This is a genomic window from Streptomyces sp. NPDC098781 (genome assembly GCF_044759995.1).
Classification (GTDB): domain Bacteria; phylum Actinomycetota; class Actinomycetes; order Streptomycetales; family Streptomycetaceae; genus Streptomyces.
In genome coordinates this window covers 567,541-796,307 of record NZ_JBIWAK010000004.1, presented here as the reverse complement: position 1 = coordinate 796,307, position 228,767 = coordinate 567,541, and the positions used below count along the sequence as shown (strand labels likewise).

206 protein-coding genes, 1 tRNA gene and 1 pseudogene (2 of these 208 only partly in view) are annotated in these 228,767 nt (G+C 70.7%); 127 read left to right on the top strand and 81 right to left on the bottom strand.

Annotated elements, in window-relative coordinates; all coding sequences use genetic code 11:
- Together ACIQWG_RS20520 and ACIQWG_RS20515 are read left to right on the top strand one after the other, a co-directional pair.
- On the top strand, positions 1–73 hold the 3' portion of the coding sequence (locus ACIQWG_RS20520) for a glycosyltransferase (RefSeq protein ID WP_404097578.1). The gene continues 1,130 nt to the left of window position 1, outside the view; 73 of the gene's 1,203 nt are visible here — the last part of the coding sequence; its start codon lies off the left edge, out of view; the stop codon is at positions 71–73.
- Entirely contained in the window at positions 70–2,490 is a 2,421-nt protein-coding gene (locus ACIQWG_RS20515) for a galactose oxidase-like domain-containing protein (protein ID WP_404097575.1), read from the top strand. Before ACIQWG_RS20520 ends, ACIQWG_RS20515 begins: the two co-directional genes overlap by 4 nt.
- A gap of 2 nt (positions 2,491–2,492) precedes the next feature.
- On the opposite strand, the gene ACIQWG_RS20510 is transcribed toward ACIQWG_RS20515, so the two are convergent.
- The 4 genes from ACIQWG_RS20510 to ACIQWG_RS20495 all read right to left on the bottom strand — a co-directional run bounded on the left by ACIQWG_RS20510 (position 2,493) and on the right by ACIQWG_RS20495 (position 6,279).
- Positions 2,493–3,221, bottom strand: coding sequence for a Mut7-C RNAse domain-containing protein (locus ACIQWG_RS20510; protein WP_404097572.1), 729 nt, complete (start codon positions 3,219–3,221; stop codon positions 2,493–2,495).
- A gap of 33 nt (positions 3,222–3,254) precedes the next feature.
- The gene (locus ACIQWG_RS20505; RefSeq protein WP_404097569.1) at positions 3,255–3,884 is read right to left on the bottom strand and encodes a TetR/AcrR family transcriptional regulator; all 630 of its coding nucleotides are present in this window, start codon (positions 3,882–3,884) and stop codon (positions 3,255–3,257) included.
- Positions 3,885–3,889: 5 nt separating this feature from the next.
- Positions 3,890–5,431, bottom strand: coding sequence for a DHA2 family efflux MFS transporter permease subunit (locus tag ACIQWG_RS20500; RefSeq protein ID WP_404097566.1), 1,542 nt, complete (start codon positions 5,429–5,431; stop codon positions 3,890–3,892).
- A 101-nt stretch (positions 5,432–5,532) separates the two neighbouring features.
- Complete coding sequence (locus tag ACIQWG_RS20495; RefSeq protein ID WP_404097563.1) at positions 5,533–6,279, bottom strand: hemolysin III family protein; 747 nt, start codon at positions 6,277–6,279, stop codon at positions 5,533–5,535.
- Positions 6,280–6,621: 342 nt separating this feature from the next.
- On the opposite strand from ACIQWG_RS20495, the gene ACIQWG_RS20490 reads away from it, so the two are divergent.
- Positions 6,622–8,445, top strand: coding sequence for a phosphoenolpyruvate carboxykinase (GTP) (locus tag ACIQWG_RS20490; protein ID WP_404097561.1), 1,824 nt, complete (start codon positions 6,622–6,624; stop codon positions 8,443–8,445).
- Positions 8,446–8,701: 256 nt separating this feature from the next.
- On the opposite strand, the gene ACIQWG_RS20485 is transcribed toward ACIQWG_RS20490, so the two are convergent.
- The 6 genes from ACIQWG_RS20485 to ACIQWG_RS20460 all read right to left on the bottom strand — a co-directional run bounded on the left by ACIQWG_RS20485 (position 8,702) and on the right by ACIQWG_RS20460 (position 15,097).
- The gene (locus tag ACIQWG_RS20485) at positions 8,702–9,304 is read right to left on the bottom strand and encodes a hypothetical protein (RefSeq protein ID WP_404097558.1); all 603 of its coding nucleotides are present in this window, start codon (positions 9,302–9,304) and stop codon (positions 8,702–8,704) included.
- Positions 9,291–10,829 carry a substrate-binding domain-containing protein gene (locus ACIQWG_RS20480; protein ID WP_404097555.1) on the bottom strand — a complete coding sequence of 513 codons (1,539 nt, stop codon included), beginning with the start codon at positions 10,827–10,829 and terminating at the stop codon, positions 9,291–9,293. Before ACIQWG_RS20480 ends, ACIQWG_RS20485 begins: the two co-directional genes overlap by 14 nt.
- Positions 10,826–11,998, bottom strand: coding sequence for a toxic anion resistance protein (locus ACIQWG_RS20475; protein ID WP_404097552.1), 1,173 nt, complete (start codon positions 11,996–11,998; stop codon positions 10,826–10,828). The genes ACIQWG_RS20480 and ACIQWG_RS20475 overlap by 4 nt, the downstream gene beginning before the upstream one ends.
- A 15-nt stretch (positions 11,999–12,013) precedes the next feature.
- On the bottom strand, positions 12,014–13,078 hold the full coding sequence (locus tag ACIQWG_RS20470) for a substrate-binding domain-containing protein (protein WP_404097549.1): 1,065 nt from the start codon (positions 13,076–13,078) through the stop codon (positions 12,014–12,016).
- Positions 13,079–13,366: 288 nt separating this feature from the next.
- The gene (locus tag ACIQWG_RS20465) at positions 13,367–13,789 is read right to left on the bottom strand and encodes a hypothetical protein (RefSeq protein ID WP_404097546.1); all 423 of its coding nucleotides are present in this window, start codon (positions 13,787–13,789) and stop codon (positions 13,367–13,369) included.
- Positions 13,790–13,885: 96 nt separating this feature from the next.
- Entirely contained in the window at positions 13,886–15,097 is a 1,212-nt protein-coding gene (locus tag ACIQWG_RS20460; RefSeq protein WP_404097543.1) for a pyridoxal phosphate-dependent aminotransferase, read from the bottom strand.
- Between the two features lie 110 nt (positions 15,098–15,207).
- Between ACIQWG_RS20460 and ACIQWG_RS20455 the strand changes: the two genes are divergently transcribed.
- A complete protein-coding gene (locus tag ACIQWG_RS20455; RefSeq protein ID WP_404097540.1) occupies positions 15,208–15,663 on the top strand; it encodes a Uma2 family endonuclease in 456 nt (151 codons plus the stop codon).
- 253 nt (positions 15,664–15,916) lie between these two features.
- Positions 15,917–16,846 (top strand): trypsin-like peptidase domain-containing protein, encoded by a 930-nt coding sequence (locus ACIQWG_RS20450; RefSeq protein ID WP_404097537.1) that lies wholly within the window; start codon positions 15,917–15,919, stop codon positions 16,844–16,846.
- A gap of 24 nt (positions 16,847–16,870) precedes the next feature.
- Here ACIQWG_RS20450 and ACIQWG_RS20445 read toward each other — a convergent pair whose 3' ends face one another.
- Positions 16,871–18,481, bottom strand: coding sequence for an amidohydrolase family protein (locus ACIQWG_RS20445; protein ID WP_404097534.1), 1,611 nt, complete (start codon positions 18,479–18,481; stop codon positions 16,871–16,873).
- Positions 18,482–18,493: 12 nt separating this feature from the next.
- Complete coding sequence (locus ACIQWG_RS20440; protein WP_404097531.1) at positions 18,494–19,759, bottom strand: amino acid deaminase; 1,266 nt, start codon at positions 19,757–19,759, stop codon at positions 18,494–18,496.
- Positions 19,760–19,897: 138 nt separating this feature from the next.
- Here ACIQWG_RS20440 and ACIQWG_RS20435 point away from each other — a divergent pair, with 138 nt between their 5' ends.
- From ACIQWG_RS20435 to ACIQWG_RS20415, 5 genes are all read left to right on the top strand, one after another.
- A complete protein-coding gene (locus tag ACIQWG_RS20435; protein ID WP_404097528.1) occupies positions 19,898–20,983 on the top strand; it encodes a sugar kinase in 1,086 nt (361 codons plus the stop codon).
- Positions 20,980–21,741 (top strand): IclR family transcriptional regulator, encoded by a 762-nt coding sequence (locus ACIQWG_RS20430; protein ID WP_404097525.1) that lies wholly within the window; start codon positions 20,980–20,982, stop codon positions 21,739–21,741. Before ACIQWG_RS20435 ends, ACIQWG_RS20430 begins: the two co-directional genes overlap by 4 nt.
- Positions 21,738–22,148, top strand: a complete 411-nt coding sequence (locus ACIQWG_RS20425; RefSeq protein WP_404097521.1) for a RidA family protein — start codon at positions 21,738–21,740, stop codon at positions 22,146–22,148. The genes ACIQWG_RS20430 and ACIQWG_RS20425 overlap by 4 nt, the downstream gene beginning before the upstream one ends.
- Positions 22,149–22,270: 122 nt before the next feature.
- The gene (locus tag ACIQWG_RS20420; RefSeq protein ID WP_404097750.1) at positions 22,271–23,749 is read left to right on the top strand and encodes a GntP family permease; all 1,479 of its coding nucleotides are present in this window, start codon (positions 22,271–22,273) and stop codon (positions 23,747–23,749) included.
- Positions 23,750–23,803: 54 nt separating this feature from the next.
- Positions 23,804–24,349, top strand: a complete 546-nt coding sequence (locus ACIQWG_RS20415; RefSeq protein ID WP_404097518.1) for a hypothetical protein — start codon at positions 23,804–23,806, stop codon at positions 24,347–24,349.
- On the opposite strand, the gene ACIQWG_RS20410 is transcribed toward ACIQWG_RS20415, so the two are convergent.
- Entirely contained in the window at positions 24,346–24,981 is a 636-nt protein-coding gene (locus ACIQWG_RS20410) for a hypothetical protein (RefSeq protein ID WP_404097516.1), read from the bottom strand. The genes ACIQWG_RS20415 and ACIQWG_RS20410 overlap by 4 nt on opposite strands.
- A gap of 167 nt (positions 24,982–25,148) precedes the next feature.
- A complete protein-coding gene (locus ACIQWG_RS20405) occupies positions 25,149–26,498 on the bottom strand; it encodes a M14 family metallopeptidase (protein ID WP_404097513.1) in 1,350 nt (449 codons plus the stop codon).
- A gap of 424 nt (positions 26,499–26,922) precedes the next feature.
- Between ACIQWG_RS20405 and ACIQWG_RS20400 the strand changes: the two genes are divergently transcribed.
- Positions 26,923–28,245: an Nramp family divalent metal transporter gene (locus ACIQWG_RS20400; protein WP_404097510.1), complete on the top strand. Its 1,323-nt coding sequence runs from the start codon at positions 26,923–26,925 to the stop codon at positions 28,243–28,245.
- Between the two features lie 6 nt (positions 28,246–28,251).
- On the opposite strand, the gene ACIQWG_RS20395 is transcribed toward ACIQWG_RS20400, so the two are convergent.
- Positions 28,252–29,391, bottom strand: coding sequence for a hypothetical protein (locus ACIQWG_RS20395; protein WP_404097507.1), 1,140 nt, complete (start codon positions 29,389–29,391; stop codon positions 28,252–28,254).
- A 97-nt stretch (positions 29,392–29,488) separates the two neighbouring features.
- Between ACIQWG_RS20395 and ACIQWG_RS20390 the strand changes: the two genes are divergently transcribed.
- Positions 29,489–29,884 (top strand): hypothetical protein, encoded by a 396-nt coding sequence (locus ACIQWG_RS20390; protein WP_404097504.1) that lies wholly within the window; start codon positions 29,489–29,491, stop codon positions 29,882–29,884.
- 12 nt (positions 29,885–29,896) lie between these two features.
- Here ACIQWG_RS20390 and ACIQWG_RS20385 read toward each other — a convergent pair whose 3' ends face one another.
- A complete protein-coding gene (locus tag ACIQWG_RS20385) occupies positions 29,897–31,573 on the bottom strand; it encodes a chitinase (RefSeq protein ID WP_404097502.1) in 1,677 nt (558 codons plus the stop codon).
- A 243-nt stretch (positions 31,574–31,816) separates the two neighbouring features.
- On the opposite strand from ACIQWG_RS20385, the gene ACIQWG_RS20380 reads away from it, so the two are divergent.
- The 14 genes from ACIQWG_RS20380 (at position 31,817) to ACIQWG_RS20315 (ending at position 42,957) form a co-directional block, all read left to right on the top strand.
- On the top strand, positions 31,817–32,626 hold the full coding sequence (locus ACIQWG_RS20380) for a hypothetical protein (protein ID WP_404097748.1): 810 nt from the start codon (positions 31,817–31,819) through the stop codon (positions 32,624–32,626).
- Positions 32,627–32,687: 61 nt separating this feature from the next.
- Positions 32,688–33,395 carry a Flp pilus assembly protein CpaB gene (cpaB, locus tag ACIQWG_RS20375; RefSeq protein ID WP_404097499.1) on the top strand — a complete coding sequence of 236 codons (708 nt, stop codon included), beginning with the start codon at positions 32,688–32,690 and terminating at the stop codon, positions 33,393–33,395.
- Between the two features lie 9 nt (positions 33,396–33,404).
- The gene (locus tag ACIQWG_RS20370) at positions 33,405–34,670 is read left to right on the top strand and encodes a CpaE family protein (protein ID WP_404097496.1); all 1,266 of its coding nucleotides are present in this window, start codon (positions 33,405–33,407) and stop codon (positions 34,668–34,670) included.
- The gene (locus ACIQWG_RS20365) at positions 34,667–35,038 is read left to right on the top strand and encodes a TadE/TadG family type IV pilus assembly protein (RefSeq protein ID WP_404097494.1); all 372 of its coding nucleotides are present in this window, start codon (positions 34,667–34,669) and stop codon (positions 35,036–35,038) included. The genes ACIQWG_RS20370 and ACIQWG_RS20365 overlap by 4 nt, the downstream gene beginning before the upstream one ends.
- Before the next feature lies 1 nt (position 35,039).
- Positions 35,040–35,399, top strand: a complete 360-nt coding sequence (locus ACIQWG_RS20360; protein WP_404097491.1) for a TadE/TadG family type IV pilus assembly protein — start codon at positions 35,040–35,042, stop codon at positions 35,397–35,399.
- A gap of 12 nt (positions 35,400–35,411) precedes the next feature.
- Positions 35,412–36,749 carry a CpaF family protein gene (locus ACIQWG_RS20355; RefSeq protein ID WP_404097489.1) on the top strand — a complete coding sequence of 446 codons (1,338 nt, stop codon included), beginning with the start codon at positions 35,412–35,414 and terminating at the stop codon, positions 36,747–36,749.
- A 9-nt stretch (positions 36,750–36,758) separates the two neighbouring features.
- Complete coding sequence (locus ACIQWG_RS20350; RefSeq protein WP_404097486.1) at positions 36,759–37,706, top strand: type II secretion system F family protein; 948 nt, start codon at positions 36,759–36,761, stop codon at positions 37,704–37,706.
- Positions 37,707–37,722: 16 nt separating this feature from the next.
- Positions 37,723–38,622, top strand: a complete 900-nt coding sequence (locus ACIQWG_RS20345; RefSeq protein WP_404097484.1) for a DUF5936 domain-containing protein — start codon at positions 37,723–37,725, stop codon at positions 38,620–38,622.
- Positions 38,623–38,642: 20 nt separating this feature from the next.
- Positions 38,643–40,004, top strand: coding sequence for a sensor histidine kinase (locus ACIQWG_RS20340; protein WP_404097746.1), 1,362 nt, complete (start codon positions 38,643–38,645; stop codon positions 40,002–40,004).
- Positions 40,001–40,774, top strand: a complete 774-nt coding sequence (locus ACIQWG_RS20335; RefSeq protein WP_404097481.1) for a response regulator — start codon at positions 40,001–40,003, stop codon at positions 40,772–40,774. The genes ACIQWG_RS20340 and ACIQWG_RS20335 overlap by 4 nt, the downstream gene beginning before the upstream one ends.
- A gap of 133 nt (positions 40,775–40,907) precedes the next feature.
- Positions 40,908–41,105 (top strand): Flp family type IVb pilin, encoded by a 198-nt coding sequence (locus ACIQWG_RS20330; protein ID WP_404097478.1) that lies wholly within the window; start codon positions 40,908–40,910, stop codon positions 41,103–41,105.
- Entirely contained in the window at positions 41,102–41,716 is a 615-nt protein-coding gene (locus ACIQWG_RS20325; RefSeq protein ID WP_404097476.1) for a pilus assembly protein TadG-related protein, read from the top strand. Before ACIQWG_RS20330 ends, ACIQWG_RS20325 begins: the two co-directional genes overlap by 4 nt.
- A 34-nt stretch (positions 41,717–41,750) precedes the next feature.
- Positions 41,751–42,329, top strand: a complete 579-nt coding sequence (locus ACIQWG_RS20320) for a hypothetical protein (protein ID WP_404097474.1) — start codon at positions 41,751–41,753, stop codon at positions 42,327–42,329.
- A gap of 7 nt (positions 42,330–42,336) precedes the next feature.
- Positions 42,337–42,957: an OmpA family protein gene (locus tag ACIQWG_RS20315; RefSeq protein WP_404097472.1), complete on the top strand. Its 621-nt coding sequence runs from the start codon at positions 42,337–42,339 to the stop codon at positions 42,955–42,957.
- Between the two features lie 36 nt (positions 42,958–42,993).
- Here the strand turns inward: ACIQWG_RS20315 and ACIQWG_RS20310 are convergent, their stop codons facing one another.
- Entirely contained in the window at positions 42,994–43,359 is a 366-nt protein-coding gene (locus tag ACIQWG_RS20310; RefSeq protein WP_404097469.1) for a DUF192 domain-containing protein, read from the bottom strand.
- Positions 43,360–43,428: 69 nt separating this feature from the next.
- Between ACIQWG_RS20310 and ACIQWG_RS20305 the strand changes: the two genes are divergently transcribed.
- Both ACIQWG_RS20305 and ACIQWG_RS20300 read left to right on the top strand, forming a co-directional pair.
- On the top strand, positions 43,429–44,307 hold the full coding sequence (locus ACIQWG_RS20305; RefSeq protein ID WP_404097466.1) for an LLM class flavin-dependent oxidoreductase: 879 nt from the start codon (positions 43,429–43,431) through the stop codon (positions 44,305–44,307).
- Positions 44,308–44,357: 50 nt separating this feature from the next.
- Complete coding sequence (locus ACIQWG_RS20300) at positions 44,358–44,834, top strand: GNAT family N-acetyltransferase (protein ID WP_404097463.1); 477 nt, start codon at positions 44,358–44,360, stop codon at positions 44,832–44,834.
- Here ACIQWG_RS20300 and ACIQWG_RS20295 read toward each other — a convergent pair.
- Positions 44,819–45,316 (bottom strand): DinB family protein, encoded by a 498-nt coding sequence (locus ACIQWG_RS20295; RefSeq protein WP_404097460.1) that lies wholly within the window; start codon positions 45,314–45,316, stop codon positions 44,819–44,821. The two genes, ACIQWG_RS20300 and ACIQWG_RS20295, sit on opposite strands and share 16 nt — an antisense overlap.
- A gap of 51 nt (positions 45,317–45,367) precedes the next feature.
- Between ACIQWG_RS20295 and ACIQWG_RS20290 the strand changes: the two genes are divergently transcribed.
- Positions 45,368–46,153 (top strand): class I SAM-dependent methyltransferase, encoded by a 786-nt coding sequence (locus ACIQWG_RS20290; protein WP_404097458.1) that lies wholly within the window; start codon positions 45,368–45,370, stop codon positions 46,151–46,153.
- Between the two features lie 13 nt (positions 46,154–46,166).
- Here the strand turns inward: ACIQWG_RS20290 and ACIQWG_RS20285 are convergent, their stop codons facing one another.
- The gene (locus ACIQWG_RS20285; protein ID WP_404097456.1) at positions 46,167–47,321 is read right to left on the bottom strand and encodes a winged helix DNA-binding domain-containing protein; all 1,155 of its coding nucleotides are present in this window, start codon (positions 47,319–47,321) and stop codon (positions 46,167–46,169) included.
- Positions 47,322–48,190: 869 nt separating this feature from the next.
- Here ACIQWG_RS20285 and ACIQWG_RS20280 point away from each other — a divergent pair.
- The 4 genes from ACIQWG_RS20280 to ACIQWG_RS20265 all read left to right on the top strand — a co-directional run bounded on the left by ACIQWG_RS20280 (position 48,191) and on the right by ACIQWG_RS20265 (position 53,301).
- Positions 48,191–48,964 (top strand): isoprenyl transferase, encoded by a 774-nt coding sequence (locus ACIQWG_RS20280; protein ID WP_404097453.1) that lies wholly within the window; start codon positions 48,191–48,193, stop codon positions 48,962–48,964.
- 344 nt (positions 48,965–49,308) lie between these two features.
- Positions 49,309–50,634 (top strand): PhoH family protein, encoded by a 1,326-nt coding sequence (locus tag ACIQWG_RS20275; RefSeq protein ID WP_404097451.1) that lies wholly within the window; start codon positions 49,309–49,311, stop codon positions 50,632–50,634.
- A 400-nt stretch (positions 50,635–51,034) separates the two neighbouring features.
- On the top strand, positions 51,035–51,748 hold the full coding sequence (locus ACIQWG_RS20270; RefSeq protein ID WP_404097448.1) for a transglycosylase SLT domain-containing protein: 714 nt from the start codon (positions 51,035–51,037) through the stop codon (positions 51,746–51,748).
- A gap of 137 nt (positions 51,749–51,885) precedes the next feature.
- Positions 51,886–53,301 carry an AI-2E family transporter gene (locus ACIQWG_RS20265; RefSeq protein ID WP_404097445.1) on the top strand — a complete coding sequence of 472 codons (1,416 nt, stop codon included), beginning with the start codon at positions 51,886–51,888 and terminating at the stop codon, positions 53,299–53,301.
- A 27-nt stretch (positions 53,302–53,328) separates the two neighbouring features.
- Here the strand turns inward: ACIQWG_RS20265 and ACIQWG_RS20260 are convergent, their stop codons facing one another.
- A complete protein-coding gene (locus tag ACIQWG_RS20260; RefSeq protein ID WP_404097442.1) occupies positions 53,329–53,862 on the bottom strand; it encodes an alkyl hydroperoxide reductase in 534 nt (177 codons plus the stop codon).
- Positions 53,863–53,867: 5 nt separating this feature from the next.
- A complete protein-coding gene (locus ACIQWG_RS20255) occupies positions 53,868–54,422 on the bottom strand; it encodes a peroxiredoxin (RefSeq protein WP_126394662.1) in 555 nt (184 codons plus the stop codon).
- Between the two features lie 135 nt (positions 54,423–54,557).
- Between ACIQWG_RS20255 and ACIQWG_RS20250 the strand changes: the two genes are divergently transcribed.
- Positions 54,558–55,505, top strand: a complete 948-nt coding sequence (locus ACIQWG_RS20250) for a LysR substrate-binding domain-containing protein (RefSeq protein WP_404097439.1) — start codon at positions 54,558–54,560, stop codon at positions 55,503–55,505.
- A gap of 3 nt (positions 55,506–55,508) precedes the next feature.
- Here the strand turns inward: ACIQWG_RS20250 and ACIQWG_RS20245 are convergent, their stop codons facing one another.
- From ACIQWG_RS20245 to ACIQWG_RS20225, 5 genes are all read right to left on the bottom strand, one after another.
- A complete protein-coding gene (locus ACIQWG_RS20245) occupies positions 55,509–57,842 on the bottom strand; it encodes an ABC transporter permease (RefSeq protein ID WP_404097436.1) in 2,334 nt (777 codons plus the stop codon).
- Positions 57,839–58,525, bottom strand: coding sequence for an ABC transporter ATP-binding protein (locus ACIQWG_RS20240; RefSeq protein ID WP_404097433.1), 687 nt, complete (start codon positions 58,523–58,525; stop codon positions 57,839–57,841). The genes ACIQWG_RS20245 and ACIQWG_RS20240 overlap by 4 nt, the downstream gene beginning before the upstream one ends.
- A complete protein-coding gene (locus ACIQWG_RS20235; protein WP_404097431.1) occupies positions 58,522–59,046 on the bottom strand; it encodes a PadR family transcriptional regulator in 525 nt (174 codons plus the stop codon). Before ACIQWG_RS20235 ends, ACIQWG_RS20240 begins: the two co-directional genes overlap by 4 nt.
- Positions 59,047–59,151: 105 nt before the next feature.
- Positions 59,152–59,403: a hypothetical protein gene (locus tag ACIQWG_RS20230; RefSeq protein ID WP_404097428.1), complete on the bottom strand. Its 252-nt coding sequence runs from the start codon at positions 59,401–59,403 to the stop codon at positions 59,152–59,154.
- A complete protein-coding gene (locus ACIQWG_RS20225) occupies positions 59,400–60,344 on the bottom strand; it encodes an SPFH domain-containing protein (RefSeq protein WP_404097426.1) in 945 nt (314 codons plus the stop codon). The genes ACIQWG_RS20230 and ACIQWG_RS20225 overlap by 4 nt, the downstream gene beginning before the upstream one ends.
- 267 nt (positions 60,345–60,611) lie before the next feature.
- Between ACIQWG_RS20225 and ACIQWG_RS20220 the strand changes: the two genes are divergently transcribed.
- Positions 60,612–63,011 carry a transglycosylase domain-containing protein gene (locus ACIQWG_RS20220; RefSeq protein ID WP_404097423.1) on the top strand — a complete coding sequence of 800 codons (2,400 nt, stop codon included), beginning with the start codon at positions 60,612–60,614 and terminating at the stop codon, positions 63,009–63,011.
- 87 nt (positions 63,012–63,098) lie between these two features.
- On the opposite strand, the gene ACIQWG_RS20215 is transcribed toward ACIQWG_RS20220, so the two are convergent.
- The 4 genes from ACIQWG_RS20215 to ACIQWG_RS20200 form a co-directional block, all read right to left on the bottom strand.
- Positions 63,099–65,222 carry a SpoIIE family protein phosphatase gene (locus tag ACIQWG_RS20215; protein WP_404097421.1) on the bottom strand — a complete coding sequence of 708 codons (2,124 nt, stop codon included), beginning with the start codon at positions 65,220–65,222 and terminating at the stop codon, positions 63,099–63,101.
- A 292-nt stretch (positions 65,223–65,514) separates the two neighbouring features.
- On the bottom strand, positions 65,515–66,210 hold the full coding sequence (locus ACIQWG_RS20210) for a DUF402 domain-containing protein (RefSeq protein ID WP_404097418.1): 696 nt from the start codon (positions 66,208–66,210) through the stop codon (positions 65,515–65,517).
- A 72-nt stretch (positions 66,211–66,282) separates the two neighbouring features.
- Positions 66,283–67,668, bottom strand: coding sequence for a class II fumarate hydratase (locus ACIQWG_RS20205; protein WP_404097416.1), 1,386 nt, complete (start codon positions 67,666–67,668; stop codon positions 66,283–66,285).
- A gap of 229 nt (positions 67,669–67,897) precedes the next feature.
- Positions 67,898–69,565 carry a fumarate hydratase gene (locus ACIQWG_RS20200; protein ID WP_404097413.1) on the bottom strand — a complete coding sequence of 556 codons (1,668 nt, stop codon included), beginning with the start codon at positions 69,563–69,565 and terminating at the stop codon, positions 67,898–67,900.
- Positions 69,566–69,717: 152 nt separating this feature from the next.
- On the opposite strand from ACIQWG_RS20200, the gene ACIQWG_RS20195 reads away from it, so the two are divergent.
- Both ACIQWG_RS20195 and ACIQWG_RS20190 read left to right on the top strand, forming a co-directional pair.
- The gene (locus tag ACIQWG_RS20195) at positions 69,718–70,437 is read left to right on the top strand and encodes a DUF1707 domain-containing protein (RefSeq protein ID WP_404097410.1); all 720 of its coding nucleotides are present in this window, start codon (positions 69,718–69,720) and stop codon (positions 70,435–70,437) included.
- Positions 70,438–70,611: 174 nt separating this feature from the next.
- Positions 70,612–70,989 (top strand): WhiB family transcriptional regulator, encoded by a 378-nt coding sequence (locus tag ACIQWG_RS20190; RefSeq protein ID WP_404097408.1) that lies wholly within the window; start codon positions 70,612–70,614, stop codon positions 70,987–70,989.
- Positions 70,990–71,123: 134 nt separating this feature from the next.
- Here ACIQWG_RS20190 and glpX read toward each other — a convergent pair whose 3' ends face one another.
- Complete coding sequence (glpX, locus tag ACIQWG_RS20185) at positions 71,124–72,161, bottom strand: class II fructose-bisphosphatase (protein ID WP_404097406.1); 1,038 nt, start codon at positions 72,159–72,161, stop codon at positions 71,124–71,126.
- Between the two features lie 127 nt (positions 72,162–72,288).
- On the opposite strand from glpX, the gene ACIQWG_RS20180 reads away from it, so the two are divergent.
- Positions 72,289–72,810: a DUF4245 domain-containing protein gene (locus ACIQWG_RS20180; RefSeq protein WP_404097403.1), complete on the top strand. Its 522-nt coding sequence runs from the start codon at positions 72,289–72,291 to the stop codon at positions 72,808–72,810.
- Positions 72,811–72,876: 66 nt separating this feature from the next.
- Here ACIQWG_RS20180 and ACIQWG_RS20175 read toward each other — a convergent pair whose 3' ends face one another.
- The 4 genes and pseudogenes from ACIQWG_RS20175 to ACIQWG_RS20160 all read right to left on the bottom strand — a co-directional run.
- Positions 72,877–73,467 carry a malonic semialdehyde reductase gene (locus ACIQWG_RS20175; protein ID WP_404097401.1) on the bottom strand — a complete coding sequence of 197 codons (591 nt, stop codon included), beginning with the start codon at positions 73,465–73,467 and terminating at the stop codon, positions 72,877–72,879.
- A 184-nt stretch (positions 73,468–73,651) separates the two neighbouring features.
- The gene (locus ACIQWG_RS20170) at positions 73,652–73,903 is read right to left on the bottom strand and encodes an exodeoxyribonuclease VII small subunit (RefSeq protein WP_404097399.1); all 252 of its coding nucleotides are present in this window, start codon (positions 73,901–73,903) and stop codon (positions 73,652–73,654) included.
- 9 nt (positions 73,904–73,912) lie between these two features.
- Complete coding sequence (xseA, locus tag ACIQWG_RS20165) at positions 73,913–75,145, bottom strand: exodeoxyribonuclease VII large subunit (protein ID WP_404097396.1); 1,233 nt, start codon at positions 75,143–75,145, stop codon at positions 73,913–73,915.
- A gap of 483 nt (positions 75,146–75,628) precedes the next feature.
- A pseudogene (locus ACIQWG_RS20160) lies at positions 75,629–75,805 on the bottom strand (amino acid permease); the annotation flags it as partial.
- Positions 75,806–75,922: 117 nt separating this feature from the next.
- On the opposite strand from ACIQWG_RS20160, the gene ACIQWG_RS20155 reads away from it, so the two are divergent.
- Both ACIQWG_RS20155 and ppgK read left to right on the top strand, forming a co-directional pair.
- A complete protein-coding gene (locus ACIQWG_RS20155) occupies positions 75,923–76,957 on the top strand; it encodes a 4-hydroxy-3-methylbut-2-enyl diphosphate reductase (protein WP_404097394.1) in 1,035 nt (344 codons plus the stop codon).
- Positions 76,958–76,986: 29 nt separating this feature from the next.
- Positions 76,987–77,736: a polyphosphate--glucose phosphotransferase gene (gene ppgK / locus ACIQWG_RS20150; protein ID WP_404097392.1), complete on the top strand. Its 750-nt coding sequence runs from the start codon at positions 76,987–76,989 to the stop codon at positions 77,734–77,736.
- Between the two features lie 32 nt (positions 77,737–77,768).
- Here the strand turns inward: ppgK and ACIQWG_RS20145 are convergent, their stop codons facing one another.
- Complete coding sequence (locus tag ACIQWG_RS20145; RefSeq protein WP_404097390.1) at positions 77,769–78,248, bottom strand: DUF6542 domain-containing protein; 480 nt, start codon at positions 78,246–78,248, stop codon at positions 77,769–77,771.
- Positions 78,249–78,744: 496 nt separating this feature from the next.
- Between ACIQWG_RS20145 and ychF the strand changes: the two genes are divergently transcribed.
- Complete coding sequence (gene ychF, locus ACIQWG_RS20140) at positions 78,745–79,833, top strand: redox-regulated ATPase YchF (RefSeq protein ID WP_404097387.1); 1,089 nt, start codon at positions 78,745–78,747, stop codon at positions 79,831–79,833.
- A 5-nt stretch (positions 79,834–79,838) separates the two neighbouring features.
- Here the strand turns inward: ychF and ACIQWG_RS20135 are convergent, their stop codons facing one another.
- Positions 79,839–80,045, bottom strand: coding sequence for a hypothetical protein (locus tag ACIQWG_RS20135; protein ID WP_404097385.1), 207 nt, complete (start codon positions 80,043–80,045; stop codon positions 79,839–79,841).
- Positions 80,046–80,074: 29 nt separating this feature from the next.
- Positions 80,075–80,971, bottom strand: coding sequence for an SDR family NAD(P)-dependent oxidoreductase (locus tag ACIQWG_RS20130; protein WP_404097382.1), 897 nt, complete (start codon positions 80,969–80,971; stop codon positions 80,075–80,077).
- A gap of 66 nt (positions 80,972–81,037) precedes the next feature.
- Here ACIQWG_RS20130 and ACIQWG_RS20125 point away from each other — a divergent pair, with 66 nt between their 5' ends.
- Together ACIQWG_RS20125 and ACIQWG_RS20120 are read left to right on the top strand one after the other, a co-directional pair.
- Positions 81,038–81,772: a TetR family transcriptional regulator gene (locus ACIQWG_RS20125; RefSeq protein ID WP_404097379.1), complete on the top strand. Its 735-nt coding sequence runs from the start codon at positions 81,038–81,040 to the stop codon at positions 81,770–81,772.
- Positions 81,769–82,611, top strand: coding sequence for an oxidoreductase (locus tag ACIQWG_RS20120; RefSeq protein ID WP_404097376.1), 843 nt, complete (start codon positions 81,769–81,771; stop codon positions 82,609–82,611). Before ACIQWG_RS20125 ends, ACIQWG_RS20120 begins: the two co-directional genes overlap by 4 nt.
- Positions 82,612–82,654: 43 nt before the next feature.
- On the opposite strand, the gene ACIQWG_RS20115 is transcribed toward ACIQWG_RS20120, so the two are convergent.
- Positions 82,655–83,341 carry a TetR/AcrR family transcriptional regulator gene (locus ACIQWG_RS20115; RefSeq protein WP_404097373.1) on the bottom strand — a complete coding sequence of 229 codons (687 nt, stop codon included), beginning with the start codon at positions 83,339–83,341 and terminating at the stop codon, positions 82,655–82,657.
- A gap of 144 nt (positions 83,342–83,485) precedes the next feature.
- Between ACIQWG_RS20115 and ACIQWG_RS20110 the strand changes: the two genes are divergently transcribed.
- Positions 83,486–84,121, top strand: coding sequence for a hypothetical protein (locus ACIQWG_RS20110; RefSeq protein ID WP_404097370.1), 636 nt, complete (start codon positions 83,486–83,488; stop codon positions 84,119–84,121).
- A 210-nt stretch (positions 84,122–84,331) separates the two neighbouring features.
- Positions 84,332–86,548, top strand: coding sequence for a DEAD/DEAH box helicase (locus ACIQWG_RS20105; RefSeq protein ID WP_404097368.1), 2,217 nt, complete (start codon positions 84,332–84,334; stop codon positions 86,546–86,548).
- Positions 86,549–86,693: 145 nt separating this feature from the next.
- Here the strand turns inward: ACIQWG_RS20105 and ACIQWG_RS20100 are convergent, their stop codons facing one another.
- Positions 86,694–87,599, bottom strand: coding sequence for a LysR family transcriptional regulator (locus tag ACIQWG_RS20100; protein WP_404097365.1), 906 nt, complete (start codon positions 87,597–87,599; stop codon positions 86,694–86,696).
- Between the two features lie 95 nt (positions 87,600–87,694).
- Between ACIQWG_RS20100 and ACIQWG_RS20095 the strand changes: the two genes are divergently transcribed.
- A complete protein-coding gene (locus tag ACIQWG_RS20095; protein WP_404097363.1) occupies positions 87,695–88,525 on the top strand; it encodes an oxidoreductase in 831 nt (276 codons plus the stop codon).
- 17 nt (positions 88,526–88,542) lie between these two features.
- On the opposite strand, the gene ACIQWG_RS20090 is transcribed toward ACIQWG_RS20095, so the two are convergent.
- Positions 88,543–89,739, bottom strand: a complete 1,197-nt coding sequence (locus ACIQWG_RS20090) for a serpin family protein (protein ID WP_404097361.1) — start codon at positions 89,737–89,739, stop codon at positions 88,543–88,545.
- Positions 89,740–89,819: 80 nt separating this feature from the next.
- Here ACIQWG_RS20090 and ACIQWG_RS20085 point away from each other — a divergent pair, with 80 nt between their 5' ends.
- The 6 genes from ACIQWG_RS20085 to ACIQWG_RS20060 all read left to right on the top strand — a co-directional run bounded on the left by ACIQWG_RS20085 (position 89,820) and on the right by ACIQWG_RS20060 (position 96,474).
- Complete coding sequence (locus ACIQWG_RS20085; RefSeq protein WP_404097358.1) at positions 89,820–91,010, top strand: DUF4190 domain-containing protein; 1,191 nt, start codon at positions 89,820–89,822, stop codon at positions 91,008–91,010.
- 159 nt (positions 91,011–91,169) lie between these two features.
- Positions 91,170–91,922, top strand: a complete 753-nt coding sequence (locus tag ACIQWG_RS20080; RefSeq protein ID WP_404097355.1) for a GntR family transcriptional regulator — start codon at positions 91,170–91,172, stop codon at positions 91,920–91,922.
- 398 nt (positions 91,923–92,320) lie between these two features.
- Entirely contained in the window at positions 92,321–92,512 is a 192-nt protein-coding gene (locus ACIQWG_RS20075) for an SPOR domain-containing protein (protein WP_404097743.1), read from the top strand.
- A 30-nt stretch (positions 92,513–92,542) separates the two neighbouring features.
- Positions 92,543–92,941 (top strand): (deoxy)nucleoside triphosphate pyrophosphohydrolase, encoded by a 399-nt coding sequence (locus ACIQWG_RS20070; protein WP_404097352.1) that lies wholly within the window; start codon positions 92,543–92,545, stop codon positions 92,939–92,941.
- 116 nt (positions 92,942–93,057) lie between these two features.
- Positions 93,058–93,528 (top strand): ATP-binding protein, encoded by a 471-nt coding sequence (locus ACIQWG_RS20065; RefSeq protein ID WP_404097349.1) that lies wholly within the window; start codon positions 93,058–93,060, stop codon positions 93,526–93,528.
- Between the two features lie 258 nt (positions 93,529–93,786).
- On the top strand, positions 93,787–96,474 hold the full coding sequence (locus tag ACIQWG_RS20060; RefSeq protein WP_404097346.1) for a SpoIIE family protein phosphatase: 2,688 nt from the start codon (positions 93,787–93,789) through the stop codon (positions 96,472–96,474).
- Between the two features lie 24 nt (positions 96,475–96,498).
- Here ACIQWG_RS20060 and ACIQWG_RS20055 read toward each other — a convergent pair whose 3' ends face one another.
- Entirely contained in the window at positions 96,499–98,160 is a 1,662-nt protein-coding gene (locus ACIQWG_RS20055) for a hypothetical protein (protein ID WP_404097343.1), read from the bottom strand.
- Positions 98,161–98,344: 184 nt separating this feature from the next.
- Here ACIQWG_RS20055 and ACIQWG_RS20050 point away from each other — a divergent pair, with 184 nt between their 5' ends.
- The gene (locus ACIQWG_RS20050) at positions 98,345–98,644 is read left to right on the top strand and encodes a hypothetical protein (RefSeq protein WP_404097340.1); all 300 of its coding nucleotides are present in this window, start codon (positions 98,345–98,347) and stop codon (positions 98,642–98,644) included.
- Between the two features lie 6 nt (positions 98,645–98,650).
- Here the strand turns inward: ACIQWG_RS20050 and ACIQWG_RS20045 are convergent, their stop codons facing one another.
- From ACIQWG_RS20045 to ACIQWG_RS20030, 4 genes are read right to left on the bottom strand one after another with little or no spacing between them, the layout of a single operon-like run.
- Positions 98,651–99,421, bottom strand: coding sequence for a succinate dehydrogenase/fumarate reductase iron-sulfur subunit (locus tag ACIQWG_RS20045; protein ID WP_404097337.1), 771 nt, complete (start codon positions 99,419–99,421; stop codon positions 98,651–98,653).
- Positions 99,418–101,361 carry a fumarate reductase/succinate dehydrogenase flavoprotein subunit gene (locus ACIQWG_RS20040; protein ID WP_404097334.1) on the bottom strand — a complete coding sequence of 648 codons (1,944 nt, stop codon included), beginning with the start codon at positions 101,359–101,361 and terminating at the stop codon, positions 99,418–99,420. Before ACIQWG_RS20040 ends, ACIQWG_RS20045 begins: the two co-directional genes overlap by 4 nt.
- Positions 101,362–101,382: 21 nt before the next feature.
- On the bottom strand, positions 101,383–102,204 hold the full coding sequence (locus ACIQWG_RS20035; RefSeq protein ID WP_404097331.1) for a hypothetical protein: 822 nt from the start codon (positions 102,202–102,204) through the stop codon (positions 101,383–101,385).
- Positions 102,205–102,235: 31 nt separating this feature from the next.
- Entirely contained in the window at positions 102,236–102,526 is a 291-nt protein-coding gene (locus ACIQWG_RS20030; RefSeq protein ID WP_404097329.1) for a hypothetical protein, read from the bottom strand.
- A gap of 353 nt (positions 102,527–102,879) precedes the next feature.
- On the opposite strand from ACIQWG_RS20030, the gene ACIQWG_RS20025 reads away from it, so the two are divergent.
- The 9 genes from ACIQWG_RS20025 to ACIQWG_RS19985 all read left to right on the top strand — a co-directional run bounded on the left by ACIQWG_RS20025 (position 102,880) and on the right by ACIQWG_RS19985 (position 115,020).
- Positions 102,880–105,222, top strand: a complete 2,343-nt coding sequence (locus ACIQWG_RS20025; protein WP_404097326.1) for an ABC transporter family substrate-binding protein — start codon at positions 102,880–102,882, stop codon at positions 105,220–105,222.
- Between the two features lie 115 nt (positions 105,223–105,337).
- A complete protein-coding gene (locus ACIQWG_RS20020) occupies positions 105,338–106,030 on the top strand; it encodes a hypothetical protein (protein WP_404097324.1) in 693 nt (230 codons plus the stop codon).
- A 137-nt stretch (positions 106,031–106,167) separates the two neighbouring features.
- Positions 106,168–108,075 carry a translational GTPase TypA gene (typA, locus tag ACIQWG_RS20015; RefSeq protein WP_404097321.1) on the top strand — a complete coding sequence of 636 codons (1,908 nt, stop codon included), beginning with the start codon at positions 106,168–106,170 and terminating at the stop codon, positions 108,073–108,075.
- Between the two features lie 591 nt (positions 108,076–108,666).
- Positions 108,667–110,280, top strand: coding sequence for an ABC transporter substrate-binding protein (locus ACIQWG_RS20010; protein ID WP_404097319.1), 1,614 nt, complete (start codon positions 108,667–108,669; stop codon positions 110,278–110,280).
- 130 nt (positions 110,281–110,410) lie between these two features.
- A complete protein-coding gene (locus ACIQWG_RS20005; protein WP_404097316.1) occupies positions 110,411–111,340 on the top strand; it encodes an ABC transporter permease in 930 nt (309 codons plus the stop codon).
- Positions 111,333–112,295, top strand: coding sequence for an ABC transporter permease (locus tag ACIQWG_RS20000; protein WP_404097313.1), 963 nt, complete (start codon positions 111,333–111,335; stop codon positions 112,293–112,295). The genes ACIQWG_RS20005 and ACIQWG_RS20000 overlap by 8 nt, the downstream gene beginning before the upstream one ends.
- Positions 112,296–112,306: 11 nt before the next feature.
- A complete protein-coding gene (locus ACIQWG_RS19995) occupies positions 112,307–113,365 on the top strand; it encodes an ABC transporter ATP-binding protein (RefSeq protein WP_404097310.1) in 1,059 nt (352 codons plus the stop codon).
- Complete coding sequence (locus ACIQWG_RS19990) at positions 113,358–114,506, top strand: ABC transporter ATP-binding protein (RefSeq protein ID WP_404097308.1); 1,149 nt, start codon at positions 113,358–113,360, stop codon at positions 114,504–114,506. The genes ACIQWG_RS19995 and ACIQWG_RS19990 overlap by 8 nt, the downstream gene beginning before the upstream one ends.
- A gap of 106 nt (positions 114,507–114,612) precedes the next feature.
- Entirely contained in the window at positions 114,613–115,020 is a 408-nt protein-coding gene (locus tag ACIQWG_RS19985; RefSeq protein WP_404097305.1) for a VOC family protein, read from the top strand.
- Between the two features lie 54 nt (positions 115,021–115,074).
- Here ACIQWG_RS19985 and ACIQWG_RS19980 read toward each other — a convergent pair whose 3' ends face one another.
- The 5 genes from ACIQWG_RS19980 to ACIQWG_RS19960 all read right to left on the bottom strand — a co-directional run bounded on the left by ACIQWG_RS19980 (position 115,075) and on the right by ACIQWG_RS19960 (position 121,041).
- Positions 115,075–116,046, bottom strand: a complete 972-nt coding sequence (locus ACIQWG_RS19980) for an ABC transporter ATP-binding protein (RefSeq protein WP_404097740.1) — start codon at positions 116,044–116,046, stop codon at positions 115,075–115,077.
- Positions 116,047–116,108: 62 nt separating this feature from the next.
- Positions 116,109–117,110: an ABC transporter ATP-binding protein gene (locus ACIQWG_RS19975; protein ID WP_404097303.1), complete on the bottom strand. Its 1,002-nt coding sequence runs from the start codon at positions 117,108–117,110 to the stop codon at positions 116,109–116,111.
- The gene (locus ACIQWG_RS19970; protein WP_404097300.1) at positions 117,107–118,033 is read right to left on the bottom strand and encodes an ABC transporter permease; all 927 of its coding nucleotides are present in this window, start codon (positions 118,031–118,033) and stop codon (positions 117,107–117,109) included. Before ACIQWG_RS19970 ends, ACIQWG_RS19975 begins: the two co-directional genes overlap by 4 nt.
- A 19-nt stretch (positions 118,034–118,052) precedes the next feature.
- Positions 118,053–119,120, bottom strand: coding sequence for an ABC transporter permease (locus tag ACIQWG_RS19965; protein WP_404097297.1), 1,068 nt, complete (start codon positions 119,118–119,120; stop codon positions 118,053–118,055).
- A 34-nt stretch (positions 119,121–119,154) separates the two neighbouring features.
- Complete coding sequence (locus ACIQWG_RS19960; RefSeq protein WP_404097294.1) at positions 119,155–121,041, bottom strand: ABC transporter substrate-binding protein; 1,887 nt, start codon at positions 121,039–121,041, stop codon at positions 119,155–119,157.
- 413 nt (positions 121,042–121,454) lie between these two features.
- Here ACIQWG_RS19960 and ACIQWG_RS19955 point away from each other — a divergent pair, with 413 nt between their 5' ends.
- From ACIQWG_RS19955 to ACIQWG_RS19935, 5 genes are read left to right on the top strand one after another with little or no spacing between them, the layout of a single operon-like run.
- Positions 121,455–123,080 (top strand): ABC transporter substrate-binding protein, encoded by a 1,626-nt coding sequence (locus ACIQWG_RS19955; protein ID WP_404097292.1) that lies wholly within the window; start codon positions 121,455–121,457, stop codon positions 123,078–123,080.
- 7 nt (positions 123,081–123,087) lie between these two features.
- The gene (locus tag ACIQWG_RS19950; protein ID WP_404097289.1) at positions 123,088–124,011 is read left to right on the top strand and encodes an ABC transporter permease; all 924 of its coding nucleotides are present in this window, start codon (positions 123,088–123,090) and stop codon (positions 124,009–124,011) included.
- On the top strand, positions 124,004–125,002 hold the full coding sequence (locus ACIQWG_RS19945; RefSeq protein ID WP_404097287.1) for an ABC transporter permease: 999 nt from the start codon (positions 124,004–124,006) through the stop codon (positions 125,000–125,002). The genes ACIQWG_RS19950 and ACIQWG_RS19945 overlap by 8 nt, the downstream gene beginning before the upstream one ends.
- Before the next feature lie 9 nt (positions 125,003–125,011).
- Complete coding sequence (locus ACIQWG_RS19940) at positions 125,012–125,986, top strand: ABC transporter ATP-binding protein (protein ID WP_404097285.1); 975 nt, start codon at positions 125,012–125,014, stop codon at positions 125,984–125,986.
- Positions 125,979–126,992: an ABC transporter ATP-binding protein gene (locus ACIQWG_RS19935; RefSeq protein ID WP_404097283.1), complete on the top strand. Its 1,014-nt coding sequence runs from the start codon at positions 125,979–125,981 to the stop codon at positions 126,990–126,992. The genes ACIQWG_RS19940 and ACIQWG_RS19935 overlap by 8 nt, the downstream gene beginning before the upstream one ends.
- A gap of 148 nt (positions 126,993–127,140) precedes the next feature.
- On the opposite strand, the gene ACIQWG_RS19930 is transcribed toward ACIQWG_RS19935, so the two are convergent.
- The gene (locus tag ACIQWG_RS19930; protein WP_404097281.1) at positions 127,141–129,261 is read right to left on the bottom strand and encodes a prolyl oligopeptidase family serine peptidase; all 2,121 of its coding nucleotides are present in this window, start codon (positions 129,259–129,261) and stop codon (positions 127,141–127,143) included.
- 175 nt (positions 129,262–129,436) lie between these two features.
- On the opposite strand from ACIQWG_RS19930, the gene ACIQWG_RS19925 reads away from it, so the two are divergent.
- The 8 genes from ACIQWG_RS19925 (at position 129,437) to ACIQWG_RS19890 (ending at position 137,155) form a co-directional block, all read left to right on the top strand.
- Entirely contained in the window at positions 129,437–129,631 is a 195-nt protein-coding gene (locus ACIQWG_RS19925) for a hypothetical protein (protein WP_019755516.1), read from the top strand.
- 46 nt (positions 129,632–129,677) lie between these two features.
- Positions 129,678–130,541 (top strand): N-acetyl-1-D-myo-inositol-2-amino-2-deoxy-alpha-D-glucopyranoside deacetylase, encoded by an 864-nt coding sequence (gene mshB / locus ACIQWG_RS19920; RefSeq protein WP_404097278.1) that lies wholly within the window; start codon positions 129,678–129,680, stop codon positions 130,539–130,541.
- A complete protein-coding gene (locus ACIQWG_RS19915; protein ID WP_404097275.1) occupies positions 130,538–130,948 on the top strand; it encodes a DUF6113 family protein in 411 nt (136 codons plus the stop codon). Before mshB ends, ACIQWG_RS19915 begins: the two co-directional genes overlap by 4 nt.
- A gap of 159 nt (positions 130,949–131,107) precedes the next feature.
- Positions 131,108–133,567, top strand: a complete 2,460-nt coding sequence (locus ACIQWG_RS19910; RefSeq protein WP_404097272.1) for a hypothetical protein — start codon at positions 131,108–131,110, stop codon at positions 133,565–133,567.
- Between the two features lie 129 nt (positions 133,568–133,696).
- The gene (locus tag ACIQWG_RS19905; protein ID WP_404097269.1) at positions 133,697–134,644 is read left to right on the top strand and encodes an ABC transporter ATP-binding protein; all 948 of its coding nucleotides are present in this window, start codon (positions 133,697–133,699) and stop codon (positions 134,642–134,644) included.
- The gene (locus tag ACIQWG_RS19900; protein WP_404097267.1) at positions 134,641–135,381 is read left to right on the top strand and encodes an ABC transporter permease; all 741 of its coding nucleotides are present in this window, start codon (positions 134,641–134,643) and stop codon (positions 135,379–135,381) included. The genes ACIQWG_RS19905 and ACIQWG_RS19900 overlap by 4 nt, the downstream gene beginning before the upstream one ends.
- A complete protein-coding gene (locus tag ACIQWG_RS19895; protein WP_404097264.1) occupies positions 135,378–136,544 on the top strand; it encodes a sensor histidine kinase in 1,167 nt (388 codons plus the stop codon). Before ACIQWG_RS19900 ends, ACIQWG_RS19895 begins: the two co-directional genes overlap by 4 nt.
- Complete coding sequence (locus ACIQWG_RS19890) at positions 136,541–137,155, top strand: response regulator transcription factor (RefSeq protein ID WP_404097261.1); 615 nt, start codon at positions 136,541–136,543, stop codon at positions 137,153–137,155. Before ACIQWG_RS19895 ends, ACIQWG_RS19890 begins: the two co-directional genes overlap by 4 nt.
- A gap of 8 nt (positions 137,156–137,163) precedes the next feature.
- On the opposite strand, the gene ACIQWG_RS19885 is transcribed toward ACIQWG_RS19890, so the two are convergent.
- Both ACIQWG_RS19885 and ACIQWG_RS19880 read right to left on the bottom strand, forming a co-directional pair.
- Positions 137,164–138,015: a tetratricopeptide repeat protein gene (locus ACIQWG_RS19885; protein WP_404097258.1), complete on the bottom strand. Its 852-nt coding sequence runs from the start codon at positions 138,013–138,015 to the stop codon at positions 137,164–137,166.
- A gap of 39 nt (positions 138,016–138,054) precedes the next feature.
- Positions 138,055–139,089 (bottom strand): GNAT family N-acetyltransferase, encoded by a 1,035-nt coding sequence (locus tag ACIQWG_RS19880; RefSeq protein ID WP_404097255.1) that lies wholly within the window; start codon positions 139,087–139,089, stop codon positions 138,055–138,057.
- Positions 139,090–139,199: 110 nt separating this feature from the next.
- Here ACIQWG_RS19880 and fdxA point away from each other — a divergent pair, with 110 nt between their 5' ends.
- Both fdxA and ACIQWG_RS19870 read left to right on the top strand, forming a co-directional pair.
- Entirely contained in the window at positions 139,200–139,520 is a 321-nt protein-coding gene (gene fdxA, locus ACIQWG_RS19875; RefSeq protein ID WP_007495984.1) for a ferredoxin, read from the top strand.
- Between the two features lie 138 nt (positions 139,521–139,658).
- Positions 139,659–140,753 (top strand): bifunctional succinyldiaminopimelate transaminase/glutamate-prephenate aminotransferase, encoded by a 1,095-nt coding sequence (locus ACIQWG_RS19870; protein ID WP_404097252.1) that lies wholly within the window; start codon positions 139,659–139,661, stop codon positions 140,751–140,753.
- A 93-nt stretch (positions 140,754–140,846) separates the two neighbouring features.
- Here ACIQWG_RS19870 and ACIQWG_RS19865 read toward each other — a convergent pair whose 3' ends face one another.
- Together ACIQWG_RS19865 and ACIQWG_RS19860 are read right to left on the bottom strand one after the other, a co-directional pair.
- The gene (locus ACIQWG_RS19865) at positions 140,847–141,341 is read right to left on the bottom strand and encodes an ATP-binding protein (RefSeq protein WP_404097250.1); all 495 of its coding nucleotides are present in this window, start codon (positions 141,339–141,341) and stop codon (positions 140,847–140,849) included.
- Positions 141,342–141,715: 374 nt separating this feature from the next.
- Positions 141,716–142,696 (bottom strand): heavy metal transporter, encoded by a 981-nt coding sequence (locus ACIQWG_RS19860; protein WP_404097247.1) that lies wholly within the window; start codon positions 142,694–142,696, stop codon positions 141,716–141,718.
- Positions 142,697–142,791: 95 nt separating this feature from the next.
- On the opposite strand from ACIQWG_RS19860, the gene dapE reads away from it, so the two are divergent.
- Positions 142,792–143,871, top strand: coding sequence for a succinyl-diaminopimelate desuccinylase (gene dapE / locus ACIQWG_RS19855; protein WP_404097240.1), 1,080 nt, complete (start codon positions 142,792–142,794; stop codon positions 143,869–143,871).
- 98 nt (positions 143,872–143,969) lie between these two features.
- Positions 143,970–144,728 carry a TIGR00730 family Rossman fold protein gene (locus tag ACIQWG_RS19850; RefSeq protein ID WP_404097238.1) on the top strand — a complete coding sequence of 253 codons (759 nt, stop codon included), beginning with the start codon at positions 143,970–143,972 and terminating at the stop codon, positions 144,726–144,728.
- Between the two features lie 128 nt (positions 144,729–144,856).
- On the opposite strand, the gene folP is transcribed toward ACIQWG_RS19850, so the two are convergent.
- Positions 144,857–145,717: a dihydropteroate synthase gene (folP, locus tag ACIQWG_RS19845; RefSeq protein ID WP_404097235.1), complete on the bottom strand. Its 861-nt coding sequence runs from the start codon at positions 145,715–145,717 to the stop codon at positions 144,857–144,859.
- A gap of 145 nt (positions 145,718–145,862) precedes the next feature.
- Here folP and ACIQWG_RS19840 point away from each other — a divergent pair, with 145 nt between their 5' ends.
- Both ACIQWG_RS19840 and ACIQWG_RS19835 read left to right on the top strand, forming a co-directional pair.
- Positions 145,863–146,216: a DivIVA domain-containing protein gene (locus ACIQWG_RS19840; protein ID WP_404097737.1), complete on the top strand. Its 354-nt coding sequence runs from the start codon at positions 145,863–145,865 to the stop codon at positions 146,214–146,216.
- Positions 146,213–146,800: a DNA-3-methyladenine glycosylase I gene (locus tag ACIQWG_RS19835; protein WP_404097232.1), complete on the top strand. Its 588-nt coding sequence runs from the start codon at positions 146,213–146,215 to the stop codon at positions 146,798–146,800. The genes ACIQWG_RS19840 and ACIQWG_RS19835 overlap by 4 nt, the downstream gene beginning before the upstream one ends.
- Positions 146,801–146,867: 67 nt before the next feature.
- Here the strand turns inward: ACIQWG_RS19835 and ACIQWG_RS19830 are convergent, their stop codons facing one another.
- Positions 146,868–147,671 (bottom strand): enoyl-CoA hydratase/isomerase family protein, encoded by an 804-nt coding sequence (locus ACIQWG_RS19830; protein WP_404097230.1) that lies wholly within the window; start codon positions 147,669–147,671, stop codon positions 146,868–146,870.
- A 375-nt stretch (positions 147,672–148,046) separates the two neighbouring features.
- On the opposite strand from ACIQWG_RS19830, the gene ACIQWG_RS19825 reads away from it, so the two are divergent.
- On the top strand, positions 148,047–148,214 hold the full coding sequence (locus ACIQWG_RS19825; protein ID WP_003966491.1) for a DUF3117 domain-containing protein: 168 nt from the start codon (positions 148,047–148,049) through the stop codon (positions 148,212–148,214).
- Positions 148,215–148,348: 134 nt separating this feature from the next.
- Here ACIQWG_RS19825 and ACIQWG_RS19820 read toward each other — a convergent pair whose 3' ends face one another.
- A complete protein-coding gene (locus ACIQWG_RS19820) occupies positions 148,349–149,047 on the bottom strand; it encodes an O-methyltransferase (protein WP_404097735.1) in 699 nt (232 codons plus the stop codon).
- Between the two features lie 235 nt (positions 149,048–149,282).
- Between ACIQWG_RS19820 and sigE the strand changes: the two genes are divergently transcribed.
- From sigE to ACIQWG_RS19795, 5 genes are all read left to right on the top strand, one after another.
- Positions 149,283–149,981, top strand: a complete 699-nt coding sequence (gene sigE / locus ACIQWG_RS19815) for an RNA polymerase sigma factor SigE (protein WP_404097228.1) — start codon at positions 149,283–149,285, stop codon at positions 149,979–149,981.
- A complete protein-coding gene (locus ACIQWG_RS19810; protein ID WP_404097226.1) occupies positions 149,978–150,943 on the top strand; it encodes an anti-sigma factor family protein in 966 nt (321 codons plus the stop codon). Before sigE ends, ACIQWG_RS19810 begins: the two co-directional genes overlap by 4 nt.
- 425 nt (positions 150,944–151,368) lie before the next feature.
- Positions 151,369–153,348: a trypsin-like peptidase domain-containing protein gene (locus ACIQWG_RS19805; protein WP_404097224.1), complete on the top strand. Its 1,980-nt coding sequence runs from the start codon at positions 151,369–151,371 to the stop codon at positions 153,346–153,348.
- Between the two features lie 247 nt (positions 153,349–153,595).
- Positions 153,596–154,036 carry a sec-independent translocase gene (locus tag ACIQWG_RS19800; protein WP_404097221.1) on the top strand — a complete coding sequence of 147 codons (441 nt, stop codon included), beginning with the start codon at positions 153,596–153,598 and terminating at the stop codon, positions 154,034–154,036.
- A 227-nt stretch (positions 154,037–154,263) separates the two neighbouring features.
- Complete coding sequence (locus tag ACIQWG_RS19795) at positions 154,264–154,932, top strand: hypothetical protein (protein WP_404097218.1); 669 nt, start codon at positions 154,264–154,266, stop codon at positions 154,930–154,932.
- 106 nt (positions 154,933–155,038) lie between these two features.
- Here ACIQWG_RS19795 and ACIQWG_RS19790 read toward each other — a convergent pair whose 3' ends face one another.
- From ACIQWG_RS19790 to ACIQWG_RS19780, 3 genes are read right to left on the bottom strand one after another with little or no spacing between them, the layout of a single operon-like run.
- Positions 155,039–156,172 carry an Mrp/NBP35 family ATP-binding protein gene (locus tag ACIQWG_RS19790; protein ID WP_404097215.1) on the bottom strand — a complete coding sequence of 378 codons (1,134 nt, stop codon included), beginning with the start codon at positions 156,170–156,172 and terminating at the stop codon, positions 155,039–155,041.
- A 42-nt stretch (positions 156,173–156,214) separates the two neighbouring features.
- Positions 156,215–156,811, bottom strand: coding sequence for a DUF1003 domain-containing protein (locus tag ACIQWG_RS19785; RefSeq protein WP_404097212.1), 597 nt, complete (start codon positions 156,809–156,811; stop codon positions 156,215–156,217).
- Positions 156,801–158,096 carry a magnesium transporter MgtE N-terminal domain-containing protein gene (locus ACIQWG_RS19780; protein ID WP_404097210.1) on the bottom strand — a complete coding sequence of 432 codons (1,296 nt, stop codon included), beginning with the start codon at positions 158,094–158,096 and terminating at the stop codon, positions 156,801–156,803. Before ACIQWG_RS19780 ends, ACIQWG_RS19785 begins: the two co-directional genes overlap by 11 nt.
- A gap of 232 nt (positions 158,097–158,328) precedes the next feature.
- On the opposite strand from ACIQWG_RS19780, the gene ACIQWG_RS19775 reads away from it, so the two are divergent.
- Positions 158,329–159,075 (top strand): hypothetical protein, encoded by a 747-nt coding sequence (locus ACIQWG_RS19775; protein WP_404097207.1) that lies wholly within the window; start codon positions 158,329–158,331, stop codon positions 159,073–159,075.
- A 6-nt stretch (positions 159,076–159,081) separates the two neighbouring features.
- Here the strand turns inward: ACIQWG_RS19775 and ACIQWG_RS19770 are convergent, their stop codons facing one another.
- Both ACIQWG_RS19770 and ACIQWG_RS19765 read right to left on the bottom strand, forming a co-directional pair.
- On the bottom strand, positions 159,082–159,594 hold the full coding sequence (locus ACIQWG_RS19770; protein WP_404097205.1) for a hypothetical protein: 513 nt from the start codon (positions 159,592–159,594) through the stop codon (positions 159,082–159,084).
- A 23-nt stretch (positions 159,595–159,617) separates the two neighbouring features.
- Positions 159,618–160,733, bottom strand: coding sequence for a magnesium and cobalt transport protein CorA (locus tag ACIQWG_RS19765; RefSeq protein ID WP_404097202.1), 1,116 nt, complete (start codon positions 160,731–160,733; stop codon positions 159,618–159,620).
- A gap of 510 nt (positions 160,734–161,243) precedes the next feature.
- Here ACIQWG_RS19765 and ACIQWG_RS19760 point away from each other — a divergent pair.
- Positions 161,244–161,828, top strand: coding sequence for a suppressor of fused domain protein (locus ACIQWG_RS19760; protein ID WP_404097199.1), 585 nt, complete (start codon positions 161,244–161,246; stop codon positions 161,826–161,828).
- Between the two features lie 64 nt (positions 161,829–161,892).
- Here ACIQWG_RS19760 and ACIQWG_RS19755 read toward each other — a convergent pair whose 3' ends face one another.
- The gene (locus tag ACIQWG_RS19755) at positions 161,893–163,119 is read right to left on the bottom strand and encodes an MFS transporter (protein ID WP_404097196.1); all 1,227 of its coding nucleotides are present in this window, start codon (positions 163,117–163,119) and stop codon (positions 161,893–161,895) included.
- Positions 163,120–163,301: 182 nt separating this feature from the next.
- Between ACIQWG_RS19755 and ACIQWG_RS19750 the strand changes: the two genes are divergently transcribed.
- The 3 genes from ACIQWG_RS19750 (at position 163,302) to ACIQWG_RS19740 (ending at position 165,690) form a co-directional block, all read left to right on the top strand.
- On the top strand, positions 163,302–163,943 hold the full coding sequence (locus ACIQWG_RS19750) for a DUF6758 family protein (RefSeq protein WP_404097193.1): 642 nt from the start codon (positions 163,302–163,304) through the stop codon (positions 163,941–163,943).
- A gap of 187 nt (positions 163,944–164,130) precedes the next feature.
- A complete protein-coding gene (locus ACIQWG_RS19745; protein WP_404097191.1) occupies positions 164,131–164,988 on the top strand; it encodes a PHP domain-containing protein in 858 nt (285 codons plus the stop codon).
- 96 nt (positions 164,989–165,084) lie between these two features.
- Positions 165,085–165,690, top strand: a complete 606-nt coding sequence (locus tag ACIQWG_RS19740) for a MarC family protein (protein ID WP_404097188.1) — start codon at positions 165,085–165,087, stop codon at positions 165,688–165,690.
- A gap of 169 nt (positions 165,691–165,859) precedes the next feature.
- On the opposite strand, the gene ACIQWG_RS19735 is transcribed toward ACIQWG_RS19740, so the two are convergent.
- Positions 165,860–166,012, bottom strand: a complete 153-nt coding sequence (locus tag ACIQWG_RS19735; RefSeq protein ID WP_093747204.1) for a hypothetical protein — start codon at positions 166,010–166,012, stop codon at positions 165,860–165,862.
- 205 nt (positions 166,013–166,217) lie between these two features.
- On the opposite strand from ACIQWG_RS19735, the gene ACIQWG_RS19730 reads away from it, so the two are divergent.
- Complete coding sequence (locus ACIQWG_RS19730; protein ID WP_404097186.1) at positions 166,218–167,111, top strand: NYN domain-containing protein; 894 nt, start codon at positions 166,218–166,220, stop codon at positions 167,109–167,111.
- A 182-nt stretch (positions 167,112–167,293) separates the two neighbouring features.
- On the opposite strand, the gene ACIQWG_RS19725 is transcribed toward ACIQWG_RS19730, so the two are convergent.
- Both ACIQWG_RS19725 and ACIQWG_RS19720 read right to left on the bottom strand, forming a co-directional pair.
- The gene (locus ACIQWG_RS19725; protein ID WP_404097183.1) at positions 167,294–168,172 is read right to left on the bottom strand and encodes an alpha/beta fold hydrolase; all 879 of its coding nucleotides are present in this window, start codon (positions 168,170–168,172) and stop codon (positions 167,294–167,296) included.
- 154 nt (positions 168,173–168,326) lie between these two features.
- Positions 168,327–170,780 (bottom strand): DEAD/DEAH box helicase, encoded by a 2,454-nt coding sequence (locus ACIQWG_RS19720; protein ID WP_404097180.1) that lies wholly within the window; start codon positions 170,778–170,780, stop codon positions 168,327–168,329.
- 480 nt (positions 170,781–171,260) lie between these two features.
- On the opposite strand from ACIQWG_RS19720, the gene ACIQWG_RS19715 reads away from it, so the two are divergent.
- Complete coding sequence (locus ACIQWG_RS19715; protein WP_404097178.1) at positions 171,261–172,016, top strand: ferritin-like domain-containing protein; 756 nt, start codon at positions 171,261–171,263, stop codon at positions 172,014–172,016.
- Between the two features lie 80 nt (positions 172,017–172,096).
- Here the strand turns inward: ACIQWG_RS19715 and ACIQWG_RS19710 are convergent, their stop codons facing one another.
- The 4 genes from ACIQWG_RS19710 to ACIQWG_RS19695 all read right to left on the bottom strand — a co-directional run bounded on the left by ACIQWG_RS19710 (position 172,097) and on the right by ACIQWG_RS19695 (position 174,011).
- The gene (locus ACIQWG_RS19710) at positions 172,097–172,366 is read right to left on the bottom strand and encodes a hypothetical protein (protein ID WP_404097175.1); all 270 of its coding nucleotides are present in this window, start codon (positions 172,364–172,366) and stop codon (positions 172,097–172,099) included.
- A 194-nt stretch (positions 172,367–172,560) separates the two neighbouring features.
- Positions 172,561–172,788, bottom strand: a complete 228-nt coding sequence (locus tag ACIQWG_RS19705; protein WP_147993573.1) for a DUF3107 domain-containing protein — start codon at positions 172,786–172,788, stop codon at positions 172,561–172,563.
- Between the two features lie 149 nt (positions 172,789–172,937).
- On the bottom strand, positions 172,938–173,579 hold the full coding sequence (locus tag ACIQWG_RS19700) for a TetR/AcrR family transcriptional regulator (RefSeq protein ID WP_031479313.1): 642 nt from the start codon (positions 173,577–173,579) through the stop codon (positions 172,938–172,940).
- A gap of 207 nt (positions 173,580–173,786) precedes the next feature.
- Positions 173,787–174,011: a hypothetical protein gene (locus ACIQWG_RS19695; protein WP_404097172.1), complete on the bottom strand. Its 225-nt coding sequence runs from the start codon at positions 174,009–174,011 to the stop codon at positions 173,787–173,789.
- Between the two features lie 274 nt (positions 174,012–174,285).
- On the opposite strand from ACIQWG_RS19695, the gene ACIQWG_RS19690 reads away from it, so the two are divergent.
- From ACIQWG_RS19690 to moeZ, 12 genes are all read left to right on the top strand, one after another.
- Positions 174,286–175,311: an alpha/beta fold hydrolase gene (locus tag ACIQWG_RS19690; protein ID WP_404097169.1), complete on the top strand. Its 1,026-nt coding sequence runs from the start codon at positions 174,286–174,288 to the stop codon at positions 175,309–175,311.
- 8 nt (positions 175,312–175,319) lie between these two features.
- Complete coding sequence (locus tag ACIQWG_RS19685; RefSeq protein WP_404097166.1) at positions 175,320–176,882, top strand: DUF3152 domain-containing protein; 1,563 nt, start codon at positions 175,320–175,322, stop codon at positions 176,880–176,882.
- A 56-nt stretch (positions 176,883–176,938) separates the two neighbouring features.
- On the top strand, positions 176,939–177,031 hold the full coding sequence (locus tag ACIQWG_RS19680; protein ID WP_393516614.1) for an Ms4533A family Cys-rich leader peptide: 93 nt from the start codon (positions 176,939–176,941) through the stop codon (positions 177,029–177,031).
- 205 nt (positions 177,032–177,236) lie between these two features.
- Positions 177,237–178,955, top strand: a complete 1,719-nt coding sequence (locus tag ACIQWG_RS19675; protein ID WP_404097162.1) for an ABC transporter substrate-binding protein — start codon at positions 177,237–177,239, stop codon at positions 178,953–178,955.
- 4 nt (positions 178,956–178,959) lie between these two features.
- Positions 178,960–179,967, top strand: a complete 1,008-nt coding sequence (locus tag ACIQWG_RS19670) for an ABC transporter permease (protein ID WP_404097159.1) — start codon at positions 178,960–178,962, stop codon at positions 179,965–179,967.
- Entirely contained in the window at positions 179,964–180,953 is a 990-nt protein-coding gene (locus ACIQWG_RS19665) for an ABC transporter permease (RefSeq protein WP_404097156.1), read from the top strand. The genes ACIQWG_RS19670 and ACIQWG_RS19665 overlap by 4 nt, the downstream gene beginning before the upstream one ends.
- Positions 180,950–182,569, top strand: a complete 1,620-nt coding sequence (locus tag ACIQWG_RS19660) for a dipeptide ABC transporter ATP-binding protein (RefSeq protein ID WP_404097153.1) — start codon at positions 180,950–180,952, stop codon at positions 182,567–182,569. Before ACIQWG_RS19665 ends, ACIQWG_RS19660 begins: the two co-directional genes overlap by 4 nt.
- A 222-nt stretch (positions 182,570–182,791) precedes the next feature.
- Entirely contained in the window at positions 182,792–184,543 is a 1,752-nt protein-coding gene (locus tag ACIQWG_RS19655) for a DUF3492 domain-containing protein (RefSeq protein WP_404097150.1), read from the top strand.
- Positions 184,544–184,968: 425 nt separating this feature from the next.
- Positions 184,969–186,180: a hypothetical protein gene (locus ACIQWG_RS19650; protein WP_404097148.1), complete on the top strand. Its 1,212-nt coding sequence runs from the start codon at positions 184,969–184,971 to the stop codon at positions 186,178–186,180.
- 220 nt (positions 186,181–186,400) lie between these two features.
- Positions 186,401–187,411: an NAD-dependent epimerase/dehydratase family protein gene (locus ACIQWG_RS19645; protein ID WP_404097145.1), complete on the top strand. Its 1,011-nt coding sequence runs from the start codon at positions 186,401–186,403 to the stop codon at positions 187,409–187,411.
- Entirely contained in the window at positions 187,399–188,178 is a 780-nt protein-coding gene (locus ACIQWG_RS19640) for a spherulation-specific family 4 protein (protein WP_404097142.1), read from the top strand. The genes ACIQWG_RS19645 and ACIQWG_RS19640 overlap by 13 nt, the downstream gene beginning before the upstream one ends.
- A gap of 63 nt (positions 188,179–188,241) precedes the next feature.
- Positions 188,242–189,420 (top strand): adenylyltransferase/sulfurtransferase MoeZ, encoded by a 1,179-nt coding sequence (gene moeZ, locus ACIQWG_RS19635; RefSeq protein ID WP_404097139.1) that lies wholly within the window; start codon positions 188,242–188,244, stop codon positions 189,418–189,420.
- A gap of 71 nt (positions 189,421–189,491) precedes the next feature.
- Here the strand turns inward: moeZ and ACIQWG_RS19630 are convergent, their stop codons facing one another.
- The 3 genes from ACIQWG_RS19630 to ACIQWG_RS19620 all read right to left on the bottom strand — a co-directional run bounded on the left by ACIQWG_RS19630 (position 189,492) and on the right by ACIQWG_RS19620 (position 195,776).
- Positions 189,492–191,039 (bottom strand): alpha/beta hydrolase, encoded by a 1,548-nt coding sequence (locus tag ACIQWG_RS19630; RefSeq protein ID WP_404097137.1) that lies wholly within the window; start codon positions 191,037–191,039, stop codon positions 189,492–189,494.
- A gap of 133 nt (positions 191,040–191,172) precedes the next feature.
- The gene (locus ACIQWG_RS19625) at positions 191,173–192,720 is read right to left on the bottom strand and encodes an alpha/beta hydrolase (protein ID WP_404097134.1); all 1,548 of its coding nucleotides are present in this window, start codon (positions 192,718–192,720) and stop codon (positions 191,173–191,175) included.
- Positions 192,721–192,980: 260 nt separating this feature from the next.
- Positions 192,981–195,776, bottom strand: a complete 2,796-nt coding sequence (locus tag ACIQWG_RS19620) for a YbhN family protein (RefSeq protein WP_404097131.1) — start codon at positions 195,774–195,776, stop codon at positions 192,981–192,983.
- A gap of 186 nt (positions 195,777–195,962) precedes the next feature.
- On the opposite strand from ACIQWG_RS19620, the gene ACIQWG_RS19615 reads away from it, so the two are divergent.
- From ACIQWG_RS19615 to nudC, 5 genes are all read left to right on the top strand, one after another.
- Positions 195,963–196,370, top strand: coding sequence for an MGMT family protein (locus ACIQWG_RS19615; protein ID WP_404097128.1), 408 nt, complete (start codon positions 195,963–195,965; stop codon positions 196,368–196,370).
- A gap of 255 nt (positions 196,371–196,625) precedes the next feature.
- Positions 196,626–200,204: a UvrD-helicase domain-containing protein gene (locus ACIQWG_RS19610; protein WP_404097124.1), complete on the top strand. Its 3,579-nt coding sequence runs from the start codon at positions 196,626–196,628 to the stop codon at positions 200,202–200,204.
- A gap of 114 nt (positions 200,205–200,318) precedes the next feature.
- Entirely contained in the window at positions 200,319–203,912 is a 3,594-nt protein-coding gene (locus ACIQWG_RS19605; protein ID WP_404097122.1) for a UvrD-helicase domain-containing protein, read from the top strand.
- A 10-nt stretch (positions 203,913–203,922) separates the two neighbouring features.
- Entirely contained in the window at positions 203,923–205,326 is a 1,404-nt protein-coding gene (locus tag ACIQWG_RS19600) for a dipeptidase (RefSeq protein WP_404097119.1), read from the top strand.
- A gap of 156 nt (positions 205,327–205,482) precedes the next feature.
- Entirely contained in the window at positions 205,483–206,427 is a 945-nt protein-coding gene (gene nudC / locus ACIQWG_RS19595) for an NAD(+) diphosphatase (RefSeq protein WP_404097116.1), read from the top strand.
- 132 nt (positions 206,428–206,559) lie between these two features.
- On the opposite strand, the gene ACIQWG_RS19590 is transcribed toward nudC, so the two are convergent.
- Complete coding sequence (locus ACIQWG_RS19590) at positions 206,560–206,802, bottom strand: mycoredoxin (protein WP_404097113.1); 243 nt, start codon at positions 206,800–206,802, stop codon at positions 206,560–206,562.
- An 87-nt stretch (positions 206,803–206,889) separates the two neighbouring features.
- Here ACIQWG_RS19590 and ACIQWG_RS19585 point away from each other — a divergent pair, with 87 nt between their 5' ends.
- The 5 genes from ACIQWG_RS19585 (at position 206,890) to ACIQWG_RS19565 (ending at position 210,884) form a co-directional block, all read left to right on the top strand.
- Positions 206,890–209,172 (top strand): ATP-dependent DNA helicase UvrD2, encoded by a 2,283-nt coding sequence (locus tag ACIQWG_RS19585; protein ID WP_404097110.1) that lies wholly within the window; start codon positions 206,890–206,892, stop codon positions 209,170–209,172.
- A gap of 165 nt (positions 209,173–209,337) precedes the next feature.
- Positions 209,338–209,664 carry a hypothetical protein gene (locus tag ACIQWG_RS19580; RefSeq protein WP_404097107.1) on the top strand — a complete coding sequence of 109 codons (327 nt, stop codon included), beginning with the start codon at positions 209,338–209,340 and terminating at the stop codon, positions 209,662–209,664.
- Positions 209,665–209,838: 174 nt separating this feature from the next.
- A complete protein-coding gene (locus ACIQWG_RS19575) occupies positions 209,839–210,207 on the top strand; it encodes a WhiB family transcriptional regulator (protein WP_109496206.1) in 369 nt (122 codons plus the stop codon).
- Positions 210,204–210,527: a hypothetical protein gene (locus ACIQWG_RS19570; protein WP_404097103.1), complete on the top strand. Its 324-nt coding sequence runs from the start codon at positions 210,204–210,206 to the stop codon at positions 210,525–210,527. The genes ACIQWG_RS19575 and ACIQWG_RS19570 overlap by 4 nt, the downstream gene beginning before the upstream one ends.
- Before the next feature lie 147 nt (positions 210,528–210,674).
- Positions 210,675–210,884: a hypothetical protein gene (locus tag ACIQWG_RS19565; RefSeq protein ID WP_404097100.1), complete on the top strand. Its 210-nt coding sequence runs from the start codon at positions 210,675–210,677 to the stop codon at positions 210,882–210,884.
- Positions 210,885–210,954: 70 nt separating this feature from the next.
- On the opposite strand, the gene ACIQWG_RS19560 is transcribed toward ACIQWG_RS19565, so the two are convergent.
- Both ACIQWG_RS19560 and ACIQWG_RS19555 read right to left on the bottom strand, forming a co-directional pair.
- A complete protein-coding gene (locus ACIQWG_RS19560; RefSeq protein WP_404097097.1) occupies positions 210,955–212,322 on the bottom strand; it encodes an ABC1 kinase family protein in 1,368 nt (455 codons plus the stop codon).
- Positions 212,315–213,469, bottom strand: coding sequence for a ThiF family adenylyltransferase (locus ACIQWG_RS19555; RefSeq protein WP_404097094.1), 1,155 nt, complete (start codon positions 213,467–213,469; stop codon positions 212,315–212,317). The genes ACIQWG_RS19560 and ACIQWG_RS19555 overlap by 8 nt, the downstream gene beginning before the upstream one ends.
- Positions 213,470–213,859: 390 nt before the next feature.
- Here ACIQWG_RS19555 and ACIQWG_RS19550 point away from each other — a divergent pair, with 390 nt between their 5' ends.
- From ACIQWG_RS19550 to ACIQWG_RS19535, 4 genes are all read left to right on the top strand, one after another.
- Positions 213,860–214,456, top strand: a complete 597-nt coding sequence (locus ACIQWG_RS19550) for a M48 family metallopeptidase (RefSeq protein ID WP_404097091.1) — start codon at positions 213,860–213,862, stop codon at positions 214,454–214,456.
- Between the two features lie 174 nt (positions 214,457–214,630).
- Positions 214,631–216,379, top strand: coding sequence for a TerD family protein (locus ACIQWG_RS19545; RefSeq protein ID WP_404097088.1), 1,749 nt, complete (start codon positions 214,631–214,633; stop codon positions 216,377–216,379).
- Between the two features lie 13 nt (positions 216,380–216,392).
- Positions 216,393–217,073 carry an AIM24 family protein gene (locus ACIQWG_RS19540; protein ID WP_404097084.1) on the top strand — a complete coding sequence of 227 codons (681 nt, stop codon included), beginning with the start codon at positions 216,393–216,395 and terminating at the stop codon, positions 217,071–217,073.
- A gap of 19 nt (positions 217,074–217,092) precedes the next feature.
- The gene (locus tag ACIQWG_RS19535) at positions 217,093–217,848 is read left to right on the top strand and encodes an AIM24 family protein (protein ID WP_404097081.1); all 756 of its coding nucleotides are present in this window, start codon (positions 217,093–217,095) and stop codon (positions 217,846–217,848) included.
- A gap of 161 nt (positions 217,849–218,009) precedes the next feature.
- On the opposite strand, the gene ACIQWG_RS19530 is transcribed toward ACIQWG_RS19535, so the two are convergent.
- On the bottom strand, positions 218,010–218,525 hold the full coding sequence (locus ACIQWG_RS19530; RefSeq protein ID WP_404097078.1) for an NUDIX hydrolase: 516 nt from the start codon (positions 218,523–218,525) through the stop codon (positions 218,010–218,012).
- Positions 218,522–219,970 carry a zinc-dependent metalloprotease gene (locus ACIQWG_RS19525; protein ID WP_404097075.1) on the bottom strand — a complete coding sequence of 483 codons (1,449 nt, stop codon included), beginning with the start codon at positions 219,968–219,970 and terminating at the stop codon, positions 218,522–218,524. The genes ACIQWG_RS19530 and ACIQWG_RS19525 overlap by 4 nt, the downstream gene beginning before the upstream one ends.
- Before the next feature lie 192 nt (positions 219,971–220,162).
- On the opposite strand from ACIQWG_RS19525, the gene ACIQWG_RS19520 reads away from it, so the two are divergent.
- From ACIQWG_RS19520 to ACIQWG_RS19505, 4 genes are all read left to right on the top strand, one after another.
- Entirely contained in the window at positions 220,163–221,281 is a 1,119-nt protein-coding gene (locus ACIQWG_RS19520) for an SDR family oxidoreductase (RefSeq protein ID WP_404097072.1), read from the top strand.
- Positions 221,282–221,391: 110 nt separating this feature from the next.
- Positions 221,392–221,853 carry a molybdenum cofactor biosynthesis protein MoaE gene (locus tag ACIQWG_RS19515; RefSeq protein WP_404097069.1) on the top strand — a complete coding sequence of 154 codons (462 nt, stop codon included), beginning with the start codon at positions 221,392–221,394 and terminating at the stop codon, positions 221,851–221,853.
- A 142-nt stretch (positions 221,854–221,995) separates the two neighbouring features.
- Entirely contained in the window at positions 221,996–222,160 is a 165-nt protein-coding gene (locus ACIQWG_RS19510) for a hypothetical protein (protein ID WP_187284300.1), read from the top strand.
- Between the two features lie 62 nt (positions 222,161–222,222).
- Positions 222,223–223,320, top strand: a complete 1,098-nt coding sequence (locus ACIQWG_RS19505) for a PDZ domain-containing protein (RefSeq protein ID WP_404097065.1) — start codon at positions 222,223–222,225, stop codon at positions 223,318–223,320.
- 136 nt (positions 223,321–223,456) lie between these two features.
- On the opposite strand, the gene ACIQWG_RS19500 is transcribed toward ACIQWG_RS19505, so the two are convergent.
- Entirely contained in the window at positions 223,457–223,999 is a 543-nt protein-coding gene (locus ACIQWG_RS19500) for a PPA1309 family protein (RefSeq protein ID WP_404097062.1), read from the bottom strand.
- Positions 224,000–224,165: 166 nt separating this feature from the next.
- On the opposite strand from ACIQWG_RS19500, the gene ACIQWG_RS19495 reads away from it, so the two are divergent.
- The 3 genes from ACIQWG_RS19495 to ACIQWG_RS19485 all read left to right on the top strand — a co-directional run.
- The gene (locus ACIQWG_RS19495) at positions 224,166–227,132 is read left to right on the top strand and encodes a UPF0182 family protein (protein ID WP_404097733.1); all 2,967 of its coding nucleotides are present in this window, start codon (positions 224,166–224,168) and stop codon (positions 227,130–227,132) included.
- Between the two features lie 58 nt (positions 227,133–227,190).
- Positions 227,191–227,264, top strand: a tRNA-Met gene (locus ACIQWG_RS19490).
- A 229-nt stretch (positions 227,265–227,493) separates the two neighbouring features.
- Positions 227,494–228,767, top strand: the 5' portion of a protein-coding gene (locus tag ACIQWG_RS19485; RefSeq protein ID WP_404097059.1) for a sel1 repeat family protein. Its footprint extends 667 nt past the window's final position; 1,274 of the gene's 1,941 nt are visible here — the first part of the coding sequence; its start codon is at positions 227,494–227,496; the stop codon falls past the right edge of the window.

The window sequence follows — 228,767 nt, the reverse complement described above, 5'->3', positions numbered from 1 at the left end:
AGCGCTGGTCTATCTGCCGCGCCGCCGTTCAGGTCGGCAGCGCGGGAGCCGCACCGCAAGGAGAGCCGCATGAACAAGCGCCTCGTCAACCGACACCGAAGAAGGACCGCACTGGTCGGGGTGGGCGCCCTGACCGCCGGTCTGCTCCTCACCTCGCCCCAGTCCGCCTCCGCCGCCAACCTCGTCAAGAACCCCGGCTTCGAGACCGCGGGGACCGACGACATGCCCTACTGCTGGAAGAAGTCCGGGTGGGGCGACAACGACTTCACCTTCGAGACCGTGGCAGACGCCCACTCGGGCTCCAAGGCCATGAAGGTCACCCTGACCCGCCGGGCCGAGGGCGACCGCAAGGCGCTCATCACCGAGTCCGCCGCGTGCGCGCCGGTCGTCACGGTGGGCAAGCAGTACGACCTGGGGCTCTGGTACAAGTCGACCACCCCGGACACCTCGGTCACCCTGTTCCGGCACGACGCCACGGCGGGCTGGCAGTACTGGACCGACCTGAAGACGCTGGAGATGGCGGCCGGTTGGACCGAGGCGACGGTCCGCACACCCGAGGTGCCCGCCGGCACCGACCGGATCGCCTGGGGCGTCTCCGTCTACGGCACCGGCTCGGTCACCACCGACGACTACACGATGGACCAGGTCGCCGAAGCGGTGCCGGACCCGGTGTGCACGGGCACGGCCGAGGAGTGCGCCAACGGCCGCTGGGACGTGCTGCCCACGAAGAACCCGGTGCGCTCCATGCACTCCGTCGTCCTCAACAACGGCAAGGTGCTGCTGATCGCCGGCTCCGGCAACAGCCAGGAGATGTTCGAGGCGGGCACGTTCACCAGCGCGGTCTACGACCCCGAGAACGGTACGTATAGGACGATCCCCACGCCGAAGGACATGTTCTGCGCCGGGCACGTCCAGCTCGACGACGGCCGGGTGCTCGTCATGAGCGGCAACAAGGGCTATCCGTCGGCCGACGGCAGGGTCGGCTACCAGGGCTACAAGGACTCGTACATCTTCGACCCGGTCACCGAGACGTACAGCAAGACCAACGACATGAACGACGGCCACTGGTACCCGTCGGCCACCGTCCTCGGCAACGGTGACGTGATCTCCTTCGGCGGTCTGAAGGAGGACTCCACCGGCTCGGTGACCGCCGAGCTGTGGTCGGACGCCGAGCAGAAGTGGCTGGAGCTCTGGAAGGTCAACCAGACCTGGTCGTACTGGGGTCTGTACCCGTCGATGATCCTGATGCAGGACGGCCGCCTCTTCTACTCGGGCAGCCATGTCTTCGGCAACAACATCCCGGGCACCGGTTCGGCGATCTACGACTACGGCGCCAACACGGTCACCCAGATCCCCGGCCTCCAGAAGAAGGACGAGCGCGACCAGTCCGCGAGCGTGCTGCTGCCTCCGGCCCAGGACCAGAAGGTCCTCACCATCGGCGGCGGCAACATCGACTCCAACCCGGACGCCAACCGCCTCACCGACGTCATCGACCTCAAGCAGCCCAACCCGTCCTACGTCGCCGGACCGCCGCTGCCGCAGGGCACCGTCGACCTCGGCGCCGGCAAGGTCCCGCAGACCGGCAACCAGGGCAAGATGTACGTCTCCGCCGTGCTCCTGCCCGACGGCAAGGTCCTGGAGACCGGGGGCGCCCTGCACAACCGGGCCGACCCGGTGTACGAGTCGTCGCTGTACGACCCGGCGACGGGCACCTTCGACCCGGTGGCGGCCGACCCGGAGGAGCGCGGCTACCACTCCTCGGCGTTCCTGCTGCCCGACGGCCGTGTGATGGCCACCGGCGACAACCCGGGCAACGGCTCCTGGAACCACGACGTGTCGATCTACACCCCGCCCTATCTGCTCAAGGGCGAGCGGCCGGCGATCACCTCGGTGATCGACACCGAGTGGACGTACGGCGACACCCAGCGGATCACCGTCGACCGGCCCATCGCGAAGGCGGAGCTGATCCGTCCGGCCGCGGTCACCCACTCCTCCGACCCCAACCAGCGGTTCGTCGATCTGCCGCTGTCGGTGGACGGCAACAACGTCGACCTGAACGTGACGAGCAACCCCAACCTGGCCCCGCCCGGCTGGTACATGCTCTTCGCGGTCGACGCCAACGGGGTGCCGTCGGTGGCCAAGTGGGTGCACCTCCAGGGCCCGCAGGCGCTTTCCGCCACGGACTCCTCGGCGCACGTCCACGACTTCGCCGACAACCTCAAGGGCAAGGTCACGGGCCCCGGCAAGAAGCGCAGCGCGCAGAAGGTCAGCCCGACCGTCTCCGGCTGCGACCGCCACTACGGCTCCGCCAATGTCTGCGTCCCCACGGACTTCCCGCCCACGGTGAAGACGACGACGAAGGCCCGCTGCGACTGGCTGAAGAAGAACGACTACGGCCGCCTCAAGGTCAACGGCAAGGACGACCCGCTGCGGCTGGACCCGAACCGGGACGGAATCGCCTGCGGCAAGGGTGATGTGAGCAGGCGTTAGCCTCAGCTCGCGTAGTCGGCGAGGGCGCGCTCCACGATGGCCACCAGCTGTTCGTGGTGCGCGCCCTTCCAGTACGCCCGCTTGCACTCGGTGCACTGCGCGAACACGTCGTACGACCGCTGCGTCCCGCCCTCCAGCTGGTCCGCGACCTCCTCCTTGGTGGCCTCCTTGAGCAGGCCGTTGCACGCGGTGCAGCGGGTCCAGGGACGCAGCTCGGGGCGGAACCTGTCCAGGATGTCGCGGAGTTGGTCGTCGGGGCGGGTGCTGTACACATAGGCGCCGGCCCACAGCTCGCGGCGCCGCAGCAGACCTCGGTCCCGGCTCAGCAGGACCCGCCGCTCGGCGGCCGAGCGCGCGGCGAGCGCCGGGTCGCCGATGTCCGTCGACTCGTACGCGGTGTCCACGCCGAGCAGCCGCATCCGCCGGGCCAGGGTGCCCAGATGGACGTCGAGCAGGAAGCGCAGGGGGGCGCCCGGCACCCGCTGGGGGCGTGCGACCGGCCGTACCGAGACGGTCCCGGCCGACACGGGGATGTGTGACACCGGCACCTCGCGCCCGTCCACGACCAGGGTGCCGACCTCGGTCAGCGGGACGCCGAGGGACTCCACGACATGCCCGAGGGTCGAGACCCCGTCGGTGGTGATCCGGGCGGCACCTTCCTGGCGCCGGCCGTTGGGCAGGAACACCCGCAGCTCGGGGGCGAACTCGACGTCGATCTCAGGACCGTTCACCCGGCCAGGATGACACGGTCCGCGGCGCGTGCCTCAGCCCTTTTTCGCGGGGAGGCCGTGCTCGATGACCTCCAGGGCCCGGTCCACCAGTTCGCGCAGGTCGTCCCGGCAGTCGTTCTCCGCCCAGGCGATGTTGACCTCCATCAGCCCGCCGACCAGGGACATCGCACAGACCCGCACTTCGAGGGAGTCGGGGTCCAGACCCGAGCGCTCCGCGATGGCGCCCCGCAGCAGGCGTCCGGTCGCCGACATGCTCTCGATCATCCGGGCGCGGACGGCGGGGATCTGGACGGCCAGGTGCGCCCTGATCCGCACCGCCTCGGGGTCCGCGGCCAGCAGCGCGTCCATGGACCGGTGCATCACGTGCCGCACCGAGTCCATCCAGGACTCCGCGGCCGGCCGGGCGCGCAACTCCTCCAGCATCAGGGGGTCGTACTCGTCCGTGAGGACGATGTCCTCCTTCGTCGGGAAGTACCGGAAGACCGTGGACGGCGACACCTCGGCGCGCTCGGCGATCTGCTCGATCGTGGTGGCGTCGTAGCCCTGCTCCTTGATCAGCGCGTAGGTCGCGTCGCGGATCGCCGTCCGGGTCTTGATCTTCTTCCGTTCACGAAGCCCCAGCTGGGGAGGGTCGGTCGGGGGAGAGGAGTGTGCGGGGGGCATGGGGGTCATTGTCGGGCATCGGCCCCCTCGGCAGCCATGTCCGGGGCCTCGGGCCGCTCCGCATCGGGTGTGCTCGGCAGGAACGCCGCCGCCAGCAGGGCGGAGACGAGGGCCGCGACGCCGCACACCAGCAGCACTACGCCCATGCCGTGGACGTAGGCGCTGTTCGCGGAGGCCGCCAGCTCGGCCGAGCCCGTCCGCCCGGCGACCAGGTGCGCCGCGACCACGGACTCCCCGGCGGTGTCGGCGGCCCGCGCGGGCAGCCCGGTGACGTCGAGCCGGTCCCGGAAGACGCCGGCCAGCAGACTGCCGAGCAGGGCGATGCCGATCGCTCCGCCGACCTGACGCAGGGTCATCAGCAGCCCGGAGCCGCTGCCGGCCCGGTCGCGGGGCAGGGCGCTCAGGCCGCCGTTCATGGCGGGGATGAGCGAGAGACCGAAGCCGAGACCGGTGATGGTGAGCCATAGGGCGACGAATCCGTAGCCGGAGTCCGCTGTCGTACGGCTGCCGAGGAACCCGGCGAAGGCCAGCACCACCAGGCCCGCGCTCACCGCGGCACGCGCGCCGAAGCGGGCGACGACCTTCGGGGCGAGGCGGGAGGCGACCAGGAGTCCGCCCATCATCGGCAGCAGTCGCACGCCCGTGCCCAGGGCGTCGTGGCCGAGGACGGCCTGGAGGTACGGCGGCAGCACGAACAGCAGGCCGGTCAGGATGAACGTCACCAGGGTGGCGGCGACGGTGTTGAACAGGAAGCCGCGGTGGGCGAGCAGCGTCATGTCGAGCATGGGGCGCTCGACCCGGCGTTCGCGGACCACGAGCGCCGCGATCAGGAGCACGGAAGCTCCCAGCATGCCCAGGACCAGCGGGTCGCCCCAGCCCCGGGTGGGCGCCTCGATGATGCCGTAGACGAGGGCGCCGAGCCCGGTCGCGGCGAGCGCGGTGGAGACGGTGTCGACCTCGGGGGAGGCGGGGTCCTTCGTCTCGGGGAGCAGGAAGAGGCAGGCGGCGATGCCGATCGCGGCCATAGGCACGTTGATCAGGAAGACCGAGCCCCACCAGAAGTGGTTCAGCAGCCAGCCGCCGATGATCGGGCCGAGCGGCAGGCCGAGCGCGGAGGCGGCGGAGGTGATGCCGACGGCCTTGGTGCGCTCCTCGGGGCCGAAGAGGGTGGGCAGCACGGACAGCGAGAGCGGGGTGACCAGGGCCGCGCCGACGCCCATCACGGCCCGCGCGACGATGACCGCGTTCACGTCGCCCGCCAGCGCGCCGACCAGTGACCCGGCGAGGAAGACGCCGAGGCCGGCGATCAGCATCCGGCGCCGCCCGAACCGGTCGCCCAGCAGGCCCGCGGGGAGCATCAGGGCGGCGAAGACGACCACGTACGCGTCCGCCATCCACTGCTGCTCCCCGGTGGTGGCCCCGAGGTCGGCGGCCATCGTCGGCAGCGCCACGTTGAGGATCGTCATGTCGAAGCCGAGCGTGAGCATGCTCGCGACCAGAGCGGCGAGGGCCCACCAACGGCGAGGATCTGGAGTGACAGTTTCCATGAAATGAGAGTAGCTCTCAAAAGAGGGAGACTGTCAATCAGTTTCGGCATGCAAAAAGGCCACGGCGGGAAGCCGTGGCCTTTCGGGGAGCGGGGTGCCGACTACGCGTGCTGGTACGCCACCAGCGAGATCCCCACGTAGTGCACGACGAACGCCGCCAGCGTGAAGGAGTGGAACACCTCGTGGAAGCCGAACCAGCGCGGTGACGGGTTCGGGCGCTTGATGCCGTAGATCACGCCGCCCGCGCTGTAGAGGAGGCCGCCGACGATCACCAGGACCAGTACCGCGATGCCGCCGGACTGCATGAAGTCGGGCAGGAAGAAGACGGCCGCCCAGCCCATCGCGATGTAGCAGGGGGTGTAGAGCCAGCGCGGGGCGCCCACCCAGAAGACCCGGAAGACGATGCCGGCCAGCGCGGCCGCCCAGATGCCCCACAGCAGCCACTGACCCTTGGCCCCGGGCAGCAGCAGCATCGTCAGCGGGGTGTACGTGCCCGCGATGATCAGGAAGATGTTGGCGTGATCCAGCCGGCGCAGGATGCCGTCCATGCGCGGGCTCCAGTTGCCCCGGTGGTACAGCGCGCTGACGCCGAACAGCAGACAGGCCGTGAGGGCGTAGATCCCGCAGGCGAGTCTGCCCCGGGGTGAGTCCGCGAGGGCCGTGAGCACCAGTCCGGCGACGAGCACCGCCGGGAACATGCCGAGATGCAGCCAGCCCCGGAGCTTGGGCTTGATCTCCTCCGAGAGCTGCTGGGCGTGGTGCGCGATCTGGTGCGGCAGCGAGGGCGCGTCGGAACCGCGGCCGGCGGCCGGCGTGTCCGTTGGCGCGTCGGGGACGGGCGCAGTCATGCGAGGAATCGTACCTACGGAACCGTAAGTTACGCGTCAGAGCGTCGAGATGGGCGCTCCTAAGTGGCCATCGTCTCACGGGGTACCCGGTGGGGGCGCACCAGGGGTGAAGCCATGGTGACGCAGCGAAAACATCTCGATGAGTGGCGATGCTCACGCCGCTCACCTGTGACGCCCTCTGGACATATGCGCGGACGCGTCGGATGATCAAATGAGTGCGGTCGGCACCGGATGAGCGCGGTGATCGGAATATCGGTCCATCCCTCGAAGCATCCGGGTCGCGGCCCCCACGGGGCATACAAGGGCATATTCATGACAGAAACCCCTCATTTAGGAGCAACCGTGGCGCGCGACATCGCGGCTCCCCCCGTCGTCCCCACCAACCACCGGGAGCTGGTCTCGTGGGTGAACGAGATCGCTGAATTGACCCAGCCGGACAACGTGGTCTGGTGTGACGGATCCGAGGCCGAGTACGAGCGTCTGTGCGAGGAGCTCGTCGCGAAGGGCACCTTCCGCAAGCTCGACCCGATCAAGCGCCCCAACTCCTACTACGCCGCCTCCGACCCGACCGACGTCGCCCGCGTCGAGGACCGGACCTTCATCTGCTCCGAGAAGGAGGAGGACGCGGGCCCGACCAACCACTGGAAGGACCCCGCCGAGATGCGGGAGATCTTCGCCGGTGACAAGGGTGTCTTCCGCGGCTCGATGCGCGGCCGGACGATGTACGTCGTCCCGTTCTGCATGGGCCCCCTCGGCTCCGACCTGTCCGCGATCGGCGTCGAGATCACCGACTCCGCCTACGTCGCGGTCTCCATGCGCACGATGACCCGCATGGGTCAGCCCGTCCTCGACGAGCTCGGTGACGACGGCTTCTTCGTGAAGGCCGTGCACACGCTCGGCGCGCCGCTGGAGGCGGGCGAGCAGGACGTGCCCTGGCCGTGCAACAGCACCAAGTACATCTCCCACTTCCCCGAGAGCCGCGAGATCTGGTCCTACGGCTCCGGGTACGGCGGCAACGCCCTGCTCGGCAAGAAGTGCTACGCCCTGCGCATCGCCTCCGTGATGGCCCGCGACGAGGGCTGGCTGGCCGAGCACATGCTGGTCCTGAAGCTCACCCCGCCGCAGGGCGAGGCCAAGTACGTCGCCGCCGCCTTCCCGAGCGCCTGCGGCAAGACCAACCTCGCCATGCTGGAGCCCACCATCTCCGGCTGGACGGTCGAGACGATCGGCGACGACATCGCCTGGATGCGCTTCGGCGAGGACGGCCGCCTCTACGCCATCAACCCCGAGGCCGGCTTCTTCGGCGTCGCGCCCGGCACCGGTGAGCACACCAACGCCAACGCGATGAAGACGCTGTGGGGCAACTCGGTCTTCACCAACGTCGCCCTCACCGACGACAACGACATCTGGTGGGAGGGCATGACGGAGGAGACCCCGGCCCACCTGACGGACTGGAAGGGCAACGACTGGACGCCGGAGTCCGGGACGCCTGCCGCCCACCCCAACGCCCGCTTCACCGTCCCCGCCTCGCAGTGCCCGATCATCGCGCCCGAGTGGGAGGACCCCAAGGGCGTGCCGATCTCGGCGATCCTGTTCGGCGGCCGCCGCGCCACCGCCGTACCGCTGGTGACGGAGTCCTTCGACTGGAACCACGGCGTCTTCCTGGGCGCGAACGTCGCGTCGGAGAAGACCGCCGCCGCCGAGGGCAAGGTCGGCGAGCTGCGCCGCGACCCGTTCGCGATGCTGCCGTTCTGCGGCTACAACATGGGCGACTACATGGGCCACTGGGTCGACGTCGCCAAGGGCAAGGACCAGGCGAAGCTCCCGAAGATCTACTACGTCAACTGGTTCCGCAAGAACGACGAGGGCAAGTTCGTCTGGCCCGGCTTCGGTGAGAACAGCCGCGTCCTGAAGTGGATCGTCGAGCGCCTCGAAGGCAAGGCCGAGGGCGTCGAGACCCCGATCGGCATCCTGCCGGCCAAGGGCGCGCTGGACACCAACGGCCTCGAACTGGCCGACTCCGAGCTGGACTTCCTGCTCACCGTCGACAAGGAGGTCTGGCGCGAGGAGGCCGCGCTCGTCCCCGACCACCTCAACACCTTCGGCGACCACACGCCGAAGGAGCTGTGGGACGAGTACCACGCGCTGGTGCAGCGCCTGGGCTGAGAACAGCCCTCAAAGACGCCGCGGCCGGCTCCGATTGTGCCCTGACCAGCAATATCGTCACGGCCGGCCGCGGTGCTCCACAGACCGGCGAGGTTCCGTACAACGGCGTGCGGGGCCATGGGCCTGTCGTCGTATGCTCCCGTCCGCCCCGACGGAAGAAGCGACGGCAGGCTTTCGCCGTAGTGGGTTCTGTCGTGTGCCGGGTGCGCGTGTTCCGTGGCTGGTCGCGCAGTTCCCCGCGCCCCTGAGGGGCGCGCTACTGTGAACGATCCTCCAAGTACCGCGTATGCGTCTCCTGCCGCCTCGCCTCTGTCTCCCGCAGAGCCGTCGCCAGGCCCTCCGCCTCCTTCTTCAGCAAGCCCAGCTGCCGCTCCAGATGCAGCTCCGGCGACTCGGTACCCGGCGACATCCGCGTCCACCACCGCGTCCGTACGAAGCTGTCGACGGCCTCGGGAAGGTCGCGCCGCACGATCCGGGAGAGCATGTGCACGCCCTCCGGATCGTGGGCGAGCAGCTCGGCCACCCAGCCCCTGTCGAGCAGCGCGGTCAGCAGTTCCGTCAGTTCGCGCAACCGCGCCGCGGCCGTGACCGACAGTTCGATGTCCGTCAGATAGCCGCGCACCTTCTCGAAGTCGCCGCGCACTTCGTCCAGCTGGGCCGACGGATCCGGGAAGTCGGGCGGCGCCGGCCGCTCCGGCGGGGCGATCAGCGCGCCCGCGCCGTACAGTCCCACGACCACCACGGGCCAGTACGGCCCCGCCACCCCCGTGAAGGTCAGCACCAGGCCGACCAGCCCGCACGCGCTGCCGGCGATGTTCTTGCGGGACTCCAGATACGCCACTGCCCTACTGGTAGCCACGGATCTCCTCGAAGGCGCCGTCCAGTGAGCCCTCCTGGGCGTCGAAGAGACGGCCGCCGGTCAGCTCGGCGATGTACTCCAGCTCGGACTTGTCGGAGTCGCCGAAGAGGATGGGGAAGACGGGCGTGGCCCGGCGGTCACGGTCCAGACCGGCGTAGAAGGCCTGGAAGCCGGCCCAGTCGGTGCCCGCGGTGTTCTCGCCGTCCGTCATCAGCACGATCGACGTGAACGTGTCCCGGCCGGCGCCCAGATGCTGGTACGCCGCCTCCAGCGAGGTGTAGATGGCGGTGTCGCCCTCGGCGGTGAGGGCGTCGGTGTCCTTGCGGATCCCCGCCAGCCCCGCCTTCGGATCGGCCGGCTCCACGACATGCTTGCGCACGCTCTTCACCCCCGACCCGAAGGGCATCAGCGTGACCTCCTCGCGTTCGCGGAAGTCGCCGGTCAGGTCGGTGAGCGCCTGCTTCAGCTGCGCCAGGCGGTCGCCCTTCATCGAGCCCGAGGTGTCCAGGACGTACACCGTCCGGGACGGGCGGCGCAGCTCGTTCTCGTAGGCGTCCAGCAGCCCGTCGGCCACGGAGCGGGTGCCCGGGAAGGGCAGTTCGCGCCGCCGGCCGGTGTCCAGGCCGGGCGCGGGGTCGACACCGGCGACGACCGGGCGGCGATGGGTACGCTCGGTGATCATCCGCTGGATGTCGTCGGTGCGCAGCGCCTCGGTGAGGCGGCGGACGTCGTCGCGGGTCGCGGCGTTCGTCGACGCCAGCGAGGAGAGCGGGTAGTCGGCGGTGACGACGCCGTCCTTGGGGCGGATCACGGTCAGGCCCGGGATGCCCTTGAGGACGGACTCGTAGTTGAGCAGCGCGTCGACGTTCCCGCGCCGCTTGTAGGCCGTCGCCAGCCAGCCCGACGAACCGGACGTCAGCTTCTGACCCTTGAAGAACTCCTTCAGCCGGGGCGTCGCCTTGTCGACGTCGGCGTCCGTCAGCGCGGCCTGCGCGCCGGAGAGGGCCGAGGCGACGGAGACCAGGGTGGCGAAGCCGGAGTTGGAGCGGGCCGGGTCCGTCATGCCGTAGGTCAGCTTGCCGTCCTGGACGGCCCGCTCGACCTGCGACCAGGTGACGTCGTCCGGCTTCCAGCCCAGCGAGCCGACCGTCGCCGACCTCACCCCGACGGCGACCGGGCTGGACATCACCGGTGTCTCCGAGACGACCTTCCTCGCCGCCTCGGGCCGCAGCCGCAGATAGTCGTTGGAGGACAGCCACAGCGCGTCGTACCGCCCGTCCGCCTTGCCCTTCGCCAGCAGCTCCACGGCGTCCAGGGTGCCCATGTAGGTGGGCCGCACCTCGATGCCGGTGTCCTCAGCGATCCGGTCCAGGACCGGGGTCATGTCGCTGAGCTCGCTGGAGGCGAGGACGCGCAGCGAGCCGGGTCTCGGCGCGTTGTCGGGCTCGTCGGCCGCCTTCTGCGAGGTGCAGGCGGTCAGCAGCGCCAGGGCGGCGAGCGCCGGCGCGAGAACGCGAACTCTCATCCGAGGCCACCTTCCAGCGCGCCCTGCGAGCGGCTGCGCTCCAGGTAGCCGCTCGCCTGCTGGAGTTCGGCGGTCAGGTTCTCCACCGTGGCCGCCATTGCCTCGGTGGCCTGGACCTTGTAGCTGTCGATGGCGTCGAGCGTGCGGTAGATCTGCTGGAACGCGTTGCGGAGGGTCTCCGCCCCCACCGCCGGGTCGGCGGCGATGCGCTGGATCTCGCCGCTCTGCGTGGCGAGCATCTCGGCGTTGCCGCGGATCAGGTCCTCGGTGGTTCCGCGCAGGGCGTTGACCTGCTCGATGACCTTCTTCTGGTTGTCGAGCGCGGAGGCCAGCATCACGGAGATGCGCAGCGCCGAGACGGTGGTGGTCGCGGCCCGGTCGACGCCCTTGATGAGTTCCTCGTTGTTGCGCCGTACGACGTCCATGGCGAGGTAGCCCTGCGCGCACACCGCGAGCTGGGTGAGCAGGTCCTGGTGCTTCTGCCGGACCGGGAACAGGATGTCGGCGCGCAGCGTGTCGGCGTCCTGCGGGTCCCCGACCGCGGCGATGTGCTGCTCCACGGCCGTGTCCAGGGCTTCCGTCAGCACGACGTACTCCTGGAGCTTGCCCATGGTCTCCCAGAGCCGCACCCGCTCGGTCTGGAGGGCGGCGTTGTCCCGCCGCAGTTCGTCCTGTCCGCCGCGCAGCGACCCCACGATCTTGTTCAGGGTGCCTTGCGCGGACGCGTACTTGGCGACGTGGTCGCGCAGCTTGTTGCCACCGGGCAGCCGGGACAGGAACTTGCGCCCCTTGGAGGCGGGCAGATCCCGTGGGTCCAGGTCCTCCACCACCCGCCTGAGCTCGACCAGCGAGCCCGCGACCTGCGACTGGGCGTCTCCGCCCTTGTCGGGCAGGCTGCGGATGGTCCGCTCCAGCATCCGGTTGGACTGGGCGGCGGCGGTACGCATCTCGCCGGCGCCGAGGGCGGTGATCTCACCGACCTTGCCGGCGAACTCGGGGGAGCGGGCGTCGAGCGCCGCGAGCCCCTCGACGTAGGCGTTGGCCTTGTTCGCCATGTCGGTACGGACGCCGTCGTCGACCGGGACGAGTCCGCCGGCCTTCTCGCGTGGCACGGCGGCCACGGGCTCGGGCGGCGTGAGGACGAAGTCGCCGTCGTTGCTGATGCTCATCTGCTGGTGCCCCCCTTATCCGCGCGCCCGCCGCGCCAGCTCGTGCAGCACCTTCGAGGTGGGCACGGCCGCCTGGTGGACGCCGGTCAGTTCCTGCTTGAGGTAGGTGGTGTCCGAGGCGAACTCACTGGCCTCGCCCTGCGGCCGGAACCCGTGCCGGGTCTCCAGCTCACGCAACTTCGGGTCGGTGGCGAGCAGTTCGGCGACGGCCTCGCCGTTCTCGGTCATGGGTACGACGGTGTGGTCGCTGTTGACCGTGGTGTCCGGGTAGAGGACGACGAGGTCGCCGGGCTGCTGTCCCTCGGCCAGCAGTGAGGCGACCTGGGACTCGTAGACCACGACCAGCGGGTTGCCGGCCCCGCTGACGAAGTCCCGGAACACGGCGTCGCTGCTGGACTGCTGGGCGCCCTGCACGCTGACCAGCTTGTGCAGCAGCGGTGCGGCGCGGTCGATCCCGGCGTCGTCGGCGACGACCTTGCCGCCGTTCTCGACGTAGGAGGCGGCGGCCAGATAGAGGGCGCCGGAGTTGGAGGTCTCGGGGTCGGTACTGGACAGATAGAGGGTGCCCGTCAACTCCCCGTACTTCCGGGCGCCCTTGAGCTGCTGCCAGGTGCGGTCGTCGCGGGCGGCGTCCAGATAGGCGGCCATCTTGAAGGTGCCGCGGTGTTCGGTGTCGAGGGTGGCGAGCCCGTTGGCCGCGAGCACCTCGGCGGCGTTCCGGTGCGCCACGACGACGAGGGGCGAGTAGAAGGGGCGGGGAAAGGTCCCCGTGACCTTGTACTTCGCCGCCAGCGCGACGGCGGGCGCCTGACTGGACGGGAGCGCGAGGTCGTACCCCTTGAGGTCCAGCCCCTCCATGGCCCAGGACCCGGAGGTCTCGGCCTTGACGGTGTAGCCCTTGGCGGCGAGGGCCTTCACCACGTCGGGATCGGCGAAGAACTCGGCCTTCTCCGATCCGATCACAGCCTGCACGGTCTTCGTTGCCGTGCCGTTGTCCTCGTTGCTGCGGCCCGCGACGACGGCGACCACCACGCCACCGATCAGCAGAACCGCGAGGATGATTCCAGCGATACGTCTCACGCCGGGGAGAGTGCTCCCGGAATCCAACGTTCCCGGTCAAAATGGATGAACGGCAGGTGTCACCCCGGTCCCGTTACAACACGCCGCACGACAAGGGCCTTTAGGGGCGCGGGGCTGTTTCGATGTGCGGCTACGCCGCGTGGGCGCGACCAGCCACACACAACCGTCAGTCGCGACACAACAGACGTCCTACGGCGAGGGCGCAAGTCGGCCCAGCCAACGCAGTGCTGTGGCGCCCGGTCCGCGCGTCGCTGCGGGTGCACGCGGACCGGGGCCGTTCAGGGGGTGTCAGCCGACGCCGGTCAACTCCTGCGCCTCGCCCTGGGCGGCGGCGTGCGCGTCCATCCGCTCGGCGGCCAGGATCGCCGCCGCCGTATCGGCACGGGACGCGGCCACGACCAGCGCCCGCCCGGCGAGGGCATGCGCACGTCGGTGCAGTGCCGCGACCTTCGCCTGGCCGCCGGAGGCCACCGAGCGGGCCGGCTTGCGTCCCTCCCGCAGCCGGGCCACCTGGCCCGCGAGCCGGTCGGCCGCGAGGTCCAGGTCCTCCGAGGGGGCCTTGGCCCGCAGCTCGTCCGTGACGGCGAGCAGCGCGGCGAGATGGCCGGCGAGCTGGATGTCCAACTCCTCCTCGCGGGAGCGATGGGGGAAGTCGGTGGTGTTGCCGGCCATCGAGCTGTGGACCGACTTGGTTCGGATCGGTTCGTACATGGGATGGCCTCCTGTGCGGTGACAGGAAACCATCCTAGCTTAGATTCTGTCTAAAGTTATGCTCTTCACAAAAGCGGGCCGCCTGCATACGCAGGGTCACGGCTGGCCGTAGCCGTCGAGGAACCGCCCGATCCGCCCCATCGCGTCCCGCAGATCCGTGACCGTCGGCAGGGTCACCACCCGGAAGTGATCCGACTCGGGCCAGTTGAACCCGGTGCCCTGGACGACCATGATCTTCTCGCGCCGCAGCAGGTCCAGGACCATCTGACGGTCGTCCTTGATCTTGAACACCTTGGGGTCGAGGCGCGGGAAGAGATACAGCGCCCCCTTGGGCCGTACGCAGGTCACGCCGGGGATCTGCGTCAGCAGGTCGTACGCGACGTCCATCTGCTCCTTGAGTCGCCCGCCCGGCAGTACCAGGTCGTTGATGGTCTGCCGTCCGCTGAGCGCGGCGACCACCCCGTGCTGACCGGGCATGTTGGCGCACAGGCGCATGTTCGCGAGGATCGTGAGGCCCTCGATGTAGGAGTCGGCGTGGGCGCGCGGGCCCGAGATCGACATCCAGCCCACCCGGTACCCGGCGACCCGGTACGCCTTCGACATGCCGTTGAAGGTGAGGGTGAGCAGGTCGGGGGCGACCGCCGCGGTCGGGGTGTGCGTGGCGTCGTCGTACAGGATCTTGTCGTAGATCTCGTCGGAGCAGACGAGGAGGTTGTGCCGGCGGGCGATGTCCGTCAGCCCCCGGAGCATGGCCTTGTCGTACACGGCCCCCGTCGGGTTGTTGGGGTTGATGACGACGATGGCCTTGGTGCGGTCGGTGACCTTGCGCTCGATGTCGGCGAGGTCGGGCATCCAGTCGGACTGCTCGTCGCACCGGTAGTGGACCGCGGTTCCGCCGGAGAGGGACACGGCGGCCGTCCACAGCGGGTAGTCGGGGGCCGGGACCAGCACCTCGTCCCCGTCGTCGAGGAGGCCCTGCATCGCCATGACGATCAGCTCGGAGACGCCGTTGCCGATGAAGACGTGCTCGACGTCGGTCTCGATGCCCAGGGTCTGGTTGTGCATGACGACGGCCCGGCGCGCCGCGAGCAGGCCCTTCGCGTCGCCGTAGCCATGGGCCGACGACACGTTGCGGAGGATGTCCTCCAGGATCTCGGGCGGACACTCGAAGCCGAACGCGGCCGGGTTGCCGGTGTTCAGCTTGAGGATCCGATGCCCGGCCGACTCGAGCCGCATCGCCTCCTCGAGCACCGGGCCCCGGATCTCGTAACAGACGTTGGCGAGCTTGGTCGACTGGATCACCTGCATGTCAGGAGCTTACGGCCCGGTAACGCGGGGTGCGTCGTGTTTTCCGACACGTGAGACGCGGTGGTTTGGTCGGTTATCCGAGGAATGGGGGGCGGCTGTGATGGGAGGCCATGAAGTCGCTGCGGATTCAGCTGGAACCGCATGCCCCGGAGGGGCACGACGTTGATGTGGCGCCGTTTCTGTTCGTCTTTCCCGGAAATGAGCGTGGTCTCGGCCCCGATCTGCACGTCGCCGACGAGGCCGCCTTCGAGGCCGCGGGCCGGCACGCCGACGGCGCCGCGCTCTCACTCGTCGCCGAGCTGACGTCCGAGACGACCAAGGACGCCGACTGGATCGACGCACTGTGGACGTACGGGACCGTCGTGCCCGTCTACCTGGTGCTCGACATGCAGGCCCAGGAGGTCACCGTCTTCTGGGGCCCGTCCCCCAAGGGGTACCGGTCCAAGACCACCGTTCCGTTCGGGGAGCCGGTGCGGGTGCCCGCCCCCTTCGACTTCGAACTCGACACCTCGGGGTTCGGCCGTACGGGTGACGACGCCGCGGGTGACGAGGCCGCCGACGCGTGAGGCGGACAGGGAGACCCCCAGGGCGGGTGCGTCCTGGGGGTCTCGCTTGTGGTGATCCCCGCGCCCTCCTGTGAACGTCGTGCGCCGCCCCCTCCAAACCTCCGATTCACCGTGGTAGGGAATCCCCTACGGCTTGAACTCGTGGGTAACCAACTCCTTGTCCGCGCCCCCCTCGTGCGTGACAATGCGCATGACAAATCGCGAGGTGACCGGAGATTTTCCGGTCACCTTCTCCGTATGAGGGGACCCCCACATGAGAAAACCTCTCGGCGCCGCCCTCCTCGCCCTGGCGATAGCCGGGGCCGGCGCCGCACCCGCGGCCGCGGCTCCCGTGGACTCGGCCGACTCCTTCGGCAAGGGCGTGAAAGCGGCCTCCGTCACGTCGGTCGCCAACGACACCCTCGCCGCCACGGCGGAGACCCTCGGCCAGGTCCTGAGCCCCAAGGCCAAGGCCGTCAACTTCGCGGGTACCGTCGCGCTCAGCAACTGCTCCGGCTCGGTCGTCCGCTTCCCGGCCTCGGAGGACAACGACCCGGCGCTGGTGATGTCCAACGGCCACTGTCTGGAGACCGGCATGCCGGGCCCCGGTGAGGTCGTCGTCGACCGGGCCTCCAGCCGGACGTTCGGCCTGCTCAACGCCAACGGCAGCCGGGTCGCCACGCTGCGCGCCAGCAAGATCGCCTACGGCACGATGACCGACACGGATGTGTCGATCTATCAGCTCACCACCACGTACGGGCAGATCAAGAGCTCGTACGGGATCAACGCGCTGACCGTGGCCGACACCCACCCGACCGCCGGCACGGCCATCACGGTCGCCTCCGGCTACTGGAAGCGGCTGTACAGCTGCAACATCGACGGGTTCGCCTACCGCCTCAAGGAAGGCGACTGGACCTTCAAGGACTCGGTCCGCTACACCTCCGCCTGCAACACCATCGGCGGCACCTCCGGCTCCCCCGTCATCGACCAGGCCACCAACAAGGTCGTCGCCGTCAACAACACCGGCAACGAGGACGGCCAGCGCTGCACGGTCAACAACCCGTGCGAGGTCGACGAGAGCGGCAACGTCACGGTTCGCCAGGGCATCAACTACGCCCAGCAGACCTACCAGATCCCCGCCTGCTTCGGCGTCGACAACAAGCTCGACCTGAGCGCGAGCGGGTGCGTGCTGCCCAAGCCGTAGCACCTCGCGGCGGGCGGTCCGACGTCACCGAGTCGTCCGGCGGACCGCCCGCCCCGCCAGTACGTCCGTCCGGCGCCCGTCCTCCATCACGAAACGGCCGTCGACAAGGACGTACGGAATCCCGGTGGGCAGCGTCCGCGGTTCCTCGAACGTCGAACCCGCCGCCACCGTCCCGGCGTCGAACAGCACCAGGTCCGCCCGGTAGCCCTCGCGGACCAGGCCCCGGTCGGGCAGCCGCAGCCGCGCCGCCGGGCGCGAGGTCAGATGGGCCACGCACTCCTCCAGGGACAGCACCCCCAACTCCCGTACGTAGTGGCCGAGGTAGTGCGGGAAGGTGCCGTACGCCCGTGGATGGGGCTTGGTGCCCTGAAGGATGCCGTCCGAGCCGCCCGTGTGGACCCGGTGCCGCATGATCGTGCGGACGTTCTCCTCGTGGCCGACGTGCTGGAGGATCGTCGTGCCCAGCCGGTCCTGACGGAGCAGCCGGCGCGCGGTCACCCAGGGGGCCTCGCCCCGGGCGTCCGCCGACTGCCGGACCGTACGGCCCACGTGGTCCCCGAGCGCGGGGTCGCTCACTCCCGAGATCTCGATCGTGTCCCACTCGATGGGCACGCCGTGGCAGCCGTCGGCGCCGACGACCTCCATGTGGTGGCGGATCCGCTCGGCCGTCTCCTCGTCCGCCAGCCGGGCCAGGATCGCCTCGGGGCCACCCTCGCTCGCCCAGCTCGGCAGCATGGCGACGAGGGTCGTGCAGCCGGGTGTGTAGGGGTAGGTGTCGAGGCTGATGTCGGCGCCCTCGGCGAGCGCCTTGTCGAGCAGGGACAGCAGCTGAGGCGCCCGGCCCTCGTTCACGCCGAAGTTCATGGTGGCGTGGGCGAGATGGAGCGCGCAGCCCGCCTCCCGGGTGAGGGCCACCATCTCCTCGTACGCCTCCAGGGCCCCCGCCCCGTAGGAGCGGTGATGCGGGCAGTAGTAGCCGCCGTACGACGCCACCACCCGGCACAGCTCGGTCAGTTCCGCGTTCTTGGCGTACATGCCCGGCGTGTACGTCAGCCCCGAGGACAGGCCGACCGCGCCCTGCTCCAGACCCTCGGCGACCAGCCGCCGCATCCGGTCGAGCTCGTCCGGGGTCGCCTCCCGGTCCTCCCAGCCGACGGCGAGCGCGCGGACCGTGCCCTGCGGGATGAGATACGCGGCGTTGACCGCGATCCCCCTGTCCAGACGGTCCAGGTACTCGCCCACCGTGCGCCAGTCGAAGTCGATGTCGTCGCCGGAGCCGTTCCAGCCGGTGATCGCCCGGCGGATCTCGGCGAGGGTGCGGTCGTCGACGGGGGCGTACGACAGCCCGTCCTGGCCGATGACTTCGAGGGTGACCCCCTGTGCGGCCTTCGCGCTGTGGTCGGGGTCGCGCAGCAGCGCCAGATCGCTGTGCGCGTGCATGTCGATGAAGCCGGGGGAGAGGGTGAGGCCCTCCGCGTCCAGCTCCCGGCGCGCCTCGGGGCGCTGGCAGCCGGCTGCCGCCGCCTCCCGCACGATCGACACGATCCTGCCGCCGTCCACGACGACATCGGCGCGGTAGGAGGGACCGCCGCTGCCGTCCACGACCTCCGCGTCCCGGATGACGAGCTCTTCCACGACCGCCCCCTCCTAGAAGAACGTGCGGAGGTAGTCGACGACCGTCCCGTCCGCCTCGGCGACCGGGATCAGCTGCCACTTGTCGAACGAGGTGCACGGATGGGACAGACCCATCCCCAGCCAGTCCCCGACCTCCAGGTCCGCCTCGTCCGTGGTCGCCAGCCACGCGTGCTGGTCGGACAGGGCGGTCACCGAGATGCCGGTGGCCGGACGCTCGGCGCCGTCACGGCGGACCACCTGGGCGAACGGCAGATCCAGGTCGTACGCCGCGTCCCGCTTGCCCGCGTTGACGAAGGCCTGCTCGGGGGAGGGGCGGGAGACGACCTGGGCCCACAGCCGGAAGGCGGGCTCCAGGGCGCCCTCCTCGGGGACCCGGTTGAAGGGGGTCAGCTTGCGGTAGTGGCCGTCGTCGTGCGAGACGTACGCGCCGGAGCGCAGCAGCTTCAGCACCGGGACGGACAGCCCGGGGATCTCGGCGAACTCGTCCGCCACGGCGTCGAACCACGCGCTGCCGCCCGCGCTGACGACGATCTCGTCCAGCCCCGCGAACCGGCCCGCCTTGTCGAACTCCACGGCCAGCGCGACCAGCCGGCGCAGCCAGGCGTGCACCCGCTCCGGGTTCGCCCGCGGCACCTCGCCCTCGTACCCGGCGACCCCGACCAGCCGCAGCGTGGACACGGCGGCCACCGCGTCCGCGACGGCGGCGCACTCCGCCTCCGTACGGACGCCGGTGCGGGCGCCCTCGCCGGCGGCGAGCTCCACCACGACGTCGACCGGGCGCGCCGTGCCGCGCAGAGCCGCGTCCATGAGTTCCACGCCGCGCACCGAGTCGACGTAACAGATGAAGCGGAAGTCCTCGTCGGCCGCCAGCTCACCGGCGATCCAGCGCAGGGCGGCCGCGTCCACCAGCTCGTTCGCCAGGAAGATCCGCTCGACGCCGAACGCCCGCGCCACCCGCACCTGGTGCGGCACGGCGAGCGTGATGCCCCACGCCCCGTGCTCGATCTGCCGCTGGAACAGCTGGGGCGCCATGGAGGTCTTGCCGTGCGGGGCGAAGGCGAGGCCGTGCCGGGTGGCGTACGTCTCCATGAGGTCGAGGTTGTGCTCCAGGCGCTCGGCGGAGAGCGCGAGCACGGGGGTGGCGAAGCCGTCGGTGAAGAGGTTGCGGCGCTGGGCCGTCAGCTCGGCGACAGTGCGGCCGTCGGCGTCCGGGGGGAGGCCCTTGAAGCGGTGGTCGATGCGTTCCTCGGCCAGGCGGGCGAGCGCCTCGTTGCTCATGGAACCTCCCTGATCTGCGGCGTTGCATTTCCTGCAACACTCATTGCGTATATCGCTTACCGCTGTCTAACATCTCGGCCAACCACGGGTCAACGGAGCCGCCGACCCACCCGCACAAGGCCTGGAGCTACGACGATCGTGACCATCACCGGACCCTGCAATGCCCCCGACGGCGTGGACGTCGTCGCGCTCGGCGAGTCCATGGTCACGTTCCTGCCCACGCGTCCCGGGCGCCTCGCCGATGTGCCGTCCTTCGAGCGGGGGATCGGGGGCGCCGAGTCCAACGTCGTGTGCGCCCTCGCCGCCGCCGGACACGCGGTGCGCTGGGTGAGCCGGGTGGGGGCCGACGGGTTCGGCGACCACCTGGTGGAGGCGATCGGGGCGTACGGCGTCGACGTCTCGGCCGTACGCCGGGATCCGGCGCGGCCGACCGGGGTGTACTTCCGAACGGCCGGCGACCGGGCCACGGACACGCACGAGGTGGCGTACTACCGGGCGGGGTCGGCGGCTTCGGCGATGTCCGTGGACAACGTGGAGGCGGCTGCGGTGCGTTCGGGACGGGTGCTGCACCTGTCGGGCATCACGGCGGCGTTGTCGGACGACTGCCTCGGCCTGATGCGAGAGCTGACCGCCCCGCGTGCCGGGCGCCCGCTCGTGTCCTTCGACGTGAATCACCGGACGGGGCTGTGGCAGGACACCGACGGCCCACACGTGCTGTGGGAACTGGCGCGTGCTGCCGATGTCGTGTTCGTGGGCGAGGACGAGGCCGAGGAGGCCTGGGGGATCACGGGGGGACCGGACGCGGTGCGTGCCGCGCTGCCCGAGCCGCGGGTGCTGGTGGTGAAGCAGGGCGCAGCGGGGGCCACCGCGTTCGTGGACGGCGCCGCGCCGAGCCACCCGGCCCAGGCCGCGGGCGACCGTTCGAGCGCGTTCGCACCCGCTCTCACCGTCGACGTCGTGGCGAGCACGGGCGCCGGAGACGCCTTCGCCGCCGGCTTTCTCTCCGCGACCCTGCGGGAACTGCCCCTCCGCGACCGCCTGCGACACGGCCATCTCTGGGCAGCCGCCGCCCTGACCGTCTCCGGGGACCTGGCCGCGCCCCCCGCCCGTGACACCGCCGACCGCATGGCCGCCCTCGACGACGCCGAGTGGGAGAAACTTCGACTCGGCCCCGGCTGGACGCAAGCCGCTGAGCGGGCCGACGAGGAGGTATCCACGCCATGAGCCAGACCGTTGACCGCGCGCTCAGCATCCTGCCGCTGCTCGCCGAGGGCCCCGCCGACCTGGGCCAGGTCGCCGACCGGCTGGGGGTGCACAAGTCCACCGCCCTGCGGCTGCTGCGCACCCTGCACGAACACGGCCTCGTCTACCGCCAGTCCGACCAGCGCTACCGCCTCGGCGCCCGCCTGATCGCCCTCGCCCAGGAGGCGATGGAGAACCTCGACATCCGCGAGATCGCCCACCCCCACCTGGTGCGGGTGAACGAGCAGTGCGGGCACACCGTCCACCTCGCCGTGTACGAGGAGGACGAGGTGCTGTACATCGACAAGGTCGAGAGCCGCTACCCCGTGCGGATGTACTCGCGGATCGGCAAACCGGTGGCCATCACGGTCGCCGCCGTGGCCAAGCTGCTGCTCGCCGACCTGCCCGAGCACGAGCGCCGGCCCCTCGCCGAGAAGCTCGACTACCCCATGTACACGGCCCGTTCGACGCCGAACCCGGACGCCTTCCTCAAGGAGCTGGCCAAGGTGCGCGAACAGGGCTGGGCCACCGACCTCGGTGGCCACGAGGAGTCCATCAACTGCGTGGCCGCGCCGATCCGCGGTGCCGACGGCCGTGTCGTCGCCGCGATGTCGGTGTCCGCGCCGAACGTCGTCGTCACCGCCGACGAACTCCTCACCCTGCTCCCGCTGGTGCGCCGTACGGCGGACGACATCAGCGGGGAGTACTCCGGCAGAACATCAGCGAAGGGCACCGCATGACCGACAAGATCGCACTCACGCCGAAGACCCACACCACCCCTCCGGCGAAGTTCTCGCACGGGGTGAAGAAGGGCAACATCCTTCAGGTGGCGGGGCAGGTCGGCTTCCTCCCGGCCGTGCAGGGGCAGCCCCCGACGCCCGCCGGCCCGACCTTGCGCGAGCAGACCCTCCAGACCCTCGCCAACGTCAAGGCGATCCTGGAGGAGGGCGGCGCCTCCTGGGACGACGTGATGATGATCCGCGTCTATCTGACGGACGTCGCGCACTTCGCCGAGATGAACGAGATCTACAACACCTACTTCGAGGAGCAGGGGCTGACCCAGCCGCCCGCCGCCCGCACGACCGTGTACGTCGGTCTGCCGGCGGGGCTGCTCATCGAGATCGACGCGCTGGCCGTACTCGGCTGACGCCTCAAGCACCTCCCGCACGCCGCACCCGGCATGGTGTCCGTCATCCCTGGGACGCCATGCCGCGATCCCCCCTGCCCGAAAGCAGCATGCACTTACCCCGAGGACCCCCCTTGTCCCCCATATCCTTCCCCCTCGCCGCAACGGCGCCCGCCGAGACCCCACCCCACACCGGCGGCCTGCTCCCCCTCATCGACGGTACGGCCGGACTGCTCACGGTCGCCGCCATCGGCATCGCGCTTCTGCTCTTCCTGATCATCAAGGTGCGTATCCAGCCCTTCGTGGCCCTGCTCGCCGTGTCCATAGCCGTCGGCCTGATGGCCGGTCTGTCGGTCACCGAACTCTTCGGCACGGTCCAGCGTTCGGACGCGGTCTCCACCATCGAGTCCGGCATGGGCGGCATACTCGGCCATGTCGCGATCATCATCGGCCTGGGCACCATGCTCGGCGCGATCCTCGAAGTGAGCGGTGGCGCCGAGGTGTTGGCGTCGAGGCTGCTCCACCTCTTCGGCGAGAAGCGAGCCCCGCTCGCGATGGGTCTGACCGGCCTGATCTTCGGCATACCGGTCTTCTTCGACGTCGGCATCTTCGTCCTCGCGCCGATCGTCTACGCCGCCGCCAAGCGCTCGGGCAAGTCCGTCCTCCTCTACTGCCTGCCGCTGCTGGCGGGCCTGTCGATGACCCACGCCTTCCTGCCCCCGCACCCCGGTCCGGTGGCCGCGGCCGGCCTGCTCCACGTCGAGCTGGGCTGGGTCATCCTCATGGGCATCGTCTGCGGGATCCCGGCGGTGCTGGCCGCGTGGGTGTTCTCCGCGTGGATCGGCAAGCGCATCTTCGTCGCCGTGCCGCAGGACATGGTCGAGGCGGCGGCCGAGTCGAAGCTCGCGGTCATCAATGAGCAGCGCGAGGCCGGGGTCGAGCCCCGGGAGACGCCCGTCCCGCTGGGCACGGTCCTCGGCATCATCGGCACCCCGCTGGTGCTGATCCTGGCCGCGACCTTCTCCTCCATCGCCCTGGACCCCTCCACCACCCGCTCGGTGATCGAGTTCTTCGGCCACCCGTTCGTGGCCCTGACGATCGCCCTGCTGCTCGCCTACTACCTGCTGGGCATCCGGCGCGGCTGGTCCCGCAAGTCCCTGGAGACGGTGTCGACTTCCTCGCTCAAGCCCGTCGGCAACATCCTCTTGGTGGTCGGCGCGGGCGGTGTCTTCGGCGCCGTCCTCAAGGCCAGCGGCGTCGCCCAGGCCCTCTCCGACACCTTCAACGACGTCGGCCTGCCGGTGCTCGTCCTGTCGTACCTGATCTCGCTGGTCCTGCGGGTGGCCCAGGGCTCGGCGACGGTCGCCATCGTCACCACGGCCGGAATCGTCGCCCCCCTCCTCACCGAGGGCGACCACTCCCAGGCCTTCGTCGCCCTGGTCATCATGGCCATCTCGGCCGGCTCGATCTTCGCCTCCCACGTCAACGACGGCGGCTTCTGGATCGTGGCCAAGTACTTCGGCATCACGGAGCGGGACACGTTGAAGACGTGGACGGTGCTGGAGAGTGTCCTGTCGGTGGCCGGGTTCGTGGTCGCCGCGGTGTTGAGCCTCTTCGTATAACGATGCGGGGGCTGGTTGTGCGGGACACAGGGTTGTCGACCATACTGCTCCGCTGTGGAGCAGCGCATAGGTTCAGGCAGCCAGCCCCTGGAGGGCGCCGGGTTCGACCCGGCCTTCATCCCCGGGCTCACCTCGCCCGCGTCCGCCGCGCCGGAGGGCGCGAAGAAGGAGGACGCGGCCGAGGACGGCGACTTCGAGGAGACCGTCCTCGAGGACGCCGAGGAGCCCGACGCGACGGCCGGTGACGAGGCCGACGACAGAACCGAGGCCGAGGTCGAGGTCGAGGAGGAGGACGAGGCGCCAGCCGACGGGCCCGTCTTCGAGGCCGCCGACCGCCGGGCCCGTATCGTCGCCGACCACAAGGGCGTACGACTCTCCCTGGACGACCAGGAGTGCGAGTTCCGTTGGGACGAGATCGGCGCCGTGGAGACGGAGGCGCCGCGCTTCGGCAAGCGGTTCACCGTCACGGTGCACACCCCTGACCGCCGCTGGTACCCGATCGAGATCGAGGCGGCGGCCAGGAGCCGCTTCAAGGAGTGGGACGAGCAATTGGACGCGGTGCTCGACGCCTACTTCGACGAGGAAGCCGCCCAGTCCTAGCCGACGTCGAAGTTGATGTCGGTCACGTACCAGGCGCCCTTGATCTCGGTGGACTCCATGCTGACGTCCAGCTGCCCCGGCTCCAGACCGGTGGAGTTGGACAGGATGACCTTGTCGAGGGTCTGACCGTCGACGGTGACCTTCTCGGCGGGCACGACCGCCTTGCCGCCCTTGGCCGCGACCTCGGCGACCTCCACCTCGGGGTCGCCGGTGGGGGGCTTGGGCGTGAACGCCTCGCGGAACCTCCCGATGTTCTTGCGCATTTCCTTCACGTCGGGCGCGTCGCTGTTGCAGGTCTTCGGGTTGCCGACCTGAGCGGGTGCCGAGCCGTCGGCGGGCTGCGCCATCACCAGACACGCCTTCTTCGGCCGGCCCTTGATGACCTCGGTCACCCACGTGCCGACCGCTTCCTCGGCCGTGGGGCGGCCGGAGACCACGGGCTGCGCCGTCGAATCGCCGCCAGGCGTCTGTCCGGGATCGGGCGCGCTCGAACTGCTCGCGCCGGGCTTGTCCTCGGCGGCGGAGTCGGAGTCGGAGTCCTTCGAACAACCGGTGATGCCGCCGACGGTCACCACCAGCACCGCCCCGGCGATCAAGCCGATGGTCCTCTTCCTGCGGCTCTCTGACACCATCTCGGGAACCCTTCCACTGGACGTCCTTACGGTCCCTGGAGACGGGAGCGGCAGAGGACGGGTTCACGGTGTGATCGATTTGGTACATCGCTACAAAAGGGCCACCGACGCCCAGGACGAACGATTCCTGAGCGCCGGCGGCCACCGAGAACACCGAACATGTGCGCCTAGCCGCAGTATTGGCCTTCCTTGCCGATGGACCGGTACATACAGTCCGAGTTCTCCAGCAACTGAAGCACGGCGTCCCTGTTACGGGACGTCTCCCGCTCGATGACCTCGTCGGGCGGGTAGAACCCGCCGCCCCCGGACCTCGGGTACATCTCGAAGGTGTACGAGAAGATCTTCTGGTTGCCCCACAGCCAGTCGTCGATCGACCCGTCGGTGATGTACAGATCGCTGGCCTGCTCGGCCGTGTAGTCGTTGCTCGCGGCCATCTTCTGTCCGACCGCGGCGAACGCGTTGCGGTCGTCGGCCGTCATCCCGGTCGTGGTGTCGGAGTACGTGTACCCGAACGGCCACAGCACCAGCTCGCTGTAGGTGTGGAAGTCGATCCCGGCCTTGATCTGCTGCTTGCCGCCGACGACCCGGCTGCGCACGAAGTTCGCGACCACCTTCACCTCGGGCGCCGACTCGGCGGACGCGCCGCGGTACGTCTCCGAGGACGTCGACCCGGACGAACCGCCGCAGCAGCCCCACCGGTAGTTCCAGTTCCGGTTGAGGTCGGTGCCGACGGCCGACGAACCGGAGTTGGGCTGCCGGTTCTTGCGCCACGAACGGTAGGAGCCGGTGGCGATGTCGTACTCGCCGCCGTCCGGGTTGAGGTCGGGCACGATCCAGATCTCGCGGTTGTTCACCATGCTCGTGACCCGGGAGTCGCTGCCGTAGTCGGACGTCAGCTCGCGCAGCAGATACAGCGCCATCTCGACGGTGAGGTGCTCACGGGCGTGCTGGTGATGGGTGAACAGCACCTCCGGCTCGGCCTCGTCGGTGCCGACGTTGTCGCTGATCTTGATGGCGACGATGTTCCGGCCCTGGTACGAGGTGCCGATGACCCGCTGGCTCGCGATGGAGGAGTTGGCCGAGACCAGCGAGTTGATCTCGCTCGTCATCTCCGCGTAGTTGTGATAGCGCGAGTCGCCGGACGGGAAGTCGTTGAGGCGTACGTCGTCCTCGCCGGCGGACCGGTCGGGCACGGCGCCGAGCGGGGTGACCTCGTAGCCGAGTGCCCTCAGCTTCTTGATCTGGTCCGCGCGGCCGGAGACGACCACGCCGTGACCGTGGGCCTCGTCGACGGTGACGCCGGTCCGCTGAAGTGCCGTGCGGTCCTTGGCCGTCGAGTGCGTATGGACCTCGTACTGCCGGACGTCGTCCGCCGAGGGGGCTGCCTTGGTGGCGCTGTCGGCGGACGCGGTCACGTTCGCCGAGACGGGCGCCGCGAGGGCGAGGGCGAGCAGCGCGGCGAGGGCGGCGGTGCGTCTGCCGCTCCCGGTGCCTGAGCCGCGTATGCGAAGTCGCATGAATTCTCCTCGTGGGAGTGGGGGGTGGGGTTCAGTGCGACGTACGTACTTGGTGCGGGTGTGGCGCTCATCGTGCGGCGGTGGCATGGACAGGTCAAGGGTGGGCGGGGTGCCGATGGCGTGAACCATCCCAAAATCGGCCGCGCAGTGTACGCGTACGGCCTCCGCGCGGCGCGGTCCCCGGGCAAGTCCACCCACCGGGGTGATCCGGGCGTGCGGGGTGGTGCGAGGCGAGGGAAGTGTGGTGATCCGCGCAAGGGGGGAGCGGTGGGAGCGGCGGAACGGCGGGGACCGGCGCACCCTCCGCCTCCCTGGCCGATCGGCCGTAGTTTCACGGCCGTCACCCGGCCCCCGTCGGACCGCCCGCAGATCACCCGCTCCCGCCCTCTTGTCGCCCCGGCCTCTTTACGGTTTCTTGATCTGCATGGCGGACACCACAGGAAACCCCACGTCCACTGAGGCATCCTCCGGCGACAACCCCCCACCCGGCACGTCCCGTTGGCGGTACCTCGGTCCCGGCATCGTCGTCGCCGCGACCGGTGTCGGAGCCGGCGATCTCGTCGCCACCCTCATCGCGGGCAGCAACTTCGGGTACACGCTGCTCTGGGCCGCGATCATCGGCTGCCTCGTGAAGATCTCCCTCGCCGAGGCGGCGGGACGCTGGCATCTGTCGACCGGCCGCACCCTCTTCGACGGCTGGGCCAGCCTCGGCCGCTGGACCACGTACTTCTTCGTCGTCTACGTCGTGATCTGGGGTTTCGTCTACGGGGCGGCCGCGATGTCGTCCAGCGCGCTGCCGTTGCAGGCGCTGTTCCCGGACGTGATGGACCTGAAGTGGTGGGCCATCGCCTGTGGTCTGGTGGGACTGGTCTTCGTCTGGTTCAACAAGTACGCCGTCTTCGAGAAGGTCATGACGGTCCTGGTGGGCGTCATGTTCGTGGTGACCGTGTACCTGGCGATCCGGGTCACGCCCAACCTCGGGGACGCCTTCGCGGGCCTGCTGCCCGTCCTGCCCGACGAGAAGGACTCGATCCTCAACACCCTCGGTCTGATCGGCGGCGTCGGCGGCACCATCACCCTCGCCGCGTACGGCTACTGGGTCAACGCCAAGGGCTGGACGAACACCGGCTGGATGAAGGTCATGCGGCTCGACAACCGCGTCGCCTACGCCACCACCGGCATCTTCGTCGTGGCCATGCTCTTCGTCGGCGCCGAACTGCTGCACTCCGCGAACGTCGCCATCGCGAGCGGCGACAAGGGCCTGATCCAGCTGGGCGACATCCTGGAGGCCGAGTACGGCACGGCGACGGCCAAGTTCTTCCTGATCGGCTTCTTCGCCACCTCGTTCACCTCCCTGATCGGCGTCTGGCACGGCGTGAGCCTGATGTTCGCCGACTTCGTGGCCCGCTTCCGGGGCCAGGGCGAGCAGAAGGGCGCGGAGGTAGCCTCCGGCGCACGCGAACGCTCCTGGCCGTTCCGCGCGTACCTGCTGTGGCTGACCTTCCCGCCCATCGTCCTGCTCTTCCAGGACCAGCCGTTCCGCCTGGTCATCGTCTACGGCGTGCTGGGCGCGGCGTTCATGCCCTTCCTGGCCGGCACCCTGCTCTGGCTCCTCAACTCCTCCCGCGCCCCGAGGGAGTGGCGCAACGGTCCGCTGAGCAACGCCATGCTGGCGATCGCGGGTCTGCTCTTCCTGGTGCTGTGCGTGAAGCAGGTCTGGGACCAGCCGTGGTCGGAGTTCTTCTAGCTGCCCCTACCGGAACCGCTCCCACTTCGGGCTGAGCGCGATCTCCCGCAGCTGCTCCATCGTCAGATTCGGGGCCGAGCGGGCCGGAACGCCACGGCTGGCGGGGTTGTACGCACTGATCACCACGCGGAGGCCGTCCGTCCGCAGGGTGTCGACGGTCCACATCACGCTCGCCTCGACGCCCTTGTCACCCGGGCCCCTGCGAGTGGCGACCCTGGTGCCGTCGGGCAGGGTCTCGGCGTCGGCGCCGTACGCCTCGTCGGTGACGTCGGACGGGGTGTCCTGCTGGACGTCGATCAGGACCCTGGTCTCGATCGGGACGAAGTTCTCGGCCTTGGCGTCGAAGACATCGACGTACGGGTAGTCGCTGCGCGTTTCGAAGACCTTGCGGTCCCTGGGGAGGAGCGCGGCGAGGGTTTCCGTCATCGCGGCCACCGTGGGCCCCTCGCCCTCGCTCGGCGTGGACGTCGGCACCGGGCGCCGCTGCTGCTCCTCGACGACGGCTTCGACGACCCTCCGCCACACCCCGGCCGAGACCAGCGCTTTCAGCTGGGCTCCGGACAGCGGAGGTTCGGCCCGGCTGACGGGAGCGCCCTCCGGGGCGGGGGAGTTCGTCTCCGTGACGGAGATGTAGTGCCCGCTCGGGGTGAGCAGATCGGCCGACCAACGCTTGGTGTCCAGGCGCCGGTCGTCGCCATATGCGTACCTCTTGAGCACTGTCACGCGCGACCGGTCGGGCAGAGTAGTGGTGACGCAGCTCTCGGACTCCGACTGGTTCACGGTCGGACAGCCGATGGTCATCTCGGCCTGGACGCCCGGTTCGACGTAGTGAAAGGAGAGGCTGATGGCCGCAGGGCCCTCGCCGTCGTCGTGGACGACCTCGGCGACGAACGGGTCGTACCCCGTGCGCGGTCGGCTCCGATCGGTGATTTTGCCCTTGGGCAGCAGGTCTTTGAATATGGAGGCCAGCTCGGCCTTGGAGGTGGGGTCGGGAGCCGGAGTGTCGTCGCCCCCGGGTCCGAGCAGCGCCGCGCCCACCCCGACGCACGCGATGCCGACTGCACCGGCCACCACCACGGTCCGCAGCCTCGGCCGCAGCCGTCGTCCCGGCGCCTCGGAGCGCTCCTCGTCGTGTTCCACGAGCACAGCAAACCATCGTGTTCGAATCGGCGAGGAAGAATGTCACCGCAGCACCGAGAAGTTCACCGTGAGCACAGCGAGCATTGGACCAAGGAACCCACGGATGACCGAGCAGCCACCACCGCCTCCCGTGCCGGGCTTCGGCCCACCCCCACCGCCGTACCCGCCCGTGGCGCCCGCGTACGCCCCGGTCTCGCCGCACCCCGCCCCGGCACCGGCCGGACCGGAGTTCCTCGCCGTCGACAAGCGCAACGCGGTCGTCGTGGACGTCTCCGGCGTCGTCTTCGAGCTGTCCGGCCACACGCTGGAGTTCCGCTGGCCCGAGATCCGCGGCGTCCACTACAGGGCGAGCCCCGACGGCAAGGCGCTGATGGTCGCCGTGGTGCACATGGACGGCCGGTTCTACGAGTGCGTGGTGGAGGCCAAGCCCCGGGCGCGCTTGCAGGAGTGGTTCCCGCAGCTCGCCTGGGTGCTCGGCCACTACCGTCCGATGGGGTGAGGTCGGCGACGCCTACGGCAGCGCGTGCACATGCGGGCCGACCGCGTTCGACCACGCGTTGCCGGCCGTCGCGTCCCAGTTCGTCGACCAGGTCATCGCGCCCCTCAGGTCGGGATAGGTCCGCGAGGGCTTGAAGGAACCGCAGTTGGTGCCCTTGGCCAGACAGTCCAGGGCGTTGTTCACGACGGACGGCGCCACGTACCCGCTGCCCGCGCCCCGCGTCGAGGCCGGCAGCCCGAGCCCGACCTGGGACGGGGCGAGACCGCCCTCCAGCTGGATACAGGCCAGCGCGGTCAGGAAGTCCACCGAGCCCTGGCTGTAGACCTTGCCGTCACAGCCCAGCATCGAACCGCTGTTGTAGTACTGCATGTTGACGACCGTGAGGATGTCCTTGATGTTCAGGGCCGTCTGGAAGTACGAGTTCGACGTCGACTGCATGTCGATGGTCTGCGGCGCCATGGTGATGACCAGCGACGAGCCCGCCTTGCCCGACAGGGAGCGCAGCGCCTGGGTCATGTAGGTGGCGTTGAGGCCGTTCTCCAGGTCGATGTCGACGCCGTCGAAGCCGTACGTCTGCATCAGCGTGTACACCGAGTTCGCGAAGTTCGCCGCCGAGGCGGAGTCGTTCACGGCCACCGTGCCGCGCTCGCCGCCCACCGAGACGATGACCTTCTTCCCGGCGGCCTGCTTCGCCCGGATGTCCGCCTTGAACTGGTCGACGGTGTAGCCGCCCAGCCCGGCCGAGTCCAGGTTGAAGGTCACCGCGCCCGGCGTCGAGGTCGCGTCCGCGAAGGCGACGGCGATGATGTCGTACTGGGACTGGACGTCGGCGAGCTTCTGGACCGTGGCCCCGTTGTTGAAGTTCTGCCAGTAGCCGGTCACCGCGTGCTTGGGCAGGGCCGGACCCACCGGACCGGACGTGGTCGTCCCCGTCACCGTGGCCGACTTGGGCGACTCACCGGCCGCGTTGGTCGCCGTGACCTGGAAGGAGTACGACGTCGAGGCCGCGAGCCCGGTCACGGTCGCCGAGGTGCCGGTGACCGCCGTGACCTTGGTGCCGCCCCGGTAGACGTTGTAGCCGCTCGCGCCGGAGACGGTGTTCCAGGCCAGGGACACCGATGACGAGGACGTGCCGGACACGGACAGCCCGCTCGGCGTCCCCGGGATCGTGGGCTCGGGGTCGGTGCCACCGCCGCCGTCGGGGCCGTACACGGACACGTCGTCCGCGAAGTACGCGGCCTGTCCGTACCAGCCGTGGGTGTACACCGACACCGAGGTCGTCGAGGCGCCGGTGGTGAAGGTGGTCGACAGCTGCTTCCAGGACGAGGAGTCCGGCGTCCAGGTCGACACGTCGGTGGTGCCCGTGCCCGTCACACCCAGGTAGGTGTAGCCGCCCTGGACCCAGGCGCTCAGCGTGTACGTGGAGTTGGGCTTCACCGCCACGGCCTGGGTGCACCGGGCGTTGTCCTGCCCGGCCGGGGTCGCCTTCAGGGCCGTCGCGCCGCCGTGCACCGGGGAGGAGACGGTGGTGCCGCTGTTCGCGGAACAGGTCCAGTTGGTCAGGCCGGACTCGAAACCGGCGTTCTTGGCGTTGTTGACGTCCGCCGCGGACGCCTGGCCCGCGCCGAGGAAGGTGAGGGCGAGGGCGGCGGCGACCGCTCCTGCCCCGAATCTGCTGCGTATGGACATGACAAGAGACATGTCGAACAACTTGGTCCAGACCAATTCACCTGTCAAGAGATTCCGGTGGTGGAGAAATCGTGTGCGCAACCTGCCCCGTTTTGGCGTGACTTGTATGAGAGGAGTTGCTTCTCGGCTGGAGAGAAGCTGTTCTCCGGCCATCGAGCCGTGGATACAGTGCTCAGACAGTCACGCAATGAAGTCATCGGGGAGCTGCGCGTGCCAACTGCCATTGCCGTGACCAGCGCCGACATGGCGCTGCCGGCGCAGGACGAACGAACCGTGCCCGCCGTCGTGCTCCAGGACCTCGAACAGGAGCCGCTGGAGCGGTCGCTGGCGGGCATGCAGACACTCGTCGAGCAGCACGGCCATGTGATCGTCGTCTGCTCGCACGCCGCCCCCCGCGCCGTACAGCAACGCCTGCACACCGTACGGTCCCTGCTGGAGAGCGACCGCATCGCCGTGTTCCGGCCCGGACTTCCCCCGCTCGGCCTCGCCGTCCTCGCCCGCCAGCTGCGCCAGCTGGCCTCCTGCGACCTCAGCCCCGGCATCCTCGCCTCGGCCGGCCGGCTGCTCACCCACTACATCCACGCCGGAGCGCTGCTCGGGTCCGTCGCCAAGCTCGACCGCGTCCCGGTGGACCTCAAGTCGCACGCCAAGTCCTGGATGCCCGGCAGCCAGTTCGGCGTCCTCGCCCACCCGGCCCCGCGGCTCGTGCGCGTCGCCCCGGGCGTCACCCTCCCCGGCCCGGAGTTCGGCACCTCGATGCTGGTCGCCCAGGGGCAGCTCCAGTCCGACTGGGTCACCGCCACCCTGGCCAAGTCCTGGAACGCGCAAGGCCTGCGCGAGGTGGTCCTGCCCGCCGAGTCGGCCGCCTGGTGGGCGACGGCCAGACTGATCGAGTTCTGCGCCTACCTGCCCGACCTGTCGGTGCTTTACCAGCTGGTCACCTCCGTACGGCAGAACTCCTGCCACTGGTGCGGCATCGACGTCATCGGCGACCGCTGCGTCTTCTGCTCCGCCGTCCCGCCCACCCACGAGCAGCCGGCCCGCGCAGGCTGACCTGACCCGAGCCCCACCCCGACCGCCCCCGACCGATTCCCCCAATGAGGTTGCACGGTTCATGAACTCCCGTCAGCGCCGCGGCGTCATACTCCTGCTCCTGTCGATCGTCTGCGCCCTCGGCGCCTTCGCCGGCGTCCTGTCCGTCATCAACGACGTGAAGTCCAAGGTCGGGCCGGAGGTCACCGCCTACCAGCTCAAACGGAACGTCGCCCCCTACACCCCGCTGAGCGCCGGCCAGTTCGAGAAGATCGAGATGCCCGAGCGCTGGCTGTCGAAGAACGCCGTCACCAGCCTCCGCGAGATCCAGGGCAAGATCGCCGTCACCACCCTCAAGCAGGGCTCCCTGCTCCAGAGCGACATGATCGTCGACCAGCCCGCCCTCCAGTCGGGCGAGCAGGAGATCGCCATCATGATCGACGCGGCGACCGGCGTGGCCGGCAAGATCACCCCCGGCTCCAAGGTCAACGTCTACGCCACCTTCGAGGGCAAGAACGACGGCGACCCCGACCAGGCCAAGCTCATCGTCGAGAACGCCCGGGTGATCGACGTGGGCGAGCTGACCTCGCTCAAGCCCGACGAGGACGACGGCGGCCGGCAGCCCGTCGAGGCCGTCCCGATCACCTTCGCGCTGGAGCCGATCGACGCCCAGCGCATCACGTACGCCGAGTCGTTCGCCGACGAGGTCCGGCTCGCCCTGGTGGCACCCGGCGCCGACTCCGACATCCCCGCGACGAACCGCACGTACGAACTCGCCAAGGACAAGTGAGAGGCCCCCATGCCCACGAGGATCCTCCCGGCCGTCGGCGACGCGGACGCGGTCCGGTCCCTCACGACGCTGCTCAGCCAGCTCCCCGACGCCGAGCCGGTCGCCCCGGTGACCGACTCCACCCAGCTCGTCGACACCCTCGCCCGGCTTGCCGCCGAGTCCATCGACGAACTCCCCGAGGTCGTCGTCGTCCACGAACGCATCGGCCCCGTCCCGGCCCTGGAGCTCATCCGGGACGTCGCCCTGCGCTTCCCGGCGGTCGGCGTCATCCTCGTCACCTCCGACGCGAGCCCCGGCCTCTTCCAGGCCGCCATGGACTACGGGGCACGAGGGCTGGTCGCGCTGCCGCTCAGCTACGAGGAGCTGGCCAGCCGGGTCAACGCGGTGGCCCAGTGGTCGATGGGCGTACGCCGTCATCTGGGCGCCGGCGGCGACGTGTTCAGCGGTGTCGGCGGCACCGTGGTCACGGTGAGCGGCGCCAAGGGCGGCGTGGGGGCCACCCTCACGGCGATCCAGCTGGCCCTCGCCGCCCAGGCGTCGGGCCGCAGCGCCGCGCTGCTCGACATGGACCTCCAGACCGGCGACATCGCCTCCTACCTCGACATCCAGTTCCGCCGCTCGGTCGTCGACCTCGCCGCCATCAACGACATCACGCCCCGGGTGCTGGCCGACGCGGTGTTCCGGCACGACACGGGCGTGGCGCTGCTGCTCGCGCCGGGCGACGGCGAGCGGGGCGAGGAGGTCACCGACCGGGCCGCCCGGCACATCGTCGGCGCCCTGCGCTCCCGCTACGAGGTCGTCGTCATCGACTGCGGCGCCCAGCTGTCGGGCGCGAGCGCGGCCGCCGTGGAGTCGGCCGACACCGCGCTGCTCGTCACCACGCCCGACGTGGTCGCCGTCCGCGGGGCCAAGCGCACGGTGCGGATGTGGGACCGGCTCCAGATCCGCAAGGCGGAGGAGACCATGATCGTCGTCAATCGCCACACCCGCGGTGCGGAGATCCAGCCCGCCCTGATCCAGCGCATCACCGGCACCGGCATCGCCGCCACCGCGATCCCCGCCAACTTCAAGGAACTCCAGAGCGCCGTCGACGCCGGCCGGGTGCACGAACTGGACGCCAAGAGCACCGTCAAACAGGCCCTCTGGGCGCTCGCGGGCGAGCTCGGGCTGGTCAAGGGCACCGAGGGGGCCGCCCAGCAGCGCCGCGAGGGCAGGGCGCGGGGCGCGGACCGGGCGGCGCTGACCTTCCGCAGGCGTAAGGAGATCGGGCGGTGAGGGCGCGGCTCAGGGACGACCGGGGTCAGGTGGCCATCGAGTTTCTGGGCATGACGCCGCTGATCATCCTGACGCTGGTGCTGCTGTGGCAGTGCGTGCTGGTGGGGTACACGTTCACGCTCGCGGGGAATGCTGCCGACGAGGCGGTGCGGGCGGGGACCGCTTCGGAGGGGCAGTCGGCCTGCGAGGAGGCCGGGTTGAAGCATCTTCCGGACTCGTGGCAGGGGGATGCCGCAGTGAAGTGCGGGGCGAGCGGGGGCTATGTCACGGCGGACGTGAAGCTCCGGGTGCCCGTCCTCTTCCCCGGCGCGATCGGCTTCCCGTTCACGGTGGAGGGGCACGCCGGAGCCGTACAGGAGGAGGACTGAGATGTCGTACGACTCGAAGGTCCGGGACCGCGGCCAGGTCGCCATCGAGTACCTCGGGTTCATCCCGGTCCTGATCCTCGTCGCCCTGGCCGGCGTGCAGATCGGTCTGATCGCCTACACCGCCCAGCAGGCGGGTACGGCGGCCAGGGCCGGGGCGCGGGCCGCCTCGCTCGATCCCGGTACCGCCCAGGAGGGCTGCCGGAACGCGGTCAGCGGCTGGCTCGCCGACGGAACCGACTGCTCCGAGGCATCCGGCGGCGACCAGGTCACCGTCACCGCCACGGTCCAGATCCCGTCGATCGTGCCCGGCTGGGACTTCGACCCCGCCCAGAAGACCGCGACCATGCCGCTCGACCACTGAACGAGGACCCACATGAGCCTGAGGTCACGCATCAACTCCCCCGAGGAGCAGGGCAGCCGGGGCGAGGACGGCCACCTGGTCTCCTCCTACCGGGCCAAGCTGCTTCAGGAGATCGACCTCGCGGAGATGAGCTCGCTGGCCGCCGCCGAGCGCCGGGCCCGCCTGGAACGCGTCCTCGGGCACATCATCAGCCGCGAGGGCCCGGTGCTGTCCACCGTCGAGCGCTCCCAGCTGATCCGCCGGGTGGTCGACGAGGCCCTCGGGCTCGGCATCCTGGAACCGCTCCTGGAGGACGCCTCCATCACCGAGATCATGGTGAACGGCCCGGACGCGATCTTCGTCGAACGAGGCGGCCGGGTCGAGCAGTTGCCGCTCCGCTTCCCCTCCCACGACCAGCTGATGCAGACCATCGAACGCATCGTCTCCACGGTGAACCGGCGCGTGGACGAGTCCAACCCGATGGTGGACGCCCGGCTGCCCTCCGGCGAGCGGGTGAACGTCATCATCCCGCCGCTGTCCCTGACCGGCGCGACCCTGACGATCCGCCGCTTCCCGCGCTCCTTCACCCTGCACGAGATGGTCGGCCTCGGCTCCCTCGACGAACCCATGGTGTATCTGCTCGCCGGGCTGGTGCAGGCCAAGTTCAACCTCATCGTCTCCGGCGCGACCGGCACCGGGAAGACGACCCTGCTCAACGCCCTCTCCGGCCTGATCCCCGAGAGCGAGCGCATCATCACCATCGAGGACTCCGCCGAACTCCAGCTCCAGCAGGGGCATGTGATCCGCCTGGAGTCCCGCCCGCCCAACGTCGAGGGCAAGGGCCAGATCACCATCCGCGACCTCGTCCGCAACTCCCTGCGAATGCGCCCCGACCGCATCGTCGTCGGTGAGGTCCGCGGCGGCGAGTCCCTCGACATGCTCCAGGCGATGTCGACCGGCCACGACGGCTCGCTCGCCACCGTGCACGCCAACAGCGCCGAGGACGCCCTGATGCGCCTGAAGACGCTGGCCTCCATGTCCGACGTCACGGTCCCCTTCGAGGCGCTGCACGACCAGATCAACAGCGCCGTCGACGTACTCATCCAGCTGACCCGGTTCCCGGACGGTGCCCGCCGGATCACCGAGATCGCCATCCTCGACAGCCACGGGGCCGAGCCCTACCGGCTGGTGACCGTCGCCCGCTTCAACGCCCAGCCCATGACACCCGACGGCCGCGTCCACGGCGGCTTCGCGTACCACCCTCTGCCACGCCGCACCGCCGACCGCCTGTACATGGCGAGCCAGCCGATACCCCAGGCGTTCGGCGTCGCCCAGACCCCGCTCGAACTCGCGACCCGAGAAGCCAGGTAGGACCCGACCATGGACCTCCAGACCCGCATCACGCTCACCACCGGCCTCGCGCTGTTGACCTGCGCGCTCGCCGTGGCGGGCGTCCAAGCCCACGCCGCGGGGCGGGCCCGGCGGCAGGCCCTGGTCGAGCGCCTGTCCGCGACCGGCCAGCTCACCGGCGCCGGCGGCCGGCGCCGCCGCTTCGCCGACCTGGACCGCCGGCTGCGCCGTACGAAAGCGGGCAGACAGCTCGAACTGCGGCTGGCGGCGACGGGCCTGGACGTCACACCCGGCGAGTTCTTCGTCTACATGCTGGCGACCGTGGCCGGCCTGTGGCTGATCGGCCAGGCGACGCTGGCCCCCTTCTTCGGGCCGATCGCCGGACTGCTGGGCGTGTGGGCGGCGGTGCAGTTCCTCAACTGGCAGCGTCAGAAACGCATCGAGAAGTTCATCAACCAACTCCCGGAACTGGCCCGCATCCTCGCCAACGCCGCCCACGCCGGACTCGCCCTGCGCACCGCGATCGGCCTCGCCGCGGAGGAACTGGAGGCCCCGGCCGGCGAGGAACTGGCCAAGGTCTCCAACCAGCTCGCTCTCGGCGCCTCGATGGACGACGCCCTCGGGGAACTCGCCGAACGCCTCCCGTCGCGCGAACTGGTCGTCCTGGTGACCACGCTGGTCCTGTCCAACCGGGCCGGCGGCCAGGTGGTGAGCGCGCTGCGCAACCTCACCGAGACGCTGGAGGAGCGCAAGGAGACCCGACGCGAGGTCCGCACCCAGCTCTCCCAGGTGAGCATGACGTCGTACGCCGTGCCCGTGCTCGGCATCGGGTCCCTGTTCCTGATGAACGGCGTGAAGGACGGTGCCCTCGACCGTATGACGGGGTCGCCGCTGGGGCAGGCGGCGGTGCTCATCGCGTTCGGCCTGTACGCGGTGGGCTTCATCCTGATCCGCCGTATGTCGCGGATCGACGTCTGAGGGCGGGGGAGAGCTGATGGAACTCGGAATCGGACTTCTGCTCGCGACCGTCATGGCCCTGAGCGTCTGGGGCGTGTTCGCCGGCATCCGCATGTACCGGGCGGAGACCAGGCTGCCCAGCGATCTCGCCCTGGCCCTGGAGATCGGCGCCACCCGCACCGGCGCCGTCGACTCGCTCGTCGACCGCATGGGCATGCGCTACGCCCCCGCCGTGCTGCGCCTGATGGGGCCCAAGCTGGTCGCCAAGTACCGCCGCAGGATCGACCTCGCGGGCAACCCCGGCGGCCTGACCATCGACCGCTACGCCGCCAGGCGCGCGGTGTACGGCTTCCTCGGCGCGGTCGGCTTCCTGGTCTTCCTGCTGCGGGGACAGTTCCTGGTGGCGTTGCTGCTGCTGGCGTTCGGCGCCTTCTGGACGGAGGTCGGCATATGGTCGGCGATCCGGATCAGGAAGGACGAGATCGAACGCACCCTGCCGGACTTCCTGGACGTCCTCGCGGTCGTGGTCAGCGCGGGCCTCGGCTTCCGCCAGGCACTCGACCGGGTCGCCTCGAAGTACGAGGGCCCCTGGGCCGACGAACTGCGCATCACCCTGCGCCAGATGGACCTCGGCATGAGCCGCCGCCAGGCCTTCGCGGAACTGCGCCGGCGCAACGACTCCGAACAGGTCGCCATGTTCGTCACGGCCTTGCAGCAGGGGGAGGAACTGGGCGCGCCGATCGTCGACACGCTCGTGGCGCTGGCCAAGGACATGCGCCGCACCGACGCCCAGAACGCCCGCCGGAAGGCGGCCCGCGCGGTGCCGAGGGCCACGCTGATGATCACCACGTTCATGGTCCCGGCGACGATGATCCTGCTGGGGGCGGGACTGCTGCTGGGGTCGGGCACGGACTTCGGTTCGCTGACGGGGGAGTAGAGGGGAGGACCGTGGCTGGCATGCCTTTGCGGGTGGGATCGGGGGCGGGGGGCGCGAGGTCCGGCCTCGGGCTGCCGCTGCGCCGTCGCCGCCGCCCGGCCGAGGGCGGCCCCGGGACGCCGGCCGACCGGTCCGCGACGATCCCGCTCCAGGTCAACGCTCTCCAGGCGATGTGCCGCCAGGTCTTCGGCTTCCGGCTCGCCATGATCGCTCTGTCGGCACCGGGAGCCCTGCTGGGCGCGTCGTCCGGCCTCGGCACCCGGCTGGTGGGAGCGGCGGTCGTCGTCACGTTCATGGGTTCCTACGCCCTGTTCCGCGACTGGGAGCGCTTCGGCCCGCTCCTCCTGCGTCACCCCACCCTGCTGGCGGCGGACACCCTCTTCACATCCCTCCTGCTGATCTCGGCGGGCCCCGACACCACCCTGGCCTACGTCAGCGTCTGCACCCCGCTGCTCGCCGGGATCGTCTACGGCTACCGGGGCGCCGCGGTCTTCGCGAGCGCGCAGTCCCTGATCCTGCTCCTGGCCTACGCCATCAACAGCGACGCCAGATCGGCGGGCCTGGCGGACAAGCTCCTCCTGCCGGGCCTGTGCGTCATCACGGGCGCGCTGGGCTCGTCGCTGCGCAACCTGATGCTCCGCTTCGGCACGGCCACCCAGGCGCTCACCACGGTCCAGGCACGGCTCGCGGTCACGCAGGCGGTGAGCGCGGAACGGGCCCGGCTGGCCCGCGAGATGCACGACTCGGTGGCGAAGACGCTGCACGGCGTGGCCCTGGCCGCCGACGGCCTCGCGGTCTCGGCGGCGGCGACCCCGCTGGACGCGGCCCGCATCGGACAACAGGCGGAACTCGTCTCCCGCTCGGCCCGCAGAGCGGCGGCGGAGTCCCGGGAACTCCTGGCGGACCTGCGCCGCGAGTCCGACCCCGACCGGATGACGGACGTGACGCCCGAACTGTCCGAAACAGTGCGGGACTTCACCGCCCGGACCGGCGTACCGGCGACCTACGACCTGGAGGGCGACGCCCCCGCGCCCACGGTGCCGCCCGCCGTGGCCCGCCAACTCCTCACCATCACGACCGAGGCCATGGAGAACGCCCACCGCCACGCGAACGCGACGCGGGTCGACGTCCGGGCGGGCGTCCGGGACGAGGTGCTGTGCCTGACGGTCCGGGACGACGGGCGGGGCCTGCCGCCCGGCACCACCCTCGACCAGCTCCGCCGAACCGGCCATTTCGGCCTGCTCGGCATGGCCGAACGAGCCGCGTCGATAGGAGCCCGCATCCACTTCGGCAAAGGCACCCAGGGCACCCACGCCCGTGGCACGGAGGTCCGCCTGGAACTGCCCCTGGCGGCCCTGACGACGACGAAGGCGACCCCATGACCAAGTCGCGAGCCCAGTCGCGGACACCCGGCCCCGCCACGCCGCTGCGCCTGGTGGTGGCCGACGACAACCCGGTGGTCCGGGCCGGTCTGACGGCCCTCCTCTCCAGCCACGCGGACCTCCTGGTCGTGGCCGAGGCGGCGGACGGCCGCGAGGCCCACGAGGCGGCCCGCCGCCACCGCCCCGACGTGATCCTCCTGGACGTACGGATGCCGGGCATCGACGGGATGACGGCACTTCCGCAGCTCGTGCGCATCGCCCCGGTGATGATGCTGACCTACAGCGGGGAGTCGGAGACGGTCCGCGAGGCGCTGCGGCGCGGGGCCGCCGGCTATCTGGTGCACGGGGAGTTCACGACGGACGAACTGGTGGAGGCCGTACGGGACGTGCGGCGGGGGAGGACACGGCTGACGGCCACGGCGGCTGCGGCGTCGTTGTCGATACCGCCGGCACTCGCGCAAGCAAACGACGAACTCCCAACTGTTACAGGGAATTCAGCGGAACCGCTTTCGCAAGTGCAATCGCCTGTGGGACAGTCTTCCTCGTCGTACCGGTCGCGATTCCGGCTGAGCAGGAGGGAGGCGGAGATCATGGACCTCATCGCATCGGGCATGAACAACCAGCAGATCGCCGCCGCCTGCTTCATCAGCGAGAAGACGGTCAAGAACCACATCAACCGCATCTTCGCCAAACTCCACAGCACCAGCCGCGCGCAGGCCGCCGCCAAGTGGCTGGGCACGGCGCCGGGTTCACACCCGGGACGGAGCTGAGCGGCGATGACACAGCGATGGTTTTCGGCCGTGGCCCGGAATTGGGTCCGGGGACCCTCTGGTGTTCGGGGTATGCACGCTTACGTTTCTCCCGATACTTCTCACAGGACTTGCGAGCCCGGAGGGGAACACCATGAGCAACTGGATCAACACCACCGTCGAGTACCTGCGGTCCCGCGTCGCGCGGGGGGACCAGGGGCAGACGGCGGTGGAGTATCTGGGCATCATCGCGGTGGTTGTGGCGATTGTGTTGGCTATTACGGGGACGGACATCGGGCAGACGATCTACAACGCCATCACGGACAAGATCACCGAGGTAACCGGCGGTTGACGAGGCCCCGAAGGCACGACGACGCAGGGCAGGCCTTCCCCATCTACATCACCGTGGTGGCGGGTCTGCTCCTTCTCGCGTTCGCGTACCTTGCGGTCGGCCAGGCCGCGGCGAACAGGAACGGGGCCCAGACCGCCGCCGACGCGGCGGCGCTCGCGGCGGCGCAGGAGACCCGGGACCAACTGGCGGGGGACTGGCTGGAGGTCGTGAGCGACCCCACCAAGTGGCAGGACATCCTTGACGGCGACACCGCGGTGTTCGACGGATGCTGGCGAGCGTACGAGCTCGCGGCCCAGAACGACGCCAACGTTCAAGGCTGCGGCCCGGCGGAGCCGTTGGGCTACAAGGTCGAAGTCGAGACCGAGAAGACCGTGGGCGACTCCATCGTGCCCGGCACGGAGGATGTCAGGTCGAAGGCGTCCGCCATCGCCGTCATCGAGCCTCTCTGCACGTTCGACCTCCCGGGCGAGGACTCCGACGACGGTGACGGCAACGATCCGCTGCCCCTGCCACAACTCACCTGCGAGGACCAGAACTGGGACCCGGACCCGGAGGACCCGATCACCCTCCCGGAACCCGAGGACCTCTTCGACGTCCACCTGGCCGACTGACAAGCCAACGACGAATGACGAAGGAAGCAGAGGCATGAGCATTCGGTTCACCACGAAGGCCCGTAGGGGGATGGTCGTCATGACCATCGCGGCCGGACTGGCCCTCGGTGCGGCCGGCTGCGGCAGTGGAGGCGACGACAAGAAGCCGGAGGCCTCGTCGTCGGCGTCCAGGACCGGCGGATCCGGCCCGAGTGCTCAGGAGGAGCAGGCGGGTGAGCCCTTGGCCGAGTTGAAGGGCCCCAACGGACTGCTGCTCCAGATCACCTCTGCCTCCCGGGACACGGGCGGCTTCATCACCATCAACGGCGAGTTGCAGAACGACGGCGACAAAACGTTGACCATTCCGGCGCAGTTGAGCGGGAACGAGACCGAGATCATCAGGAACGGCCGTTCGCTGGGCGGCGCCACGCTGGTCGACTCCAAGGGCAAGAAGCGCTACTACGTCCTACGGGACACAGACGGCCGCCCGCTCACCACCACTGGCATCTCGGCCATCAAGTCGGGCGAGACGATCCCGGTGTTCATGCAGTTCCCGGCACCGCCCACGGACACCGCCGACGTCTCGTTCCAGCTGCCCATGTTCGCGCCGGCCGACATCACGATCTCCGGGTGAGGCCACCATGACCCGCCGCCTCCCCCTCACCCTCACCGCAGCCACCCTCATGGTCGCCACCAACATCCTCGGCGCCTCGACAGCCGAGGCCGATGACCCCAGCGTCCCACCCGGCACCGAGGCCAGCGCCGCCGCGCCCGTCGAGGTGGATGCCAACGACCCCGATCTCAAGCTCCCGGAGGGCGCCACCCTCGCCGAGGCCAAGGTGCTGGACATCAAGCAGGTCGTCGAGGACCAGAGCGGTGAGGAACGCCGGGAGGACACCAACGCGGACGTGAAGTTCGCGCTCCAGGCCGAGGTCCTGTTCCCCAAGGACAGCGCGAAACTGACCGGCGAGGCGAAGGCCCGTATCGCCTCGATCGCGGAGGAGATCGAGAAGCAGAACGCCACCCGCATCCGGGTCTTCGGCTTCACCGACAACCTGGGCTCCTCGGCCCACGGCGACGTCCTGTCCAGGAAGCGCGCCAACGCCGTACAGGGCGTCCTGGAGTCGGAACTGAACGACTCCACGGTCACCTACGAGGTCCGGGGCTACGGCGAGCAGTACCCCATCTCCTCGAACGCGACGGAGTCGGGCCGCAAGAAGAACCGACGGGTGGAGGTCTCCTTCCCGCGCTCCGACGGCTGACCCGACGGAGCGCGGGGGCGGGCCCTCACCGGGCCCTCACCTCACGTCCACCGTCACCCGCACCCCCGCCCGCACGCCCCACCCCGCCATCGCCCCGGCCTCCGCCTCCAGCACATGCCGGGAGCGGAGCCTCGGCAGTCCGAGGCGACCCGGCTTCATGGTGCGTACGGCGATGACGTGCAGCCGCCGGTCGAGATAGGCGACGTCGATGGGCATGCGCATCCGGAACGTGTGCACGCTGCCCGCCGGCGTGAGCAGCATCGCCCCGTCGACGGCATCCCGCCCGAGCAGCCCCTTCGTACGGGCCCGGTACGACGAGGCGACCTCCAGCGGCACCGGGACATCCCCCCGCTCCCCGTGCACGATCAGCGCACCCCGCCCGTCCCGCCACCGCCGCGCCATCCTCGGCCGCCTCCCGCCACGCCGGATTCCTGGTTGTCCGGCCCGTGTCACCAGGGTAGGAAAGGTCTCATGACTGGACTCGGCGCAGTGTTCCGTCCCCAACTCGCCCCCGAGCGGCTGCGAAGCGTCGCCCGGATCGCCGACGAGGCAGGTCTGGAAGAGCTCTGGCTCTGGGAGGACTGCTTCCGGGAAGGAGGGATCGCCACCGCGGCGGCGGCCCTCGCCTGGACCGAGCGCGTCCGGGTCGGCATCGGGCTGCTGCCGGTGCCGCTGCGGAACGTGGCGATCACCGCCATGGAGGCCGCGAGCCTGTACCGGATGTTCCCGGGGCGGCCGATCCTCGCCGTCGGACACGGGGTGCAGGACTGGATGGGGCAGGTCGGGGCGCGGGCCGAGTCGCCGGTGACCCTGCTGCGGGAGCATCTCGACGCGCTGCGGGCCCTGTTGCGCGGGGAGATGGTCACCGTCGAGGGACGGTACGTCAAGCTCGACGACGTCGCCCTGGACTGGCCGCCCGCCGAGCCGGTGCCCGTCATCGCCGGTGCCACCGGACCCCGCTCGCTGAGGCTGGCCGGGGCCGCCGCCGACGGGACGCTGCTCACCGCCTCGACTCCGCCGGAGGGCGTGCGCAGGGCGCGGCAGCTGATCGAGGAGGGGCGCGAGTCGGCGGGGCGTTCCGGTGGCGAGCCGCACGAGGTCGTCGTCTATCTGCTCACCGCGACCGGGGCCGACGGGCCCGCCCGGCTCAGGGCCGAGCTGGCGGCCGAGGGCGTCGCCTCGGTGCCGGATCTCGGGATCACCGGGGACGCGGCGGCCGTCGCGAAGGCCGTCCAGCGGCTCGCGGAGGCCGGTGCCGACACCGTGGTGCTCCAGCCGACGGCGGACGAACCCGACCCGGAGGGCTTCGTACGGTTCGTGGCGGAGGAAGTACGGCCGCTGGTGCCGTAGTCGCCGCGGTCCCGCGCCCGCTGTCAGTGGCCCCTGCCAGACTCGTCGACATGAGTGAAGACACCGCGGACGTACGCCTCCGTCAGGTCCTGGACACCGACCTGGAGGCCTTCCTCGCCTACGAGCACGATCCGGAGGCCGTCCGGCGGTCGCGGTTCACGCCCCGGCCGCGGGACGCCTTCATGAAGCACTGGCGGACCAGAGTGCTGGCCGACGAGACCTGCCTGGTGCGGACCATCACGGTCGGGGACGAGGTGGCCGGCAGCGTCGTCTCCTGGTGGGACGACGACCGCCGCTTCCTCGGCTACTGGCTGGGGCGGCCGTACTGGGGCCGGGGCGTCGGCACCGAGGCCCTCGCCCTGTTCCTCGACACGGAGCGGACCCGCCCCCTGTACGCCGACCCCTTCCACGCCAACACCGCTTCCGTACGCCTCCTCGAACACCACGGCTTCCAGCGGGCCGGCACCGTCCACCACGGCGAGGACGAACATGTACTGCTCGTCCTGCCCGGTCAACCCGGCCGGTGATCCCCCATCTCCCCGTCGATCAGCTCCCGCACGATGTCCATATGGCCCGCGTGCCGTGCCGTCTCCTCGATCATGTGGACGAGCACCCACCGCAGCGACATCCGGGCGTCCCGCCACGAGGGCTGCCCGAGGTCCGTCAGTGACAGCTCGGCGATCATCCGGTCGGCCGCGGCACGCGCACGGCCGTAGAAGTCGATGATCTGCTCGGTCGTCTCCCCCTGGTCGGCCCGCATGTCCTCGTCCTGGTACGGGTCGAACCACAGCGGCTCCACCTCCCCGCCGAAGGCCGAGACGAACCAGCCGTACTCCACCGACCCGAGGTGCTTGACCAGGCCCAGCAGGCTGGTGCCCGTCGGCGTCATCGGGCGGCGCAGCTGCTCGTCGTCCAGGCCCTCCAGCTTCCACAGCACCGCGTCCCGGTGCCGGTCGAGGCTCGCCCGGAGTGTGGTCTTCTCGTCCGCGGTGTACTCCGAGTTCGTCATGACGTCGGAAAATAGCAGCAGCCACTGACAGCGCCCTGCGATCATGACCGGATGGGACAGGACAGCAGGTCGTTCGAGGAGCTGGTCGCCGAGGGCGCCGCCGTCCCCACCGAGGGCTGGGACTTCTCCTGGTTCGAGGGGCGGGCCACCGAGGCGCGGCCCTCCTGGGAGTACGCGAAGTCCCTGGGCGCACGGCTGGCCGGGGCCACCGCCGCGCTCGACATCCAGACGGGCGGCGGGGAGGTCCTGCACTTCGCCCTCGCCGACGCCCCGAAGGCCCCGGCGCTCACCGTCGCCACCGAAGGCTGGCCGCCCAACGTCGCCAAGGCCACGGCACTGCTCCGCCCCCGCGGTGTCCCGGTCGTCGCCGCACCGGACGACGCCCCGCTGCCCTTCGCGGACGGCGCCTTCGACCTGGTCTCCAGCAGGCACCCGGTCGAGCCGCACTGGCGGGAGATCGCCCGCGTCCTCCAGCCCGGCGGCATCTACTTCGCCCAGCACGTCGGGCCGCACAGCGTCTTCGAACTCGTCGAGTACTTCCTGGGCCCGCAGCCCGCCGAGGTCCGCGCCGGCCGTCACCCGGACCGTGAACGCGCCGACGCCGAGGCCGCCGGCCTGGAGATCGTCGATCTGCGGGCCGAGGAACTGCGGATGGAGTTCCACGACATCGCCGCCGTCGTGCACTTCCTGCGCAAGGTGGTGTGGATGGTCCCCGGCTTCACCGTCGAGGCGTACCTCCCCCGGCTCCGCGCCCTGCACGAGCGGATCGCGGCCGAGGGCCCGTTCGTCGCGCACAGCACCCGGCATCTCTTCGAGGCCCGCAGGCCCGTGTCCTGAGCCGACGTCACCCTCAGGCGTGCGGGCCGACCGTGACCGGCCCGAGCACCAACTCCGCCGTCGCCTCCAGCACTTCCCCCACCCGCTCGGCCTGCTCGCCCAGCTCCCGCTCCAGCCGGCCCGACGGCCGCCGTCCGACCAGCTCCACGGTCACCGTCGTACGCCGGCCCTGGCGGCGCTGGTGCCACACCCCGGCCACCCGGCCGTCCACCAGCACCACCGGAAAGTTCCCGGCCTGGCCTCCCGCCAGCGCCCGCCGATACGCCTCCCCGGGGAACAGCGACTCCCGCGGCTGGGCGGCGATGGCGTACGCGTCGAAGTAGGGCAGCAACCGCACGCCCCGCACCCGCCCCCGAGGGAACTCCGCGTCCCCCGCCGTCACCCAGCCCGCCGCGCCCTCGAAGGCGACCTCCTCGATCTCCCCGGCCGCCGCCAGTTCCGCGAACAGCGAAGCCGCCCAACCGGGCGAAGCCGCCAGCCACTTGGCGAAGTTCTGGGGCGTCGCCGGACCGTACGCGCCCAGATACCGCCGCACCAGCTCCCGCAGGGCCGCCCGGCCCGGGAGCGGGTCGAAGGACGGAGGGCGGGTGTACGTCACCTTGCGGCCGCGGTTCGGGCCGAAGCACAGGGCGCCGGACTGGCCGGCCCGGTGCATCACCTGACGCCAGCGCGGCCACAGGTCCTGGAACGCGGGCATCACGAGGTCACCGGCCCACGCTCCGGTGCGTGCCACGACCTCCTCGCCCAGCTCGTCCACGGTCAGACACACCCCCTCCAGGGCGTCCCCGATCGCCGCCACGATCTGCTCCGCCTGCTCCGGCGTCACCCGGATGTCCGGCGGGAACGGGCTCGGACCGGTCGGAATCGCGGTGAGCGCGGCGCACCACAGGGGCAGCTCCGCGGCGGGCAGCAGATGCACGGTGCCGCGCGGACCGAACGTCTTCACCAGCGAACGGTCCTCCCACAGCGCGGCCCGCACCTCGGCCCGCGTCACCCCGGCGGCCCGCACGCCCACCGACACCTCCGCCGCGGACAGCACCTGCGCGTGAGCGCCCAGCATCGCCCCGACCACCTCCGCCACCTGGTTGCCGGGCCCGGCGGGACGGGCCAGGAACTGCCGCTCCAGCCGCCGCGCACTCGCCTCGTCCCAGGTGATCGTCTTCTTCATGGTGTGACGCTAGGCCGGATGTAGGTCGTCCGCTGTCCGCTGTGCCGCGTGGTGGGTCGCGTTCTGTGCCACATGGTGCAAATCGTGCATCCGTGCGCGAACGCCCGCCAGTCCCTGCGCATCCAAGGGAGCCAAAGGTTTTCCACATCGTTATCGCGGCCGACTCGATATCCCCCCGTCTGTCACGTAAGTTCAGACCAAGGCAATTCGCGTAAGCAAAGCTGCGCGGCGGCACCGCGCGGCGGAGGGGGCTGCGCGGTGCCCTGCCCACCCCTCGTGGCCCTGCTGAACGCGCGTCGCGTCACGGGGTCGGCCCTTCGGTCCCGCTCCGCACGGCGTCAAGCGCGCGTTCGCGGTCGGGGTCACCCGGGAGAGGGATGCGCGGACAAGTCGCCAGGCAGGCCCCAAGAGGCGCCAAACCCTCCGGATCCATCCGTATCCCACCCGTTTCCCCTGGGAAACGGGCCCTGTCCCGCCATGAATCCGCCACGAAAGAGCCGCTTCACGGCCACCGGCCCGTCGCCGAGTGATTTCGGAGAGTAGTTGTGGCACGCCGATGCGCGCAGCATCCCTTACGAAGGGTTATGGTGGAAACCCCCCCTCGGGCCGGTCCGTCTCCCCCCCACGGACCGGCCCGTTTTTTGTGCGCACCACAGAGATGCATCCACGCGCCGGGCAGTGCACCCACCTATTAGGGGCGCGGGGAACTGCGCGACCAGCCCCCACCCACCCGCGAGCCGCCCCCGCACACGAGCGGCCCCACGCGATGGCGCCGACGGCCAACCCGCACCCCATAACCCGGCCCGAGCCCCGCAGGGGTAGGCTGCGGCCCGCGGGGACCGCATCGGTACGGAGGGGCTGACGAAGACGTGAACCTGCGTGACAAGCTGCGCGGCCTGCTGGTCAGGCTGTACGCACGCCGGGTGGAGGGCCACCTGGACCACGCTCAGGTGCCCAAGCACATCGGCGTCATCATGGACGGCAACCGGCGCTGGGCGAAGGCCGCACGTTCCACCACCGTGCACGGTCACCGGGCGGGCGCCGAGAAGATCGAGGAGTTCCTCGGCTGGTGCAGCGAGACCGACGTCGAGGTCGTCACCCTCTGGCTGCTGTCGACCGACAACTTCGACCGGCCGCAGGACGAGCTCGGCCCGCTCCTCGGGATCATCGAGGACGTCGTGCGCACCCTCGCCGCGGACGGCCGCTGGCGTGTGCACCACGTCGGCACCCCCGACCTGCTGCCGGCGCAGATGCAGACCGCGCTGAAGGAGGCCGAGGAGACCACGGCCCACATCGACGGGATACTGGTCAACGTGGCCATCGGCTACGGCGGCCGCCAGGAGATCGCCGACGCCGTGCGCTCGATGATCGCCGACGCGAATGACAAGGGCACCTCGATGGAGGACCTCGCCGACTCCGTCAGCGTCGACCTGATCGGCCGCCACCTCTACACCGGCGACCAGCCCGACCCCGACCTCGTGATCCGCACCAGCGGCGAACAGCGGCTGTCCGGATTCATGCTGTGGCAGACGGCCCACTCGGAGTACTACTTCTGCGAGGTCTTCTGGCCGGCCTTCCGCAAGGTGGACTTCCTGCGGGCCCTTCGCGACTACGCGGCCCGGCACCGGCGCTACGGCGGCTGAGCCCTCTCCGGCGCCTTCTTGGCCGTGTAAGGGCCAGGTAAAACCAACCCTCTCCGGGACAGAAGTAACAAGGAGTTCACCAGCGCGCCGTCATATGCGCTGGCATGGCACCGCATGTTCGAGGGCATAAGCCAAGCAGGTCGACACCCGAACCACGGGTGTCGTATCTCAGCGGGCGGCGCCGGAGCCGTCCGCCCGGGAGGCCCTTTGCACCAGCCCCACCGTGCGGTCACGGCACGGAAGAAGACGCGGGGGGCCGGTTTTCGGCCCGTGCAGAGCGGCCGACGACCGGTCCAGCCCCACTCCGTCGCTCCCCGACCTCATCCGAGGGGGTACGTCCTTCCGTGGTGACCAGCACAAAGCGCCACAAGCCCGACCGGCGCACCTACGTTCTCGACACCAGCGTCCTGCTGGCCGACCCGAACGCCCTGAACCGCTTCGACGAGCACGAGGTCGTGCTCCCCATCGTCGTGGTGACGGAACTGGAGGCCAAGCGGCACCATCCCGAACTCGGGTACTTCGCCCGCCAGGCGCTGCGCCTGCTCGACGAGTTCCGGGTGAAGAACGGCCGTCTCGACGCCCCGATCCCGATCGGGGATCTCGGCGGGACCGTCCGTGTCGAGCTCAACCACTCGGACCCCAGCGTGCTGCCCAGCGGCTACCGCCTGGGGGACAACGACTCCCGCATCCTCGCGGTCGCCCGCAATCTCCAGGCCGAGGGGCTCGACGTCACCGTCGTCTCCAAGGACCTGCCGCTCAGGATCAAGGCGTCGTCGGTCGGTCTCCTCGCCGAGGAGTACCGCGCCGAGCTCGCCATCACGGACTCCTCCGGCTGGACCGGAATGTCCGAACTGACCCTGCCGGGCGAACAGGTGGACATCCTCTTCGAAGAGGGGCACGTCTATGTCCCCGAGGCCGCCGACATGCCCGTGCACACCGGACTGACGATCCACTCCGAGCGCGGCAAGGCGCTGGGCCGGGTCACGCCCGAGGGCAACGTCCGTGTGGTGCGCGGCGATCGGGAGGCGTTCGGTATCAAGGGCCGCAGTGCCGAGCAGCGGATCGCGCTCGACCTGCTCCTCGACCCGGACGTCGGGATCGTGTCGATGGGTGGCCGGGCCGGCACCGGCAAGTCGGCGCTGGCGCTGTGCGCGGGTCTGGAGGCGGTCCTCGAGCGCCGTCAGCACCAGAAGGTGATGGTCTTCCGGCCGCTGTACGCGGTGGGCGGGCAGGAGCTCGGCTATCTGCCCGGCAGCGAGGCCGAGAAGATGAGCCCCTGGGCGCAGGCGGTCTTCGACACGCTGTCCGCGGTCACCAGCCGGGAGGTCATCGAAGAGGTCACCGCACGCGGCATGCTGGAGGTGCTGCCGCTCACCCACATCCGCGGACGCTCGCTGCACGACGCGTTCGTGATCGTGGACGAGGCGCAGTCGCTGGAACGGAACGTCCTGCTGACCGTTCTGTCCCGAATCGGCGCGAATTCACGGGTCGTTCTGACCCATGACGTGGCCCAGCGGGACAATCTGCGGGTCGGGCGCTACGACGGTGTCGTGGCCGTCGTGGAGAAGCTGAAGGGGCATCCGCTGTTCGCCCATGTCACGCTGACGCGGTCCGAGAGGTCCCAGATCGCGGCGCTTGTGACCGAAATGCTGGAGGACGGGCAGATCTGACCCAAGTGCTCAACTTGCGGTAGCTACTCGTTGGTTGGCGCCGTTCGGAAAGGCAGTGAGCCTATCCGGGCGGCGCCTTGGCGTGTGCGGCTTTCCGTAAAACCCCAGGGACAAACGAGGTGTGAGCTTTCACACGCAACACAGAATTGCCTTGCGGCGTCCGGGTGCGGCAGAGTCTCCATCCTGTCAGGCCCCGCATGCGACACACCTGTACCCCCAGCGGTACGGAACCACAGCAGCACCACCACCAACTGCATAGCGCCGTCGCATGCCGCCCGAGTCACCACGCGGTGCTCCCTGTCCGGGAGTTGCCCATCGGGTCCGTGCCTCCCGTGACCCCGCAGTTGGGAGGCCAGCGCCAGGGGCACGATTGCGTCCGCCAGGGTCACCGAAGCGGACGATGCTGGAAGGAAACCGTGTGAGTCCGATTTCGGTCAGGGGATTCGCAGTGGCCTCTGCCACCGCGGTCACCGCTGTCGGAAGCGTCGTCGGCGTTGCCTCGGGCAGCACCGCGCAGAACAACGACGCCGAGGCGACGGCTGCCGATTCGACGCTCCTCGCGGACATACCCGCGGGCCAGCAGGCCCAGGTGCAGATCGAGTCCATGTCGGCGCAGGCCGATGTCCAGGCCATCGCCGCGGACGCGAGTGCCAAGAAGGACGCCGAGGCAGCGGCGCGCAAGGCCGCCGCCCAGAGCGCCTTCGAGAAGAAGGAAGCCGCCGAGAAGGCGGAGAAGGCGGCCCAGGAAGCCAAGGAGCGCGAAGAGGCCGAGGCGAAGGCCTCCCGGTCCTCGTCGGCCGACTTCCCGGTCCAGAGCTCGTACACCATCTCGCAGATCCAGGCGATGGCGCGGTCCATGGTGCCGAGCGACCAGTTCCAGTGCTTCAGCAACATCGTGGACCACGAGTCCAGCTGGAACTACCAGGCCGTCAACGCCTCGTCGGGCGCCTACGGACTCTTCCAGGCCCTGCCGGGTTCCAAGATGTCGTCCGTCGGCGCGGACTGGCAGACGAACCCGGCCACCCAGATCAAGTGGGGCCTCAACTACATGAACGACCGCTACGACAGCCCCTGTGGCGCGTGGAGCTTCTGGCAGGCCAACCACTGGTACTGAGCCGCGCTCAACCTTGCGCAGCCCCTCACCGTCCTTCGGTGAGGGGCTTTCGCGCTTCCACGGGCGGGGCCATGTACGGTCGGACCGGACGACTCCAGGGGGGAGTGGTGGTAACAGGCGGGGGAAGAGGACGGATCATGTCGCGAGTGCCAGGGTGGCTCGGCCGGCTCGGTGCCGGTCTGACCGAGATGAGTGAGCGGTTGGACGAGCGCCGCGCCGCGGTCGAGCGCGAGGGCGTGGAGTACGGGTCGCAACGGCGGTCCGCCACAGCCACCGCCGTCGCGCCCGAGCCGGTACCCGAGCCCGCCGACCCGCCGCAGCCGCTCACGGACCACGTCCCGCCGCCCCCCGACTACGCGCCCGCGTCCGCGCCGCACCGCCCCGACCCCGCCCAGGTCGTGCCGTGGGGCGTACGGGTCGCCGCGGAGGCGGGCTGGCGGCTGCTGGTGCTGGCCGGCACCCTCTGGGTGCTGATGCGGGTCATCAGCGCCGTCCAACTCGTCGTGCTGGCCTTCGTCATCGCCCTGCTCCTCACCGCGCTGATGCAGCCCTCGGTGGCCTGGCTGACCCGGCGAGGCGTGCCGCGCGGACCGGCCACCGCGCTGACCGCGATCCTCGGGTTCGTCGTCATCGGCCTGCTGGGCTGGTTCGTGACCTGGCAGGTCATGGAGAACATCGACAACCTCTCCGACCAGGTCCAGGACGGCATCGACGAACTGCGCAACTGGCTGCTCAACAGCCCGTTCCACGTCACCGACAAGCAGATCAACGACATCGCCGAGAACCTGCGGAACGCGGTCGGCGCCAACACCGACGAGATCACCACGGCCGGCCTCGAAGGCGTCACGGTCATCGTCGAGGCGCTCACCGGCATCCTGCTGGCGGCCTTCTCGACGCTGTTCCTGCTCTACGACGGCAAGCGGATCTGGCAGTGGACCCTCAAGCTGGTCCCGGCCGCGGCCCGGCCGGGCGTGGCGGGCGCCGGGCCGCGGGCCTGGGCGACACTGACGGCGTATGTGCGCGGGACGGTCCTGGTCGCCCTGATCGACGCCGTGTTCATCGGTATCGGCATCTACTTCCTCGACGTGCCGATGGCCGTGCCGCTGGCCGTCTTCATCTTCCTGTTCTCCTTCATCCCGCTCGTCGGCGCGGTCGCCTCCGGTGCCCTGGCCGTGGTCGTGGCGCTCGTGACACAGGGCATCTTCACCGCGGTCATGACCCTGATCGTCGTCCTCGCCGTCCAGCAGATCGAGGGTCACATCCTCCAGCCGTTCATCCTGGGCCGGGCGGTCCGCGTGCATCCGCTGGCGGTCGTGCTGTCGGTGGCGGCGGGCGGCATGGTGGCCGGGATCGGCGGTGCGGTGGTGGCCGTGCCGTTGGTGGCGGTGACGAACACGATCGTGGGGTATCTGCGGGCGTACTCTCTGGAGACGGAACAGCGCAGGACACTCCTGCTGAAGCCGGCCCGCCCGGCGCCCGACGACGCGGCCGTCACGGCCGACGAGGGCTCCGGCGGCCACGAAATCGCCGAAGGCCCCGCCCACCGAGGGTGAGCGGGGCCCGGGACGACGCGGTTCTGCCTACTCGGAGAGCACGGCCTCGGCGTCGACGGTGACGGCGATCGCCTGGACCACCGACGCGATCTTGAACGCCTCCTGGACCGTCTCGCGGTCCACGCCGGCCTTGCGCAGCACCTGCTCGTGCGAGTCGAGGCACATGCCGCAGCCGTTGATGGCGGACACCGCGAACGACCACAGCTCGAAGTCGACCTTGTCGACCCCGGGGTTGCCGATGACGTTCATCCGCAGGCCCGCGCGCAGGGAGCCGTACTCGTGGTCGGACAGCAGGTGGCGGGTCCGGTAGAAGACGTTGTTCATCGCCATCACCGCGGCCGCGGACTTGGCGGCGTTGTACGCCTCCGGCGAGAGGTTCGCCTTCGCCTCCGGCTCCAGCTCGCGCAGCACGATCGGGGAGCGCGCGGCGATGGCCGTGGCCAGGACCGTGCCCCACAGCTGCTGGGCCGGGAGGTCCGAATTGCCGATGACCGAGCCGAGGTTGAGCTTCAGGTCCTTGGCGTAGTCCGGTATGCGGGACTTCAGGGAGTCGAGGGACATGGAGGTCACTCTCCCGCGAGCAGCTTGACCGGGTCCAGCGTGTCCTCGCCCTTGGTCCAGTTGCACGGGCACAGCTCGTCCGTCTGGAGGGCGTCCAGGACCCGCAGGACCTCCTTGGGGTTACGGCCGACGGAGCCGGCGGTCACCATGGAGAACTGGATCTCGTTGTTCTGGTCGACGATGAAGACGGCACGCTTGGCGAAGCCGTCCTCGCCCTCGATGCCGAGGTCGCGCATCAGCTCGTGCTTGGAGTCGGCCAGCATCGGGAAGGGCAGGTCGCGCAGGTCGTCGTGGTCCTTGCGCCAGGCGTGGTGGACGAACTCCGAGTCACCGGAGAAGCCGAGGACCTGGGCGTCGCGGTCGGCGAACTCCTCGTTCAGCTTGCCGAAGGCCGCGATCTCGGTCGGGCAGACGAAGGTGAAGTCCTTCGGCCAGGCGAAGACGATCTTCCACTTGCCCTCGTAGGTCTTGTGGTCGATCGTCTCGAACTCCTTGCCCTTCTCCAGCGAGACGCAGGCGGTCAGTTCGAACTCGGGGAACTTGTCACCGACAGTGAGCACACGCTCTCCTTGCAGCGAAGAGACACCCGTTCGGTACAGGTGTCTCCCATGGGTTGGACCTTACCGATCCTGGCACAGGCTGCATTGATACGGGAAATAGCTACACTCGGTCAGGTTGATCGGAGGGTGCTATCAGTGACCGTAAGTAAGAGGAGGCAGCCCAGCCTCGCCCAGCTACGGGCCTTCGCCGCGGTTGCCGAGCATCTCCACTTCCGGGACGCGGCCGCCGCGATCGGCATGAGCCAGCCCGCGCTGTCCGGTGCCGTCTCCGCCCTGGAGGAGTCACTCGGAGTGACCCTGCTGGAGCGCACCACCCGCAAGGTGCTGCTCTCACCCGCCGGCGAGCGGCTGGCGGTCCGCGCGAAGGCCGTGCTGGCGGAGGTCGGGGCGCTGATGGAGGAGGCCGAGGCGGTCCGGGCGCCGTTCACCGGCGCCCTGCGCCTCGGCGTCATCCCCACCGTCGCGCCCTACCTGCTGCCCACCGTGCTGCGCCTCGCCCACGACCGCTATCCGCTCCTCGACCTCCAGGTGCACGAGGAGCAGACCGCGAGCCTGGTCGACGGCCTCACCACCGGCCGCCTGGACCTGCTGCTGCTCGCCGTCCCCCTCGGAGTGCCCGGTGTCACCGAACTCCCGCTCTTCGACGAGGACTTCGTGCTCGTCACCCCGCTCGACCACCGGCTCGGCGGCCGCGAGGGCATCCCGCGCGAGGCGCTCAAGGAACTGCACCTGCTGCTCCTCGACGAGGGGCACTGCCTGCGCGACCAGGCCCTCGACATCTGCCGTGAGGCGGGACGCGAGGACGCGCCGGTGACCACCACGGCCGCGGGGCTGTCCACCCTGGTGCAGCTCGTCGCCGGCGGCCTCGGTGTGACGCTGCTGCCGCGGACGGCCGTCAACGTCGAGGCCGGCCGCAGCAACCAGCTCCTCACCGGGTACTTCGCGGACCCGGCCCCCACCCGCCGCGTCGCCCTCGCCATGCGGACGGGGGCGGCGCGGGGGGCGGAGTACGAGGAGCTGGCGGCATCCTTGAGGCAGGCGCTGCGCCCGTTGCCCGTACGGGTGCTGGACGGTGAGGCGTGAGCCTCACTCCGTGCGCAGGCCGTCCGGCCGCATCAGCCGGAGCAGCGGCGGCAGGCTGAGCAGGGTCACCGCGAGGACGACCGCCGCGCCGGCTCCGGCCATCCCCAGCACGCTCGGCCAGTCCACGCTGATGCCGGTGTCCGACATCTTCAGCAGCACCGCTCCCAGCGTGATCCCCACGATGGACGCCAGCAGCAGGCCCAGGGCGACCGGGATCGCCGTCTGCCACAGCACCGACAGGCTCAGGGTGCGGCGCCGGGTGCCGAAGGCGACCAGTGACGACAGCAGCTTCTTGCGCTCGCGCAACTGCTCCAACTGGGAGACCAGCAGGCTCGCGCCGATCAGCGCCAGTACGCAGGTGGCGCCGGCGAACAGGCCGGTGCGGATGGAGTCGAAGCGGTCGGAGCGGTTGCTGGAGACCCACTCCATCGGCTCGGTGATCGGGTCGATCGTCGCCGCCGTGTTCCGCACCAGCTCGCGCCCGTCCCGGACCGACTCGTCGAGACGGAGGTAGATCTGGCCGTTCAGGCCCGCCGTCATGACGGCCGCCGGCAGCGCCTTCGGCGTGACCAGGAAGCCGCCTCGCTCCCACCCGGTCATGTCCTTGCGTGCCTCGGCCTTCTTCACGGACGACGGCACGGTCCAGGCGACCGGCGTGGTCTCGGGGCCGTCCGTGTAGCCCGAGTCGAAGTACACCGTGCCGCCGGGCTTGGCCAGCGTCGCCGTGTCGGTGTCGTTCTCGGCGCCCTGTACGGCGAACACGTCCCCGTCACGGCACGACGTCAGGTGCGACACCTCGCGCAGCGAGGCGCAGTCGCCCACGGTGACCTGGGCGGAGAGCTCCGCATCCATGCGCTTGTCGCCCACGTACCCCTCGGAGTAGGCGTAGACCCGACGCACGCCCTCGGTCTGCCGGAACTTGTCCGCGGACTGGGCGAGCGGTGCCCCGTCCGGCAGGGTCATCGACATCTGCACGCGCGAGACGTCGTAGTCCGTCTCCTCGGTGTACTGGCCCTGCACCCCGGCGAACAGCATCTGGAGCGCGATCGCCCCGGCCACCGCGACCGCGATGCCGTTCACCATGCGGGCCGCCGAGCCACTGCTCAACTGGAGGCGACGCACGGCCAGTTGCCAGGCGACACCGCCCGAGCCCAGCCGGGCGACCACCGTCTCCACGATCCACGGCAGCAGCGCGGTCACCCCGACGAGCAGCAGCATGACGCCGCCGACGACCAGATACTGGTTGAAGTCCCCGCTGCCGCGGCCCTTGCCGATCATCGGGTAGAGCATGCCGAGCCCGGCCAGCGGCAGCAGCAGCCGCCACCACAGCCGGCGCCGCGCGGGCTTCGCCGTACGCACCACGCCGAGCGGCTCGATCACCACGCCCCGCAGCGCCAGCAGCGTCACCAGCACCGCGGCGGCCGGCACCAGCACGGCGACCAGCAGGGCCAGCAGGGGCGACGGGTTGAGGTAGCTCGGGAAGACGCTGACGTCGAACACCTCCGCGCTGCCCGCGAGCTGACGGCCGACCAGGAAGAAGCCGGCGCCGAAGACCAGTCCGAGCACGGCGCCGGCGAGCGCCTCGCCCGCGGCCACCCGCTTGGTCATCCGGCTGTCCGAACCCACCAGCCGCAGCGCCGCGAGCCGCCGGTCCCGGCGCTCGCCGCCGAACCGCACGGCCGCGGCGATGAAGACCCCGACCGGCATCAGCAGCACGACGAAGACGACGAGGATCAGCAGGAGCAGGACGGGGTCCAGGGGGTCCGAGCCCGAGGACTGCTTCCCGAAGGCGTCGAGCCGGTGCACACCGCTGCCGAGCTGGGTCTCCAGCCCCTTGCCGCCCCGGTAGAAGGCGAGTTCGGACGAGCCGATCAGCCCGCTCTCCGCGATGGTCCCGACGATCTTCTGCGGCAGTCGCTCCCGCAGCAGCTTGCCGTCGTCGGACTCCAGCAGATTCTTCAGCGCGGGGGAGACCACCATCTCGCCCGCCGCCGGGAACTTCGCCACACCCGGCGGCAGCGGTGCCTTCGGCCCCTCGGGCTGGAGGTCGCGCCCGCGGACGTCCTTGTCGCGGAAGGTCGTCCCGCTGCTCCCGATGAGCAGGGTGTCGTCGGCCTTCGCCATCTCCTGCGCGTCGAAGTTGTAGTCGCTGCGGGCGGCCTCCCGGTCGTGCCGGACGTTCAGCGCGTTCGGCAACGCCGTCGTCAGCAGCAGCAGCGCCACCCCGAGTCCGACACCGACGCCGGTCAGCAGGACCCGGACCCAGCCCTCACGTCCCCCGGCGAACGCGAACCTGACGCCCATGCCCAGGTCCCTCGTCCACTGCCGCCCGTTCATACGACGCGCTCCATGTCCCGGGACCGGCCGTCCCGAACGACGATCTCGCGGTCGGAGTAGGCGGCCACTCGTGCCTCGTGCGTGACCAGCACGACCGCGGCGTTGGTGGACCGGGCGGCGTCCGTGAGCAGGTCCATCACCCGCTCGCCGTTCAGCGAGTCGAGCGCGCCGGTCGGCTCGTCGGCGAACAGCACCCGGGGACTGGTGACCAGCGCGCGGGCGACGGCGACGCGCTGGCCCTGACCGCCGGAGACCTCGCCCGGACGCTTCCTGCCCAGGTCGTCGACCTCCAGCCGCTCCATCCAGGACAGGGCGGCGCGCTCTGCCTCCTTGCGGGAGGTGCCGTTCAGCCGGAGCGGCAGGGCGACGTTCTCGACGCAGGTGAGCTCCGGCACCAGCTGCCCGAACTGGAACACGAACCCGAACTCGGAGCGCCTGAGCGCACTGCGCTCGCCGTCGCTCATGGTGGCCATCTCGCGGCCGTTGTAGACGATCGACCCGGAGTCCGGCGGCACGATTCCCGCGAGGCAGTGCAGCAAGGTCGACTTTCCGGAGCCCGAGGGGCCCATCACGGCGACGACCTCGCCGGGGTGGATGGAGAACTCGGCGCCGTCGAGGGCGGTGGTCGGACCGTACGTCTTGCGCAGTTCGGTCGCGACGAGCAGGGAGCCGGCCGGGGTCATCGGGTCACCGCCTCGGCGAGCTTGTCGAGCCGTGCGGCGGTCAGTTCCAGCCAGCGCAGGTCGGCCTCCAGGTGGAACAGGGCGTGGTCGCAGATCAGCTGGTCGGCGAGATCGCCCTTGCGCTTGCGGTCGGTGAGTATGCGCATCATCCGCAGATGCTCCGACCGCTGGGTGTCGAGGATGTCGGCGGCGTCGCGGTGCGTCAGCAGCGCCAGCACGACCTTGGTGTACAGGGTCGACTGGAGATACGGCTCCGGCTTCTCCGGCGTCGCCAGCCAGTGCTGTACGTCGGTGATGCCGGCGTCGGTGATGGCGTACCGCTTGCGCTCGGGGCCGCCGCCGGGCTCGATCCCGTCGACTTCGACGAGCCCGTTCTTCAGCAGTCGCGACATCGTGGAGTAGACCTGGCCGTAGTGCAGCGGCCGGTCGTGACCGAACTTCTCGTCGAAGGCCCGCTTCAGGTCGTAGCCGTGACGCGGACCCGATTCCAGGAGCCCCAGAAGGGTGTGACCGATGGACATGGCGAGGACTCTACACGGGGTGTATACGCCGCATGTATACGTCGTGTGTGTAGCTGGTGGCCGTCGGTGCGGAGCCCCAGGTGGGGGCCGATTGTCACGGTTCTGCTACTGAGATTCGGGGGGCTGCGCGGGCGGGCGGCCGCGCCGGGGAATCGGCTTGGCCTCGCCCGGCAGCCGCCCCGCCTCCGCGAGGGCGCGCCGCAGCAGGAACTCGATCTGGGCGTTGGCCGAGCGCAGTTCGTCGCCGGCCCACCGTGCGAGCGCCTCGTACACGGACGGGTCCAGCCGCAGCAGCACCTGCTTGCGCTGCTGCGGCGGCCGACGCTGGGGGGCCGAACCCCCGGAGGGGTCCGTCACTGGTAGAGCGTCCCGGTGTTGAGGACCGGCTGCGGGGCACGGTCACCGCACAGCACCACCATCAGGTTGGACACCATCGCCGCCTTCCGTTCCTCGTCCAGCTCCACGATGTCCCGCTCGGAGATCCGCGCCAGCGCCGCCTCGACCATGCCCACCGCGCCGTCGACGATCTGCCGCCGGGCCGCGACGACCGCCCCGGCCTGCTGCCGCTGGAGCATCGCGGAGGCGATCTCGGGGGCGTAGGCGAGATGCGTGAAGCGCGACTCGATGATCTGCACCCCGGCCGCCTCCACGCGCGCGTGCAGCTCGAAGGCGAGCTTCTCGGTGATTTCCTCGGCGTTCCCGCGCAGTGACAGGCCGCCCTCGTCATGGGCGTCGTACGGGTACTCGATGGCGATGTGCCGTACCGCCGCCTCGGTCTGCGTGGCCACGAACTCCAGGTAGTTGTCCACCTCGAAGGACGCCTGCGCGGTGTCCTCGACCTTCCACACCACCACCGCGGCGAGCTCGATCGGGTTGCCGTAGGCGTCGTTGACCTTCAGTACGGCGGTCTCGTGGTTGCGGACCCGGGTCGAGATCTTCGTGCGGGAGGTGAAGGGGTTCACCCAGCGCAGGCCGTCCTGGCGGATCGTCCCCCGGTACCGCCCGAAGAGCTGGACGACGCGCGCCTCGCCCGGCGCGACCATGTTCAGCCCGCACATCGCCAGGACGGCCGCGATGGCGACCACGATGCCGGTGATGATCAGCGCGGCCTTGCCGCCGGCTCCGGAGACCGCGGTGGCGCCGACGATCAGGCCCGCTCCGGCCAGCAGCCCGACCAGGCCGAGCAGCAGGGCGAGTCCGCCGCCGATGCTCTGCGCGGTGAACTCACGTACGCGCGGGGCCGGCATCTCCGGGACGTCGGGGGCGTCGGATGGGGCGTGGGTCTTGTGGTCGGACATGGGTCGTTCCCCCGTTTCTCATCGAGGCCGCGACGGCCTCGGCCTATCTCGCAACTAGCTAAGTGATATCAGATTACCCGCTCGAAGCAACCCTATGCACGCCTCAGCCGTCGGTTCCGGTGGGACAGGTGCTGATTGTCACGTCCCCAAAAGACCGGATCGACCGGCCTTTGTCACATCTTCCGGTGTTAGCTTTCTGAGCTGACCCGAGCGGCGAACCTGTGTGGCAGCAGCGCACACAAGAACGAAGCGGAGCGGAACGGACCCATGGGACGAGCGGAAGAGAGACGAGCACGGCAGCGCGGTGGCCGCCGCGCGGCGCCCCGGCGTTCGTCCGGGACGCCGTCGGACACGGGCGCCGGCGAGTCGACCACCGTCATCGGCACGCCGTCCGACGCGGTCGGCGGCCGGGCCGCGGCCCGCAGGGCGGCCAAGTCCTCGGGCAAGGGCGGCGACGGCAAGGGCCGAATACGCCGGCTCTTCACCTGGAAGAAGATCCTCGGCACGTTCCTCGGCTTCTGCCTGCTCGCCATCGGCGCCTTCATCGCGCTGTACCTCGCGGTCGACGTACCCGAGGACAACGCCGCCGCCCAGGCCGCGCAGCGCCAGAGCAACGTCTACAAGTACAGCGACGGCTCGACCCTGGCCCGCGACGGCGAGGTCAACCGCGAGATCGTGGACCTGGCCAAGGTGCCCAAGAAGGTCCAGTACACCTTCGTCGCCGCCGAGAACAAGACGTTCTACCAGGACAACGGCATCGACATGAAGGGCACCGCCCGCGGTGTGCTCAACACCCTGATGGGCAAGGGCGCGCAGGGTGGTTCGACGATCACCCAGCAGTACGTCAAGAACTACTACCTCAGCCAGGAACAGACGGTCAGCCGCAAGCTCAAGGAGATGGTCATCTCCCTGAAGGTCGACCGCCAGATGTCCAAGGACGAGATCCTCGCCGGCTACATCAACACCAGCTACTACGGCCGCGGCGCCTACGGCATCCAGGCCGCCGCCCAGGCCTACTACCGCGTCGACGCCGAGAAGCTCTCCGTCCAACAGGGCGCGTACCTCGCCGCGTTGCTCCAGGCGCCGAGCCAGTACGACTGGACGTCCGCCTCCGACGCCGGCAAGAAGCTGGTCACAGCCCGCTGGAACTACGTCCTGGACAACATGGTCGAGGAGGGCTGGCTGGACCGGTCCGAGCGCCAGGGCATGACGAATCTCCCGGAGCCGAAGGAGCCCAAGCCCACCGCCGGCCGGGAGGGTCAGAAGGGCTATCTGATCGAGCTCGCCAACCGTCAGCTGGAGGACCAGCTGATGAAGCAGCACGGCATCACGCGATCCGAGGCGGAGGCGCAGGTCGAGGACCAGGGCTGGACCATCACCCTGAACATCGACAAGAAGAAGCAGACCGAGCTGGAGAAGGCCGCCAAGGCGCAGCTGACGAGCAAGCTGGACCCGAAGAAGCGCAAGGTGGACGGGAACGTCCAGGCCGGCGCGGTCTCCGTCGACCCCAAGACGGGCAAGATCGTCGCCCTGTACGGCGGCGTGGACTACTTCAAGCACTACACGAGCAACGCCACCCGCACCGACTACCAGCCCGCCTCCACGTTCAAGCCGGTGATCCTGGCCGCCGCCCTGGAGGAGAGCGCCCAGACGCAGTCCGGCAAGCCGATCACCGCGAACACGATCTACGACGGCACCAGCAAGCGCCAGGTCGTGAACGCGAGCGGCGACAAGGCCGGCTTCGCGCCGGAGAACGAGGACGACCAGGACTACGGCGACATCACCGTCCAGACGGCGATGAACAAGTCCGTCAACTCCGTCTTCGCGCAGCTGGGCGTCGACGTCGGCATGGAGAAGGTCATGGACGTGGCCGGCAAGCTCGGTATGGACACCGAGAAGGAGCAGGCCGTCCCGGCGCAGACCCTCGGCACCATGGGCGCGAGCCCGTTGCAGATGGCCGGGGTGTACGCCACCCTCGACAACCACGGCAAGAAGGTCACGCCCGGCATCCTCAAGTCGGCCGAGCACAACAGCCGCACGGTCGACATCCCGGACCCGATCGGCGAGCAGGTCATCAGCCGTGAGGCCGCGGATTCCGTGACCTCGGTGCTGACCGGCGTGGTCGACGACGGTACGGCCCGGCAGTCCGTGGCGAACAACCCCAAGCGCGACGGTCAGAAGGTCGCCGGCAAGACCGGTACCTCCGACGACAACAAGTCGGCCTGGTTCACCGGCTACACACCCGACCTGGTCACCTCGGTGGGCCTGTTCGGCGAGGACGCGAAGACCCACGCGCAGACCAAGATGTACGGCGCCGGCGGCTTCGACCGCGTCAACGGCGGTGGCTTCCCGGCCCAGATCTGGGCGGCGTACATGTTCGGTGTGACGGCGACGGACGCCAGGTTCGACCTCGACACCGACCAGGGCGCGGCGGTCCAGCCGACGTGGACCCCGACCCCGACCGAGGAGCCGACGACTCAGGAGCCGACGGAGGAGCCGACGACCGAGGAGCCGACGGAGGAGCCGACGACCGAGGAGCCGACGGAGACCCCGACGACGGACGAGCCGACGGAGACGCCGACCACGGACGAGCCGACGGAGACCCCGACGGACGAGCCGACGGGTGACATCACCCTGGACCCGGCCAGACCCGGACTCGGGCAGTAGGAAAGCGCCCCGTCAGGGGCGCCGAAACCGCGCGTCGCCGGCCACGAAGCATCCGTGGCCGGCGACGCGCGTTCTCCCTTACGGCGACTAGCTCCGGTTCAACTCGAACCAGACGACTTTCCCGGTACTCAACCGCGTGGCCCCCCACCGCCGGGCCAACCGATTGACCAGGTACAGCCCCCGCCCACCCTCATCGGTGGCGCGAGCCTGCCGCAGCCGAGGCAGCTGCGGTACGTCGTCACCGACCTCGCAGCGCAGCACATCGGTCCGCAGCAGCCGCAACGTCACCGGCCGCGAGGCGTACCGCACCGCGTTCGTCACGACCTCGCTGACCAGCAGCTCGACCGAGTCGGTGAGTTCCTCCAGGCCCCAGCGGGCCAGCGCACGCCGGGCGAGCCGCCGGGCCCGGCCCGGTGCCGCGTCCTCCGGCTCCAGGAACCAGTACGCCACGTCGCTCGGCGCGATGCCGTCGAAGCGGGCGGCGAGCAGGGCGATGTCGTCGTCGCGGTCGCCCGGCCCCAGCATGTCGAGGACCTCGTCGCAGAGGGCTTCCAGGGGCGGCGGATGGTCCGGGCCGGTGAGCTGCGCGGTCGCGGCGAGCTTCTCGCGCAGCTGTTCTATGCCGGTCCACACATCCCGCAGACGCGACTCCACCAGCCCGTCGGTGTACAGCAGCAGGGTCGCTCCGGCGGGAGCGTCCAGCTCCACGGCCTCGAAGTCCACGCCGCCCACGCCGATCGGCGCGCCCGCGGGCACCCGCAGCACCTCCGCGCGGCCGCCCAGGTGCAGCAGCACCGGCGGCGGATGCCCCGCGTTGGCGATGGTGATGCGGTGCGAGACCGGGTCGTACACCGCGTACAGACAGGTCGCCATGCGGTCGGTGCCCAGGCGCTGGGCCTGTTCGTCGAGGTGGTGCAGGACCTCCTGCGGGGGCAGGTCGAGACCGGCGAGGGTCTGGGCCGTCGTCCGCAGCTGGCCCATGATCGCGGCCGACGTCATCGAGTGGCCCATGACGTCGCCGACCACCAGCGCCACCCGGCTGCCCGGCAGCGGGATCGCGTCGTACCAGTCGCCGCCCACCCGGGCCGTCTCGGCCGCCGGGAGATAGCGGGAGGCCAGCCGTACGCCGGTGGGGCGGGGGAGGGTCTCCGGGAGCATGGTGCGCTGGAGCTCGTCGGCGATGTACGCCTCACGGCCGTACAGCACCGCCTTGTCGATGCCGAGCGCGCTGTGCGTGGCGAGCTGGGCCGCGACCAGCAGGTCGTCGGGCTCGAAGGCGAGCCGGTCCGGGCGGCGCAGGAACACCGCGGCACCGATCACCCGGCGGCGGCCGCGCAGCGGGGCGAGGATCGCGCGCTGCCCGTCAGGGATGATCAACTCGCCGTCTTCGCCGAGGAGTTCCGGCAGGGCGGCACGAGCGGCGGGCGCGTCGGCGAAGACCGGACGTACACCGCGCAGCACCTCGGCCAGCGCGCCGCCGGGCCGTACCTCGCACAGCTCGGCCGTGACGGTGGACAGTTCGGACAGCTCGGTCGGCTCCGGCTGCTGCGCCCCCGAGGGCAGGAAACCGTCGGTGTCCCGCTCCTCCGGGATGCGGTCGGTGCGGCGCAGCCGCAGCACGACAGGGCCGGTGGGACGTTCGTCGCCGACCGGCAGCGGATCGCGCAGATAGACGAGGATCGCGTCGGAGAAGGTCGGCACGGTCGCCCGGCACAGCCCCATCACGATCTCGTCCAGGTCGATGCCGCGGGCGATCCGCCGGGTGGCGGCGCCCACGAAGCGCAGCCGGTCGCCGTCCCGCCGCATGGGCGTCGGCCGGCCGGGCTGTACGCCCTGTCCGGTGCGCCGCTCGGCGGAGGACGGCGGCTGCTCGCTGCCGGGCTGCGGCGGGATGGCCTCCGGAACGGGCCGCGGCCGGTGGGTGTCGGGCTCGGCGGCGACGGAGGGCTGGGAGTGCTCGGGGCCGTTGCCGGCGATGACTGAGGGCTCCTTGCTCGGGCCGGACGGTGCGGTGCTGCCCGGCGTGGAGGGGGTCTCTCCGGTGCGCGCCTGCGCCGGTAAGGCGCCGGCGCCTCCGGCTCCACCGCCGGCGGTGCGCGGCGGCGTGGAGTGCGCTGTCGACGGTGTCGAGGAACGCACGAGCGCCCCGCGGTCCTCCGCGGGGTCGACGCCCGCCTCGGGGCGTTCGAAGGAGGTCGGCTGCTCCGTCACGCCTTTCGAATCCATCCGTCCGGGGCCGCGCACCGCGCGCGCAGTTCGTCCCGCCGAAACTCCGATACCCGGAATACGTGCCCCAGGAACGGAATTCCGGCGTGGCCAGAGGCAGTTCCTGTGCCACCGGTGGAGCGTCCGCCGGTCCCGGCGTTGCCCTGGTAACCCTCGCTCACGTCCTGCCGCCCCTCGGTGACGATCGGTCAAGCCCGGCGCGCACTCCGGTAGTTGCCCTTGCGCGCCCTTGCGGAGGACGATCCTACGTTTGCCGCCCGGGGGCGCATCAAGGGTCTCATGAGGACATGTGCGCGGGCGTGCGATCCCAGTCCTCAGGCAAAGAAGGTACAGCCCAGGAGGGATCCGGGCGCCAGTTCTGCCAGCCGTCGGCGAACGGCGGCCCCCAGCCACGGATCACCTCCACCGCCGCCTGCCCCGCCTCGCGCACCCGCGCGGCCAGCCCTTCGTCCACCAGCCCGTCCCGCTGGGCCTGCGCGAACTCGTCCTCGTCCCGCCAGTGCCAACTGCGGTCCGGGTGCACGGAGATGTCCAGGAAGTGATCCTCGGAGTCGACCCCGCCCGTCCAACGGGCCAGCGGCTCCTCAAGATTCACGTACCAGTTCTTGAACCGCCATCCGGGCTCCCAGAAAAGCCACACCGACCAGGGCTCACCGGGCCGCGCCAGCTTGAGCACCCCGGTCCCGAACCACCGGTCGCGCTGAACGGCGCGCGGCTTGGTGTACCGCGTCGCCAGGGGTTCCTGATGCACCGCGGTCCCGTCGGCGAGCACCGGCTTGACGCACTCCGTCCCCGGCGCGAGCCATACGGCCAGAGTCTCGGAGTCGTCGCGTACGACGGTGACCGGACGCGCGATGTGGAAGCGAGGACCGCCGTTCTCCCGGTACCGCCACAGGATCTGCGTCCCGGGCGCCCAGAAACCCGTCGAACCGCCCGCTTCCACGTCCGTCGTCATCGCTCCACCGTCTGCCATGTACAGATATTAGGTGCCCAGGGCATACGACGCTGCGGCGCCCGTCACGGTTCACGCAGCCGTGATCATCGGTTACGGCCGTGTCATCCGCAGGACGTCGAGCGCCTCGTCGAGCTGCTCGATCGTGAGGTCACCGCGCTCCACATACCCCTCGTCCAGGACGACTTGGCGGATCGTCCGCCGCTCGGCGAGGGCCTTCTTGGCGACCTTGGCGGCCTCCTCGTACCCGATGTACTTGTTGAGCGGTGTGACCACGGACGGCGACGACTCGGCGTACTCCAGCGCCCGTTCGCGGTGCGCCACGATGCCGTCGACCGTGCGGTCGGCGAGCAGCCGGGAGGCGTTGGCCAGCAGCCGGATCGACTCCAGGACGTTCTTGGCGATGACCGGGAGCATGACGTTCAGCTCGAAGTTGCCGGCGGCCCCCGCGGTGGCCACGGTGGCGTCGTTGCCGACGACCTGCGCGGCGACCATCAGCACGGCTTCCGGAATGACCGGGTTGACCTTGCCCGGCATGATCGACGACCCCGGCTGGAGATCGGGGAGCGAGATCTCGGCGAGCCCGGTGCGCGGCCCGGACGACATCCACCGCAGATCGTTGGCGATCTTGGTCAGCCCGACCGCGATCGTCCTGAGCTGCCCGCTGGTCTCGACGATCCCGTCCCGGGCGCCCTGCGCCTCGAAGTGGTCCCGCGCCTCGGTGAGCGGCAGCCCGGTGGTGCGGGCGACCTCCTCGATGACGGCGGCGGAGAAGCCGGGCGGCGTGTTGATGCCGGTGCCCACCGCGGTCCCGCCGAGCGGCAGTTCGGCGAGCCGGGGCAGGGAGGCGTGCAGCCGCTCGACCCCGTACCGCACCTGGGCGGCGTATCCGCCGAACTCCTGCCCGAGCGTTACGGGCGTGGCGTCCATCAGGTGGGTCCGCCCCGACTTCACGACATCGGCGAACTCCTCGGCCTTGCGCTCCAGGGACGCGGCGAGGTGCTCCAGCGCCGGGACGAGGTCGCGGGTGACGGCGGCGGTGGCGGCGATGTGGATGGAGGAGGGAAAGACGTCGTTGGACGACTGCGAGGCGTTGACGTGGTCGTTCGGATGGACGTCCCGTCCCAGCCGCTCGCTCGCGAGGGTGGCGACGACCTCGTTGGTGTTCATGTTGGACGAGGTGCCGGACCCGGTCTGGAACACGTCCACGGGGAAGTGCTCGTCCCACCGCCCCTCGGCGACCTCACCGGCCGCCTCCTGGATCGCCTCGGCGATCTCCTGGTCGAGCACCCCGAGCCGCGCGTTCACCTCGGCGGCGGCACCCTTGATCCGGGCGAGGGCCTCGATGTGGGCCCGCTCGATGCGCTGGCCGGAGACGGGAAAGTTCTCGACGGCACGCTGGGTCTGGGCGCGCCACTTGGCGTGGGCGGGGACGCGTACTTCGCCCATGGAGTCGTGCTCGATGCGGTAGTCGCTCATACCGGTATCAGCGATCGGGGCGCTGCGGATGTTCCGCGATTGAGCCGCCTGAGCGCCCCTTTCGGGGTCGGCCCTTTCAGCCCGTCCGGCGTTTGAGGACAAGGCCCTTTCGGGGCCGACGGGGGTCCAGGGGGCGCAGCCCCTGGTGGGGCCGAGGGGGGCGAAGCCCCTCGGGATGGGACGGGTAGGGGCGGCGGGGGCGAAACCCGTCCCCGCCGCACCACAGGAACTACGCCAGCCCAGGCCCCCGCACCGGAATCGACGTGAACGTCGGCGCCGGCGCCGGGTCCTGGAAGAAGTCGTTGCCCTTGTCGTCGACCACGATGAACGCCGGGAAGTCCTCGACCTCGATCTTCCAGACGGCCTCCATGCCGAGCTCCTCGTACTCGACGACCTCGACCTTCTTGATGCAGTCCTGGGCGAGCCGCGCCGCGGGCCCGCCGATCGAGCCGAGGTAGAAGCCGCCGTGCGCATCGCACGCGTCCGTGACCTGCTTGCTCCGGTTGCCCTTCGCCAGCATCACCTTGGACCCGCCCGCCGCCTGGAACTGCTCGACGTAGGAGTCCATCCGCCCGGCGGTCGTAGGACCGAACGAACCCGACGCGTACCCCTCGGGCGTCTTCGCCGGGCCCGCGTAGTACACCGGGTGGTCCTTGAGGTACTGCGGCATCTCCTCGCCCGCGTCAAGGCGTTCCTTGATCTTGGCGTGCGCGATGTCACGGGCCACGACCAGCGGTCCGGTGAGGGACAGCCGGGTCTTCACCGGGTACTTGGTCAGCTCGGCGAGGATGTCGTCCATCGGCTGGTTGAGGTCGATCTTCACGACGTCGCCGGCCTCGTCGAGGTGCTCGTCCGTCGTCTCCGGCAGGAACCGCGCCGGGTCCGTCTCCAGCTGCTCCAGGAACACGCCCTCGGCGGTGATCTTCGCGACGGCCTGCCGGTCGGCGGAGCAGGAGACGGCGATGGCGACCGGGCAGGAGGCGCCGTGCCGCGGCAGCCGCACCACCCGAACGTCGTGGCAGAAGTACTTGCCGCCGAACTGCGCCCCGATCCCGATCTTCTGCGTCAGCTCGAAGACCTTCTCCTCCAGCTCCTTGTCCCGGAACCCGTGCCCGAGCGGCGAGCCCTCGGCGGGGATCTCGTCCAGGTAGTGGGCGGAGGCGTACTTCGCGGTCTTGAGGGCGTACTCCGCGCTCGTGCCACCCACCACGATGGCGAGGTGGTACGGCGGACAGGCGGCCGTACCCAGCGAACGGATCTTCTCCTCCAGGAACTTCATCATGGAGGCCTCGTTCAGGACGGCCTTCGTCTCCTGGTACAGGAAGGACTTGTTGGCGGACCCGCCGCCCTTCGCCATGAACAGGAACTTGTAGGCGCCGCCGTCCGTCGCGTACAGCTCGATCTGCGCCGGGAGGTTCGACCCGGTGTTCTTCTCCTCCCACATGGTGAGCGGAGCCATCTGCGAGTAGCGCAGGTTGAGGTTCAGGTACGCGTCGTAGATGCCGCGGGAGAGGGCCGCCTCGTCGCCGCCCTCGGTCAGCACGTTCTGCCCGCGCTTGCCCATCACGATCGCCGTACCGGTGTCCTGGCACATCGGCAGCACGCCCGCCGCGGCGATGTTCGCGTTCTTCAGCAGGTCGAGCGCCACGAACTTGTCGTTGCTCGACGCCTCGGGGTCGTCGATGATGCGGCGCAGCTGGGCGAGGTGGGCCGGGCGCAGATAGTGCTGGATGTCGTGGATGGCCTCCTCGGCCAGCTTGCGCAGCGCCTCCGGCTCCACCTTGAGGAACGTCCGCCCGTCGGCCTCGAAGGTGGAGACACCCTCGGAGGTCACCAGCCGGTAGGGGGTGGTGTCCTCTCCCATGGGGAGCAGATCGGTGTACGCGAACTCAGGCATCTCAGCCCATTCCTCACTCGGCAGACGACTGCCGCCTCCATTGGCGGCCTCATCAGCGTAGAACCTGTCCAAGGCCGGAAGCTTGTGAGGTAAGGCTCAGTTCGTCATCCACAGGGGTATCGCGATCTATCGTGTTTCGGTACGCTGCTGCCGTGGACCTTCAGAAGCGCCCCGCGCCCGCGCCCGCCCCAGCACCGGTCGCCGCACCGGCACCGGCAGCCGCCGCCGAGCTCCGTGCCTCCGACGCCGACCGCGACCGGGTCGCCGACATCCTGCGCGAGGCCCTCGCCGAAGGACGCCTCACCGCCGACGAGCACGCCGAGCGGGTCGAGGGTGTCCTGGCCGCGAAGACGGTCGGTGAACTGGATGTGTTCATACGGGACCTGCCGGCCGCCCACCAGCGCCGCGCACCGCATGTCCCCGCCCCCGGCCGCCCCGCCCCGGGCGCGATCCCGGCCGACCCCGATGACAACGTGGTCGCGGTGTTCAGCAGCGCCACCCGCAAGGGCCGCTGGCGCCCGGGCCGCCGTATCCACGCCTACGCGATATTCGGCAGCGTGGAGATCGACCTCACCGAGGCGCTCTTCGAGTACCAGCAGGTGGTGATCCGGGCGCTGTCGGTCTTCGGCAATGTCGAGGTCCGCGTCCCGGAGAACGTGACGCTGCGCGGCACCGGCGGCGGTGTGCTCGGCAACTTCGAGGTGGACCACGTCGACGCGGAGGACCCGGAGGCGCCGGTCGTCCATGTCGACGGCTGGGCCGTGCTCGGCAACATCGAGGGCAGGCCGAAAAGGGGCAAGCTCGTCGCGGACATACTCGACCGTGTGCACCGCAAGGTCGACAGGAGTTTGCGCAAGCACCTGGATCATTGACGGTTGTGAAGACGGCCCGTCCAGGGGCGTCCGCGAAGCCGCCGGACGGCCCCACGGCAGCGCTCGGTACCCCCCGAAATCCAGCGGTTCGGAACTGACTGCATAGGCGCGCGCACAGCGGGTAGACCTTGCTGCATCGTCTCTCGCTCGCGAAGCCGTCGTCAGGAGTAGACCGTGCTGCAACCGCCGCATTCGTCCCTGCAGGTAGCTGCCGTTCCGGCCCAGCGGGTGCCAGTGCGAGACAGGGACCAAGACGCCCCATGGCACACCGAGGCCGTGTGCCGCCGCGACGAGGCCGGCCTGTTCTTCGCCCCCTCCAAGGAGCCCACCGCCGCGCGCCTCTCCCGTGAGGAGGCGGCCAAGCGGGTCTGCGCCCGCTGCCCCGTGATGGTCGAGTGCCGCGAACACGCCCTCCTCCAGCCCGAGCCCTACGGCGTCTGGGGCGGCCTGACCGCGGCAGAACGCCGCGTGGTGCTGGCCAGGCGCCGCCGCCGCGACATGGAGCTGAAGAAGGCGGCGCGGTCGGCGAACCGGATAGCGCAAGCGGGCTAGCCGGACAGCAGAAAGGGCGCCCCCTCCGCACCGGGGGCGCCCAACGCCTTTTGCGGGCGCGGGAACTGCGCGATCAACCACCAACAACCCGTGGTCGCCGATGATCCGCAGCTCCCGAGCTGTCAGGCGCTATCTCACTTCGCCCTGTCGAAGTCGATCGCGCTGTAGGCCCGCAGCTTGCTCAGCCGGTGCTCGGAGTCGATCCGGCGCACCGTGCCCGACTTCGAGCGCATCACGATCGAGTCGGTGGTCGCGTTCTCGGACCGGTACCGCACACCCCGCAGCAGCTCACCGTCGGTGATGCCGGTCGCGACGAAGAACACGTTGTCCCCGGCGACCAGGTCGTCGGTCATCAGCACCCGGTCCAGGTCGTGCCCGGCGTCGATCGCCCGCTGCCGCTCCTCGTCGTCCTTCGGCCACAACTTGCCCTGGATCGTCCCGCCGAGGCACTTCACGGCACAGGCCGAGATGATCCCCTCCGGCGTACCGCCGACGCCGAGCAGCATGTCGACGCCGGTGCCCTCACGCAGCGCATAGATCGACCCGGCGACATCGCCGTCGGAGATCAGCTTGATGCGCGCGCCGGCGTCCCGGATCTCCTTGATGATGCCCTCGTGCCGGGGCCGGTCCAGGATGACGACGGTGACGTCCTCCGGCGAGGACCGCTTCGCCTTGGCCACCCTGCGGATGTTCACAGCCACGGGTGCGTCGATGTCGACGAAGTCGGCGGCCTCGGGGCCGGTGACCAGCTTGTCCATGTAGAACACGGCGGACGGGTCGAACATCGAGCCCCGGTCGGCGGCGGCCAGCACGGAGATCGCGTTCGGCATGCCCTTCGCGGTCAGGGTGGTCCCGTCGATCGGGTCGACCGCGATGTCGACCTCGGCCCCGGTCCCGTCGCCGACCCGCTCCCCGTTGAAGAGCATGGGCGCCTCGTCCTTCTCACCCTCGCCGATGACGACGACGCCGTTCATCGACACGGTGTGGACGAGGGTCCGCATGGCGCGCACCGCGGCGCCGTCGGCGCCGATCTTGTCGCCGCGCCCGACCCAACGGCCGGCGGCCATGGCCGCCGCCTCGGTCACGCGGACCAGTTCCAGGGCCAGGTTGCGGTCAGGGGCTTCGCTGGGTACTTCGAGCTCGGACGGCAGGTGATGATGATTCTCGGTCATCGAGACGCACCTTTCTGATACGACGACGGCCGGATGAGGGTGACGTCCCTGACTCTATCCTCGGGCGCACAGAATGAGCAGGGGGCCCCACGGATGAGCAGCCGGGGCACCTGCGACGATAGGGGGCGTGGCAGGTTCGAACGCTAAGCAGAAGTCGGTCCGCAACATGGTCCTCTCGCTCGGAGTGACCGTGCTCGCGGCGGGAGTCATCTATCTCTTCGTCCCCCATGAGGACAAGGCGCCCGACCTCCCGCGGGTCGACTACCGCGTCGAGCTGCTCACGGCCCGCCGCGCAGCGTCCTACCCGGTGGTCGCGCCCGAGGGCCTGCCCGACTCCTGGAAGGCGACCTCCGTCCGCTTCAAGGGCGCCGACTTCGACGCCTGGCATCTCGGCTTCCACCTCTCGGACGGGCAGTACGCGCAGGTCGAGCAGTCGGCCGAGAAGCCGGCGACGTTCCTGGAGAAGGCCACCCAGGGCGGGCAGGCGACCGAGGTCACGGAGAAGATCGGCGACCGGACCTGGACGCGGTACACCGGCGGCCGCTACGACGCGCTCGTGCACGAGGAGAAGGGCGCGACGACCGTGGTGGCCGGCACCGGGTCGTTCGCGCAGCTGACGGAGCTGGCGAAGGCGCTCAGGGCGGGATGACCGTACCCGTACGAGGAAGGCCCCCGGCGATCGCCGGGGGCCTTTCGCATGCGCGGTCCGGTCGGGTCAGACCGTGGTGACGACCTGGTCGAAGTCCAGGCGCGGGGAGCGCGGGTACCAGGCGTCGGCGCCCGGCTTGCCGATGTTGACGACCATCAGCGGGGTGTGGTCGTCGTCGAGGAACTCCTTGCGGACGCCCTCGAAGTCGAAACCGGTCATCGGGCCGGCGGCGAGGCCCGCGGCACGGACGCCGACGATGAAGTACGCGGCCTGGAGGGCGGCGTTCATCCCGGCGGCGCTCTCGCGGGCCGTGCGCTCGCTGAAGAAGACGTCCTTGGCCTGCGGGAAGGCCGGGAACAGGGTCGGCAGCTCCTCGTGGAACTCGTTGTCCGCGGCGAGGATCGCGACCAGCGGGGCGGTGGCCGTCTTGGCCTGGTTGCCCTCGGACATGTGCTGCACGAGACGCTCGCGGGCCTCGGCGGAGCGGACCAGGGTGATGCGCAGCGGGGTCTGGTTGAAGGCGGTCGGGCCGTACTTGACCAGGTCGTAGATCGCCTGGACCTGCTCCTCGGTCACCGGCTCGTCGGTGAAGGTGTTCGCGGTGCGGGCCTCGCGGAAGAGCAGGTCCTGGGCGGCGGGGTCAAGAACGAGAGACATGCGGGAACCTTCTCGGTCGTGCGTGTGCGTGAGCATGTGCGTGGTGCGTAAGCGGACCAGGGCCCGCTTATGGCGACGACAGTACGCGAGACAAGTTCAACGTTCAATCAAAACTGGGGCATGGTGATCCGCTTCACAACCTGATCAGGTGGAGATCAGCTGGAACGGTGCCCGCCCGGCCGGCCTACGACTCGTCCCCGGCGTTCCCCCGCGTGGCCTGCGCCTCCGCCTCGGCCTCCTCCGCGAGGGCCGCGTCCAGCCGTGCCCGCGCGCCGTCCAGCCAGCGCCGGCACACCTTGGCCAGCTCCTCACCGCGCTCCCAGAGCGCCAGGGACTCCTCCAGCGTCGTGCCGCCGGCCTCCAGCCGCCGTACGACCTCGATCAGCTCGTCCCGGGCCTGCTCGTACCCGAGCGCCTCTTCCACCTTGCTGGTCATTCGCCCACCCTATGCATCGGCCTGTGCGTCGACTCCGGCGTCGACCCGTACGGAGAACTCACCCTCGGCGACCCGCGCCCGCAGTGCCTCGTCCGCGGTCACCTCGTCGGGATCCCGGACCACATGCCCGTCGGCCCGCTGGAGCACCGCGTACCCCCGCTTCAGGGTCGCTGCGGGGGAGAGGGCCACCACGCGCGCGTGCGTGTGTGTCAGCTCGGACTCGGCGCGGTCCAGGAGGTGGCCGAGGCAGCGCCGGCCGCGGTCGAGCAGGGAGGCCACATGGTCGGCCCGCTCGTCGATCATCCGGTGCGGATCCTCTATCGACGGCCGCGCGAGAGCGTGGGCCAGCCCGCGCTCCTCCCGCTCGATGAGCGCCTCGACGCACCGCCGCGCCCGGTCGCGCAGCAGCCGTACGCGCTCGTACTCCTCCCCGACATCCGGCACGACCTTCTTCGCCGCGTCGGTCGGGGTGGAGGCCCGCAGATCGGCGACATGGTCGAGGAGGGGGTTGTCGGGCTCATGCCCGATCGCGGAGACCACCGGCGTACGGCACGAGGCGACGGCGCGCACCAACTGCTCGTCGGAGAAGGGCAGCAGATCCTCCACGCTGCCCCCGCCGCGGGCGACGATGATCACATCCACGTCGTCCATCTCGTCGAGCTCCTTGACCGCCTGTACCACCTGCGGCACGGCGTGCACGCCCTGCACCGGGACGTTGCGCACCTCGAAGCGGACGGCGGGCCAGCGGTGGCGGGCGTTCTCCAGGACGTCCCGCTCCGCCGCCGAGGCGCGTCCGCAGACGAGCCCGATGAGCTGGGGAAGAAAGGGGAGCGCCTTCTTCCGCTCCGGCGCGAAGAGCCCCTCCGCAGCCAGCGCCTTCTTCAGCATCTCCAGCCGGGCCAGGAGCTCTCCGACGCCGACGGGCTTTATCTCGGTGGCACGCAGGGAGAGCTGGCCGCGCGGGGCGTACCACTCCGGTTTGGCCAGTACGACGACGCGGGCGCCCTCGCTCACCACGTCGGAGACGGCGTCGAACACCTGCCGGTAGCAGGTCACGCTCACCGAGATGTCGTACGACGGATCCCGCAACGTCAGAAACACCACCCCGGCACCCGGCCGCCGCGACAGCTGGGTGATCTGCCCCTCGACCCACACCGCCCCGAGCCGGTCGATCCATCCCCCGATGAGCCGCGACACCTCGCCGACGGGCAGGGGGGACTCCGGGGTCGTGTTCACAGCCATGCGGCGAGCGTAGCGGCCGGTACCGACAAAACGGTTTCGTCGGCCGGGAACAGCCGTGCGGGAGTGCCCGCATGTCCGGCGACCTCGGCTTTCCCGTCCTGCGCGGCACCGACCCCGCCCTCGCGCCGAGCGCCGCGCGACGACTGGTGGCCGTGGGCGACACACGGCACGCGCGGGTGCCCGCCGACGTCGACCTGCCCTCAGCCGACGACGCGCTGCGGGCCCGTGCCCGGTGGCCCGAGGCGTGGTTCTCGACGGCCCCCAGCGGCAGATGCCACAGCTCCATGCGCACCCGGTGGGGTCGACGGGCAACGGAAGATGCTCGCCGAGCAGGCGGCGGTCGGCGAACAGCGCGGTGCCGCGGAGCCCGTCCCAGGAGAAAAGGATGACGAGGAGTACATGCTGCGTCAGGCGTCGAGGACGACTTCACGGCCCTGGCCGCAGGGCACCTGAGCCGGCCCATCGGCCGTCCGGTGCGTGGCTGACGTACACCAGCGCGACCGCGCCGTGCGACCGCGCGTCCAGCGTGCCGAACACGCCGACCGGAGCCATCGGCGCGATGAACAGCAGCCCGTGGACGACCAGGTCACGGAAGCCGAGACTGCGGCGCAGCGCCGGTCCCTCATCGGACGTAGGACCCTCCGTGCCGGTGCCGGCCATCACGCGCCCTCCGCCGCCTCGCCCGTCGTCCGGGTCCCCAACCCTCACAGCCCACCGCCAGTCTCGCCATCAACCCGTCACCCGCGCGATCTTTGCGCCCCCGAACGCACCCTTACGATGGGACGCATGACTGCTTCGCCTGGCCGCCGTGTCCTGCTCGCCGCCCCCCGTGGCTACTGCGCGGGTGTGGACCGCGCCGTGATCGCTGTCGAGAAAGCCCTGGAGCAGTACGGCGCTCCGGTGTACGTCCGGCACGAGATCGTCCACAACAAGTACGTCGTCCAGACCCTGGAGAAGAAGGGCGCCATCTTCGTCGAGCGCACGGAGGAGGTGCCGCCGGGGAACATCGTGATGTTCTCCGCGCACGGCGTCGCCCCCGTCGTCCACGAGGAGGCCGCGCGCGGCAAGCTCGCCACCATCGACGCCACCTGCCCGCTGGTCACCAAGGTGCACAAGGAAGCCGTCCGCTTCGCCAACGAGGACTACGACATCCTCCTGATCGGGCACGAGGGCCACGAGGAGGTCATCGGCACGTCCGGCGAGGCCCCCGACCACATCCAGCTCGTCGACGGTCCGGCCGACGTCGCCAAGGTCGAGGTCCGCGACGAGTCGAAGGTCGTCTGGCTCTCCCAGACCACGCTCTCCGTCGACGAGACCATGGAGACCGTCGACGCCCTGAAGGAGAAGTTCCCGCAGCTCATCTCCCCGCCCAGCGACGACATCTGCTATGCCACGCAGAACCGTCAGCTCGCGGTGAAGCAGATGGGCGCCGAGGCCGAGCTGGTCATCGTGGTCGGCTCGCGCAACTCCTCCAACTCCAAGCGGCTGGTCGAGGTCGCCAAGCTGGCCGGCTCGCGCGAGGCCTACCTCGTGGACTTCGCAGCCGAGATCGACGAGGCCTGGCTGGAGGGCGTGACCACGGTCGGCGTCACCTCCGGCGCGTCCGTCCCCGAGGTGCTCGTCGAAGAAGTCCTGGAGTGGCTCGCCCAGCGCGGCTACGGCGACGTCGAGCTGGTCAGGGCGGCCGAGGAGTCGATCACCTTCTCGCTGCCCAAGGAACTGCGCCGCGACCTGCGTGACGAGGCGGCGGCGCTGATCGCCGAGCGCACGGGGGCCGGTGACGTCGGTAACAGCGGTGACTCCGGGGAGTGACTGTCAGTCCTGCGTCGTAACGTAGAGCCATGCAGATCTTCGGCTTGGACATCGGTGGATCCGGGATCAAGGGCGCCCCGGTGGACCTGGACAGAGGTGAGCTCGCCCAGGAGCGATTCAAGGTGCTCACTCCGCACCCGGCCACACCCGACGGTGTGGCCGACGGTGTGAAGGAGGTCGTCGAGCACTACGGCTGGACCGGGCCGGTCGGGCTCACCTTTCCCGGCGTGGTCACCGGGGGCTCCACGATCCGTACGGCGGCCAACGTCGACAAGAGCTGGATCGACACGGACGCGCGCGTGTTGTTCAGCAACCGCCTCGGCGGCCACCCCGTGACCGTGGTCAACGACGCGGACGCGGCCGGCGTCGCCGAGATGCGCTTCGGCGCGGGCCGCGATCGCAAGGGCACCGTGATCCTCCTCACGTTCGGCACCGGCATCGGCAGCGCCCTGTTCGTGAACGGCACCCTCGTCCCCAACACCGAGCTGGGCCATCTCGAACTCCACGGGCACGACGCCGAGAAGCGCGCCTCCAGCAAGGTCAAGGACGACGAGGAGCTCAGCTGGGAGCACTGGGCGCACCGGGTCCGGAAGTACCTCGCCCATGTCGAGATGCTGTTCTCCCCGGAGCTGTTCATCATCGGCGGCGGGGTGAGCCGCAAGGCCCAGAAGTTCCTGCACCACATCGAGGGCATCAAGGCGGACATCGTCCCGGCGGAGCTACAGAACAACGCGGGGATCGTGGGCGCCGCGATGCACGCGGCGGAGCAGGAGGGCTAGCCCTCGCGTCGCCGAGCTCCCCCGGCGCCGGCTCACGAAGGCCGGCGCTGGGCCGCCGCCCTCCGGGCCACCAGGCGGACCCTCCGCACGATCACGACGAGACCGGCGATCAGCGTCCCCCCGTACAACCACCCGGCCTCCGTGGCGAGGGCGGTCACGAGCCCCATCAGGTGGCCGCTGATCCCTCCGCCGCCATCGGCCACCGGCAGCAGCCCCACGGCGAAGGCGATCGGCACGACCACCGGCGCGGTCAGCAGGTCGCCTTCGCGCACCCAGACGGCGGTCAGCGCACACACCGGCAGGAACAGCACGCCGAACACCGCGAGCGACGCCCCGAACAGCAGCGAGTCGAGATAGCCGAGCAGCAGCATCACGGCACCGCAGAACAGGCCGCTGCCCAGCCCGGTGAGCCGCGGATCGGGAAACCGGCGCAGGGCCGTCGGCGTGGGGGCCGGTGCGGGTCGCCGTACCGGCGCCGCCGCCCGGTCCGTCCCGCGGCGGCGCTGGGGCACGGGCCGGTCGGAGGGAAGAGGACGGGACGGCCGGGCGGATGCCGATGACCGGGACGCCCCCGACGCGCGCGCCGCCCTGGCAGCCGCCGCCGAACGGGACGCCCGGGTGGCCCAGCCGGCCCGCCCCGAACCGCTCTCCCTGGACGCGAACCCGCTCTCGCCACGCCCCGTACGACCCTCGCCCCGCTCCACACTGCCCCCGTCCGGTCGGAATCCGCCCTCGCCCGGCGCGAACCGGCGGTACCCGACACCTCGCGCCCTGTCTTCCTCCACTGGTCCAACCTAGGTCGGTTCATGCGCTGAGCCGGCCCTCGGACACGCCCAGGGGTCGACCTTGGCCACGTGTTCGACGGGGCGCGGGGGCCGGGTCCGGTACGCCGTAGACTGGTGGATCGGCCCGTGCATCTGCGTCGAAGATCGGTCTGCATCGAAGATCGAAGAAGGACCGGGCCCCCGCCCAGCCCCTGAAGTCCTCTCACGTACGGGAAGTCGCAACGTGTCGCTCACGATCGGAATCGTCGGTCTGCCGAATGTCGGCAAGTCGACCCTGTTCAACGCCCTGACCAAGAACGACGTGCTGGCGGCCAACTACCCGTTCGCCACGATCGAGCCCAACGTCGGCGTGGTCGGCGTCCCCGACGAGCGGCTCACGAAACTGGCCGAGATCTTCTCCTCCCAGCGCGTCCTGCCCGCGACCGTCGACTTCGTCGACATCGCCGGCATCGTGCGCGGCGCCTCCGAGGGCGAGGGCCTGGGCAACAAGTTCCTCGCGAACATCCGTGAGTCCGACGCGATCTGCCAGGTCATCCGCGCCTTCAAGGACGAGAACGTCGTCCACGTCGACGGCAAGGTCTCGCCCAAGGACGACATCGAGACGATCAACACCGAGCTGATCCTCGCCGACCTCCAGACCATCGAGAAGGTCCTGCCCCGGCTCCAGAAGGAGTCCCGGATCAAGAAGGACATCGCCCCGAAGGTGAAGGCCGTCGAGGAGGCCCAGGCGATCCTGGAGAAGGGCGACACGCTGTTCTCCGCGGGCATCGTCCAGGGCTCGGGCAACGAGGAGCTCCTGCACGACCTGCACCTGCTGACGACCAAGCCCTTCCTCTACGTCTTCAACGTGGACGAGGACGAACTGGTCGACGAGGACTTCAAGAACGAGCAGCGCGCCCTGGTCGCCCCCGCCGAGGCGATCTTCTTGAACGCCAAGCTGGAGGCCGACCTCGCCGAGCTCGACGAGGCGGACGCGATGGAGCTGCTGGAGTCGGTCGGCGCCGAGGAGCCCGGCCTCGCCACCCTCGCCCGCGTCGGCTTCAACACCCTCGGCCTCCAGACCTACCTCACGGCCGGCCCCAAGGAATCCCGCGCCTGGACCATCAAGAAGGGCGCCACGGCCCCCGAGGCGGCCGGCGTCATCCACACCGACTTCCAGAAGGGCTTCATCAAGGCCGAGGTGATCTCCTTCGACGACCTGGTGGAGACGGGGTCGGTGGCGGAGGCCCGCGCCAAGGGGAAGGCGCGGATGGAGGGCAAGGACTACGTGATGCAGGACGGGGATGTGGTGGAGTTCCGCTTCAACGTCTGACCACGTCAAGCACGCAGGTCAGAAGGGGCCGACGCCTCCCGGGCGTCGGCCCCTTCGGCTTTTCTCGTGCCGGTCGTGCGTCGTTCGGAGTCTGGATCGCCGTCGCCGGGGTGGAGTCGGACGAGGAGGCCGCCGTCGACGGCAAGGGCTCTGTCACCCGCGACGGTGATCGCCGTGACGAGGGAGACCTTGTCGGCGAACTGGTGTCGCACGTCTGATCCTTCGTGCCCGGTGGCGGCGCCTAGTGCGGGGCGGGCAGGTCGACCGGGTAGTCGGCGCCTGTGTCGGCGGACGCGGAGACGGCCTGCCATGCGGTGGCTTCGGCGACCTGGCTGCGGGAGTAGTTCAGGGCCATGTCCGCGGCACCGGCGCCGAGGAGCAGGTGGCTGGGCACGGTGTCGGCATGGACCATGCGTACGAGGATGTCGGCGGCCCGGTCGGGGTCGCCCTGTGCGGCACCGCCGCCGCGCAGCAGTTCTGCCATGGCGCCGACGGTCTCGCGGTACTCCTCGGGCACGTCCTCGACCCGCATCGAGGCGCCGGCCCAGTCGGTGGCGAAGCCCCCCGGCTCGACCACCAGGTAGCGGATCCCGAACGGGGCGGTCTCGGCGGCCAGGACGCGGGTGAAGCCGTCGACGGCGAACTTGGCCGCCTGGTAGGAGCCGAGCCCGGGAGTGTGGCCGACACGGCCGCCGATCGACGAGAACTGGATCACGATGCCCGCGCCCTGCTTCTTCAGCAGCGGCAGCGCGGCCCGGGAGACGTTGTAGACGCCCCAGAAGTTGGTCTCGAACTGCTCGCGGAAGTCGTCCTCGTCCGTGGTCTCGACGGGGGACAGGTTGGCGTAGCCGGCGTTGTTGACCACCACGTCGATCCGGCCGTATCGCTCGGTGCCCGCCGTGAGCGCGGCGTCGGCCGCCGCGGCGTCGGTAACGTCCAGGGCCACCGGCAGCACGCGGTCACCGTACTTCTCCGTCAGGTCGTCGAGCTGTTCCGGTCGGCGGGCCGTCGCCACGACGTTGTCGCCCGCTTCGAGTGCCGCGGTGGCCAGGGAGCGGCCGAAGCCGCGGGAGGAGCCGGTGATGAACCAGGTGCGCGTCTGCGGAGTCGGCCGAGTGATCTGGGTCGTTGAAGTCATGCTTCTAGTGCAACACGGTTTCACTAATATCGCAACGCTGTTTCGTTAAACCTGTATGCTGGCACCGTGACCGGCCCTGATTTCGAACGTGCCCGCAGCCCGGGGGCGAAGCGCGCCCGGCGGGAGGCCATCCTGGCGGCGGCCGCCCGGCTCGCCACGGCGAGGGGCGTACGAGAGACGACCGCGAGCGCCATCGCCGACGAGGTCGGTATGCACAGGTCCGCGATGTCGCGCTACTTCGAAACGCGCGAGGACATCTTTCTGGAGTTGGCAGTCGACGCCTGGGACGAATGGTCGGCGGCGGTGCGCGGCGAGTTCGCGAGCATCGCGGCCCGGGCCGAAGGCGCCTGTCGTCAGGAATGGCACCGGACCGCGCACGAGATCGCCGCCGCGATCGCGCACTCGCTGGTGTCCCGCCCGCTCTTCTGCGACCTGCTGGCACACACACCGCTGAACCTGGAACGCAATGTCTCACTGGACAGGGTCAAGGCGTTCAAGGTCCGCGCCATCGCCGTGACCGCCGACGTCGGTTCCGCTCTCCGTGCGGTCACACCGCTGCGCTTCGACCAGGCCCACAGCGTCGTCGCCACCGCGACCGCGATGGCCGGAGCGATGTGGCAGATGGCGGCCCCTGGCACAGAGCTGCGCGACTTCTACGCCTCCGAACCCGAACTCGCGCACGCAGTCGTGGACGTCGGGCCACGGCTGACCGACATCGTCGGTGCCCTCCTCACCGGCTACGCCGCCCGCCCGACTCCGCCCGAACCGACCCACCCACCTCGATGCAGGAGACAAACATGACGAACACCAAAGTCGCACTGGTCACGGGGGGTTCCTCCGGAATCGGCGCGGCAACGGCCCGGGAGCTGCACGCACGCGGCTTCACGGTGTACGCCGCCGCGCGCCGGCTCGAAAGGATGCGGGAACTGGCGGACAGCGGGATCCGGACGCTGTACATGGACGTGACCGACGACGACTCCCTCACCGGCGGGGTCAAGACCATCCTCGACGAGGCGGGCCGGGTCGACGTCCTGGTCAACAACGCCGGGTACGGCTCCTACGGCGCACTCGAGGACGTCCCGATCGACGAGGGGCGGCGTCAGGTCGAGGTGAACCTGATCGGCCTGACCCGGCTGATCCAGCTCGTGACCCCGCACATGCGCCGGAACGGATCCGGGCGGATCATCAACGTGTCGTCGGTCGGCGGCAGGTCCGCGGCACCCTTCGGCGGCTGGTACCACGCCACGAAGCACGCGGTCGAAGGACTCAGCGACTCCCTGCGGCTGGAACTCAAGCCCTTCGGCGTCGACGTGGCCATCATCGAGCCGGGCGCGATCGACACGGAATGGGACGACATCGCCATCCGCCACCTGCTGGAGACCTCCGGCAGCGGCGCGTACCGGGCCGCGGTCCACTCGCACGCCGTCTTCCTGGAGAAGGCGTTCCGGCGCGCGTCGAGCCCCCAGGTCGTCGCGGACGCGATCGCCCACGCGGCCACGGCCGCCCGCCCGAAGATCCGCTACACGGTGCCCCGCAGCGCGGCCGTGCAGTTCTTCGTCAAGCGGTTCCTCTCCGACCGGACCGTCGACCGCATCACCATGTCCGTCAGCCGCTCGATGGGGAAGGGCGACGGAAAATGACCACGGAAGCCGACCCGGGGAACCCCAGGGCCCGGGCCGTGGTTCAGGAACTCGGCGGCTCGGTGACGTAACCACGCAGCAGCGCGGTGAGGACGTCGGTGAGCTGTGGGGCGACGTCGACCACGGCGTGGGCGAGTTCGGGGCTGCTCTGGTAGAAGCCGCGGAGTTCGGTACCCGGCGCCGCCATCTGCCAGAGCGCGCCCGCCATGGCGACGGCGGTGGAGACGGTACTGCCACCCTGGTGGGGGGTGATGGGCAGTGCCTTGCAGAGTGCTGTGCCGATCGCTTGGACCTCGGCGATCGCCCCGGTCTTGAAGGAGCGGACCGCGTCGAAGGAGACGCCGCGTTCGAGGTTGAGCGGGGTGTGTGCGAGGAGGTCGCAGAACACCGGACGTGCGACGAGCGTCTCGGCGAGGATGCCTGCCGCGGTGGAGATCTGCTCCTCGGAGTCCGAGGTGCCGGCGTCCCCCAGCGGGCCGAGCCGCTCGCGCACCGCCTCCGACCATTCCGCCCAGCCGCTCGCCGACAGGCGCAGGAAGATCTCTTCCCTGGTCTCGAAGTAGCGCAGCATCGCCGATTTGTGCATGCCCACCGCTGCGGCGATGTCCGTGAGCGTCACCTCGCGAATGCCGTGCTCGGCGGCCAGTCGGGCGGCCGACTCGAGGATCGCCGTCTGTCGGATGCGCTTGGCCTCAGCGCTCCGCGCGCGCTCGAACCGGGGTGAGGTCATCCCCTCAGCGTAATGCCGGGCGACCGGGGAGATCCGAACCCTCAGGGGCGGTGGACGACGTCGGAGCGCGAGCTGAGGAAGGTGGCGACCGGGGTCGGCGGCGAGCGGCCCGGCCGGTGCGTGATGTTGCGTGAGCGGCGTCGGGTGGGCACGTCGCGACCGTTCAGGCGCTATCTGCCCGGCCGGGTCGGGAACCATGAGATCCCCGCGTACGCCGACGAGGAAGGCGTGAACCCGCAGCGCCGCACGGAGACGTACGCCGAGGTGGAACTGGAACTGGACAGCTGGCGCTGGGCCGGGACGACCTTCCGGCTCCGCAGCGGCAAGGCACGGGAGCGTGACCGCAAGGAGGTCGCGGCGCGTTTCCGGTCCGTTCCTCACCTGCCCTTCGGCCACGGCGGGGAGGCAAAGCCCAATGTGCTGCGCTTCGAGTTGGAGCCGGAGGGGATGATCCTGGACCTGACGGGCATCGGTTCCGCGACCCACCTCCTCACTCCGCTGTCGCTGACGGCCGAGATGGATCCGCCCGACCTGCCGGCCTACGGACGGCTCCTGCTGGATGTCCTCAAGGGCGATCCGGCGCTGTCCATCCGTGGCGACGAGGCCGAGGAGGCATGGCGGGTCCTCGCGCCCGTACTCGACGCCTGGGAGAAGGATCTGGTCCCGCTGGAGGAGTATCCGGCGGGCTCGGACGGCCCGCCGCCACGCGATCCGTACGCGGTCGGCCGGCTGCGCGACGACCTGCTCCGCGAAGGGACGGCCGCGCCGGGCGACCTGTGACGACCGCCCGCTCGGCGAACCGGCACCGCCCACCGGGCTGCTTCGAGCCGACGCGCGGCTCGCGGCTGTGCCGACCGATCCACGGCCCGGGTCGGGAATGCCCACCGCCCCCGGCAGGGGCCGCGCACGCGAACCCGCCCGACACCTCGCCCGGCCGAGGGGTGGCAGGATGCGGGGACGCGGTGAGAGGGGCGAGAGGGGCGGGGCGCGATGGGCCGGAGCGAGCGGGAGGCGGTGGCCGGGGGGCGGCGGCTGTACGACGCGGCGCGGGCGGTGGTCGACGACCACGCGCGAGCCGTCGAAGCGGTGCGTGTGGCGCTGAAGCCCCTCCACGACGACCTGGCGCGGCGCGAGCTGGACGCCATCCCGGTGGCCCGGCTCAAGGACCTCACCGAGGGCAGACTGCGCCTGGGCGAGGTGGAGAAGGGCGGGTTCCGTACGGTCGGGCAGGTCCTCGACGCCGGCTCGTACCGGTTGCGCCAGCTGCCCGGGGTCGGACAGCAGACGGCCGACCAGACGGTGGCCGCCGCCCGCCGGATCGCCGACGCGGTGCACGACACCATCGCCGTACACATCGACGTGGACCGGCCGGAGCCCAGGACCACCGCGCTGGTCGCCGCGCTGAACGTCCTGGTGGAGGCGGGCCCCGAGGCACGCCGGGCCCTCGACACGGCCCGCACCCTCACCGAGCGGCTCGACCCCCTGCTCGCCGAGGCGGCGCCGACGTCCGGACGCCTGCGCATGCTGCTCGCGGGCCGGGGCGGACGGGAACGGGCGCTCGCAGCCCTGACCGAGCTCCGTGCGCTGACCGAGCGGGCAGACCGGGACGACGTGCCGCACCTGCTCGCGCAGGCATCCGTCGACCTGTTGCGCCGCCCGGAGTCCGACGTGGCCGCCCTGGTCGACTTCGAGCTCCGTTCCGCCGAGTACTACGGGCTGCTCGCCGAGCTCTCGGGCCGCGCCCCCGACCCGGCGGCGGCCGAGGGCTTCCTGCCGGACGAGGTGGCCGAGCGGGTCAGGAATCAGACGCTCGACGACACGCACCGCCGGGTCTCCCTGCGCGGCTACCAGGCGTTCGGCACGCGATTCGCCCTCGCCCAGCGCCGGGTCATCCTCGGCGACGAGATGGGGCTCGGCAAGACGATCCAGGCGATCGCCGCGCTGGCGCATCTCGCCGCCGAGGGGCAGAGCCACTTCCTGGTGGTCTGCCCGGCCAGCGTGCTCATCAACTGGACCCGGGAGGTCGAGAAGCGCAGCGCGCTGCGCGTCACCCCGCTGCACGGGCCCGACCGGCAGGACGCGTTCGCCGACTGGAAGGGACGCGGCGGCGTCGCGGTCACCACCTTCGACGCGCTGCGCGGCTTCCCGGTCCCCGGCGGTGGCGAACTGGGCATGCTCGTCGTCGACGAGGCCCACTACGTGAAGAACCCCCGGACCCGCCGCTCGACCACCGTCTCCGAGTGGGCGGCGCACTGCGACCGCGTGCTGTTCCTCACCGGTACGCCCATGGAGAACCGCGTCGAGGAGTTCCGCAGCCTGGTGCGCATACTCCAGCCCGACCTGGCCGGGACCGTCGACGACCACGACGGGGTGGCCGGTTCGAAGGCGTTCCGGAAGGCGGTCGCGCCGGTCTATCTGCGCCGCAACCAGCAGGACGTCCTCACCGAACTCCCCGCGCTCCAGCACACGGACGAGTGGGAGGAGCCCAGCGCACCGGACGAGGAGGCCTACCGCGAGGCCGTGCGCGCCGGCAACTTCATGGCCATGCGCAGAGCGGCGTACGCGCGGCCCGAACGGTCGGCGAAGCTGGAGCGGTTGCGCGAGATCGCCGGGGAGGCCGCGGAGAACGGGCTGAAGGTCGTGGTGTTCTCGGCCTTCCGCGACGTACTGGCCGTGGTCCACGAGGCGCTGACGGACGCCCGGAAGCAGCGCACCGACGCGGCCCACGGCGGGGTCCACGGGCCGATCTCCGGCAGCGTGCCGCCGGCCCGCCGGCAGCAGCTCGTCGACGACTTCGCCGCCGCGCCCGGCCACGCGATCCTGCTCGCGCAGATCGAGGCCGGCGGCGTGGGCCTCAACATGCAGGCCGCCTCGGTCGTCATCCTCTGCGAGCCCCAGCTCAAGCCGACCATCGAACACCAGGCGGTCGCCCGCGCCCACCGCATGGGCCAGGTCCGCTCGGTGCGCGTGCACCGTCTGCTCTGCACGGGCGGCGTGGACGAACGCCTGGTGCGGATGCTGGCGAACAAGTCCCGCCTGTTCGACGCCTACGCCCGCCGCAGCGCGGTCGCCGAGTCGACCCCGGACGCCGTCGACATCTCGGACGTCGGCCTGGCCCGCCTCATCGTCGAGGAGGAACAGGCACGCCTCTCCACGACCCCACCGAGCCACCCGGAGACCCCGGAGCCCGCGACCGAACATGCGTGAACGCCCCCGGACCACGCATCCCCCGCCCGGCCGCCCGACACCATCTCCGCGCGCGTATGCCCGCACGAGGGCCGATGAGCCGAAGCAGCCAGAGCCCCCGAGCCCCCGACGGCCCCCCCCGCGTGCGCGCCCCCACCGGCTCGCATCACCCCCACCCGACCGCCCGCCGACACGCCTCCGCATACGCCCGTACCAGTGGCCGCCGCCCGTCCTCACGCCGCCAGGCCAGCGCGTAGCGGCTCGGGGACAGGCCGCGTACCGGTCGGGTCACCACACCGCCCAGGCTGATCAGCGGAGCGTTGCCCGTGGCCACCAGGCACACCCCCAGGCCGGCGACCAGCGCCTCGTACGTCTCCTCCGTGCCCGCGATCTCCGCCCCGATGCGCGGCAGGCGCCCGCCCCGCTCCTCCAGCGCCAGCCAGTAGTCGCGCAACGGCCCGGCGCCCGCCGGCAGCGCGAGGAAGGGTTCGTCGAGGAGTTGCGTGAAATCGACCTCCGTGCGGGCGGCCAGCGGATGGGCCTCGGGCAGGGCGACCAGACGGGGCTCCTCGGCGACCACCGTCCAGGCGTACCGGTCCGCGTCCGGCAGCGGCAGCCAGACGAAGGCCACGTCGGCGTCGCCGTCCGCGAGACCCGCCGTCGGGTCCTCCCAGCTCACCTGCCGCAGCCGCAGGACGGTGTCCGGGTGGGCGGCGGTGAAACGGGAGCGGATCGCCGGCAGCAGGCCACCGCGCCCCGGGCTGGTGCTCATGCCCACCACCAGCGTGCCCCGGGCGACCGCCCGCGCGGCCTCGAGCGCCGCCGCCCCCTCCGACCAGGCATCGAGCACCCGCCGGGCATACGGCAGCAGCGCCGCACCCGCCTCGGTCAGCGTCACGCCCTGCGGATCACGCCGGAACAGCGCCACGCCCAACTGCCGCTCCAGCGCCCGTACCTGCTTGCTGAGCGCGGGCTGGGAGACGTAGAGCCGCTCGGCCGCGCGGGTGAAATGCAGTTCCTCGGCCACCGACACGAAGTAGCGCAGGTCCCGCACATGAACGTCCATCGCCATAACCATCGGTTATCAGCGCGGGTCTTGGACGGGCAACTCCATTCCGCAGCAGGCTGGTGAACGTAAGGCGTCCGGACTACGAGGGAGCGGCTGTCATGAACAAGGTTTGGCTGATCACGGGTGCGAGCAGCGGCTTCGGGCGGGCCATCGCGGACGCGGCGCTCGCCGCGGGCGATGTGGTGGTGGGTGCGGTACGGCGTCCCGAGGCCCTGGAGGACCTCGTGGCCGCGCACCCCGACCAGGTGGAGGCGCTGCGGCTGGACGTGACCGAGACGGGGGCCGCCGAGGCCGCCGTACGGGATGTGATCGCCCGGCACGGGCGGATCGACGTGCTGGTCAACAACGCGGGCCGCACCCACGTCGGTGCCTTCGAGGAGACCACCGACGACGAGTTGCGCGAACTCTTCGAGGTGCATGTCTTCGGCCCGGCCGCCCTCACCCGCGCGGTGCTGCCGCACATGCGGGAGCGGCGCTCCGGGGCGATCGTGCAGATGAGCAGCATGGGCGGGCAGATGTCGTTCGCGGGCTTCTCGGCGTACAGCGGAACGAAGTTCGCGCTGGAGGGCCTGTCCGAGGGGCTCGCGGACGAGGTCGCGGAGTTCGGCGTCAAGGTGCTGATCGTGGAGCCGGGTTCCTTCCGGACGTCGCTGTTCGAGACGGGGCGGCGGGGGAGCAGCACGGACAGCGGGCTGTACCCGAAGGTGAGCCGGACCCGCGGTGTCGTCTCCGGCGGCGACGGCACCCAGCCCGGTGACCCGGCGAAGGCGGCGGCCCTCATCCTGGCCGCGCTGGAGTCCGAGCGGACCCCGCTGCGACTGCCGCTGGGCGACGACGGCATCGACGCCGTACTCGGTCACCTCGACCAGGTACGCGCCGACATCGCGGCCTGGGAGAAGCGCACCCGCGCGACCACCTTCGACGACTGACCGCTCGGGGGCATCCCTCAATCCGTCTCGTCCTCGCGGTACGGCTCCGGGTCCGTGACCCAGCCCGCCGCGAGGACGAGCCGCGTGTGGCGGTGCAGGGCGAGGAAGCCGAAGGGGCGGTCGAAGGTGGCCTTGACGGTGGTGGTCACCCAGCGTGCGGCGGCCGGAGCACCTCCCGCGACCGGCCGGAACGCCGTCACCGCGGCCGCGTGGAAGCCCAGTGGGCCGAACCGCGCCATCGTGGACTGCCGAGCCGAGCCGATGGCCAGCGGGAAGTCGCTGACGCCGGGGAAGTGGCCACGGCTCGTGTCCAGCGCCGTCGTCAGGCCGAAGACGCGGTGCAGCTCCAGCAGGTCGTGCTGTGCGCGCAGGTCGAATGCCACCGTCGCCACGTCCAGGGTTCGCGGCTCGGGGCTGGATCTGCGTTCCTCGACCACGCGCAGACCCGGCCCCACCTCCCCGTGGGGCAGCTGAGGCCCCGGCACCACCGGATGCCTGCGCGCCAGGATGTCCACCCCGGCCGCCAGCACCTCCGCGGGCGTCATTCCCTCCTCGCCGAGCAGCAGATGCACATCGATCGCGCTGTCGCCCAGGACCTTCAGCTCGGTGACGTGACCCGTCGGCGTGTCCGCGACCCCGATCCGGTCCAGCAGCTCGCTCCGTCGGCGCAGCCCGATCAGCGTCCGGTCGTTCCAGGGCCCGGCTTCCGGCGTCATGGGCAGGTCCACGAAAGGGCTCAGCCACTCCGTCCGCAACGCCAGCGCACTCGCCAGCACCATCTCGGTGTCGTCGTCCGGCAATACGGGCATCTCCTCGATCAGCCCACCCGTCCACTTGGCGGCCCACGCGTCCAACGCGCCCTTGTCGACCCCCAGATCCCCGGTCAGCACTCCGTGCGTCTGAGCCGGCAGCCCCGCCGCCCACGGCTCGCGCAGCTCCAGCGTCCGCTTCGTCCACAGCCCCAGCGCCGAGTCCAGCCCCCGCATCGCCCCCATGGCGTGCAGCAACTCCCGTGCCGCGCCCGCTGCTTGATCTGCCGGGAGACCCACCGCGTCGGCCAGTTCCGCCCGTGCCGTACCGTCCGCGCCGTCCGCCAGGAAGGCGAGCAGCGGCCACACACCCGCCGCCGAGAAGACCGTGCCGCCCTCCGAGGCCCCCGCCCACCGGGCGGTCAGCTCGTTCACCGCCCGGATCGTCGCATTCGTCACCGGCATGCCCATCCCCCTCGCCCCCCGCTTACGATTCGCCCAGTCGTACGCCCGTTCCCGCCGCCTGAACCAGGAGCACGGTACCCGTGTCCATACCTCCGCCTCCCGGACCGCACCAGCCGCAGGGGTTCCCGGAGCAGGCCCACGGGCCGTCCGTGCAGGGCCCGTTCGCGCCGCCGTCGCCGCCGTACGGCTACCACCCCTACGGTGGCTACGGCCCCTACGGCCGCCCCGTGCCCGTCAACGGAGTCGCCATCGGGGCCCTGGTCCTCGGCATCCTGTGTTTCGTGCCGGCCGTGGGACTGGTGCTGGGCCTGATCGCGCTGGCGCAGATCAAGAGGAAGGGCGAGCGCGGCAAGGGGATGGCCGTCGCCGGATCCATTTTGTCCTCCGTGGGGCTGGTGCTGTGGGCGCTGGCGCTGTCGACGGGCTCCGCCTCGGACTTCTGGGACGGCTTCAAGGGCGCGGCGAGCGGCGACGGCACCGCCTACGCGCTCGCCAAGGGCGAATGCTTCGACTCGCCGACGGGCAACCTGGAGGGCGACGCGTACGACGTCGACGTGGTGTCCTGCTCAGGCCCGCACGACGGCGAGGTCTTCGCGGCGGTGACGCTGCCGGACGGCGACTTCCCCGGTGACGACGAGGTCAGCCGGACCGCGGACGACAAGTGCTTCGCGCTCCAGGACGGTTACGCCATGGACACCTGGGCCGTGCCGGACGACGTGGCGGTCTACTACTTCATCCCGTCCCGGCAGAGCTGGCGGTTCGGCGACCGCGAGATCACGTGCCTGTTCGGCAGCACGAAGGAGAACGGCAGGCTGACCGGCTCGCTGCGCGCCGACCCGACGACGCTCGACACCGACCAGACCGTCTTCCTGTCCGCGGTCAACGCCGTCGACACGGCGCTGTACGAGGAGCCCGAGGACTACCCCGAGGAGGACCTCGCGGTCAACCGCGCCTGGGCGAAGGACGTTCACGCCGTGCTCGGCGAACAGATCGAGGCGCTGCGCGGGCACAGTTGGTCGGCGGACACCAAGGGGCCGGTCACCGACCTGATCGAGGAGATGGAGGCCGCCCGCAAGGAGTGGGCGCGGGCGGCCTCCGCGAAGGACGCGGACACGTACTACGCGCACTACGACAACGGCTACGAGTACGTGGACGGCCCCACCACCGTCACCGCGCGCGAGGCTCTGGGCCTGGAAACCACCGTGCCGACGTACGAGGACGACTCCGGCAGCGGTGACGAGAGCGGAAGCACGGGCGGTTTCGATGTGTGAGCCGAGGTGTGAGCGGGGCTATAGCGGGGAGAAAGTGCCTGCGTAAAGCCCCCGGCGGGCACAAGTCATCACATCGAGTGATTCTCTGGCCTCTGCTTGCACGGGACAACTCTTGGTTGCCACGCTGTTGCTGTCTGTACAACCTGATGGGAGCGGCCAGTGACTTTCGGTGAGCAGCCGGCGTATCTGCGCGTCGCGGGTGATCTCCGCAAGAAGATCGTCGACGGCTCGCTGCCACCGCACACCCGCCTCCCGTCCCAGGCCAGGATCCGCGAGGAGTACGGCGTCTCGGACACCGTCGCGCTGGAGGCGCGCAAGGTGCTGATGGCCGAGGGGCTGGTCGAGGGCCGCTCCGGCTCCGGGACCTATGTCCGGGAGCGTCCCGTGCCGCGCCGGATCGCCCGCTCCGGCTTCCGCCCGCCGAGCGGCGCGACCCCCTTCCGCCAGGAGCAGGCCGACGGTGAGGTGCGCGGCACCTGGGAGTCCCGCAGCGCGCAGGCCGAGGCGAGCGTGGCCGTCGCCGACCGGCTCGCCATCCGGCCCGGTGACCGGGTGATGTGCACCCGGTATCTCTTCCGGGACGCCGGCGAGGCGATGATGCTGTCGACCTCCTGGGAGCCCCTCGCGGTCACCGGCCGCACCCCCGTGATGCTGCCCGAGGAAGGCCCGCTCGGCGGCATGGGCGTCGTCGAGCGCATGGCCGCCATCGACGTCGTGGTGGACAACGTCACGGAGGAGGTCGGCGCCCGCCCCGGCCTCGCCGAGGAGTTGCTCGCCCTGGGGGGCGTCCCCGGTCATGTGGTGCTGGTCATCCAGCGCACCTACTACGCGTCCGGCCGCCCGGTGGAGACCGCCGACGTGGTGATCCCCGCGGACCGGTACCGGGTCGCCTATCACCTTCCGGTGAAGTAGCGCACTTGTTCGTGAGGTAGCGCACACCTCACGGCAGTTGCCAGGGGCAGAGCCTCAACTTCCGCCCCTTGCGCCGCCGTTGGAATCTGGCCGTTTTCGCAGGTCGTCACGGGCGTGCGCGGCATGCCTGTGACCGGATGCATCGATGTCTGCGCACGGCGCGTTCGACTCCGTGCGCCCCCTGCGACTTGGCTGGTTGCGTACCTCTTTGTGAAAAGCCGTATTCGCTGCGTAAAGGTTAGGCGTAGGCTCGGGCATATGCGGATTGCGGTTTCCTTAGCGGGCGGGGCACGGCACACGCCGCGAGCGGTACCCGGGCGGCTGCGGGCGCCAAGAGGCGGCCGGTGGTCGGCGAGGGCGAGCAGCCGGTGGCGGGCGGGAAGGGGCGGTGGGACGCGATGAACGACAGCACGATCACTCTCCCCTGGCTCGTCGTCCGCCAGGACGACAACGGCAACCGCTATCGCGTCGGCCGGTACGCGACCCGGGCGGAGGCCCAGAAGATCGCGGACAGCCTCGACAGCCGCGGACACAAGCAGCTGTACTGGGTCGAGCGGATCGCGCAGAACGGCGACAGCGGGGACAACTGACCCCTGCTGAGCTCCCGTAGGCTCCGGCGCATGACGGAACGGATCGTGGTCGGTGCCGCCCTGCTGGACGACGGCCGCCTGCTCGCCGCGCGCCGCAGCGCGCCCGTGGAGCTCGCCGGGCGCTGGGAGTTGCCCGGCGGCAAGGTCGAGCCGGGCGAGACGCCCGAGGCGGCGCTCGTGCGCGAGCTGCGGGAGGAACTCGGCGTGGACGCCGAGGTGATCGAGCGGGTGCCGGGCACCTGGCCGCTGAAACCCCCTTACGCCCTTCAGGTGTGGACGGCCCGACTCCTGCCCGGCACGGGCGCACCCGAGCCTCTCGAAGACCATGACGCGCTGCGCTGGCTGGGCCCCGGGGAGCTCTGGGACGTGGACTGGCTCGACCAGGACGTGCCGGCGGTCCGGGAGGTCGCGGGGCGGCTCCGGTCCTGAAGGGGTGCTCCGGCGCCGGGAACTTCCCGGATTCCCACCCTGTCGCACACCCTTCGCACGGTACCGCCCCCTGAATATCGGGTATGCGGTCATTAACCCTGCGAAACCGGACATGGGTGAACCCGTTGGCCTGGGAAGTGATCGGCGTGATCGACACCGAAGGCGACTGCGCCGAGTGGAGCTTTCCCGCGGAGGCGGGTGCCGTGCGCGCGGCCCGTGCCGCGGTGCGGGCCCGGCTGTGCGACTGGGGGCTGGACACGCTCGCCGATGTCGCCGCGCTGCTGGTCAGCGAGCTGGTGACCAACTCCCTGCGGCACGCCACCGGCCCGATCGGTGTACGCCTGGTCCGCCCGGCCCACCTCGGTGACCTCCTCCTGGTCGAGGTCTCCGACCCGCTCCCGGACCCCCCGCGCGAACGCGTCGCCCGCCTTGAGGACGAGAGCGGCCGGGGACTCCAGCTCGTGGCGCACTCCGCGCACCGCTGGGGGACCAGACCGGGACGCAACACGGGCAAGACCGTCTGGTTCGAGCTCGCGGTGCCGGAAGGACCGGGGCGTGTCCCCGGGCCCTGTACAACCCGTCAGTAGGCGTCGATCCCAGGTGTACGTCGGCCCGCGCGCTGTCGAACGAATGGTTCAGGCCAGTGGCAGTTGGCGAACAACGTGATTCGACTGCGTGCCCGCTGGTTAGAAGTCTGGAAGTGTTTCTGCGGCCGGGACCGAAAACCATCGGGAACGTGCTGTGATCGTGAACACCGTGTTGTGCGGGACCGTAGTGCTGGATACTGCGGGCAGCCGCCGCCGGTGACCGGTGCCGGACGCGGTGAGCTGGAGGGGACGGTTCGCGTGAGCGAGATACCAGCGAAGGCCACAGGGTCCGAGGACCCGTCGGACCGCGCGAGGAGGAGGGCCGCGGACGAGCGGTCCGACGACACACAGGCCTCGCAAGCCTCACCGGACACACGGGCCACTCAGGGCACCGCGCACGACTCCGCCTTCCCGTTCGACGAGCCCCGCCCCGGCGACCCGGTCTGGCAGAGCAGCCCGCCCGGCTCGATCTACGACTACATCAAGGTCGCGTCCTTCTCCATCGGTCCCGACGGCATGGTCGACCAGTGGAGCCTGCGCGCCGAGCAGATCTTCGGCATCCCGGCCGAGCGGGCCGTAGGCATGGACCCCATAGAGGCGTTCATCGACCCGGACCGGCGTGAGCAGGGCCAGCGCAAGATGGCAGAGATCCTGGACGGACGGGAGTGGACCGGTGTGGTCCCCTTCCGGACGCCGGACGACGCCGACGGGCGGCCCGGTGAGGACGGTCTCGCCGAGGTCTACGTCATGCCGACGCGGACCGAGGACGGTGAGAAGGCCGCCGTCTGCATCGTCGTGGATGTGCGCACCCTGCGCCGGATGGAGACCGACCTCGCGGCCTCGCAGGCGATTTTCGGTCAATCTCCGTTCGGCTTCCTGCTGATCGACCCCGACCTGCGGGTACGCCGAGCCAACCACCGGTTCGCCTCCCTGTTCGGCGGGACCCCCGACGACCACCGCGGCAAGGGCGTCCACGACTATCTGCCGCGGCCCGAGGCCGACCGCGTCTCGGCCACCCTGCGCCGGGTGCTGGAGAGCGGCGACTCCATCACGGACATGCACGTCACCGGCTTTCTGCCGGGTTCCGAGGAGCGCCGTCACTGGTCGGTCAACCTGTACCGGGTGCACAGCGGCAGCGGCCGCCCCATCGGTATCGCCTGGCTCGGAACCGACATCACCGCCCGCCGCGCCGCCGCCCGCGAGGCCGCCGCCGCCCGGCGCAATCTCGCCCTGCTGAACGAGGCCGGCGCCCGCATAGGCAACTCCCTCGACCTGGAGACGACGGCCCGCGAACTCCTCGACGTGGTCGTGCCCGGCTTCTGCGACCTGGCCACCGTGGACCTCTACCAGGGCCTGTTGGCCGGCGACGAGACCCCGCCCGGCCTCGCCGACGGCAGCGCCGAGCTGCGCCGGGTCGCCTTCGCCAGCGCGGTCTCCGACGCGCCCTTCGTGGGCGGCGGCGCCCCCGTCGCGGTCGGCGCCGTGCACCACTACCCCTTCAACTCGCCCTGCGCGGACGCCCTGCGCACCGCCCGGCCGCAGCACGTGCCCGGCGAGGAGGGCGGCCTGGTGCAGTCCACCCTCGCGGTGCCGATGGTCGCCCACGACACCGTCGTAGGACTGGCGCAGTTCGCGCGGACGAAGGGCAGCGAGCCGTTCGGCGAACGGGACCGGGATCTGGCGGTCGAGCTGGCCGCGCGGGCCGCGGTGTGCATCGACAACGCCCGGCTGTACCGCCGGGAGCACGAGCGCGCGCTGATACTGCAACGGTCCCTGCTGCCGCCCGGCGACCCGGTCGCGTCCGGCCTGGACATCGCCTGCCGCTACCTGCCGGGCAACGCCTCCTCCGACCGGCCCAGCGAGGTGGGCGGCGACTGGTTCGACGTCATCGAACTGCCCGGACACCGTACGGCGTTGGTCGTAGGCGACGTCATGGGGCGCGGCCTGCGCGCGGCCGTCGCGATGGGCGAACTGCGCTCCGCCGTACGCACCCTGGCGTTGCTGGACCTCGAACCCGCGGAGGTCCTCTCGGCGTTGGACGAGATCGCGCGCGGCCTCGGCGCCCCCGGCGGCGTCCAGCAGGCCACCCGCGCCGCCCGCCGCCCCCGTGAGGCGGACCTGTCCGAGGTGTACCTGGCGACCTGTGTCTACGCGGTCTACGACTCCGTCACCCGCCGCTGCACGTTCGCGAACGCCGGCCATCTGCCGCCGGTCCTCGTCGAGCCGGGCGAGGACGCGCTGATGCTGGACGTGCCGCCCGGGATGCCGCTCGGCGTGGGCGGGGAGCCGTTCGAGGAGGTCGAGGTCGAGCTGCCGGAGGGCGCGCTGCTGGCGCTCTACACGGATGGACTCGTGGAGTCCCGCGACCACCCCCTGGACGAGGGCCTCCAGGCCTTCGTCGGCGCGCTCACCGATCCCTCCCGGCCCCTGGAGGACGTCTGCGACCACGTCCTCAACACCCTGGACACGCACCACGGCGAGGACGACATCGCGTTGCTGATGGCACGTGTCCAGGGGCTGCCCGCCGGGTCGGTCGGCGACTGGACCCTCCCGCGCGAACCGCGCAGCGTGGGCCGCGCCCGCGAGTACGCCCGCGGTCAGCTGCTGTCCTGGGACATGGAGCCGTTGGTCGACACGACGGAACTCCTGGTCAGCGAACTGGTCACCAACGCCCTGCGCTACGGCGAGGGCGAGATCAGACTCCGCCTCCTGCTGGACCGCACCCTGGTCTGCGAGGTCTGGGACTCCGGCCTGGTCCAGCCACGCCGACGCCGTGCCCGCGACACCGACGAGGGCGGCCGTGGCCTCCAACTCGTCGGCCTTCTCAGCGCGGCCTGGGGCTCCCGCCGCACCCCACGGGGCAAGACGGTGTGGTTCGAACTCCCCCTGCCGGACGGCGAGAACGGACTGACGGATCCGGCGGAGGCGTTGCTCAGCCTGTTCTGAGGTGTCCCGCGTCGGGGCGGCCGCTCACGCGAGGGGCGTGCCGCCCCGACGGGCCCGGCTGTGTGGGCCGCCGAAGGCAGCTGCCGCGCCGTCTTCCTCCGGTCTGCCGGTCAGCAGGACGCCGCCGAGGACCGCCCCGGCGAGTCCGTCGACGTCGGCGCCCCGGGAATCGACGGGATGGCCGTACAGGCGGATGTCCTGCTCGGCCAGCTCGCGGGCCTGTCGGCCCAGGGTGTCGGCCGTGACGAGGTCGGCGAGTTCCGTGCGCGGGCTGCGCCCGGGCGGCCGGGGGACCGGGGGAGCGAGCAGCCGTCGTGCCTCCGCCAGCCGGGTGCGTGCCTCGCCGCCCACGGCCGCGCGATGCGTCGCGACGACGTCGTCCGCCCCGGCGACCGCACCCCGCGCGCAGACCAGGGCGGCGGCCGGAATCACCCAGGCCCGCCCCGCGACGACGGGCGCGACGCCCCGCACGATGCTCCGCAACAGGTCGAGAGGGTCGTACGGCCGCCCCGACGCCAGCTCCTCCCGTACGCCGGCCAGGACGAGATCGGCATGCACGACCCGCGCCCGCAGCTCCCCGGGAGGAACGTCCGCGTACTCGGACGACTCGGCCGCCGCCCGGTCCCCCCGCGCTCCGGCGATCTCCACCTCGCCCCCCGTCAGCGCGGACGGCACCATCGACGCGGCCGTCGCCAGGTCCCCGGCGAGCCGTTCGACGCCGTCGATGAAGACGGCGGCCTGGGCGATGGCGCCCTCGGCGGCGCGCAGTTGAGCCGCGGCGCGTGCGTTCTCGCCCAAGTCGGCCGACTGGCGGGCGTGGTTGAGGCGGGTCGTGGCGAACACCAGTCGGTCCTTGGCCTGTTCGACATGACCCGCGACGGGCGCGGTCGCGGAGGGCGCGTACCGCTCCCCGCACTCCCGCAGGACCGCACCGACAGCCGCCGCCCGCCCGGTCAGCTCCCGGAACCTCCCCTCGGCGACGGCCAGGCCCTGCCCGAGCCCGCCGCCCAGCCCCTCCTCCAGCCCTCGCACCTGGTCGAACGCGGCGGCCCGCCCGTCCAGCAACCGCCCCGCCTCCGCGCACCGCCCGACGATCCCCGCCAGCGCGTGCCGCCGAGCCGCGCCCTCCTCGGGAACCCCGCCCTCGAACTGCCACCGCATCCGGAACGCCACTGCCAACTCGGCCTCCGCGTCTCGCAGCACCCCCGCGAAGGGCTCGACACGCTCGGCGTCCCCCACCCCGAACCGCCCCGCGACGAACCCCAGCTCCTCGCCGCTGACCCGTACCCAGTCGTCCGCCGCCACCAGCGAGGCCCGCGCCCGCTCGTCGAGCTCCCCGACGGGCGGCTCCGCGACCTCAACCGCCGCCCCACCGGGAGTCGTACGGCTCCGCGCCCGCCGTCTGCGCCGCACGAACCCGTACCCCGCGACCACTCCCACCGCGCCCACGGCCGCCACCGGCAGGACGAGGTCGACGGCGGAACTCCCCTCGTCCTCCCGCTGCCCCACCGCCCCCGCGACGGGCCGCTCCGCCCCGCCCGCGACCGCACCCCCGCCACCGACCGTCAGAGCGGGCAGCACCAGCCACACCACCCCGACCAGCCCACCCACCAGCGTGTGCACCACCCGCGCCGATATCTGCGAGCGCCCACGCCGCGGCCGGCCGCGTATCAAGGATGACGTCACATTTCGGAGCGTATGGGCACCAATGGCCCCGCGCGACCGGGGTGCGTCCAGGGTGGGGTGGAGTGACGAGGGAGGTGCGGGGGCCGCCGAAAGCCCATGCGGACGGCCGATCGCGGGTCATCCTGGAGCAAAAATCTCCGCTACACCGTGGAGTTCCTCGTGCTCGGCACCGCACGATGACGCCATGCACTGGATCATTACGGCGACGGGCGTGCTCGCCGTGTCGGCGGGTGTGATGGCCGGGCTCGCGGCGATCGTGGCGGGATGGGTCCCGCCGTGGGGCCGCCGCGAGGTCACGCGTCCGACGCTGTGGGGGTACGGCACGGTGGTGGCGGCCGTCGGCATGGCCGGGTTCATGTTCCTCGGCCCGCTCGGCACCCGGCCCTTCGCCCACATGCAACTGGGGACGGCGGGGCTGGCCGCGTTCCTCGCCGGCACGGTCATGCAGGTCGCCGCGGCGGCCGCGCCCCGTGTTCCCCGCTGACCCGCCCTACGAAGACCGCCTCCTGATCTTCGACCCCAGCCACACCAGCGGGTCGTACTTGCGGTCGACGGCCCGTTCCTTCAGGGGGATCAGCGCGTTGTCCGTGATCTTGATGCCCTCGGGGCAGACCTCCGTGCAGCACTTGGTGATGTTGCAGTAGCCGAGGCCGTGTTCGTCCTGGGCGGTCTTCTTGCGGTCCAGGCCGGTCTCGCTCGCCGCGTCCAGCGGGTGCATGTCGAGTTCGGCGACCCGCATCAGGAAGCGCGGGCCCGCGAACGCCGGCTTGTTCTCCTCGTGGTCGCGCACCACATGACAGGTGTCCTGGCACAGGAAGCACTCGATGCACTTGCGGAACTCCTGCGAGCGGTCCACGTCCTCCTGCATCATGCGGTACTCGCCGGGAGCCAGTTCGGCGGGCGGTACGAAGGCGGGTACCTCGCGCGCCTTGGTGTAGTTGAAGCCGACGTCCGTGACCAGGTCCCGTACGACGGGAAACGCCCGCAGCGGGGTGACGGTGATCGTCTCCTCCGGGGTGAACACCGACATCCGCGTCATGCACATCAGCCGCGGCCGCCCGTTGATCTCGGCCGAACACGAACCGCACTTGCCCGCCTTGCAGTTCCAGCGGACGGCGAGATCGGGCGCCTGCGTGGCCTGGAGCCGGTGGATGATGTCGAGGACCACCTCGCCCTCGTTCACCTCGACCTGGAAGTCCTCCAGACCGCCGCCCCCCACATCGCCCCGCCACACCTTGAATCGGGCCTTGTAGCTGCTCACTGGTAGAGCTCCTCTTCGGCGAGGTACTTGACCAGCTCCTCCTTGTCGAAGAGAGCCAGCAGATCCTGGCGGACGGGTTCGGTGGTCTCCCGTACGAGATTGATCTGGCCGCGCTCCGGGTCGGTGGCCGCGAGGCCGCCCGTCGGGTCGGCGAGGTGGCACAGCAGATTGACGTTGCGCCACTTGCGGTCCATCGTCGGGTGGTCCTCACGGGTGTGCCCGCCCCGCGACTCCGTGCGCTCCAGCGCGGCCCGCGCCACACACTCGCTGACCAGCAGCATGTTGCGCAGGTCGAGCGCGAGGTGCCAGCCCGGATTGAACTGCCGGTGCCCCTCGACCCCGGCCCGACGGGCACGTACGCGCAGCTCGGCGAGCTTCTCCAGCGCCTGCTCCATCTCGCCCTCGCGACGGATGATCCCGACCAGGTCGTTCATGGTCTGCTGGAGTTCCTGGTGGAGGGTGTACGGGTTCTCCGGCGGGCGCCCGTCGTCCTCGCTCCCGGCCGGCCCCTCCGCCGAGAACGGCCGCAGCGCCTCCGCCGCCGCCGAGTCGATCTGGAGGTCGCTGACCTCGGGGCGCTCGAAGGCCTGGGCCGCCGCGTGCTCGGCGGCGTGCCACCCGGCCCGGCGGCCGAACACCAGCAGGTCGGAGAGGGAGTTCCCGCCCAGTCGGTTCGAGCCGTGCATACCGCCGGCGACCTCACCGGCCGCGAACAGCCCCGGGATCCCACGCGCCGCCGCCGTGTCGGAGTCGACCGCGATACCGCCCATGACGTAGTGGCAGGTCGGCCCGACCTCCATCGCCTCCGCCGTGATGTCCACGTCCGCCAGCTCCTTGAACTGGTGGTACATGGAGGGCAGGCGCCGGCGGATGACCTCAGCCGGCATACGGGTGGACACGTCCAGGAAGACCCCGCCGTGCGGGGATCCCCGCCCCGCCTTCACCTCGGAGTTGATCGCCCGCGCCACCTCGTCGCGAGGCAGCAGCTCAGGAGGCCGCCGGTTGTTGTCCGGGTCCTCGTACCAGCGGTCGCCCTCCTCCTCCGACTGGGCGTACTTCTCCTTGAAGACGTCGGGGATGTAGTCGAACATGAACCGCTTGCCCTCGGAGTTGCGCAGCACCCCTCCGTCGCCGCGCACCGACTCCGTGACCAGGATCCCCTTCACCGACGGCGGCCAGACCATGCCCGTCGGGTGGAACTGCACGAACTCCATGTTGAGCAGCGGGGCGCCCGCCAGCAGCGCCAGCGCGTGCCCGTCGCCCGTGTACTCCCACGAGTTCGACGTCACCTTGAAGGACTTGCCGATCCCGCCCGTCGCGATCACGACGGCCGGGGCGTCCAGGACGAAGAAGCGGCCGGTCTCACGGTCGTAGGCGAAGACCCCCGAGACCCGGCTTCCGTCCTTGAGGATCCGGGTGACCGTGCACTCCTGGTAGACCTTCAGCCGGGACTCGTAGTCCCCGGTCTCCTTCTTGTCCTCCTGTTGCAGCGACACGATCTTCTGCTGGAGCGTGCGGATCAGTTCCAGGCCGGTGCGGTCGCCGACGTGCGCCAGACGCGGGTACTCGTGGCCGCCGAAGTTGCGCTGCGAGATACGGCCGTCCTTGGTGCGGTCGAAGAGCGCGCCCCAGGTCTCCAGCTCCCAGACCCGCTCGGGCGCCTCCTGCGCGTGCAACTCGGCCATCCGCCACTGGTTGAGGAACTTGCCGCCGCGCATGGTGTCGCGGAAGTGCACCTGCCAGTTGTCGTGCTCGTTGGCGTTGGCCATGGCCGCCGCGATGCCCCCCTCGGCCATCACGGTGTGCGCCTTGCCGAACAGCGACTTGCAGATCACGGCCGTACGGGCGCCTCGCTCGCGTGCCTCGATCGCCGCCCGGAGCCCCGCCCCTCCGGCGCCGACCACGACGACGTCCCACTCCTGCCGTTCGACCACGGACATTTGTTTCAGTCCCCACTCAATCTAGAAGAAGCGCGGATCGTCGAAGACCCCGGACGCGACGAGATAGACGTAGAAGTCGGCGAGCGCCACGCTCACCAGCGACGCCCACGCCAGCTGCATGTGCCGGGCGTTGAGCTTCCCGATCCACTGCCACATGCGGTAGCGCACGGGGTGCTTGGAGAAGTGCTTGAGCTTGCCGCCGACGATGTGCCGGCAGGAGTGGCAGGACAGGGTGTACGCCCAGATCAGCGCGATGTTGGCGAGGAAGACGAGGGTGCCGAGGCCCATGTGGCCCCACTCGTAGTTCTCGTCGCGGAAGGCGAGCACGGTGTCGTACGTCAGGATCCCGGCGACCAGGAGCGCGGCGTAGAAGAAGTACCGGTGGATGTTCTGGAGGATCAGCGGGAAGCGGGTCTCTCCGGAGTACTTCTTGTGCGGCTCCGCCACCGCGCAGGCCGGGGGCGACATCCAGAAGCCGCGGTAGTAGGCCTTGCGGTAGTAGTAGCAGGTCAGCCGGAAGCCGAGCGGGAAGATCAGGATGATGATCGCGGGGGAGATGCCCCACCAGCTCCCGAAGAGGTCCCAGTTCGGCCCGGCCCGCATGGTCTCGCAGTTCTCCGCGAGACAGGGCGAGTAGAACGGGGAGACGTACGGCGCCGCGTAGTAGTCCGCGTTGGCGAAGGCCCGCCAGGTCGAGTACACGATGAACGCCAGCAGACCGGCCGCGGTGACGGCCGGGGCCAGCCACCAGCGGTCGGTCCGCAGGTGCGGGGCGGTGATCGCGGCGCGCGTACCGGTTCGTACGCCGCCGCTGTTCAGATGGGGTTCCGTACCAGTGGCCAATGCATGACTCCGGTCGGGTCAGGGGGAGGGATCAGGGGGCTCGGCGGTCCCGGGCGCCGAGACCCTCGTCGTCCGTGTCGATCCACAGAGAGTCGTCGTACGGCGTGTCGGGGATGGTGACGAGCTCCGGCCTGCGCTGCCCGGCCGGGGTCGCGGCCGACTCCCGTAGCAGCGCCACGCTTTCGCGCAGATGGTCGGCGTCGGTGCGCACACGGCGCATCTCCAGCCCGCCGGGGCCCAGCTGCTGTTCGAGGCGGCCCACGGACCGGGCCAGGTCGTCGAGGCAGCGCTGGACAGTTGTCAGGTCGTCTTGCACGGACATGACGTGACCTCACTTCCGTGGGCTCTTCGGCCCTGGGTGGCAACGTTCATGCGCCTGCGAGTGTCGCGCGTCACACCTGCCTCTGTGAAGGCATGTGCAGCGATTGGCGGATTGCACGCCTGGGACGCGCGCCTGCACGCGCTCTGTGTACGCCGGGGAGTCGAAGGAGTGCGAGCGGCGCGTTGCTCCGCATGGGTGAGCTTGCGCGCGCTCGCCGCCGTGTCGGCTCCGCCTGACGAACCCTTTCCTCTTCAGTGGGGTGCCTTAGATCTGATCAACTCCAAAATACCGCCAAAAGTGATCAGAAGGCACTAATTGTCACCGGCGGGAGTGGCTCCCCGGAGGTACCTGAGATGTCCCACGACGGCGTCGGAACCAGGCCTGGCCGCAACGCGGTCATGCGTTCGGTCGCGTTCCTCACCGCGGGGGTGCTCGCGGTACCCGCGCTCGCCGGTTGCAGCGACCCGGACCCGGCCGGCAAACCGCTGGCCGGACAGGACATCGCCTCGGCCGGCCGGGCCGAGATCACCGACGGCGGCACTCTGCGGTGGGCCGTGGACGCCATGCCGGAGACGCTGAACACCTTCCAGTCGGACGCCGACGCCACCACGACCCGGATCGCGCAGGCCACCCTGCCCTCGATGTTCCGGCTCGACCCGAGCGGGCGCCCGGAGCGCAACCCGGCCTATCTGGAGTCGGCCAAGATCGTCGAGACCGAGCCCAAGCAGGTCGTTCTGTACAAGCTCGACCAGCAGGCCGTCTGGAGCGACGGCCGGGAGATCAGCGCCGCCGACTTCTCCGCCCAGTGGCGAGCTCTGTCCGGTCGGGACAGCGCCTACTGGACCGCCCGCAACGCCGGGTACGACCGCATCGAGAAGATCGAGCGCGGCGACAACGACCTGGAGGTGCGGGTCACCTTCGGACGGCCGTACGCCGACTGGCGCTCGCTGTTCTCGCCGCTGTACCCCAAGGAGGTCATGGGCACGCCGGACTCGTTCAACGACGGGGCGCGGCGCAAGCTCAAGGTCAGCGCCGGGCCGTTCCTCGTCAAGAAGATCGACCGTAAGGGCGACGAGGTCCTGCTCACCCGCAACCCCCGCTGGTGGGGCGAGCCGGCCAAGCTGAACGAGATCGTGCTGCGGGCCGTGCCGCGCGAGGAGCGGGCCGCGGCGCTGGCCGCCGGGCGGCTCGACCTGGCCGAGGTGGACCCCACCGCGGCCCGGCGCATCGCGCTCGCCGCGCCGCCGCGGCCGGTCACCGCCAGCGCCTCCGGTACGCCGCTCAGCTCCAGCTCCCCGCTGATGGGCCCGGACCGGCGCACCCTGACGCCCGAGCAGCGGCGGGACAAGGCGAAGTTCCAGGGCTTCGAGGTGCGCAAGTCGCTGGAGCCGGCGTACACCCAGCTCGCCCTCAACGGCGGTGACGGTCCGTTCGCCGACGAGCGGGTGCGGCGGGCGGTGGCACGCGCGATCGACCGCGAGGAACTGGCGAAGCTGGTCCTCTCCCCGCTCGGCCTGCCCACCGAGCCGCTCGGCAGCCATCTCGCCCTGTCCGGCCAGGCGGCGTACGCCGACAACAGTGGCGCGATCGGCGACCAGGACACGGCCGAGGCACAGGCGCTGCTCGCGGACGCGGGCTGGGTGCCGGGTGGACCGGTCGAGCAGGAGAAGAAGAAGGGGGAGAAGGCCGCGGGGAGCGAGGCGGACAAGGGCGAGAAGGGGCAGAAGGGGGAGAAGAGCGAGAAGAGCGAGAAGAGCGAGAAGGGGGAGAAGAGCGAGAAGAGCGAGAAGAGCGAGAAGGGGGAGAAGAGCGAGAAGAGCGAGAAGGGGGAGAAGAGCGAGAAGGGGGAGAAGAGCGAGAAGGGGGAGAAGGGGGAGAAGAAGCCGGAGGGGAGCGAAGGGAAGAAGAAGGAGTCCGACTCCGCCGGAGACAAGGGGACGTACATCGTCGGAGAGGACAACAAGGGGGACGGCGACGAGGGCCACACGGGCAAGCACCTCGCCCAGGACGGCAAGCAGTACGGCAACAAGCAGCTCCAGCAGGGCGGTGCCCCCGGCGCCTACGCCCCGCAGGGCACCCCCGCACCGGCCGGCGCGGCGGCGCGTCCGCTGGCGAAGGACGGCAAGGCGCTGACGCTGCGCTTCGTGGTGCCGTCGGGGCAGGGCTCGCAGACGCTGCGCACGGTGGCCGACCGGATCGGGATCATGCTGGAGCGGGTCGGGATCCGTACGGTGATCACCAAGGTCTCGGACGAGAGCTACTTCAAGGACCACATCGCCTCCGGCCAGTACGACCTCGCCCTCTACTCCTGGCCGGCCTCCGCCTACCCCGCGACCGACGCCCGCCCCATCTACGCCAAGCCCGTACCAGCCGCCGACGGCTCGCTGAACGTGGAGCAGAACTACACACGGGTCGGCACCGACCAGGTGGACCAGCTCTTCGACCAGGCCATCGCCACGCTGGACGAGTCCGAGTCCCGTGCGCTCATCCGCAAGGCGGACTCCCGCATCTGGGCGGCGGCCGGCTCGCTCCCCCTCTTCCAGCGGCCCCAGCTCATGGCGGCGCGAACCAATGTCGCCAACGCGGGTGCCTTCGGCTTCGGGACGCCGGTGTACGAGGACATGGGGTTCCTGAAGAAGGCGGCGGCGGGGGCGCCGGTGGGCGGATCGTCCCCCGACGGACTTCCGTCGTCGTAGCTCAGAAACCGCTCAAGCCGCTTGCCGTCCCGGTCCGACGCCCGCAGCATGATCCCAGCAGCGATCACGGTGCGGGCGTCGACCGCGTCCGCACCTCGGGGGAGGGGCGACGACCATGCGCACCACGACACGACGGACCTGGGCGGCGGGATGGGCCGCGGCGGCGATGCTGGCGGGGCTCGCGGCCTGCACCGGCGACAAGCAGGAACACGACAAGGACGAGCCCGGGAGCAGCGGAAAGAGCGACAAGGCCGTGGTGAAGGCGTGCGCCGGCGGCACCTTCACCTGGTCCGGTGTCGAGGAGAGGGACAGGCTGACCGGCGTCGCCGAGATGCAGCTGGTGGGGAAGGGCGGGGGCGAGCTGACGAAGCCGGTGAAACGGGTGTACACCCCGCGCCCCTCGGTGCGGACGCAGGGGCCGGCTGTCTCCTCGGCCGAGGTCCTGTTCTCGCTGGGCAAGAAGATCGGCGAAATCGACACCGACGCCCGCACGCTGGCGGAGGTGGACGGTGATGAGTGGGCTTTCACCGACGTGAACGTCAAGGCTCCGGCCCTCAACGACGGCACCAGCGAGCTGGACGGCGCCGGAAAGTTCGTGCACTTCACGGGGGTGCGCGAAGTGACCGGCGACTTCAGCTATGCCTGCCCCGGCGGCAAGACCTCCACGGGGCACGCACGGAGCTGGAGGGTCACCATCGACGGCATTCTCGACTGCGACGATCCTGCCAGCGACGACCCCGAGGACTACGCCCTCGAAGCCGCCCGGCTTTCCTGCGCAGAAGGCTCCCCGGCCACCAAGGGGGCCTGACGCCGCCCGCCCGCCGAGCCCCCGCCGCGGCGGCCCCGTACCATGGGGTGAGGCCGTGGCATGTTCCGCCCGGCAGGGCCCGCGTATCACAGACGTACGCGAGAGCCGTCCTCACCACTCCGGGAGTACGCCGCAATATGGCCACGCGCCACGACATCCGCAACGTCGCCATCGTCGCCCACGTCGACCACGGCAAGACCACCATCGTCGACGGCATGCTGAAGCAGGCCGGTGCCTTCGCCGCGCACCAGCTCGACTCCGTCGACGACCGCATGATGGACTCGAACGACCTGGAGCGTGAGAAGGGCATCACGATCCTCGCCAAGAACACGGCGGTGAAGTACCACCCCAAGGACGGCGGGGACCCGATCACGATCAACATCATCGACACCCCCGGCCACGCCGACTTCGGTGGCGAGGTCGAGCGCGGTCTGTCGATGGTCGACGGTGTCGTGCTCCTCGTCGACGCCTCCGAGGGCCCGCTCCCGCAGACCCGCTTCGTGCTGCGCAAGGCCCTCCAGCAGCGGCTGCCCGTCATCCTGTGCATCAACAAGACGGACCGCCCGGACTCCCGGATCGACGAGGTCGTCAACGAGACGTACGACCTCTTCCTCGACCTGGACGCCGACGAGGACCAGATCGAGTTCCCGATCGTCTACGCCTGCGGCCGGGACGGCGTCGCCTCGCTGACCAAGCCGGAGGACGGGACGGTCCCCGCGGACTCCACCAGCCTGGAGCCCTTCTTCTCGACGATCCTGGAGCACATCCCGGCCCCGACCTACGACGAGGCCGCCCCGCTCCAGGCCCACGTCACCAACCTGGACGCCGACAACTTCCTCGGCCGTATCGCGCTGCTCCGCGTCGAGCAGGGCGAGCTGCGCAAGGGCCAGACCGTCACGTGGATCAAGCGCGACGGCACCATGTCCAACGTCCGCATCACCGAGCTGCTGATGACCGAGGCGCTCACCCGCAAGCCCGCCGAGATGGCCGGCCCCGGTGACATCTGCGCCGTCGCCGGTATCCCGGACATCATGATCGGTGAGACCCTCGCCGACACCGAGAACCCGATCGCGCTCCCGCTGATCACGGTCGACGAGCCCGCGATCTCCATGGTCATCGGTACCAACACCTCGCCGCTGGTCGGCCGTGGCGCCACCGGCAAGGGCGCGGACGCCAAGGCCGCGGTCAAGGACCGCAAGGTCACGGCCCGTCAGGTCAAGGACCGCCTGGACCGCGAGCTGATCGGTAACGTCTCCCTCCGTGTGCTCGACACCGAGCGCCCGGACGCCTGGGAGGTCCAGGGCCGTGGTGAGCTCGCGCTCGCCATCCTGGTCGAGCAGATGCGCCGCGAGGGCTTCGAGCTGACCATCGGCAAGCCCCAGGTCGTCACCAAGGAGGTCGACGGCAAGACCTACGAGCCCGTCGAGCGCATGACGATCGACGTGCCCGAGGAGCACATGGGCGCGGTCACGCAGCTCATGGGCGTCCGCAAGGGCCGTATGGACAACATGTCCAACCACGGCTCCGGCTGGGTCCGCATGGAGTTCGTCGTCCCGTCCCGCGGTCTGATCGGCTTCCGTACCGAGTTCCTGACCCAGACCCGCGGCACCGGCATCGGCCACTCCATCCACGAGGGCTTCGAGCCCTGGTTCGGCACGCTCCAGACCCGCAACAACGGCTCGCTCGTGGCCGACCGGTCCGGCGCCGTCACCGCGTTCGCGATGACGAACCTCCAGGAGCGCGGTGTGCTGTTCACCGACCCCGGCACCGAGGTGTACGAGGGCATGATCGTCGGCGAGAACTCGCGCTCCGACGACATGGACGTGAACATCACCAAGGAGAAGAAGCTCACGAACATGCGGTCGTCCTCGGCCGACTCGTTCGAGGCGATCGTCCCGCCGCGCAAGCTCTCGCTGGAGCAGTCCCTGGAGTTCTGCCGCGACGACGAGTGCGTCGAGGTGACCCCGGAGGCCGTCCGTATCCGCAAGGTCGTGCTCGACCAGCGTGACCGCGCCCGCACCGCGAGCCGCGCCAAGCACGGCTGACCTACCGGCCTTACGACGACGGCACCGGACGCCCAGGGCGTCCGGTGCCGTCGTGGCTTCTGCGTGGCTTCCGCGTGACTTCTCGGCGTCGTAGGGAAAACCCTCGATTTGCTCGGGATGGTGCCTTCGTGTGCCCGGCTCCCACTACCCTGCTGTGGATCTGCTGTGGCGACTTTTCGAAGCCTCGATGTACACACAGCGACCTCGCGGCGCAGGTGCGCACCCTGCACACCAAGCCCGCCACGCGCAACTTCTTTATGCCTCCGGTGTCCGGAATGCGAACGGCTGCCACCGATAGATGTGTAACAAGTCCGTTTCGTAGTGGTCTTTCGGCAAACCCTTTGTCCGGATTTTGGAAGAAGTAGGCGCAAGGTGTGATCGAACCGAGACCTTAGAGGTGTGGTTCGGTCCGTGGCGGATGGCAGATAGTTAGGCGCGTAGAGCTCGGAAGAACGGGTAACGCGCGTCAGGCGGCGCCGTCTCGCGAGCGCGGGGGCACCAAGTCTTCTCCGATACCGGCGACGGGCGGTGACGGTGAAGTGTCGGGTGCTCCCTTTTGCGGTGAACCAATGGACTCATGAGGAGGAACCCATGCGCGGTGCCAAGAGCGCCAAGTGGGTCGCGGGTGCGATAACCGTTGCTCTGGCGGCCACCGCCTGCGGCGGCAGTGACGGTGACAGCGAGGCGAACAAGGGGTCCGGCCCCGCCGGCTACGTCTCGATCGACGTCGGTGAGCCGCAGAAGCCGCTGATCCCGGCTGACACCAACGAGAGCAACGGCTCGTACGTCATTCAGTCCCTGTTCACGCAGCTGCTGGACTTCGACGCCAAGGGCAACATCGTCTACACGAATGCCGAGTCGGTCGAGACCACGGACTCCAAGACGTGGACCGTGAAGCTCAAGAAGGGCTGGAAGTTCCACAACGGCGAGGCCGTCACGTCCAAGTCGTACGTCGACGCGTGGAACTGGTACGCCAACATCAAGAACAACCAGCAGAACTCCTTCTGGTTCCAGGACATCAAGGGCTACGACGATGTCCACCCGGAGAAGGGCGACCCGAAGGCCGACACGATGTCCGGCCTGAAGATCGTGGACGACACCACCTTCACCATCGAGCTGAAGTACACGATGCCGTACTTCAACTACAAGCTGGGCTACACCACGTGGGCCCCGCTGCCCAAGGTCTTCTACGACGACCCGAAGGCCTTCGGCCAGAAGCCGGTCGGCAACGGTCCCTACACCTTCGAGAAGTGGGACCACAAGAAGCTCATCCAGGTCAAGGCCTGGGGTGACTACCAGGGCCCGAACAAGGCGCAGAACAAGGGCGTCCAGTTCAAGTCCTACACAACGCTCGAGGCCGCCTACAAGGACGTCGTCTCCGGCAACCTGGACATGATCCGCCAGGTCGGCCCGACCGACCTGCCGAAGTACAAGCAGGACCTGGGCGACGGCGCCATCGAGCAGCCGTACGCGGCCATCCAGTCGCTGACCCCGGCGTTCTACTCCAAGACCTTCAAGGACATCGACCCGAAGGTCCTTCAGGGCCTGTCGATGGCGATCGACCGTGACACGATCACCAAGACGGTTCTGAACAACACCCGTACGCCGGCCAAGTCGTTCACGCCGCCGGGTGTCAAGGGCAACCAGGACCTGAACACCGACGTGTTCACGTACAACCCGGAGAAGGCCAAGCAGCTCATCAAGGAGGGCGGCGGCGTTCCGGGCAACAAGTTCACCATTCAGTACAACACTGACGGTGGGCACAAGGAGTGGGTGACCGCGGTCTGCGAGTCCATCCGCAAGGCCACCGGTGTCGACTGCGTCGGCGACCCGAAGCCGGACTTCGCCACGGACCTCGAGGCCCGTGACAACGACCAGGTGAAGGGTATGTACCGCGGTGGTTGGGTTGCCGACTACCCGGTCAACGCCAACTTCATGAAGGAGCTGTACCACAGCACCGCCGAGGCCAACAACGGTCGCTTCTCCAACGCGGAGATCGACAAGCTGATGAACGAGGCCGACAAGGCCAAGTCCCTCGACGAGTCGGTGAAGGCCTTCCAGGAGGTCGAGAAGAAGCTGGTCGAGCACATGCCGGCCATCCCGCTCTGGTACTACCGCATCAACGGCGGCCACGGTAAGAGCGTCGACAACGTCAACGTCGACTTCCACGGTGACCTCGAAGTGTGGGCTGTCACCAAGAAGTAAGAGGAGTCTTCGAGCCTCTTCCCACTCGGCCGTAAACCCGCCACCGTTCAGGTGGCGGTGGAGGTGCGGGGGGCCGTTTCCTGACCGGAGGCGGCCCCCGCGCCTGCGTTAACCCCTCACGGAGGCACCTATGGGGCGTTATGTCGCGCGGCGACTGCTCCAGATGATCCCGGTGTTCATCGGGTCAACCTTGATCATCTTCTGCATGATGTACGCCCTGCCCGGCGATCCCGTCCGGGCGATGATGGGGGATCAGGCGTACGACCCGACGGTGGTCGCGAGTATCAAGAAGGAACTCGGCCTTGATCAGCCGCTGCTCCAGCAGTACGCGAACTACATGATCGGGCTGTTCCAGGGCGACTTCGGTACCCAGATCGCCAGCCAGCGGCCCATCGCGGACATCATCCTCGACGCCTTCCCGGTGACGATCAGACTGACGCTCTTCGCCTTCACCTTCGTCACGCTCGTGGGTATCGGCCTCGGTGTCATCGCCGGTCTGCGCCCCGACACACTGCGTGACCGCGGACTGCTGACGCTGACGCTGTTCCTCGTCTCGATGCCGTCCTTCGTGCTGGGCTTCCTGCTTCAGTACCTGCTCGCATTCAAGTGGTCGGTCACGACCCCCACGGTGACCGACTCGACGGACTTCTCCCAACTCGCGCTCCCTGCCACCGTGCTGGCGTCGCTCTCACTCGCTTACGTCGCCCGATTGACCCGCACGTCGATCGCGGAGAACCTGCGCTCCGACTACATCCGCACCGCCGTGGCCAAGGGCCTGCCGCGCCGCCGTATCGTCGGTGTCCACCTGATGCGCAACTCGCTGATCCCCGTGGTCACCTTCCTCGGTATCGAGATCGGCAGCCTGATGACCGGCGCCATCGTGACCGAGGGCATCTTCAACGTGCGGGGTATCGGCATCGAGATCTACGAGGCGCTCAGCCGGCGTGAGGGCGCCACGGTCGTGGGCATCGCCTCGCTCATGGTGCTCATCTACCTCGCTGCCAGCTTGATCGTCGACCTGCTTTACGCGGTCCTGGACCCGAGGATCCGGTATGCCTGACAAGACCGTGGAGAAACAGGTCGACGCGCTTCCCGGTGACACCGTGAGCACCGCGGGCGTCGTCGTGACCGACGCGGGCCCGGCCCCCGAGAAGGCGCGCAGCCTGTGGTCCGACGCCTGGCACGACCTGCGGCGCAACCCGCTGTTCCTGATCTCGGCCGTGCTGATCGTGTTCCTGCTGGTGATGTCGATCTGGCCGGGACTGTTCACCAGCGCCTCGCCGCGCGACGCCGACCTGGCCAAGCACTATCTGGGGAAGCCGAACTGGGGCCACCTGTTCGCTCCGGACTGGTTCGGCTACGACGTCCAGGGCCGTTCGATCTACGCGCGTGTCGTCTACGGTGCCCGCGCCTCGATCACCGTCGGTGTGGGTGTCACCATCGCCGTGACGGTCATCGGCACGGTCATCGGCATGGTCGCCGGCTACTTCGGCGGCTGGACCGACACCCTGCTCTCGCGGCTGACCGACATCTTCCTCGGCATCCCGTTCCTGCTCGGTGCCCTGGTCGTGCTCAACTCCTTCGACAACCGCACCGTCTGGGTCGTCATCATGGCCCTGGCCTTCCTCGGCTGGACCCAGATCGCCCGAGTGGCCCGCGGTGCCGTGATCACCATCAAGCAGGCTGACTACGTGGTGGCGGCCAAGGCCCTGGGCGCCTCGACGTCCCGGATCCTGTTCCGGCACATCCTGCCCAACGCGCTCGCACCCATCATCGTCGTGGCGACCATCGCGCTCGGCGGCTACATCGCCGCCGAAGCCACCCTGTCCTTCCTCGGTGTCGGCCTCGGTGACTCGGCCGTGTCCTGGGGCGGCGACGTGGCGCGAGGACGTGAGCAGCTCCGTATCGCCCCCCACACCCTGATCGTCCCGTCGGTGATGGTCTCGATCACGGTGCTCTCGTTCCTTATGTTCGGCGATGCGGTACGCAACGCCCTCGACCCCAAGCTGCGCTGAGGGAGGCGTACGTGACCATCATCGACGAAGTGGCCGAAGGCTCCACGCCGGACGGCTCCGAGGACACGGGCCGCCCGCTGCTCGAAGTCCGCGACCTGCACGTGGAGTTCCACACCCGTGACGGTGTCGCCAAGGCCGTCAACGGCGTCAACTACTCGGTCGCCGCGGGCGAGACGCTCGCCGTGCTCGGCGAGTCCGGCTCCGGCAAGTCCGTGACCGCGCAGGCGATCATGGGCATCCTCGACATGCCGCCCGGCCGCATCCCCAAGGGGGAGATCCTCTTCCGCGGCCAGGACATGCTGAAGATGTCCAACGAGGAGCGCCGGAAGATCCGCGGCAGCAGAATCGCCATGATCTTCCAGGACGCGCTGTCCTCGCTGAACCCGGTCCTGTCCGTCGGCTACCAGCTCGGCGAGATGTTCCGTGTCCACCAGGGCATGTCCAAGAAGGAAGCCAAGGCCAAGGCGATCGAGCTGATGGACCGGGTGAAGATCCCGGCCGCCGCGGCTCGTGTGAACGACTACCCGCACCAGTTCTCGGGCGGTATGCGCCAGCGCATCATGATCGCGATGGCGCTCGCCCTGGAGCCGGACCTGATCATCGCCGACGAGCCCACCACGGCCCTCGACGTCACCGTCCAGGCCCAGGTCATGGACCTGCTCGCGGACTTGCAGCGCGAGTACAACATGGGTCTCATCCTGATCACCCACGACCTCGGCGTGGTCGCCGACGTCGCGGACAAGATCGCGGTGATGTACGCCGGGCGCATCGTGGAGCGCGCCCCGGTCCACGAGCTGTACAAGCGCCCCGCGCACCCGTACACCAAGGGCCTGCTGGAGTCGATCCCGCGCCTGGACCAGAAGGGCCAGGAGCTCTACGCGATCAAGGGTCTGCCGCCCAACCTGCTGCGCATCCCGACCGGTTGCGCCTTCAACCCCCGCTGCCCCCAGGCCCAGGACATCTGCCGTACGGACGTCCCGGCCCTGCACCCCGTCGCCGAGCGGGACGGCAGCGAGCTGGTCGGCCGCGGTTCGGCCTGCCACTTCTGGAAGGAGACGATCCATGGCTGAGCTCAGCAAGAACGACGAGCAGCAGGACGCCACGCCGAACGTCTCCGACGTCGAGGTCGTCGACGCCCACACCGAGTCGGAGGCGGTCGCCGCCATCGAGGCGCCGGTCGAGCGGGGCGAGCCGATCCTTCAGGTGCGCAACCTGGTCAAGCACTTCCCGCTCACCCAGGGCATCCTCTTCAAGCGGCAGATCGGCGCGGTCAAGGCGGTCGACGGCCTGTCCTTCGACCTGTACCAGGGGGAGACCCTGGGCATCGTGGGCGAGTCCGGCTGTGGCAAGTCCACCGTCGCCAAGCTCCTGATGAACCTGGAGCGGGCGACGGCCGGGGAGATCTTCTACAAGGGCCAGGACGTCACCAGGCTGTCCGGGCGCGCGATGAAGGCGGTCCGCCGGAACATCCAGATGGTGTTCCAGGACCCGTACACCTCCCTCAACCCCCGTATGACGGTGGGCGACATCATCGGGGAGCCCTTCGACATCCACCCCGAGGTGGCCCCGAAGGGCGACCGGCGCCGGCGGGTGCGCGAGCTGCTGGACGTGGTCGGTCTCAACCCCGAGTACATCAACCGCTACCCGCACCAGTTCTCCGGCGGTCAGCGCCAGCGCATCGGCATCGCCCGAGGGCTGGCTCTGAACCCCGAGATCATCATCTGCGACGAGCCGGTCTCCGCGCTGGACGTCTCGGTGCAGGCGCAGGTCATCAACCTGATGGAGCGACTTCAGGACGAGTTCAACCTGTCGTACGTCTTCATCGCGCACGACCTGTCGATCGTCCGGCACATCTCGGACCGGGTCGGGGTCATGTACCTCGGCAAGATGGCCGAGATCGGCACCGACGAGCAGATCTACGACCACCCGACGCACCCCTACACCCAGGCGCTGCTGTCGGCGGTCCCGGTCCCCGACCCGGAGGCGCGCGCCAACCGCGAGCGGATCATCCTCACCGGCGACGTCCCGTCCCCGGCCAACCCGCCGTCGGGCTGCCGCTTCCGCACCCGCTGCTGGAAGGCCCAGGACAAGTGCGCCGAAGAGGTCCCGCTGCTGGCGATCCCCGAGCGCTTCAAGGACTCGGACTCCCCGGCGGCCCACGAGTCGGCGTGCCACTTCGCCGAGGAGAAGGACGTCGTCCACGCGGCGTGACCTGACATCGCCCACGACACAGAGGGCCGCGAACCCGCAGTGGTTCGCGGCCCTCTGCGCGTGGGCCGGATAGCGCCGGGTGCGGCGGGGAGGAGATGCCGGGAGGATGCTGCACCACATCGAGCTGTGGGTCCCCGACCTGTCCCGCGCGGTACGCGAATGGGGCTGGCTCCTCACCCGGCTCGGCTACGAGCCGTACCAGGAGTGGCAGCACGGACGCAGTTGGCGGCAGGGGAGCGCGTATCTCGTCGTCGAGCAGTCACCGGCGATGACCGGGACCGAGTACGACAGGACTCGTCCAGGCCTGAACCACCTGGCGTTCCACGCCGGAAGCCGCGAACAGGTCGACGCCCTGGCCGCCGAAGCGCCCGCTCACGGCTGGACACCGCTCTTCCCGGACCGCTACCCGTACGCCGGGGGCCCTGGGCACTACGCCGCGTATCTGGCGAACACGGACGGATTCGAGGCCGAGTTGGTCGCCACGGAGGAGGCTCCGCCCGTCGTCACGCGGTGAAGTTCGTCTGTGCTCAGTGCCCGGTGGCCGGCGACTTGAGGTCCCTCTCCCCGCTCACGCGGTGACATTCGCTCGTGCCCAGTGGCACGCCACCTGGGCTTCGGTGCCGCCGGTCAGGACCGCCGGGTCCTGGGTGCGGCAGGAGTGGGCGACGCCTGCTCGTTCCGCCTCGCCGCTTGCCAGGATCTGGCAGCGGGGGTGGAAGCGGCAGCCGGAGGGGATGCGGGTCGGGTCGGAGGGTTCGCCGGAGAGCACGACCGGGGCGCCCGGGGCCTCCGGCAGTACGGACAGCAGGGCCTGGGTGTAGGGGTGCCGGGGTGCCGTGAGGACCTGCTCCACGTCTCCCGTCTCCGCGATCCGGCCCAGATACATCACCGCCACCCGGTCCGCGACGTTCCACGCCAGTCCCAGGTCGTGCGTCACCACCAGCGCGGACAGGCCCAGCTCCGCGCGCAGACGCAGCAGCAGGGCCAGGATCTCGCCGCGCACCGAGGCGTCCAGGGAGGCCACCGGTTCGTCGGCGACGATCAGTTCCGGCTGGAGCACCAACGCGCCGGCGATGATGACACGTTGCCGCTGGCCGCCGGACAACTCGTGCGGGTACCGCAGGAAGAACCGCTCCGGAGGGCGCAGGCCCGCCCGTGCGAGGGCCTCGGCGACCGTCGCCCGCTCGTCACCGCCGTAGCCATGGATGCGCAGGCCCTCGGCGACCGCGTCGTACACCGTGTGCCGGGGATTCAGCGATCCGCTGGGGTCCTGCAACACCAGCTGGACACGCTTGCGGTACGCCTTCAGCGCCCCGGAGGTGTACTCCAGCGGCTCGCCGGCGAAGCGGACCCGTCCCGCCGTCGGTCGGACCAGACCCAGCAGGGAACGCGCCAGCGTGGACTTGCCGCAGCCGGACTCGCCGACCAGCGCGACGATCTCGCCCGGCCGGATGTCCAGATCGACGCCGTCGACGGCACGGGCGGGCGGGCTGCCGTGCCGGCCCGGGAACGTGACGTGCAGGCCCTCGACGGACAGCAGGGAAGCGGCGTCCGGGGAGTGCTGCTCGTCGGCCGAAGCACCTGGGCCGCGCTGTTCCTCGCTCACGACGCACCGCTCCTCATGTCTTCCCCGTCCACACCCATGCCCGCCTCCGACGACCCCACGTGCACACACGCCGCCCGTCGCCCCGCGCCCGCTGTCCGCAACTCCTGGTCGTCGACGGCGCACGAGTCCAGCGCGACCGGGCAGCGCGGATGGAACGCACACCCGGACGGCAACGCGGCCGGGTCCGGGGGATCGCCCGGCAGACCGCGCGGGGCGAACCGGGACGCGGGGTCACCGATCCGCGGGAACGCCTCCGACAGAGCCTTGGCGTACGGGTGCCGGGCATCGTCGTACACCCCCCGCGCCGGGCCCTCCTCGACGACCCGCCCCGCGTACATCACCGCGAGCCGGTCGCAGGTGTCGGCGAGCACCGCCAGGTCGTGGCTGATCATGATCAGCGCCAGGTCCTGTTCGGCGACCAGCCCCTCGATCAGCCGCAGGATCTGCGCCTGGATCATCACGTCGAGGGCGGTCGTCGGCTCGTCGGCGATGATCAGACGGGGGTCGCAGGCCAGAGCCATGGCGATCATGACGCGTTGGCGCTGACCGCCGGAGAGCTCGTGGGGATACGCCGCCGCCCGCGCCGCCGGGAGGCCCACGTGCTCCAGGAGTTCGCCGGCCTTCTTCCGCGCCCCGGCCGGTGTCGCCCGCTTGTGCAGCAGGATCGGCTCGGCCACCTGGTCGCCGACGCGGTGCACCGGGTTCAGCGAGTGCATCGCGCCCTGGAAGACGATCGAGGCGCCCGCCCAGCGCACCGCCCGCACCCGGCCCCACTTCATCGACAGCACGTCCTCGCCGTCCAGCAGGATCTCGCCCCGGACCCGGGCCCCGGCCGGCAGCAGTCTGAGCAGGGCCAGCGCCAGCGTGGACTTGCCGCAGCCCGACTCTCCCGCGATGCCGAGCTTCTCACCCGCGGCGAGCCTCAGATCGACCCCGCGCACCGCGGCGACCCCACCGGCGTACGTGACCTCCAGGTTCCTGACGTCGAGCAGGCTCAACGCGCCACCCCCAGCCTGGGGTTGAGGACCGTCTCCACCGCACGCCCGCACAGCGTGAACGCCAGCGCGACCCCGGCGATGGCGATGCCGGGCGGCACCAGGTACCACCAGTCGCCCGCGCTGACCGCCCCCGACTCCCGCGCGTCCTGCAACAGCCCACCCCAGGACACCACCGTCGGATCGCCCAGCCCGAGGAAGGCCAGCGTCGCCTCGGCCAGGATGGCGGTGGAGATGATCAGGGTCGTCTGGGCGAGCACCAGCGGCATCACATTGGGCAGCACGTGGCGGGACATGATGTGCCAGTGCCCGCCGCCGAGCGCCTTGGCGCGCTCGATGTACGGCCGGGACTCCACCGCCAGCGTCTGGGCCCGCACCAGCCGGGCCGTCGTCGGCCAGGTGGTGACGCCGATGGCCAGCACGATCGTGCCGAGCGAGCGGGACATCACCGTGGCCAGGGCGATGGCCAGCACCAGGGTCGGCATGACCAGGAACCAGTCGGTGATCCGCATCATCACCGTGGCGTACCAGCCGCGGAAGTGCCCGGCGGTGACGCCGATGAGCGCGCCGATCGCGACGGACAGCACGGCCGCGAGCAGCCCGACGAGGAGCGAGACCCGTGAACCCCAGATCAGCAGACCGAGGAGGTCCCGCCCGAACTGGTCGGTGCCCAGCGGGAACCGGCCACTGGGGGTCTCCATCGGCCCGCCCGGCGCGTCCGTCACATTGTCCACGTCGGAGCCGACGGTCAGCGGCGCGCTCAGCGCGATCAGCGCGAACAGGGTGAGGGCGGCGAGGCCCACGACCCCCGCCCGATGGGTGCGGTACTGCTTCCAGAAGCGTGCGGCCGAGCGGCGGCGACGCTGCCGGGCGAGCGCGCGGGGCCCCGCTTTCCGGCCGGTGTCGGGCGTGGGCGCGGTCGTCATCGGCCCACCACTTCGTATGTCATCGGCCCACCCTCGGGTCGAGCAGCGGATACACGAGGTCGGCGACGGTGTTCATGACGATCACCGCGGCGGCGAACACGAAGAACAGGCCCTGCACCAACGGCAGATCGGGCACGCTCAGCGCCTGGTAGAACAGCCCGCCCAGGCCCGGCCAGGAGAACACGGTCTCGACCAGGATCACGCCGGCGACGGTCCGCCCCAGGTTCACGAAGATCAGCGTCACGGTCGGCAACAGTGCGTTCGGGACGGCGTGCCGGCGCCGCACCAGATCGTCGCGAAGTCCCTTGGCCCGTGCGGTCGTCAGGTAGTCGGCGCCCATCTCGTCCAGCAGCGCCGAACGGGTGACCAGCAGCGTCTGGCCGTACTCCACCGCGACCAGCGTGAGCACCGGCAGCACGAGGTGGTGGGCCACGTCGACGACGTACGCGAAGCCCTCCTCGCCGCCCGACTCCATGCCGCCCGTCGGGAACAGGCCCGGGATCGGGCCGACGCCCACCGACAGGGTGATGATGAGCAGCAGCCCCAGCCAGAAGGACGGGACGGAGTAGAGGGTCAGCGCCAGACCGGTGTTCAGCCGGTCGCCGAGCCCGCCGTGCCGCCAGGCCGAGCGGGTGCCGAGGACGATGCCGAGCACGGTGTAGAGGACGAAGGCGGTGCCGGTCAGCAGCAGGGTGTTGGGCAGCGCCTCGGTGATCTTGTCGATGACGGGGGCCCGGAACTGGTACGAGGTGCCGAGGTCCCCGGTCAGCGCCTTGCCGCAGTAGTCCGTGAACTGTCGCCACAACGGCAGGTCCAGCCCGAACTCGCGCCGGTACGCGGCCAGTTGCTCCGCCGACACCTGGCGGCCGCCCGTCATGTACTTCACCGGGTCGCCCGGGATCAGCCGGAAGAGGAAGAAGCTGGTGACGAGGACGGCGAGCAGGGAGACGACCGCGCCGCCCAGCTTGCCCGCCACGTACCGGAGATAGGCGGTGGCGCGGGCGTTCGGGCCGCGGGCCGCCGGCCCGGTCTTCGCCGGGCCGGCGGCGGGCTCCTCTAGCAGCGAGGGCGTCGCGTCAGCGGTCATGAGCAGCACTCATCCGATCGGTCACCGGCCCGCTCTACTCGCGGTCCTCGGCCGTGGCCCGGCGTCGCATCGCGAGGAACACCCCGGCGCCCACGAGGACGACGACGCCCGCGACGACACCGATGACCACACCCGTGGCGGACGAGTCTCCCGACGAGCCGCCGGAGTCCGCGGGCACGGCGGACCACCAACTCCAGTAGCCGTCCTGGCCGTAGATGTTGCCCGCCTTCGCCGGCATCGTGGTGATCGACTTGATCTGGTCCGTCCGATAGGCCTCGACCGCGTTCGGATACGCCATGACGTTCATGTACCCGAGGTCGTACAGCCGCGACTCCATCTGCTTGACGATGTCCGTCCGCTTGGCGGGGTCGTACTCGGCGAGCTGCTTGGCGTACAGCTCGTCGTACTTCTTGTCGCAGATGAAGTTGTCGGTGGCGCCGGTCTCCTTGGGGGTCGACGGGAGCGCCGCGCAGGTGTGGATGGACAGCACGAAGTCCGGGTCGGGGTTGACGGACCAGCCGTCGAAGGCCAGGTCGTAGGTGCCGGCGAGCCAGGGGTCGGTGACGTTGTCCAGGCAGTTCAGGGTCACGCCGATGCCCAGCTCGCCCCACCACTCCTGGAGGTACTTGCCGACCGCTTTGTCGTTCGGGTCGGTGGCGTGGCACAGCACGCGGTAGGTGATCGGTTTGCCGTCCTTGCCGACGCGCTTGCCGTCGCCGTTCTTGCGGTAGCCCGCCTGGTCGAGGAGCTGGGCCGCCTTCGCCGGGTCGTACGCCAGTCTCTGGCCGTCCGTCGGCTTCCAGAAGTACGACGAGAAGCGTGGCGGTATGTAGCCCTCGCCCTCGACGGCGTGGCCCTGGAACACCTTGTCGATGACGGTCTTGCGGTCGACCGCCATGAACAGGGCGTGCCGCACCCGCTCGTCCAGCAGGGAGGGGTGGCCGTCGCCGAACTTCTGGCCGTTCTTCGCGCGGGCGCCCGGGTTGGTGGCGAGGGCGTAGAAGCGACGGCCCGGGCCCTCGTTGACGCGGATGTTCTCCTCGCCCTTGAGCGAGGCCGCCTGGGCGGGCGTCAGCGCGGGCGCGCCGGCGACGAAGGAGACCTCGCCCTTGCGCAGCGCGGCGACCGCCGCGTCCTGGTCCTTGTAGTAGCGGAAGACCAGCTCGTCGAACTTGGGCGCCCCGCGCCAGAAGTCCTTGTTGGCCTTGAGGCGCACATAGCTGTCGGCCTTGTAGTCGGTGAGGACGAACGGTCCGTTGCCGACCACGGGGAAGTTCTTGTCGTTGTTGAACTCGGAGAAGTCGTCGACCTTCTCCCAGACGTGCTTGGGCACGATCGGCACGTCCAGCGCGGTCATCGTGGCCTGCGGCTCCTTGAGCCGGATGACCAGCTCGGTGGGGCTGGGCGCCGTGACCTTCTCGAAGTTGCCGACGAAGCTGCCGTTGGCGGTGGCGGCGCCCTCGTCGGTCATCATCTTGTTGAACGTCCACGCCGCGTCCTCGGCGGTGGCCTGCTGCCCGTCGGACCACTTGGAGTCCGAGCGGATCGTGTACGTCCAGGTCAGCTTGTCCGGCGACGACTTCCACTCGGTGGCCAGCGCCGGGACGGCGTGGGCGTCCTTCGCGTCGTAGTTGGTCAGGTACTCGTACGTGAGCCGATGAATGCTCGTGCTGAGCAGCCGCTGGGCCAGGAAGGGGCTCAGTGAGTCGACGCTCTGCGCGACGGCGACGGTGAGGACCTTGTCGCCGTCCGCCGCCTCGGCCCGCTGGGGCACCGGGGCGAGCGGGGTAGCGAGTCCGGCCGAGAGGGCCAGGGCGGCGACTGCGGCCGCGAGAAGCCGGGCGGTGCGGGGCCGGCCGGGGCGGGGCCGGGGCCCGCCCGGATGCGATCGCCCTCTGCCGTACGGGACTTGTGTGCTCATGGCTCGTGACCTCACGTCATCGCTCGCACGGGGACGGCTTGTCGAGACTGCTGCGACTACCTGCTGCGCCTGCCGCAGCGGGGCTGGACCGGGTGACGCCGACTGGGTTGATGAGTGTGTCTATCAGCGCTGCTTTGCGTGCGTCAACGGTGCGTCAACCGCCCGCGAACATGGGTGTGGCCTGCGAAAACGGCGAGTTGATCAGAAGCGGGCGAACATTGGTCGAGACCGGTGAAGAGTGCCTGTTGGGGGCCTGACGGGGGAGGTGGGGCAGGCGGGGCGGACCGGTGCCGCCGAAAGGGCTAACGGCGCCTCGAATGGATGCCGTGGGCATGCACAGCTCCTCGCGGCTGCCGATATTTGCTGCCAAGGCGCGGCAAAAACCGGGCGGCGCGGTCAGGAGGAGGCACCCCATGCGCGGACCCAGGCCTGCCCAATGGGCCGCATGCGCGATGGCGCTCGCGCTCGCGACGACCGCCTGCGGAGGCGGAGGTGACACCGCCGGCACCGGCGGTGCCGTGCTCAGCTCCTCCTGGACCGATCCGCAGAACCCGCTGGAGCCGGCCAACACCAACGAGGTGCAGGGCGGCAAGGTGCTGAACATGATCTTCCGGGGGCTGAAGCAGTACGACCCGAAGACCGGCGAAGCCGAGGACGTGCTCGCCGAGCGGATCGAGACCACCGACTCGCGGAACTACACGATCACCGTCAAGGACGGCTGGACCTTCAGCAACGGCGAGAAGGTCACGGCCAAGTCCTTCGTGGACGCCTGGAACTACGGGGCAAGCCTGAGGAACAACCAGAAGAACGCCTATTTCTTCGGGTACATCGAGGGCTACGACCAGGTCCATCCGGAGAAGGGCGAACCGACCGCCGAGACGATGTCCGGGCTGAAGGTCACAGGTGCCCGTACCTTCACCGTCCGGCTCGGCCAGAAGTTCTCCAGCTTCCCCGACACCCTCGGCTACAACGCCTTCGTCCCGCTGCCCCGCGCCTTCTTCGACGACCACGCCGCCTGGCTGGCCAAGCCCGTCGGCAACGGCCCGTACACCGTGGAGTCGTACACCAAGGGCTCCGAGATGCGGCTGACGAAGTGGGGCGCCTACCCGGGCGAGGACGCGGCCCGCAACGACGGCGTCACCCTCAAGGTCTACACGGACAACAACACCGCCTACACCGACCTGATCGCCGGCAACCTCGACCTCGTCGACGACGTGCCGGCCCAGCAGCTGAAGAACGTCAAGGCCGATCTCGGTGACCGCTACCTCAACACCCCGGCCGGCATCATCCAGACCCTGTCCTTCCCCCACTACGACAAGAACTGGAACAAGCCCGGCTCGGTCAAGGTCCGCCAGGGCCTGTCCCGCGCGATCGACCGGGAGCAGATCACCCGGACCATCTTCCAGGGGACCCGCACCCCCGCCACCGACTGGACCTCACCGGTGCTCGGCGCGGAGGGCGGCTACAAGGCGGGGCTGTGCGGACAGTGGTGCGTGTACGACCCGGCCGCGGCGCGGAAGCTGATCGAGGAGGGCGGCGGGCTGCCCGGCGGCCAGGTGAAGATCACGTACAACGCGGACACCGGCTCCCACAAGCTGTGGGTGGACGCCGTCTGTAACTCCATCAACAACGCCCTGGACAACGACCGGGCCTGCGTCGGCAACCCGATCGGCACCTTCGCCGACTTCCGCAGCAAGTCCACGACCCAGAAGCTCTCCGGTCCCTTCCGGGCGGGCTGGCAGATGGACTACCCGCTCACCCAGAACTTCCTCCAGCCGCTGTACTACACGGGCGCCTCCTCCAACGACGGCAAGTGGTCCAGCCCGGAGTTCGACAAGCTCGTCGACCAGGCGAACGCCGAGACCGACCCCGCGAAGGCCGTGGAGATGTTCCAGAAGGCCGAGGCGGTCGTCCGGGACAACATGGCGGCCGTCCCGCTCTGGTACCAGAACGGCAGCGCCGGCTGGTCCGAGCGGCTGTCGAACGTGGCCCTCAACCCGTTCAGCGTGCCGGTCTACGACCAGATCAAGGTCGGCTGAGCGGGCCATGGGGCAGTACGTCGTCCGTCGCCTCGTGCAGATGGTCCCGGTCTTCGTCGGGGCCACGCTGCTGATCTTCCTCATGGTGAACGTGATGGGCGACCCCGTCGCGGGCCTGTGCGGGGACCGGCAGTGCGACCCGGCGACGGCGGCCCAGCTGCGCAAGGAGTTCGGCCTCGACAAGCCCGTGTGGCAGCAGTACCTGACCTACATGGGGAACGTCTTCACCGGGGACTTCGGTACGGCGTTCAACGGCCAGGAAGTCACCGAGCTGATGTCGACGGCCTTCCCGGTCACCCTCCGGCTCACGATCGTGGCGATCGTCTTCGAGATCGTCCTCGGGGTCACGCTGGGCGTCGTCACGGGCCTGCGGCGCGGCCGCCCCGTCGACACGGGCGTCCTGCTCCTCACCCTGGTCGTCATCTCCGTCCCCACTTTCGTCACCGGGCTGCTGCTCCAACTCCTGCTGGGCGTGGAGTGGGGCTGGATCCGGCCGTCCGTCTCCGCGGCGGCCCCCTTCGGCGAACTGCTGCTCCCGGGCCTCGTCCTCGCCTCGGTCTCGCTCGCCTACGTCACCCGTCTGACCCGCACCTCCATCGCGGAGAACCGGCGCTCCGACTACGTCCGTACGGCCGTGGCCAAGGGCCTGCCGAGACACCGAGTGGTCACGCGCCACCTGCTCCGCAACTCCCTGATCCCCGTCGTCACCTTCATCGGGGCGGACATCGGCTTCCTGATGGGCGGGGCGATCGTCACCGAGCGGATCTTCAACATCCACGGCGTCGGCTTTCAGCTCTACCAGGGCATCCTGCGCCAGAACACCCAGACCGTCGTCGGCTTCGTGACGGTCCTCGTCCTCGTCTTCCTGCTGTGCAACCTGGTCGTCGACCTCCTGTACGCCGTACTCGACCCGAGGATCCGCTATGCCTGAGCCGCCGTTCGAGCCGGAGGGGGCCGTCGCGGGGACCGGGGCGGGCGGGGCGATGGGCCTCGCCACGACCGAGGCGGAGACGCTGGAGCAGGGTCCGCCGACCGCCGACGAGAAGGCACCGGCCGGGGGTACGGAACCGGGGGGCCGACCGCGCTCCCTGTGGTCCGACGCCTGGCGCGACCTCCGCCGCAACCCGGTCTTCGTCGTCTCCGCCCTGATCATCCTCTTCCTGGTGCTGATCTCCCTCTGGCCCTCGGCGATCGCCTCCGGCAGTCCCCTCAAGTGCGACCTCGCCAAGGCCCAGCAGGGCGCCTCACCCGGCCATCCCTTCGGCTACGACGGCCAGGGCTGCGACGTCTACACCCGCACGGTCTACGGCGCCCGTACGTCGGTCACGGTCGGGGTCTGCGCCACGCTGGGGGTCGCGGTCCTCGGCTCGGTGCTGGGCGCGCTCGCCGGCTTCTTCGGCGGGCTGTGGGACTCGGTCCTCTCCCGGATCACCGACGTCTTCTTCGCCATCCCGGTGGTCCTCGGCGGCCTGGTGCTGCTGTCGGTGGTGACGAGCAACAGCGTCTGGCCGGTGATCGGCTTCATCGTGCTGCTCGGCTGGCCCCAGCTCTCCCGTATCGCCAGGGGCGCGGTCATCACCGCACAGCAGAACGACTACGTCCAGGCGGCCCGAGCCCTGGGCGCCTCCAACACCCGCATCCTGCTGCGCCACATCGCCCCCAACGCCGTGGCCCCGGTGATCGTGGTGGCGACCATCGCACTGGGCACGTACATCGCCCTGGAGGCCACGCTGTCCTACCTGGGCGTGGGCCTCAAACCCCCCAGCGTCTCCTGGGGCATCGACATCTCGGCAGCCTCCCCCTACATCCGCAACGCCCCCCACGCCCTCCTCTGGCCCTCGGGAGCCCTGGCGATCACGGTCCTGGCCTTCATCATGCTGGGCGACGCGGTACGGGACGCCCTTGATCCGAAGCTGAGGTGAGCCCACGTCATGTTGCTCGAAGTGCGGGATCTGCACGTGGAGTTCCGGACCCGGGACGGGGTCGCCAAGGCCGTCAACGGCGTCAGTTACGGGGTGGACGCGGGGGAGACCCTTGCCGTGCTCGGTGAGTCCGGGTCCGGGAAGTCCGTCACCGCGCAGGCGATCATGGGGATCCTCGACTCACCGCCCGGGAGGGTCACCGGCGGCGAGGTCCTCTTCCAGGGCAGGGACCTGCTCAAGCTGAAGGAAGAGGAGCGGCGCAAGGTTCGTGGTGCCGAGATGGCGATGATCTTCCAGGACGCGCTGTCGTCCCTCAACCCCGTGCTCACCGTGGGCGAGCAGCTCGGCGAGATGTTCGTCGTGCACCGGGGGATGTCGAGGAAGGACGCGCGCGCGAAGGCCGTCGAGCTGATGGACCGGGTGCGCATCCCCGCCGCCAGGGAGCGCGTCAGGCAGTACCCCCATCAGTTCTCCGGCGGCATGCGCCAGCGCATCATGATCGCGATGGCCCTCGCCCTGGAGCCGGCCCTCATCATCGCCGACGAGCCGACCACCGCCCTCGACGTCACCGTCCAGGCCCAGGTGATGGACCTGCTGGCGGAGCTGCGGCGCGAGTACCGCATGGGGCTCATCCTCATCACCCACGACCTCGGCGTCGTCGCGGACGTCGCCGACCGGATCGCGGTGATGTACGCGGGCCGGATCGTCGAGTCGGCGCCGGTGCACGACATCTACAAGGCGCCCGCCCACCCGTACACCCGCGGCCTGCTGGACTCCATTCCCCGGCTGGATCAGAAGGGGCAGCAGCTCTACGCCATCAGGGGCCTGCCGCCCAACCTCATGAGCATCCCCCAGGGCTGCGCCTTCCACCCCCGCTGCCCGATGGCCCGGGACGTGTGCCGCACCGACCCGCCCCCGCTCGACGAGGTGTCCGAAGTCCGGGGCAGCGCCTGCCACTTCTGGAGGGAGTGCCTGAATGGCTGAGCCGATTCTGGAGGTCAGCGGGCTCGTCAAGCACTACCCGCTCACCCGGGGCGTCCTCCTGCGAAGAGAGGTCGGCTCGGTGAAGGCCGTCGACGGCGTCGACTTCACCCTGCACCGCGGTGAAACCCTCGGCATCGTCGGCGAGTCCGGCTGCGGCAAGTCCACGGTCGCCAAGCTGCTGGTCAACCTGGAACGTCCGACGGCCGGCGTCATCAAGTACAAGGGCGAGGACATCACCCGGCTCTCCGGCCGCGCCCTGAAGGCCGTACGGCGCAACATCCAGATGGTCTTCCAGGACCCGTACACCTCCCTCAACCCCCGGATGACGGTGGGCGACATCATCGGGGAGCCGTACGAGATCCACCCGGAGGCGGCGCCCAAGGGCGTAAGGCGCAGAAGGGTCCAGGAGTTGCTGGACGTGGTCGGCCTCAACCCCGAGCACGTCAACCGCTATCCGCACCAGTTCTCCGGCGGCCAGCGCCAGCGCATCGGCATCGCCCGCGGCCTGGCCCTGCGCCCGGAGGTCATCGTCGCCGACGAACCCGTCTCCGCGCTCGACGTCTCGGTCCAGGCCCAGGTCATCAACCTGATGGAGCGCCTCCAGGACGAGTTCGACCTCTCCTACGTCTTCATCGCCCACGACCTGTCGATCGTCCGGCACATCTCCGACCGGGTCGGGGTGATGTACCTCGGCCGGATCGTGGAGATCGGCAGGGACGAGGAGATCTACGACCACCCCACGCACCCCTACACCCAGGCACTGCTCTCCGCGGTCCCGGTCCCCGACCCGGCGGCCCGTGAACACCGGGAGCGCGTCATCCTCGCGGGCGACGTCCCGTCCCCGACGAACGTGCCCTCCGGCTGCCGCTTCCGCACCCGCTGCTGGAAGGCTCGGGACCGCTGCGCCGAGGAGGTGCCGCCGCTGACCGTGCCCCCGTGGTTCCGGGAGCCGAGCGGGCTCGCGGCGCACGACTCGGCCTGCCACTTCGCCGAGGCGAAGGCATAGTCTCCCAAAAGCACATCAACCGCGTTAACACACAGGCAACTTGGCCGACCCGGTTCCGATATACGGACGCGTCAGTCTGAACAACGTACGGCCGTGCGGGTGCCGTAAACGGACCGGGGTGCGCCATGTCACCCCGGTCCGTTGCCGTCTAGCGGAGTCCCAGCGACCGCCGCAGGAAGTCCAGCTGGAGCAGCAGCAGGTTCTCCGCCACCTCCTCCTGCGGGGTCATGTGGGTCACCCCGGACAGCGGCAGCACCTCGTGCGGACGGCCGGCGGCGAGGAGGGCCGAGGACAGACGCAGGGAGTGCGCGACGACCACGTTGTCGTCCGCCAGCCCGTGGATGATCATCATCGGGCGGTGCGGTTCGGCGGGGTCCACCAGGCCCGTGTCGTCGATCAGGGAGTTGCGCCGGTAGACCTCCGGCTGCTCGTCGGGGTGCCCGACGTAGCGCTCCTGGTAGTGGGTGTCGTACAGACGCAGATCGGTGACCGGGGCGCCGACCACCGCCGCGTGGAAGACGTCCGGGCGGCGCAGCACCGCGAGCCCCGCGAGATAGCCGCCGAAGGACCAGCCGCGGACGGCCACCCGGGTCAGATCGAGCGGGAACCGCTCGGCGAGCGCCTGGAGGGCGTCGACCTGGTCCTGCACCACGACCGCCGCGATGTCGTCCTTGATCGCCTTCTCCCAGCCGGGCGAGCGGCCCGGCGTACCGCGGCCGTCCGCGACGATCACCGCGAAGCCCTGGTCCGCGAACCACTGCGAGGTGAGATGCGCGTTGTGCGCGGCCACCACCCGCTGGCCGTGCGGACCACCGTAGGGGTCGAGCAGCACCGGCAGCGGGGTGTCGCCGGCGTAGTCCCGAGGCATAAGCACGGCGCACGGGATGCGGCGTGCGCCCCCCTCGGTGAGCGTCATGCGCGGGGTCGAACCGGGATCTTCGGCATACGACCGGACCGTCGCCGTCCGCTTTCCGTCGCGGAGTACCTGGACCTCGGCCCCGGGCCGATCCGGCGCATAGGACACCAGGACCGTCACGCCCCCGGCGCGCACCGCAGCATGCACGCCGGGCTCCTGGGAAATGCGCTCCACGCCGAGCTCGTTCACCCGGTACACATGCACTTCGCCGATCTCGGGGTCGGCCGCGGCCTCGCCCGCCGACGCAGAGATCAGCACGTCGTCGTCGGAGACGTCCAGCACCGCCCGGACGTGCAACTGCGGTCCGGTCAGCGGGCGTTCACCCACCGCGAGGACGCGCGCGCCGCCCTCGTCGGCGATCCGGACGAGATGCCCGGAAGGGCTCCAGCAGGGCACCCCAGGGAAAAGATCCAGCCATTGTGGATCTTCGTCCGCGTGCACCATCCGGGTCGCCCCGGTTGCCGGGTCCACGGCCAGGAACAGCTGGCTGCGCTGGTCGCGCGCCTGTACGAGCAGCAGCGGCGCACCCGCCGCTGACCAGTGCACTCGCGCCAGATACGGGTACCGCGCCCGGTCCCAGGAGACCTCCGTGCGCACCCCGTCCAGACCGATCACGAACAGCCGTACGTCCGCGTTCGGCGTTCCCGCCGCCGGGTACGCCACCCGCTGCGGCTCGCGCTCCGGACGTGCCGGATCGGAGATCCACCACCGGCGCACCGGCGTGTCGTCCGCGCGCGCCACGAGCAGCAGATCGGACTCCGGACCCCACCAGAAGCCCCGGTAGCGGCCCATCTCCTCGGCCGCGATGAACTCGGCCAGTCCGTACGTCACGCCCTCCGACTCCGGCTCGGCGAGCGCACGGTCGCCCTCACCCTCGGCGCCGACCACGCGCAGCGCGCCCTGCGCGACGTACGCGATGTGCCGCCCGTCGGGGGACGGGCGCGGGTCGATCACCGGCCCGGGGACCGGGAGTTCGCGGGCCGTGCCGGCGCGCAGCTCGGCCGTGAAAAGCCGTCCTGACAAGGCAAAAGACGCCAACTCCAGGGCGCTGTCGGTGGCGTGGGCGACGATGCCGGCGCCGCCCTCACGGCTGCGCTCGCGCCGCGCCCGCTCCTCGGGTGAGAGGTCTTCCGCGGCCCCGCTCAGGAGGGCGCGCGGATCCGCCGCCACGCGCTCCTCGCCGCTCGCCGTGTCGAGCACCCACAGTGAACTCGCCGGATCCGTACCGGAGGTGGAGCGCAGGAACGCGACACGGGAACCGTCGGGCGACACCGCGTACGCGCGCGGAGCGCCGAGCGTGAACCTCTGGGTGCGGGCGTGCCGTCGGGGGAAGGAGACAGGCTCGGTCGTCATGCCCTGACCATATTGGCCAGTGCGCCCCCTTGTGCGGCTGTGCGCCGATCGATGCGCACGTCCGGATAGTTATGATCAATGTCGCATAGTGGGTATGAACCTGCTGGCTGCTGCATGGATTTATCTGCCCCCATAGTCCGACCCCCGCGCCTGGGATTCTTGGAGGTGAGCCGCCGTGGCACTCTCGATTTCGGCGGTGGTGCTACTGGCGATCATCGTCTTCCTGCTGATCAAGAAATCAGGGCTGAAGGCCGGCCACGCGGTGGTCTGCATGCTGCTCGGTTTCTACCTGGCGTCCTCGACCGTCGCGCCCACCATCAGTGAGCTGACGACGAACATCGCGGGCATGATCGGCAGCATCAAGTTCTGAGCGACGCCACGCGGCGTTGTCGGCGGCGCCTCGTAGGGTGGGGCCCATGACGGATCTGCCCGACCGACGTCTGCTCCTGGTGCACGCGCACCCGGACGACGAGTCGATCAACAACGGCGCGACCATGGCCAAGTACGCGGCCGAGGGTGCCCGGGTGACCCTGGTCACCTGCACCCTCGGTGAGCACGGCGAGGTCATCCCCGCCGAGCTCCGGCACCTGACCGGCACCGCCCTCGGCGAACACCGCCTGGGCGAGCTCACCGCCGCGATGCGCGAGCTCGGCGTCGAGGACTTCCGTCTCCTCGGCGGCCAGGGTCGCTACGAGGACTCGGGGATGATGGGCATCGCCGACAACGACGACCCGGCGAGCCTGTGGCAGGCCGACGTCGACGAGGCCGCCCGCGCGCTGGCCGAGGTGATCCTGGAGGTGCGCCCCCAGGTCCTGGTCACCTACGACCCCGACGGCGGCTACGGCCACCCGGACCACATCCAGACCCACCGCATCGCGACGCGCGCCGCCGAGCTGGCCGCGGACGCCGGGTGGGAGATCCCCAAGATCTACTGGAACCGGGTCCCGCGCACGGTCGCCGAGGAGGCGTTCGCCCGGCTTCAGGTGGATCTGCCCGGACTGCCGTTCGCCAAGTCGGCCGGCGTCGAGGACGTACCGGGTGTGGTCGACGACGAACGCGTCACCACCGTGATCGACGGCACCGCGCACGCCGCCGCCAAGGCCGCCGCGATGCGGGCGCACGCCACCCAGATCGACGTGGCCGACCTGTACTTCGCGCTGTCCAACGAGCTCGCGCAACCCCTCTTCACCACCGAGTACTACGAGTTGGTGGGCGGCGAGCGGGGAGCGCGGCCGGAGTCCGACCTGTTCGCCGGTCTCGCGTCCGGGGAGGCGTCATGAGCTCGTCGATGCTCGCCCAGCCGCTGAAGCTGAAGCGCCCCTCGGCACTGCGCGTCCTCGCCTACCTCGGGCTCGTCGTGCTCGGCGCGGTGGTCGGCGTGGCCGGGGCGCTGCTCCAGCCCGCCTGGCTGCCCGGCGGCCTGCTGCTGGCGCTCGCCGGCGAGGCCGGGCTCCTGCTGGGCGCCGCCCGGGCCGTCGGCAGCCGGGCCGGCGCCGTCGCGCCCGCCGTCGGCTGGACGGTCACCGTGATCCTGCTCACCGCCACCCGCCCCGAAGGAGATTTCGTCTTCGGCACGGGAGCCGCCTCCTATCTCTTTCTGCTCGGCGGCATGGCTGTTGCTGTGATCTGCGCCACCCTCGCACCGTTGCGGCAACCGGGTGGCGACCGCGTCCGACTTGGCAAGTGACGTACCACTTCTCCACGCCGCACACGTGCGAGTCCCGTGTGGGTTTCCCAGGCGGTCGTGGGATCCGGGCCAGAAGTGGCCAGTATGGTGGTGCGCGCCGCCGAGCCGCCCGCAGTGATGAGGTCGAACGGGCGGCGGAGCCAACCGGGAGAACATGCCTTGAGTCGTGAAACTGACACTCCGTCCTCCGGGCCCAACGGGCGCGGGGGTGCCGCATACCCCTCGGGCACGCCGCCGTACGGGACCCCCATGGCTTCCGACAGCGGTGCGGACGCGGGCCGTTCGCCCGCGCAGCCGGAGGAACGCAAGACCGAGACCACGCTGACGACCAGAATCCGGATCAACATCCCCGGTTCACGGCCCATTCCGCCGGTCGTCGTGCGCAAGCCCGTCACGGGCACGGACACCGCCGCCGACAGCGCGGAGCCCGAGGCTCCCGCCCCGGCCGGCGCCACGTCCCAGGCCACCGGCATCGTCGACTCCCCGGCCGAGCCCTCGGCGCAGGCGGAGGAGAAGACGAGCGACTGGTTCGCCCCGCGCAAGTCCGCGCAGGCCAAGGGCGGTCCGGCCGGCCCGTCCACCAACGGGGCCGGTCTGCCCGGCGGTTCGGGCCCCGCGACGGGCGGTGCGGGCGCCACGGGTGCCGGTGCCGGGCGGCCCGGCGGTGTCGTCGGCTCGATGAGCGCGCCCGGCTCCCGCCCCGGCGGTGGGAACGGCCCCCGTCCCGACGGCGGCTCCCGTCCGGGCAGGGCGAAGGGCCCGGGGCTCCCCGGCGCGACCGGCGGTCCCGTGGCTCCGGGGCACGGCGGCGGCACGGGTTCCTTCGACGTCACCGAGGCGCTGGCCGCGGGCCCGCTGGGCGGCGGCAACGGCTCCCGCCCCGGCGGCGACGCACGCCGCGACGACCTGCCGTACTTCGCGGACAACGGGACCGGCGGCCAGAACGGCCAGGGCGGTCCCGACAACCAGGGCGGCTTCGGCGGCCAGGCCGGTCCGAACGGCCCCGGCGGCTACGGCCAGGGCGGCCCGGCCGGCTTCGACCCCGCAGCCGACTTCACCGCCCCCGGCGACTTCGGCGGCTCCAGCGACTTCAACGGACCGAACGGCCGTGGCGGACGAGGCGGCCCGCAGGGCCCCGCCGGCCCGACGACCGGCCCGGTCACCGGCGACGGCCCCACGGTCCCGCCGGTGGCGGGCGGCGGTCCGGCCGGTATCGGCGGCCCGGGTGGTCCCACCGGCCGGAGCGGCCCGGGTGGCCCCGGCGCCTCCGGTGTGCCCGGCATCAACGTCGGCCCGAGCCGCTCCGGCGCACCGGGCGTTCCCGGCAACGGCCCGAACGGCCCCGCCGGTCCGGGTGGTCCCGCCGGTCCGGGTGGCCCCGGCGGTCCCGGCGGTGCCTTCCACACCCCCGGTCACGGCCCCGGTGGCGGTCTCAGCGACGACACCGCGATCCTCACGCCGCAGAAGCCGGCCCCCGAGCCGGGCTCCCCGAACTACGGCGGCGTCAACGACAACGTCTCCGGCCACACCGTCACCAGCGGCATCCCGGTCGTGCCCGGCGGCGCCCAGAGCGGCCCCTTCGGGCCGGGCGGCACCGACACGCCCGGACCGCACACACCCCCGAAGCTGCCCGAGCCGTCCTCGTCGAGCTCCTCGGCCTCCCGCGTGCCCAAGAAGAAGGGCCGCAACAAGCGTGCCCTGATCGTCGGCGGCGTGATCGTCCTCGCGGGCGGCCTCTACGGCGCCGGCCTGCTGATGAACCACACCGACGTGCCCAAGGGCACCACCGTGCTCGGCGTGGACATCGGCGGCGGCACCCGCGACGACGCGGTCAAGAAGCTCAACGACGCCTTCGACGAGCGCGTCACCAAGCCGCTGAAGCTGTCGGTGGGCGGCAAGACCGTGGAACTCCAGCCGGATCAGGCGGGGCTCCAGTTCGACATGCAGCAGACGGTCAGCACGGCCGCGAGCAGCGACTACAACCCGATCTCGGTCATCGGCTCCCTCTTCGGCAACCACCGGGTCGTCGACCCGGTCATGCCGACCGACGAGGAGAAGCTGGCCGCCGCCCTCAAGGACGCCTCCGGCGGCTCCGGGTCGGTCACCGAGGGCACGGTCAGCTTCAAGACCGGCAAGGCCGTCGCCGTGTACGGCAAGGCCGGTCAGGGCATCGACGTCGCCAAGTCGACGACGGCGGTCGAGGAGGCCTACCGCACCCAGGTGGAGACGGGCGAGTCCGGCGCGGTGCAGGTCGCCACGACCGGCCGGCAGCCGACGGTCACGAACGCCGAGGTCGACCGGTTCATGAAGGAGTTCGCCGAACCGGCGATGGCCAACAAGGTCACGATCCAGACGGACGCCGCGCACAGCATCCCGTTCGGCTCCCTGTCGCTGCCGAAGATCCTCGGCGTCAAGGCGATCGACGGCAAGCTCGTGGACACCTACGACCTCAAGGCGCTCAAGGAGGCGTACGGCGCCACGTTCGACGGCGTGCAGATCAACGGCGCGAGCGGCAAGCGGGACGTCCTCCCGGAGGATGTCGCCTCCGCCCTGCGCAAGGCGCTGCGGGCCAAGACGGCGGCGGAGCGCACCGTCACCATCGACACCAACCCGAGTTAGCGCGACCGCTCGGACCAGGGGCACCCGGCACTCGCCGGGTGCCCCTGGTCGTCGTATGACATCTGTCATCCGGCAGTCAGGACCGCCGACACTGCCGGGCCCCCGGGCCGCGCGGCCACTCTGGTGCGCATGACAACGACTGCGTCGAACACCACGACTGCGTTGCACCCGCAGACCCCGGCGGTCGGGTTCGACCGGGTGAGCAAGAGCTACGGGAGCGTACGGGCCGTCGACGGCCTGACGCTCGCGCTGTACCCGGGGGAGACCGTGGCCCTGCTGGGCCCGAACGGGGCCGGCAAGTCCACCACCCTCGATCTGCTGCTCGGCCTCAAGCGCCCCGACAGCGGCACGGTCCGCGTCTTCGGCACCGAGCCGCGGGAGGCGATCGTCGCCGGACGGGTCGGCGCCATGCTCCAGAGCGGCGGGCTGATGGACGAGGTCACGGTCGCCGAGCTGGTGCGGCTGGCCTGCGATCTGCATCCGCGGCCGTATCCCGTCTCCGACGTGCTGGCCCGCGCGGGCATCGCGCAGTTCGCCGACCGCAAGGTCGACAAGCTCTCCGGCGGCCAGGCCCAGCGGGTCCGCTTCGCCCTCGCCACGGCCGGGGACAGCGACCTGGTCGTCCTGGACGAGCCGACCACCGGCATGGACGTCACCACCCGTCAGGCCTTCTGGGCCACCATGCGCGAACAGGCCGACCAGGGCCGTACGGTCCTGTTCGCCACGCACTACCTGGAGGAGGCCGACGCCATCGCCGACCGGGTGCTCGTCCTGCACCGGGGGCGGCTGCTGGCCGACGGCACGGCGGCCGAGATCAAGGCGAAGGCCGGCGCCCGCAGGATCTCCTTCGACCTCGCCGACGGTCCGATCGACGAGGCCGCGCTCCGGCAGCTGCCCTTCCTGACCCACCTCGACGTCTCCGGGCAGACGGTGCGCATCCAGTCCGCCGACGCCGACGCCACCGTCCACGCCCTCTACGGCCTCGGCCTGTACCCCCACAATCTCGAGGTCGCCGGACTCGGCCTGGAGCAGGCGTTCGTCGCCATCACCGCCGCCGAGGAGGCCCGCCGGTCATGAACGGTCTGATCAGGCTCGAACTCGCCCGCGCCCTGCGCAACCGCAAGTTCCTGTTCTTCTCGGTGGCCTATCCGGCCATCCTGTTCCTGCTGATCGCGGGCAGCGCCGACAGCACCACGAAGGTCGACGGCACCGGCCTGACCCTGCCGACCTACATGATGGTCTCGATGGCCTCCTTCGGTGCCCTGACAGCCGTCCTGATGGGCAACAGCGAGCGCATCGCGAAGGAGCGGGAGGGCGGCTGGGTACGGCAGCTCAGGCTGACCTCGCTGCCGGGCCGCGGGTATGTGCTGGCCAAGACCGCGAGCGCGGCCGTGGTCAGCCTGCCCTCGATCGTGGTCGTGTTCCTCGTCGCCGCCGTCGTGAAGGACGTACGCCTGGACGCCTGGCAGTGGCTCGCCCTCACCGGCGCGATCTGGGCCGGCAGCCTCGTCTTCGCCTCGCTGGGGGTGGCGATCGGGTACCTGGCGAGCGGGGACGCGGTCCGGCCGATCACCATGATCATCTACTTCGGGCTGTCCATCCTCGGCGGCCTGTGGATGCCGACCACGTCCTTCCCGGGCTGGCTCCAGGACATCGCCGAGTGGGTGCCCACCCACGCGTACGCTGCCCTGGGGCAGGCCATCGAGCAGAGCCAGGCGCCCCACGCGAAGGACCTCGTCGTCCTCGTCGTCTCCTTCGCCCTGTTCACGGGCGGCGCGGCCTGGCTGTACCGGAAGGACACGCTGAAGACGTGAGCGGCACCGGCGTCGGGATCGGACAGCGCCCCGAGAATCGCAAGCAACGCATCGTCAAGATCCTGTGGTCCGGCATCTGGCTGGTCTACCTGAGCGCACCGGCCACCGACCTGCTGCACGGCGGTCACAGCACGGGCGTGCGGATCCTCGGCTGGCTCGGCCTGGCCGCGTTCGTCACCTGGTACATGCTGCTGCTCTTCCGCACGGGCCGCGGCGAACGCAACAGCGTCGTGCTCGCCTCGCTCGGCGTCCTCACGGCCCAGTCCACCCTCCTCGCGCTCACCCTGGGCCGGGAGTGGCTGGTGCTGTTCGTGTACGTGTCGATCGCGTCCGGCGCGGCCCTGCCGCTGCGCATGGCCCGCTGGACGATCCCGGGCGCGTCGGCGCTGATGACCGTCGTCGCGTTCGCGACCCCGGGCGGCAAGGCGTTCCTGGCCGGGCTGCTGATCCCGGCCCTGCTGGGCGGCTTCGCCATGACCGGCGTACGCGAACTCGTCCGCACCACGATCGCGCTGCGCGAGGCCCGTGCCACGGTCGCCCAGCTCGCCGCCAACGAGGAACGCCTGCGCCTGGCCCGCGATCTGCACGACCTGCTGGGCCACTCGCTGTCCCTGATCACCATCAAGAGCGAACTCGCCGGCCGTATGCTCCCCGACCATCCCGACCAGGCGGCCCAGCAGGTCGCCGACATCGAGCAGGTCAGCCGCCAGGCCCTGGTCGACGTCCGGGAGGCCGTCTCCGGCTACCGCCGGCCCCGCCTGGCCGGGGAACTGGCGGGCGCCGAGGTCGCCCTGACGGCGGCCGGAGTCACCGCCGAGCTCCCGGCCGAGCCGGACCTCGCCGATGTCCCCGAGGACAGCGAGACAGCCCTCGCCTGGGCGCTGCGCGAGGCGGTCACCAACGTCGTACGGCACAGCGGCGCCCGGCGCTGCGCGGTGGAGCTGCTGCGCCGCGAGACGCTCGACGGTCCCGTCCTCGAACTCTCCGTCGAGGACGACGGCTCCGGCGACCAGGGCGCCGGCCCCGGGCACGGTCTGACGGGCCTGACGGAACGCCTGACGAAGGCGGGCGGCACCCTGGAGGCGGGCGGGACCCGGCACGGCTTCCGGCTGACCGCCCGGGTGCCGGCCGCGGCCAGGGCGAACGTAGGATCCGCGACATGAGCCCCACGATCAAGGTCCTCCTCGCCGAGGACCAGTCGATGGTCCGCGAGGCCCTGGCCGCCCTACTCGGCCTTGAGGACGACATCGAGGTCGTCGTCCAGGTGGCCCGCGGTGACGAGGTCCTGGCGGCGGCCCGTGAGCACGACGTGGACGTGGCGCTCCTGGACATCGAGATGCCGGGCGCGACGGGCATAGAGGCGGCGGCGCTGGTGCACGCGGAGCTGCCGGACGTGAAGCTGGTCGTCCTCACGACCTTCGGCCGCCCCGGCTACCTGCGCAGCGCGATGGAGTCCGGCGCCGACGCCTTCCTGGTCAAGGACGCCCCCGCGGCCCAACTGGCCGAGGCGGTACGGAAGGTACTGGCGGGGGAGCGGGTCATCGACCCCACCCTGGCGGCGGCGGCCCTGGCCGAGGGCGCCAACCCGTTGACCGATCGCGAGCGTGAGGTCCTGCGAGCGGCGGAGGACGGCTCGACCAACGCCGAGCTGGCGGCGGCCCTGCACCTGTCCCAGGGCACGGTCCGCAACTACCTGTCGACCGCGATCCAGAAGCTGGCCGTCCGCAACCGGGCGGAGGCGGTGCGGATGGCGCGGGAGAAGGGCTGGCTGTAGTCAGTTCGTCAGTTCAGCAGGGCTCGGGCGGCATGAGCCTGCTGCCGCACCTTCTCGGCCGCCGGTCCGTCCACCGCGGCGACGACCTCCGCGTACGCCTCCAGCTCGTCCGCACCCCTGAGGAAGTCCCCGCGCTGCACCAGCAGCTGGGCGCGCTCGAAGCGCAGCCGGGCCGGGTGGGAGGGCAGCAGGAGGGACAGCTCCAACGCCCACAGCGCCACATCGGTCCGTTCGGGCCGGGTGGCCGCCCAGGCCCGGATGTTGTTCAGGATCCGCAGCACCACGTCCAGCGGATCCGCGGGCGACAGCATGGAAGGCTGCAACGGCGCCCCCGTGGCCCCCGCCACCAGCAACTCCGCATCGCTTCCCGTCAGCACCCGCCCCCCGTCGAACGGGTCGGCGAGCACCTGGTCGTCGGCCGGCCCGAACCCCACCACGAAGTGCCCGGGCAGCGCGACCCCGCACACCGGCGCCCCGGCCCTGCGCGCCACCTCCATCCACACGACCGACAGCAGAATCGGCAGCCCGCGCCGCCGCCGAAGCACCTCGTGCAGCAGCGACGACTCCAGCCGCTGGTAGTCAGCGGCCACCCCGCGAAACCCGTACCGCTCGCCGAGCAGCTCCCGCAGGGCGACCGCCCACGCCCGGGGCCCGCCCGGCCGGAACGGCAGCTGTCCCGCCAGCTCGTCCAGCTCCACCTGCGCGCAGTCCATCCCCGACTCGTCCAGCGTGCCGTCGGCCTCGGCTCCCACCAGCAGGCACAGCGTGGACAGGTCGGGCCGCTCGGACCGCGCCTCTTCGGCGAACCGCCGCCGCAGTTCGGCGGAACGCTCGGCGGGTGGGGGGTACAGGGGACGCATAGCTGGCTCGTGCCCTTTCACGGCGATCGGTACCGCCGCTCACAGTGATCGATCGTGATGGCGGTAGTGGTGGTAGGCGTGATGCGCGGCGAACCCCATCTGGGCGTACAGGCCCCGCGCGCCCGCGTTGTCCGTCTCGACCTGGAGCCACGCCGCCGACGCCCCCTCGTCCAGGGCCCGACCGGCCAGCGCGGCCATCACCCGGGTGGCCAGCCCCTGCCGCCGTAGCGCCGGATCGACCTCCACGGCGGCGAACCCGGCCCACCGCCCGTCCACGACACACCGCCCGATGGCGGCCGGCGCACCACCGCCGGCACCGGGAACCGTCGCGAACCACACCGAGGGCCCGCTGCCCAGCACCGTCAAGGCCACCTCACTCACCCCCTTGCGCTGGTACCGCGTAAGCCAAGCGTGGTCCGCCTCCCGGGACAGCACCACTCCGGCACCCTCGTCCCGGTCGGCGACCGGCGCGAGCGCCCCGATCCACATCTCGGCGGAGACCTCCCGCACCCACCCCAGCCGCTCCAGCTCCGCGCACAGCAACTCCTGCGTGCCCTCGGCCCCGGTCGCGGTCTGGACGTACGCGGGGAGCCCGCGGTCGCCGTACCAGCGCCGTACGACGTCGAGCGCGGCCGGCAGCGGCACGCCCGGGTCGCCGAGCGGCAGCGCGGAATTGGCGCGGCGGGTGAACCCGGACGCGGCCCGCAGCTCCCACTCGCCGAGGCGCTCGCTCTCGACCGGCCGCCAGGCGCGCGCGGAGACGTGCGCGAGTTCCTCGTACGACGCGGAAGGCCCCCGGCGCCGGGCCGGTGCGCCCGGCACCACCTTGCCCGCGACCAGCGAGGATTCCGGGATATGGACGGTCTCGCCACTCTTCCGTGTGATCCGTAGCACACCGTCGTCCCATGATGCGAGAACACCCACCGTGTCGGTGAACTTCTCACCCTCGCCCGCAGGATCGTTCAGGCGGCGTACCGAGACCCGTTTACCCACGTCAGTAGCGGTGATACGGACCTCAAGGCGCCCTGTCGCGGAGATTTCCACAGGTCGGTTCACCCCTCCTGTTCGGATCATGCCCAAGAACGGAGATACTAGGGGCGGGCATCGACGACGCCGCGCTCCCGCGCGCCAGGCGGCGGAGCCTGTGGAGGCCCGCCAGCGCCCTATCGAGGAGGAACGACAGCGTGACCTACGTCATCGCGCAGCCTTGTGTCGACGTCAAGGACAAGGCGTGCATCGAGGAGTGCCCGGTCGACTGCATCTACGAGGGCCAGCGGTCCTTGTACATCCACCCGGACGAATGCGTCGACTGCGGTGCCTGTGAGCCGGTCTGCCCGGTCGAGGCGATCTTCTACGAGGACGACACTCCGGAGGAGTGGAAGGACTACTACAAGGCGAACGTCGAGTTCTTCGACGAGCTCGGCTCGCCCGGCGGTGCCAGCAAGCTGGGTCTGATCGAGCGCGACCACCCCTTCGTCGCCGCGCTGCCGCCGCAGGCCGAGTAATCCACACCGGCGACCCCGCACTGCGTGCCGCCTCGGTCCCGTACGGCCTGATCGCCTTGATCGTCGTACGGGACCGAGGCGTTGCCGTATCCGGCGGTACCGGCCGAAGCGCCAGTACCAGAAAGTGAGCCAGAGCCCGTGTCCGCAGTCTCCGACCGCCTTCCGACCTTCCCCTGGGACAAGCTGGAGCCGTACAAGAAGACGGCCGCCGCGCATCCGGGCGGCATCGTCGACCTGTCCGTCGGCACGCCGGTCGACCCGGTGCCCGAGCTGATCCAGAAGGCCCTGATCGACGCGGCGGACTCCCCGGGCTATCCGACGGTCTGGGGCACCCCGGCACTGCGCGACGCGATCACGGGCTGGGTGGAACGCCGCCTGGGCGCCCGTGACGTCACCCACCGGCACGTCCTGCCGATCGTGGGCTCCAAGGAACTGGTCGCCTGGCTGCCCACCCAGCTGGGCCTCGGCCCCGGCGACCGCGTCGCCTACCCGCGCCTGGCCTACCCGACCTACGAGGTCGGCGCCCGCCTGGCCCGCGCCGAGTACGAGGTCTACGACGACCCGACCGAGCTGGACCCGAACGGCCTGAAGCTCCTCTGGCTGAACTCCCCGTCGAACCCCACGGGCAAGGTGCTGTCGAAGGAGGAGCTGACGAGGATCGTCGCCTGGGCCCGGTCGCACGGCGTCCTGGTCTTCTCCGACGAGTGCTACCTGGAGCTGGGCTGGGAGGCCGACCCGGTCTCGGTCCTGCACCCGGACGTCAACGGCGGCTCGTACGACGGCATCGTCGCGGTGCACAGCCTGTCCAAGCGTTCGAACCTGGCCGGCTACCGCGCCGCGTTCCTCGCCGGCGACCCGGCCGTCCTGGCTCCTCTCCTGGAGATCCGCAAGCACGGCGGCATGATGACCTCGGCGCCGACCCAGGCGGCGGTGGTCGCGGCGCTCGGCGACGACGAGCACGTCCGTGTGCAGCGTGAGCGCTACGCGGCCCGCCGCGCGGCCCTGCGCGAGGCGCTGGAGGGCCACGGCTTCCGCATCGAGCACAGCGAGGCCAGCCTCTACCTCTGGGCCACCCGCGACGAGTCCTGCTGGGCCACGGTCGCCCACCTGGCCGAGCTGGGCATCCTGGTCGCCCCCGGCGACTTCTACGGCGAGGCGGGCGCCCGGTACGTCCGGGTCGCCTTCACGGCGACGGACGAGCGGGTGGCGGAGGCGGTCCGGCGGCTGGCCTAGCGGCCGGCCCCTGCCGAAGAGGACACAGCGAAGCCGACGGGGCCCAGGGAGTTCCCTGGGCCCCGTCGGCCGGAGTCAGGCGCCCGCCGTCCGTCAGCCGACGGGAAGGCCCTGCACCGGCAGCGCGCCGGCGGCCGGCACACCCTGCGTGGCCGACCCGGCCGCCTCACCGAGGACGGAACCGACCGAACCGGCGACGCCACCGGCGGTCTCCTGCGCCGCGGCGGCACGCTCCTTGGCGACCTTGCCGCCGGTCTTCGTCACCTTGGCACCGGCCTTCTTGGCGGTCGGCACCGCCTTCTTCGCGGCCTTGCCGCCGGTCTTGGTCACCTTGTCGCCGGCCTTCTGTGCGGTCGGCAGCGCCTGGTCGACGGCCGTGTCGACGGCGCCGCCCGCGATCCCGGTGGCGTTGTACGCCGCGCCGTCGACGACAGTCGTGCCGTCCAGGGCGGTCAGCCCGCCGACCTTGGGGGCCTCGGGCAGTTCGGGGGCCGCGCTGGCGGAGCCGGCCGCACCGACCCCGGCAGCCGCTCCGGCAGCGACGATGAGCGCGGCACGGGCGATCCGGCGGGTCAGGGGGAGGGACATGATGCTCCTTCGACGGGTATGTCGGATGAGAACGATGAAGTGTCCGACCGCGCCCGGCAGTTGGCCGGCTGAGTGCGGCGACTGACGGTGGACCGACTGGCTGTTGATCTCCGGGCTCGGACGCAGTGACTACCGCTCGAAGCCCGCGAAGGTTGCGGCGTGACAACGTAAAGAGTTGGCAATGCGTCGCATAATCGCCTGCGGATAAAAACGGGCAAAGCGCGTCCCGTTCGAAAGCCCACCGAATCCGTACAGCCCTTTGTTTGCAAGGGATTTGGTGGATTCAAGGGTCACCGCGCGAAAACCTGCCCACACAGTGGCCGGACAACACCTCGGGTAGCTCGCCCGGATGAGCCGTCGAACTGCTGGGCGTACTACGGAGTGGTCACGATACGGACCGCGCTCGGGCCGCTTCCGCCCTCCGAGGCGCCCTGCGCGGTGATCGCACGCCACTGGCTGTCGGTGTTCCCGGCGGTCCACTCCCGCCCGGCGTACGACACCCGCTTGATGTGCAGCTCGGAGGCGTTGGCCACCGCCCAGTGCGCCAGCTGCCAGCCGCGCTCGCGCGCACCGCGCCCGCCGGTGGAGTCGCGGCCGGCCGGCATCGGCAGGACGACGGTCCGCTCGTCCTTCTTGATCACGGACGGCGTGGGGGAGGGCGTTGCCTTCGCCCCGCTCACCTCCGCCGCGGTCGGCTGGAACGCGTCCCGCCCGAAGTCCCGCAGCAGCGCGGCCCGTACGGAGTCGGCGTCGCCCGCGGCACGGGTGGCGCCGGGGAGGCCCTCGCAGGTCAGCGTGGCGGCCGATCGTCCGGTGAGCGCGGCGGCGAGCAGGGTCGCGTCCGGCTCGTGCTTGGCGTACGCCTCCGGGAAGCCGCTGCGCTGGACGCGCTGTGCGGCGACCGTCAGCGGCAGGCGCGTGTACTCCCGGACCTTGACCAGGTGCTCGTAGAACTCACCCGCCGAATAGACCGGGTCGAGGATCTCGTCCTCGGTGCCCCAGCCCATCGAGGGCCGCTGCTGGAACAGGCCCAGCGAGTCGCGGTCGCCGTGGCTGATGTTGCGCAGCCCGGACTCCTGGAGGGCGGTGGCGAGCGCGATCGTCACGGCCCGCTCGGGCAGCCCGCGCCCGGTGCCGACGGCGGCGATCGTCGCCGCGTTCACCGCCTGTTCGGGCGTGAACTCGTAGCGCGCGGGGTCGCCCTTGTCCGACACGACCTCGCAGCCGGGGGTTCCCGTGCCTCCGGTGACGTACTGCACCGCGAGATATCCGGCCACGGCGAGCAGGACCACGAAGGCCGCCCCGCGACGCAGGAGGCGGCCACGACGTTTACGGGAGGTGGACGACGGTGACACGCCCTACAAGGTAGCCGAGGTTACTGTGGGGTATGGGCCGAGTGGGAAAAGTGTGCCCACGGTCCGGCGGCGCGCCGCGCGTTAGGGTCGGCGGCATGGCCGACACCTCCCTTGACCTCACGCTCGACGCAGCGCAGCTCACCGCGCGGCTCGTCGACTTCCCCTCCGTCAGCGGCACCGAACAGCCCCTCGCGGACGCCATCGAGACCGCCCTGCGCGCCCTGCCGCATCTGACGGTCGAGCGGTACGGCAACAACGTCGTGGCGCGGACGAACCTGGGGCGGCCGGAGCGCGTGATCCTCGCCGGGCACATCGACACCGTGCCGATCGCGGACAACGTGCCGTCGAGGCTGGACGAGGACGGCGTCCTGTGGGGCTGCGGCACCTGCGACATGAAGTCGGGCGTGGCGGTCCAGCTCCGTATCGCCGAGACCGTCCTGGCCCCGAACCGCGACCTCACCTTCGTCTTCTACGACAACGAGGAGGTGACCGCCGACCTCAACGGCCTCAAGCACATCGCGGAGCACCGCCCCGAGTGGCTGGAGGGGGACTTCGCGGTGCTGCTGGAGCCGTCGGACGGCGAGGTGGAGGGCGGCTGCCAGGGCACGCTCAGGGTGCTGCTCAGGACCAAGGGGGAGCGCGCTCACTCCGCGCGCTCCTGGATGGGCTCGAACGCGATCCACGCGGCGGCCCCGATCCTGGCCCGCCTGGCCTCGTACGAACCGCGCTACCCGGTGATCGACGGCCTGGAGTACCGGGAGGGCCTGAACGCGGTGGGCATCTCGGGCGGTGTGGCGGGCAACGTCATCCCCGACGAGTGCGTCGTGACGGTCAACTTCCGCTACGCCCCGGACCGCACCGAGGAGGAGGCCGTGGCGCACGTCCGTGAGGTCTTCGCCGACTGCGGTGTCGAGGAGTTCGTGGTCGACGACCACAGCGGCGGCGCCCTCCCGGGCCTGTCGCACCCGGCGGCCGCGGCGTTCATGGAGGCGGTCGGCGGCACCGCGCACCCCAAGTACGGCTGGACGGACGTCTCCCGCTTCTCGTCCCTGGGCATCCCGGCGGTGAACTACGGCCCCGGCAACCCGCACTTGGCGCACAAGCGGGACGAAAGGGTCGATACGGCCAAGATCCTGGCGGGAGAGCAGCGGCTGAGGGCGTGGCTGACGGCGTAGCGGGGGCGCTTCGTGGCGGACATGCTCACGTCCCCCGTCCGTAACCCGGGTGGATCTACGCTGAGGTGGAAAGACCTGGCAAGCGGAGGGAGCGCTACATGGCTACCGGCAACCCCGAGGGCAAGAAGCAGCCACCGGAGGAGCAGCGGCTGGGACCGGTCCTGAGGCGGCGCGGCCAGGTGACCGCGAGCACCACGGACCAGCGGCTGCTGGACGCGGGCGGGCCGTCCGACTGGGTCCACACGGACCCCTGGCGCGTCCTGCGCATTCAGTCGGAGTTCATCGAGGGGTTCGGCACGCTCGCCGAACTGCCGCCCGCGATCAGTGTGTTCGGCTCGGCCCGCACACCGGTCGACTCTCCCGAGTACGACGCGGGTGTCCGCCTCGGCCGAGGCCTGGTCGAGGCCGGCTGGGCCGTGATCACGGGCGGCGGCCCCGGTGCCATGGAGGCGGCGAACAAGGGCGCGCTGGAGGCGAGCGGCGTCTCGGTCGGCCTCGGCATCGAGCTGCCCTTCGAGCAGGGGCTCAACCCGTACGTCGACATCGGCCTGAACTTCCGGTACTTCTTCGTCCGCAAGATGATGTTCGTCAAGTACGCCCAGGGCTTCGTGGTCCTCCCCGGCGGCCTCGGCACCCTCGACGAACTCTTCGAGGCCCTCACCCTCGTCCAGACCCAGAAGGTCACCCGCTTCCCGATCGTCCTGTTCGGCAGCGAGTACTGGGGCGGCCTGGTCGACTGGCTGCGCAACACGCTGGTGGCCCAGGGCAAGGTGGCGGAGAAGGACCTCCTGCTGTTCCACGTCACGGACGACGTGGAGGAGGCGGTGGCGCTGGTGTCGAAGGAAGCGGGGCGGTAGGAAGGCTTGCCGCGCGGCCGACGGGGCGGGGCGTCGAGGGGTTCACCGACCCCCTCGGGGCCTTGCCCGCCCGTCCACGCGCCCCTGGGGGACGGGACGGGTAGGGGCGGCGGGGCGGGACAGGTGCCCTACGCCAGGCCCCGCCGAGCCACCGCCGGCGGCCGGTGCCCCGCGATCGACGCCACCATGTCCAGCACCTGACGCGTCTCCGCCACCTCGTGCACCCGGTACACCTGCGCCCCCAACCATGCCGACACCGCGGTCGTGGCCAACGTCCCCACCACCCGCTCCTTCACCGGCCGGTCCAGCGTCTCCCCGACGAAGTCCTTGTTGGACAGCGACACCAGCACCGGCCACCCGGTCTCCACCATCTCCCCGAGCCGCCGGGTCGCCTCAAGACTGTGCCGCGTGTTCTTCCCGAAGTCGTGCCCCGGATCGATCAGGATCGACTCCCGGGGAACCCCCAGCGCCAGCGCCCGCTCCGCCAACCCCACGGTCACCCGCAGAATGTCGGCCATGACGTCGTCGTACGTCACCCGATGCGGCCGAGTCCGAGGCTCCGCACCCCCGGCATGCGTACACACCAGCCCCACCCCGTACCGGGCGGCGACCTCCGCCAGCCCCGGATCGACCCCACCCCACGCGTCGTTCAGCAGGTCCGCCCCCGCCTCGCAGACCGCCGCCCCCACCGACGCCCGCCAGGTGTCCACGCTGATCACGACATCGGGAAACCGCCGCCGCACCTCGGCCACGAAACCGACCGTCCGCCGCGCCTCCTCCTCGGCGGTGACCTCTTCCCCCGGCCCCGCCTTGACCCCGCCGATGTCGATGATGGCCGCCCCCTCCGCCACGGCCTGCTCCACGCGCGCGAGGGCGGGCTCGTCGCGGAACGTCGCCCCTTGGTCGTAGAAGGAGTCCGGGGTCCGGTTCACGATCGCCATGATCACCGGCTCGTGCGCGTCGAATGCGCGCCTGCCCAGCCTGAGCATCCCCTGTGACCTTTCCTAGTACGTCCTGGCAAGTCCGCGGCCTTCGGCCGCCTGCGACCCTAACTGTCACAGTCGCATGGCACGATCGGACCCTGAGACACTCGACCGCACGTATCAACCGACCGTGGGGGCCACAGCGATGGTCATGTTCCTGTTCCTGGTCGTCGCGCTGGCCGTCGTGGTCGCCGCGGTGACACTCGCCGTGGTGGGCGGCGGCGAGGGCGACGGCCCACTGCCCGACGCCGCGCCCGAGCGCCTGCACGACCCGCTCCCCGCGGACCGTCCCGTCGACCGCACCGACGTCGACAGCCTCCGCTTCCCGCTCGCCGCCCGCGGTTACCGCATGGCCGACGTCGACGACGCCCTCAGCCGCCTCGCAGCGGAGCTCGCCGAGCGGGATGCCCGGATCGCCGACCTGGAGTCCGCCCTGGCCGGGTCCCAGGCGTCGCCCGGCGGCCGTGTCTCCATGGACAAGCCGGCCCAGGAAGACCAGCAATGAGCGACGGTACGGCCATCGCGGGGCCCGACGGCGCCCTGCGCTGCCCCTGGGCCCTGTCCACGCCGGACTACGTGACGTATCACGACGAGGAGTGGGGCCGGCCGGTCCACGGCGACGAGGCGCTGTTCGAACGTCTCAGCCTGGAGGCCTTCCAGTCCGGCCTGTCCTGGATCACGATCCTGCGCCGCCGCGAGGGCTTCCGCGCCGCCTTCGCCGAGTTCAAGATCGCGAAGGTCGCCGCCTTCACCGACGCCGACCGCGAGCGCCTCCTCGCCGACGCGGGCATCATCCGCAACCGAGCCAAGATCGACGCGACCCTCGCCAACGCGCGCGTGCTCGCCGACTGGGCCTCCGGCGAACTGGACGACCTCATCTGGTCCCACGCCCCGGACCCGGCCACCCGCCCGGCCCCGAAGACCCTGGCGGACGTCCCGGCGGTCACCTCTGAGTCGACGGCCCTGTCGAAGGCGTTGAAGAAGCGGGGCCTGCGCTTCGTGGGACCGACGACCGCATACGCCCTGATGCAGGCGTGCGGCCTGGTCGACGATCACTTGGCGTCCTGCGTGGCGAGGAACGCCGCATAGGGGCGCCGGGAACTGCGCGACCGGCCCTCACCGGTCCGCAGCCCCCGACGGCGCCACCGCCCTGAGCTCAGCGGCCCAGGTACTTCGGCTTCTCCTTGTTCACGAAGGCCTGCACGGCGATCGCGTGGTCCTCGGAGGACCCGGCCCGAGTCTGCAACTCGTCCTCCTTCTCCAAGGTCTCCTCAAGGGAGTGCGACAGGCCGTACGCCACCGCCTCCTTGATCGCCCCATAGGCGACCGTCGGCCCCTCGGCGAGCGCGCGCGCCACCTTCTCGGCCTCCGCGCGCAGCTCACCCGCAGGCACCAGCCGGTTCGCGATGCCCAGCTCGTACGCCTCCTGCGCCTTGATGTTCCGCGGGAAGAGCAGCAGGTCAGCGGCCCGACCGGGCCCGACGACGCGCGGCAGCGTCCAGGAGATCCCGGAGTCGGCGGTGAGCGCGACCCCCGCGAACGAGGTGTTGAAGGCGGCGCTGTCGGCCACCACCCGGTAGTCCGCGGCCAGCGCGAACCCGAAGCCGGCCCCCGCCGCGACCCCGTTCACCCCGGCCACCACCGGCTTCGTCATCCCGGCCAGCGCCCGCACGATCGGGTTGTAGTGCTCGCGCACCGTGCTCATCGTCTGCCCCGAACCGGTCTCCCGGTCGGCGCTCAGCAGCCCGATGTGCTCCTTGAGGTCCTGGCCCACACAGAACGCCCGCTCCCCGGCCGCCGTCAGCAGCACCGCGCGTACGGCACTGTCGTCCGCCGCCGCCCGGACCGCGTCCCGCAGAGCGACCTTGGCCGCGATGTTCAGCGCGTTCATCGCCTCCGGGCGGTTCAGCGTGATCGTCGCGAGTCCGTCGCTGACCTCGTAGAGCACGGTGTCGGCCATGGCGTATCCCCTCCGGTGTCACGGCTCGGGCGTACCGGCCGGTACGCGCCTGTCTGAGGACAGCATGGCGGAGATCACGAACAACGGACCTGAGCGGACGTGTGACCTGCGTCAAAGAATTCGTGTCCGATTCCGTTCGGCCGAAGTGTGTGCGGTGGCGCAGTATCGCAGCCACATCGCCGAATTGAGTGGTTTTGCTCGCGTGCGTTGCCCAAGCGATGCCGACTGATGTTGGTCATCGGGTCCTGAGATGCGGGATAATGGCTTGGAAGCAATGTGTTCGATGCCGGTGTCGCGTGTCTCATGCCAGACGCGCGTGCCCTCCATGGGGCCGTCGGCTTTGACGATGAGCTGGTTTCAGGAAGGGGAACGAGCATGGCGGCCATGAAGCCGCGGACGGGCGATGGCCCGCTCGAGGTGACCAAGGAGGGGCGGGGCATCGTCATGCGCGTTCCGCTCGAAGGCGGCGGTCGGCTCGTCGTCGAGCTGACCCCGGACGAGGCCGACGCGCTCGGCGACGCCCTCAAGAAGGTCGTCGGCTGACGCGGCAGCGCGACCCTACCTTTTCGGCGGCCCCGGCATCGCACATGGTGCCGGGGTTGCTGCTTTTCCGGTACGCGGTTTCCCGGAACGCCCGGCTTTCCCTACCTCGGTTCTCTACGGCGTGAGGCGGACGGTCACCGTTTGACCGCGCACAGCAGTCCGTCCCCCACCGGCAGCAGCGACGGCACCAGCTCCTGGCTCTCCCGCACCGCGCGCAGCAGCTCCCGGATGCGTATGACCTCGGTGGGCTGAGGGCCGGAGTCGACCGTGCGGCCGTTGGTGAAGACGCCCTCGAAGACGACGAGGCCACCCGGACGCAGCAGGCGCAACGATTCAGCGAGATAGTCGAGGAACTCCAGCCGGTCGCCGTCACAGAAGACGAGGTCGTACCCGGCGTCCGCGAGCCGGGGCAGGACCTCCAGGGCGCGGCCGGGGATGAAGCGGGCGCGGTTGCTGGCGAAGCCGGAGGCACGGAAGGCCTGACGGGCGAACTGCTGGTGCTCGGGTTCCGGGTCGACGGTGGTCAGGACGCCGTCCGGGCGCATGCCGTGCAGCAGGTGGATCCCGGAGACGCCGGTGCCGGTACCGATCTCCGCGACCGCTTTCGCGTCCACGGTGGCGGCGAGCATCCGCAGCGCCGCGCCCGTGCCGGGGGACACCGAGCGCAGGCCCGCCTCACGGGCCCGGTCCCGGGCCCAGCGCAGGACGTCGTCCTCGGCGACGTAGGCGTCGGCGAACGCCCAGCTCGTCTGCCGGTTGCCGGTAATGGCCCTCTCCTGTCCCCGTGGTTGCCTGGGCGTGACTGTATCCGTTGCGGCCGGGAACCCGCAGATGGGACCGCGCGTTTAGAGGGGTGGGAAGACGAGCGGGGGGACACAGTTGGATCACGACGACGAGCAGGGCAGTGAGCGAGTGCTGACGCGGGCGCACCAGCCGTGTCAGCCCAGATCAAATTCTCGTAAAACCGCTTATCCGGAGCTAACGGGCGAGGTGGCTATGGTAGGGGCTCCACTGGACACCACCAGAGCCGACAGGGGAGGTGCGGCCGCGCCTGTGGATCGGGGAGGAGTGCTGAGGCGCTTTCTCGGATCGGCAGGGAAGCCGAAATCCGTGAACGACACCGCTGACCACAGCCACGCCGGCGACTACGCCCAGACCGCGACCTTCTCCACCGACGCGGACGGGCAGGCGTGGACTCCGCCCACCTGGGAGGAGATCGTCAGCACGCACAGCGGCCGGGTCTACCGGCTGGCGTACCGCCTGACCGGCAACCAGCACGACGCCGAGGACCTCACCCAGGAGGTCTTCGTCCGCGTCTTCCGCTCCCTGTCGACGTACACGCCGGGCACCTTCGAGGGCTGGCTGCACCGCATCACCACCAACCTGTTCCTGGACATGGTCCGCCGCAAGCAGCGCATCCGCTTCGACGCGCTGGGCGAGGACGCCGCCGAGCGGCTGCCCAGCAAGGAGCCCACTCCTCAGCAGGTCTTCAACGACGCCCACTTCGACGCGGACGTCCAGCAGGCCCTCGACACCCTCGCGCCCGAGTTCCGCGCCGCGGTCGTCCTGTGCGACATCGAGGGACTGTCGTACGAGGAGATCGCCGCGACTCTGGGCGTCAAGCTCGGCACCGTCCGGTCCCGTATCCACCGCGGCCGCTCGCAGCTGCGCAAGGCCCTCGCCCACCGCTCGCCGGAGGCGCGTGCCGAGCGCCGCTCCTTCGTGCCGCGTGTGGCCGCGCTGGGAGGAGGGGGCACGACCGCGTGAGTGGCTCCCGACCCAACCCCGCCGAACGGCTCCTGGCCGAGCAGCACCTTGGCGACCGACTCTCCGCCCTTGTCGACGGCGAGCTCGGTCATGAGACGCGTGAGCGTGTCCTCGCGCACCTGGCGACCTGCGCCCGGTGCAAGTCCGAGGCCGACGCCCAGCGCAGGCTGAAGAACGTCTTCGCCGAGGCGGCCCCGCCGCCTCCTTCCGAGAGTTTCCTGGCCCGCCTTCAGGGCCTCCCCGGGGGAGGTGACCTGGACGGCGGCGGCTCGCCGCTGGGCGGGGGAGGATTCGGCGGACTGTCGGGACAGCCCGGCACCGCGGGCGTCTTCGGCGTGAAGCGGAGCGACCGTTTCGAGTTCGGCTACGTTCCGACGGGACCCCACGCCCCGGCGCTCCCCGCCTCGGAGCGAGGCTTCCGCACCCACCCCGTGGGCCGTCATGACACCGACCGCTCCGCGTCGTCGCGCATGCGGTTCGCGTTCGTCGCGGCGGGCGCGGTGTCGCTGGCCGCCATCGCGCTGGGCGGCGTCACCACGAGCGCGCCGACCGACGCGGAGGCCCGCGGCGGCTCGGGCTCCGGCAGCAATGTCACGCCCACCCGCACCCAGGGCAGCGGTGCCACCACGGCACCGGAGAACCAGCGCCGCCGCGGACTCGCCCCCCTGCTGGCGCAGGGACAGGACCAGCGCTCGCTCGACGCCCCGAGGGCCCCGACCGAGGTGTCGGCGCCGCTGCTGCCCGGCATGCCGGCCCAGCCCGCCGACCAGAAGATGCACACCCTGACGGCGCCCGTGGTGGCCGGCGCGGCCGCCATGTCCCCGCTGATACGCCCGCTCAGCGCCACCCCGCCGCTCACTCTCACCGCATGGTCCAAGGACGCCGGGCTCCCGGCGACGCCGGGCCTGCTCGCCGCACCCGTCCCAGAGACGTCGTCGTCCCCCTCGGCCACCGACCGCTGACCCGGACTCTGCGCAGCGGCCCACGAACCTGATTGAATCCGGGGTGGGCCGCGCGCCGTGCCTGTCGGCCGGGCGCGGAGTCGACGAACCGCGGTCGCCGTTGTCGCCGCGTGCAGGTGGGGGAGGTAGCACGAAGTCGCCGGTTTCCCGAGGGAAGTCGAGCGCGACAGCGCAGAGTTGAGTAGGCGTTCGGGCGCCGGGACGCGCCCCGGTGACGGCCTGCCGAGGCATCAGTCCATGCCCGCGCGGGCTTCCTCCGAAGGCACGGCGGGCGGGGCCGTCGCCGCGGTGCGGTGGCACGACGGCCGGGCGACGGCCGCTCCACGCGGGCTGCCCAGCCGGACTCCGGGCCGCGTCCACGGGGACACGTCCCTGGGCGAGGCGTCCTACTCGAGCCACGGTCAGCAGCGAGCAGGAAGCAGAACATGAACGAGGGGAAGCCCGCGAAGGCGAAGTGGTGGAGCCGACCTCGGCCGCAGGGGGCATCTCCGACGCCGGACGAGACGGCACCGAGCCTTTCGGACACGGGGCGGCCGGCCCCGGTGTCGGAGCCCGCCGGTGAGGGCGGTGACTTCGAGCTGGCACGGCCGGTGGCGAGCGCACCGGCCGACACCGCGGCCACGGCTGACGGTGACTTCGAGCTTCGGCCCGCCACGAGCGGCGGTGGCCGGACGGCTTCCGAGGGGGACTACGAGCTTCGTCGGCCCGCCACGAGCGGTGCCGGTGACGAGAGGGCTTCGGCCGACGGTGACTTCGAGCTGTCGCCCGCAGCGGGCGGCGCCGACGCGGTGACGGTGTCCACGGACGGCGACTTCGAGCTGGAGCGGCCCGTCGAGGACGCCGTCGCCGTGGTCGCGGAGCCCACCGACGAGGCTCCCGCGGAGCCCGCGAACGAACGCCCCAAGCCCCTGCACGCCCCCGACCCGTACAGCACCCCGCCTTACGGCGAGCCCGGCCCCTGGGCACCAGCCCCGCCGGTCCAGCACCCGGCGACGACGCCCGCGCACGGAACAGCCGTACCGACCCCGGCAACCCCGGCCCCGCCCGCCGCCGTATCCGCTCTACCCCAGGCCGCCCCACCCCAGGCCGTCCCCACCGCCGCCATCCCCGCCCAGCCGGCACCTCCAGGTCCCACCCCCCTCGACCAGCCCACCCCCACCCCCATCCCGACCCCCGCCGACGCCGCACCCCCCACCAACCCCTGGCAGAACTACGACCCTTGGGCCAGGCCGGCAGGGCTTCCCGGCGGACCCCTCCAGCAGACCGGCGCCGCCGTCGCCTCCGCGCGGCAACGGCGCCAGCGGGGCAAGAAGGTGCTCCTCGTCGGGGCCCTGCTGCTCGCGCTCGTGTCCGGGGGCGTCGGCGGTGTCGTGGGGGCGTATCTGGAGCGCAACGGCGGCGTGGGGGACGTGGAGCTGCCGCAGAGTGGGGTCGAGGCCGCCGGGCGGGCGCCGGACAGCGTCGCCGGGATCGCGGCGCGGGCCCTGCCCAGTGTCGTGACGCTCCATGTCAGCGGCAGCGAGGAGCAGGGCACCGGCACCGGCTTCGTGCTCGACGACCGGGGACACATCCTCACCAACAACCACGTCGTCGAACCCGCCGGGGACGACGGCGAGATATCCGTGACCTTCCACAGCGGCGACACCGCCAAAGCCACCGTCGTGGGACGGGACGCCGGCTACGACCTCGCCGTGGTGAAGGTCAGCGGGGTCAGCGGCCTCACCCCGCTGCCGCTCGGCAACTCCGACAACGTCCAGGTCGGCGACCCGGTCGTCGCCATCGGCGCCCCGTTCGACCTGGAGGGCACGGTGACCTCCGGCATCATCAGCGCCAAGGAGCGGCCCATCACGGCCGGCGGTGAGAGCGACGGGAGCGATGTGTCGTACGTGGACGCGTTGCAGACCGACGCCCCCATCAACCCCGGCAACTCCGGCGGCCCCCTCCTCGACGCCCGGGGCCGGGTCGTGGGCATCAACTCCGCGATCCGTTCCGCCGACAGCGGCTCCGACCTCGACGGCGGGCAGGCCGGCTCCATCGGCCTCGGCTTCGCCATCCCGGTCAACCAGGCCAGGCGGGTCGCCGAGGAGCTGATCAACACCGGCAGGGCGACCCACCCGGTCATCGGCGTCACGCTCGACATGGACTACGCCGGCGACGGCGCCCGCGTCGGCACCAAGGGCAGCGACGGCGGCCCCGCGGTCAGCGAGGGCGGCCCGGGCGACAAGGCCGGGATCAAGCCGGGAGACGTCATCACGGCGGTCGACGGCCAGCGCGTCCACTCCGGCGAGGAACTGATCGTCAAGACCCGCGCCCACCGCCCCGGCGACCGCCTCGAACTGACCCTGGAGCGCGGCGGCAAAGACGTCACGATCACCCTGACGCTGGGCTCGTCGAGCGGAGGCTGAGCGGCGACCGACCGGGGGCCCGCGCCGGACCGAGACTCACAGAAACCTCTCACCATGGCCCGTGTGATCGCCGCGCACGGGCCGTGACAAGGCAAACAACCCGGAAAACCGCACGCCCACCCGCACTCGGAGGCCTCGGGACAGTACCGGTCGTAGCGGATCGCCGGGTACCGTGGATCCGGCCCGGACCACGGAACCACCCAGACCGCCGAGGGCCGAGGACCGAGGACATCGCAAGGAGCTTCAGGTGTTCAATGACATAGGACCGCTCGAGCTGGTGACGCTCATCGTCCTTGCCGTGCTCGTCTTCGGTCCGGACAAGCTCCCGAAGCTCATCCAGGACGTCACGCGGACGATCCGCAAGATCCGCGAGTTCTCGGAGAGCGCCAAGCAGGACATCCGGCAGGAACTGGGCCCGGAGTTCAAGGATTTCGAGTTCGACGACCTCAACCCCAAGACGTTCATCCGCAAGCAGCTGGACAACGAGGACCTGGGGCTGAAGGAGATCCGCAACGGCTTCGACCTGAAGAAGGAGATGGCCGAGGTCAGCGACGCCGTGCACGCACGGGAACCGGAGTCCTCGTCCTCCTCCGGCTCCACCGGGTCCTCCGGTGGGAGCATCGACATGACGAAGAAGCCCGAGGCCCCCCGCGAGGAGCGTCCGCCGTACGACGCGGACGCCACCTGAGCTGTCCGAACACAGGAGCGGTCACCACTCGTACGTGACGCTTCTCATACTCCGCCCGGGTCGTGCACGGCCTGAACCCGCCGTCTGCGCGCCCCACGCGCCGGGCGGTTTCCCTGCTGCTCGGAGCGGTGTGGCTATGCTGCCGAGTTGTTGTGCGGACCGGACGAGTACGCCCGAAGGGGGGCGGGCCGGGCTGGTCCGGCGAGAGCGAGGAGGCGTCCGGGCACATGGAGACGACGAGTCAGACGACGAGTCGCGCAGTCGCGCAGGAACCGGCCGCGGAGAGCGGACAGCAGGTCCCCTCTGCCCGGCGCACGGTCGACGGCTATCTGCTGGCGCCCTTCCCGTGGTACGGCCTCGACGAGGCGTTCACGGGGCCGCGCTGGCTGATGCAGGTCGGTACGGCGGCCGACGGCGCTGTGGAACACGGATCGATCGGGCACGGTGACGAGCCCTCCGTGCGGCACGAGGGCACGGAGGACCGGGAGAAGTTCGCGGTGGTGGTGACCGTCGCGGCCAACCCGTCACGGCGCAGCGCCGACGGTACGGGGCTGCTGGAGGCCACCTCGGTGTCCTCGGCGGCATGGCTCGCGGGCGTCGGGCTGCTGTCGTTCACCTGGCCGGGGCAGATGGACCATTCGCTCCGCGACGACTGGCTGGACCAGCAGACCGAGACGGCGTGGGCCCTGGCGGACGACCTGGCCGGTCCGGACTGGTCGACGCTGTCCCTCCCGGTGGACGGGGTGCCGACGCCCTTCCACTACCGGGAGTCGGAGTTCGGCTGGGTGCTCGCCGGCTCGACGCAGGCGGGAGTGCATCTGGGGGCGTACGGCAGAGGGATGAGCGCGTACGGTCTCGGCTTCGCGATGATCAAGGACATCACGGCCTACGCCTAGCCCCTCACCCGCGTCGCCCGGGCAGCTCCACGACCCCGCACCAGGGCGGCTTCACGACGATGGGGGCGCCGTCTATCCGGACGGCGCCCCCATCGTCGTACAGGCCTCAGAACTTGTTGCGCGGGGTGATTCCCAGGGACATGCCCGACAGGCCCCGCTGCCGCCCGCCGAGCTTCCCGGCGATCGCCCGCAGGGCCGAGCCCGCCGGGGAGTCCGGGTCGGTCAGGACCACCGGCTTGCCCTCGTCGCCGCCCTCGCGGAGGCGGACGTCGATCGGGATGCTGCCGAGCACCGGCACGTTGGTGCCCGTCGTGCGCGTGAGGCCGTCCGCGACGACCTGGCCGCCGCCGGTGCCGAAGACGTCGACCATCTCGTCGCAGTGCGGGCAGGGCAGGCCGGACATGTTCTCGACCACGCCGACGATCTTCTGGTGGGTCTGCACGGCGATGGAGCCGGCCCGCTCGGCGACCTCCGCGGCGGCCTGCTGCGGGGTCGTCACGACCAGGATCTCGGCGTTCGGGACCAGCTGGGCGACGGAGATCGCGATGTCGCCGGTGCCCGGCGGGAGGTCCAGCAGGAGCACGTCCAGGTCGCCCCAGTACACGTCCGCCAGGAACTGCTGGAGCGCGCGGTGGAGCATCGGGCCGCGCCACACGACCGGCGCGTTGCCCGGCGTGAACATGCCGATGGAGATGACCTTCACGCCGTTCGCCGAGGGCGGCATGATCATGTTCTCGACCTGGGTCGGGCGCCCGTCGGCACCCAGCATGCGCGGCACGCTGTGGCCGTAGATGTCGGCGTCCACGACGCCCACCTTCAGACCGTCGGCCGCCATCGCCGCGGCCAGGTTGACCGTGACGGAGGACTTGCCGACGCCGCCCTTGCCGGAGGCGACCGCGTAGACGCGGGTCAGCGAGCCGGGCTTGGCGAAGGGGACCTCGCGCTCGGCGGTGCCGCCGCGCAGGGCGTTCGCCAGCTCCTTGCGCTGCTCGTCGCTCATCACGTCGAGCGTGACGTCGACGCGGGTGACACCCTCGACCGCGGCGACGGCGTCCGTCACACGCTGCGTGATCGTCTCGCGCATCGGGCAGCCGGAGACCGTCAGGTACACGGTGACCGCGACCGCACCGTCCGCACCGATCTCGACCGACTTGACCATCCCGAGCTCGGTGATGGGACGGTTGATCTCGGGGTCGTTCACCGTCGACAGTGCCTCGCGCACCGCGTCTTCCGTAGCCATAGGACGATGGTACGGCCCGGTAGCCATGCCCCGGAAAGGCCGTCAGCGGTCGTCTACGTCACGTCCACGCGACCGATCTGCCGGGAATACCCCGCGCTCGCGGTGACCGTTGTACCGCTCGTCCAGCTCCTTCGTCAGGTCGTGCAGCTCCGAGCGCATCCAGTCACGGGTGGCGACCTCGCCCAGGCCGATGCGCAGGGCGGCGATCTCGCGGGTCAGGTACTCGGTGTCGGCGATGGACCGTTCGTTCTGCTTGCGGTCCTGTTCGAGGTTGACCCGGTCGCGGTCGTCCTGCCGGTTCTGCGCGAGGAGGATCAGCGGGGCGGCGTAGGAGGCCTGGAGCGAGAGCATCAGGGTCAGGAAGATGAACGGGTACTCGTCGAACTTCAGGTCGCCGGGCGCGAAGATGTTCCACAGCACCCACACGATGATCACGACCGTCATCCAGACGAGGAACCGTCCGGTGCCGATGAAGCGGGCGATGCGCTCCGAGAACCGTCCGAAGGCCTCCGGATCCCACTCGGGCAGGATCCGGCGGCGCGGCGGGCGGGGTTGGTCGAGGCGATTGCGGGGCGCCCGGGAGGACGCGGTGGCGCCCGACGCCGTGCGCTCGCGCGTGCTCTCACGCTCAGGAGCCATGCCCCGACACCCCCTCCTGCGCGCCCTCGTCCAGATGGAACTCCGTCTCCCGCCAGTCTTCGGGCAGCATGTGGTCCAGTACGTCGTCCACGGTCACCGCGCCCAGCAGCGACCCGGAGTCGTCCACCACGGGCGCCGCGACCATGTCGTACGTCGCGAAGAACCCGGCGACGACCGGCAGCGCGGCGTCCGGCTCCAGGGCTTCGAGGGCGTCGTCGAGCAGCGAGCTGACCAGGGTGTACGGCGGGTCGCGCAGCAGCCGCTGGAAGTGGACCGTGCCGAGGTACTTGCCGGTGGGTGTCTCGTCGGGCGGGCGGCAGACATAGACCTGGGCGGCGAGGGCCGGCGTCAGGTCGGGGTTGCGGACCCGGGCGAGGGCGTCGGCGACGGTGGCGTCCGGGCGCAGGATGATCGGCTCGGTCGTCATCAGACCGCCGGCGGTGTGCTCCTCGTACGCCATCAGGCGGCGCATGTCGGCCGCGTCGGCGGGCTGCATCAGGCTGAGCAGCCGCTCCTGCTCGTCCGTCGGGAGCTCGCCGAGCAGGTCGGCCGCGTCGTCCGGGTCCATGGCCTCCAGGACGTCGGCGGCGCGCTCCTCCTTCAGCTTGCCGAGGATCTCGATCTGGTCGTCCTCGGGGAGCTCCTCGAGCACGTCGGCCAGGCGGTCGTCGTCGAGGGCGGCGGCGACCTCGGCGCGGCGCTTGGGGGAGAGGTGGTGCAGGACGTTGGCGAGGTCGGCGGGGCGCAACTGCTCGAAGGTGGCGAGGAGGCTCTCCGCGCCCTGTCCCTGCTCCTCCAGGGAGAACCCGGTGACCGAGGTCCACTCGACCGTCAGCGACTCGCCCTTGGCCCGCCGGAAGGCGCCGCTTCTGCCGCCCTTGCGGACGAACACCTTGTCGATCTCCCAGTCCCGGCGGGCGGGTCGCTGGTGCACCGACAGATCGAGGACGGTGACCTCCTCGCCGGTCTCGACGAGGCTGACGCGCCGGTCGAGCAGCTCGCCGAAGACGAGGCGCTCGGTGGGACGCTGTTCGAAGCGGCGGACGTTGAGCACACCGGTGGTGATGACCTGGCCCGACTCGACGCTGGTGACGCGGGTCATGGGCAGGAAGATGCGGCGCCGGGTGGAGAGTTCGACGACCAGGCCGAGCACCCGTGGGGGGCGCCGGCCGACCCGGAGCATGACGACGAGATCACGGACGCGGCCGACCTGGTCGCCGTTCGGGTCGAAGACGGCGATGCCGGCGAGGTGCGAGACGAAGATCCGGGGAGCGCCGGCTGCCATGGCTTCAGGCTCCTTTGCGTCCGGGGTGTGCGCTGGTGCGGGCCGCGGCCGCGCTGACCGTGCCGCATATCCGAATTGCCCGCTCGGGTGGGCTTCAGGCTAGCCCGTCCGGATCCGATACGCCCTGGTGAGAGGTCCGGACGGACTGGCTCCGCCCGGGGGGTGACGTGCCGGTACGCTGCGTACGCCGCTCAGGTCCCACGACTTCCACGACAGAAAGGCAGCGCCACCTGTGACTGCGATTTCCCAGGGTCGTACGCGCCGGGCCGCGCTGGTGACCGCCATGTGCGCCCTGGTCGTGTCGGGAGCGGGACTGACGGGATGCAGTGAGGACCCGGACGAGGGCACCAACGGGGTCGGCAAGCTGCCGGCCGCCGAGATCCAGCGCAAGACCCGCACGGCGGCCGACTCGGCCGAGGCGGTGCGGCTGTCCGGGAACGTGGTGACCAGCGGGCGTACCTACAAGCTCGACATGCGGCTGAAGCCCGGCGGCGCGTCGGGGTCGGTCACCGCGCAGGGGTCGGAGTTCCAGCTGCTGCGGATCGGCGAGCAGCTGTATCTGAAGGCGGACGCCGGGTTCTGGAGCGACGCGGGCGGCGACGGCAAGGCGGACGCCGCGGCCGTGGACAAGCTGAGCGGCAAGTTCGTGAAGGTGCCGCAGGGCGACCCGGCGTACAAGAAGTTCAGCGGCTTCACCGACAAGGACCTGCTCCTGGACGGCCTGCTGACCCTGCACGGCGCGCTGGCCACCGAAGGCCACCATGAGCAGGACGGCACCCGCGTCATCCGCATCACCGGCGACAAGGGCGCCGGCGGCACCCTGGACGTCTCCCTGGAGGGCAGCCCGTACCCCGTGCGCCTGACCCGGGCGGGCGGCGCGGGCACGCTGACCTTCGCGTCCTGGGGCGACGACTTCCCGTTGGAGAAGCCGAGCAAGACCGACACGGTGGACTACGGCAAGCAGCTGCCGACGTCCTGACCGTTCCTAGGGGCGGCGCTTGCGCTTCAGCAGGAGCCGGGGCAGCCCCGCGGGGATCGGCCGGCGGGTCGTGGCCGGTGAGGGCAGCGGCGCCTCGGCCAGGGAACCCTCCGGCAGCGCGGCCGTGGTGCCCGTCGGCTCCAGGCGCACCACCCGGCACTCGCTCGCCCAGCGGGCCGGCATCGCCTCGCCGTCGGGGGCGTTGAGCCGCTTGCCCTTCAGCTCGGCGACCGTCGCCTCCCACTGCTCGGAGCCCGGGGCGAGTTCGACGACCTTCGCCGACCAGGAGACCAGCCGGCCGCCCTTGTCCTTGCTACGGACCGTCACCTCGGCCTCGGCCCCGTCCGTGAGCCCCGGCAGCGGCTGCTCGCCCGGACCGTCGCCCACGACACAGGCCGCACCCTCGTGCCACACGTGCCACAGCGTCCGGGCCGGGTGACCGGGCCCCTTGACCCAGATGAGGCCGGACTTCTTCGTGGCCTCCTCGACGAGGGCCTGGTCGAGCAGCTCGCTTGTCATGGGCCCACCCTAGCGAGCGGCGCTCACAGCCAGCCGTTGCGCTTCAGCGTGCGGTGGATGCCCAGACAGATCGTCACCGTGATGGTCATGATCACCGGGTAGCCGTACTTCCAGTGCGTCTCGGGCATGTAGTCGAAGTTCATGCCGTACACACCGCACACCATCGTCGGTACGGCGATGATCGCGGCCCACGAGGTGATCTTCCGCATGTCCTCGTTCTGGGCGACGGACGCCTGCGCGAGGTTGGCCTGGAGGATCGAGTTGAGCAGCTCGTCGAAGCCGATGACCTGCTCGTGCACGCGCGCGACGTGGTCGGCGACGTCCCGGAAGTACTTCTGGATGTCCGGGTCGATCAGCCGCATCGGACGCTCGCTCAGCAGCTGCATGGGGCGCAGCAGCGGCGACACCGCGCGCTTGAACTCCAGCACCTCACGCTTGAGTTGGTAGATCCGCCCCGCGTCGGTGCCGCGCGGCGTGCCCTTGCGGCCCGGCGAGAAGACCTCCGTCTCCACCTCGTCGATGTCGTCCTGCACCGCGTCGGCGACGGCGACGTACCCGTCGACGACATGGTCGGCGATGGCGTGCAGCACGGCCGACGGGCCCTTGGCGAGCAGCTCGGGGTCGTCCTGGAGGCGGTGCCGCAGCGCGCGCAGCGAGCCCTGCCCGCCGTGCCGGACGGTGATGAAGAAGTCCCGTCCGGTGAAGCACATGACCTCGCCGGTCTCGACGATCTCGCTGTTGGCCGTGAGTTCGTCGTGCTCGACGTAGTGGATGGTCTTGAAGACGGTGAACAGGGAGTCGTCGTAGCGCTCCAGCTTGGGGCGCTGGTGCGCCTGCACCGCGTCCTCGACGGCCAGCGGGTGCAGCCCGAACTCGCTTGCGATACCGGAGAATTCGGCCTCGGTCGGTTCGTGCAGGCCGATCCAGACGAAGCCGCCGTCCCGGCGCACCTGGCGCATCGCCTCGTGCGGGGTCAGGGGCTTCGGGGTCTCGACCCGGGCGCCGTGCCGGTAGACGGCGCAGTCGACGACGGCCGAGGGCGTCGCCGGGTCGCGGGTGGTGTCGTAGGCGCCGTTGTCCTTGCGCAGCGAGACGCGGGACGGGCGGACCACGGCACGCAGGTCGCGGATCATCGACATGAGCAGGCTCCTTCGCAACGGGCAACGAAGCGTGGAGAACCGCGGCCCGGTTGGAACTGCCCGGAATGGGGACGTCCTGACCTCAGGATGTTTGGCACGTCCACAAAGCGGGGAGCACCGCACCGTCGCGGTGATGTGGGCTTCGTTGCTGATTCAGATCGGACCGATCAGGCCAAGCGAAACGAAGTGCTCTTCCGGGTGAGGACGCAAGCGTGAGAGGACGGCGGTCAGCCGGAGCGGAACAGCCGAGTCAGCTACATCAACGGCGGGAAGAGCGAGTGGTACTGCACGGTCGACTTCGATCCATGACAGCCCCACCTCCTCCGGCCGGTCCCTCGTGAGGGACGTTCCATACCCCTTTCGGGGTTCCCCGTAGGGGAGTCTCAATCTCGGTGCGGGATACGGTCGCGATGCTCACGCATGCCGTCCCGAACACCGGGCAAGAGTATCAGCCGACTGAAGTGTCAAGGCGCTGCTTTGCCTGGTACTGACGAGTTCTATGCTCGCGACATGGCTGATGTTCTCCCTCTGGTCGAGGCCCGGTTGCGCACCGCGCTCGGCGAACCGGACGCCCGTGCGGCGGTCACCTTCCTGGGTACGGACCGCATCGAGGTGCTCCGTTTCCAGCAGGGCGACATCGTCCGCTACGCCACGCTCGGCATGTCCGCCCAGCCCATGAACGACCCCAACGCGATGGTCGCCGACCCGGTCAAGGGTCCGCGTGCCGAGCTGGTCCTCTCTGTCCGCGCCGGCCTCGCCGACACCGACAAGGTGCTCCGCCCGCTCGCCGTGCTCGCCGCGTCCCCGCAGGTCGAGGGTGTGATCGTGGCCCCCGGCGCTTCCCTGGACGTCGGCGAGACGCTCTGGCCCGGCGCCCCGTTCACCTCCGTCCTGGTCGCCGAGCCGGGCGGTCTGGTCGAGGACCTCGAACTCGACGAGCCCCTCGACCCCGTGCGCTTCCTGCCCCTGCTCCCGATGACCGCGAACGAGGCCGCCTGGAAGCGGGTGCACGGCGCCCAGGCCCTCCAGGAGCGCTGGCTCACGAGCGGGACGGACCTGAGGGATCCCGCCCGCAGGTCCGTCCCGCTGGAGTGAGGAACCTCACCAGTCGGTGGCCGAAAACCGTCACTTGGCGAACACCGTCACTTGGCGAACACCGTCAGTTGGCGAACACGGCGACGCTGTCCTCGGCCGCGTGCTTCGTCTCCAGCTCCTCGGCCTCGTGCGTGAGCGCCCTGCGCCGTACGACGACCACGAGCGCGCCCGCCACCGCCGTGACCGCCGCCACCACGAACGGGACGCGGATGCTGCCGGTCCACTCCTCGATCCGCGGCGCGAAGTAGGGCGCGGCCGCCGCCGCGAACCAGCGCACGAAGTTGTAGCCCGCGCTCGCCACGGGGCGCGGCGCGTCCGAGACGCCGAGGGCCAGTTCCGTGTAGACGGTGTTGTTCACGCCGATGAACGCGCCGGACAGGATCGTGCAGACGACGGCCGTGGTGTGGTCGCCGTAGCCGAGGATCAGCACGTCCGCCGCGAGCAGCACCAGCGAACCGCCGAGCACCTTCAGCGAACCGAAGCGCTTCTGTAGACGCGGCGCCACCAGCACGGAGAAGACCGCGAGCAGCACACCCCAGGCGAAGAACACCGCGCCCGACCGGTACGGGCTCATGTTCAGTACGAACGGGGTGAAGGCCAGCACCGTGAAGAACGTGTAGTTGTAGAAGAAGGACGAGATCGCCGCGGAGGCGAGGCCGCCGTGTCCGAGCGCCTTGATCGGGTCCAGCAGGGAGGTCTTGCGGGCCGGCTTGGGCTGTTCCTTCAGGAACACCGCGATGCACAGGAAGCCGACGGCCATCAGGAACGCCGTACCGAAGAACGGATAGCGCCAGCTGGCGTCGCCGAGCAGCGCGCCCAGCAGCGGGCCGCACGCCATGCCGAGGCCGAGCGCGGACTCGTACAGCAGGATCGCCGCCGCGCTGCCGCCGGCCGCCGCGCCGACGATCACGGCGAGGGCGGTGGAGACGAAGAGCGCGTTGCCGAGTCCCCAGCCCGCCCGGAACCCGACCAGTTCGCCGACCGATCCGGACGTGCCCGCGAGCCCGGCGAAGACGACCACGAACGCGAGGCCGAGCAGCAGGGTCCTGCGACCGCCGATCCGGCTGGAGACGAAGCCGGTGACCAGCATCGCCACGGCGGTGATGAGGAAGTACGAGGTGAAGAGCAGGGAGACCTGGCCGGTCGTGGCGTGCAGGCCGCCGGCGATGGACGGCAGGATCGGGTCGACGAGTCCGATGCCCATGAAGGCGACGACGGACGCGCCGGCGGTCGCCCATACGGCTCGCGGCTGCCGCAGGAGGCTGCCCGCTCCCGCGTCGAAGGGGTCCATTTCCGTTCTCCGATCCGGACTGGGGTGGTTGGTCGCTACACATAATATGTTAGCTAGCCTAATTAATGCAAGCTACATCTATATTCCCGCGGGTCCGCCGTCCCCGGGTTCGGCGAACCGGTTCCGCCCGGAAGGGTGATCGTCCTTGACGTGGCGCAGAACGGGTAGGACCGTGGGGGCCTATGAGGGGCGAACCCAGTTGCCCGAAGTGTGGTGGCCGGGTCAGGGCTCCCGGACTCTTCGCCGACACCTGGCAGTGCGATGTGCACGGCACCGTGCACCCGGTGCAGCCCGTGATCCCGCCCAGCGTCGAGGCCCTCGGTGTGGTCGTGCACCGCACCCAGGTGCCGGTGTGGATGCCGTGGCCGCTGCCGATCGGCTGGCTGTTCACCGGGGTGGCCAGCGCGGGGGACGACCGCAGCGGGGGCAGAGCGACCGCCGTCGCCTGCTCCGGACCCGGTCCGCTCGGAGGCATGGGCGAGATGATCCTGGTCGCCGAGGAACTCGGCGTCGGGCTGGGAGCTCGCTACGCCGGCACCGACGGCCCGGACCCGGGCCCCTATATGAACGTCGAGAAGCCGCCCCAGGCCAAGGTGCTCGCCGCCGGACGGCCCACGCCGCTGTGGCATGTCTCGGGGACGCCCGACGACCGCGCCGTGTTCGCGGGGGAGGCGCTCGGGATGTGGTTGTGGGCGGTCATGTGGCCCGAGCAGTCGGGGTTGTTGATGTACGACGAGCTGGTGCTGACGGATCTGCGGGACGCCGGGGCCGAGGTGGAACTGGTTCCCTGTGGGGCGTTGTCGCCGCGCTTGCTCGAGCCGTAGCGCCCCCACGGGGGTGGGGTGCCCTTGGTGGGCGGCTGCGGGTTGTGTGTGGCTGGTCGCGCGGTTCCCCGCGCCCCTGAGTGGGCTGATGTAAGGGGCGCTCGGCTGTACGGGGGTGACAGAGGTGGTTGAAAAACTGGTTATCCTTGAGCGGCCCCTTCCGTATCGTCCCCGTCTGGAGTCTGTCGTGCGTATCGATCTGCACACCCACTCCACCGCTTCCGACGGCACGGACACGCCCGCCGAGCTGGTGCGCAACGCCGCCGCGGCCGGGCTGGACGTCGTGGCGCTCACCGATCACGACAGCACCCGTGGATACGCCGAGGCCATCGCCGCGCTGCCGACGGGGCTCACCCTCGTGACCGGCGCCGAGCTGTCTTGTCGTATCGACGGCATCAGCATGCACATGCTGGCCTACCTCTTCGATCCCGAGGAGCCCGCGTTGCTCGCCGAGCGGGAGCTGGTGCGCGACGACCGGGTGCCCCGGGCCCAGGGCATGGTCGCCAAGCTCAACGCGCTGGGCGTGCCCGTCACCTGGGAACAGGTCCTGCGGATCGCCGGCGACGGTTCGGTCGGCCGGCCGCATGTCGCCACCGCTCTGGTCGAGCTCGGGGTCGTGCCGACCGTGGACGACGCCTTCACCGAGGACTGGCTGGCCGACGGCGGGCAGGCCCATGTGGAGAAGCACGAGACCGACCCCTTCGAGGCGATCCGGCTGATCAAGGCCGCGGGCGGCGTCGCCGTCTTCGCGCACCCCGCCGCGAGCAAACGCGGCCGTACGGTGCCGGAGACCGTCATCGCCGAGCTGGCCGCGGCCGGGCTCGACGGCATCGAGGTCGATCACATGGACCACGAGCCCGACACCCGTGCGCGGCTGCGCGGGCTCGCGAAGGAGCTCGGGCTGCTGGCCACCGGGTCCAGTGACTACCACGGCAGCCGCAAGACGTGTGTGCTCGGCGAGTACACCACCGACCCCGAGGTCTACGGGGAGATCACGCGGCGGGCCACCGGGGCGTTCCCGGTGCCGGGGACCGGCGGGGTCTGAGGCCCGCACTCCCACGTCCGTTTTTCCCGGGTTCGCTTCTCGCCCCTCGCTGTCGCGTGCCCGTGTCCGCTCGCTCGTTTCCTCCGCAAGGCACTCATGTTCGACGTCGCCGTCTTCGGCTCCCTCTTCCTGACCCTGTTCGTCATCATGGATCCCCCCGGGATCACCCCGATCTTCCTCGCCCTCACCGCCGGCCGCCCGGCCAAGGTGCAGAAGCGGATGGCCTTCCAGGCCGTCTGTGTGGCGGGCGGGGTGATCGCGGTGTTCGGGCTCCTCGGCCACCAGATCCTCGACTACCTGCATGTCTCCGTCCCCGCGCTGATGATCGCGGGCGGGCTGCTGCTCCTGCTGATCGCGCTCGACCTGCTCACGGGCAAGACGGACGAGCCCAAGCAGACCAAGGACGTCAACGTCGCCCTCGTCCCGCTGGGTATGCCCCTGCTGGCCGGACCCGGTGCGATCGTGTCCGTCATCCTCGCCGTGCAGAAGGCCGGCAGCGTCGCCTCCCAGGTGTCGGTGTGGTCGGCGATCCTCGCCATCCATGTCGTGCTGTGGCTCGTGATGCGGTACTCGCTGCTGATCATCCGGGTCATCAAGGACGGAGGCGTGGTGCTGGTGACCCGGCTCGCGGGCATGATGCTGTCCGCGATCGCCGTGCAGCAGATCATCAATGGCGTCACGCAGGTGATCCAGGGCGCCTGAGCCCGAGGTGGGCGCCCCGATAACGCGAAGCCCCCGCACGGCGTGCTGCCGTACGGGGGCTTCGAAGCTTCTGTGGGTGGTACGCGTCTGTCGGGAGGCGGATGTATGTCGTCGTACGTCTGTCGTCGTGCGTCTGTCGCGTCTGTCGGTGTGTCGCGTCTGTCGTCTGTTACGAGGCCGTGGTCTCGGCCGGTCGGATCCAGAGCCGCTGGCCGGTTGCCGCGGCCTGCTGAACGATCCGGTTGACGGAGGCGGCGTCCACGACGGTGCTGTCCACGGGCGTGCCGTCGAACTCGTCGAGTCGCATGATTTCGAAGCGCATGGCTTCTCCCTTCGTCTGGTCATCCTCCTGCGGAGAACTACTTGGTCACACGGGTAACAACCTGCTTCGGGTCGCAAACATTCCCTACGCTAAGGAAATTTTTTCAGTGTCTAAATACTGACCGGTAAAGGACCGGTCGGTGATCAAGGGAGGACTGACCGGGACCGGTTGTGTTCGCAGCGTGACCGCCGGGACAATGGAGGCAATGAACGACGACCTCGGCGCACTCGCCGCCCGCATCGACCGCACCAACGAGCTGCTGCAACGCATGCTCGCCGAGGTGGCGAAGACGCCCTCGACCCACGCGATCTTCGTCGACGCGGGGTATCTGTACGCGGCCGCGGGGCGACTGGTCGCCGGCACGGAGGACCGCCGTGCCTTCGACCTGGACGCCGAGGGCCTGATCGAGGCGCTCATCGACCGGGCCCGCACGATCTTCGCGGACAGCAGGCTGCTGCGGGTCTACTGGTACGACGGCGCGCGGCGCCGCATCCACACCGCGGAGCAGCAGTCGATCGCCGAGCTCCCGGACGTCAAGGTGCGGCTGGGGAACCTCAACGCCAACAACCAGCAGAAGGGCGTCGACTCACTGATCCGGACCGATCTGGAATCCCTCGCCCGGCATCGCGCCATCAGTGACGCGGCCCTGCTCGGCGGCGACGAGGACCTGGTGTCCGCCGTGGAGGCCGCGCAGGGGTACGGGGCACGGGTGCACCTGTGGGGGATCGAGGCGCCGGAGGGCCGCAACCAGGCCGAGCCGCTGCTCTGGGAGGTCGACAGCCAACGCACCCTCGACCTCGACTTCTTCAAGCCGTACGTCTCCCGGCGCACGGCCGCCGCGTACGAGGCGGCGGGGGCGCGGCCGACACGGGAGGACGTCCGGTTCGTCGGCGCCCAGATCGCGGCCAAGTGGCTCGCCGCGCGGGGCCGGGAGTCGCTGGTCGAGCTGCTGCCCGGACATCCCTACCTTCCCGGCTCGGTGGACCAGGATCTGCTGGTGGAGGCGGAGGGGCTGCTCCAGTACTCGCTGCGAGGCCAGGCCGATCTGCGGCGGGCGCTGCGGGACGGGTTCTGGGAGCACCTCCAGACGCAGTACTAGGGCCTGTCGTTTGGATCAGGTCGGCTGAGAGGGACTGCGCCTGTCGGCCGGCCCGAGCGGGGTCTGGTGCGTGCAGCTGCAAGGCGGAGGAGGGAGTCGACGCGGAGCGTCGGCGAGTGACGACAACGCGGCAGATGTGCGTGCCAGGCCCCGCGACGCCGGCATGATCCAAACGACAGGCCCTAGGCGTCCGCCCGCACGCCGTCCCAGAAGTCGGCGACCGCCTGGGCGGTGCGCAGGGGCTGATCGGCGTTGGGGGAGTGCTCGGCGCCGGGGATGATCGTGCGGCGCGCCTTCAGGCGGTCGGCCATCTCGTCGAGGACCGGGACCGGCCAGGTGTCGTCGCTGGCACCCGAGAGCACGTGGAACGGCAGCGGGAGGGCGGCGAGTTCGTCGACCCGGTCCGGTTCCGTGCACAACTGACGTCCGGTGGCGATGAGTTGGGCCGGCTTCGTGCCGAGCCAGCGGCGGCGCAACAGATCCTCCCCGCCGATGCCGCGGGCCGGCCCGCCGACCTCCTCCGGCGGTCCCATCGCGAGGATCGCCTCCCAGGTCTCCGTCATGGTCATCGCCGCGAGGGCGTCCCGCAGAAGCTTCACCCGCTGCTGCTGGGAGTCGGAGATCTGGGCCGGGCCCGATGACATGAGGGTGAGTGACCGGAACGGCGTGTGGTCGAGGAGGACGGCCGCGCGGGAGATCTGGCCGCCCAGGGAGTGACCGAGGAGGTGGACGGGAGCGTCGCCGACGGCCGCCGCCTGGGCGAGTACGTCCCTGGCCAACTCGCCGCGCGCGTACGCGGATTCGTCGTCCTCCGGCCCGTCCGACTCGTGCTGTCCGCGTCCGTCCACGGCGACGGTGCGGTAGCCGCGGTCCGCCAGCGGCTCGTGCATCAGCGTGAAGTCCTCCTTGCTGCCCGTGAATCCGGGGAGCAGCAGGGCCGTGCCTCGGGGTTCGACGCCCGGGGTGGCCGGGTGGTCGACGACGGCGAAGGCGCCGCGCGAGGTGTGGAGGGGGTAGGCGCGGGCGTTCGGGGGCGGGGTGAAGGCGGGTTGGGTGGTCACGGGGGGAGGGTAACCGGTGCCGTGCCGTGGGGGTCCGGGCCGGCGGCCTGAACGGGCCTTGTCCCCGAAGGCCGGACGGGCCGGGGGTGTCTCGGGCCAAAAACGCCGACGGCCCGGCCCCGCGTGCAGCGGGACCGGGCCGTCGTACGGGAGATCAGCCCTCCGTCGGCTCCGCGGTGGCCGTGGCCTTGCGGGTGCGGCGGGCCTTGGGCTTGGCCTCGGCCGTGCCGTCGGCGGCCTCCACCGTCGCCGCGGCGGCCTTGCGGGTCCGGCGACGCGGGGCGGGTGCCTCGGTGGCCGTCGGTTCCTGCGTGGCCTGGGCCGGGATGTCAGCGGCCTCGCCGGTCGCCGCGGTCTTGCGGGTGCGGCGGGCCTTGGGCTTGGCCTCGGTGGCCTCCGCCGTGTCGACGGCGGTCTCGGCCGCCGCCGTCGCCTTGCGGGTACGGCGCGGCTTGGTCTCGGCGGCCTCCGGCTCGGCCATCGCCACGGCGGCCTTGCGCGTCCGGCGCGGCTTGGCCTCCACTGCCTCGGCCGTGTCCACAGCGGACTCCGCGGTGGCCGTCGCCTTGCGGGTGCGGCGCGCCTTCGGCTTGGCCTCGGCGGCCTCCGGCTCCTGGGCCGTCTGGGCCGGGATGCCGGCGGCCTCGGTCACCTCGGCGGCCTCGGCTGCCGCCGCGGTCTTGCGGGTGCGGCGGGCCTTGGGCTTGGCCTCGGTGGCTTCGGCCGTGTCGACAACGGCTTCGGCGGCGGCGGTTGCCTTGCGGGTGCGGCGAGCCGCGGGCTTGGGCTCGGCGGCCTCGGTCACCTCGGCGGCCTCGTCGGTCGCCGCGGTCTTGCGGGTGCGGCGGGCCTTGGGCTTGGCCTCGGTGGCTTCGGCCGTGTCCACGGCGGTCTCCGCCGTGGCGGCTGCCTTGCGGGTGCGGCGGCGCGGCTTGGTCTCCGTCGCCTCCGGGGTCTCCTCGGGCTCCGCGGCCTGCGGCAGGGCGGGGCTCTCGGTCGCCTGGGCGGCGGCCTCAGTCGCGGCCGGCTCAGCCGACTTGCGGGTGCGGCGGCGGCGCGGCTTGGCCGTGGTCTCCTCGGGGGCGTCCAGGGCCGGGCCCTCCGCCGTCGTGACGGCGGCCTCCGCGGCCTCCTCGGCGACCTGCGTCACGGCCGGGTTCTCCGCCGCTGCTCCGTTGCGGGTGCGGCGACGGCGACGCGGGGTGCGCGGTGCCGAGCCGGACTCGGCCGGGGTGGCCTCGGCGGTCTCCTGCGCGGTCACGGAACCGGCCGGGGCCTGCGTGCCGTCCAGCGGGGTTCCGCCGCGCGTACGGCGGCGGCGACGCGGCGTACGCGCCGAGGGCTCACGGTCCGGGGAGGACGAACGGGACTCGTCCCGGCCGCCCCGGCCACCGCGTCCGCGCGCACCGCGTCCGCCGGTCTCGCCGAGGTCCTCCAGCTGCTCCGCGTCCAGCCCGGCGCGGGTGCGCTCCGAGCGGGGCAGGATGCCCTTGGTGCCCGCGGGGATGTTCAGTTCCTCGAAGAGGTGCGGGGACGTGGAGTACGTCTCCGGCGGGTCGTTGAAGTTCAGCTCCAGCGCCTTGTTGATCAGCTGCCAGCGCGGGATGTCGTCCCAGTCGACGAGGGTGATCGCGATGCCCTTGGCGCCCGCGCGGCCGGTGCGGCCGATGCGGTGCAGGTACGTCTTCTCCTCTTCCGGCGACTGGTAGTTGATGACGTGCGTCACGCCCTCGACGTCGATACCGCGGGCGGCGACGTCGGTGCAGACGAGGACGTCCACCTTGCCGTTGCGGAAGGCGCGCAGGGCCTGCTCGCGGGCGCCCTGGCCGAGGTCGCCGTGGACCGCGCCGGCCGCGAAGCCGCGCTGCTTGAGCTGGTCGGCGAGGTCGGCCGCGGTGCGCTTCGTGCGGCAGAAGACCATGGCCAGTCCCCGGCCGTCGGCCTGAAGTATGCGCGCGACCATCTCGGGCTTGTCCATGTTGTGCGCGCGGAACACGTGCTGCGAGGTGTTCGCGACGGTGGCGCCCGCGTCGTCCGGCGCGGTGGCGCGGATGTGGGTGGGCTGCGACATGTAACGGCGCGCGAGGCCGATGACCGCGCCCGGCATGGTCGCCGAGAACAGCATGGTCTGGCGCCTGGCCGGCAGCATGTTGATGATCTTCTCGACGTCGGGCAGGAAGCCCAGGTCGAGCATCTCGTCGGCCTCGTCGAGGACGAGCGCCTTGATGTGCTTGAGGTTGAGCTTCTTCTGGCCCGCGAGGTCCAGCAGTCGGCCCGGGGTGCCGACGATCACGTCGACGCCCTTCTTCAGGGCCTCGACCTGGGGCTCGTAGGCCCGGCCGCCGTAGATCGCGAGGACGCGTACGTTACGCACCTTGCCCGCGGTGAGCAGGTCGTTCGTCACCTGCGTGCACAGCTCGCGGGTGGGGACGACGACGAGCGCCTGCGGGGCGTCGGTGAGGGCCTCGGGCTGGGCGCGGCCGGCCTCCACGTCCGCGGGGACGGTGACGCGCTCCAGAAGGGGGAGGCCGAAGCCCAGCGTCTTGCCGGTGCCGGTCTTGGCCTGGCCGATGACGTCCGTGCCGGAGAGGGCGACGGGGAGGGTCATCTCCTGGATGGGGAAGGGATTGATGATGCCGACGGCTTCAAGGGCCTCGGCGGTCTCGGGAAGGATTCCGAGCTCTCGGAAAGTCGTAGTCAGGGTGCTGCCTCTTCTGTGTACGCGGTGCGAGGCGAGCGCGGGGGTCTTGACGGACCGTGCCGGGGACGTCGGCTGCCTTACGGGATGGCCGTAGGGCACGGGACCACTGCCGACGCTCTAGCGCTCGTACCGCTGAGGGTGTCCCTCCGGTCGTCGTACGCAGAGTGCCGTACGTCCGGGGAGGGCTGTCGGGTCGGAGCCGATCGGGCCACCGACCGGGCATCCTCATAACGTGCGGCCCGTCGAGTACGTCAGAGTGCTCAGCGGGCGCATTACCACCATACCCCGGAAACGCGCACATGCGATGGCCGAATTGGTCACGTAGTCGTCGTCACAGTGATTGACCAGGGACTTCCGTGGCTTCCCAAGCGGGCTATTGTGCGCTTCATGACGACGCCTGACAACACCCCTGACGCCTCCGGCACCGCCGACTCCACCGTCGAACAGACCGGGGTCGCCGCCCAGGACTGGGCGCGGGCCGCCGCCGATCCGCAGTACCGGGCCGCTGTCGTCGACCTGCTCGGCGCGCTGGCCTATGGCGAGCTGGCGGCGTTCGAGCGGCTGGCCGAGGACGCCAAGCTGGCGCCGACCCTGGCGGACAAGGCGGAGCTGGCGAAGATGGCGTCGGCGGAGTTCCACCACTACGAGAAGCTGCGGGACCGGCTGACCGAGATCGGCGCCGAGCCGACGGAGGCGATGGAGCCGTTCGTCGCCGCGCTGGACGGCTTCCACAAGCAGACCGCGCCGTCGGACTGGCTGGAGGGCCTCGTCAAGGCGTACGTCGGTGACTCGATCGCCAGTGACTTCTACCGGGAGGTCGCGGCTCGGCTCGATTCGGACACGCGCGGGCTGGTGCTCGCCGTGCTGGACGACACCGGGCACGCTTCGTTCGCCGTGGAGAAGGTGCGGGCCGCCATCGACGCCGATCCGCGGGTCGGCGGGCGGCTGGCCCTGTGGGCCCGGCGGCTGATGGGCGAGGCGCTGTCCCAGTCCCAGCGAGTGGTCGCCGACCGGGACGCGCTGTCCACGATGCTGGTCGGGGGCGTCGCGGACGGCTTCGATCTTGCCGAGGTCGGGAAGATGTTCTCGCGGATCACCGAGGCGCACACCAAGCGGATGGCTGCGCTGGGGCTGGCGGCCTAGGGCCGCTCGCCCCGCACCCCTGACCCCAGCCCATGGGGGTGGCCGCCGGCGTCACGGTTCCGGCGGCCGGTCCTCGGGGTCTACGCGGTCGCCGAGTGCCGGCGCAGTCTTCCCGCGGGGCGTACCAGCAGGGAGAGAGAGGCGGCCGAGAAGATCGCCGCGCCGACGAGGATCACGAACAGGTTGCCGAAGTCGAGCGCGGTGTGCGTGATGAAGGCGCCGAAGAGCGCTCCGGCGACACCCGTCGGCAGCACCAGCGAGCGGGTGGGCAGGCGGTGCGGCAGGCGGGTTGCGGCGGCCCATGCCAGGGCCAGGCCGAGGATCGCGGAGCTGAGCGCTTCCAAGAGCATGTTGGGGTCCCTCCCACATGGCCGACCTGCTCGAAACGGTCGTAGCCCGTCATACCCCTGACCTGCGGAATGCAATCCTCCCCTGTGACCGGCCGGTGCGCCGTCCGTGCGGACGACGGGAGGGCCCGGCGACAGTGTCGCCGGGCCCTCCCGTCATACCTGTGCGGGCGATACGCCCACTCCGCTGGCGGCTTCTACAGCGCGCCGAAGCCCACCTTGCGCGGAGCCGGCTCGCCGAGTTCCACGTAGGCCAGTCGGTCGGCCGGGACCAGGACCTTGCGGCCGTGCTCGTCCACGAGGCTCAGCAGCTGCGTCTTTCCGGCCAGCGCCTCGGACACCGCCCGCTCGACTTCTTCGGCACTCTGACCGCTCTCCAGAACGATCTCGCGGGGCGCGTGCTGCACGCCGATCTTGACCTCCACGCCTTTGTCCCTCCGACGGTCAGTGAAGTGCGCGACCTTCCGCGCCGTACCCTGCACACATTAGCCCGGTGAGGGGACGTACACCCTCCGCCCAAGAACGCCAACAGCGAACAGCGGACGGGAACAGACGCCCCGGGACGGGCCCCGCGTCAGTGGTGCTCGCTGCCGTGCAGCGGGAAGCCGGCGATACCGCGCCACGCCAGGGACGTCAGCAGCTGCACCGCCTGGTCGCGCGGGACGCTGCGGTCGCTGTGCAGCCAGGAGCGGGCCACGACCTGGGCGAGACCGCCGAGGCCGGAGGCGAGCAGCATCGACTCCGCGCGCGAGAGGCCGGTGTCCTCGGCGATGACGTCGCAGATCGCCTCGGCGCACTCGTTGGTGACCTTGTCGACGCGCTCGCGCACGGCCGGCTCGTTCGTCAGGTCGGACTCGAAGACCAGGCGGAAGGCGCCGCCGTCGTCCTCGACGTACGCGAAGTACGCGTCCATCGTCGCCCGTACGCGCTGCTTGTTGTCGGTCGTCGACGCGAGCGCGTTGCGTACGGCCTGGATCAGGGACTCGCAGTGCTGGTCCAGCAGCGCGAGATAGAGGTCGAGCTTGCCCGGGAAGTGCTGGTAGAGCACCGGCTTGCTGACGCCGGCGCGCTCGGCGATGTCGTCCATCGCGGCAGCGTGGTAGCCCTGCGCGACGAAGACCTCCTGGGCCGCGCCCAGAAGCTGGTTCCGTCGGGCACGGCGTGGCAGGCGAGTGCCCCGCGGGCGTGCCGCCTCTGTCTGCTCGATGGCTGTCACGCCGCCTCCCAATGTCGTCCACATGCGGTGTGCGCCGCGTCGCCATCGTACTTTTCGGTAACCCTGGTGTGCGCGGTGCGAGCGCAGAATTTCACGGACCGGACGGTGACGAAAGTCGCGCAGAAGGTTTGAAACCTGGATGGAATGGGCAGGAGAAGCCTTCTTTCCGGCTCTTTCCTGCTCAACAGCCTCACGCGTGCGCCCGCGTCACCGGTAGTCGTCCTCGTCGATGGAGACGACGCGTGCCTGCTCGATCAGATCGGCCTCGTTCGCCCGGCCCGGGTCCACGCCGGTCAGCGGATCGTCCTGGTCGGACCTTACGTCGGCGTGCTGCTCGGCCGCGTCGGCCGGGGGTGCCTCGACGTCGAGGTCCTCCGGCTCGTCGCTCTCCTCGGCCACGAACGTATCGGGGTCGGTCGGATCGACGGCCATGGCGGGCTCCCTTCCTAGAAACGTCCCCGGGGGGACGACATCCCTGGGTGAGACAGGGGTCCACATCCGGGTGCCCTGCGTACGAGCCTAGGAGACACCGGTTCCGGACGCTATGCGATCCGCGGGGGATCCGTGGGCGATTCGGGCGTGTCCCGGGTGGCCTCTGTGCGGGTGGCGCGTCGGCCGGTTTCCCGAGTCGGCGGCTGCCATGTACGTGCCCACTTGTGACGGCGAACACATGAACCACTGCGTGATCGTCTCGTAACATTGCCGCATGTCTTCGACCGAGCTCCCATCCGCGCCGGCCGCCAGCGTGCTCCCCAAGGTGGCGACCGTCAGGGTCGCCGAGGGTGAGCGGCTGCGTTCGGTCGGACTGCCGGGGATCACGCTGTCGGTGCGATCGAGACCACCCGCGCGCGAGGGCCTGCCGCCCGCGCTCTACGTCCATGGACTCGGCGGTTCCTCACAGAACTGGTCCGCGCTGATGCAACAGCTCGAGGACCAGGTCGACGGCGAGGCCGTCGACCTGCCGGGCTTCGGCGACTCGCCACCGCCGGACGACGGCAACTACTCGATCACCGCGCACGCACGCGCGGTGATCCGCTATCTCGACGCCTCCGACCGCGGCCCGGTCCACCTCTTCGGTAACTCGCTCGGCGGAGCGGTCACCACACGCGTCGCGGCCGTGCGCCCGGACCTCGTCCGAACGCTCACCCTCATCTCGCCCGCACTGCCGGAGCTCCGCGTCCAGCGCACCGCCGTACCCACCGGCCTGCTCGCCGTGCCCGGGGCGACCGCGCTCTTCACCCGCTTCAGCAGAGGCTGGACGGCCGAGCAGCGCGTCCGCGGCGTGATGCACCTGTGCTACGGCGACCCCGGCCGGGTGACGCCGGAGGGCTTCAGCAACGCGGTCGAGGAGATGGAGCGGCGACTCCAGCTGCCGTACTTCTGGGACGCCTTGACGCGTTCCGCGCGCGGGCTGGTCAACGCCTACACGCTGGGCGGCCAGCACGCGCTGTGGCGCCAGGCGGAGCGCGTGCTGGCGCCGACGCTGCTCATCTACGGCGGCCGGGACCAGCTCGTCGGCTACCGCATGTGCCGGAAGGCCGCGCGCAGCTTCCGCGACTCCCGACTGCTGACCCTGCCGGAGGCCGGACACGTGGCGATGATGGAGTACCCCGAGATCGTCGCCCGCGCGTTCGATGAGCTCTGCGTGGACGCCGGGGAGGCGCTGGAGCCGCAGAGCGGCCGGTCCGGCGTCACCGGCGCCGGGGCCGTGACCGAGAACGCTGGGAGCTGAGGCGCGACGTGGGACGCCACAGCCGCCGCGGACCGGCCGCCAAGCGCGACACCGCGGACCCGACCGCCCGACAGGGCTCCCGGGGGCCACAGCCCGAGCCGGGCCCGGCCCAGCGGGGGCCCTCCGCGCCGGGCCCGGGATCCGGGCCGAGCAGGGTGCCGGGCGCCCGACCGGGTACGGCACCGGGGCCCGGGCCGGGCCAGGGTGGCCGGCCGCAGCCCGGTGGACGCCGGACAGCCGGTCCGGCGCCGTACGAGGGGCGGGGCTATCCCGACGGGACGCCCCCGCACGGTTTCCCGACGCTGCCGGACGGCACGCCCGCGCAGGGCTTCCCGAGGCTCGCTGACGGCACTCCCGCGCACGGCATACCGAGGCTGCCCGACGGCACTCCCGCGCACGGCTTTCCCCGGCTCCCCGACGGCACTCCCGCCCACGGCACTCCCCGAGTCCGCGGCACCCACCCCGAGCAGCGTGAACCGGGTGGTGGCTGGGGTGAGTTGAGGGGCCGGACCGGCGTCACATACGGCGCCCCGCCCGCGACCGGCGTCCCCCTGCCGCGCCCCCGGCAGGCACCCCGGTCCGAAGGGCCCCGGCAGGACTACGTCGACGCCTTCGAGGAGGACGTCGACGTCTTCGCGCCCCGTGTCGCCGAGACCGCGCACGCCGCCGACCCGTACGGCTCCGTCACCGACTGGGACACCAGGACCGGCACCGACGCCGACGACGAGGACGCCCCGCCGACCGGTGAGCCCGTCACGGCGCAAGGCGGCAAGGGCCGGGCCTTCACCGGTATCGCCGCGGCCGCCGTCGTCACCGTGCTGGCCGTGGTCGTCGCCGGTCAGGTCGCCAAGGGGCGGGACGACAGCGACGTACGCTCGCAGTCCGCCGGCGATCAGGCGCGGGACGACCGGGACTCGGCCACCCGCGGGGACGGGCGGCCGACGCCGTCCGGTGGGCCGGCCGCGGCACCGCTGACGTACGCCCAGAAGATGGCGGCGACGTTTCCGCTGAGCGCGACCCTCAAGGGCTCGGGGAAGTTCGACGCGGTCAAGGGGATCGACAAGGCGCCCGGCAAGGGGCAGAAGTTCACCTACCGCGTGGATGTGGAGCAGGGGCTCGGACTGGACGGTGAGCTCTTCGCGCAGGCCGTGCAGAAGACGCTCAACGACGACCGCAGCTGGGCCCACAACGGCGCCCGTACCTTCGAGCGCGTGTACACCGGCAAGCCCGACTTCGTGATCACGCTGGCCAGTCCCGGCACGACGGCCGAGTGGTGCGCCAAGTCCGATCTGGACACCACCGTCGACAACGTCTCGTGCGACTCCGCCGCCACCGAGCGCGTGATGATCAACGCGTACCGCTGGGCGCAGGGGGCGAAGACCTTCGGCGACCGGATGTACGAGTACCGGCAGATGCTGATCAATCACGAGGTCGGTCACCGGCTCGGATTCGGGCACGTCACCTGTGACAAGGACGGCGAGCTTGCCCCGGTCATGCAGCAGCAGACCAAGTTCCTCGACCATGACGGGATCCACTGCCGGCCCAACGCCTGGGCGTTCCCCGGGAGTTGACGGGTGACTCATACGTCACATTGACATGTGCAGCGAGATCATCCATATTTCTGCACATGTCGTCCCGTCACGCCTCCTCTCGCGCCGCCATCGAGCTGGCGCTCATCGGCGTGACCGCTCTGTGCGTGGCCGACATTCACTGTCGCTGACGCTCGCCCCTGGCGTGCGCGTCGCGATCTCTTTCCCTCCCGTGATCACGTGACTCCTGTGTCCTGTGGTGTGCTCGCGGGTGCCTGACGACCCGACGGTCCGACGCCGGGGCAGACGTCTGCTCACTTCTGTCTCACTCCGCGTCACTCTGTCTCGCCATTCGATATGACCGGCGAGATCCATCAATCCGAGAGGTCGTCTCCGATGCGTCAACCGTCCCTCACAGCGCGCCGCGTGGCCGCGGTAACCGTCAGCCTGGTCGTGGCAGCGGGCGCCGTCGCCTGCGGGCCCGAGGACAACGATGCCAAGAGCGCCGGCGGCGACTCGACGCCCCACAAGGGCGGCACGCTCACCGTCCTGAACTCCAATCCCCAGCAGGACTTCGACCCCGCCCGGCTGTACACCTCCGGCGGCGGAAACGTTCCCTCGCTGGTCTTCCGCACCCTCACCACCCGCAACCGCGAGAACGGCGAGGCCGGCGCGAAGGTCGTCCCCGACCTCGCCACCGACACCGGGCGTCCCAACAAGGATGCGACCGTGTGGACGTACACCCTCAAGGAGGGCCTGAAGTACGAGGACGGCACGCCGATTACCACGGCCGACATCAAGTACGGCATCGAGCGCTCGTTCGCGCCGGAACTGTCCGGCGGCGCACCGTACTTGAGGGACTGGCTGGTCGGGGCCGCCGACTACCAGGGGCCGTACAAGGACGACAAGGGCCTGTCGGCGATCGAGACGCCGGATGCGCGGACCATCGTCTTCCATCTGAACAAGCCGGAGGGCGAGTTCCCGTACCTCGCCACGCAGACGCAGTTCACGCCGGTGCCGAAGGCCAAGGACACCGGCACGAAGTACGAGCAGCACCCGGTCTCGTCGGGGCCGTACAAGGTCGTCACGAACGACAACGACGGCGAGCGGCTCGTCCTGGAGCGCAACACCCACTGGTCCGCCTCGACGGACGCCGAGCGCAAGGCCTATCCGGACAAGATCGACGTACGGTCCGGGCTCGACTCGTCCGTGATCAACCAGCGGCTGTCCGCGTCCCAGGGTGTGGACGCCGCCGCGGTCACCACCGACACCAACCTCGGCCCGGCCGAGCTGGCCAAGGTGACCGGTGACAAGGACCTGGCCGCGCGCGTCGGTACCGGTCACTTCGGCTACACCAACTACATCGCCTTCAATCCGAGGGTCAAGCCGTTCGACGACATCAAGGTGCGCCAGGCGATCTCGTACGCCATCGACCGGTCGTCGGTCGTCAACGCCGCCGGCGGCTCCGCGCTGGCCGAGCCCGCCACCACCTTCCTGCCGGACCAGAAGTCCTTCGGCCACACGGCGTACGACCACTTCCCGGCGGGGAAGGCCGGTGACCCGGCGAAGGCCAAGGAGCTGCTGAAGGAGGCCGGGTACGCGAAGGGGCTCACCGTCACCCTCACCCACTCCAACGCCAAGGACTTCGAGACCAGCCCCGAGATCGCGACCGCGATCCAGGACGCGCTCAAGAAGGCCGGCATCACCGTCGAGCTCCAGGGTCTGGAGGAGAACGACTACTCCGACAAGATCCACGACGTGCAGACCGAGCCCGGCTTCTTCCTCGCCCACTGGGGTGCCGACTGGCCCTCCGGCGGCCCCTTCCTCGCCCCGATCTTCGACGGCCGGCAGATCGTCGAGGACGGCGCGAACTTCAACACCGGCCTGCTCGACGACAAGTCCGTCAACGCCGAGATCGACGCGATCAACAAGCTGACCGATCTCGACGCCGCCGCCGCGCGGTGGGGAGCGCTGGACAAGAGGATCGGCGAGCGGGCGCTGACCGTGCCGCTGTTCCACCCCGTCTACAAGCGGCTGTACGGCGAGGACGTCAAGAACGTCGTGATCAGCGACTGGACCGGCGTGCTGGACATCTCCCAGGTCGCGGTGAAGTAGCGCCGTGAGTGAGGCAGTTCTCGCCGCGGAGGCGAGCGAGGCGACCGAGGTTCCCGGGGTGTCCGTCGCTCCGGGAGCCTCGGGGGCCCGTCAGTTCTGGCGGCGGCTGCGGACGCAGCGCGCCGCACTCGTCGCGGCGGCCGTCGTCGCGCTGCTCGTCCTGGTCGCGCTCGCCGCACCCCTGCTCACCGCGATCGAGGGCCAGGACCCGACCACCTACCACCCGTCCCTGGTCGACTCCGCGCGCGGGGGCGTGCCCATCGGCTCGTTCGGCGGAGTGAGCGCCGACCACTGGCTCGGCGTCGAACCGCAGACCGGGCGGGACCTGTTCGCGCGGCTGGTGTACGGCGCCCGGGTCTCCCTCGGGGTCGCGCTGGCCGCGACCGTCGTCCAGGTCACCATCGGCGTCGTCGTGGGCGTCGCGTCGGCGCTCGGCAGCCGCTGGGTCGACCAGGTGCTCAGCCGGTTCACGGATGTCATCGTGGCGATGCCGTTGATGATCATGGCGTTGGCTTTGCTCGCGATCGTGCCGTCGAGTTTTCCGCGGCCCGTGCTCGTCGCCCTCGTCATCGGGCTGATCGCGTGGGGCAACATCGCCAAGATCGTGCGCGCCCAGACGCTCACCCTCAGAGGGCTCGACTACGTCGCCGCCGCCCGGCTCAGCGGCTGGGGCACCTGGCGCATCGCCCGCCGCGAACTGCTGCCCGGCATCGCCGCACCCGTCATCACCTACGCGGCGCTGCTCGTCCCGGTCAACATCACCGTCGAGGCCGCCCTGTCCTTCCTGGGCGTCGGCGTGAAGCCCCCGACGCCGTCCTGGGGACAGATGCTCACCGCCGCCGACGTCTGGTACCAGGCCGCCCCGCAGTATCTGCTGCTGCCCGCGGGCGCGCTCTTCGTGACCGTCCTCGCCCTCACCGTCCTCGGCGACGGCGTGCGCACGGCGCTGGACCCGCGCGCGGCGTCCCGGCTGCGGATCGGCACCGGCCGCAAGAGGGAGGCCAAGGCATGAGCGGCTTCCTCCTGCGCCGCGTTCTCGGAGCCGTCGTCACCCTGTTCGCCATCTCGGTGATCGTCTACGTCGTCTTCTACGTCACCCCCGGCAACGTCGCCCAGATCACCTGCGGCCCGCGCTGCTCACCCGCCCAGGTGCAGCAGGTCGCCGAGCAACTGCACCTGAACGACCCGCTGTACGCGCGCTACTGGGACTTTCTCCAGGGCCTGGTCGCCGGCCAGGACTACTCGACGGGCACGTCCGTGCAGCACTGCTCGGCGCCCTGCCTCGGGCTGTCGTACCAGAGCGACCAGCAGGTCACCGCGCTGATCCTGGCAAAGCTGCCGGTCAGTCTGTCGCTCGTGTTCGGCGCCATGGTGCTCTGGCTGGTCCTCGGGGTCGGCACCGGCGTGCTGTCCGCATGGCGACGCGGCCGTCTCACCGAGCGGCTGCTGACCGGCGTCACGCTCGCCGGCGTCGCCACACCGGTCTTCGTCATCGGCCTGGTCCTGATGATCGTCGTCTGCGGTCAGCTGCGACTGCTGCCGTTCCCGCAGTACGTCGCCTTCACCGACGACCCCGAACAGTGGGCGTGGAACCTGCTGCTGCCCTGGCTCTCGCTCGCCCTGATCGAGGCCGCCGCCTTCGCCCGGCTGACCAGGGCGTCGATGCTGGAGACGCTGGCCGAGGACCACATCCGCACCTTCCGGGCCTACGGCGTCGGCGAGCGGTCCGTCATCGGGCGGCACGCGCTGCGCGGGGCCCTCGCGCCGGTCATCGCGCTCAACGCCAACAACTTCGGCGGCGCGGTGGGCGGCGCCGTGCTCACCGAGACGCTCTTCGGCCTGCCCGGCATCGGGCAGGAACTGGTCCACGCCGTCAAGGTGGTCGACCTTCCGGTCGTCGTCGGCATGGTCCTGGTCATCGGGTTCATCGTGGTCGTCGCCAACGCCGTCGCGGACGTGCTGTACGCGGTGGCCGACCGACGGGTGGTACTGGCATGAGCGACATCGAGAAGGCTCCCGCGCGCGGGCTCGTCGAAGTGAGCGACCTGACGGTCGACTTCGGTGACCTGCGCGCCGTCGACGGCCTCACCTTCCGGCTGGAGCGCGGCGCCGCCCTCGCGCTGGTGGGCGAGTCCGGCTCCGGCAAGTCCACGGTCGCCTCCGCCCTGCTCGGGCTGCACCACGGCACGGGCGCGCGGGTCGGCGGCTCGATCGACGTCGCGGGTGTCGACGTACAGAAGGCGTCCGACGACGAACTGCGGCGGCTGCGCGGCGGCAGGGCGGCCATGGTCTTCCAGGACCCGTTGTCGTCCCTGGACCCCTACTACGCCATAGGCGACCAGATCGCCGAGGTGTACCGCGTGCACACGCGTGCCTCCCGACGAGCCGCACGCGCGCGTGCCGTGGAGGTGCTGGCGCGCGTCGGCATCCCGGACGCGGTACGGCGGTCCCGGTCCCGGCCGCACGAGTTCAGCGGCGGTATGCGCCAGCGCGCCCTCATCGCCATGGCGCTGGCCTGCGAGCCCGAGCTGCTGATCGCCGACGAGCCGACGACCGCGCTCGACGTGACCGTCCAGGCCCAGATCCTCGACCTGCTGCACACGCTGCGCGAGGAGACCGGTATGGGGCTGCTGCTGGTCACGCACGACGTCGGGGTCGCCGCCGAGAGCGCCGACGAGGTGCTGGTGATGCGGCACGGCAAGGCGGTCGAGCGTGGCCCGGTCGATGCCGTCCTGGGGGCGCCCTCGCGGGCGTACACCCAGGAGTTGCTCGCCGCCGTTCCGCGCGTGGACGTGTCGCGGCCGGCCGAGGAGGTCTCCGGGGAAGTCGTCCTGGAGGCGAAGGGCCTCAAGCGGGAGTTCGGGCGCGGCCGGCGAGCCTTCACGGCCGTCGACGACGTGTCGCTCACGCTCCGCCGGGGCGAGACCCTCGGTGTCGTCGGCGAGAGCGGCAGCGGCAAGACGACGCTCGGACGGATGCTGGTCGGGCTGCTGGAGCCGACCGCGGGCGAGGTCCGCCACGACGGGCACGCGCGCGTGGGCGTGCGTCCGGCGGTGCAGATGGTCTTCCAGGACCCCGTCTCCTCCCTCAACCCGCGCCGCACCGTGGGGGAGTCGATCGCCGACCCGCTGCGCGCCAGGGGCGAGTCCGACGAGGGGCGCATCCAGGGGCGGGTGCGGGAACTGCTGGAGCGCGTGGGGCTCGAAGCGGCGCACTACGACCGCTACCCGCACGAGTTCAGCGGCGGTCAGCGCCAGCGTGTGGGCATCGCACGGGCGCTCGCGGCCGACCCGCGCGTCATCGTCTGCGACGAACCCGTCTCCGCGCTCGACGTCACCACCCAGGCCCAGGTCGTCGCCCTGCTCGCCGAGTTGCGGCGGGAGCTGGGGCTCGCGCTCGTCTTCGTCGCCCACGACCTGGCCGTCGTACGGCAGGTCAGCGACCGGGTCGCGGTGATGCGCGGCGGGCGGATCGTCGAGTCGGGGCCCGCCGACGAGGTGTACGACAACCCGCAGGATCCGTACACCAAACAGCTCCTGGCCGCCGTGCCCGCACTCGATCCGAGGGCCGCGGCCCAGCGGCGGGCGGCGCGACGGGAGTTGGCCGTCGTGTGACCGTCCGGCCCGTCCGCGCAGTTCAGGTGTGACGATCCGTGCGCGTTTGATCTCCTAGCGCGACGGAACGCGACCCGCACGGGAAAGTTACGACCGTTCACCCCTTTTGGTGGCGCGATGGACAACCGTCCGTCGCGCCACCGCCTTGTCCGCATACGTTCGTCCCGCTGCGAGCCGCCGGGGGAACGGCGGCTCCCCTCAAGGGAGATCGGGGGTGTACTCGTGCGTATAGGACTGATTGCGGAGGGTGGCTATCCGTATGTGAGCGGTGAGGCCAGGCTCTGGTGCGACCGGCTCGTGCGCGGGCTGGAACAGCACGAGTTCGACATCTACGCGCTCAGCCGCAGCGAGCGCCAGGAGGACGAGGGCTGGGTCCCACTGCCGCCGCAGGTCAGCCGCGTACGCACGGCGCCGCTCTGGTCGGCCGAGGACGACGGAGTGGTGTACGGGCGTCGCGCGCGCCGGCGGTTCGCCGACTGCTACGGCGAGTTGGTCGCCGCGCTCTGCACGGGCGGCGCCCGAGAGACTTCGGACGGCGCCGAGGAGGCGTCCGCCACTGAGGCGGACCGTTTCGCCAACGGGCTGTACGGGCTCGCCGAACTCGCCCGCGAGGAAGGCGGGTTGGTGGGAGCGCTCCGCTCCGAGGCGGCCGTACGCGCCCTGGAGCGCGCCTGCCGTGCGCGGGGCGCCCAGCGCACGGCTCGCGAGGCCCGCGTACCCGATCTGCTCACTGTGGCGGCCCACCTGGAACGCGCCCTGCGCCCCCTCTCGCTCGACTGGTACGAGGACGACGGCCTGGGCTCGGCCGACCTGTGCCACGCCACCTCCGGCGGCCCCGCCGCCCTGCCCGCCCTGCTCACCCGCCACTTCCACGGCGTACCGCTGGTGCTGACCGAGTACGGCGTCCGGCTCCGCACGCACTACCTGGCCGCCCCCGACGCCTCGCCCGCCGCGCGCTCCCTGCTCGCCGCCTTCCACGGCAGGCTCGCCGCCGAGAGCTACGCCAGGGCAGCCCTCGTCACCCCCGGCAACGGCCACGCCCGGCGCTGGCAGGAGCGTTGCGGCGCCGACCGCGAGAAGCTCCGCACGGTCTACCCCGGCATGGACGCCGCCCGCTTCGCGGAGGTCGGTGAGAGCCCGGAGTGCGTGGACCCGGACGCGCTGGTCTGGGTCGGCCGGGTCGAACCCGCCAAGGACCTGGTGTCGTTGCTGCACGCCTTCGCCGAGGTCCGCAAGGAGGAGCCGAAGACGCGCCTGCGGATCGTCGGGGCGCCCTCGGGTCCCGAGGGCGCCGCCTACCTCGGGCACTGCAAGGCGCTCGCCGCGCAGCTCTTCCCCGACGAGGCGGAGAGCCCGCACCGGGTCGGCGACAACCCGGTCTCCTTCGAGGAGGTCGGCGGCCCCGAGCTCCCGACCCTCGCCGACGCGTACGCCTCGGGCGCCGTGACGGTTCTGTCCAGCGTCGTCGAAGGCTTCCCCATCGGCCTGGTCGAGGCCATGTTCTGCGGGCGCGCGACGGTGTCCACCGACGTCGGAGCGGTGGTGGAGGTCATCGGCGGTACCGGTCTCGTCGTACCGCCACGCAACCCGCGCGCGCTCGCGGAGGCGTGCGTCGCGCTGCTGCGCGACCCCGAGCGCCGTGAGCGCCTGGGCGCGGCGGCACGCGCGCGTGCGCTCGAACTGTTCACCGTCGAGCAGAACATCGCAGCATTTCACGGCATTTACCTGGAGATCGTCTCGCGCACCCCGGTCCGCCGAGTCGTCCTCGACGAGTCCGGCGACCCCCTGCCCTTCGCCGTCCCGGCCGAGGCCCACGTCCCCGGCCGCTGGACCGAACGACCGGCCCGCCTGGTGGCACGCGGAGGGCCGCCGCGCGCGCCGGGAGCGCCTGTTCGTGGCACGGCACTGCCGGTGAGTGAGACAGCGGCTGCGATCGCTCCGGCGACGGCGACGGCGACGGAGGCGGCGCGGTGACTGGGACAGGGGGAGTGGGGCGTCCTGGAGTTCGGTCGGGCGCCGGGAGCCAGGGGGGACCGGACCGCCCTGGAGTTCGGTCGAGCGCCGGGACCCAGGGGGGACCGGACCGCCCTGGGGCACCTTCGAGCCCGGGGGCATGGGACGAACGGTCCGAGGAGTGGCTGACGGCTGATACGGGGGCGTGGGTGGACAGTTCCGAGCGTGCGGGGAGGGTCCCGAGGGCCCCCGGGGCCGGCCGTGACGCGGGCGCGCCCGCTGAGTCGGACGCGTCGGTCGGCGACGGTGTGCGAGTTGGTCTGGTGGCGCGAGACGAGACGGATGCGTGGGCCGACGCTGACGGGCCGGTGGGCGTCTCCGCAAGGGGCGACACAGGCACGTGGGCCGACGCCGACCCGCGAGCGGGTGTGACTGTCCCGGACGGGATGGACAGGACCGGCGGAACGCACACGCGGGTCGATGCGGGCCCACCCTCGGACACGGCCGCACGAGCCGAGGCATCGGCCGCCAGGTCCGTCGAGGAGCCGACCGCGGCCTCCCGGCCGAACCCCCCTCGTCGCACCGGCGCCGACCCCGTGAAGGCCCTGATGCACCGCCACCGCGAGCTGTGCGAACGCGCCGTGGACCCGCTGGAGATCGCGGCCGGCCTGGAGGCGCACGGCGTCACCGACCGCACGGCGGCACGCTTCCTGCACCGGGACGTCTTCTCCCTCGCGGAGGAGATGTACGCCCGCACCTCCCGGGACGGCGAAACACCCCCCGCCCCGCCGCCCCTGCCTCCGTTGCGCGCCCGCGCCGGCTGGACGGTCCTCACCCTCCTGCCCGGCGCGGCCTGCGCGGCGGCCGTGGCGGGCCTGCACCTCACCCACGGCCGGCCCCGCCTGATCGCGGCCGTCGTCGGAGCCCTCGTCGTCACCCTCGCCCTGCGCGTGGCCCTGAACCGAGGACCCCTCGCCGGCCGGCCCGGCCTCCGCCCGACCGCCACCCGGATCTGCTGGCTCCTCGCCTACGCCCTCCTCGGCGACGGCCTCCTCCAGGCGGCCGTCGACGGAGGCCCGGACGTCCTCCCGGACGGCACCGCCGACGGCCCCTGGCCGCTCACGGCCGTCCCGGTCCTGGCCCTCGCCCTCTCCTGCGCCCCCGCGGCCTGGTGTGCCCACCTCCTCGCAGCGGGCGCCCGTCACAAACTCTCCGCCAGCCGGGCACTGAAGGACTTCGCCACCTCCGCGAAGCCCCTCCTCCTGGGCACCCTCGCCCTCTACCTGGCCGCCCTGACGGCCCTGCTCGCCCTGACCACCGGCACGCTCGACGAGCCCGGCGCCTACCCCCAGACCCTCACCCTGGGCGCCCTCCTGTTCCTCGCCCGCCTCCTGACCACCCACGGCTTCACCCACGCCCCCGCCCTCGTCCTCACCGCGGCAGCCTCGGCCGAGGCGACGGCCCTGTCCGCCCTCTTCGCCGCCCGCCTCCCCGGCTGCGCCTGGCTGGCGACCCCCGTCCAGGCCCTGATCGACGCAGGGGGCCCGGCGGCGATTCCCACACTCGCCTGTGGCGCGGGCGCCCTGACGCTCCTGCTGCACGCCATGCGCACGCTGACGAGAGCGTCGGCCCACACCCCACAGGACCAACCGTGGTGAGGCGTCAAGACCCCCACCGCCCCGCAGCCGCGTCCGGCCCCGGCCCAGGACGCACCCGCAGGCCCCACCCGCACCCCCACTCACCCACGCGGGCCGTCGCAGACATGCACTCTGCACACCCCCACGAACCAGTCGAGAACCTCCTGTCTGAAGCCCTCGAAGGAGACCCCCAAATGATCACCTCCCGACCCGACCTGCCCTCGGCAACGGGAGCCGCCCGATGAGAGTCCTGCTGATCGGAGCCAACGGCTACCTGGGCCGCTTCGTAGCCGACCGCCTCCTGGCCGACCCCGCGGTCCAACTCACCGCACTGGGCCGGGGCGACGACGCCGACGTCCGCTTCGACCTCGCCTCCGGCAGCCCCGGTGCCCTGACCCGCTTCCTCGACGCGGTCCACCCCGGCGTGGTCATCAACTGCGCCGGCGCCACCAGGGGCGGCGCCCGCGAACTGACCCGCCACAACACCGTCGCCGTCGCCACCGTCTGTGAGGCCCTGCGCCGCAGCGGATGCGGCGCCCGACTCGTCCAGATCGGCTGCGGTGCCGAGTACGGCCCGAGTCAGCCCGGCTCCTCAACGGCCGAGGACGCCGTCCCCCGCCCCGGCGGCCCGTACGGCGTCAGCAAACTCGCCGCCACCGAACTGGTCCTGGGTTCCGGCCTGGACGCCGTGGTCCTGCGCGTCTTCTCACCCGCGGGTCCCGGCACGCCTGCCGGCTCCCCCCTGGGCCGCCTCGCCGAGGCCATGCGCCGCGCCATGCAGTCGGGCGACGGCGAGCTCAAACTCACCGGGCTCGGCGCCCAACGCGACTTCATCGACGTCCGCGACGTGGCCCGCGCCGTCCACGCCGCCTCGCTCTCCGCGGCCCAGGGCGTCATCAACATCGGCTCCGGCCGCGCCGTCCGACTGCGCGACGCCGCCGCCGTGCTCGCCCGGGTGGCCGGCTACGGCGGAGCCCTGCACGAACTCGACGGCCCGCCCGGCCCGTTGCGGCCCTCCATCGGCCACCCGCGCACGGACCCCGACCACGCGACCCACGCCATCCACGCGGCGACCCACGCGGTCCACGCCACCCACGCGGCGCACGCCGCACCCGTCGCCTACCCGGACGGCTGCGGCAGCTGGCAGCAGGCCGATGTGCGCACCGCACGCGACCGTCTCGGCTGGCGGCCCCGGATCAACCTCGAGGAGTCGCTCGGGGACATCTGGATGGAGGCGGCATGCCGTATCTGACCGGCACCACACCCACCACGTCGAGCACCGACCTGCGCACCGGCCTCGGTGTCCCCGGCTATGCCCACCCCCTCCTCGCCCCCACCGAATGGGGCGGACTCACGCGCCCCGGCACCCCGCTGCACTGGGTCGCGCTCAATGTCGCCGACGGCCCCGGCACCCTCCCCGATCCCCACTGCCTCGAAGCGGCCGGCCGGCTGCGCAACGCGGGAATCCGCGTCCTCGGCAGCCTCGACGCGGCACCGCTCGACAGGATCCACCTCGGCACGCCCTACGGAGCGCGCGTCTACGGCGACCTGGTCTCCAAGGCGCAGCGCTACCTCGACTGGTACCGCGTCGACGGGTTCCTCCTCGACCGCTGCCCGACCGACGGCACCTCCCTGCCGGAGGTCCAGCGCACCGTCGGCGCACTCCGGGCCCTGCGTGACAAGGCCCACATCGTCCTCGGCCACGGCGCCCACCCGCACCCTCGCTACGTCGAGTGCGGCGACCAGCTCGTCACCTTCTCCGGTCCCTGGAGCGACTACCGCTGGTCGCAGGTCGCGGAGTGGACGGCCGACTATCCGCCCGACCGCTTCTGCCACTTCGTCCACGGCGTGCCCCTCGGCCACCTCGACGAGGCGCTGCGCATCGCCCGCTGGCAGGGTGCCGCGACGATCTGGTTCACCGACCACACGGACCGCGGCGGCCGAGCCGACCCCTGGGAGACCATGCCCGGCTACTGGGACGAAATTGTCTCGCGGATCGGAACAGGTGTCTCGGAATGAAAAAGGCCATGGCACTGTTACCAGGAGAACAAATGTAGTGATCGACCGACCAACGGAGTCCCCGTGTCGCTGCCACCCCTGGTCGAGCCGGCTGCCGAGCTCACCGTAGACGAGGTTCGCAGGTACTCCCGCCACCTGATCATCCCCGATGTCGGGATGGACGGGCAGAAGCGGCTGAAGAACGCCAAGGTGCTCTGTGTGGGCGCAGGCGGCCTGGGCTCGCCGGCGCTGATGTATCTGGCCGCCGCGGGCGTCGGCACGCTCGGCATCGTGGAGTTCGACGAGGTCGACGAGTCGAACCTTCAGCGCCAGATCATCCACAGCCAGTCCGACATCGGCCGCTCCAAGGCCGAGTCCGCCCGCGACAGCGTCAAGGGCATCAACCCGTACGTGAACGTGATCCTTCACGAGGAGCGGCTCGAGGCCGACAACGTGATGGACATCTTCAGCCAGTACGACCTGATCGTCGACGGCACGGACAACTTCGCGACCCGCTACCTGGTCAACGACGCCTGCGTGCTGCTGAACAAGCCGTACGTCTGGGGCTCGATCTACCGCTTCGACGGCCAGGCCTCCGTCTTCTGGTCCGAGCACGGTCCCTGCTACCGCTGCCTGTACCCCGAGCCCCCGCCGCCGGGCATGGTCCCCTCCTGCGCCGAGGGCGGCGTGCTGGGCGTGCTGTGCGCGTCCATCGGCTCCATCCAGGTCAACGAGGCCATCAAGCTGCTCGCGGGCATCGGTGAGCCGCTCGTCGGGCGCCTGATGATCTACGACGCCCTGGAGATGCAGTACCGCCAGGTCAAGGTCCGCAAGGACCCGGACTGCGCGGTCTGCGGCGAGAACCCCACCGTCACCGAGCTCATCGACTACGAGGCCTTCTGCGGCGTCGTGTCCGAGGAGGCCCAGGAGGCCGCCGCCGGCTCCACGATCACTCCCAAGCAGCTCAAGGAGTGGATCGACGACGGCGAGAACATCGACATCATCGATGTGCGCGAGATCAACGAGTACGAGATCGTCTCGATCCCCGGCGCCCGTCTGGTCCCGAAGAACGAGTTCCTCATGGGTACCGCCCTGGAGAGCCTCCCGCAGGACAAGAAGATCGTCTTGCACTGCAAGACGGGTGTCCGCAGTGCGGAAGTCCTCGCGGTCCTGAAGTCGGCGGGCTTCTCCGACGCCGTGCACGTCGGTGGCGGCGTGATCGGCTGGGTCAACCAGATCGAGCCGGACAAGCCGGTCTACTGAGCCTCGGCTCGTCCTGACCTCCCCTCGGCGGGGGCCTCGCGCACCACGGGTGCCCGAGGCCCCCGCCGTCGTCATGAGCAGACCTTGCCGTCCTTCGGCACCGTCCCCTGAAGCAGATACGCGTTCACCGCGGAGTCGACGCAGTCGCTCCCCTTCCCGTAGGCGGCATGGCCCTCGCCCTTCCAGGTGAGCGTCATACCGACCCCCTTGCCCAGCTCGTCCGCCATCCTCCGGGTGCCCTCGTAGGGCGTCGCCGGGTCGCCGGTGTTGCCGACCAGCAGGATCGGCGCCGCACCCGGCGCACTGACCTCCGGGGTGTCGTACTGTCCGGCCACCGGCCAGTCGTGGCACCAGCCGGCGGTGTCCCAACCGAGCATCGGTCCGAACACGGGCGAGACCTTCTCGAACCGGGGCAGCAGCTTCTTCGTCTCCTCGACCGTCGGCCGCTGCTTGTCGTCCAGGCACGATATGACCCGGTGGGAGTGGTTCCCCGTGCCGTAGTGCCCCGAAGGGTCGCGCTCGTTGTAGTCGTCGGCCAGCGCCAGCAGTTCCGAGCCTTCCCTCTCCTCGGCCGCCGCCAGGGCGCTGGTCAGGGTCGGCCAGCTCGCCTCGCTGTACAGCGGCCTGATGATGCCGGTCAGCGCGAGGCTCTCCGTGAGCTTCCGGCCGGACGACGCCGGCAGCGGGTTCGCGTCGATCCGCTTCAGCAGGTCCACGATCTTCCGCGTGCCCTCTTCAGCGCTCTGCCCGGTGGACGCGAGGTAGTTGTTCAGCGCCCGCTGGAAGCCCCTCGTCTGGTTCTCGGCGTGCCCTTCCGCGTCGGCGCTCGGGTCGACCACCGCGTCCAGGATGACGCGCCCCACGTTCCCGGGGAACAAGTGGGCGTAGACGCCTCCGAGTTCGGTGCCGTAGGAGATCCCGAAGTAGTGCATCTCGCTGTCGCCGAGAACCTGGCGCATCAGGTCCATGTCGCGGGCCGTGTCGGTGGTCGACACGTGGGCGATCAGCTCCTCCTGGGACTTCCGGCAGCCCTGACCGAAGGCGGCCGCGTCCTGGAAGTAGGCGGTCTCCTCGGCCGCGGTGTCCGGCGTGATGTCCACGGACTCGGACGCCTGGATCTCCTTGTCGTCGCGACAGCGCACGCCCTCGCTCGCGCCCACCCCGCGCGGGTCCCAGCTCACCAGGTCGTAACGCTTGCCCAGTTCGGCCGTGTTGGTGGCGTACCACGGCATCGTGGCCACCCCGGAGCTGCCCGGGCCGCCGAAGTTGAACAGCAGCGAGCCGATGCGGTCGTCGCCCGTGGCCTTGGCGCGGATCATCGCGAGGTCGATCGTCCGGCCGGCCGGTTTCGACCAGTCCAGCGGTGTCTTGAGCGTCGCGCACTGCCATTCGTCGCCCGGTTCGGGGGAGTCCTCGGAGGACTCGCAGCGGCCCCAGTCGAGCTTCTGCGAGGTCAGCGAGGACGGCAGTCGGGAGGACGAGTCGGCCGAGCCGCCCGATGAACTCGTGGCGCTCGGGCTGTCATCGGCCTCCGTGCTGTCGGACGAGCCGCCGCTGCACCCCGTCACCACCAGCGCGGCGGCCGCCGCCACGGCCGACCACCGTACGAATCGCGTCATGTCGCTTCCCCCTCGCAGGCCCTCCGCTCCGTGCGGCGGATGGCGGTCCGGCCATAGTAGGCGGATCACAAATCAGCCGTGGGAGCCTGTGGATAACTCTCTGACCTGCACGTTCAGGAGGAGCGGCGCGAGCTCAGGAGCACACTGTGCCTGCCTTCGGCACCTTCCCGTCCAGCAGATAGCCGTTCACCGCGTCCTGCACGCACTTGTTCTTGCTGTCGTAGGCGCCGTGTCCCTGCCCCCGGTAGGTCAGTTCGACGCCGACCCCCTTGCCCAGCGCCTGAGCCATCCGCCGCGCGCCCTCGTACGGCGTGGCCGGGTCACCGGTATTGCCCACGACGAGGATCGGTGCCGAGCCGGGCGCGCTGACGTCGGGATGATCGGCGGCACCCGCCACGGCCCAGTCGGTGCAACTGAGCATGGACCAGGCGAGGAAGTCGCCGAACACATTCGAGGCGGACCGGAACTCGGGCAGCTTCCCCTGCACGTACTCGGGGGTGTACCGCGGCTTGTCGTCGGCGCAGTTGATCGAGATGTTGGCGGCGGTGATGTTGCTGTACTCGCCGTTCTCGCTGCGCCCGTTCAGGGAGTCGGACAGCAGCATCAGGGTCCTGCCGTTGCCGTCGTAGGCCTGCTCGAGTCCCTCGGTGAGATAGGGCCAGAAGTCCTTCGAGTACAGCGCCTGCGCGATGCCGTTGGTCGCGGCGGACTGCGTGAGCTGGCGCGGGAAGATGCCCTCGATCGGCTTGCTGTCGAGGTCCTTCAAGAGTTTCGCGATGCGGTCCTTGACGTCCTGGGCGTCCTCGCCGAGCGGGCACTCCTCGGTCTTGGAGGTGCAGTCGGCGGCGAAGTTGTCGAGCGCGCGCTGGAAGCCCTTGGCCTGACCGAGCGCTCCCTGCTCGGGATTCTGCGTCGGGTCCACCACCGCGTCGAAGACGGCACGGCCGACGTCCTTGGGGAACAAGTGGGCGTAGACAGCGCCCAGTTCGGTGCCGTAGGAGATGCCGAAGTAGTTCAGTTTGTCGTCACCGAGGACTTGGCGCATCAGGTTCATGTCGCGGGCCGCGTCGGTGGTGCGCACATGGGGCAGCATCTCGCCGGAGTTCTTCTCGCAGGCCGCGTTGAACTGCGTGGTGCTGTCCACCAGTTCCGTCCGCTCGGCGGCGTCGTCCGGGGAGGTGTCCTGCTGGAAGTAGGCGTCGAGCTGCTGGTCGTTCTCGCACAGCACGGGTTCGCTGCGACCGACTCCGCGCGGGTCGAAGCTCACCAGGTCGTAGCGGGTACGCAGCTTCTCGTACTCCTCGCCGAAGGCGGGCAGCGTGGTGACGCCGGAGCCGCCGGGTCCGCCGAAGTTGAAGATCAGCGAGCCGATGCGCTGGTTCTCCGGCCCGCTCGACTTCACCCGGATCAGCTCGATGTCGATCGTGTCGCCCTTCGGGTCGTCCCAGTCGCGGGGCGCCTTCATCGTGGCGCACTGCCAGGTACCGTCGTCCGGCAGCGGAGAGGGGCTGCTTCCGCCGCCCTGCGCCTGGGAGGGAGCCGGGCAGTCCTTCCAGCTCAGCTCCTGGGCCGTCAGGTCCTCGTCCCCGGAGTCGTCGTCGCTGCAACCGGCCAGCAGACTCGGCAGCAGCAGTGCGAGGGCGGTCAGGGCGGCTGCGCGCATCCGGGGAGGCTTCGGCATGGTCCCATCCTGCGGTCGTACGTGGTGGGGCGCTCGGGGCACGGGCCGTACGAGGTACGGCGGCGCCTCACCTTTCGTGCCCCTACAACGTACGGCGTCCTGCGCTCCGTACGACAAGCCCCACTGTCTTGCGTAGGCCTCGCGGTCCTGCGTAGGCCTCGCGGTCCTGCGTAGGCCTCGCGGTCTCGCGTACGACTCGCGGTCCTCCGAGCGCCTGGCGGTCTTCCGAGCGCCTGGCGGTCTTCCCCAGGCCCCGTGCGCTACAGCGCGCCCTTGCGGGTCAGGTGGTTGAAGGCCAGCCAGCCCGGCAGCACCGGCAGCCACAGTGTCAACAGTCGGAACAGCAGCACGGAGGGCGCGGCGACCTCGCTGGGCAGGCCCACGGCGATCAGACCGACGGTCAAGGTCGCCTCCACGGCTCCCACACCGCCCGGAGTCGGGGCCGCGGAGCCGAGAGCGTTGCCCGCGAGGAACACGACGGCCACGCTGGCGATGCTGATCGAGGTGCCCTCGCTGCCGAACGCCCGGATGGAGGCGTCCAGGCACATCACGAAGCAGGCGGTCAGCAGCAGCATGCCGCCGATGCCGGTGACGAGCTTCTGCGGCCGTTGCAGCACATCGAGCATGCGCGGCACGACCCCGGCGAACAGCGACCTCACGCGCGTGACGACGAACTTCCGCAGGAACGGCACCGACGTCACCACGAGCACCAGCACCGCCACCGTCAGCAGACCCGCGATGACGGTCCGGGACGGCGACAGCGACGGCGTCTTCTCTGTCCCCGTCAGATAGCCGAAGGCCAGCAGCATCAGGATGTGGCAGCCCAGCCCGAACAGCTGTGACGCGCCGACGCTCGCCACCGCGAGTCCCGGCCGCACTCCCGCACGCTGGAGGAAACGCGTGTTGAGGGCGACGCCACCGACCGCGGCCGGCGCGACGATCTTCACGAACGACCCGGCGACCTGTGCCGCCACGGTCCGCCGCCACGGCACCCGCTCGGGCACGAACCCGAGCAGAGCCATCGCCGCGGCGAAGTAGCTGGCCGCCGAGAACAGCACCGCCGCGGCCACCCAACCCCACTGCGCGTTGGCGACGAGCGGCCCGAACTCGATGTGCGTGAGCTGCGTCAGCAGGAAGTACGCGCCGATGGCACCGGCGATGAGGCTGATCAGCGTGCGCGGCCGCACCCGCTCCAGACGGGCCGGCTCGACCGGGGCCTGCGGCCTGATGCGGAGCACCGCGTGGCGGATCTGTGTGAGCAGATCCTCCTCGCGGGCGTCGTCCACTGCCTCGTCGATGGCCCGCTTCTCGGCCCGCGCCTGCGCCCGTACGGTCTTCTTGTCCGGCTTGTCGAGGGCGGCCCCGTCCTCCTCGGCGGCCTCCTCGCTGCGGGCGTGCTTGGCCTGCCGGGACGCCTCCAGCACCGCTTCACGCTCGCGCTGGGCGCGCTCGCGCGCGAGTCTGCGCAGCGTCGCGCGCGTGGAGCGGCTCAGCGCGATGGGCTGGAGCATCGGCAGACAGTCGGCCACGGCGTCGGGTCCGAGCACGCCCACCGCCGAGGCCACCGCGCGCTCGGCGCCGACGCGCAGGCCGAGCGTCACCAGCAGCTGGGAGATGTCCATGCGCAGCAGCAGACTGTTGGCCGCGATCTCGCCGATCCGCAGGTCGGTGATGATCACCTTGCCGGAACGATCCACCAGAATCGCGTCACCCACCAGCCTGCGGTGTGCGATGCGCCGCGACTGCAAGGCCTTGACCTGGCGCCAGGTGCCGCTCAGCAGGTCGTCGGTGATCTCCTCGTCCGACAGCGAGTCCAGGGTGTGGCCGCCGGTGTGCTCGTAGACCAGCATCACGGCGTCCGGGCCGAGCTCGGAGGTGGCGATCAGTTTGGGCGCGTTGGCGCCGGCCGCGATGGCGGCGTAGGCCAGCAGCGCCTCCTGCTCCAGGGCCTGGCGCAGCGACTGGAGGCTGCTGCGGGTGGCGAAGCCGCGCAGGGTCAGATTGCGCCACGCGCGGTAGAAGAAGCCCTGTGCCTGCTGCTCCCGGTCCACCACCGTGACGTCCAGCGGCGGACCTTCCTCGAGGGTGACGAAGTAGCGCCGGCCGCGGTCGCCGCTCTCCTCGGAGACCTCCTCGCGGGCCGCGGTCACCGGGCGGAAGCCGACGTGCCTGAGGCCCGCCATGAGCGTCCGTCCGGTGGGGCGCACGTTGGGGGAGCCGACCGCGTACAGCGTGCCGTAGGCGACGGTCCAGCCGATCAGCAGCGTCAGGATGATCGAGAAGGGCGTGGTGTAGCCGGTGACCAGCATGGAGAAGGCGTACAGGACCAGGACCGCCCACAGGACCGCACGCCAGCGGGGTCTGCGGGACATGCCCACGGCCGTCATGTACGCGATGACCGGCGCGAGATAGCCGTGCACGGGGTCGGTGAGCGAGCCGACGTCGCCGGGTGAGGGCTGGGTGAGCGCGTCCCGGATGGAGTCCGGCGCGGCCCGCGCGACCCACAGGTCCGTGGCGAGCGTCACACCGTGCGCGAGGACGGCCGCGAGGACACCGTCGGCGATGCGCAGCCCGTCCCGCTTGATCAACCGCTCGATCGCGAAGGCCACCGGCACCAGCAGGATCGCGATGCTGGACACCAGACCGGCCATCTTGCTGAACACGTCGGGCGCCTGCCCGGTGCCCTTGTTGATGTCCTGTTCGAGGCCCGAGGTCGTCCCGTGCGCGAACGCGGCGATCGCGAGCAGCAGGGCGATGCCCAGCACGCCCACGAGGAGCCGCATCAGGTCGGACGGACGGTGCACGCGCGCGGGGAGCAGCGGTTCGTCGCCCTCGACCTCGTCGACGTGGACCTCGTCGAGTTCGAGGTCGTCCGCGGCCTTCCCCTCGACGGCCTTGCGGCCCGCCTCGGTGGTGTCGGCGCCCTTCCTGAGCTCGTGCTTCCTGCCGCCGTCGCCCTCGCCGGGGTCTTTCTCGCCGGCGTTCGCGGTGCCAGGGCGCGACGAAGCGTCAGAGGTGCTCTCCGCGCCCTCCGGGTGTGCACCCTGCTGCTTCATCGTCTCTTCTTGATCTCGTATCACCAGTCACCGCCCGCACGATGGTGGCATGCTCCACCGACACACGGGGGCATCAGGGTGCAAACGCGGGGGCGCACAGTCTGCCCGAAGCGCCGCCTCAGGGCGAGGGATACGCACAGTGGCGAGTTCGTCACATTGTCGGTGGGGTGGGGCAGGATGGGGCGGATGAGTGAGGAGAGCCTTCCCGACCACGGTCGTCCGCCGTACGACGACGCCCGTCCGGAGTACGCGGACGCGCTGCCGGAGTACGCCGAGCGGGTCCTCGAGGTCGCCGAGCTGATCCCGTCGGGGCGCGTCATGACGTACGGCGATGTCGCCGAATGGCTGGAAGAGGGCGGGCCGCGGCAGGTCGGCCGGGTCATGGCCCTCTACGGGGGAGCAGTTCCGTGGTGGCGGGTGGTCCGCTCCGACGGCGTCCTGCTGCCCGGTCACGAGCTCAGAGCGATGGAGCACTACCGCGCGGAGGGCACGCCGCTGAAGGAGGCGAGCAGGGCCGCCGAGGGGCACCTGCCGCGCCTCGACATGAAGCGGGCGCGATGGGACGGCGGCGGACGCGCACAGGGTCACACCTGACAGCTTCCGACATCCGGCGGCCCGCCGTGTGACCTGTGATCCGTACGGGGGAAACGGGGCACGTCCGTGGCATGACGTACGTTCGTGAGTCGAGGGACGCACGTGGCACGAGTGCCCCGAGGGATGAATCGGAAGCCCTGCTTCCGCGTCAGCCCTCGGCGTAGCGTCGGCTGCACGCGTCCCCCTCACCCCGCGGCCACCGCCCTCCACGCGCGAGGGGCGACCAACCAGCACACCCCAGGACCGGCGAACCACGTGAGCTCCTCTTCCTCCACCAGGCGCCTGTCGCACCCCCAGGTGCGACAGGGGACCCGTGGCGCTTACCGGCTGGTGCGTACTCCCGCGGTCCGGGTGGCTCCCCCTCGTCTGGACGCCGCACAGCGCGCCGTGGTTGACCACGCGGCCGGCCCGCTGCTCGTTCTCGCCGGTCCGGGCACCGGCAAGACCACCACGCTGGTCGAGTCGGTGGCGGCGCGTATCGCCCGCGGCGGTGATCCCGAGCGCATCCTGGTGCTGACGTTCAGCCGCAAGGCCGCAGTGGAGCTGCGCGACCGTATGGCGCTGCGCATGGGGGCGGCACGCGCGCCCCAGGCGACCACCTTCCACTCGTTCTGCTACGCCCTGGTCCGCGCCCACCAGGACAACGACCTGTTCACGGAGCCGCTACGGCTGCTGTCCGGACCCGAGCAGGACGTGACCGTGAGGGAACTGCTCGCGGGCCAGCCGGACCTGGAGCGGCTCGGGCTCGCCCATGTGCGCTGGCCGGACGACCTGCGCGCCTGCCTGACCACCCGGGGCTTCGCCGACGAGGTCCGCGCGGTTCTTGCCCGCAGCCGCGAGCTGGGCCTCGCGCCCGACGCCCTGGACGCCTTCGCCCGCCGCATCGGCCGCCCCGACTGGCGCGCCGCGGCGTCCTTCCTCGCCGAGTACCTCGACGTGCTCGACATGCAGGGCGTGCTCGACTACGCCGAACTCGTCCACCGCGCGGTGCTCCTCGCCCGTCGCCCCGAGGCCGCCGGACGACTCGCCGCTCGCTACGACGCCGTGTACGTCGACGAGTACCAGGACACCGATCCGGCGCAGGTACGGCTGCTGCGCGCCCTCGCCGGCGACGGCCGCACCCTGGTCGCCTTCGGTGACCCCGACCAGTCGATCTACGCGTTCCGGGGCGCGGACGTGAACGGCATCCTGGAGTTCCCGCACGCCTTCCCGCGCGCGGACGGCCGCCCCGCGCCGGTCGAGGTCCTGCGCACCTCCCGCCGCTCCGGCGCCGCCCTGCTGGCCGCGACCCGGCTGCTCACCCGACGCATGCCGCTGACCCGGCTCCCCGCCGAGAAGGTACGCGCCCACCGAGAGCTCGCCCCGGTCCGCGAGGGAGGCCGGGTCGAGGTCTTCACGTACCCGACGTCCGGCACCGAGCTGGACAACATCGCCGACGTCCTGCGCAGGGCGCACCTGGAGGACGGCGTGCCCTGGGGCGAGATGGCCGTCCTGGTGCGTGCGGGCGCGCGCACCATCCCGACGGTCCGCCGGGCGCTCACGGCCGCCGGAGTGCCGCTCGACATCGACGGCGACGACCTGCCACTGCGGCACGAGCCGGCAGTGGCACCACTGCTGACGGCACTGCGGGCGGTGGCCGGGGCGGTCGTACGGCGTGAGCACGATGGGGAGGGCGTAGGGGCACGGGAGGGTGACCCCGCCGCCGTAGGGGGTGAGCCGGACGGGGAGGGCGTAGGGGCACAGGAGGGTGACTCCGCCGCCGTAGGGGGTGAGCCGGACGGGGAGGGCGTAGGGGCACAGGAGGGCGACCCCGCCGCCGTAGGGAGTGAGCCGGACGGGGAGGGCGTAGGGGCACAGGAGGGCGACTCCGCCGCCGTAGGGAGTGAGCCCGACGGAGAGGACGTAAGCGCACGGGACGGCGACCCCGACGCCGCGGTCGACCCCGCCCACTCCTGGCTCGACACCGAGACCGCCCTGACCCTGCTCGCCTCCCCCCTGGCCGGCATGGACGCCGCCGACCTTCGCCGCCTCGGGCGGGCCCTGCGTGAGGAGGAGCGGGCCGCGGGCAACGCCTTGCCGCCGCCCTCGGACGACCTGCTCGCACGGGCGCTGGCCGAGCCGGAGCGGCTCGCGGTGCACGACCCCACATACGCGCGTGGCGCTCAGCGTCTCGGCGCGCTGCTGCGCAAGGCCCGGGAACGCCTCGCGGGGGGCGGTACGGCCGAGGAGGCGCTGTGGGACCTGTGGGAGGGCACGCCGTGGCCCGCGCGACTGGAGCGGACCGCCCGCCGCGGCAGCGCCGCCGGACGCAACGCGGACCGCGACCTGGACGCCGTATGCGCGCTGTTCGCGACGGCGGCCCGCGCGGAGGAGCGCACCGGCGGCCGGGGCGCGCTGAACTTCCTTGAGGAGATCGAGGCCGAGGACATCGCCGCCGACACCCTCACGCGGCGTGCCGTACGCCCCGACGCGGTGCGCCTGATGACCGCGCACCGCTCGAAGGGCCTGGAGTGGCGCCTGGTCGTCGTCGCGGGCGTCCAGGAGGGGCTGTGGCCCGACCTGCGGCGCCGGGGCTCCCTGCTGGAGGCCGACCGCATCGGGCGCGACGGACTCGCCGAACCGCTCACCCCAGGAGCGCTGCTGGCGGAGGAGCGCCGCCTGTTCTACGTCGCCGCCACCCGCGCGCGTGAACGTCTCGTCGTCACGGCGGTGAAGGCCCCCGCCGACGACGGCGACCAGCCCTCCCGCTTCCTGACCGAACTCGGCGTCGAACCGAAGGACGTGACGGGACGCCCCCGCCGCCCGCTGTCCGTCGCCGCGCTGGTCGCCGAACTCAGGGCGACGACGGTCGACCCGCGCGTGTCGGACACCCTCAGGGAGGCCGCCGCCCGCCGGCTGGCCCGCCTGGCCGCGCTCGCCGACGAGGACGGCCGGCCGCTGGTCCCCGCCGCGCACCCCTACCGCTGGTGGGGCATGTTCGAGCCGACCGAGTCCAAGGTGCCGCTGCGCAACCGCGACCAGCCTGTCGTGCTCTCCGGCAGCGCCCTTGACCAGCTGGCCAACACCTGCGCCCTGCAATGGTTCCTGGGCCGTGAGGTGAAGGCCGACGCACCCGCCACCGCCGCCCAGGGCTTCGGCAACGTGGTGCACGTCCTCGCCGACGAGGTCGCCTCCGGGCACACCCCCGGCGACCTGGCCGTCCTCATGGAGCGCCTCGACTCCGTGTGGAACGCGCTCGCCTTCGACGCGCCGTGGAAGTCGGCGCAGGAGAAGGACAACGCGCGCGTGGCGCTCGAACGCTTCCTGAAGTGGCACGTGATGGACCGCGCGGGCCGTACTCCGGTGGCGAGCGAGCACGACTTCGACGTGACCCTTGAAGCCGGTGAATTCGAAGTGCGCATCCGCGGCCAGATGGACCGCGTCGAGGCCGACGGCGAAGGACGCGCCTACGTCGTCGACTTCAAGACCGGCAAGCAGGCACCGAGCGCGGCCGAGGTGGCCCGCCATCCGCAGCTCGCCGTCTATCAGCTCGCCGTCCGGGAGGGCGCGGTCGACGATGCCTTCGACGGCGTGCACCCCGAGCCCGGCGGCGCCGAACTCGTCCAACTCCGCCAGGGCGCCGCCAAACGGGACGGCGGCGAGACCCTGCCCAAGGTGCAGGGGCAGCAGGCCCTGGAAGGCCCCGAGGGGGAGTGGGTCGGCGATCTGCTGGCCACGGCCGCGGGCAAGGTCCTCGACGAGCGGTTCGCCCCCAGCGCGGGCCAGCACTGCGCGCACTGCGCGTTCCGGGCGTCGTGCAGCGCACAGCCCGAGGGCCGTCACGTGATCGAGTGACACCTCGTCAACCGCCGCAGTGATCGATCACACCACCCTCGCTGACCTGCGCCTCTCCCCAGCGGAAGGCCTGGTCGGCAGCCACTGTCAGTGCTCGCCGATAGCCTCTTCGATGTGTCCGCCCGTATCACCGATCCCGAGCAGCTCAAGGAGCTCCTCGGGATTCCGTTCACCCCGGAGCAGACGGCGTGCATCGTCGCGTCGCCCGCCCCGCAGGTGATCGTGGCCGGAGCCGGGTCGGGCAAGACGACGGTGATGGCGGCCCGCGTGGTGTGGCTGGTCGGCACCGGCCAGGTCGCCCCCGAACAGGTCCTCGGCCTGACCTTCACCAACAAGGCCGCCGGAGAACTCGCCGAACGCGTCCGCAAGGCCCTCGTCAAGGCCGGCGTCACGGACCCCGACGTCATCGACCCGGACAACCCGCCGGGCGAGCCGGTGATCTCCACGTACCACGCCTTCGCGGGCCGCCTGCTGACCGACCACGGTCTGCGCATCGGCCTCGAACCGACCTCCCGCCTCCTCGCCGACGCCACCCGCTTCCAACTCGCCGCACGCGTGCTCCGCGAGGCCCCCGGCCCCTACCCGGCCCTCACCCGCTCCTTCGCCGACCTGGTCAGCGACCTGCTCAACCTCGACGCCGAACTCGCCGAGCACCTGGTCCGCCCCGAGGCCCTGCGCGCGCACGACGCGGAACTGTTGCTCACCCTTCAGGCCGCCAGGCTCACCAACGCCGATCTGCGCAAGGTTCCCGAGACGGCCGCCGCACGCCGTGAACTCGCCGAGCTGGTGGTGCGCTACCGCGCCGCCAAACGCGAGCGCGACCTTCTCGACTTCGGTGACCAGATCGCCCTCTCCGCGCAGCTCGCCGGAATCCCCGAAGTGGGCCGCGTCCTGCGCGACGAGTTCCGCGTGGTCCTCCTCGACGAGTACCAGGACACGTCCGTCGCCCAACGCGTCCTTCTGGCGGGCCTGTTCGGCGACGGCACCGGACACCCCGTGACCGCAGTCGGCGACCCCTGCCAGGCGATCTACGGCTGGCGCGGCGCCTCCGTCGCCAACCTCGACGACTTCCCCGAGCACTTCGCCCACCCCGGCGGCCGCCCCGCCACCCGCCAGGCGCTCAGCGAGAACCGCCGCAGCGGCGGCCGACTCCTCGACCTCGCCAACGACCTCGCGGAGCCCCTGCGCGCCATGCACGCGGGCGTGGAGGCCCTGCGCCCCACGCCTGGCGCCGAACGCGACGGCACGGTGCGCTGCGCACTGCTGCCCACGCACGACGAGGAGATGGAGTGGCTCGCCGACTCCATTGCCCATCTGGTGCGCACGGGCACCGCCCCCGGCGAGATCGCCGTCCTGTGCCGTACGGCGACCGACTTCGCCGAGATCCAGGGCGCGCTGGTCGCCCGGGACATCCCGGTCGAGGTGGTCGGCCTGTCCGGGCTGCTGCATCTGCCCGAGGTCGCCGACCTGGTCGCGGTCTGCGAGGTCCTCCAGGACCCGGGCGCCAACGCCTCCCTGGTCCGGCTGCTCACCGGCCCGCGCTGGCGCATCGGCCCGCGCGACCTCGCCCTGCTGGGGCGACGCGCGCGGCTGCTGGTGTCCCACGCGCGCGTGGACGGCGACGACGACCCGGACCGCAGGCTCGCCGAGGCCGTCGAGGGGGTCGACCCGGCCGAGGTGATCTCGCTCGCGGACGCCCTCGACACGTTCCTGGAGACACCGCTGGACGGCGGCGGTGACGACGACGCGCTGCCCTTCTCGCCGGACGCGCGCGTACGGTTCGCACGGCTGGCCACGGAACTGCGGGACCTGCGCCGCTCCCTGTCCGACCCGCTGATGGACGTCCTCCACCGTGTCCTCGCGGTCACCGGCCTGGAGGTGGAGCTGTCGGCGTCCCCGCACGCGCTGGCCGCCCGCCGCCGCGAGACCCTGTCCAACTTCCTCGACATCGCCGCCTCGTTCGCCGCCGGTGACAACGAGGCGACCCTGCTCGCCTTCCTCGGCTTCCTGCGCACCGCCGCCCAGTACGAGAAGGGCCTCGACAACGCCCTGCCCGGCGGCGAGAACACCGTCAAGGTGCTCACCGCCCACAAGTCCAAGGGCCTGGAGTGGGACGTGGTCGCCGTCCCCGGCCTGGTCACCGGCACCTTCCCCAGCACCCAGGGCCGTGAGAAGTGGACCGCCCAGGCCAAGGTGCTCCCGCACGAGCTGCGCGGCGACGCCGACACGCTCCCCGACGTCGCCTCCTGGGACTCGCGCGGTCTGAAGGCCTTCCATGAGGCCATGAAGGACCACCAGCACACCGAGGAACTCCGCCTGGGCTACGTCACCTTCACCCGGCCCCGCTCCCTGCTCCTCGGCTCCGGCCACTGGTGGGGCCCCAGCCAGAAGAAGCCGCGCGGCCCCTCCGACTTCCTGCGGGCCCTGTACGACCACTGCGTGGCCGGACACGGCGAGATCGAGGCGTGGGCCGACGAGCCGGGCGAGGACGAGGAGAACCCGGCCCTGCACCGGGAGAGCGCCGACCAGGTGTGGCCGCTGCCGCTCGACGCCGCCGCCCTCGCCCGGCGCCGAGCGGCCGCCGAGACGGTGCTGTCCCACCTGGCCCGCCTGGAGAGCCTCGGCTCCCACGAGGACGCCCACCCCGCCGCGACCCACGACCCGGACAGCTACGACGACCCGGACTGGCCTCCGCCGCCGGACGACGACGAACCGTTCGCCGACGCCATCCACGAGGCCGGCGATCCCTTCGGGGACGACGGTGCGCCCGAGGCCGACCCTGCGCCGGAGATCGACCGTGCGCCCGAAGCCGACCGGCCCTTCGTCGACGCCCCGGGCGACCCGGATGACCCGGACGACTGGGACTCCTGGACGACCGACCGCCCGACCATCCCGCACCAGGCGACCTCCCCGGAGCCCCCGGCCGAGCGACCCGCGCGCCCTCACCCGACAGAACCGGAACCCCTGACTCCCGAGGAGGCCCGCACCGTCTCCTCCTGGGACCGCGACCTCGACGCGCTCACCGGGGAGCTGCTGCGCGCCCGCGCGAGCATCACCGATGTACCCCTGCCCGCGTCGCTCACCGCGTCGCAGCTGCTGCGCCTCGCCGCCGACCCGGACGGATTCGCGCAGGAACTCGCGCGCCCCATGCCGCGCCCCTCACAACCCGCCGCACGCCGAGGCACCCGGTTCCACGCCTGGGTGGAGGCGCGCTTCGAAGAGCTGACGCTGCCCATGCTGGAGCCGGACGACCTGCCCGGCAGCGAGGCCGAGATCGCCGACGAGCGCGACCTGGAGGCCCTCAAGGACGCCTTCGAACGCAGCGCATACGCGCACCGCACGCCGTACCGGGTCGAGGCCCCGTTCCAGCTCTCGATCGCCGGCCGCGTCGTACGGGGCCGTATCGACGCCGTCTACAAGGAAGGCGACGGGGACGGGGCGACGTACGAGATCGTGGACTGGAAGACCAACCGCGCGCGTACCGCCGACCCGCTCCAGCTCGCCCTGTACCGGCTCGCCTGGGCCGAGCAGCAGGGCGTACCCCTGGAGTCGGTCGACGCGGCGTTCCTCTACGTCCGCAGCGGCGAGGTCGTACGCCCGGACGATCTGCCGGACCGGTCGGCGCTGGAGCGGCTGCTGACCGAGGAGCCGGTCGCCGAGGTGAACTGTGAGGAACCGCCCAACCGGGATGTCGGTGCGGGCCGATAGGCTCGTGACCATGAGCCAGACTCCGGACAGCGCCGTCCGTCAGTACATCGAGCAGCATCGCGCCGCCTTCCTCGACGACCTCGCCGAGTGGCTGCGTATTCCGTCCGTGTCGGCCCAGCCCGACCACGCGCCCGATGTACGCCGCAGCGCCGACTGGCTCGCCGCCAGGCTCCAGGAGACCGGCTTCCCGACCGTTGAGGTCTGGCCCACGCAGGGAGCGCCCGCCGTCTTCGCCGAATGGCCCTCTGACGACCCCGACGCACCCACGATCCTCGTCTACGGCCACCATGACGTGCAGCCCGCCGCCCGCGAGGACGGCTGGGACAGCGAGCCCTTCGAGCCGGTCGTCCGTGACGGGCGTCTCTACGGGCGCGGGGCGGCCGACGACAAGGGCCAGGTGTTCTTCCACACACTCGGCGTGCGCACCCACCTCGCCACCACCGGCCGCACCGCCCCCGCCGTCAACCTGAAGCTGCTGATCGAGGGCGAGGAGGAATCCGGCTCCCCGCACTTCCGCGCTCTCGTCGAGGCCGAGGCGCAGCGGCTCGCGGCCGACGCCGTGATCGTGTCCGACACCGGCATGTGGTCCGAGGACACCCCCACCGTCTGCACCGGCATGCGTGGCCTCGCCGAGTGCGAGATCCGGCTTCAGGGCCCCGACCAGGACATCCACTCCGGCTCCTTCGGCGGTGCCGTCCCCAACCCGGCCACCGCGGCCGCCCGCCTGGTCGCCGCTCTGCACGACGAGCACGCGCGCGTGGCGATCCCCGGCTTCTACGACGGCGTGGTCGAACTGACCGACCGCGAGCGCGAACTCTTCGCCGAGCTGCCGTTCGACGAGGCGAGGTGGCTGCGCACCGCCAAGTCGTACGCCACCCACGGCGAGGCCGGTCACACCACCCTGGAGCGCATCTGGGCCCGGCCCACCGCCGAGGTCAACGGCATCGGAGGCGGCTACCAGGGCCCCGGCAGCAAGACGATCATCCCGTCCTCGGCCATGGTGAAGCTCTCCTTCCGGCTGGTCGCCGGGCAGGACCCCGACCACATCGAGAAGGCCGTCCACGCCTGGGCCGCCGACCAGGTTCCCGCCGGGATCCGCTGCGAGATCACCTTCAGTGGCGCCACGCGCCCGTGCCTGACGCCACTGGACCACCCCGCCCTGCAATCCGTCGTACGTGCCATGGGCCGAGCCTTCGAGGGCCCCGTCCGCTTCACGCGCGAAGGCGGTTCGGGCCCCGCCGCCGACCTCCAGGACGTTCTCGGCGCACCCGTGCTCTTCCTCGGCATCTCCGTCCCCTCCGACGGCTGGCACGCCCCGAACGAGAAGGTCGAGCTGGACCTGCTCCTCAAAGGCGTCGAGACCACCGCCTACCTGTGGGGCGACCTGGCGGCGAACTGGCGCCATGCACCCTGAGACACCCGGCCCGTCCGGAGGGGCATCGCGCGCGGGGCACACTGGAGACACCGCCCCGCACCGCCAGACCCCGCCGGACCAGGTCGCCTCCCGTCCCACGTCCCGCCGATCCACCCGCCGAAGCACACCGTTCCACTGGGGGAGTTGGAAGCACCCGTGACCACCTGGACCGACCACACCGCCGACCGACCCATCTCGCTCACCGCCCCGAGCGGCATCGACCGCGCAGCCCACCACCGGCTCGACGAGGCATGGCTCGCGGCGGCGTGGAGCCACCCCACGACCCGTTGCTTCGTGGTCTCCGGCGGTCAGGTCCTCATCGACGAGACGGCGGACGGGCGCACCGAGCTCGTCATGACCCCCTCCTTCGAGGCCCCGCTCACCGAGGCACATCGCTACTTCCTCGGCATCGACGAGGACGGCGTCAGCTACTTCGCCCTTCAGAAGGACGCGCTGCCCGGCCGCATCGACCAGTCCGCGCGCCCGGCCGGTCTGCGCGAGGCGGGCCTGCTGCTGTCGCCGCGCGACGTCGGCCTGATGGTGCACGCCGTCGGCCTGGAGAACTGGCAGCGCACCCACCGTTTCTGCTCCCGCTGCGGCGAGCGCACCGTGATCGCCGCGGCCGGCCACATCCGGCGCTGCCCCGCCTGCGGCGCCGAGCACTACCCGCGCACCGACCCCGCGGTGATCATGGCTGTCACCGACGAGGACGATCGCATCCTCCTCGGCCGCCAGGTCCACTGGCCCGAGGGCCGCTTCTCGACGCTCGCCGGCTTCGTCGAGCCCGGTGAGTCCATCGAGCAGGCGGTCCGCCGCGAGGTCTACGAGGAGGCCGGTATCACCGTCGGCCAGGTCGAGTACGTCGCCAGCCAGCCCTGGCCGTTCCCGTCCAGCCTCATGCTGGGCTTCATGGCCCGTGCCACGTCCACCGAGGTCGAGGTCGACGGCGACGAGATCCACGAGGCCCGCTGGTTCTCCCGCGAGGAACTGCGCACCGCCTTCGACTCCGGCGAGGTTCTGCCGCCCTACGGCATCTCGATCGCGGCGCGCCTGATCGAACTCTGGTACGGAAAGCCTCTGCCGACGAGGAGCTTCGTCTGAGAGGTCGGGCACGCCCGGCCCGTACCGCGAGCACCGCGTCCACCACCGCGCCGTCTCGCCGACCGCACAAAAAGAAGGCGGCCCCTGAACCGCTTCAGGGGCCGCCTTCCGAGAACCGCACGCGCGCTGCGGTCAGGCGCCGATCTTCTGCTTGACCTGCGCCAGCGACGGGTTCGTCAGCGTCGAACCGTCGGCGAAGAGCACGGTCGGGACCGTCTGGTTTCCGCCATTCGCCTTCTCGACGAACACCGCGGACTCGGGGTCCTGCTCGATGTTGATCTCCGTGTACGCGATGCCCTCGCGGTCCAGCTGCTTCTTCAGCCGCTGGCAGTAGCCGCACCAGGTGGTGCTGTACATCGTCACAGTGCCCTGCATGTCTCGCGCGCTCCTCTGATAGCTCGGCGGAACAGGTCGTCCAGAGGGGGAACGTACGCGACCTGCCCGCCATTCCCGCCCGCCCACATGACGCCTGCCGCATTGGTACGACTATCGGTGCCTGCCTGTGGACAACCGGCACAGCCGCCTCCGGCGACCTGGCAGCATGGCCGTGTGACAGCAGCAACGCACTCCACCCTCTTCCCGCAGGCACCGGACTCGGCCGACGCGGTGCTCGAAGGGCTCGACCCCGAGCAGCGCGAGGTCGCCACCGCCCTGCACGGACCGGTGTGCGTACTCGCGGGCGCCGGCACCGGCAAGACCCGGGCGATCACCCACCGCATCGCCTACGGGGTGCGCGCCGGCATCCTCCAGCCCTCCAGCGTGCTCGCCGTCACCTTCACCAACCGCGCCGCCGGAGAGATGCGCGGCCGGCTGCGCCAGCTCGGCGCCGTCGGAGTCCAGGCCCGTACGTTCCACTCCGCCGCCCTGCGCCAGCTCCAGTACTTCTGGCCGAAAGCGATCGGCGGCTCCCTGCCCCGCATCGTCGACCGCAAGGTCCAACTCGTCGCCGACGCGGCAGCCGCCTGCCACATCCGCCTGGACCGCAATGAACTGCGGGACGTCACGGCAGAGATCGAGTGGTCCAAGGTCACCCAGACCGTCCCCGCCGACTACCCGCTCGCCTCCGCCCGAGCGGGCCGCGACGCCCCCCGCGACCCGGCTGAGATCGCCCAGATCTACAACATCTACGAGGACCTCAAGCGAAGCCGCTCGGTCATCGACTTCGAGGACGTCCTGCTGCTCACCGTCGCCGTCCTCCAGGACCGGCACGACATCGCCGATCAGGTCCGCTCCCAGTACCAGCACTTCGTGGTCGACGAGTACCAGGACGTCAGCCCGCTCCAGCAGCGTCTGCTGGAGCTCTGGCTCGGCGACCGGGACAACCTGTGCGTGGTCGGCGACGCGAGCCAGACGATCTACTCGTTCACCGGAGCGACCCCCGACCACCTCCTCGACTTCCGCACCCGCCACCCCGGGGCCACCGTCGTGAAGCTGGTCCGCGACTATCGCTCCACCCCCCAGGTCGTCCACCTCGCCAACGGCCTCCTCGCCCAGGCCAGCGGACGCGCCGCGGACCACCGCCTGGAACTGATCTCCCAGCGCGCCCCGGGCCCCGAACCCGTCTACACCGAGCACACCGACGAGCCCGCCGAGGCCGAGGGCGCCGCACGCCGTATCCGCGAACTCATCGACTCCGGCGTCCCGGCCGGCGAGATCGCCATCCTGTTCCGTACGAACTCCCAGTCCGAGACCTACGAGCAGGCCCTCGCCGACGTGGGCGTCCCCTACCAGTTGCGCGGCGCCGAGCGGTTCTTCGACCGTCCCGAGGTGCGCAAGGCGAGCATCGCCCTGCGCGGCGCGGCCCGCTTCGGCGGCAACGACGCCCTCCTCGACGACGTCGTCGACCTGCCCTCCCAGGTCCGTGCCGTCCTGTCCGGAGAGGGCTGGACGACCCAGCCGCCGGCCGGTTCCGGTGCCGTCAGAGAGCGCTGGGAGTCACTGGCGGCCCTGGTGAACCTCGCCCAGGACTTCGCCGTCGCCAAGCCCGGCGCCACCCTCGCCGACCTCGTCGCCGAGCTCGACGAGCGCGCGAACGCCCAGCACGCCCCGACCGTCCAAGGCGTCACCCTCGCCTCCCTGCACTCGGCCAAGGGGCTGGAATGGGACGTCGTCTTCCTGGTCGGCGTCGCCGAGGGCATGATGCCGATCACCTACGCGAAGACCGACGAACAGATCGAGGAGGAGCGCCGCCTCCTCTACGTCGGTGTCACCCGTGCCCGGCAGCATCTCCACGTCTCCTGGGCGCTCACCCGCGCACCTGGCGGCCGCCCCAACCGCCGCCCCAGCCGCTTCCTCGACGGACTGCGCCCCGGCTCGGCGACCGCCGCGGGACGAGCCGCCGCCGGTGGCCCGGGCGGCGTCGAGCGCGGTTTCACCAGCAGACCGGAAGCCGCCCCGCGCCGGACCCAGCGCACCCCGGCGCGCTGCCGCGTCTGCGGGCGCACGCTCACCGAGGCGGGTGAGATGAAGCTGATGCGCTGCGAGGACTGCCCCTCCGACATGGACGAGGGCCTCTACGAACGCCTCCGCGAATGGCGCGGAGTGCAGGCGAAGCTCAGCGGACAGCCGGAGTTCTGCGTCTTCACGGACCGGACCCTGATGGCGATCGCCGAGACGGAGCCGACCAGTCCGGTTGAGCTCTCCCGCATCCCCGGCGTCCTCAAGCGCAAGCTCGACCGCTACGGAGCCGATGTGCTGGCCATCTGCGCAGGCCAGGCGCTTGGGGCGGGCGCGGACGACGAGTGATACGAACTCGTCGAAAAAATAGTTTGCGCATGCCCCAGCAATCCCCATAGGTTCTTATCCACGGGAACGGAGGCCTTCTCGGAGGCCCCAATTCCGTGTTCTACTTGCATACCCGTCGGACTGGCTCACCCCAGTCCCCCGAGACGCCGAGAGGAGGCGAGTCCAGTGATCAGCATCAACGCCAGCACCATCAGCACCGTCAAAATGACCGATCGCTCGGTCGTCGCCTCCCTGTGCATGCTCGGCACCTCGAACCCGGGCACCGGTCTGTCCGGCATTCGTGCCGTCCGTCCGGCGTCCTCCGTGTCTCTGGCGGGTCTTCCCGTCCGTGAGCGCAATGAGCGACCGACCAAGGCACTGGAAGCGGCAGTAGTGGCACAGGCCAAGGCCTATGCCTTTACGGCGACCGGTGCCGGAAGCCGGAAGCAGACGACGCAGCACCACCAGATGTGGGCCTTCCGTGGGCCAGAACCCTGGAGTGATCCAGCCTGACAGTGATCAGGCCGGCGCCTTCAGGGCCGCGGAACCCCATCCGGGATCCGCGGCCCTTCTGTTTGTCCCCGAACGGGGATGACGGAGCGAAGGGGCCTCGGGACAAGGCAAAACCCGGTACCAACCGCCACCCGGTCCCACCGGACCGGAACGAAAAGACGAGGAAGACGAACCGTGCAACTCGAAGCGCACGCCCCGTCCGTACCGCCCTCAGACGCGATCCCCAAGCCCGGTCTCACGGAGGACTCCACCTTGACCCCCCTCACGGCGCTCACCGCGCTCGACGACGCCATCGAGAACCTCGGCGTACCCGTCCCCTGCCGCTCCTACGACCCGGAGGTCTTCTTCGCCGAGTCGCCGGCGGACGTCGAGTACGCCAAGTCCCTCTGCCGCACCTGCCCGCTGATCGAGGCCTGCCTCGCCGGTGCCAAGGAGCGGCGTGAGCCCTGGGGCGTCTGGGGTGGCGAGCTGTTCGTCCAGGGTGTTGTCGTCGCCCGGAAGCGGCCCCGTGGTCGCCCGCGCAAGAACCCGGTCACGGCATGAACACCGTAGGCACGATCGACCGTCCCCTCACGCACGACCCCCAGAAGCAGGCCCCGATGAAGCCGTCCACCAACGAACTCGCAGGCTCCGCGCCTGAAGACTTCACCACCAGTGGCGCGAACGACTCGCGTCAGAACAGGAACCGAGAGATGCAACTCATCCAAGAAGCCCTGGCACGTGCGCATATGCACGATCGACAGCGCGAGGCGGAGCAGGAACGCCAGGCTGTGCGCCTGGCGGCCGCCCGCCGGATGCAGCGCCGAGCCGAGCGCGCCTCGCTCCGCGCTCGCCGTGCGCTTGCCATGGCGGTCATGCAGTAACCGCAGTAACCGACCTCGCCATCAGGCGATTGCCTCCCGCCGAGGGAGGCGCGGTACACACCCTCGGGGGCCGGTCCGATCGAACGGACCGGCCCCCGAGGTGCGTTGCGTCCGGCGATCGGCGAGCGGCGGCGATATCGTCGCCGAGTGACGAGTCTTTCCGGAGGCAGTGACAGCGGCGGCTCCGCCGCAGAGCCCCAGACCCTCGTGTGCGCCCGCTGCGGCGCCGAGGCCCGGGCCCCGCAGCCCACCTGGACCTACTCCGTGGAGAACGGCACCCGCCGCTACTTCTGTGACACCTGTTCCCGGGAGAACCTCAGGGCGATCGAGGGGCGGTTGGACTCCGCCTGGTGGTAGGGGCCGCTGTTCCTCCTCGGAGGCTCCCCTCGCCCCGCCTCTCGACCGGGCCCGCACAGCCGGGGCCGGCTCAAGCCTCCGCCGCCGCCCCCTCCTCCGTCGGCTCGTCCGGCATGAAGCCCGGCAGCCACTCCTCCAGTTCCGCGCGCATGCGTACCGTCGCGCCCAGCTGGCACAGGACACCGATCGTGCTCAGAGTCACCCGGTGGATAAGGAGGTACGCCGGAGGCAGATTGAGCTGCTTGCCCAGTTGGTAGGCCGGGGAGCGGGGGTCGGCCACGCGGCCGGCCTGGCTGCGCATCCAGCCGCGGGTGAAGGTGAACTCGTCGACCTGGGCCGGTTCGATGATCGGCAGGAGGTAGTCGAGGACGGCGTCGGGGTCCAGGTCGATGGACTCCTTGACGAAGCCCTCGGCGCAGAGGAGCTCGTAGACGGATTCCGCGTCGCCGTCCAGGGTCATGCGCAGGGAGTCGCCGATCGGGCTCGGCAGGCCGCCCGGGAGGCGGTCGACCGTGCCGAAGTCCAGGACACCCAGCCGCCAGTCCTCCTTGCCGTCGGGGTCGCCGGGCAGGAGCCGGAAGTTCCCCGGGTGCGGGTCGGCGTGCAGCAGGCCCGTGCGGGCGGGACCGGAGAAGAGGAAGCGGGCCAGGAGCTGGCCGGCACGGTCACGCTGCTCCTGGGTGCCGTCGGAGATCACCTCCGAGAGCGGGATGCCGTCGATCCACTCCGTGACCAGGACCTGCTCGCACTGATGGACCACGGCCGGCACCAGGACATCCGGATCGTCGGCGAACTCGTCCGCATGGGCCTGCTGGGCCTGGGCCTCCAGGCCGTAGTCCAACTCCTCGGAGACCCGGTCCTTGAGCTCCGTGATCAGCGGCTTGATGTCCATGCCGGGAATCAGCGGACCCAAGAGTCGAGCAAAACGGCTCAATTGGTTCAGGTCGGACAGGAGGGCCTCGCCGGCTCCCGGGTACTGCACCTTGACGGCCACCTCACGGCCGTCGTGCCACACCCCGCGATGCACCTGGCCGATCGAGGCGGCCGCGGACGGCTTGTCCTCGAACTCCAGGAACAGGTCCTGCCAGTCCTCGCCGAGCCGCTCCGCGAGCACCGAGTGCACGGTGCGCGTCGGCATCGGCGGTGCCGCCTCCTGAAGCTTCGTGAGCGCCGCGCGGTAGGGGCCGGCGATCTCCTCGGGCAGGGCCGACTCGAAGACGGACAGGGCCTGGCCGAACTTCATCGCGCCGCCCTTGAGCTCGCCGAGCACCTTGAACATCTGCTCAGCGGTGCGCTGCTGCAATTCGCGGCCGACGAGCTCGGCGGACTCGCCGACGATCCGCTTGCCGAGTCCCCAGGTCGCCCGCCCGGCGAAGCCGAGCGGAAGCGCGGCGAGCTTGGCGGTACGGGTGACCGCCTTGCGAGGAAGATCAGACATGCGCCCTCCAGGTCCCAGCCGACCGCTCCGTGTCTGCCTTACGGCACGACTCCTTCGACGGCCCTTGCTCCGCCATTGTCTCGCGCGACTCCGCTTCCTCGGAGGGGTGTTCTCCCTCACCTTTGTTCGCGGCGCGGCACAAGCATGCCGGATGTGCCCACACCGGCCGGGAATGCCAGCTCAGACCGGGTAGGGCTACTTCCCAGCGTGCACCCGCGCTCGACGGAATCCGACCGTCCAGAAAGGTGAGGGCGTGGGCTGCCGCCAGTCCGGCGACCGTGGTGGCCAGGGTGAGATCGCAGGGCCGGACCTCGCGTGGCCTTCCGGAGCCCGAGCTCCACTGTGCCACCAGACGGGGCCAGGCCGGATCCCGGTCGGTGCGGCCCTCGTGCAGGCAGCCGGCGCAGGCGGTCTCACCGGGCAGGACGAGAGGGCCGACCACACCGGTTCCCTCCACGACACCCGCGTACAGGTGAGGGGTGCCGGACGTGATCAGGGGCTGGGCGGCGGACGGGGAAGGGGCGTGCACGGCAACGTCGTCCCGGGGCGCGATGATCACCAGCGAGTGGCCGGTCCCCTCCTCTCCGGGCGGTGAGTGGGGTCCGCGACGCTGTGGGCGGTCGGGTGCACGGTGACGGGCGGCCCGGCGCGCGGCCTCGTCCCTGCGGTCGCCGACCGACTCCGCGGGCAGCCCGCCCGGCGCCACGTCCCACGGTTCGACCCGGCCGACGTCCCGCACATCGATGTCGCCGACGCCCGCGGCCGACAGCAGTGAGGCCACCATGGCACCCACCCGGCCGGCGCCCCTGACCTGTACGCGCAGAGAGCGGCGGGCGATCAGACGGTCCATCGCCTCGCCCGGTTCGGACGTGGTCAAGGACAGCGACGCCAGGTCGGGGCGCAGGCGGTCCAGGACGTCCTTCTTGTGCCGCAGGGCGTCGCCCGCCGGGCCGCCCGCTTTTGCGTCGTCCAGAAGGCCGGCCCCGGCGAGTCGGCGGACCAGCCTGTCGACATGGCCGTCCGGCAGATCCATCCGGCGCCCCTCCTCGCGCAACAACTCAAGTCCCCGGGTGCCGTTGAGCAGATCGAGGAAACTGCCCGTAGCCGTGTCCATCGGACCCAGTGTCAGCGCATGCGCCGGAGTCATCCCGAATTGCACGGTGTTGAGGTAGCGCCAGCCGCGTTTCAGCGCAGGCTTGATCTGAGGAGCGCGGGGAGTCGTCGGAGATGGAGATGGAGATGGAGGTGTTGGTGGGGGCTGTGTCGGTGAAGCTGACGATTCATCTGAAATCGCCGCATCTGTCATACGCATGAGCAGACCCCCGTAGCCGTCGTGGAACATCCCCGTGTTCGTTGCGGCGGAGCTCGGTCGAAGCTCCGCCCGCGACTGCCAGCATGCCCAAACGCGGTCTCCGGTGCCGAAAGTTGTCCACAGGCGGTGGATATTCGTCGTACAAATCAAACGCATGGTGGGGGATCGGGATCGAACCGTCCCGGAGTCGGGACTTCCTTCATGTGCAACGGGTAACGTCGGGGCGTGTCCGCCGACCCACTGCACCGCGCCGGAACGCCACAGCGCAGTACGACGAGCCAGCCGCCGAGCGGCACGGGGGCGAGCGCGATCGAGGTCCGCAGGAGCGCCCGGCGCCGCCGGACGGTCTCGGCGTACCGCGAGGGCGATCGCACCGTCGTGCTCATCCCCGCCCGGATGTCCGAGGCCGAGGAGCAGCGCTGGGTGAACGTCATGCTGGACAAGCTGGCCGCCCAGGAGAGCAAGCGGGTCCTCGGCGACGCCGAGCTGGCCGAGCGAGCCGAGCGGCTGTCGGGTCAGTACCTGGACGGCCGCGCCCGGCCCAACTCGGTGCGCTGGGTCACCAACCAGAACACCCGTTGGGGCTCGTGCACCCCGGCCGAGGGCAGCATCCGTCTGTCGCACCGGTTGCAGGGCATGCCCGAGTACGTCGTCGACTACGTCCTCCTGCACGAACTCGCGCATCTCCTGGTGCCCGGACACGGGCCGCGCTTCTGGCGGCTGCTGGAGCCCTATCCCCGTACCGAGCGGGCCAAGGGGTATCTCGAAGGGGTCGTCGCCGCCGAGCGGTTGCCGCATCTGCCGAGCGCGCGCGGCGAATGAGCCCGAGGAGCCCGCGTCGGCACCCGTCCCGCGCCGAGGCATCCCGGAGTCGCTGATTCCGTTCGGTTGGGCGCGGGTTGTGTACCGGGTCTGTACCGGCTTCGTCCGATGTCGGAGTTTGCCGTTAGCCTGACGCGACGCACTCGTATTCGGGATGGGGGACGGTCGTTACGCATGGCCAGGGAATTCCAACGCGGCCACAAGGCCAAGATCAGTGACCTCACGCCGGGCACGGATCTGTACGTAGGGGTACAGATCGGCGCCCCAGGGCTGACCTTCGACATCAGCTGCTTCGGTCTCGACGCCGACGAACGGCTTTCGGACGACCGCTATTTCGTCTTCTTCAACCAGCCGAAGTCCCCGGAGGAGTCCATTCAGCTCCTCGGTGCCCAGGCGGGCGACACGGAGTCCTTCCGGGTCACGCTCGACAAGATCCCCCCGCAGATCCAGAAGCTGTCCTTCACGGCGACGCTCGACGGCGCCGGACAGATGTCGCAGATCGGCCCCGGATACATCCGCATCGTCGCCGGTGGCGAGGAGGTGGCCCGGTACGCCTTCAACGGCACGGAGTTCACCACCGAACGCGCCGTGATGCTGGGTGACTTCTACCTGAAGGACGTGTGGCGTTTCGCCGCCGTCGGACAGGGCTTCGACGGCGGTCTGGACGCGCTGCTGAAGAACTTCGGCGGCGAGGTCGCCGAGGAGGAGACGCCCGCCGCCCCGCAGCAGCCGCAAACCGGAGCCACACCCGGCTTCGCCCCGCCCGCGCAGACCGCCGCGCCCGCGCCCGCCGCGCCTCCCGCGTTCGGCGCTCCGGCCCCCGCGCCCGCGCCCGCTCCGGCCCCCGCGCCGCAGCCCGCCGCGCAGGGCTTCGCGCCGCCCCCGGGTTCCACCCCGCCGCCGCCGTCCCCGGCGCCCGCGCCCTCGGTGCATGCCCAGCCGACGATCGTCGCGCCCATGACACCGCCCGGCGGAGCCCCGCCGCCCCCCGCCCCGGCACCCGCGCCCTATGGCCAGCCGGGCCAGCAGCCGCCTTACGGCCAGCCCGGTCAGCAGGCGCCGTACGGCCAGGCCCAGGCACCCGCGCCGACCGCCCCGCCGCCTCCCGGCTACGGTCACCCGCAGGCCCCACCCCCGCCGCCCGGTTACGGCCAGCCGACCCCGCCCCCGGGCTACGGTCAGCAGCCGCCCTACGGCCAGGTCCCGGGCCAGCAGGCCCCGTACGGAGCTCCCCAGGGCGCCCCGCAGGGTGCGCCTCAGGGCCCGGGTGTGGCCGCCGCGCTCCAGCAGTTCAAGGAGACGCCCACCGGTCAGCGCTGGACGCAGCAGAACAAGAAGCTCGTCCGGGTCGACCTCGGTATCGGCGGTCAGCCCGTGCTCGCCCGACAGGGCAGCATGGTGCTCTACCAGGGCAAGGTCGACTTCAGCTACAAGGGCGCCGGCTTCTCCGGGCGGATCGTGGGCAACGCGACCGGCCAGGAGATGCAGCTGATGCGCTGCACCGGCCAGGGCCAGGTGTTCCTCGCCGAGAACTCCACGATGCTGCACCCCATCGAGCTCCAGGGCGACGGCATCTGCGTCTCCGCCGAGAACGTCCTCGCCTTCGACGAGGGCCTCCAGTACGAGGTCCGCCGTATCGAGGGCCACGGCATTCCCGGTGGCGCGCTGTTCACGATGCAGTTCACGGGCACCGGCACGATCGTCGTCAAGACGCACGGCACGCCCGTCGTGCTGCCGGTCACGCCCACGACGTTCGCCGACTGCAACGCCGTCGTCGCCTGGTCGTCCGCCGCCCAGGTGGTCGTCTCCAGCCAGGTGCGCATGCGCCGCAACGCCTATCCCGGCGACACCGGCGAGAGCGTGAACCTACAGTTCCGGGGCGCGCCGGGGAACTTCATCGTCGTCCAGCCGTACGAGATCTGAGGGAGAGCCCGTCATGAACCAGCCGCTCGCGGGCTACGCCCCCGCACCGGTCACCGCGCGCATGGAGAACCACGGCAACCACATGCTGAAGGTCGCCATGCAGACCGGGAACGACCTTCTCGCGCGCGTGGGCTCGATGGTCGCCTACGAGGGCTTCGTCCAGTACGAGCCCAACCCGCCCGCCGTCCGCCAGATCGCCAAGGACTGGATGACCGGCGAAGGCGCGCCCTTGATGAAGTGCTCCGGTGACGGCCTGCTGTACCTCGCCGACTACGGCGCGAACGTCGTCGTGCTCAACCTCAACGGCGACGGCATCTCCGTCAACGCCACCAACCTGCTTGCCTTCGACGCGCACCTGACGTGGGGCGTCGAGCGGGTCAAGGGCCTTGCGAAGTTCGCCGGGCAGGGTCTGTGGAACACCAAGATCTCCGGGCAGGGCTGGGTCGCGCTGACCTCCCGGGGCAAGCCGATCGTCGTCGACTGCGGCGGCGGCGAGGACGAGACCTACGTCGACCCGGACGCGCTGGTCGCGTGGTCCCCGAACCTCAAGGTGAAGGGCAAGCGCAGCTTCAAGGCGCAGTCGCTCATCGGCCGGGGCAGCGGTGAGGCATACCAGATGGCCTTCTCCGGCCAGGGCATCGTCGTCGTCCAGCCGAGCGAGGACAGTACCGACCGCCTCCGGGTCCGGGGCTGAGGGGGAGCACGAGAACGCCATGCAGAGCCCGATTTTCGCTTACAACGATCAGCAGACCCAGGACCGCTGGAGCTTGCAGAACAAGCAGATGCTCCGCGTCGCCCTGGAGGGCCACGACGACATCCTCGCCCGCAAGGGCACGATGGTCGCCTATCAGGGACTCGTCGAGTTCGACGCCGAGTACCAGAGCAACCAGCAGGGACGCGCGCGTGCGCGCACCGGGGAGGGCCTGGACCTCATGCGCTGCCACGGGCAGGGCACGGTCTACCTCGCCAACCTCAAGCAGCACGTCCATGTCATGGACGTCGACCAGGACGGGCTGACCGTCGACAGCAGCTATGTGCTGGCGATGGACTCCTCGCTGCATCACGAGGTCATCGCCGTGGACAGCCTCTACGGCATCTCCGGCTCCGGGAAGTACCAGCTCAACATCTCCGGCCGCGGCAAGGTCGCCCTCATGACCTCCGGGATGCCGCTGATGATGCAGGTGACGCCCGACAAGTACGTCAACTGCGACGCCGACGCGATCGTCGCCTGGTCGACCGCGCTGCGGGTGCAGATGCAGGCCCAGACGCACTCCTCCGGGGTGTGGCGCCGCCGGGGCAACACCGGTGAGGGCTGGGAGCTCAGCTTCATGGGCGCCGGCTACGCACTCGTCCAGCCCAGTGAGCTGCTGCCACCGCAGAACGCCCAGATCGGCTCCGGCCTCGCCGCGCAGTACGGCATGGGGCAGCAGGGGGCTCGCGGTCAGAACCAGGGCAACGTCTGGAGTTGATCGCTCCGCGGGGCGAGCCGAGGGTTTCGTGGGCTGTGCGTCGCCCTCTGGCCGCCCCGTTGTGGGTGGCTGGTCGCGCAGTTCCTCGCGCCCCTTTTGGGGCGCGGCCCGCGCGGCCTGTGTCTAGGGGCGACCGGCTTTCGCGGTCGCCCCTTGGGCGTTCACAGGCGGGCGCGGGTTGCTTCCAGCAGGCGTACGACCGACTCGTCCGCCACGTCCGCGACCTCGTCGTAGGCGAACCAGCGCAGGTCCAGTGACTCGTCGCTGATCGCCTCCACGGCGTCCGCCGGGGCGAGTGCCGCGTACTGGACGTCGAGGTGCCAGGCGCACGGCGTGTGATGGCGGTCCAGGCGGACCGGGCCGCCCGGCAGCAGGGACAGCCCGACGACACCGGACTCCTCGGTCGCCTCGCGCAGGGCTGCCGCCGCCAGCGTGTCGTCGGACGGTTCGCAGTGCCCGCCCATCTGAAGCCACATCCGCAGCTTCTTGTGAAGGGTCAGCAGCACTCGCTCGCGCGACGGGTCGATCACCAGCGCGCTCGCCGTGATGTGCCCGTCGCCGCAGGCCTTCCACATGCCGTCCGGGTGCGTCTCCAGGTGCTCCAGATACGTACGCCGCAGCTCCTCCTGGTCCTCGTAGCCCTTCAGCACGAGGACCGCGTCGTCGTACAGGCTCACTCGGTGTCGTCGCCCTTGGAGTCGTCCTCGGAGCCGTCGTCCTTCTTCAGGTCCGGCTTCCCGGCCGAGCCGCCGGCCGCCTCGCCGAGCATCTTGTCCAGCTCGGAGAAGTCGATCTGCTCGCGGTGCACGAAGCCGTCCGGGTCGTCCAGGTCGTGGGCCGTCGGCAGCATGTCCGGGTGGGCCCACAGGGCGTCACGGCCGTCGACGCCGCGCGCGTCCGTGAGCGAGGCCCACAGGCGGGAGGCGTCGCGCAGGCGGCGCGGGCGGAGTTCGAGGCCGATCAGCGTGGCGAACGTCTGCTCGGCCGGACCGCCCGAGGCGCGCCGGCGGCGCAGCGTTTCACGAAGGGCGTCGGCGGACGACAGACGCGGCTTGGCGGCGGCGTGGACCACCGCGTCGACCCAGCCCTCGACGAGCGCCAGAGCCGTCTCCAGACGAGCCAGAGCGGCCTTCTGCTCCGGGGTGTCCTCCGGCTGGAACATGCCCTGCTGGAGCGCGTCCTGCAACTGCTCCGGGTTCTGCGGGTCGAACTGGCCGACGACGTCCTCCAGCTTGGCCGTGTCGACCTTGATCCCGCGCGCGTAGCCGTCGACCGCGCCGAACAGGTGCGAGCGCAGCCACGGCACATGCGCGAAGAGCCGCTGGTGGGCCGCCTCGCGCAGGGCGAGATACAGCCGCACCTCCTCCTTCGGCACGCCCAGGTCCTTGCCGAACGCCTCGATGTTCACCGGCAGCAGCGCGGCCTTGCCGGCCGGGCCGAGCGGCAGGCCGATGTCGGTGGAGCCGACGACCTCGCCCGCGAGCACGCCGACGGCCTGCCCGATCTGCGTGCCGAACATGGCCCCGCCCATGGAGCGCATCATGCCGATCAGCGGGCCGGCCATGGCCTGCATCTCCTCCGGCAGCACGTCGCCCATGGCGGTGCCGACGCGCTCGGCGACCGGGTCGACGAGCTCCTGCCACGCGGGCAGGGTCGCCTCGACCCACTCCGCGCGGCTCCACGCCACGGCGGTGCTCGCGCCGGACGGCAGGGACGTGGCGTCGTCCAGCCACAGGTCTGCCAGGCGGACGGCCTCCTGGACGGCGGTGCGCTCGGCGGCGCCGACGCTCGCGTCCTTCGTGCCGTCGGCGGTGCCCTGGGAGACGGTCTGGCGCGCGATCTGCTTGGCCATGTCCCAGTTCACCGGGCCGCCCTCGTAGGAGAGCATCTGGCCCAGCTGCTGGAACGCGGCGCCCAGGTCGGTGGGGTTCAGCGAACCGAACATGGCTGCGAACGGATTGTCGGCACCGCCCCCCATGCCACCGGCACCGGGCAGCCCGCCGAAACCGAACGGGTTGGCCGGTCCCTGACCACCACCGCTCTGCGGGTCCTTCTTCTTGCCCTCGTCGCCGTCGTCCGGCTCCTCCGGCGGAAGGCCGAATCCGAATGGGGTGTCACTCACGGGATTCCTCGGCTGTTAAGGCCACCGGCTGGCGCCGGCGGCACGACTGCCCGATAACACCACCCAGCGTAGACACCGCGAGCCGATCGGGCCTCGGTGCTCCGCCGACTCCCGGCCTGCGGCAGGATGGATGCCACCTGGTACGTACGCGTCACTCGCGTCCGTACTGAAGACAACCGCTGGAGACGCCCGGTGAGTTCCCCTGATCCGCAGGTTCGCGCAGCGCGAAACCAGTCAACCCCTCCCGCGCGCGGCGTGCGCGGCCCCGTGGTCGCGGTGACCGGCGCCGCGTCCGGGATCGGTGCGCTGCTCACGGAGCGGCTGGTCGCGTCCGACGAGGTCAAGCAGGTCATCGCCATCGATGAGCGGCGCGGTGACTGTGCGGCGGCGCAGTGGCACATCCTGGACGTGCGGGATCCGGCCATCGCGGAGAAGCTGCGGGGCGCCGACGTGGTCGTGCACCTGGCGCTCGACCTGGATCTGGAGACGGATCCGGCCGCGCGGACCGCATACAACGTTCGGGGGACGCAGACCGTTCTGACCGCCGCAGCGGCGGCCGGTGTCCACCGGGTGGTGCTGTGCACCTCGGCGATGGTCTACGGGGCCCTGCCGGACAACGAGCTGCCGCTGTCCGAGGACGCGGAACTGCGCGCCACGGCGGAGGCCACCGGCGTAGGTGACCTCCTGGAGATCGAGCGCCTCGCGCGCAGGGCGCCCCGGGCGCACCCCGGACTCAATGTCACCGTGGTGCGGCCGGCGATCCTGGTCGGCGGCACCGACACCGCGCTGACCAGGTACTTCGAGTCGCCCCGCCTGCTCGTGGTCGCCGGCTCGCGGCCCGCCTGGCAGTTCTGCCATGTCGAGGATCTGTGCGGCGCCCTGGAGTACGCCGTCCTGGAGAAGGTCGACGGGGAACTCACCGTCGGATGCGACGGCTGGCTGGAACAGGAGGAGGTCGAGGAGCTCAGCGGAATCCGGCGGATGGAGCTGCCCTCGGCGGTCGCGCTGGGCGCGGCTGCCCGGCTGCACCGCATCGGCCTGACGCCCTCCCCGGCCGGCGACCTGGCCTACACGATGTACCCGTGGGTGGTGAGCGGCAGCAGGCTGCATGACGCGGGCTGGCGGCCGCAGTGGACCAACGAGGAAGTGCTCGCCGAACTCCTGGACGAGGTCTCCGGCAGGCACACGGTCGCGGGCCGGCGGCTCGGCCGCAAGGACGCGACGGCGGCCGGGGCGGCGGGCGCGACGGTGGCGCTGCTGGGCGCGGCGGCGGTGGTGCGACGGGCGCGGAAGGCCCGGCGGCGGATCTGAGCCCCCGATTCCTCCGGCCGCGCGGCTGTAGGAGGCTCCAAAGCCGCACACGCGCGTGCCGGTCGATGACGCTATTCCCCGCCCCCGCGCGCGTGGGGCACGATGGGGCCATGGCACCTACCAACGATCACCCCGGCGAGCAGGGCGCTCAGGACCCCGTCAAGCTCATCGCCCTCCGCGAGACGGCCCTGTCCCTGGACGAGGTCTTCCGGGCCGTCGGGGACGACGCCGCCGGTGGGACCGCGCTCTTCGTGGGCACGGTGCGCAACCACGACGGGGGCGCCGACGTCGACGAGCTCGGCTACTCGTGCCATCCCACCGCCGAGGCCGAGATGCGGCGGATCGCCGAGAAGGTCGTCGCCGAGTACCCGGTGCGGGCGCTCGCGGCTGTGCACCGGATCGGGGACCTCGCCGTCGGTGATCTCGCCGTCGTCGTCGCCGTCTCCTGCCCCCATCGCGGAGAGGCCTTCGAGGCCTGCCGGAAGCTGATCGACGATCTCAAGCACGAGGTGCCGATCTGGAAGCACCAGAAGTTCTCCGACGGGACCGAGGAGTGGGTCGGAGCCTGCTGATCCGCCTGCCCGCCCGGCCTGTCTGACCCCGTCGACCCCACTCCGCTTGCGTAACCGCACCCCTGGCGTGAGCGTTGTCAGTGCCAGTGGTTAATCTGCTGATCAGTCAGTTGCGGTCGCTCATCGGGGTTGGGAGGACGGCATGGCGGCGCTCGCCTGGTTGCTGATTCCGCTTGTCGCTGCGATCTTTGCCGGTCTGTGGGGCAGTTGGGCCAACCGCACTCGCAAGGCCCGGGGCGACGGCCCTGAGCTCGACGGCTATGCCCGCTTTCGCGCGGCCATGGAGAAGCCGTCCTCGCGTACTTGATCACAGCGGTGGATCGGCGGCCCTGACGGGGCTCTGACAGGACTGTCACGTACTGTCTTGTCATGCCACGCCGCACCGCGACGATGCTCGCCTCCACCCTGATGCTGATCGCGCTCCTGTGCGCGGGAGTGTTCATTCCCGTGCCGTACGCGGAGATGTCCCCGGGGCCGACCGTCAACACCCTCGGCGATCACGACGGTGAGCCGGTGCTACAGATCTCAGGGCGCAAGACCTACCCGACGTCCGGGCACCTCAACATGACCACCGTCCGGGTCACCAGCGCCGACTACAAGATGAACCTGGTGGAGGCCGTCTACGGCTGGCTCGCGCACGACAACAAGGTCGTGCCGCACGACACCCTTTACCCGGACGGCAAGACCGAGGAGCAGTCCACCCAGGAGAACGCCGAGGAGTTCAGCCAGTCCCAGGAGAGCGCCAAGGTCGCCGCCCTGAAGGCGCTGGACATCCCGGTGCAGAGCTGGGTGATCGTCTCCACCGTCGTCAAGGGCAGCCCCGCGGAGGGCAGGCTGCACGCCGGTGACGTGATCAAGGCCGTCGACGGCACGGCGGTCAAGGAGCCCGGGGACGTCGCCGAGCTGGTGACCAAGCACAAGCCCGGACAGGACGTCGTCTTCACGATCGTGCCCGCCAAGGAGCAGGCCGCCGCGGAGAAGGAGCGCCGGACGCCGACGAAGACCGAGAAGATCACCATCAGGACCGCCCAGTCCACCGACAGCGGCGACAAGCGCGCCATCGTCGGGATCTCCGCCGGGACCGACCACACCTTCCCGTTCACCATCGACATCAAGCTCGCCGACGTCGGCGGGCCCAGCGCGGGCCTGATGTTCTCGCTCGGCCTCTACGACAAGCTCACCCCCGGCAACCTCACCGGCGGCAAGTTCGTCGCCGGCACCGGCACCATCGACGACGCCGGCAAGGTCGGCCCCATCGGCGGCATCGAGATGAAGACCATCGCCGCACGCGACAAGGGCGCCGAGTACTTCCTCACCCCCGCGGACAACTGCGCGACCGCCGCCAGGGACGTCCCGGGCGGCCTCACCCTCGTCAAGATCGACACCATCGACGACGCCCTCGGCGCCATGGAGGACATCCGCTCCGGCGACACCGCCGACCTGCCGAAGTGCACGACGAAGAGCTGAGCGGCAGGCATCCGTACGGCAGCGGGGGTGCCCCTCACACCGAGGGACGCCCCCGTCGTCGTACCGGAAGAGTGCGCAGCCGTACCGGTAGACCGCGCAGCCCTACTGGAAGACCGCGCGGCCGTACCGGAGGACCTCAGTCCGCGAAGGTCGCCGTCAGTGCTTCCGCCAGGCCCGGGACGAGCTCCGGGCCGGTGAGGACCTCCGTCGGGGTGTCCTTTTCGCGCAGCCGAAGGGCCGACTCACGGGTGCCGTCGCGCAGGACCGCGACCGTCATGCGGACCTCCTGACGGTCCGGGTGGTCCGCCACCCACTTCGTGAGCTTGGACCCGCTCAGGCCCTGCGGGACCTGGGCCTCGGCGGACGGCGGCAGCATCAGCCGCTCCACCGTGAGCGCGCAGCCGGCCACGGCGTCGGGCCAGGCGATGGTGCCGAGGAACTCGTCGAGCGCCTGGCCCGTTGGAAGTTCGTCCTGCTCGATCGGGGTCAGGCCGGAGGACTCCTGCTCGTCCCCCAGGCCGAGCTGGGCGGCGAGGCCGGGTTCCTGGGCTCGCAGCCGTGCGGTGTCGACGAGGGCGAAGAGGCGGGCGGGCTGGTCCCAGCCGAGGCCGGAGGCGTACTCGTCGATCTCGAGGACGGCCCGGGTCAGCGGGTTCGCAGCCATGGGAGTGTTGGACATGGTCACAATCCTGCCTCGTTCCCGGCCGGAATCGGGAACCGAGTAAAGGGTGAGTAAGTTGCATAGGTGTGGACCCACGATCACGGGGGGCCACGAGGGGTCCACGAAGACGCGGGCCTGACAAAGACCAACAGCGAACTTCGGGGTGCGAACCTTGGCTTTCCAGATGCCGGACCGCGGCGGAGGCCCCAGCGGGCCACGGATCAGAGTGGGACGTCCGTCACGGCGTGTCCGGACCCTGCTCCTGACACTGGGCGTGCTCGCCGTCCTCGGCATGGCCTTCACCATGTTCGCGGGGTTCTGGACCGACTGGCTCTGGTACCGATCGGTCAACTACTCCTCGGTGTTCACGACCACCCTGTGGACGAAGATCGGACTCTTCTTCGTCTTCGGCCTGTTGATGGCGCTCGCGGTCGGGTTCAACATCTGGCTGGCGCACCGGCTGCGCCCGCCGCTGAGCGCCATGTCGATGGAGCAGCAGAGCCTCGACCGCTACCGCATGGGCATCGCGCCGTACAAGAAGTGGCTGCTGCTGGCGATCACCGCCCTGGTCGGCCTGATCGCCGGTGCGTCCGCCTCCAGCCAGTGGCGGACCTGGCTGATGTGGGTCAACGGCGTGCCCTTCGGTGAGAAGGACCCGCAGTTCCACCTGGACGTCGGCTTCTACGCCTTCGACCTGCCCTGGTACCGGTTCCTGCTCGGCTTCGGCTTCGCCGCCGCGATCATCTCGGTGATCGCCGCCGCGCTCACCCACTACCTGTACGGCGGGCTGCGCATCAGCAGCCCGGGTGCGCGCGCCACGGCCGCCGCCACCGGCCATCTGTCGGTCCTCATCGGGATCTTCGTCGCCCTGAAGGCGGTCGCGTACTGGCTCGACCGGTACGGACTCGCGGTGAAGTCCAGCGACTTCAAGGCGACCGACAACTGGACCGGCCTCAGGTACGTCGACGCCAACGCCTATCTGCCGGCCAAGACGATCCTGTTCTGCATCGCCGTGATCTGCGCGCTGCTGTTCTTCGCCACCCTGTGGCGGCGCACCTGGCAGCTGCCCGTCATCGGCTTCGGCCTGATGGTGCTCTCCGCGATCCTCATCGGCGGCCTGTACCCGGCGATCGTGCAGAAGTTCCAGGTCCAGCCCAACGAGCAGGCCAAGGAAGCGCCGTACGTCGAGAAGAACCTCAAGGCGACCCGCGAGGCGTACGGCATCGACGGCACCCAGGTCACCGAGTACCCGGGCACCAGCAAGACCGAGGACAAGACGAAGCTGCGCGACGACGTCGACGCCACGGCGAGCATCCGCATCCTGGACCCGAACATCGTCTCGCCCACGTTCCAGCAGCTCCAGCAGATCAGGAACTACTACGCGTTCCCGACCAATCTGGACGTCGACCGGTACGCCAAGGACGGCAAGGACCAGGACACCGTCATCGGTCTGCGTGAGATCAATCTCAACGGCATTCCGAAGCGGAACTGGATCAACGACCACTTCCGTTACACCCACGGCTACGGCGTGGTCGCCGCCGAGGGCACCAGCGCCGACTCCCAGGGCCGCCCCGACTTCACCGAGTCCGACCTGCCGTCCAAGGGCGACCTCGGGACGTACGAACAGCGGGTCTACTACGGCGAGAAGACCACCATGTACTCGATCGTCGGCGGTCCCCAGAAGGAGATCGACTACTCCGACGACAGCGGTGAGAAGACCTACAGCTACAAGGCCGACAGCGGGGTCAGCCTCTCCAACCCGGTCAACCGGGCCGCGTACGCGGTGGCGTTCGGCGAGCCGCAGATCCTGTACTCGGGCGCCATCGGCGACGGTTCGCGCATCCTGTACAACCGCACGCCCAAGGAGCGCGTCGAGGCGGTCGCCCCATGGCTGACCATCGACGGCGACGCCTATCCGGCGGTGGTGGACGGCCGTATCCAGTGGATCGTGGACGCGTACACGACGACGAACGGCTATCCGTACTCGTCCCGTACGACCCTCGGTGACACGACGGCCGACTCGCTGACCGCCACCAACGACAACCGCGCGGTGGTGGCCCAGCAGAACCAGGTCAACTACATCCGCAACTCGGTGAAGGCGACGGTCGACGCCTACACCGGTGAGGTCAAGCTCTTCCAGTGGGACACCAAGGACCCGGTTCTGAAGACCTGGATGAAGGCCTTCCCGAACACGGTGGAGCCCAAGAGCGAGATCTCCAAGTCGCTGATGGATCATCTGCGCTACCCGCAGGACCTGTTCAAGGTCCAGCGCGAGCTGCTCACCCGCTACCACGTGAAGGACGCCACGACGTTCCTCAGCGGCAGCGAGGTCTGGCAGGTGCCGGACGACCCGACGAACAAGTCGGGCAGCGCGACACCGCCGTACTACCTGAGCATGAAGATGCCCGATCAGGCGGCGCAGGCGTTCTCGTTGACGACGACGTTCACACCGAACGGCCGGGACAACCTCAGCGCCTTCATGGCCGTCGACGCCGAGGCCGGAACCGGTGACTACGGCAAGATCAGAATCCTGAAACTGCCGACCAACACGACGGTCAACGGGCCCAGTCAGGTCCAGAGCCAGTTCAACTCCGAACAGGACATCGCCGAGACCATCAGGCTGCTCAGAGGCGGCGACTCCGAGGTCGAGTACGGCAACCTGCTGGCGGTGCCGCTCGACGGCGGACTGCTGTACGTGGAGCCGGTCTACGTCCGCGGTGGCGGGCTCAAGTACCCACTGCTGCGGAAGGTGTTGGTGTCCTACGGCGGCACCACCGCCTTCGAGGACACCCTCGGCGAGGCCCTGAACAAGGTCTTCGGAGCGGAGGGCGCGACCCCCGAGCCACCGGACGAGGGCGACGACGACGGCGGCACCACGCCTCCGCCGACGTCGAACAACCCGACCGTCCAGGACGCGCTCAACGACGCCCAGAAGGCCTTCGAGGCCGGCCAGGACGCCTTGAAGAAGGGCGACTGGGAGGCGTACGGCAAGGCGCAGAAGGACCTTGAGGACGCGCTCCGACGGGCCGAGGACGCGCAGTCGCAGGCCGACAGGACCGGCGGCGGCGCGGGCAGCGGCGGTGGCGGTGCGAGCCCGAGTGCGAGTCCCAAACCGAGTTCGAGCCCGAGCAGCAGTCCCACCGGCACCTAGGGACCCGCGGCTGAGCGAAAAGCCCACCTCGCGCCGTGATACGGTTGCAGAACAACGGCGCGGGGTGGAGCAGCTCGGTAGCTCGCTGGGCTCATAACCCAGAGGTCGCAGGTTCAAATCCTGTCCCCGCTACTGAAGTCGGCGAACACGTTTCGTACGACAGCGAAGGCCCGGATCCTTTAAGGATCCGGGCCTTTGTGATGTGCGAACGCATGTGCCGAGGGGCGGGACGGTCGTGCCGCCGTGGGGAGTTGGGGGATCTGTGTTTGACTTGTCTCTCTGTGGGCATGTCGACAAAACGCTGAAGTGACCTCACTGGCTGCGGTATACCAGGTGTACCCAGGTTGCAGGTGGTGCGACGATGGACGTTATGGGGGACAAGGCAACTCTGTTGGAGACAGGGCGGTTTGTGCAGCCTGCCGACTTTGTGCAGCCGACGGGCGATTTGGTGCAGCCGGGAAACGACGCCTCGCGACCGACGGACGGTGCCGCACTGCCGGTGGGTGATCTCTCGCAGCCCGAGGGCGACTTGGTCCTCGGGCGGCCGACCGACCAGGACGAGACGGGGGAGGCCGCCGAGGAGGCGCGGCAGCGGCTCGCCGCCGAGACCGGTGACGTCGAGGCGATGAGCGTCCTCGGCGCCATGCTGCTGCGCCGCGGTGATCTCGACGGAGCCGAGCCGCATCTGCGGGCCGCGACCGCCGCCGGGGACCGGGCCGCCGCGAACAACCTGGGAGTCCTGCTGCACCAGCGCGGGTATGCCGACGAGGCCGCCGGGTGGTGGCGGATCGCCGCCGTCGCCGGGTCGGCCGCGGCGGCGCACGCGCTGGGACGGCACCACCGCGAGCGCGGCGACGAGCCCGCCGCCGAGTACTGGCTGCGCCAGTCCGCCGAGCAGGGGCACACGCTGGGCGCCTACGCGCTCGCCGATCTGCTGGAGCACCGCAGCGACGGCCGCGCCGAGCAGTGGATGCGGGCCGCGGCGGAGCGTGGCCACCGGGAGGCCGCGTACCGGCTGGCGCGCGCGATCGACCGGCAGGCGACGGCCGCGGGCGAGGACGGGGACGACAACGGTGTCGAGGCCATCGAGGCGCTGCTGGAGGAGGCCGGGCAGTGGTACCGGCAGGCCGCCGCGCGCGGGCACCGCAGGGCCGCGCTGCACCTCGGGGCGATCCTGGAGAAGCGCGGGGAGCTCAAGGAGGCCGGACGCTGGTACCTGACGTCCGCCAAGGACGGGGAGGCGCGGGCCGCCTGCGCGCTCGGGTTCCTGCTGCGGGACGCCGGGGACACCGAGAGCGCCGCCGTGTGGTGGCTGCGGGCGGCACAGGACGGCGACGGCAACGCCGCGAACGCGCTGGGCGCGCTGCACGCCGAGCGCGGGGAGACGCAGACCGCCGAGCGGTGGTACCGGGCCGCGATGGACGCCGGCGATGTGAACGGCGCCTACAACCTGGGGCTGCTCTGCGCCGAGCAGACGCGTACCGCGCAGGCCGAGCAGTGGTACCGGCGGGCTGCGTACGCCGGGCACCGCGAGGCGGCGAACGCGCTGGCGATCCTGCTGCTCCAGGGCGGGGACACGACGGGTGCGGAGCCCTGGTTCTCCAAGGCCGCGGAGGCGGGCAGCGTGGACGCCGC

Bases quoted from the DNA above. Each gene is read 5' to 3' on its own strand.
- ACIQWG_RS20295 (WP_404097460.1), bottom strand. From the start codon at position 45,316: ATGACGAACTCGGAGTACACCGCGGACGAGAAGACCACACTCCGGGCG.
- mshB (WP_404097278.1), top strand. From the start codon at position 129,678: ATGACGGATCTGCCCGACCGACGTCTGCTCCTGGTGCACGCGCACCCG.
- ACIQWG_RS19615 (WP_404097128.1), top strand. From the start codon at position 195,963: ATGAGTGAGGAGAGCCTTCCCGACCACGGTCGTCCGCCGTACGACGAC.
- ACIQWG_RS19640 (WP_404097142.1), top strand. From the start codon at position 187,399: ATGCCGTATCTGACCGGCACCACACCCACCACGTCGAGCACCGACCTG.
- ACIQWG_RS20005 (WP_404097316.1), top strand. From the start codon at position 110,411: ATGGGGCGTTATGTCGCGCGGCGACTGCTCCAGATGATCCCGGTGTTC.
- ACIQWG_RS19535 (WP_404097081.1), top strand. From the start codon at position 217,093: ATGCAGAGCCCGATTTTCGCTTACAACGATCAGCAGACCCAGGACCGC.
- ACIQWG_RS19990 (WP_404097308.1), top strand. From the start codon at position 113,358: ATGGCTGAGCTCAGCAAGAACGACGAGCAGCAGGACGCCACGCCGAAC.
- ACIQWG_RS19890 (WP_404097261.1), top strand. From the start codon at position 136,541: ATGAGCCCCACGATCAAGGTCCTCCTCGCCGAGGACCAGTCGATGGTC.
- ACIQWG_RS19695 (WP_404097172.1), bottom strand. From the start codon at position 174,011: ATGGCCGTCGATCCGACCGACCCCGATACGTTCGTGGCCGAGGAGAGC.
- ACIQWG_RS20400 (WP_404097510.1), top strand. From the start codon at position 26,923: ATGGCGGACACCACAGGAAACCCCACGTCCACTGAGGCATCCTCCGGC.
- ACIQWG_RS20270 (WP_404097448.1), top strand. From the start codon at position 51,035: ATGCTGGAAGGAAACCGTGTGAGTCCGATTTCGGTCAGGGGATTCGCA.
- ACIQWG_RS19780 (WP_404097210.1), bottom strand. From the start codon at position 158,096: ATGGCAGCCGGCGCTCCCCGGATCTTCGTCTCGCACCTCGCCGGCATC.
- ACIQWG_RS19905 (WP_404097269.1), top strand. From the start codon at position 133,697: ATGACAACGACTGCGTCGAACACCACGACTGCGTTGCACCCGCAGACC.
- ACIQWG_RS20380 (WP_404097748.1), top strand. From the start codon at position 31,817: ATGGCGCTGCCGGCGCAGGACGAACGAACCGTGCCCGCCGTCGTGCTC.
- ACIQWG_RS19590 (WP_404097113.1), bottom strand. From the start codon at position 206,802: ATGCAGGGCACTGTGACGATGTACAGCACCACCTGGTGCGGCTACTGC.
- folP (WP_404097235.1), bottom strand. From the start codon at position 145,717: ATGCTCAGGCTGGGCAGGCGCGCATTCGACGCGCACGAGCCGGTGATC.
- ACIQWG_RS19625 (WP_404097134.1), bottom strand. From the start codon at position 192,720: ATGCCGAAGCCTCCCCGGATGCGCGCAGCCGCCCTGACCGCCCTCGCA.
- ACIQWG_RS20305 (WP_404097466.1), top strand. From the start codon at position 43,429: ATGACTGGACTCGGCGCAGTGTTCCGTCCCCAACTCGCCCCCGAGCGG.
- ACIQWG_RS19500 (WP_404097062.1), bottom strand. From the start codon at position 223,999: ATGTCCAACACTCCCATGGCTGCGAACCCGCTGACCCGGGCCGTCCTC.
- ACIQWG_RS19675 (WP_404097162.1), top strand. From the start codon at position 177,237: ATGCGTCAACCGTCCCTCACAGCGCGCCGCGTGGCCGCGGTAACCGTC.
- ACIQWG_RS20170 (WP_404097399.1), bottom strand. From the start codon at position 73,903: ATGACCAGCAAGGTGGAAGAGGCGCTCGGGTACGAGCAGGCCCGGGAC.
- ACIQWG_RS19710 (WP_404097175.1), bottom strand. From the start codon at position 172,366: ATGCTCTTGGAAGCGCTCAGCTCCGCGATCCTCGGCCTGGCCCTGGCA.
- ACIQWG_RS19755 (WP_404097196.1), bottom strand. From the start codon at position 163,119: ATGGACCCCTTCGACGCGGGAGCGGGCAGCCTCCTGCGGCAGCCGCGA.
- ACIQWG_RS19555 (WP_404097094.1), bottom strand. From the start codon at position 213,469: ATGACTCCGGCGCATGCGCTGACACTGGGTCCGATGGACACGGCTACG.
- dapE (WP_404097240.1), top strand. From the start codon at position 142,792: ATGGCCGACACCTCCCTTGACCTCACGCTCGACGCAGCGCAGCTCACC.
- ACIQWG_RS20010 (WP_404097319.1), top strand. From the start codon at position 108,667: ATGCGCGGTGCCAAGAGCGCCAAGTGGGTCGCGGGTGCGATAACCGTT.
- ACIQWG_RS19540 (WP_404097084.1), top strand. From the start codon at position 216,393: ATGAACCAGCCGCTCGCGGGCTACGCCCCCGCACCGGTCACCGCGCGC.
- ACIQWG_RS20225 (WP_404097426.1), bottom strand. From the start codon at position 60,344: ATGTCCGACCACAAGACCCACGCCCCATCCGACGCCCCCGACGTCCCG.
- ACIQWG_RS19970 (WP_404097300.1), bottom strand. From the start codon at position 118,033: ATGACGACCGCGCCCACGCCCGACACCGGCCGGAAAGCGGGGCCCCGC.
- ACIQWG_RS20340 (WP_404097746.1), top strand. From the start codon at position 38,643: ATGCCTTTGCGGGTGGGATCGGGGGCGGGGGGCGCGAGGTCCGGCCTC.
- typA (WP_404097321.1), top strand. From the start codon at position 106,168: ATGGCCACGCGCCACGACATCCGCAACGTCGCCATCGTCGCCCACGTC.
- ACIQWG_RS19690 (WP_404097169.1), top strand. From the start codon at position 174,286: ATGTCTTCGACCGAGCTCCCATCCGCGCCGGCCGCCAGCGTGCTCCCC.
- ppgK (WP_404097392.1), top strand. From the start codon at position 76,987: ATGCAGATCTTCGGCTTGGACATCGGTGGATCCGGGATCAAGGGCGCC.
- ACIQWG_RS20050 (WP_404097340.1), top strand. From the start codon at position 98,345: ATGCACTGGATCATTACGGCGACGGGCGTGCTCGCCGTGTCGGCGGGT.
- ACIQWG_RS19600 (WP_404097119.1), top strand. From the start codon at position 203,923: ATGAGCCAGACTCCGGACAGCGCCGTCCGTCAGTACATCGAGCAGCAT.
- ACIQWG_RS19585 (WP_404097110.1), top strand. From the start codon at position 206,890: ATGACGCCTGCCGCATTGGTACGACTATCGGTGCCTGCCTGTGGACAA.
- ACIQWG_RS20335 (WP_404097481.1), top strand. From the start codon at position 40,001: ATGACCAAGTCGCGAGCCCAGTCGCGGACACCCGGCCCCGCCACGCCG.
- ACIQWG_RS20075 (WP_404097743.1), top strand. From the start codon at position 92,321: ATGAACGACAGCACGATCACTCTCCCCTGGCTCGTCGTCCGCCAGGAC.
- ACIQWG_RS20205 (WP_404097416.1), bottom strand. From the start codon at position 67,668: ATGAGCGACTACCGCATCGAGCACGACTCCATGGGCGAAGTACGCGTC.
- ACIQWG_RS20115 (WP_404097373.1), bottom strand. From the start codon at position 83,341: ATGACCTCACCCCGGTTCGAGCGCGCGCGGAGCGCTGAGGCCAAGCGC.
- glpX (WP_404097406.1), bottom strand. From the start codon at position 72,161: ATGACCGAGAATCATCATCACCTGCCGTCCGAGCTCGAAGTACCCAGC.
- ACIQWG_RS19515 (WP_404097069.1), top strand. From the start codon at position 221,392: ATGGCACCTACCAACGATCACCCCGGCGAGCAGGGCGCTCAGGACCCC.
- ACIQWG_RS19850 (WP_404097238.1), top strand. From the start codon at position 143,970: ATGGCTACCGGCAACCCCGAGGGCAAGAAGCAGCCACCGGAGGAGCAG.
- ACIQWG_RS19960 (WP_404097294.1), bottom strand. From the start codon at position 121,041: ATGAGCACACAAGTCCCGTACGGCAGAGGGCGATCGCATCCGGGCGGG.
- ACIQWG_RS19835 (WP_404097232.1), top strand. From the start codon at position 146,213: ATGAGCGACGGTACGGCCATCGCGGGGCCCGACGGCGCCCTGCGCTGC.
- ACIQWG_RS19740 (WP_404097188.1), top strand. From the start codon at position 165,085: ATGTTCGACGTCGCCGTCTTCGGCTCCCTCTTCCTGACCCTGTTCGTC.
- ACIQWG_RS20300 (WP_404097463.1), top strand. From the start codon at position 44,358: ATGAGTGAAGACACCGCGGACGTACGCCTCCGTCAGGTCCTGGACACC.
- ACIQWG_RS20330 (WP_404097478.1), top strand. From the start codon at position 40,908: ATGAGCAACTGGATCAACACCACCGTCGAGTACCTGCGGTCCCGCGTC.
- ACIQWG_RS20155 (WP_404097394.1), top strand. From the start codon at position 75,923: ATGGGACGCATGACTGCTTCGCCTGGCCGCCGTGTCCTGCTCGCCGCC.
- cpaB (WP_404097499.1), top strand. From the start codon at position 32,688: ATGAACTCCCGTCAGCGCCGCGGCGTCATACTCCTGCTCCTGTCGATC.
- ACIQWG_RS20200 (WP_404097413.1), bottom strand. From the start codon at position 69,565: ATGCCTGAGTTCGCGTACACCGATCTGCTCCCCATGGGAGAGGACACC.
- ACIQWG_RS20345 (WP_404097484.1), top strand. From the start codon at position 37,723: ATGGAACTCGGAATCGGACTTCTGCTCGCGACCGTCATGGCCCTGAGC.
- ACIQWG_RS20500 (WP_404097566.1), bottom strand. From the start codon at position 5,431: ATGGAAACTGTCACTCCAGATCCTCGCCGTTGGTGGGCCCTCGCCGCT.
- ACIQWG_RS20070 (WP_404097352.1), top strand. From the start codon at position 92,543: ATGACGGAACGGATCGTGGTCGGTGCCGCCCTGCTGGACGACGGCCGC.
- ACIQWG_RS20260 (WP_404097442.1), bottom strand. From the start codon at position 53,862: ATGTCCCTCGACTCCCTGAAGTCCCGCATACCGGACTACGCCAAGGAC.
- ACIQWG_RS19630 (WP_404097137.1), bottom strand. From the start codon at position 191,039: ATGACGCGATTCGTACGGTGGTCGGCCGTGGCGGCGGCCGCCGCGCTG.
- ACIQWG_RS19560 (WP_404097097.1), bottom strand. From the start codon at position 212,322: ATGTCTGATCTTCCTCGCAAGGCGGTCACCCGTACCGCCAAGCTCGCC.
- ACIQWG_RS19760 (WP_404097199.1), top strand. From the start codon at position 161,244: ATGGCTGATGTTCTCCCTCTGGTCGAGGCCCGGTTGCGCACCGCGCTC.
- ACIQWG_RS19650 (WP_404097148.1), top strand. From the start codon at position 184,969: ATGGACAGGACCGGCGGAACGCACACGCGGGTCGATGCGGGCCCACCC.
- ACIQWG_RS20390 (WP_404097504.1), top strand. From the start codon at position 29,489: ATGACCGAGCAGCCACCACCGCCTCCCGTGCCGGGCTTCGGCCCACCC.
- ACIQWG_RS20240 (WP_404097433.1), bottom strand. From the start codon at position 58,525: ATGACCCCGGCCGGCTCCCTGCTCGTCGCGACCGAACTGCGCAAGACG.
- ACIQWG_RS20040 (WP_404097334.1), bottom strand. From the start codon at position 101,361: ATGTCCGTGGTCGAACGGCAGGAGTGGGACGTCGTCGTGGTCGGCGCC.
- ACIQWG_RS20105 (WP_404097368.1), top strand. From the start codon at position 84,332: ATGGGCCGGAGCGAGCGGGAGGCGGTGGCCGGGGGGCGGCGGCTGTAC.
- ACIQWG_RS20505 (WP_404097569.1), bottom strand. From the start codon at position 3,884: ATGCCCCCCGCACACTCCTCTCCCCCGACCGACCCTCCCCAGCTGGGG.
- ACIQWG_RS20410 (WP_404097516.1), bottom strand. From the start codon at position 24,981: ATGGTGTCAGAGAGCCGCAGGAAGAGGACCATCGGCTTGATCGCCGGG.
- ACIQWG_RS20430 (WP_404097525.1), top strand. From the start codon at position 20,980: ATGAGCCAGACCGTTGACCGCGCGCTCAGCATCCTGCCGCTGCTCGCC.
- ACIQWG_RS20265 (WP_404097445.1), top strand. From the start codon at position 51,886: ATGTCGCGAGTGCCAGGGTGGCTCGGCCGGCTCGGTGCCGGTCTGACC.
- ACIQWG_RS20100 (WP_404097365.1), bottom strand. From the start codon at position 87,599: ATGGCGATGGACGTTCATGTGCGGGACCTGCGCTACTTCGTGTCGGTG.
- ACIQWG_RS19660 (WP_404097153.1), top strand. From the start codon at position 180,950: ATGAGCGACATCGAGAAGGCTCCCGCGCGCGGGCTCGTCGAAGTGAGC.
- ACIQWG_RS19620 (WP_404097131.1), bottom strand. From the start codon at position 195,776: ATGAAGCAGCAGGGTGCACACCCGGAGGGCGCGGAGAGCACCTCTGAC.
- ACIQWG_RS19570 (WP_404097103.1), top strand. From the start codon at position 210,204: ATGAACACCGTAGGCACGATCGACCGTCCCCTCACGCACGACCCCCAG.
- ACIQWG_RS20495 (WP_404097563.1), bottom strand. From the start codon at position 6,279: ATGACTGCGCCCGTCCCCGACGCGCCAACGGACACGCCGGCCGCCGGC.
- ACIQWG_RS19945 (WP_404097287.1), top strand. From the start codon at position 124,004: ATGCCTGAGCCGCCGTTCGAGCCGGAGGGGGCCGTCGCGGGGACCGGG.
- ACIQWG_RS19730 (WP_404097186.1), top strand. From the start codon at position 166,218: ATGAACGACGACCTCGGCGCACTCGCCGCCCGCATCGACCGCACCAAC.
- ACIQWG_RS19510 (WP_187284300.1), top strand. From the start codon at position 221,996: ATGGCGGCGCTCGCCTGGTTGCTGATTCCGCTTGTCGCTGCGATCTTT.
- ACIQWG_RS20460 (WP_404097543.1), bottom strand. From the start codon at position 15,097: ATGCAGGTGATCCAGTCGACCAAGCTCGCCAACGTCTGTTACGAGATC.
- ACIQWG_RS20175 (WP_404097401.1), bottom strand. From the start codon at position 73,467: ATGTCTCTCGTTCTTGACCCCGCCGCCCAGGACCTGCTCTTCCGCGAG.
- ACIQWG_RS20405 (WP_404097513.1), bottom strand. From the start codon at position 26,498: ATGCGACTTCGCATACGCGGCTCAGGCACCGGGAGCGGCAGACGCACC.
- ACIQWG_RS20235 (WP_404097431.1), bottom strand. From the start codon at position 59,046: ATGTCCATCGGTCACACCCTTCTGGGGCTCCTGGAATCGGGTCCGCGT.
- ACIQWG_RS19790 (WP_404097215.1), bottom strand. From the start codon at position 156,172: ATGGCTACGGAAGACGCGGTGCGCGAGGCACTGTCGACGGTGAACGAC.
- ACIQWG_RS20465 (WP_404097546.1), bottom strand. From the start codon at position 13,789: ATGTACGAACCGATCCGAACCAAGTCGGTCCACAGCTCGATGGCCGGC.
- ACIQWG_RS19935 (WP_404097283.1), top strand. From the start codon at position 125,979: ATGGCTGAGCCGATTCTGGAGGTCAGCGGGCTCGTCAAGCACTACCCG.
- ACIQWG_RS19715 (WP_404097178.1), top strand. From the start codon at position 171,261: ATGACGACGCCTGACAACACCCCTGACGCCTCCGGCACCGCCGACTCC.
- ACIQWG_RS19880 (WP_404097255.1), bottom strand. From the start codon at position 139,089: ATGATCCGAACAGGAGGGGTGAACCGACCTGTGGAAATCTCCGCGACA.
- ACIQWG_RS19985 (WP_404097305.1), top strand. From the start codon at position 114,613: ATGCTGCACCACATCGAGCTGTGGGTCCCCGACCTGTCCCGCGCGGTA.
- ACIQWG_RS20310 (WP_404097469.1), bottom strand. From the start codon at position 43,359: ATGGCGCGGCGGTGGCGGGACGGGCGGGGTGCGCTGATCGTGCACGGG.
- ACIQWG_RS20245 (WP_404097436.1), bottom strand. From the start codon at position 57,842: ATGAACGGGCGGCAGTGGACGAGGGACCTGGGCATGGGCGTCAGGTTC.
- ACIQWG_RS20285 (WP_404097456.1), bottom strand. From the start codon at position 47,321: ATGAAGAAGACGATCACCTGGGACGAGGCGAGTGCGCGGCGGCTGGAG.
- ACIQWG_RS20020 (WP_404097324.1), top strand. From the start codon at position 105,338: ATGCGCACCACGACACGACGGACCTGGGCGGCGGGATGGGCCGCGGCG.
- ACIQWG_RS19505 (WP_404097065.1), top strand. From the start codon at position 222,223: ATGCCACGCCGCACCGCGACGATGCTCGCCTCCACCCTGATGCTGATC.
- ACIQWG_RS20450 (WP_404097537.1), top strand. From the start codon at position 15,917: ATGAGAAAACCTCTCGGCGCCGCCCTCCTCGCCCTGGCGATAGCCGGG.
- ACIQWG_RS20095 (WP_404097363.1), top strand. From the start codon at position 87,695: ATGAACAAGGTTTGGCTGATCACGGGTGCGAGCAGCGGCTTCGGGCGG.
- ACIQWG_RS19940 (WP_404097285.1), top strand. From the start codon at position 125,012: ATGTTGCTCGAAGTGCGGGATCTGCACGTGGAGTTCCGGACCCGGGAC.
- ACIQWG_RS20515 (WP_404097575.1), top strand. From the start codon at position 70: ATGAACAAGCGCCTCGTCAACCGACACCGAAGAAGGACCGCACTGGTC.
- ACIQWG_RS19770 (WP_404097205.1), bottom strand. From the start codon at position 159,594: ATGACAAGCGAGCTGCTCGACCAGGCCCTCGTCGAGGAGGCCACGAAG.
- ACIQWG_RS19545 (WP_404097088.1), top strand. From the start codon at position 214,631: ATGGCCAGGGAATTCCAACGCGGCCACAAGGCCAAGATCAGTGACCTC.
- ACIQWG_RS20000 (WP_404097313.1), top strand. From the start codon at position 111,333: ATGCCTGACAAGACCGTGGAGAAACAGGTCGACGCGCTTCCCGGTGAC.
- ACIQWG_RS19865 (WP_404097250.1), bottom strand. From the start codon at position 141,341: ATGTCCCTCCCCCTGACCCGCCGGATCGCCCGTGCCGCGCTCATCGTC.
- ACIQWG_RS20320 (WP_404097474.1), top strand. From the start codon at position 41,751: ATGAGCATTCGGTTCACCACGAAGGCCCGTAGGGGGATGGTCGTCATG.
- ACIQWG_RS19950 (WP_404097289.1), top strand. From the start codon at position 123,088: ATGGGGCAGTACGTCGTCCGTCGCCTCGTGCAGATGGTCCCGGTCTTC.
- ACIQWG_RS20025 (WP_404097326.1), top strand. From the start codon at position 102,880: ATGTCCCACGACGGCGTCGGAACCAGGCCTGGCCGCAACGCGGTCATG.
- ACIQWG_RS19915 (WP_404097275.1), top strand. From the start codon at position 130,538: ATGAGCTCGTCGATGCTCGCCCAGCCGCTGAAGCTGAAGCGCCCCTCG.
- ACIQWG_RS19680 (WP_393516614.1), top strand. From the start codon at position 176,939: ATGTCGTCCCGTCACGCCTCCTCTCGCGCCGCCATCGAGCTGGCGCTC.
- ACIQWG_RS19805 (WP_404097224.1), top strand. From the start codon at position 151,369: ATGAACGAGGGGAAGCCCGCGAAGGCGAAGTGGTGGAGCCGACCTCGG.
- ACIQWG_RS20425 (WP_404097521.1), top strand. From the start codon at position 21,738: ATGACCGACAAGATCGCACTCACGCCGAAGACCCACACCACCCCTCCG.
- ACIQWG_RS20455 (WP_404097540.1), top strand. From the start codon at position 15,208: ATGAAGTCGCTGCGGATTCAGCTGGAACCGCATGCCCCGGAGGGGCAC.
- ACIQWG_RS20360 (WP_404097491.1), top strand. From the start codon at position 35,040: ATGTCGTACGACTCGAAGGTCCGGGACCGCGGCCAGGTCGCCATCGAG.
- ACIQWG_RS20090 (WP_404097361.1), bottom strand. From the start codon at position 89,739: ATGCCGGTGACGAATGCGACGATCCGGGCGGTGAACGAGCTGACCGCC.
- ACIQWG_RS19665 (WP_404097156.1), top strand. From the start codon at position 179,964: ATGAGCGGCTTCCTCCTGCGCCGCGTTCTCGGAGCCGTCGTCACCCTG.
- ACIQWG_RS20350 (WP_404097486.1), top strand. From the start codon at position 36,759: ATGGACCTCCAGACCCGCATCACGCTCACCACCGGCCTCGCGCTGTTG.
- ACIQWG_RS19965 (WP_404097297.1), bottom strand. From the start codon at position 119,120: ATGACCGCTGACGCGACGCCCTCGCTGCTAGAGGAGCCCGCCGCCGGC.
- ACIQWG_RS20475 (WP_404097552.1), bottom strand. From the start codon at position 11,998: ATGAGCATCAGCAACGACGGCGACTTCGTCCTCACGCCGCCCGAGCCC.
- ACIQWG_RS19795 (WP_404097218.1), top strand. From the start codon at position 154,264: ATGGAGACGACGAGTCAGACGACGAGTCGCGCAGTCGCGCAGGAACCG.
- ACIQWG_RS19645 (WP_404097145.1), top strand. From the start codon at position 186,401: ATGAGAGTCCTGCTGATCGGAGCCAACGGCTACCTGGGCCGCTTCGTA.
- ACIQWG_RS19735 (WP_093747204.1), bottom strand. From the start codon at position 166,012: ATGCGCTTCGAAATCATGCGACTCGACGAGTTCGACGGCACGCCCGTG.
- ACIQWG_RS20130 (WP_404097382.1), bottom strand. From the start codon at position 80,971: ATGACTTCAACGACCCAGATCACTCGGCCGACTCCGCAGACGCGCACC.
- ACIQWG_RS19885 (WP_404097258.1), bottom strand. From the start codon at position 138,015: ATGCGTCCCCTGTACCCCCCACCCGCCGAGCGTTCCGCCGAACTGCGG.
- ACIQWG_RS20440 (WP_404097531.1), bottom strand. From the start codon at position 19,759: ATGAGCAACGAGGCGCTCGCCCGCCTGGCCGAGGAACGCATCGACCAC.
- ACIQWG_RS20315 (WP_404097472.1), top strand. From the start codon at position 42,337: ATGACCCGCCGCCTCCCCCTCACCCTCACCGCAGCCACCCTCATGGTC.
- ACIQWG_RS20210 (WP_404097418.1), bottom strand. From the start codon at position 66,210: ATGGCAGACGGTGGAGCGATGACGACGGACGTGGAAGCGGGCGGTTCG.
- ACIQWG_RS19750 (WP_404097193.1), top strand. From the start codon at position 163,302: ATGAGGGGCGAACCCAGTTGCCCGAAGTGTGGTGGCCGGGTCAGGGCT.
- ACIQWG_RS19840 (WP_404097737.1), top strand. From the start codon at position 145,863: ATGTTCCTGTTCCTGGTCGTCGCGCTGGCCGTCGTGGTCGCCGCGGTG.
- ACIQWG_RS19900 (WP_404097267.1), top strand. From the start codon at position 134,641: ATGAACGGTCTGATCAGGCTCGAACTCGCCCGCGCCCTGCGCAACCGC.
- ACIQWG_RS19720 (WP_404097180.1), bottom strand. From the start codon at position 170,780: ATGACCCTCCCCGTCGCCCTCTCCGGCACGGACGTCATCGGCCAGGCC.
- ACIQWG_RS19785 (WP_404097212.1), bottom strand. From the start codon at position 156,811: ATGGCTCCTGAGCGTGAGAGCACGCGCGAGCGCACGGCGTCGGGCGCC.
- ACIQWG_RS20120 (WP_404097376.1), top strand. From the start codon at position 81,769: ATGACGAACACCAAAGTCGCACTGGTCACGGGGGGTTCCTCCGGAATC.
- ACIQWG_RS20290 (WP_404097458.1), top strand. From the start codon at position 45,368: ATGGGACAGGACAGCAGGTCGTTCGAGGAGCTGGTCGCCGAGGGCGCC.
- ACIQWG_RS20030 (WP_404097329.1), bottom strand. From the start codon at position 102,526: ATGTCCGTGCAAGACGACCTGACAACTGTCCAGCGCTGCCTCGACGAC.
- ACIQWG_RS20220 (WP_404097423.1), top strand. From the start codon at position 60,612: ATGGGACGAGCGGAAGAGAGACGAGCACGGCAGCGCGGTGGCCGCCGC.
- ACIQWG_RS19495 (WP_404097733.1), top strand. From the start codon at position 224,166: ATGCCGGACCGCGGCGGAGGCCCCAGCGGGCCACGGATCAGAGTGGGA.
- ACIQWG_RS20480 (WP_404097555.1), bottom strand. From the start codon at position 10,829: ATGAGAGTTCGCGTTCTCGCGCCGGCGCTCGCCGCCCTGGCGCTGCTG.
- ACIQWG_RS19825 (WP_003966491.1), top strand. From the start codon at position 148,047: ATGGCGGCCATGAAGCCGCGGACGGGCGATGGCCCGCTCGAGGTGACC.
- ACIQWG_RS19830 (WP_404097230.1), bottom strand. From the start codon at position 147,671: ATGGCCGACACCGTGCTCTACGAGGTCAGCGACGGACTCGCGACGATC.
- ACIQWG_RS19955 (WP_404097292.1), top strand. From the start codon at position 121,455: ATGCGCGGACCCAGGCCTGCCCAATGGGCCGCATGCGCGATGGCGCTC.
- ACIQWG_RS20355 (WP_404097489.1), top strand. From the start codon at position 35,412: ATGAGCCTGAGGTCACGCATCAACTCCCCCGAGGAGCAGGGCAGCCGG.
- xseA (WP_404097396.1), bottom strand. From the start codon at position 75,145: ATGGCTGTGAACACGACCCCGGAGTCCCCCCTGCCCGTCGGCGAGGTG.
- ACIQWG_RS20370 (WP_404097496.1), top strand. From the start codon at position 33,405: ATGCCCACGAGGATCCTCCCGGCCGTCGGCGACGCGGACGCGGTCCGG.
- ACIQWG_RS19930 (WP_404097281.1), bottom strand. From the start codon at position 129,261: ATGACGACCGAGCCTGTCTCCTTCCCCCGACGGCACGCCCGCACCCAG.
- ACIQWG_RS20385 (WP_404097502.1), bottom strand. From the start codon at position 31,573: ATGTCCATACGCAGCAGATTCGGGGCAGGAGCGGTCGCCGCCGCCCTC.
- ACIQWG_RS19765 (WP_404097202.1), bottom strand. From the start codon at position 160,733: ATGTCGATGATCCGCGACCTGCGTGCCGTGGTCCGCCCGTCCCGCGTC.